Source organism: Halomonas salipaludis (genome assembly GCF_002286975.1).
Lineage (GTDB): Bacteria > Pseudomonadota > Gammaproteobacteria > Pseudomonadales > Halomonadaceae > Franzmannia > Franzmannia salipaludis.
This window is the reverse complement of sequence record NZ_NSKB01000009.1, coordinates 1-182,808: the sequence shown is the minus strand read 5'-3', so window position 1 is coordinate 182,808 and position 182,808 is coordinate 1. Positions and strand designations below refer to the sequence as shown.

Genomic DNA, 182,808 nt, shown 5'->3' with positions numbered 1-182,808 from the left:
CCCGAGGAGAAGTGGGTGCGCTTCCGCACCCTGGGCTGCTACCCGCTCACCGGCGCGGTGGAGTCGCATGCCGCGACCCTGCCCGAGATCATCCAGGAGATGCTGCTGACCAAGACCAGCGAACGCAGCGGCCGGGCCATCGACCACGACCAGGCCGGCTCCATGGAGAAGAAGAAGCGTGAGGGGTATTTCTAGTAGACACCGCTGATCGCGACTGACGTCGCTCCTACAGGGCAAATAACCCGGTGTTGTGGGAGCGGCTTCAACCGCGGTAGTCCGCTCGAGTCACCTTCCCTATATCCATTTCTTCAGGATTGATTATGTCTCATTCTTCGCCCTTGATCGCCGACGATATCGAGTCCTACCTCAAGGAACACGAGAACAAGGACCTGCTGCGCTTCATCACCTGCGGCAGCGTCGACGACGGCAAGTCGACCCTGATCGGGCGGCTGCTGCACGACTCCAAGATGATCTACGAGGACCAGCTGGCGGCGATCACCCAAGCCTCCAAGACCAGCGGCACCACCGGTGACGCCGTCGACCTGGCGCTGCTGGTCGACGGGCTGCAGTCGGAGCGCGAGCAGGGCATCACCATCGACGTCGCCTACCGCTTCTTCTCCACCGACAAGCGCAAGTTCATCATCGCCGACACCCCGGGCCACGAGCAGTACACCCGCAACATGGCCACCGGCGCCTCCACGGCGAGCCTGGCGATTATTCTTATCGACGCCCGCTACGGCGTGCAGACCCAGACCCGCCGGCACAGCTTCATCGCCGACCTGCTGGGCATCCAGCACCTGGTGATCGCCATCAACAAGATGGACCTGGTCGAGTTCTCCGAGGCGCGCTACGACGAGATCGTCGCGCAGTACCAGGAGGTCGCCGCCAAGCTCCACGCCCCGGACATCCGCTTTATCCCGCTCTCGGCCCTCAACGGTGATAACGTCGTCGACCCCAGCCAGCACACCCCCTGGTACCGCGACGCCAGCGGCGCCCCCGGCGCCACGCTGCTGCAGCTGCTCGAAAGCGTCGAGATCACCCACGACCAGAACCTCAGCGACCTGCGCTTCCCGGTGCAGTACGTCAACCGCCCCAACCTCGACTTCCGCGGCTACTGCGGCACCCTGGCCGCCGGCATCCTGCGCCCCGGGCAAGCGGTCAAGGCACTGCCCTCGGGCAAGACCAGCAGCGTCGAGCGTATCGTCACCTATGACGGCGACCTCGACGTCGCCTATCCCGGCCAGGCCATCACCCTCACGCTGGCCGACGAGATCGATATCTCCCGCGGCGACTGGCTGGTAAGCGCCGACGCTGAGGTGCCCCTGGTCGTCGGCTTCGAGGCCGACATCGTGTGGATGCACGACACTGCCCTCGAGCCCGGCAAGCTCTACGACCTCAAGCTCGCCACCCGCGACCTGGCCGGCAAGGTCACCGCCATCGACTACCAGATCGACGTCAACACCCTCGAACATCGCCACGCCGAGCACCTCGACCTCAACAGCATCGCCCGCTGCAGCGTCGAGCTCACCGCCCCGGTGCCGGTGGACGACTACCGCAAGAGCCCCGGCACCGGCAGCTTTATCATTATCGACCGGCTGACCAACGTCACCGTCGGCGCCGGCATGATCCACCAGCCCAGCGACAGCGAAACGCCCTACGAGTACCGCGCCCACGACAGCAAGGCCAACGTCGTCTGGAACCGCACCAGCGTCACCCAGGCCATGCGCGAGCAGCTCAACGGCCACTCCGGCAAGTGCATCTGGTTCACCGGCCTCTCCGGCTCCGGCAAGTCGACGCTCGCCAACGCCCTGGAGATCGAACTCAACCGCCGCGGCTACCACACCATGCTGCTGGACGGCGACAACGTCCGCCACGGCCTGTGCAAGGACCTCGGCATGGGCGAAGAGGACCGCGGCGAGAACATTCGCAGGGTGGGCGAGGTCGCGCGGCTATTTGCCGAAGCCGGCATCATCGTCATCACCGCCTTTATCTCGCCGTTCCGCAAGGACCGCGACGCGGTGCGCGCGCTGTTCGACGAAGACGCCTTTATCGAAGTGCACGTCGACACCCCGCTGGACGTCTGCGAGCAGCGCGACCCCAAGGGCCTGTACCAGAAGGCGCGCGAAGGCAAGATCAAGGATTTTACGGGAATTGATAGTCCGTATGAGCCGCCGGTACACGGCGAAATAGTGCTCAAAACAATGTTTGACAATGAACAAGCACTAATTTCTAAAGTCATTAAGCACGTGTTGTGAGCGTCGCGATTACCTTAGCGAGTGGAAATCATGCTATGTTTTCAGTGATAATTCCCGTACATAACAAGAAAGAGCATGTCGTTGCTGCGATCGAGTCAGTACTCGCACAAACCTACGATGGCTATGAACTGATTTTGATTGATGATTGTTCTACCGATGGTAGTGCCGAGTTGCTCCTTCCTTATGAGTCAGATAGGATAAAAATATATAGGCGGGATACGCCAGGCCCCGGTGGTTATGCAGCGAGGAATCTTGGTGTAGAAAAATCAAATTGTAAATGGGTAACTTTCCTCGATGCGGATGATATTTGGTACTCTAACCATCTGCAAACAGCTCGTGACCTTATTGATAAATATGGAGACGTAAGCTTTTTTAGTTTCTCGAGAGATAAGATATTCAAGGGTGATAAGAGTGGTTTTTTCCATCCCCGGGAAGAGCAAATAGATCGTGATGCAGCGTTGGCAAGATTTTCCCGTAGAGATATATTTCACACCAACGCAGTTGCCATTAAAAGAGACCTCTTCATAGAAGCTGGAGGGTTTCCAGCAGGCCAATGTAAGCGAGGTGGAGATAGTGACCTGTGGCTAAGACTTTTACTAAAGTGTGGCTCAATAGTTGTATCACCAGTGGTGACGTCATGCTATGCACTGGATAACAGCGGAGTTATATACGGTAAGTCAAGCGTGGAAAGACAGCATCCGGTTCAGAAAACTGTCATTGATTTCATAAAAAACAACCCCCACAGCAAAATCAAAAGCCGGCTTAAGAGACTCTCTAATCGAAAGAATATATCCTGGCTAGCCGCACGAAAGCGAAGTGGCGACTTTTCTCTTTCCGAATTGAGTATTATTTATTATTCATCTCTCGACTTGGCCGGGTTTAATAAACTATTGAAGCTTGTTGTGCCGCTTCCTATCACTAAACTTACGGCTAGCATCAAGAAGACGTCAATATGAAGATAATGTTCGTGTGCTCCTCATTTGGGGGTGGTGGAGCTGAGAAAGTCGCTGTTAAACTATCGAGCGCTCTCGCTGCTTTAGGCCATGACGTTGTTTATCTTTATTGGCGGTCTAAAGCAGGGCAAGAGTATACATTAGAAGACGCGGTTTCACTAAAGAAGATTTTAGCTAATAATCCAGTGTCGCGGGCATGGGCTGTTAGCAAGGCAATTAAATCAGAGCGTCCTGACGCTGTACTTTCATTTACTGATATACCTAATATAATTACATATTTAGGGTGCATGCTGGCCCGTCCATATAAGTGCCTGCGGGTGCCAAATGTAAGAACTAACGTTCCGGCTAAATATCGCTACATGAAGATGACGTTAGTAATGAAAGCTCTTTCATTCTTGCATGGCGCTGCATGCAGGCGTGCCTTGATTGTGCTGGTTAACTCGAAAGATTCTGGCAGTGCACTGTGCGAATATTACCGCTTGGACGCATCGAAAGTTCATTGTATTTATAATCCCGTATTTGATAACTTGCCAAGTGAGTTTTATAACTTCAAAAATGGAGTGGCTAGTACTAATAATAGAATTAAAGCAGTCAATGTTGGTCGGCTGTCTCAAGCAAAAGATCAGCAAATGCTTGTTCGCGCAATAGATCATGCAGTTAATACGCTGGGCGCTGATGTTGAGTTAGATATTTACGGGGAGGGTGAGTTGTATGATGAGTTACACACTGAGATAGCTCGCCGAGGGTTGCAGGGTCGCATTTTCTTAAGACCCTTTGACCGCAATATTGAAAGCAAGATAGGCCATTACCATCTGTTTCTCTTCTCCTCTCGCTGGGAGGGGCTGCCTAATGCCCTAATTGAGGCGCTGGGTAGTGGCATTGATGTGATTTCTACGGATTGTCGCAGCGGGCCGAGCGAAATACTTGATGGTGGGCGCTTCGGTACCCTTGTTGGTATTGGTGACGATAAAAAAATGGCGGAAGCTATTGCGCAGCATTATTTCGAAGGTAATTATAATTCTTCCCGTGATTCATCCGCTAGGGAAATGAGTGACGATCTGAAGAAACACCTTGAGCAATTCACTATTTCATATGTTGCGTCACAATACGCTCAACTTATTTCCAGGAATATAGATGAACAGTAAAGACGTCAAGCATAAGATAAATCTATTTAGGCGATATTCGCACTGGAAACGTAATAACTGCATATATATACATGTTCCAAAGGCTGCGGGTACTAGCTTGAACAAAGCTATATATGGACGGACCTTGGGGCACTATACTGCGAGTGAGATCCAGGACCAGTTCCCAAAGCTTTTTGCTCAAGCGTTTGTCTTCTCTTTTGTCAGAAATCCATGGGATCGTGTTTTGTCAGCGTACCGTTTTGCGAGAGTTGGGAAAACGGATAGCATGGGTATGTACCGTCCTGAGCAATACCAAATTTCAGAGTTTGAGAGTTTCGAGCGATTTCTCTTTGAGTGGCTGGCTAGGCAAAAATTAGATAAAATAGATTTCGTATTCCAGCCACAGAGTAGATTCGTTGTTGGCAAGCATGGTCGTATCTTGACGGACTATGTGGGAAAGGTGGAGAGTCTGGGAGACGACATACAGTATGTTGAGTCGGTGCTCGGCAAGAGTATAAATGTCGGCAGGGAAAATACCACCTCAGATAAAATCGACTATCGTAGCGCCTATGTTAACGATGACATGGTAGAGCTGGTCAGGTCTTTATACCGCGAAGATATTGATAAATTCGGTTATACATTCGACAAGAGTTGATTTATGAGAGTTCTCCACGTCATATCTTCTGCAGCGGCAGGCGGTGCTGAAATATATGTAAGAGACCTCTCTATAGAGATGGTCAGGGCGGGGCATCAAGTATTCATCCTCTTTCTCGATCGCGCCTCCGAAGCTGGGCGGGATGGTGAGTTTGAAGCGGAATTCTTGAAGCAATTGGATGACAATGACATTGAGTACGGCTTCATCGGGGCCGCTGCTCGGAAGAAACCTTGGTTGGGTATCAAGGCTATGCGCAAGGCAGCGTCCGGTTTTTCGCCTGATATTGTGCATTGCCACCTGTATTATGCTGCCATATTTTCTCTCTTCTTGAAAAGCACCAAGGTGGTTTATACTCACCATAATATAAAGCTAGGTGCAAGTGTGTTACTTTATAAGCTCCTCGACTTGAAGGTTTCCAGATACATCGGTATATGCTTGGCTTGCAAGAAATTGCTCGAGAGTGTTTCTCGGAGAAGGGTGGTCAGAATTGATAATGGTGTTTCACCCGAGCGGGTGCGTAAAAAGCAGAGAACCGCTGGGCAGGGTGATGATGACGTCAACCTGTTGAGTGTCGGCCGCTTGTCCGATCAAAAGAACCTCTCTCTACTTATTGCGTCACTTGCCAGGTTGGAGGATCAGAAGTATCGATTGAAAATAGCTGGCGAGGGCCCCCTACGCGAGGAGTTAGTACGGCTGGCGAACGAGAAAGGCATATCTGACCGTGTTGAATTTCTGGGCAACGTCAGCAACGTTGATGAATTACTGTATGATGCGGATGTATTCGTTATGTCATCTGCATGGGAAGGATTGCCAATCGCGCAAATCGAAGCCACTCTGAGCGGCCTGCCGGTTGTAGTAACTAATGTCGGGGGGTGTTCGGAAATCGTGCACAAGGTATGTAACGGTATCGTAGTCGATGAGTTGATCGAAAGCAGCTATTCGCAGGCGTTGAGGATGATGATAGGCAATCATGAATTGCGTGAAGTGTTTTCCAAAAATGCGCTTTCCTATTCGGGCGATTATCTGATAAAAGCCTCGTCGGATAAGCATATTGCGTTATACGAAGACGCGCTTACGGCCTGATAATCGGCCCTGTTGATGAGAGAAATATGATACCGGCGCTTTTTGTTACTCTTGTATTCCTGCTTTCATTCGTCTTCTGTCTGATAGTATCCATGAAGCACCGCTGGTTGCTATGGCCGATCATGATCGGCTTTGCTTTTCGCTGTTTTCTTATGCTGTTGGATTACTATGGTTTGTTTTCCCCTCCAGGGGCAGATGGTGACGCTGTCGTTTTTACGAGAACAGCATATCAGTGGTCATTACTTGATTGGGAACGTTTGTTCGATACTTTCAATTATAGTGCTTCCTACGTATATAGTACTATAGGGGCAGTTTTCTTTAAGCTCTTTGGTTACAACTACTTTGTACTTCCAGTATTGAATTTCTTTGCAGGCTTGTTGGGTATTTTTCTCACCGGCATCATGGCGTACCGGCTATGGGGGCGTAAGCCTGCAATTATTAGTGCTTATATCATGGCGCTTTTCCCTTTTGCGGCATTCAACTCAGTGATAGCATTGCGCGAAGAATTTTCCATCGTCGTTTTTCTACTGGGCGTATATTTCTTTCTGAACTGGGTGTCTGGTAAAGGGACTATCTGGATATTTGCAGCCTTCTCCATGTTTGCTGTGGCGCTGATGATTCACCCAGGGTGGATTGGGGCCATGGTAGGTATTGCCTTGTACTTGGGATACTTTTCGTTCAGAACGCTGGTTTCGTCGATCAAGGGCGGAGCGACGACTCGTCAAGTGGCTAGCAAGTTCTTCTCTGCTGTGGCGCTTTTCGCGGTGGCTATGCTGATTGTCGTAGGTAGCGGCGGTATAAGTCTGGCCAAGGGCATCACTATTGGAGGGGAAAATGAAGAAGAGGGCGTCGAGGATCTGATTGAATCCCGTTTTCAGAGTGAGGGACGTGGTGGCTCGGCTTATCCTAGCTTTGTTGCACGGGGGAATCCTTATACACAACCTTGGTTAATTCCCATGCGCATCGTGTATTTTACCTTTTCCCCGTTTCCTTGGGACTTGCGTAGCCCACGTCAATTGATGGGTGTCATTGCCTCGGGTATGTACATGTTTCTTGCTTGGCGCTTATATAAAGGCTGGCATCGAGTCAGGCGCAAGGAGGAGTGTCTTGCGCTGATGTTCATGGCTGGGGCTTTGATTTTCGTATTCGCTATCGGGGTGACGAATATCGGCACGGCTATCCGGCATCGGACGAAATTCCTGGCCATCTGCACGCTGCTTGCTGCTTCGTCTTTCGATAGATTAACCATCCGTTTGAGAAGGCACTGATTCGTGGATTTATTGATCATCGCAGGGAATGCGCGCTCCCTGATCGCCAACCGTGGGGACCTGGTAAAAGAGATGCAGGCACGAGGGCTGGTGGTGGCGGCGGCGGTGCCCACCGCCGACTACCTGTCTGAGGTCGAGGAGTTGGGCATCGAGATCCACCCGATCGAGATGGGGCGTACCGGCATCAATCCGCTACATGATATCAAGACGCTGTGGTCGCTTTATCGCCTGATCCGCCGGCTTAAGCCCAAGGCGGTATTCGGTTATACCATCAAGCCCGTTGTATACGGCAGTCTGGCTGCCAAGGCGGCGGGTGTGCCGCGCATCTACTCGATGATTACCGGCTTGGGCCATGTCTTCACGACTGATAGCCCCAAGAATCGTCGCTTGCAGAAGGTGGTGTCGTGGCTGTATCGCGCCGGGCTTGCCTGTAATAGAAAAGTATTTTTCCAGAATCCCGATGATCTCCAGGAGTTCACTGAGCGCGGCATCCTGCGCGACGCCAGCAAGGCCGTGCGCACCTACGGGTCGGGGGTGGATATGCAGCGCTTTGCCGCCACCCCACTGCCCGAGGGAGATGTAACCTTCCTGTTCATCGGCCGGTTGTTGACCGAGAAGGGCGTGGCAGAGTTCTGCGAGGCAGCAGGCCAGCTGCGTGCCGAATACCCCGCAACGCGTTTCATCGCGGTCGGCCCGCACGATCCCAATCTGCCACATTCCTGCTCTGTCGAAGACCTCGATCGCTGGAAGCAGGAGGAGTGCGTGGAGTTCATCGGCGGCGTTTCAGACGTTCGCCCATGGATAGCACAGTGCTCTGTGTTCGTGCTGCCCTCTTATCGCGAGGGTACGCCACGCTCGGTGCTCGAGGCGATGAGCATGCGGCGGCCAATCATCACCAGCGATGCGCCGGGCTGTCGGGAGACGGTGGAAGATGGCGTAAACGGCTTTCTGGTCGCGCCACGCACCAGTGGGCCCTTGCTAGAGGCGATGCGACGCTTCGTCGAGCAGCCAGCGCTGGTGCCGCAGATGGCCGAGGCGTCCTGGACACTAGTCGAACGTCACTACGATGTTCGCAAGGTGAATAAAGTGATTCTAGAGGCAATGGAGTTGGCATGAGGGAAGGCATCAAACGACTCTTCGATGTGATTGCCAGCGGAGCGGGCTTGATCGTGCTGGCACCGCTGCTGTTGGTGGTCGCGGTGTGGATCAAGCTGGATAGCTCGGGGCCGGTGTTTTTCATGCAGCAGCGCGCTGGGCGCGGAGAGCGGCCGTTCAGCATCTTCAAGTTTCGTACTATGCAGCATCGTGCGCCGGAGAGCATCGACCAGCATCAGGAGCAAGTGGTAAGCGCAGGGCACGACCCACGAATTACCCGGGCAGGCCGTGTCATACGTGCCACCAGCCTCGATGAACTGCCGCAGCTGATCAATATCTTCAAGGGCGACATGAGCGTGGTCGGGCCTCGGCCGGTGCTGATGGAGCAGACCGAGGTGGTGCCGCCGGGATACAAGAAGCGCTTCAGCGTGCGGCCAGGGCTGACCGGGCTTGCCCAGGTCAGAGGTCGGCGCAGCCTGGGCTGGCTGGAGCAGCTGGCCCATGACGCCGAGTACGTCGAAAAGCAGAGCCTGGCGCTGGATCTCAAGATCCTGTTGCTGACGGTCAAGGTGGTGGTGATGGGCAGCGGAATCTACGGAGAGCCGGGGCTCAACTGGCGCACCTATCGTGATCGGCTGAATGGGCAGCCGCCCAAGGACAGTGACGTTGAGGAGGCTATGCGATGAGCCAGCTCAACTTCATGATGATTACGGCAAGCCCGGATGTGGCCGCGTTCATCGAGCAGCATGATGTGGCGCGCATCTTCATGGATCAGGAGGTGCTGGGGAAGGCCGAGCGCCAGGGGCACCTGGACACCCATAAGGCGGCACACTCCCTCGCCGAGATTGCAGCGGTCGCGGCGGTGCTGAAACGCGCAGAGCTGATGGTGAGGCTGAATCCGCTCAATGCGTCGACCCGTGAGGAAGTGGAGGAGGCGATAGCCCATGGCGCGCAGCGCTTGATGCTGCCGATGTTCTCTTGCCGCGCAGAGGTCGGCCGGTTTCTGGATATCGTCAATGGGCGGGTGCCGGTTACCTTCCTGGCCGAGACGGCGGCCTCGCTGGTGCGCTTACCTGACTGGCTGGATCTGCTCGCACCGGGGCATGACGAGGTCCACATCGGGCTCAACGATCTCTATCTGAGCATGGGGCTTGGCTTTCTATTCGAGCCTCTGGCGGGACGTCTGCTCGATCCTGCGGCGGCGCTACTCACCCAGGCCGGGGTTCGGTGGGGGGTAGGCGGTGTTGCGAGGATTGGCCTGGGTGAGCTGCCCGCCGAGACGGTGCTCGGCGAGCACGTGCGGCTTGGCTCGCAGTGGATCATCCTGTCGCGGGCATTCCACGCCGGCGCTGCGACGTCGGCTGGCCTGCTCGAAACGCTCGACTTCCCCGCCGAGATTGCCAAGCTGCGCCAGGCCGAGGCGCATTGGCGCAGCGCCGACCAATCCTCGCTGCTGGAGAATCAGCGCCAACTTGCCGAGTGTGCCTACCGCTTGGGTAGCCGGGGAGCTGCATGATGCCGCCACCCATTCAGCGCGTACTCTACCTCCAGAAAGCCGAGGTGCTTGCACAGCAGCGAGCGATGGTGACCGACACCCTGCGAGCAGCGCTGCCCGAGGCGGAGCTCCTTTTTGCCGACAGCGTTGAGGCCGTGCCGGCCAATGCCGAGGTAGATGTGGTGATCACCCCGACGCTGCCGTGGCTGCCCGATGCGTTGGCAAGGCTCGACACGTATCGCTGGCTGCACTTTCTCTCCGCCGGCGTGGAGAAGATCTGGTCGATGGATTTCGACAAGTCCTCGATCTGGATGACCAAGAGCAGTGGCGTACACGGGGCGCCGATGAGCGAGTACGCCATCGGTGCCATGCTCTACTTCACCAAGCAGTTCGGCCGCTTTCACGATCAGGCCAGGCAGGCGCTATGGCAGCGCAGCTGGCTGGGCGAGCTGACCGGTAGCCAACTCACCGTGCTGGGGCTTGGTCATATCGGCCAGAGCCTTGCGCGGCGCGCCAAGGCGTTCGATATGCAGGTGGTGGGCACTCAGCGCACACCTCGCGCCATCGCTGGCGTCGACCGGGTGGTGGCGCTGGAGGAGCTCGGGCCGGAACTGGCGCGCACCGATTTTCTGGTCGTCTGCCTGCCGCTGACCCAAGCCACCTATGGAGCGGTGAGCGATGCGCTGTTGGCTCAGCTCAAGCCTGGCGCGGTGCTCGTCGATATCTCGCGTGGTGGGGTGGTCAACGGCGAGGCACTGCTGCGGGCGTTGGATAGCGGCACGCTCAAGGGCGCCGCCCTGGATGTCTTCGAGCAGCAACCATTGCCTGCCGAGTCGCCACTATGGAAACGCAGCGACCTGCTGATCACACCGCATGTATCGGGCACCACACCGTTCTATCTCGAGAGAGCGCTTGGGGTGTTCATCGATAACCTGCGTGCCTACCAGCAGGGCAAACCCTTTACTACGGCGGTGAGTATCGATGCCGGATACTGATATGCAGCAAGGCAAGATTCTGGTCACGGGGGGCGCGGGATATATTGGCTCGCACACCGCGCTAGCCCTTCTCGAAGCGGGATACGAGGTGGTGGTGCTGGATAGCCTCGTCAATGCATCGCGGGAGGCGCTGCGCCGCGTCGAGCAGATTACCGGCCGCGCCTTGACCTTCATCGAGGGCGACGTGCGCGACCGCGTATGCCTGGACAGACTCTTCAGCGAGCACCCGATTCATGCAGTGATTCATTTCGCGGGTCTGAAAGCCGTCGGCGAAAGTGTCGCGCAGCCGCTGGCCTATTACGATACCAACGTCAACGGCTCCTTGACGCTGTGCCAAGCGATGCAGCAGGCCGGGGTTTTCCGCCTGGTGTTCAGCTCCTCGGCCACGGTCTATGGGCCCAACGCGCCGGTGCCGTACCACGAGAGCATGCCGCGTGGCCGCACGTCCAACCCCTATGGCACGTCCAAGGCGATGGTGGAGCAGGCCCTCGAGGACCTGGTGAACGCTGATGGGCGCTGGAGCGTATCGTTGTTGCGCTACTTCAACCCCATCGGCGCGCACCCCTCGGGCAAGCTCGGGGAGGACCCGCAGGGCATTCCCAATAACCTGTTGCCCTACATCGCCCAGGTGGCGGTAGGGCGCCGGCCCTCGTTGACGGTGTTTGGCAATGACTATGCCACCGCAGATGGCACCTGTGTGAGGGATTACCTGCACGTGATGGATCTAGCGGAAGGGCATGTCAGTGCGCTGGGGCGCCTGCACGAGCCCGGGACGCACGTCTATAACCTGGGGACCGGCCAGGGGCTTTCCGTGCTGGAGGTGGTCGAGGCGTTCGCGCGTATCAGCGAGCGGCCGATTCCCTACCACTTTGCCTCGCGCCGCGAAGGCGACCTGGCGGCGTTCTGGGCGGACCCACAAAAGGCACAACGAGAGCTTGGTTGGCGGGCACGTCGCGGCCTCGGCGAGATGATGGCCGACACCTGGCGCTGGCAGCGCCAGAACCCTAATGGGTATCGCAGCGAGATCAACACACCATCACAAGGGACATCGCAATGCTGAGCATGGATAACGTTCGTTTGGGAGTCATCGGCCTGGGTTACGTGGGGCTGCCGCTTGCCGTGGAATTCGGCAAGGTGATGCCCACGGTGGGCTTCGATATCAACGCCAACCGTATCAGTGAGCTGCGCGACGGCATCGACCAGACCCTCGAGGTCGAGCCCGAGCTGCTGGCGCAGTCGACGCAGCTCAGTTTTGAGAGCGAACTCGATGCTCTGCGCGACTGCAACGTCTATATCGTCACCGTGCCGACGCCAATCGATAGCAGCCGGCGCCCCGACCTGACACCGCTGATCAAGGCCAGTGAAAGCCTGGGCCAGGTAGTGGCCAAAGGCGATATCGTCATCTATGAGTCGACGGTCTATCCGGGCGCCACCGAAGAGGATTGCGTGCCGGTCATCGAGCGCATCTCCGGGCTTGTCTACAACCGTGACTTCTTCGCCGGCTATAGCCCCGAGCGCATCAACCCGGGCGACAAGGAGCACCGCGTCACCACCATCAAGAAGGTGACTGCGGGCTCTACCCCGGAGGTGGCCGACTTCGTCGATGCCCTGTATCGGCGGGTGATCACGGCCGGCACCCACAAGGCCAGTTCGATCGCGGTCGCCGAGGCGGCCAAGGTGATCGAGAACACCCAGCGTGACGTCAACATCGCCTTGATCAATGAGCTGTCGATGATCTTCAACCGACTGGGGCTGGATACCGAGGAGGTGCTCGAGGCGGCTGGCACCAAGTGGAACTTCCTGCCGTTTCGGCCGGGGCTGGTGGGAGGGCACTGCATCGGCGTGGATCCCTACTACCTGACCCACAAGGCCCAGCAGGTAGGCTACCATCCCGAGGTGATCCTCTCCGGGCGACGCATCAATGACGGCATGGGCGCCTACGTGGCGTCGCAGCTGATCAAGCAGATGATCAAGAGCCGCATTCACGTCGAGAAAGCGCGCGTGCTGGTGATGGGGCTGACCTTCAAGGAGAACTGCCCCGACCTGCGCAATACTCGGGTCGTCGATATTCTCAAGGAGCTGGCTGAGTACGATATCCAGGTCGACGTCTTTGACCCGCATGTCAGCAAGGATGAGGCCGAACGTGAATACGGCATACGGCCTATCGAGTCGCCCGAGGATGGCGCCTATGACGCCGTGATTCTCGCCGTGGCGCACCGTGAGTTCCGTGATCTTGGGGCATCTGCCATGCGTGCCTGGGGCAAGCCGGAACACGTGCTGTACGACCTGAAGTATCTGCTACCCAAGGGGCAGGCAGACCTGCGTCTGTGAGGTCGCGCTACCACTATCACACCTATGGGTTCGATATCGCCTCCCAGATTCCGCTGCCAGAGCTCACCCAGATCCCGCCCTGTGCTTCACCAGATATCGAGATAGTCGCCGGCGAGGTCAAGGATGTATTGGAGGGGAGCAGGGCGGTCAACCAGTGGCTACAGCTCGGTGAGCGTCAATGTCAGGTGTGGGTCGATGGCATCGCCCGCTATCGCATTGAAGAAGGCCGGCGGATCGTCGTCGATCGGCGTGTCTCCGGCAGTGGCGACGAGCCGGCTGCACCCTCCGATATCCGCGTCTACTTGCTGGGCACCGCCTTTGGCGTGCTGGCGCATCAGCGTGGCTGGCTGCCGCTGCATGTCAGCGCCATCAAGGCACCCAGCGGCGTATGGGCCTTTACCGGCGAATCCGGTGCCGGCAAGTCTACCCTCAGCGCCTGGCTGTATCACTACCATGGGTGTGAGCTGGTCACCGATGATGTGGCCGTCATCAAGCCTGCCGATGCCGAGCCGCTGCTCTACCCTGGCCCACGCAAGGTCAAACTGTGGAAGCAGACCCTGGCGGCACTCCAGTGGGATACCCAGGGCGCACAGCGCGATCTGACGCGCGTCGACAAGTTCCACCTGACACTCGAGGGCAGCCAGGCGCCGCAGCCTGAGCCTCTCAGGGCATTGGTAGTGCTGGAGCGGGGAGCGGAAGGTGAGCCCGCGCAGCTGACGGAAGTGCAAGGTCCCGAAGCGCTGTTTCTGCTGCTCGAAGCGCTCTATCGGGTCGAGCTGGGCCGCTCGTATAACCCGCCAGAAGCGATGATGCGGGATTGCCAGGCGCTTGCTGAGCGGATACGGATCTACCGTTACCGGCGCCCGTGGGATCTGCAGGAGGTATCTCGCTCTCTCGAGCCACTTTTGCATCAGATGGATTTGACTATTGCCAGGGACGATTTATAGTGTAATCGCAGCGTTATTTTTTGTTAATCAAAGCCACTGTTTGTTATCAGCGATCTGGAGAAACGATCATGCAGGGTTCCGAAAACCGTAAGGCATACGAGTCACCCGCTGTGGTAGCCATCGGCTCCATGGCAGAAAAAACTGAATTCTGGGGCTGGAAGCACTATCTGTGGCAGAAAAAACTGGATCATTGGCATTCCAAGAAGCCAAGCTATCCAGGTGAGCCCGAGTACTCATGATGTAAGGGCACTAGCCACTCACCGCCTGCGGCGCCTCGGCGCCGCAGGATTGTTTCTGCGGTGGCGGTGGAGTAGGGGCAGTGCTCACGAGCACGATAGAATAAGGGAGTTTGGATAGTGGCCAGTCAAGGAAAAGAGCAGATGCCAGGTCGTACCGCGTCCATACAGGATGAGCGACGCGGCAATGTGCCTGCTAGCGATGCGCGTTACTACTACCACACCTATGGTTTGAAGATAGAGTCCCGCTTGGAACTGCCCGAGCTGCCGGTCATTGCGCCCTGCGACCAACCCGATGTCGTGATAGAGACACCTGGCGTTGCGGATCAGTTGGATGACGCCACCTTTCGCCAGGGCTGGTTGGAGATGGGCGACGATCGCTGCCAGATCACCATCGAGGGCATTGCTCGCTATCGGGTCGAACATGGCCAGCGGATCCTGCTCGACCGCCGGGTGCCCCGCGGCGTCGACCCCGTCGCCGACCCAGGGGATATTCGTCTGTTCCTGCTAGGCAGTGCGCTTGGCGGGCTGCTGCATCAACGGCACTGGCTGCCGCTGCATGTCAGTGCCTTGAAAACTCCCGGGGGCGTATGGGCGTTTACCGGCCACTCCGGCGCTGGCAAGTCGACCATCGGCGCTTGGTTACACTATACCCAGGGCTGGCCGCTGGTGACCGACGATGTTGCCGTGATCAAGCCCCATGAAGATGTTCCCTACCTCCACCCTGGGCCACCCAGGGTTAAGTTGTGGAAAGATGCTCTGGCTGCGCTGGGCATTCAGACCGAAGGTCTGGTCCGCGATCTCACCCGGGAAGACAAGTATCATTTGATGCTCAACAAGGGCTTCCAGGACCACCCCTATCCGCTCAAGGCACTGGTAATGCTTGAGCGCGCGGAGGAGGGCGAAGCGGCGAGCCTCGAGCGCATCACCGGGGTCGAAGCCTTCAAGTCGGTGATGGCCACGCTCTACCGGCCCGAGATGGGCACTGAGTTCCACAGCCCGCAAGGGCTGATGCGTGAATGCACCAAGCTGGCGGGCAAGATCGAGGTCTATCGTTTTCGTCGCCCCTGGTCGCTGGACGACATGAATACCAGCATTGAACCTTTACTGGAAAGGATCATGCACAGCCAGGACGCCGAGGAGCGCTAGGGGTGAGTATTGCCGGTCCCGCAGTGCTCGACATGGCACGCTGATGGCAGCGTCAGCTATCAAGCGCCTCGTGAAGCAGGCGGCTCTGCGCGTGCAGCGCGAGCGTTGCCATGCCCAGCACGCCAGGATGGCCCAGCGGTTACTTGCCAGCCTCGAGCAGTACAACGGAGCGCTTGGCTCACCTATTCAGCGGCAGGCGCGTGACTATGCCCATGAGGTATTGGGTAGCGCGAAATACGCTCCCTGGCTGAAGGTATATTCTGCCGTTCATGGTTCATTCGTGGAGGGTTGGATCCCTGGCGATTACTATCAGTTAGTTGTGTTGCCATGCAAGAATGGCCAAATCGGCCAAGCGACCAATACCAAGACCCTGACCAAGCGTTTGCTGAACTCAGCGGCTCTGCCGGATATCGCCTATCTCATCGATGGGATAGGTTATGCCGCGGACTATTCCGTGGTGAGCGCTCCTGCCTTGATTGATCTACTGTTCGCGGCAGACGAACGTATTTTCTTCAAGCCTGATCGCTCCTTTCAGGGCCAGGGCATCCGCATTCTTGGAAGAGGTGATATCAGTCCTGAGACACTGGCGAGGTTACCCGATGGGGTTTTCCAGCGTCCGGTTATTCAACATCAGATATTCGACGCACTGACGCCCAACTCCACCGCTACGCTAAGACTGACCACCGCCAAACTGCCGGATGGCAGTGTCGAGCTGCGAGCAGCCGACCTCAGGTTGGGAAGGGCCAATGATCGCTATGTCAGGGCGGTAAGTGAAATCAGAGTGCCTGTCGAGATGGCAACGGGAGTACTTTGGTCACGTGGCTTCATGCCTGACTGGCGCCAAGTCGAGTCACATCCCGATACGGGCACTTCGTTCAGCAATATTCAAATCCCTGGCTTTCACCAAGCAGCAGCAATGTGTTGCCGCCTTCATCAGGGCTTTCCGCATCTGGGTTGTATTGGCTGGGATATTGCGATAGATCGTAAAGAAGATGCCAAGATAATGGAGTGGAATGCACGGCATAACAGCATTGTGTTCTCTGAGGCGACGACTGGGCCGAGTTTCAAGTGGCTTGGGTGGGAATCTCTATGGAAACGCTAGATGCACTGTGTGACACTTTTCAATAGGGCTTGATCATTCGATTTATATGCGCACTGCACAGTGCTTATCAGCGAATCACTGCGTAGTGCGCAATATGCTAGATGGCTAAATCAGGAACCCGGTTTAAAGGCCGTTCCGTCCTGCCCCTGTTCCACGTCTGCATTCGGCCTGCCGCCTGCTTGGGTAATCTCAGCAGGCGAGCCCAGCGCTACGACCACTGGTGCTGAATATACTTCTTTCTTATCAATATTCATGCGACTACTCCATGGTGCTGTTGAGACGATCTACCTTGATGGACACTCCACCCCTGCTGCTCTGTTAGAATGCTCCCGATGTCCCGTCACTCCGCGGATACATCTTTTTACATTCTTGTCAGATATTAGTCGCTTCCTATCCTTCCATCAAGCTTGCTGGTTGACTTCTACTTTGTTTTTTATGTTTTAACTTATTGCTTTTAAATGGTTTTTTGAGCATTAGGAAAAATCCCAATTTTAGGTGAGTGCTTGAGTCAATTTATGTGTATTAATGTTACTATCGAGGTGGTAAGAGTAATGGGACTTCATTGAGCATATAATGCTAGGTGCTATACGGAAGCAGCCTGGCTCGATCAAGCTGCGTAAAAAGCCAGGTCCGATCTCGAGTCTGAACAAATACACATTAATAACAAGGCAGAATGAACTTGCCCGACACCAGGCGGTCTCGGGGGGCTATGCGCAGAAGGGGCGCGGGGAAGGTTGGCTAACGCCGGGCCTGGCCTTGGGCGGGATGTGGCAGGGAGGTGTAACACCCGACAACGGTGAAACGGTTAAAACCGTAGCCGCCGGTTATTGCCACGCGGCCGGTTGCTACCCAGGCATGGGCTTTATACTCGCAAGTCTCCGGTTCACGCATGACTCCGAAATAGAGCGAGTAGGGGATGCCATGGAGGCCCAGCACCAGGCGGGCGGTCACAGCTTGAGGAAAGCAGTTGGATACCCAGGGCGTGTAGCGAGCGGCGAGCCTGATGGCCTGGCCGATCTGTGCCGCCTTTGCTTCCTGTTCAGGTGTCAGCAGCGGAATGCACGCTGCAATGCCAACTGGATTGCCTAGATGGGGGGCCAGGCGGCGAAATGAAAAGAGCAGAATCGCCATTCTGCTCAACCCCAGCAGCACCCACAGCAGGGGGAACCAGCGCTTGGCAAAGCCGGGCTGGCGCAAGAAGCTGGTCGCCTTGCGCCTGATTTTTTTCAGGAACCCTGTCTGCAATGTCGGAAAGTAGGTCGCCACGTAATGATTGCCTTACTCGACGACTTCAATCAAGTCGATCTTGATTAGGTCATTGACGAATTTCGACATATCTTCGCGGCATGTTGCCGGATCGGTTTCGTATTCTTGGCATATCACCTCGGTGATGCCATCGATGGAGACGGGGTTTTCGAGGAGTTCCCAGACGCGCGACCCAACGCCAGTGATGCCATAGTACTGCCCCTGGTCTACGCCCATCATCACGACGTCTCCGTCGATATTGGCCGCTACCATGTCGGGGTTACGCTTGAGTAGAGTAGTAGAAGAAATCGTGGATGATGACATTGTTTCATACTCGAGTAGTTGAAGGGTGCGACATCAACGAAGAAGAGCCATATTTGCGATATATCTTATTTATAAAAGCCGCATATTGCCACTGGGTGGCAATATGCGGCTAGCTATTTAGACATTACCTAAAGCGGCTCAAGAGCCTGGCTTGAAGGCGGTGCCGTCTTCGCCACCAGCAGTGTCGGCGTCAGGACGACCACCTGCTTCGGTGATGTCTTTCAGAGCGCCCAGTTCCTGAACGGAAGGGCTAGCATAGGGTTTACGATCCATCTGATTCATGAGATTCATCCTTTAGTTGCGTTGCCGGAGTGAGTGGCAACTCCCACAGTATAGCGAGAGCTTGGATACTCATCTACCACTCTTTATTACACATAGTTACTCATTGCCCTCATCCGCGTAGCGGATGAAGGTTCCCACCGACAAGCCTCTCAACAGCTTGTAGCGGTAGCGCCTCTCCACCTCGGGGTTGGCCCATCCGGCCTCCGGCCACTCATCCAGGGCCAGTTGCAGTGCGTCCAGGTCCAGAAAGTCGCCAGCGCTACCATGCGCCTTGAGCCGTTCGAGCTCTTCACGCAATTGGGGCAGGGCCTGCTCGGTCTGCTCGTACCAGTCGGCGGCCTGCAGGCCGCGTGTCTTGGCATGCAGAATCTCGTCAGGGAGCACGTTTGCCATCAGCCGCTTGAGCAGCGACTGCGGTTGGCCGTCTTTCAGATACTGCGAATCTGGCACCGCCAGACAAAACTCTATGAGTCGCACATCGGCGGTGGGGTCGCGATACTCGACACCGTCAACATTAGCCGCAGCGTTATATTCCCCAGTATCGGTAAGGTTGAGTATATCGATACGGTCCTGCCGTCCTCTGTCGGTAGGCTGATAGGTAAGGTCGAAGCCTTGATCGCGTGCACGTGCGCTTGTGTTAAGGCGATGTGAGAATCGAGCATTTATAGCGCTGTGACCGCCAAGCTCCCAGGCTCGGCCTCGATATTTTTCGAATGCCTGCCACAACGGGCGGGGGAGTAGCGGGGCGGTGGAAAATTTTACCATTTGTCGCCAGGTTAGGGTTGGGTAATGCTGCTTCATACCCTTGAAGACTTGCCACAAGGTCAACCAGCGCCCGGTACGCACCAGCTGTGGCAGATAAGGCATGCCGTCATACGAGATGCTCATATTGCCCTTGTCGCCACACAGTAGCACTCGGACACCGCGCTTGGCCGCGTCCTCGCGAATGGCAGCTGTCCATACCGCGTTACAGGCGTTGAGCGGCGCCCGATCGAGCATCTCTGTGGTCTCGTGGAGATTATCCAACGGGGAGGTGTCGTTGGTACGAATCAGGACGTGCTCGACGTTGCTGAATCGATCGGCGACCTTGCGTGCTGCGGGGCCTTCATCGGCATGGCGACCGCTTGGAACTGGACCGTCGAAGTTTTCGCGCGGCACGGCGGTGTAGGCGATCAGCGGCTTGTGCTGCTGGGCTAAGAGCTGCGCGGCAAAGGCAGTGACGGTTGTGCTGTCCTTGCCTGAGCTCAGGTGTGTGGCAACTGGGCCGGAAGCGCGCAGTCGGCAGGCCACTGCGCGGTTCAAGTGTGCGCGCAGCGCGTCGACGTACTCCTGGTCGCTATCGAAGTGGATCTCATAGTCGGGGTCGAACTGGTGATAGCGCTGCGTGCTGACGCGGTCGTCCTCGAGCAGCACGGTATGCCCAGGCTCAACGCGATACACATCCTTGAAGAAGGAGGCCGGTCCTGTCATGGGCAGCATGCACAGATAATCATGCAGCTGCTCTTCACAGATCGCCTTGCTTAGCCCGGGGATGGCGAAGAGGGCCTTGGGCATGGTGGCGAAGGCGAACAGGTCGTGGCGTTTGTACCAGAACAACGGGCGCACCCCCAATGGATCGCGAGCCAGCCACAATCGCTTGCGCTTGGGCTGCCAGCATGCCAGGGCAAAGTCTCCGAGCAGGTGCCTCGGGGTGTCCATGTCCCAATGTCGACAAGCGTGCAGGGCCAGGTCGCTGTCGGCCATCAAAGCGAGCTCCGAGGTCGCTATTTCAAGTGCTGTGGCAAGCTCTTCGCGATTGTCCAGGCGACCGTCGAACACCACCACCATGTCCGATGCAGCATCCACCAGCGGCTGGTGGTCCAGGCTATCCTCCGGTGTCGTGCGCAGCAGGGTGCGCAGCATGCCGCTGGCGCCTTGCTGCCATGCATGCTGGGCATCCCAGCCGTAAGGTGTCAGCAGTACCTGCATCCGATGAAGCGTGTCCCGGTCGATGGCTTGGCCGTCGAGTTGAATCAGGCCTGCTATGGTACTCATGAGCGTGTCTCATCCTGCACAGCGTGGGTAAGAAGATCGCCGAGCCGCTCGAACAGCGACTCGGCAACCGCTTCCGGCCGGCGCACGGTCAGTGCCTGACGATAGAAGCGTGCGACATCCTGGCCGGTGCCGATGGCCGCCAGGGTGATCGCGCTCTGGTCGATCTCCTGGATGACGCGTCTAAGGTGTTGTTCGAGGAACTCTCGGCCATTGGCCTGAGCCGTTGCCTTGTCGTAGGGCGCACCGTCGGAGAGTACGATCAGTACCTTGCGCGGCTGTGGCTGACGAATCAGGCGTTTGGCTGCCCAGTAGAGAGCTTCACCGTCGATGTTTTCGTGACCCAGTTCCTCGCGTAGCAATAACCCCAGGTTCTGGCGGGCGCGACGCCATGGCTGCTCTGGCGTTTTATAGATGATATGGCGAACGGCATTCAGCCGCCCTGGTATTTCCGCGCCAGGGGCGGCCTGCCACTGCTGGGCCAAGGGGTTGTCGGCATTGAAGCGCGTCGTGAACCCCAGCACTTCGCAACGTATCTTGCACAGTTCCAAGGTATGCACCGCGAGGTCGATCGCGATCGCCGCCATGCGCCTGCGTTCGCCTCGCATGGAGCCTGATTGATCCACCAGCAGCGTCACGCAGGCCTCGGGCACTGGGGCTTGCTGTTCGACGCGAAACACCCGCTGGCTTGGGTTGTCGCCAATCAGTCTGGCCAGGCGACGGCTGTCGAGCCGCCCCTCATCCTGATCAAATGACCAGTGGCGTAGACGTGCCGCCATCAGGCGCCGCTGAAGGCGGTGCGCTAACTGGCGGAGCCGTCTGCGGTCTGGCATATCCAGTTGCTTCAGTGCGATGGCATCATCACTGCGATACCAGAAGCTCGCCGGCTGTTGCTCGTCCCAGGCGCGTGAGTACACCGCATAGCCGTGTTGGCGGTCGTCGCGTTCGATCTGCTCGTCCTCTAGCGTTCGAGCATCGTGGGGGCGGCCCGTAGCGGTGAGCTCGGCGTCGGGGTCCTCCTCTGCGGAGCCATGCCGAGAACTGCCGTGTAGCGTTAGCTGGGGTTGGTGGCTGTCGGCATAGTAGCGGGCAAGACGCTTTACGATGGGTGTGACAGACTCCCTGAAGGCGCGGTCGTTCTCCACGTGGTGCGAGGCCGCGGCAAGCGCATGCAAGATATCGCTATCCTGCAAGTTCTCCAGGCGCGCGCCTTGGCGAGTACCAGCCGTGCTGGGCGTAAGCAGTTTTTTCAGCCACGCGGGGCGAGAGACTGGCTGGACCGGAGGGGCTTGTAGAATCGTTGGGGGATGAGGGGATTGCCCAGCAAGGAGAATGCGTGAGGCCCGATAGAGCGCGGCCATGGCGCTGTCGTCGGGTGCCGTTAGTTCGGCATGCATCAGGTTACTGGCCATGCCGGGGAGATGTCGTGAGGCTAGCGTCTCGACTCGCGCTCGCTCGATCAGTGCGTACCAGCCCCACTCCTGCTCGCTGAACGCGCTGTCCTGGTCGGGGTCGTGCCAGCGACGCCATGCTGCCAGGGCATCCGCTTCGCCGCGGCTGAAAGTGTTGCAAGGAGAGGCTGCGCCCAGCGGCTTAACGGACGAGTGACCAGCAGCGTAGGTGCGTGTCCACGCTGCGACCAGCTCTGTAGCACGGCTGGGGTCAATAGATGCCTGAGACATGGGCCGTGCCCTGCAGTAACTCAGCGTCGAAACAGCGCTGATAGAGTTCGCCAACCAGCGGGCGCTCGGTGTCGTCGCAGCGGTTAACGAAGGCCAGTCGCAACGCTTCTTCAGTGTCGTCGATGAGCGTGATGTTTTCCCCCCAGGAGACCAACGTGCGCAGCGAAAGCAGCGAGGAAAGATCGCCCTGTTGGAAGGCCTGGCGAGTCAGCCCGGCGAAGGTCACCATGCGCTCGACGGTGGTCGTCTCGAGGTCGGGTAGCCGGGCCTTGAGTATTTCCTGCTCCTGCTCGGGCGGCATGTAGCCGAGCTCCGACACCACGTGCCAACGATCCATCTGTGCCTGGTTGAGGGCCTGGGTGCCGGCATAGAGGCCCGTGGCGTCGCCTTGTCCAGCCGTATTGGCCGTGGCAAACAGGCGAAATGCCGGATGCGGGGTAATCACCCGATTCTGATCGAGCAGAGTCAGGCGCCCATGGCTCTCGAGCAGGCGCTGAATGACGAACATCACGTCGGGGCGGCCGGCGTCATATTCATCGAACACGATCGCAACGGGCCTCTCCAGGGCCCAGACCAGTATGCCTGGTACGAACTCGGTGACCTGCTTGCCATCGCGGATCACTACCATGTCGCGGCCAATCAAGTCGGCGCGGGTGATGTGTCCATCGAGATTGATGCGTATGCAGGGCCAGTTGAGTCGCGCGGCTACCTGTTCGATATGCGATGACTTGCCGCTTCCATGGGGACCATGCAGGTATACGCGTCGATTGTGGGTAAAGCCCATGAGAATGGCTTTCGTGACGTCTGGCATGAAGCGGAACGCAGGATCGAGTTCCGGCACGTGTTCGTCGGCGTCACTGAATGCGGGAACGGGCCACGGCAAGTGCAGCTGGAACGTATGCTCGGTATCGCAAAATGAGTCTGGGCTCGAAGGGGCGTCGTTCATGGCCGCGCAAAGCATTCCTTGTTGAGAACGTGTGTATCGTGCCATCCCATGGCACGCTAGGCGTTCGGTTGACGATGAATCTAACCTAGCAGAATGGCTGACATGGGAGCAATGCTGTCAGTGAAAAATGTGTCTTTATGTTAATTATGGCGAGGCGAAGCCTGCTGGCGGTAATCGGTGTGAAAGCAGTGTCTATCCATGAGCCCGCTATTGATGCGGGGTAGGGCGGTTGTTGGGTGCTGCCCGTCGCATGACTGGCGGGCTGTTATTTTGTCACTAGACTGTTAATATTGCTGCCGTAGGCAGCCCCGGCTGGCCTCGCTTGTCGCACCTTGGCAGATTCCTGCAATACGCAGGAACGCTAGGTGCGTCTAGATTGCGATGCGATGAGACCTCGTACCAGGGAAGCACGAAAAACAATGCAAGTCTTTGATAAAAAGGCGCAATTATGGCTGAAAGTTGGCGCCACGGTCAGTAAGGGACGCTCGTCATGACAGTTACGCTCAACGCGCCGGTTCAGTTGGATCCTTGCTTACGGTTGTTGATACTCCTCGCACGGCTGCAGCTCACGGAGGCCCAGAGCCGTGCTGCGCTCGCGCTGTGTGAGGAAATCGCTGACTGGGAGCAGTTTACACGCCGAGCCCAGGAGCGGTTCGTGCTGCCGCTGGTATATCGCCACCTGCGCAAGCTCATGCCGCCGTCGCTGCCCGAAGAACAGCTCGATCTCATGAAGCTGCACTCCCTCAGCGTCCTGCAGTACAACATGAATGTGACGGCGGCGCTGCGTGACTTGGTCAAGGACCTGCTGGGGCCCCTGGAGCTCCAGCATGTGTTCTTCAAGGGACCGACGCTGGCCGAGCGGTATTATGACGAGCCGGCCATGCGTTTCTGCCAGGATATCGATGTACTAGTGCCCCGCGAGCGTATGGGTGAGGTGCTGGAACATGCATTGGGCCAGGGGTATACCCCGCTCGACCCTGCGGCGCTGGAGAGTGATGCGACCAGCCTGGCGTTCGTCTCCCGGGTGCAGAAGGTCATTACCCTGGTATCACCGCGGCGGATCGCCATCGAGTTTCACCAGCGCATCGACAACATCGGCTCGATCTACGATTCTCGCCAGGTATTGGCCATGGCCGAGCCGATGCGCCTTGGTAGCCGCTACATATCGGTGATGCCGACCTCAGAGCTGTTCGTCTATATCTGCTGGCACCACACCAAGCACTACTGGTCCCACCTGCACTGGCTGGTCGACATGGACGCCATTCAGCGCCACCCCAGTTTCGATCTCAAGGCCGTCATGGCGTGTGCCGACCGGCGTAATCTTCGCGCCACCGTGGAGGCGTCCCTGGAGCTGTTCGCTACCCTGGCGGATCCTGAACTATGGGAAGGCAAGGCGTTGTCGGAAAATGGCAGGGACATGCTGGCCATGTCATTGAAAGCCATGCAGGGCGACCACCAGGTCGAGCTTGCCATGCGCCGCCAGAAGGCCACGCCAGACTTCTCGTTCAGCTGGCAAACCAATGCACGGCACTGGTTGCGTTGGAAGCTTCTGGGTTGGACGCGCCTGTTCCGGCCTAGCTATGCTGATTATCAGAGTTGGCCGCTACCCCGAGGGTGGCAGTGGCTCTATCGAGTCACCCGCCCATTTCGTGAATCCTATGTGCGCATGACCTCTGGAAACACCCATAAATGAACCTGTCTGATGGCGGCCAACCATGATCCAGACCGATAAGCTGCTTGCTCCTGTACTGACCTTGCGGCGCATCTTGCCCATGCTGTGGAAGAGCAGCCGCAAGTGGACGGTACTCAGTACCTTGCTGATGGCGCTGGAAGTGGTGTTTGGTCTGGCGGTGCTGTATCTCCTCAAGCAACTGGTGGACGTCGTTACCCAGATGCTTGGTAGTGAGGGGGATCCCGGCGGGCTGTCGCATGTGCTGCTCTATGTCGCGTTGACCGGTGCGAGCACTGTCGCGTTCATCGCTGCGCGAAGCCTGTCGGGGTTGGCCCGTGAAGCCCAGGGCATGATGGTGGCCGATTACGTGGATCGCGAGGTGCACTCACGCGCCGTGCGTGCCGACCTGGCATTCTACGAAAGCCCGCGCTATCACGATACGCTGGAGCGGGCGCGCCAGTCCGGCAATCAGCGGCCTGCCCAGGTGGCCAGTAACCTCATGATGCTGGGTAAGAACAGCTTGATGCTGGCGGCCGTTGTGGTGCTGATCGTGACCATCAACTGGCTGCTGCTGCCGGTGTTGTTGATTGCCATCGTGCCGGCCTTGCTTGTACGCATCTACTTTACCCGCTACCTGTACGAGTGGCAGCGGCGTCGTACTCAGATGGAGCGCCGAGCTGCCTACCTCGACTGGCTGATGACCTCCGACATCAACGCCAAGGAGCTGCGCCTCAATCAGTTGGGCGACTACCTTCGCGACCAGTACTCCAAGCTACGCGCTACCATTCGCGGCGAGAAGCTTGCCATCACCAAGCGTCGCACCAGTGTCGAGATGGTGGTGGCCAGCATCGCCTCGGTGGCCTTCTTCGGCTCATTGGGCTTCCTTGCCTGGCAAACCGCTGAAGGGCGCAACAGCGTTGGCGACCTGGTGCTGTTCCTGCTGATTTTTCAGCGCGCACAGTCGATGGGGCAGGAACTGGTCCAGCAGCTCTCCAAGCTTTACGAGGACCACCTCTACGTCGGCTTGCTGTTCGAGTTTCTGGATATCCGGCCTGCCATTGCCGAGCCTGAGGAGCCGCGCGAGGTGCCTGCTGAGCCCCGTGAAGGGGTGTGCTTCGAGAACGTGGGGTTCTGCTACCCCGGCACCGATAGCCAGGTACTGCACAATATCGACCTGACCATCCGTCCAGGGCAGATCGTGGCGTTGGTCGGCGCCAACGGCTCAGGCAAGACGTCGCTGATCAAGCTGCTATGCCGGCTTTACGATCCGACATCGGGACGCATCACACTCGATGGCATCGATGTGCGAGAGTTCGGTATCGAAGAGTACCGGCGTGTTTTCAGTGTGATTTTTCAAGACTACACGCACTATGCGACCAGCGTGCGCGACAATATCCGCTTTGGCGATATTCGCGAGCCAGAAGACACCCCTGCCGTAAGAACCGCGGCCATCAATGCCGGAGCGGCGCCTTTCATCGAGACCCTCAAGCGGCAGTACGATACACCGCTGACGCGAATGTTCGATGACGGCCAGGAACTGAGCATCGGCCAGTGGCAGAAAATCGCCTTGGCCCGGGCGTTCATGCACCGCTCGAACGTCATCATCCTCGATGAGCCCACCAGTGCCCTGGACCCAGGGGCCGAATTCGAACTGTTCGAGAACTTCCGGGAGCGGATCGACCACCGTGCGGCTCTGGTCATCAGTCACCGCCTCTCGACCGTCAGAATGGCTGACTACATCTATGTGATGGACAAGGGGGTGATCTGTGAAGCCGGCACCCACGATGAGTTGATCAAGCGTCAAGGTATCTACTGTGAGCTATTCAGGCGTCAGGCGCACCACTACCGAGAGGTCGATGCTGAAGAGACCCCCTGACCGATTTGGGCTGACATGCCGATGAAGCTTGGCCAGGCGGTTGGTCATGCCAACAGCGTATTGATGCTGGCCTTCGTTGCCCTGCTGGTGCTGATTCCTGACGCCCATAGAGTCGTTGCGCTCGCGGGGCTCGGGCTGTGTCTACTGATCGCTGTGACGGCACGACGCGAGCAGTACGCAAGGCTCGATCGGGACGACGCCTGGTTCTGCGCTGCACTGATGCTCTACGGGGCTGTCTGGTTGCTTGATGTATGGCGTTCGGGGCACTGGCCAGTCATCGAGAGGGCTGGCATTCGCGCGCTGCCGATCTGGCCACTGTTGGTGGTGCCGCTGCTGATTGGCCTGCGTTGCTACCCGCCCAATCCACGCATGTTGTGGTGGGGCGCCTGTTTGGGTGCTTCAGGGGCGGGGCTGATTGCGCTCTATGAGCGGCTGGTGCTTGGGGCGGAGCGGGCCAGCAACGGTATCAATGCCATTCCCTTCGGCAATCTCTCTCTGCTGCTTGGCTCGCTGGCGCTGATGGCAGTGCTATGGAGCCTGCGCTATCGCTCGCCCAGGCATGCATCCTTGCTGGTGCTTGCGCTGCTGGCCGCCGCCTTGGGTTTGCTTGGGTCGCTGCTCTCAGGGACCCGCGGTGGCTGGGTTGCCTTACCTTTTGTGATGCTGCTGGTCTTCCGCGCTGCCCGGGACGTATTGCCAAGGCGTTACCTGCGCTTCGGGATTGGTGGCTTGGCAGCGCTGATGCTGGTGATTGTCGTATTGCCACATAGCGGTGTCGGTGAGCGCGTGGGGCAGGTGACAAGCGATGCGCAGCGCTACTGGCAGCAGGGCAATGCCGGCAACTCCCTTGGCATGCGTCTGGAGCTGTGGCGTGCCGGGGCGATCATGGTTGCTGAAAAGCCACTGTTCGGCCATGGCGAACGCCATATGGAGGACGCCCTGAGAGCCTTGGCCGAGGAGGGCAGGGTCTATGACCGCGTCATCATCCATGTGCAACTACACAACGAGATCATCGACACCGCGGCCAGGCGGGGACTGGCCGGGGTGCTGAGCCTGATACTGCTATATGCAGTACCACTGTGGTTATTCTGGAAGAAGCTGCGCCGATCCCGCCATGCGCCCGACCTGCAGATACTGGCTGCCGCCGGCATGATGGTGCCGGTGGCCTTCTTCGACTTCGGACTGACGCAATCGATGCTGCGCGACCTACGGGGCTTGAGCGGCTACCTGGGATTGTGCGTGGTGTGCTGGGCGGCACTTCGCGCTCGCGAAGAGGCGCTTGCAGCCGCACCACGCTCTGGGTCGTGTGGTTTGCATCCAGGCACTAATATTGAAGATGATGAAGACAGGTTTTTCGTCCAGCGTTCAAGGAGCAGATCATGAGCGATCGCAAAGAGTCATCGCAGGAGCATCGCCTGCGCGAAGGGTATGAACGCATGCTGGCGCGCCTGCAGGAGGGCGCCGACGAACTGTCATGGGAGGCACTGCAACAGGATCTCGACGACGCGGTGGAGTTCGAGGCCGAGTTCGAGGAGTTCACCAAGGACGAGCTCGCGCTGCTGCGCGCCTGGGTCGAGCGCGACCTCAAGGACATGCGCCGTTATCTTGCTGCCGGCGGCAACAGCGTGGCCAGCTGGCTGGGCATCGATCTTGCGGTGCTATCGCGTAAGGTCAGCGAGGCGCTGCTGTCGGTGGCCGACCGCAGTGTCGTCGACCGCGAGCGGCTCGAGGACGACCTCGAGGCGGCCCAGGCCGACTACTGCGAAGGCGAGATCGCCGCTCCCGGGCGCATGGCCTGCGTGCACTGCGACGCCAGGGTCACCCTCGAGACGGTTACCCGCATCGAGCCCTGCCACCAGTGTGGGCATCGCTACTTTGCCCGCGCCTCCGACTGATCAGGCGAGGAGCCGGTCGAGCAGGACGATGCCGACCACCACCGCCAGGGACATCACGGCGGCATAGGGGGCGTTGAGGCGCATGGTGCGATAGCCGCTGACGCCGTAACGCCCCTGCAGCGAGAGGTTGATCCCCGACAGTGGCCCCACTGCCGTGCCCACACCCCAGGAGGCCAGCGCCACGAAGGCCAGCAGCGTGTAGCGGCTGCCCTCGAGGTCGAGCATCGAGGCCAGCGTCGAGACGCCGATGATCGGATGCAGGCCGGCGATGGCGCTGGCGACGATGATCGCATAGCTTGCCACCGCCTGGGGCGCGCCGAAGTGCGCGAACAGCACCCACTCGCCGCCGGTCACGGCGGCGATCAGCGTCGACAATCCTTGAGTAAAGAGCCCCGCCGCCAGGAACAGCGAAATCTCGCCGCGCATGCTCGGCAGCCGCCGGCGGGTATGCTCGACGAGGCGCCGTCGCGTCCAGCGCAGCCCCTGGGGCAGGTTGCTGGCCAGCGCCGCCGCCGGCAGCAGAAAGGTGATAATGCTGACGATCGACAGCCCAGGCGTCAGGCCGTAGTGAAACAGCATCACCAGGCTTGCCATGGCCACCGGCATCAACAGGTTGGCCGGCGACATGGCGAAACCGGGGGTAGCGGCGAGGTCGAAGCGGCGCTGCAGCTCGAGGTAGGTCAGCAGCCCCGACAGAGCCCCCAGTGGCACGCCGAAGGCGAGAATCCACAGGAAGTTCATCTGCGGCGCCAGGCTCATCACCACCCCCATCGAGGCGAAGAACGGCGACCAGAACGCGGCGCTGGAGAGCCCCCGATTGAGAGCCAGGATTTGTGGCGGGCTGAGCGGTGCGGTGGCTGGCGGGGTGGGCGTCGGGTTGAGGCCGCGCAGGCGGTCCCCCACCATGAAGACGGTGGAGAGGTTGAGGATCGACCCCAGCAGGTGAACGCTGAACCAGGTGCTGAGCACGCCGCGCCAGCCGGTCAGATGGGTACCGCTGCGACTGGGGCTTTGACTGCCGATCAGGCTGATGAAGCTGACGCCTACCAGCATCGCTACCACGTAGGTATTGCCGTCCAGAATCCACGGCCAGGCCACCTCGGCGGCATAGCCTAGTCGTGCCGCCAGCAGCATGCCGGCACCCAGTGCGATCAGTACGCCGGCCTGGCGCCGTGAGCGGGTAGGGATGTCGCGCCACAGCAGCACCACCGAGAACCACAGCAGATAGCCCACCGGCAGCGGCGTCACGGCCGCGCCAGTGAACAGCAGGATCTGCCAGATCAGCCCGGCGAGGATAGCGACGCCGGCGATCACCTGACGCAGCGAGGGCGAGTCGGGGCGAGTGGGGGCGGCGGGCGGCGCATCCTGAGCGGACATGAGTATCCTGAGCGAGCGACCTCGCGTAAGGGGAAAGTTAGCATCCTAGGTAAATTGTCGCCGAGGCTCAAGCGAGCCCCTGCATAGCGTCCGCGGGTGGGCGGCCGCGAACGTCAGCGCCGACGGTAGGGCAGGTAGCGCAGTGGCAGCACCGGCGCCTCGGGCGACTGCAGGCGATCGCTGCTGGGCGCGCAGCCGAAGAAACGGCGATAACTGCGTGAGAAATGCTCCAGCGATGCGAAACCGGCGGCACTGGCGACGGACGCCACACTGAGGTCCGTCTGCTGCAGCAGACGATGGGCACGGTTGATGCGCAGCCACAGGTAATAGCGCATCGGTGTGACCCCCAGCTCATGCTTGAAGCGGCGCTCCAGTTGACGCGTCGAGAGGCCGGCATGGCTGGCCAGCTCGGCAGTGCTTAGCGGTGCTTCGATGTGGCGGCGCATATGACGCAGCACCCGGCGAATCTGTGCCGAGGTTTCGGCATGGTGGAGCGGGTCGGCGGCAAGCTGCTGGCGAGTGCCGTCGCGTTGACGACGTTCTAGGAGATGATTGCGCAGCTCCTCGAGCAGGGCGGGTTCCACATGGCGAGCCAGCCAGGCGAACATCAGGTCGACGATGGCGGTGCCCCCGGCGCAGCTCAGCCGGTCGCGGTCGAGGCAGTAGAGCTCGCTGCTGGTCTCGAGTTGCGGGTAGCGCTCGGCGAAGCCCTCGCGGTTGTCCCAGTGCATGGCGACACGATGGCCCTGCATGACCCCGGCGGCGGCGAGCATGTCGCTGCCTACCTCGATACCGCCGAGGTTGGCTCCCGCGGCGGCACAGTGGCGTAGCCACATGGCCAGGCGTGTATCGTCGCGGTAGCTCTTGGTGGCGAAACTGGCCAGCACCCACACCTCGTCCAGCGTATGCGGAGCCGGCCACTCGCGCTCGACGGCCAGCGGCGTGCCGTTGGAGGCCATGACGCTCTCCTCCAGCCCCAGCAGCTGCCACTCGAAGCGCGGCTCCTGGGCGAGCCAGTTGATGATGAACAGGCTATCCAGAATGGTCCCCAGGCCGGCGAAGGAGAACGCCGGCATCAGCATCAGCTTGAGCCGGTAGGGGGGCGTCGAGGGAGCGCTATCAGGCAGGCCAGGCGTACGCATCAGTGACGATAGTCAGGGGAGTCACGGTCGAGAATGCGCAGCAGCGCGGCAAAGTGCTGCTGGGCGGCCCCCTCGGCCATGTAGTCGTCCCACTGGGCCGCGGTCTTGCGCGCCACCGTGTCGCTGACCGGCTTGAGCGGCAGGCCGCTGCTGCGAGCGATCAGATAGGTGCGGCAGGCGCGCTCGAAGTAGTAGAGTCGATCGAATGCCTCGGCGACATCGGCGCCGGTGGTCACCACGCCGTGGTTGCCGAGCAGCAGTACCGAGGCACGGTTGGCCAGCCCGCCGAGGCGTTCGGCCTCGTCGGCGAGCCCCATGCCATCGAAGCCTTGATCGACATAAAGACGCTCGAAGAAGCGCATGCTGTTCTGCTCCACCGGGGGCAGATGGGGCGCTTCCAGGCAGGCCAGTGCGGTGGCATAGGGGGCGTGGCTGTGCAGGATGCAGCCGATGTGCTCGCCCTGGCGATGCATGGCGCCGTGAATCGCCCAGGCAGTGGGGTCGATGCCCGCCGGCGCTTGCCCGTGGCGATCCACCTCGAGCAGGTCGCTGGCGCGCAGCTCCGAGAAGTGATGACCGAGCGGGTTGATCAGGAAGCGTCGCTCGTCCAGCGCCAGGCTGCAGTGATTGGCGGTGGCCTCGTGCATGTCGAGACGGGCCATCCAGCGAAAGGCGGCGGCCAGCTGCTGGCGCGGACTGGCATCCAGGATGGGGCGCGACACGTCGTGCTGTTGCATGGAAATCTCCTGTCGGGGACTCAATACTGAATCCAGCGCGTCTTGACGGCCATGTATTTTTGCATACCGGCGAGGGCGTAGTCGCGACCGATGCCCGACTGCTTGACGCCGCCGAAGGTGGTCTGCAGGCTCACGGCATCCACGCCATTGACCGTGACGGTGCCCGCCTGCAGACGGTCGCACAGGCGGTGCGCCCGTCCCAGGTCGCGGGTCCACAGCGAGGCCGCCAGGCCATAGTCGCTGTCGTTGGCCAGTGCCACGGCCTGCTCCTCGTCGTCGAAGGGGGTGACCGTCAAGACCGGGCCGAAGATCTCCTCGCGGAACAGGCGTCGCTCGGGGGTGACGTCGGCAAAGATCGTCGGCGCCACGAACAGCCGTCCGCCGTCCGCCTCGCGGGGCTCGCCTCCGCATACCAGCCGCGCTTCGTTGCGACCCAGGCGCAAATAGTCGCAGACCTTGTCGAACTGGGCCTGGCTGACCAGCGGCCCCAGCGTCGTGGCGGGATCGAGCGGATCGCCGAGGGTCAGCGCATTGGCGCGGCGGCAGAGTGCGTCGAGCAATGGCTCGGCCAGCTCGCGCTGCACCAGCAGCCGTGAATGAGCCGAGCAGACTTGACCGGCATTGGTGAAGATGCCGCCGGCCACGGCGTCGGCGACCTCCTCCAGATCGCCTGCGTCGGCGAACACCAGATGCGGACTCTTGCCGCCGCACTCCAGCCACACCGGCTTCATGTTGGACTCGCCGGCATAGACCATGAAGCGCTTGCCGATGTCGCTGGAGCCGGTGAAGCCGATGGCATCGACGTCGGCGTGGCGGCCCAGTGCCTCGCCGGCCTGGTGGCCATGCCCGGGCACCACATTGACCACCCCCTGGGGGAGGCCAGCGATCTCGCACAGCTCGGCAAGGCGCAGTGCCGACAGCGATGACTCCTCGGCGGGTTTGAGTACCACGCTATTGCCGGCGGCCAGCGCCGGCGCCAGCTTGACGCAGGCGTTGTGAAGCGGATAGTTCCAGGGCACCACCGCACCGATCACGCCCAATGGCTCATGGCGCATGCTGGCCTGCACGCCGGGCGGCGAGGCGGCCAGGGCGTCGTACCACTTGTCCTGCACCTCGGCATACCAGTCGAACAGTCGCGCGGACTCCTCGACATCGTCGAGGGCCTCGTCGATACGTTTGCCGACTTCCAGGCAGTCGAGCAGGGCCAGCGTCTCGGCGTGCTCGCGCAGCCCCGCGGCGATTGCCTGCAAGACCTGGCGACGCCGGGTCGGTGTGGCTCGCGACCAGTCGCCGGCGCTGAAACTGCGACGTGCAGCGGCCACGGCCAGGTCGATATCCGTGGCGGTGCCGGCGGCGATGCGTGCGACGGGTGGCCCGCCCATGGGATTGAGGGAGTCGAGCCAGTCGCCGGCCTGGGCCGCCTGGCGCTGGCCGTCGATGAAGGCACGACCGTCGGCTGTCAGCTCGGCGGCGAGGCGGTGCCAGTCGTGGTGGCTATGAGGCATGCGGGACTCCACTTAGAGGTCGAGAACGAGACGCGGGCCGCGGGGGCGCGACACGCAGGGATAGATCAGGTCGTTGAGGGCCTTCTCGGCGCTGGACTGCACGGCGTCGAGGTGCTCCACCTCGCCATCCAGCAGCGGTGTGGCGCAGGTGCCGCACACGCCTTCGCAGCACAGGCGCGGCGGGGCCACGCCGTGTACCTCCAGGGCATCGATCAGGGATTGGCCCGGGGCCAGCGTGAAGCGTCTGCCGCTGGCCTCAAGGATCACCTCGCAGGCGTCTTGAGGGGCGTCGCTCGGCACGGTGTCGTTATGGAAGCGCTCCAGGCGCAGGCAGCCCGCCGGCCAGTCGGCGGCGAGACACTCCAGCTCGTCGAGCAGCGAGGCGGGGCCGCAGGCATACACGCGGGTGCTGGCACGAGGCGTGTTCACCAGGGTGTCGAGGCGAGTGCGCCCATGCTCGCTGGAGACATGCAGATGCAGCTTTCCGGGCGGGAACAACGGCGCCAGGGCGGCGGCGAACAGCGCCTGCCGGCGATGGCGCACCAGATAGTGCAGCTCGCGGCTGGCGTCCAGCGCGTGCAGGCGTCTCGCCATGGCGACCAGCGGGGTGATGCCGATCCCGGCGCCGACCAGGCAGTGGTGAGCGGCGCTCTCGTCGAGGGGAAAGCGATCATGGGGGCCGCTGGCGGTCAGTCGAGTGCCCGGCATGGCGTGCTCGGCGAGCCACGCCGAGCCGCCGCGGGAATCGCGCTCGTGGAGCACGGCGATGCGGTAGATCCCGTCGTCGGCACCATCGAGCAGTGAATAGTGGCGCATCATGCCGTTGGGAAGCGTGAGTGCCAGGTGAGCCCCCGGTGCGGCCGGAGGCAGGGTGGCGCCGTCGCTTGCCGCCAGATCGAGCCGGTAGAGGCGTTCGCCGAGGGCTTGGTGGTGGCGGATTTCCAGGCATAGAGCGTCGTGCATGAGAACCTCAGCGTTGCCGATGTTGCCACTCGGGGTGAATCCAGGTCGCTGCCTCGCTGGGCGGCAAGGGGGGCTTGCCGAGCAGCAGGTCGCTGGCCTTTTCGGCGATCATCACCGTGGGGGCATTGGTATTGCCGCTGACGATGCGCGGCATGATCGAGGCATCGACCACGCGCAGCCTCTCCAGACCATGGACACGCAGTTCGGGGTCGACGACCGCCTCGGGATCCCCCGCGGGCCCCATCTTGCAGGTCCCGGCGGCGTGATAGCCGGTCTCGGTGGTGCGTCGCGCCCAGGCGTCGAGGTCGGCGTCGCTGTCGATATGCGCGCCGGGGGAGATCTCTTCACCGCGCAGGCCGTCGAACGCTGGCTGGGCGATGATTTCGCGTACCAGGCGCACGGCGCTGCGCATATCGGCTTGGTCGCGTTGGCTGGCCAGGTAGTGGAAAACGATCTCCGGTGCCTCGCCCGGGTCGGCGCTGCGCAGCCTGACGTGACCGAGGCTGGTGGGGCGCATCAGGTCGATATGCACCTGGAAGGCGTGCTCGCGCAGCGGCGCCACCGAGCCCGGCGGCACCGCCGCCGACATGAAGGTGAGCTGGATGTCGGGGTGCTCGACCCCGGCGCGGGAACGGATGAAGGCGCCGGCATCGAACTGATTGCTGGCCGCCAGTCCGGTATGGCGGCAGAACCACTGCAAGCCCAGCCACCACTTGCGCGGCGCATGCGTCCAGGGGGCGATGGAGACCGGCTGCTCGGCATGGTAGGCGACCACGCTGTCAGGATGGTCGCTGAGACGCTGGCCGACCCCGGGCAGCGAATGTTGGCAGTCGATGCCATGCGCTGTCAGTGCCTCCTCGGGGCCGATCCCGGAGAGCATCAGCAGTTGCGGGGTGTTGATGGCCCCGGCGGCGAGGATCACCTCGCGTGTGGCCGTGGCGTGACGGGTGTCGCCCGCGACGCGATAGCGCACGCCCCGGGCGCAACCGGCGTCGAGCAGCACCCGTTCGACCAGGGCGCCGGTGATCACGCTAAGGTTATTCCGCGACCTGGCGCGGGCCAGATAGCCGCGGGCAGTGCTCCAGCGTCGGCCGCGATAAGTGGTGCGATCGACGCGCCCCATGCCTTCCTGGCAGTAGCCGTTGGGATCCTCGGTGTAGGGATAGCCGGCCTCAACGCCGGCATCGAGGAAGGCGCGCGCCAAGGGATCATAGGGCCGGCCGGCGCTGACCCGCAGCGGCCCATCCTCGCCGTGGTAGTCATCGCCGCCCAGCTCGTGGGATTCGGCGCGGCGGAAGTAGGGCAGCACCTCGGCATACCCCCAACCGGGGCAGCCGCTCTCGGCCCAGTGGTCATAGTCGCGGGCGTGACCGCGAATGTAGACCATGCCGTTGATCGACGACGAGCCGCCCAGGGTCTTGCCACGGGGGGTGGCGATATAGCGGTCGTCGAGATAGGGCTCCGGACCGGAGTGATAGTGCCAGTTGAAGCGCGGGCCATCGATGGCCGCGCCCATGGCGGCGGGCATGTCGATGGTCCAGGAGTCGTCACGCGGACCGGCCTCGATCAGCAGTATCCGGTAGCGGCCGTCGGCGCTGAGCCGATCGGCCAGCACGCAGCCGGCCGAGCCGGCGCCGACGATGATGTAGTCGTATGACGCGGGGTCAGTCATGCCAGGGCCTCGCCACGCTGATGGATTCAGTGGGTATCGCGATAACGGTCGGCGGCGTCCTGCTCCCCGTCGGCGCTGGTCACGCCGTCGAGCCAGCCAAGCACCATGTCGGGGTTGTCAGCGAGCCATTGGCTGGCCACTTCCTCGAGAGGGATGTCGCGGCGGCTGTAGTCATAGACCCAGGCATCCTGGACGTCGATGGGCAGCACGATCTGCTCGAGCAGACGGGTCAGGTTGGGGTGGCGCTCGACGAAATCGGCGGCGACCACGGTAGACACCGAGCTGGCATCGCCCCACAGATTCTCCGGGTCCTCCAGGTAGCGAATATCGAAGTCGACATTCATCCAGTGCGGTTCCCAGCCGAGGAAGGCGATCCACTCGTCGTCGGCAATGCTGGTCTCCACCTGTGACATCATGCCGGCCTCGCTGGAGGCCACGACCCGCCAGTCGCTCAGCTCATAGGTGTCGTTGTCGACGGCCTCCTGCATCAGTTCGTTGCCGACGTTGCCGGGTTCGATACCGTAGAAGGTGTGGCTGAAGCGTTCGCCGTGTTGGGCCAGATCGGCCATCGAGCGCACGCCAGCCTCCCAGACGTAACCGGGTACCGCGAGCTGGAAGCGCGCGCCTTCGATATTCTCGGTCAGTTCGACCAGTTCACCGGCTTCCAGGCGCGGGTCGAGCATGCCGCCCTGTGAGGGCCGCCATAGCGCCATATTGATATCCAGGTCACCGCTGGCCATGCCGCCGAGGATGATTGAGGAACTGGCTTCCTGGAGGGTGGCGTCATAGCCAAGGGTTTCGACCAGTTGGCGGGTGACCTCGGACTTGACCGTGGCACCGGGCCACTGGGGCGTGGCGAAGCGGATCGTCTCGGCCTGGGCGGCGAGCGGCGCCAGCAGCAGGGCGCTGGCGGTCAAGCGTGACAAGAGGGTAGGCAGTGATGGGCTACGCATGGTCAGGGTCTCCTGGTGTTATCGGTTGTCTTGCGGGGCGTGGTTAGAAACCGCACACACCCCCGCCATCGACGCTGAGAATGGCGCCGTGGGTGAAGCTGGCGCGGGGCGAGGCGAGGTAGAGAATCGCCTCGGCGACCTCGACAGGCCGTGCCATGCGCCCCAGCGGGGCGCGGGCATGGGCGTCGGCCAGATAGCCAGCGGGATCGGGACTGCGCTGTGCGGCATGATCGATCATCTCGGTGGCCACGTTGCCGGGGCAGACGCAGTTGAGGCGGATGCGCCCGGCCAGCTCCAGTGCCAGGGCGCGGGTCAGGTTGACCACGGCCGCCTTGGCGCCGGAGTAGACGCTGCTGGGAGGGAAGCCGATCAGCCCGGCATCGGAGCCGAGGTTGACCACGTTGCCGCCACTCGCCTCCAGTGCCGGGAGCGCCGCCTGAATGGCAAAGAAGGTACCGGCAACGTTGATCTGGTAGTGATCGTCCCAGTGTTGCTGGGTGACCGCTTCGAAGGGCACCTCCTCGAACACCCCGGCACAGTTGATCAGGCAGTCGAGACCGCCGAGCCGCTCGCAGGCCGCGTCCACCACCCGCTGGCAGCTCGCGCGGTCGCGCAGTTCACCCACCGCCGCCAGGGCCGGGGTGTCACGCTCGGCGTTGAAGGCGTCCACCGAGGCTTCGCTGCGCGCACCGATGGCAACCCGTGCGCCACGCCTCAGCAACAGCTCGGCGGTGGCGGCGCCGATGCCGCGAGCGCCGCCGGTGACCAGCACGCGACGGCCGCGGAACTCGCCGTCAGGGGCATCGCTCATAAGCGACTCGCGTCGGGGTGCAGGGCGCGGAACACCAGACGGTGGAAGTGATGCACCAGGTGCTCACTCTCGTTACTGCGCTCGGCATCGATCATGTAGCGCCCCTGGTTGTAACCCAGCGAGTGCAAGCCCTGCTGCACGGTGACGTTGAGGTCGATGTCCTCCGGGCCGAGCTCATCGTTCATCCACGCGATGCTGGCTTTGGAGACCTCGGAGATCGGCTGCTGGGCGCTGTAGTAGCCGAAACGCAGGAGACTGCGCTCGCTGTCCAGCGGGATCATCATGAAGGTGCCCAGGCACTGGGTGAACGGGAACTGATAGAAGGTGTTGTGCGGCCAGATACCGATGTTGAAGAACCCATCACCCGGCTCGGGGGGGCGTGACAGGGGCTTGCCATAGGCCTGGATGGCGTCGGGGTTGGGCGGGGCGCCGTAGGTCCACCAGTGGTCGAACTGACGCAGCCGATAGCCGGCGAAGTCGATCAGCGACGCAAGATCGACGTGGCAAGGCCCCGAGAGCTGAAAGTGATAGCCTTCGATGGAGTTGTCCATGATGACCTTCCAGTTGGCGGGGACGATGACATCGTCCTCCTCGACCAGCTGCATCTTGTCGAGATCGGGGATCGCCTCGCGCATGGCCCGGTCGGCGCCGGGAAACAGCGTCTGCATCGAGTCCGCATCGGGATCGAAGTTGAAGAACACGCAGTCGGCGAAGACCTCCATGCGCACGGCCGGGATGGCGTGCTGCTGCTTGTCGAAACCGGCCAGACGCTCGCTGCGCGGGGCGCTGCGCAGCGCCCCGTCCTGGCCGTAGCACCAGGAGTGGTAGGCGCAGCGAATCACGCCCTTGTTGATGCCGCGCGTCTCGTTCAGCAGGCGGTTGCCGCGATGCTGGCAGACGTTGTGGAAGGCGTGGATGTCACCCTGGCGGTCGCGCATCAGGATAACGCTCTGCTGGAAAATATCCCGGACCACGAAGGCGCCGGCTTCACTAAGCTCATTGACATGACACCCGAAGTGCCAGGCCTTCATGAAGATGCGCTCGCGCTCCTCGGCAAAGATGGTCTCGTCGTAGAAGTAGCGGGAGGGCAGGGTGACGGCTGTCTCGGCGGACTGCTCGTCCCACTGCTGGATCGGAATCCGGTCCGTCATGGGTCTGGCTCCTCATGCTGTAACGGTAGCCCTCAGGCTAGGCTGCTACGTCGAAGAGGCATGAGGTTTTGCGACACTGCGTTGCCGAATACTTGATTATTTAAGACTAATATCTGTCGTTTTTAATCAAAACATTGTCCAAGTAAGGCAGATATCCGGAAAGGCATTCTGATAAATAGCGACATTAGTCAGTGGGCGATATGTCGCCGCGGCCGAGCGCGGTGCGTTCGCTATCCAGCAACGCCAACATCGAGCGCGCGGCGTTGGAGAGGGTGCGGCTCTTGTGCACCAGGTAGCCCAGCGGCCGCTCGATGGGGCGATGCTCGATATCCAGCACGTGCAGGCTAGCGTCGATCAAGGACTCCGGCAGCACGCTCCAGCCCAGGCCGATGCTGACCATCATCTTCAGCGTCTCCAGGTAGTTGGTGGAGAGCGCTACCTGCACTTGCAGGCCATCGCGGGCGAAGGTGTCGATCACGATGCCGCGGGTGAAGGTCTGCGGTCCGGGCAGCACCGCATCGTGGGCAGAGAGTGCCGTCAGCGGCGGTGTGGCATCCTGTGCCAAAGGGTGGTCAGGGGCGCACACGAAGCGCAGCCGGTCGACCCACACCGGCACCACCATCAGCTGCGGGTCAGGCACCGGGGCGAGGGTCACCACGGCGATTTCCAGCTCGCCGTCGAGCACCTCCTGGTAGGCCTGCTCGGAGTCGAGGAAGCGCATGTCCAGGCGTACCCCGGGATGCGCGCGGGTATAACGCTTGAGCAGCGGCGGCAGGCGATGCAGGCCGATATGGTGGCTGGTGCCCATGGTCAGGCTGCCGGCCACGTCGCCACTCAGGTTGGAGAGTGCGCGGCGGCTGTCGTCGACCATCACCAGGATCTGCCGCGCCCGCGGCAGCAGCAGCCGGCCCGCCTCGGTCAGCGACACACGGCGATTGATGCGGTCGAAGAGGCGTGCACCGACCTGCTCCTCGAGGCTGGCGATACGCTTGCTCACCGCCGGCTGGGTGAGGTGCAGCTGCTCGCCGGCCAGTGAGAACGAGCCGTGATCGGCCACGGCGAGGAAGGCTTGGAGACTTTGCGTATCCATTTGATGTATTCCTCGGGGGAATTCAAAGCATAAATAACATGAATTGATTTTATGGGCGAGGGGCGGGAGACTGCGGGTATAGCGATAAGCGCCCAGCGCCCAGCGCCACGACACAGCGGCGCAGGGGACAGGCCGAAGAGGAGGTTCGATGCCATGGATGGCATCGGTAGCGTACAGGGAAGTATTTACAGCGCCTCCTCGTAGGCTTGTCGCCGAGATAGCCGCGGCGCACCGGGCACAGACCGGATGATGAGAACAGGGCCCCAGAGCCCGGGAGAACGATATGGCAGGCCAGACCCTTTACGACAAGCTGTGGTCGCAGCACCTGGTCAAGGCGCGCGACGACGGCACCGCCTTGATCTACATCGACCGCCAGCTGCTCCACGAAGTGACCTCGCCCCAGGCCTTCGAAGGCCTGCGCCTGGCGAATCGCAAGCCGTGGCGGCTCGACGCCAACCTGGCGACACCGGACCACAATGTGCCGACCACGGTGATCGAGCGCGCTGAAGGCAATGCCGGGATCAAGGACCCGGTGTCGCTGATCCAGGTCCAGACCCTGGACGACAACTGCGCGTCATTCGGCATCGAGGAGTTCAAGATCAACGACGCCCGCCAGGGCATCGTGCACGTGGTCGGGCCGGAGCAGGGTGCGACCCTGCCGGGCATGACCGTGGTCTGCGGCGACTCGCATACCGCCACCCACGGTGCCTTCGCCGCGCTGGCCCACGGCATCGGTACCTCCGAGGTGGAGCACGTGTTGGCCACCCAGTGCCTGCTGGCGCAGAAGATGAAGAACATGCAGGTGCGCGTCGAGGGCGAGCTGGGTGTTGGCGTCACCGCCAAGGACGTGGTACTGGCGATTATCGGCAAGATCGGCACCGCCGGCGGTACCGGCTACGCCATCGAGTTTGCCGGCAGCGCGATCCAGAGCCTCTCCATGGAAGGCCGCATGACGGTGTGCAACATGGCTATCGAAGCCGGAGCCCGGGTCGGCCTGATCGCCGTCGACGACACCACCATCGAGTACCTCGCCGAGCGCCCCTATGCGCCGACCGCCGAGCAGTGGGACGCCGCCGTGGCCGACTGGCGCGGTCTGGTCTCGGACGCCGACGCCGCCTTCGACAAGGTGGTCGAGATCGACGCCGCCAGCATCGAACCGCAGGTCAGTTGGGGCACCAGCCCAGAGATGGTCACCGGTATCTCCGGCGAAGTGCCGGACCCGGCCGACGCCGCCGACGACACCGTCAAGCGCAGCTACACCCGCGCGCTGGAGTACATGGGCCTGGCACCCAAGCAGAAGATCACCGATATCCGCCTCGACAAGGTGTTCATCGGCTCCTGCACCAACTCGCGCATCGAAGACCTGCGCGAAGCGGCCAAGGTCGCCAAGGGCAAGAAGGTGGCGAGCTCCATCCAGTTGGCTATGGTGGTACCCGGCTCGGGGCTGGTGAAGCGCCAGGCCGAGGCCGAGGGGCTCGACAAGATCTTCACCGAGGCCGGCTTCGAGTGGCGCGAGCCGGGCTGCTCGATGTGCCTGGCGATGAACGCCGACAAGCTGGGGGCCGGCGAGCACTGCGCCTCGACCTCGAACCGCAACTTCGAGGGGCGTCAGGGCTACGGTGGCCGCACCCACTTGGTCAGCCCGGCGATGGCCGCCGCCGCTGCCATCGCCGGCCACTTTGTCGACGTGCGTCAGCTCGACGCTCAACCTGCTGCCCAGGAGGCCTAAGCCATGAGACAGTTCGAACGCGAGCAGGGCCTGGTCGCGCCGTTGGACCGCGCCAACGTCGATACCGACCTGATCATTCCCAAGCAGTTTCTCAAGTCGATCAAGCGCACTGGCTTCGGCGTCAACCTGTTCGACGAGCTGCGCTACCTCGACGAGGGCTACCCGGGCCAGGATGCCAGCCAGCGTCCGCTCAACCCTGACTTCGTGCTCAATCAGCCGCGTTATCAAGGTGCCAGCGTGCTGCTGGCACGCCGCAATTTCGGCTGCGGCAGCTCCCGCGAGCACGCGCCCTGGGCGCTGGAGGACTTCGGCTTTCGGGTGGTGATCGCGCCGAGCTTTGCCGACATCTTCTACAACAACGCCTTCAAGAACGGCATCCTGCTGGTGACCCTCGACGAAGACACCGTGGACCGGCTGTTCAAGGCGGTGGAAGCCAACGAAGGCTATCGCCTCGACGTCGACCTCGAGAACCAGCGCGTGACCACCCCGGAAGGCGAGATCATCGAGTTCGAGGTCGACGCCTTCCGCAAGCACTGCCTGCTCAACGGCCTCGATGATATTGGCCTTACGCTGCAGGATGAGGATGCCATTCGCGATTTCGAGGCCAAGCATCGCGCCGCACGGCCGTGGCTGTTCCGCGACAAGGCCCTGGCCTGAAGACTGCACGGAGGTTGCTCGCGAGGCGCCGGGGGACAGGCCAAAGAGGAGGTTTGCGCCATGGGTTCGGAGCACTGCTCCGAACGGGCTGGCCATGGATGGCCAGCCCCGGTCCTGCAAGCGGAGCAGGATGCGAGAGCGCAGCAGGGCGCAAGGTAGCGCCCAGGGATGGGTTCACAGCGCCTCCTCGTAGGCCTGCCGCCGGATCAGCCTCGCTGCCACCGACGCCGGCATGAAGCATTCATATTCGCCGTTGGATCAGATAGCACCCACAAATGGCTACGTGGCATTACAAGGATTGAGAACGACATGACACGCAAGATTCTAGTACTCCCGGGCGACGGTATCGGCCCGGAAATCACTGCCCAGGCCAGCCGTGTACTGGCCGCCTGCCAGGCCCGCGGCCTGGATGTCGAGGTCGAGGAAGCGCTGGTCGGCGGCGCCGCCTACGATGCACACGGCGAGCCGCTGCCCGCCGAGACCCTGGCCAAGGCCGAGGCTGCCAGCGCCATTCTGCTCGGCGCCGTGGGTGGCCCCCAGTGGGACAAGATCGAAGACCTCAGCAAGCGCCCCGAGAAGGGCCTGCTCGGCCTGCGCAAGAACCTCGGCCTGTTCGGCAACCTGCGCCCGGCGATTCTCTACCCGCAGCTCGCCGAGGCTTCCAGCCTCAAGCCCGAGGTGGTGTCGGGGCTCGACATCATGATCGTGCGCGAGCTCACCGGCGGCATCTACTTCGGCCAACCGCGTGGCATCGAAGAGCGCGGCGGTGAGCGTGTCGGCTTCAACACCTACGTCTACGCCGAGAGCGAGATCGAACGCATCGGCAGGGTCGCCTTCGAGATGGCGCAGAAGCGTGGCAAGAAGCTGTGCAGCGTCGACAAGGCCAACGTGCTCGAGGTCACCATCCTGTGGCGCGAGGTGATGGAGCGCCTGGCGCCGGAGTATCCCGATGTCGAGCTCTCGCACATGTACGTCGACAACGCCGCCATGCAGCTGGTACGCGCGCCCAAGCAGTTCGACGTGATCGTCACCGGTAACATGTTCGGCGATATTCTCTCCGACGCCGCGGCGATGCTCACTGGCTCCATCGGCATGCTGCCCTCCGCCTCGCTCAACCAGAGTGGCCAGGGCATGTACGAACCGTGCCACGGCAGCGCCCCGGACATCGCCGGGCAGAACATCGCCAACCCGTTGGCGACGATTCTCTCGGTGGCGATGATGTTGCGCTACTCGCTGGACGAGCCGGCCCTGGCCGAGCGCATCGAGACGGCGGTGGGCAAGGTCCTCGACGACGGCCTGCGCACCGCCGATATCGCCTACCCCGGCACTCGCCAGGTCTCCACCAGCGAGATGGGTGACGCCGTGCTGGCGGCATTTGAGGGGCTATAAGCGCCTAGCTGCAAGCGTCTAGCACTAAGCTGTACGGCGAGGGGCTACAGCCAGGTCTTGGCGAAGCGGCTTTCCCGGCGACAGGGCTTCGCGAAGACGCTGTGGACCCCTCCATGGGCGCTCCATTTTTCTTCCCTGAAAAATGAGCTTCGCTTATTCCTGTCCCCGGGGCCGCAGTAAGCCCTGCGACCCGGGCGCGCTTCATGTATAATATTGGCCTCATTTGAATTCTGGAGGACTTCACATGTTGAAAGTCGGTTTCGTCGGATGGCGCGGCATGGTGGGCTCGGTGCTCATGCAGCGCATGCAGGAGGATGGAGATTTCGACGGCATCGAGCCGGTCTTCTTCACCACCTCCCAGGTCGGCAAGCCCGGCCCCGATATCGGCGTCGACGTGCCTCCGCTCAAGGATGCCACCGACATCGACGAGCTCAAGGCGCTGGATGTCGTGGTCACCTGCCAGGGTGGCGACTATACCAAGCAGGTCTACGGCGATCTGCGCGGCGCTGCCTGGAAGGGCTACTGGATCGATGCCGCCAGCACCCTGCGCATGGCCGATGAAGCCACCATCGTGCTCGATCCGGTCAACCGCGGCGTGATCGACGCGCAGCTGGCCAAGGGCGCCAAGACCTTCGCCGGCGGCAACTGCACCGTCAGCCTGATGCTGATGGGCCTGGGTGGCCTGTTCGAGGCCGACCTGATCGAATGGATGACCTCCATGACCTATCAGGCCGCCTCCGGCTCCGGCGCCAAGCACATGCGCGAGCTGCTCAATCAGATGGGCAGCCTACGCGACAGCGTCGCCGGTGAGTTGAGTGACCCGTCCAGCGCGATCCTCGACATCGACCGCAAGGTCACCGCGGCGATGCGTTCGGGCGACTTCCCCACCGATAACTTCGGCGCGCCGCTGGCCGGCAGCCTGCTGCCGTGGATCGATACCAAGCTCGACAACGGTCAGAGCAAGGAAGAGTGGAAGGGCAGCGTCGAGACCAACAAGATCCTCGGCCTCGACAACAACCCGATCCCCATCGATGGCATCTGCGTACGCATCGGCGCCATGCGTTCTCACAGCCAGGCGTTCACCATCAAGTTGAAGAAAGATGTGCCGCTGGATGAAATCGAGGATCGTCTGGCCAAGCATAACGAGTGGGTCAAGGTCATCGCCAACGACAAGGACGCCACCATCGACGGCCTGACGCCGGCGGCGGTGACCGGCACCATGCAGGTGCCCGTAGGACGCCTGCGCAAGCTGGCCATGGGCGGTGAATACCTGTCCGCCTTCAGCGTCGGCGACCAGCTGCTGTGGGGCGCCGCCGAACCGCTCAAGCGCATGCTCAAGATCCTGCGCGAGCAATAAATAAAGCACCGCTTCGCTGAGCCGACGACGCCTCCCCAATGGGAGGCGTCGTCTCGTTAGCGGGAGGAAAACTGGCCGATGTCGCCCGGCGGCGTGGCACTACCAGCCGGGGAATCATCGGTCGAGAATAAGTCCGCCGAAGGGGAGTGGAGGATCGAGGAGGTGGCGTTCGAGCCGCTGCATCTGGATAATGAGCAGTCTGCCGTCGCCTCGCCCCACGGTCTGCTTAATGCGGCCCGCCAGCGCTTCGACCAGGGTCAGCCACAAGCGCCCCGCGCGCTGCTCGAGCAGGCGTTGGCCGCGGCCCAGGAGACGCTAAACTGGAGGCCGAGGCGCGGCGGCTGATTGCCCAACACGACCTGTGATGCGCGCGGCCATGCGGCGCGCTGACCCCGACGAGCCGCTGACGAGCCGATGCCCCTGTTTAAACGCCTGGACGAAAAGACCCGCCTGACCGGCCGCTTGGCCGCCGCCGTGGAGTACGACGGCAGCGCCTACTGCGGCTGGCAGCGCCTCAAGCATGCGCCTTCGGTGCAGTACGAAGTCGAGCAGGCCCTGGCGCGGGTGGCCGGGCATCCGGTCACCGTACACTGCAGTGGCCGCACCGACAGCGGCGTGCACGCCACGCGCCAGGTGATTCACTTCGACCCGCCGGTGTCGCGTTCGCAGAAGGCCTGGGTATTCGGTGCCAATGCCAATCTGCCCCGGGACATCGCCATCCGCTGGCTGGTGCCAGTGGCCGACGACTTCCACGCGCGTTTCCTGGCCCTGGCGCGACGCTACCGCTACGTGATACTCAACCAGCCCAGCCGGCCGGTGCTCGAGCGCGCCAACGCCACCTGGTGCCGCGACCCGCTGGACGCCGACGCCATGCACCGCGCCGCCCAGGTGCTGGTTGGCGAGCGCGACTTCTCCAGCTTCCGCGCCGCCGGCTGCCAGTCGAAGACCGCCTGGCGCCACCTGCACTTCATCGAGGTGCATCGCCACGGCCCGCTGGTGGTCGTCGATGTCCAGGCCAACGCCTTCGTCCACCATATGATTCGCAATATCGTCGGTGCGCTGGTCGACGTTGGCCGCGGCGCGCAGGATGAAGAGTACATCGCCCGGCTGTTGACGCTGCGCGATCGCACCCAGGCCAGCGCCACCGCGCCGGGCTGCGGGTTGCACTTCGTCGACTCCATCTACGATCCGCAATACACACTGCCCCGCGAGCCGCTCGGCCCCAATCTGCTGGCCTTTCTCGGCGAGTGGACCGGCGAGCGCGAGCTGCCCGACTCGCCGCTGGTGCGCTATCGCCGCGGCCGCCCGCTGGCCGAGGACGAGGGCCACCCGTCGCTGCCGACGTATCGCCAAGGTCAGCGCGAAGCGCAACAGAAAGCCCAGCGCGAAGCGCAACAGCAAGCCCAGCGCAAGGCCGCCTCGGCGCCCGAGGAGGAGTCGCCATGAGTGTGCCGCGCCGTACCCGGGTCAAGATATGCGGCCTGACCCGCGCCGAGGATATCGACGCCGCCGTGGCCGCCGGCGCCGATGCGCTGGGCTTCGTGCTATGGCCGGGCAGCAAGCGCGCGGTGGATCTCGAGCACCTGGCCGAACTCAGTGCGCGGGTGCCGGCCTTCGTAACCCGGGTCGGGCTGTTCGTCGACCAGTCGCCGGCGTTCATCGCCGCCTGCGCGCCGCACCTCGACTTGCTGCAATTCCACGGCGACGAGTCGCCAACCTTCTGCGCGGCCGCTCCTCGGCCCTGGATCAAGGCGCTGCGCATGCGTGACGGCATCGACCTGCATGCCGCGGCGGCGGACTACGCCGGTGCCCGCGGCCTGCTGCTCGATGCCTACAAGCCCGGCGTGCCGGGCGGTACCGGCGAGACCTTCGACTGGGCGCGAATTCCTGCAAGCCTGGCAGCGCCGGTGATCCTGGCCGGCGGCCTGACGGCTGCCAATGTCGCTGAGGCCATCGCGACGGTACGGCCGCTGGCGGTGGATGTGTCGGGGGGCGTCGAGTTGGCGCCAGGCATCAAGCAGGCCGAGTTGATTGGTGATTTTTTGCGGGGCGTCATGGCCGCAGATGATCGCTTGAGGCGTATGGCGAACTGAGAGTTCGACAGCAGTGCTTAACAGCAATATCTACAGTAGGAAAGATCGATGTTGCGACACCGCTTGTTTCTTTTATGTTAATAAGTGTATCTTTGGTTGGATGAAGCCATTAAAAAGTTTTAGCCATCCACTCCATACGAGGAGCTATCGATGAAAGGCTTGCATGACGATGGTGTAGAACAGGGTGCGCGTCTTGAATACAGCGCCCCACAGCTTAAGCAGTGGGGCAGTGTCGCCGCTCTGACACGGCTCGGAGGATCCGGTGGCGCCGGCGATGTCGGCTTTAACCCTGGTGGTAACCAGGTGGGGTCCGAAAATGGCAGCGTGTTCACCCCCGCCAATACTAGTGGTGGCGGCGGTCGAGGCCGCGGAAGGCCCTGATCGATTACCAGGGGTAAGGTGTTCGACACATGACGCATACCGGCCATGGGTTAGTGGTGCTGCTTAGCGGTACTATTCCCGTCGAACGCGTCATGTCTTTTACCCGCCAGGACCGCCCGCAAGCCGCGCTATCTTCCCTGATGGCAGCTGTCTGTGCCAACCCCCTCTGGGTTGACATGCCCGATGCGCGACTGGTGGGGCGGGCGGATCCCAGTGTGCTGCTGGGCGTGCTAGGTCACTTTACGGACGTCCAGCTCGATCGCTTGCAAGAACTCGCTATTCATCTGCAGGAAGTCCTCTCACGCCATCGCTACGTCGACTACGCCACTGCCGAGCGGGTGACGGAGCGCTTGGCCAGCAAGCTGTGCCATGCCCTCGGAGCGGAGCGCCTTGCCCGCGCTCGCTTCGCAGCAATTCCACGCGGTGGGTACATCGTGCTGGGCATGCTGGCGTACTATCTGGATCTGCGTCCTGAACAGTTGACCAGCATCGATTCGACGCCGTCGGCAGAGGATGACCTGCTTATCGTGGTCGATGACTGCGCGCTGTCAGGTGTGCGTTTTCAGCAGACGCTACACACGCTGGCCTATAGCCGGGTGGTATTCTGCCCGTTATATGCAGTGCCGGCGCTATGCCGCAATATTGAGCGGCAAGAGCCAAGGGTAACGCTATGTCTGAACGCCGAGGATCTCCTTGATATCGGCTTCGAGCGCTATGCGGAGGGCTACTCTGCCTGGCGTGAAAGACGCAAGAAGCTTCTGGCCGGGCATGGTTATTGGGTGGGTATTACCGAGTACGTGGCCTTTGCCTGGTGTGAGCCGCAGACACGCTACTGGGATGAACAACAGCAAGGCTTTGCCGCCGGGTGGAACGTTTTACCACCTGAGCTCAGTATCAAGCGGCGCGTGGCTGCCCACGAGCTGGGCCATTCCGATGTCCGTTCTACGCTGCTGGAGCATGGCGGGCCGGGGCCGCTGTTACCCTCGGGTCGACTGCTATGGTTCGATAATGGCGATGAGGTGTTGCTCGCTCGATTAACCCTCGATCAGGGGAGCGCTGTGCCCGTCTTTAACCTGGAAGGTGTGGCCGCAGATATGTGGCGTTGCCTGTTGGATAGCGGAACACTCGAAGCCGCTCACGATGTGCTACTGGAACGCTATCAGGTTGATGCTGACCGGCTGTTTAATGATTTGCAGGCGTTTCTGGCGCAGCTGGTCGACAATGAGCTCCTCATAGTGGTTGATACGCCCTGACCCTGGAGGTCGTGCATGAGCGGTATTTGCGGCATCGTTCGTCTTGATGGCGCCGCCGTCACCCGTGCTGAACTCGAGGCGATGGTGGCGCCCGCCGCGTACCGTGGCAGGGATGGTATCAGCTATCTGCAGGCCGGTACCGCGGGCCTCGCCTGTCTGTCGCTGGATACCCTGCGTGATGGCAGAGGGGTATGCGAACCGCTGGCGGCTCCCGATGCGGGCGTGGCGGTGGCGGCTACTGCAAGAATCGACAACCGCCAGGCGCTTTGCGAATCGCTGGATGAGGCGTCGAGCGATGGCGCGCTGATCCTCAAGACGTTGTTGGCCTATCCGGAGGATGCCCCGGCACGGCTGCTGGGTGACTTCGCCTATGCATGCTGGGATCAGCGCCGCGGTCGCTTGACCTTGGCGAGAGATGCGATGGGCATGCGCTCGCTCTACTTTCGAGTGGAGTCCAACCGTGTGCTGTTTGCCTCCGAGATCAGTCAGCTGCTTGCCGTGAGTACCCGAGCAGAGCGAATCGACGAGCAGACGGTCGCCCGCTATCTCGCCGACATGCAGGTCCCTGGTGGGCATACCTTCTATCAGGGCGTCGAAGAGGTCAGGCAGGCAGAAGAGGTCGTCATCACGATGACCGGTAGCGTATCGCGCCGCTATTTCTGGCGGCCCGACGCCGGGCGGCGGCTGCATTACACCGACATGCGCGAGTATGACGAGCATTTCCGTGAGCTAATGGCCGATGTCATGCGCTCTCGTCTGGTCACCAAATCGTTCATGGGTATCAGCCTGAGCGGTGGCATGGACTCCTCGACGGCTGCCTCAATGGGCGGTTGGCTGGCCGAGCAAGGCGAAGACGTCGCCTCCATGCAGGCCTACAGTTGGGCCTTCTCGCGCTTTCCCGAGTGTGATGAGCGAGACAATATCCATAAAGTAGCGGGTCGCTATGCGATTCCGGTACACGAAATTGCCGCAGAAGAGACCTACCCTCTCGTGGATCTCGCGGCGTATCGTCCTCATCAGGACGACCCCTACATGTCCATTTACCACGCCTATATGCACCGCGCGATATCTGCCGCCGCGGCTGATGGGGCAAGTGGCATGATGTTTGGCTTCCGTGGCGACCTGATGAGCGGGGAGGCGGTGTTCGACATCACTGGAATGCTGCGAGACGGGCTCTATGCCGAGTCTCGACGTGAGTTGGCACGGCTCTCGCACATGTATGGCACCTCGCGACTAGCCACCTTGCGTGAGCATGTCGTGACCCCAGCGCTTGTCGATCTCGTGCCGCGTCGAGTGGCGATTCATTGGAGGCAGCTGTTGGATGCCGGCCGCCAACGCGCTGGGCGGCTTTCGCATCGGCCCGCCCCGCTGCCAACGTGGCTGGGAGAGCGGGCCGCAAGTTATGTCGACAGGGAGTTTCTGGGACGTGTGGGTCTGCCGCAACAAGATCCCCAGGAAACGTTTGCCGAGCACTGGCAAGGCTGTTCGGCACGGCAGCGCTATACGCTGATAAACTCCCCGCTAGCCTCGCGTGTCATGCAGTTTAGTGAGCGGCTATGCGCCCACTACGGGGTGGATTTTTTTGACCCCTGGAGTGACCGTCGGATAGCCGAGTTTATGCTTGCCACCCCCCAGCACCTGATTACGCGGCCGCGCCAGTTCAAGCGGCTCGCCAAGCGTTCGATGAGTGGAATAATGCCTCGCGAGGCGATCCATGCGGCACGCAAGGTAACGCCAGAAGCACTCTATCTGCATGCCCTGCGTGAAGAGGCACCCGATATCGTACGTGACTTGGTGACCGACAGTCTCTGTGCGGCCATGGGGTTTGTCGATGAACGCTGCCTACAGCAGCAGTGCGAGAGCCTGCTCAGCGGTGAGCGTGACGACATCGACCTGTGGCCGATGCTATCTCTCGAGCTATGGCTGCGTCGGCACTGGTAGCCCTGAAGAGGGGGAGGCGCCCAGCATGGCATGGCCTCATGCTGCGAGCTGACTAAAATCAGTCGGCGTTCTAAATGTTTCATCTTGTTTCAAATTGTTACTAGGCATAGTTTTGTAATGTGCTGATCAAGCACGGCTGGCCGTAACTATGCGCAGGAGTGTAGGCAATGATGAACAATGAAGAAAAAACAACCGGTGAGCGCCTTGGCTACGCACCCCCGCAATTGAAGCAGTGGGGGGGGTATCCGATATGACTCAATCAGGTAATTCAGGTGGTCCGGGCGATATTGGATACAATAATGGTGGAAAGCAGGTAGGCTCCGAGAACGGAAGCGTCTTCCCCGGCGGCCATAACTACAATTGATCTGCTTCGATTGGTTGTAGCAATCAAGGACTGATGTTGGCCCGATGGCTGCCTAGGCTGTCGGGCCATATTGCCGATGATACGCAGTGCGGCTGGCCGTGGTACTCGAGGCTGGAGTGTAAGCAGATGTTGTGCTAATTTTTCATTACGTTTCCTATCATGCCTGCTTGTGCTGAACAGGCTTACGAGAGAGGTAATACCCATGGCTAGCCAAGAGCGTACCCCTGCTGCTGAGGCGTCTCAGCGAATTGCGTACCAGCCACCCCAGATCAAGCAGTGGGGCGAAGTAACGGACATCACCCGCGATCGGAATCTTGACCCGATCGGTAGCGATCCAGGCAGCACGGTGCCTGACATCACCCCTGTGTAATCATCGGCAGCATCTCATCATCACCTATGTGAATGACCCACTGCCCGCTCGATGAGCCACCGCTATCTTATCTTCGGGCAGCGTGTGTCTACCGAGCGCCGCTTTCGCACGCCGATGACCTCGGTGGCGCCTTCCGGTGAGCCGGATCTGCGCTTTGACTGCCGTGTCGTGTGCCACGCAGCGAGCCTGGCAGCAGACGCCTGCCTGTACGCTAGCCCCGACAAGAACCACTACGGCGAGTCGGCCGTTCAGCTGTATGCGGTTGCCGATGGCTATGTGATGCGCTTCCCGCGGGTGGCGGATTTTACGCTGACCCCTGGGCATATCGACTGCCAGCTGCGCGATCCCGCGCTCGACTACATGGTAGAGGTCTGCCTGCTCGGCCATGTCTTCAGCTGTTACCTCGAGCTCTCGGGCATCACGGCGCTGCACGCCGGCGCCGTCGAGGTAGATGGGCGAGCGGTGCTGTTCGCAGCGGATCGCACCGGCGGCAAGAGTACGCTGGTGACTTCGCTGGTCGAAGCGGGCTTTGCCTTGCTGGCCGATGATATCTCGGCGTTGACCATCACTGCCCAAGGGGCGCGCTGCCTGCATGGTTTTCCGCAACTGAAGATGACGCCGGAGCAGGCGCGGCGTTTCGTCACCGGCGAGCAGGATTATCCGCTGGTGCATCCGGCATTTACCAAGTTGAGCGTGCCACTGCAGGCGCTGGGCCGGGCGCAGACCGAGCCGCTGCCGGTGGCGGCGATCTATCTCCTGGCGCGCGAGCGGGAGGCCGGGCCTGATGCTCGCACGCAGATAATGCCCGTGCCGGCCTCGGAGGCCGTGATGCACCTGGCGCGCCACTCTTTCCTGTGGCATCTGCTCGAGACCCAGCGCGGGGGGCGGGCGTTTGCGCCGGGGGCGGCCCAGTCTGCGGCCGCCGATCTTCGCATTGACCGCTTCATGCGCCTGTCGCGTATTGCCGCCCAGGTGCCTGTCCGCCACCTGCATTATCCGAGCGGTTATCAGTGGTTGCCGGATGTCCATCAAGCCATCGTCGATGATGTGACGACGCTCTAAAAGCCGTTCAAAACCTGCTATGCTCCGGGGTCGGTTCGTATCGCAAGCCATGCGGTGCGCGCCAGGTACGCCAATCCGCTCAAGCGACCCTGTGAGGTGTCTTTCGTGACCAAGTTCAGCGACCTGACCCGACTGCCCGATGCGCGTGGCCATTTCGGCCCCTACGGCGGTCGGTTCGTTTCGGAAACGTTGAGCTTCGCCCTGGATGAACTCGAGAAGAACTACGCCGCCATGCGCGACGATCCCGATTTCCAGGCGGAATTCGACTATGATCTGGCCCACTTCGTGGGGCGGCCCTCGCCGCTGTACCATGCCAAACGCTGGTCGGATTCACTGGGCGGTGCGCAGATCTGGCTCAAGCGCGAGGACCTCAATCACACCGGCGCGCACAAGGTCAACAACACCGTGGGCCAGGCGCTGCTGGCCAAGAAGAGCGGCAAGCCGCGAGTGATCGCCGAAACCGGCGCCGGCCAGCACGGCGTGGCCACCGCCACCGTGGCGGCGCGCCTGGGCCTCAAGTGCGAGGTTTACATGGGCGCCGAAGACGTCCAGCGCCAGAAGCTCAACGTCTACCGCATGCACCTGCTGGGTGCCAAGGTGATCCCCGTGGATTCCGGCACCCGGACCCTCAAGGACGCCATGAACGAGGCGCTGCGCGACTGGGTGACCAACGTCGACGACACCTTCTACATCATCGGCACCGTGGCCGGTCCGCACCCCTATCCGCTGCTGGTGCGCGACTTCAACGCCGTGGCCGGTCGCGAGGCGCGCCGCCAGTCGCTGGAGCAGATCGGCCGGTTGCCGGACGCGCTGATCGCCTGCGTGGGCGGGGGCTCCAATGCCATGGGCCTGTTCTATCCGTTCGTCGAGGACGACGAGGTCGCCATGTACGGCGTCGAGGCGGGCGGTGACGGCGTCGAGACCGGGCGCCACGCCGCGCCATTGGCCTCCAATGCGCCGCGCGGCGTGCTGCACGGCAACCGCACCTACCTGATGTCCGACGAAGCCGGCCAGGTCTCCGACACCCACTCGATCTCCGCCGGGCTCGACTATCCAGGCGTCGGCCCCGAGCACGCCCTGTGGAAGGACGTCGGGCGCGTCAACTATGTCGCCGCCAACGATCAGCAGGTGCTCGAGGCATTCCGCGAGCTGACCCATATGGAAGGCATCATGCCGGCGCTGGAGTCGGCCCACGCCCTGGCCCACGCCAAGGTGCTGGCACCCACCATGCGTCGCGACCAGCACATCGTGATCAATCTCTCCGGTCGCGGTGACAAGGACATCATGACGGTGGCCCAGCTCGACGGCATTGAATTCTAAGGACCCGCGATGAACCGTATCGATCAACGCTTCGCCGAGCTCAAGGCGCAGGGCCGCAAGGCCCTGATCCCCTATATCACCGCCGGCGACCCGGGCCCCGAGCACACCGTGGGCTTCATGCACGCCCTGGTCGAGGCCGGTGCCGACATCATCGAGCTCGGCGTACCGTTCTCCGATCCCATGGCCGATGGCCCGGTGATCCAGAAGGCCTGCGAGCGGGCGCTCTCCAAGGGTACCCGGCTTGTCGACCTGTTCGACATGGTGCGCGAGTTTCGCCGCACCGACAGTACCACTCCGGTGGTGCTGATGGGCTACCTCAATCCGATCGAGCGCATCGGCTACCAGGCCTTCGCCGATGCCGCCAGCGATGTCGGCGTCGACGGCGTGCTGACCGTCGACATGCCGCCGGAAGAGGCCGAGGAGTTCGGTCCGGTGCTCAAGGCCCGTGGCCTGGCATCTATCTTCCTGGTTGCCCCTACCACCTCCAACGCTCGGGCCGCTACAATATGCGCCCATGGCGAAGGCTATCTTTACTATGTCTCGCTCAAGGGCGTGACCGGCTCGGCCAGCCTCAACGCCGAGGACGTCGCCAACCATCTGGCGCCACTGCGCGAGATGACCGAGCTGCCGCTGTGCGTTGGCTTCGGCATTCGTGACGGCGCCTCGGCGGCGGCGGTAGCCCAGGTTGCCGACGGTGTGATCGTCGGCTCGGCGCTGGTCAACCGCATCGCCGACAGTGCCGACGACCCAGCCGCCATCGCGCCGCAGCTCAAGGCCGTGCTCGGCGAAATGCGCCGCGCCATGGACGCTTGAGCGAGCGCCATAACGCGATGACTCTATGACTCAGCATACGGGAAGCATTCTGACATGAGCTGGCTAGACAAGATCGTGCCCTCGATGGGCCGCATCCAGCGCAAGGACCGACGCGCCAGCGTGCCCGACGGGCTGTGGCGCAAGTGCCCCAAGTGCGAGGCAGTGCTCTACCTGCCCGAACTCGAGAAACACCACAACGTCTGCCCCAAGTGTGATCATCACCTGCGGCTGACCGCCCGCAAGCGCCTCGACTGGTTCCTCGACAAGGAGGGCCGCGAGGAGATCGCCGCCGACCTGATGCCGGTGGACCGCCTCAAGTTTCGCGACTCCAAGAAGTACAAGGACCGCCTAGCGGCGGCCCAGAAGAGCACCGACGAGAACGATGCGCTGATCGCCATGCGTGGCACCCTCGACGGCATGCCGATCGTCGTGGTGTCGTTCGAGTTCACCTTCATGGGTGGCTCGATGGGCGCCATCGTCGGCGAGAAGTTCGTGCGTGCGGCGACCGTCGCGCTGGAGGAGGGCATCCCGCTGGTGTGCTTCTCGGCGTCCGGCGGCGCACGCATGCAGGAGGCACTGTTCTCGCTGATGCAGATGGCCAAGACCTCAGCGGCGCTGGAGAAGCTCAAGCAGGCCGGCATTCCCTATATCTCGGTGCTTACCGATCCGGTCTACGGCGGCGTCTCGGCGTCGCTGGCGATGCTTGGTGACCTCAATGTCGCCGAGCCCAATGCGCTGATCGGCTTCGCCGGGCCGCGGGTGATCGAGCAGACCGTGCGCGAGAAGCTGCCGGAAGGCTTCCAGCGCAGCGAGTTCCTGCTCGAGCACGGCGCCGTGGACATGATCGTCCACCGCAGCGAGATGCGTGAGCGTCTCGGCGCGGTGCTGCGCAAGCTGACCCATCTGCCGGTCAACGGCATGCCCGAGGAGCGCGAGCCCGACCTGGTCGATGTTGCCGAGCAGCCAGCCGAAGCCGAAGTCGACGAGCCGTTCGAACAGCCCGTCGAGGATGACGGCCAGGAGCCGCGTTGACGGAGCGCCCCATGAGTTCGCCGGATAGCACCGCACTGCCCACCGATCTGGCGGGCTGGCTGGCGCGCCTCGAGCAGCAGCACCCGGTCAGCATCGAGCTCGGGCTCGAGCGCGTGACCGCGGTGGCCGAGCGCATGGGGCTGCTGGATGCTCCCATCGCCGCGCGCGTGATCAGCGTTGCCGGCACCAATGGCAAGGGCTCTACGGTGGCGATGCTCGAGGCGCTGGCCCGTGCCCACGGGCTGACCACCGCCACCTACACCTCGCCGCATCTGCTGCGCTACAACGAACGCCTGCGCCTCGACGGCGTCGAGGCCGACGACGCCACCCTGATCGCCGGCTTCAATGCCGTCGAGACGGCGCGTCTGGCTGGCGAGCCGGTCAGCCTGACTTACTTCGAAGCCGGCACCCTGGCTGCGCTGCACAGCATCGCCCAGTGCGCTCCACAGTTGGCGATTCTCGAGGTCGGCCTGGGCGGACGCCTGGACGCGGTGAATATCCTGGATGCAGATGTCGCGATGGTGACCACCGTGGCCCAGGACCATGCCGCCTTCCTGGGTACCGATATCGAGCAGATCGGCCGCGAGAAGGCCGGCATCATGCGTGCCGGACGCCCCGCGGTGCTGGGCAGCACGACGCTGCCGGCCAGCGTGCGCCAGCACGCCGAGTCCCTCGGCGTACCACTGTTCGCGTTGGGTGAGCAGGTAACCCGCAGCGAGCCCGATACCGGCGGCCACTGGCAGTGGCAAGGAAGCGCGCCGGAACAAGCCGCCGACGATAGCCTGACACTTGACCACTTGCCCGACCCAGGCCTGCCGCTGGACAATGCCGCCAGTGCGCTTCAGGCGCTGGCGCTGGCAGGCGTCGTGCTCGACGCCGAGTGCTGCCGCCAGGGCCTTGCCCAGGTGCAGCTGGCCGGGCGCATGCAGTGGCTAGGCAACTGGTGCCTGGATGTGGCGCATAATCCGCATGCGGCCCATTATGTGGCCAGGCGGCTCGCCGCCCGCGGCTGTGCCGGCACACGCTACGCGTTGTTCGGCATGCTCGCCGACAAGGACGCTAGCGGCGTGGTCGCTGAGCTGGCCGGGCAGATCGACGCCTGGGTCACGGTGAGCCTCGAGGGGGAGCGGGCGCGCAGCGCCGCGGCGCTGGCCGAGACCCTCGCCGCCAGCGGCCAGCCGCTGGTGCACTGCGCCGACAGCGTTGCCGCCGGCGTGGCCTGGCTCAATGGGCGCCTTGGCGCCGACGACCAGGTGCTGGTGTGCGGCTCGTTCTTTACCGTGGCCGAGGCGCTGGGCGAGTGGCAGGCCGGGCGCCTCATCGAATCGCCTGTGGTTGCCCAGCCGTTTGTGGCCCAGCCGTCTGTGGCAGTGGACGCCAGCACCAGGCATAAGGAGGGATCAGCATGAAATATGGCATGCGTGAACGCATCAGCGGGGCGGTGATCATCGTCGCCCTGGGGGTGATTTTCGTGCCGATGCTGTTCGATGCGCCGACGACCCGCGAGGAGCGCCCGGCGCCGGTATTGACCATCGAGCAGCCCATCGACGTGCAGCGTACCCCGGTCGACGAACCGACGCCGCCGGCGAGTCTCTCCACGCCGGGGGCCGGCGAGATCGACGAGCCGCCGGAGGTCGATGTCGAGCAGGTGGTCGAGGCCACCGACCCGGTGACTCGCGATGAGCCCGGCGATCTCGATGAGCCGACCCCGGCCGAGCCCGAGGCCAGCGACCCGATCGCCGAACTGGCCGAGGCGGCCCAGGCCCCCAGCGAGCCAGAGCCGGCGACCGAGCCCGAGGCGCAGGCCGAGCAGTCGCCGCCTACCGCCGCCACCCAAGGTGGCGAGTGGGCCGTGCAGGTTGGCAGCTTCGGCGAGGCAGGCAATGCCGAGCGCCTCGAGGCGCAACTCAACGAGCAGGGCTTCAGCGCCTATCGCCGCGCCCGCGACAACAATATGACCAGCGTCTACGTAGGCCCCTTCGCCAGTTCCAGTGATGGCGAGCAGGCGCGCACCGAGCTACAGGAGCGCGCCAATATCCAGGGGCTGCTGATCCGGGTGCGGGAGGAGTGATGAGTCTCACCTGGCTGGACATGGTGTTCCTGGCGGTACTGGCGATCTCGATGCTGGCCGGCTTCATGCGCGGCCTGATCCGCGAGGGCCTGGGCCTGGCGGCCTGGATCATCGCGCTGGTCGCCGCGCGGATGTTCGCCGAGCCGGTGGCCGATATGCTCAGCGGGCTGATCGACAACGCCGACGGCCGGCTGGTGCTATCGTTCATCCTGGTGATCTTCGTGGTGATCATGATCTGCGGGCTGGTGATCCGCGCCGTGCATGCCGCGGTGGAGTGGGTCGGCATGGGCTTCTTCAACCGCGTGGCGGGGGCCGGCTTCGGCGTGCTGCGCGGCGCGGCGATCCTGGTGCTGGTCACGGTGCTGATCTCGCTGACCCCGCTGTCGCAGCTCGAGGCGTGGCGCGATGCCGAGCTGCGACCCACCTTCGAGGAGCTGCGCAGCTGGGTGATCAGCCAGGTCGAGGCTTGGGAGCAGCGCGATCCGGAGCGCACCGAGGCGTGGCGCAATATCTCGCTACCCGGCTTCGGTGATGGCAATGACCAGGACGACATGCTCGACGAACCCGGCGGGCAAGAAGGCGAGGCACCGGCCGTCCGATAGAGGGCACCGGCCGCCCAGTAGCGCTCAAATATCCTACAAGGCTGGCCATGCCGGCCATCAGCAACAGTGCAGCGAGGAAAGTGGAATGTGCGGTATCGTGGGCCTGATGGCCAACCAGGCGGTCAACCAGGGCATCTATGATGCGCTGACAGTCCTTCAGCACCGTGGCCAGGATGCCGCCGGGATGATGACATGGCATGAAGACCGCTTCCTGCTGCGCAAGAGCAATGGACTGGTGCGCGATGTCTTCCATACCCGCCATATGGCGCGTCTCAAGGGCAACCTGGGTATTGGCCACGTGCGCTATCCCACCGCCGGCTCGTCCAGCGAGGCGGAGTCGCAGCCGTTCTACGTCAACTCGCCCTACGGCATCTCGTTGGCCCACAACGGTAACCTGACCAACTCGGATCAGCTCAAGCAGGAGCTGTTCTCCACCGACCTGCGCCATATCAACACCAGCTCCGACTCCGAGGTGTTGCTCAACGTCTTCGCCCACGAGCTGGGCAAGCAGGGCCACCACCTCGAGCCCGAGGACATCTTCGACGCCGTGCGCCGCGTGCACCGTCGCTGCAAGGGTGGTTACGCCGCGGTGGCGATCATCAACGGCTTCGGCATGGTCGCCTTCCGCGACCCCCAGGGCATTCGCCCGGTGGTGTTCGGCACCCGCGACGAAGGCGGCCACCAGGACGTGATGATCGCCTCCGAGTCGGTGGCGCTGGACGTCGGCGGCTTCGAGTTGCACCGCGACCTGGCCCCCGGCGAAGCGATCTTCGTCGACATGCGTGGCAATATTCACACCCAGCAGTGCACCGACAAGCCGATCCTCGCGCCGTGCATCTTCGAGCATGTCTACCTGGCGCGGCCCGACTCGATCCTCGACGGCGCCTACGTTTACGGCACGCGCATGCAGATGGGCCGCAAGCTCGGCGACCGCATCCAGCACGAGTGGCCCGAGCACGATATCGACGTGGTGATCCCGATCCCCGATACCTCGCGTACCTCGGCGCTGGAGCTCGCCCAGCATCTCGGCGTGACCTACCGCGAAGGCTTCATGAAGAACCGCTACATCGGCCGTACCTTCATCATGCCGGGGCAGACCCAGCGCAAGAAATCGGTGCGCCAGAAGCTCAACGCCATCGACATCGAGTTCAAGGGCAAGAACGTGCTGCTGGTCGACGATTCCATCGTGCGCGGCACTACCTGCAAGCAGATCATTCAGATGGCCCGCGAGGCTGGCGCCAGCAAGGTCTATTTTGCCTCCGCCGCGCCGCCGGTGCGCTACCCTAATGTCTATGGTATCGATATGCCGGCGGCCAACGAGCTGATCGCCCACGGCCGCAGCGAGGCCGAGGTCGGTGAGCTGATCGGCGCCGACCGCATCTTCTACCAGGACCTCGACGACCTGCGCGACGCCTGCCGCGAGGTCAACCCGGCCCTCGAGCAGTTCGACTGCTCGGTATTCGACGGCCAGTACATCACCGGCGATATCGACGACGCTTACCTGGCCCGGCTCGAGGCCTCGCGCAACGATAGCGCCAAGGTCCAGAACGTCAGCGACCACGCCCTGGTCGGCATGCACAATCAGGATGACCTCGATGACGACTGACAACCCTAACCAGCGCGACTGGGCGCTGGCCACCCAGGCGATTCGCGCCGGCCACGCCCGTACCCACGAGCAGGAGCACGGCGAGCCGATCTTCCCGACCTCAAGCTTCGTCTACGGCAGTGCCGCCGAGGCCGCGCGCAAGTTTGGCGGCGAGGAGCCGGGCAATATCTACTCGCGCTTCACCAACCCCACGGTGCGTAACTTCGAGCAGCGCCTGGCGGTGATGGAGGGCGGCGAGCGCTGCGTGGCCACCAGCTCCGGCATGTCGGCGATCCTCTCCACGGCGCTGGCGCTGCTCCAGGCCGGCGACGAGATCGTCGCCTCGCGCTCGCTGTTCGGCTCCACCGTCAGCCTGTTCGACAAGTACCTCGGCAAGTTCGGCATCGTCACCCGCTACGTCGAGCTCTCCGACCTCGAGGCTTGGGAGGCGGCGATCACCCCGGCCACCAAGCTGCTGTTCGCCGAGACCCCGTCCAACCCGCTTTCCGAGGTGGTCGACATCGCCGCGCTGGCCGAGATCGCCCACCGCCACGGCGCGCTACTGGCCATCGACAACTGCTTTTTGACCCCGGCGCTGCAGAAGCCCATCGAGCTGGGTGCCGACCTGGTCATCCACTCCGCCACCAAGTACCTCGACGGCCAGGGCCGCGCCATCGGCGGGGCGGTAGTGGGCCGCGACAAGGAGCTCGAGGAGCTGTTCGGCGTGGTGCGCACCTGCGGGCCCTGCATGAGCCCGTTCAACGCCTGGATCTTCCTCAAGGGCCTCGAGACCCTCAACCTGCGCATGCGCGCCCACTGCGAGAACGCCATGGCCCTGGCGCGCTGGCTCGAGGCGCACCCGGCGGTGAGCCGCGTCTACTACAGTGGCCTCGAGAGCCACCCCCAGCATGCGCTGGCCAGTCGCCAACAGCAGGGCTATGGCGCCGTGCTCGGCCTCGAAGTGGTCAACGGTCGCGGCCAGAGCGCCCGCGAGGCCGCCTGGTCGGTGATCGACGCTACTCAGGTGATGTCGATCACCGGCAACCTGGGTGACGTCAAGACCACCATCACCCACCCCGGTACCACCACCCACGGCCGTCTCTCCGAGGAGCAGAAAGCCGCCGCCGGCATCAGCGACGGCCTGATCCGCGTCGCCGTCGGCCTCGAAGACATCGACGACCTCAAGGCCGATCTCGCCCGCGGCCTCGACGCCCTGGTGTAGTGGTTAGTGTAGGAGCGACTTCAGTCGCGATCATTGTGGGAGCGAATTCATTCGCGATGCAGCGCGTAGCGCTGCCGGGCCAGATCCAACCCCATCGTGACTGAAGCCACTCCCACTTTTGCCTTGGCACCACACGCCAGTGTAGGAGCGACTTCAGTCGCGATGCAGCGCGTAGCGCTGCCCGGTGAGCATCGCAGTGCCTTAATACCAGCTTGGCGGCCTCGGATGCTGATGCTATGCTTGTATATCCCTAGGGCATATCCCGGAGGTGGGTGATGGAGCAGGCATCGATATTCAAGAGCAACCGCAGCCAAGCGGTTCGACTGCCCAAGGCTGTCGCACTTCCCGATAGCGTGACGCGTGTCGACGTTATGGTGGTGGGGCGTACGCGCATCATTGCCCCGGCAGGAGAAGGGTGGGATAGCTGGTTCGATGGCGAGACAGTGAGTGACGACTTCATGCTCAATCGGGACCAGCCCGCTGACCAGGAGCGTGAGGGGTTCTAGAGGCATTGCCTGAAAAGGCGGCGAGCGATGACCAGACAAGGAAAAAAACAAGGAAAAAGCGGAGTTTACGTGGTGTAAATGAGCATTTTGAGTTGTTTTTTAACGCTGTATGGTCGAGCGCAGCTAGTTTTCGGGTAATGCCTAATGCTGAAGTACATGCTGGACACCAACATCTGTATCTTCACCATCAAGAAACGTCCGCCCCAGGTCCGCGATACCTTCAAACGCCATCATGCCCAGCTATGCATCAGTACCGTGACGCTGATGGAGTTAATCTATGGCGCCGAGAAATCGGCGAGCCCCGAGCGTAATCTGGAAGTAGTCGAGGGCTTTGCCGCACGCCTGGAGGTGCTCGACTACGATAGTCATGCCGCTGCGCATAGCGGGCAGCTGCGCGCTGAATTGGCCAAGAGCGGCACCCCCATTGGTCCATACGACCAGATGATAGCAGGGCATGCGAGATCACGAGGCTTGGTGGTGGTTACCCACAATGTGCGAGAGTTCCAACGGGTACCTGGTCTCAGAGTCGAAAACTGGATGCCTGACACCTAGGCGCAGCTGCTCAACCCACCCCCACCGCGGCCAAAGCCACTCCCACTTTTGCCTTGGCGCTATGACCTTGTGGGAGCGAATTCATTCGCGATGCAGCGCGCAGCGCTGCCGGGCCAGATCCAACCCCATCGCGGCCAAAGCCGCTCCCACTTTTGCCTTGGCGCCATGACCCTGTGGGGGCGAATTCATTCGCGATGCAGCGCGTAGCGCTGCCTGGCCAGATCCACCCCATCGCGGCTAAAGCCACTCCCACTTTTGCCTTGGCGCCACACGCCAGTGTAGGAGCGACTTCAGTCGCGATGCAGCGCGTAGCGCTGCCCGGCAAGGTCGCCATTGCTTGCCCGTGTCGCGACGCCGAAAAAATCGTAGCCATGCCCTAAAGTTCACTCTACCCCCGCCGATGGGCCACTCATAGAGAGGAAAATACACGCGCTTTGGGAGTTGTTGTATGTCGAGTATCACCTCACTAGGGATTGGCTCAGGGCTCGACCTGAATGGCCTGCTCGGCCAGATGCAGGAGGCCGAACAAGCCAAGCTCGCGCCCATCGAACAGCAGATCGACACCCAGCAGGTGCAAATCTCCGCCTACGGCGAGATCCAGAGCGCACTATCTGGCTTTGGCGACAGCGTCGGGACCCTCAACGACCCCTCGCTTTATCAGAGCGTTACCGCCGAGGTTAGCGGCGGGGCGCTGCAGGCGTCCGCCGGCCCCGAGGCGAGCCCCGGCCGCTTCGAGGTCGAGGTGGCTAATACCGCCACCGCCGGCAACCTCACTAGCGAGCGGGTCGAAGACCTCGACACCGTCATCTCCGCCGAGGGTGGCTCACTTCAGCTCGAGTTCGCCGACACCGACCTCAACCACGCGGTCGAGATCGCCGCCGACAGTACCCTGGAAGACGTGCGCGACGCCATCAACGCCGACCCCGACGCGGCGGTGAACGCCTCTATCGTGTTCGACGGAGAAGGCCATCGTCTGACTCTGATGTCGCAAGACACCGGCGAGCAGGCCTCGATCACCGGCACTAACTTCGCCGAGCTGGCGGTTGGCAACCTTGCCGAAGAGCCGGGTGGCACCATCGCCCAGGCCGGCCAGGACGCCAACCTCACGGTCAACGGTATCGATATCACCAGTCCCACCAACCAGGTCGAGGATGCCATTCAGGGTGTCTCGCTCAGCCTGCAGGAGCCGGGCAGCAGCACCGTAGAGGTGGCGCGCGACACCGGCAGCATCCGCGACGCGATCACCACCTTTGTCGACGGCTACAATGACCTCAAGGGCACCACCGAGCGCCTCACGGCCTTCAACGGCGAAGACAGTCAGCCCGGCGAACTGATTGGCGACAGCGCCGTGCGCAGCATGGAATCCAGCCTTCGCAACGAGCTCAGTGCCGCTGAGGTGCGCGACGGTGAACTCTCGCTGCTCTCCGACATGGGGCTCTCACTCAGCGTGGACGGCACCCTCGAGCTCGACGAGCAGCAGTTGGATAGCGCCCTGGCCAATGATCCCGAGGGCGTGGCCAGCTTCTTTGCCGGCGACGAGGCCAACCCCGGTCTGGCCGGCCGCCTGGAGAGCACCACCGAGCAGCTGCTCAGTAGCAACGGTGCCTTGGAAGGCTCCATCAATAGCGCCGAGACGCGCATCGAAAGCCTGGGCGAACAGTACCAGCGCACTGAGCAGAGCATCGAGCAGACCATCGACCGCTACCGCACCCAGTTCCAGCAGCTCGATAGCATGATGGGGCAGATGCAGCAGACCAGTAACTACCTCACCGAGCAGCTCAATGGCCTGGGTGGCGGCCAAGGCGGCGGTGGCATGATGTAGTGCCACGTATCTTGCCAAGCCCGACCCTCGACACCCCGGCCGGCGCCGGGGTTTTTTGCGCCAGCGATAAAATGGCCTAAAGTTCCTGCTGCACTTGCCGATAATCTGATTTATCAGGGTGTATACCGCACACAGGGAGTCGACTTGGCATGACCACTATCACTTCACTGGGCATTGGTTCGGGCCTGGACCTCAACGGACTGCTGGATCAGCTCAATGAGGCCGAGCGCGGCAAGCTCGAGCCCATCAAACTGCAGCAAACCCAGCAGAAGGCCAAGATCTCGGCCTACGGTCAGCTGCAGTCGGCGTTGACCAAGTTTCAGGAGGCGGCAGCCAAGGTCAATGACCCCAAGCTGTTCGAGAGTCTCTCCACCAACGTTAGTGGAGGCGAGGGGGTAAAAGCGTCCGCGTCCGCCGAGGCCAACCCTGGCCGCTATGAGGTGGAAGTGGTCAATGCCGCGCGGGCGGGCAGCCTGGCCACTAGCAGCGTGGCCGCCAACGACCAGGCACTGACCGGCGCCGATGCCACGCTCACCCTGACCTTTGGCAAAATTGACCCTGACACCGGCGAGCCCACCGCGCTTACCCTGGATCTCGAGGAAGGCGCCACGCTGATCGATATCCGCAACGCCATCAATGCTTCAGACGATGCCGGCGTCACCGCTTCCATCGTCAACGATGGCAGCGGTTACCGCCTGGCGCTGAGCTCCAAGGAGACCGGCCAGGATGCCTCTATCGAGGGCCTGGAATTCACTGGCCTGGTCGATGGCGTGACACTGGACGCCGATCCGGTGACCCAGCGCGAAGGCGCTGATGCCGAGATCAATGTCAACGGCATTCGCATTACCAGCCCCAGCAATAGCATCGAAGGCGCCATCCAGGGCGTGACCCTGAACCTCGAGCCAGGCACCGAAGGCGCTACCTCCACCGTGGCGGTAGAGCAGAACACCCGTGCGGTACGCGAGGCCATCACCGGCTTCGTCGATGCCTTCAACGACCTGAAATCCACCATCGGCAGTCTCACTGCCTATAACGCTGAGACCAACACGGCCGGCGAGCTCAACGGCGATAGCATGGTGCGCACCATCGAGTCGCGCATGCGCAGCATGCTCAGTGGTGGCATAGCCGGCGGCGAGTTCGCCACGCTCAACCAGGTCGGTATCTCGCTGCAGCGCGATGGCACCTTGGAGCTGGATAGCGACCGCCTCGATGAACTGGTCAGCAGCAACATGGCCGGCCTCAGTGACTTCTTTGCCGGCGACGAGAAAGACGCCGGCATGGCCGGACAGCTCAACCAGGCCCTCGATCAGATGCTCGGCAGCAACGGTCTGGTCAAGAACACCATCAGCGGCGCCGAGGACCGCGTCGAGAGCCTCAAAGAGCGCTATGCGCGCATGGAAAAAAGCATCGAAAGCACTATCTCGCGCTACCGCACCCAGTTTGGCCAGCTCGATGCCATGATCGCGCAAATGAACCAGACAAGTAGCTACCTTACTCAGCAGTTCGATGCCCTGGATGCCCAGCTGGGCCGCGGGCGCCGGTAACCGCGCACTGCAATAAGTGGCATCTCGTTACGCTGGCGGCCCTCGGGCCGCCAGCGGCGTTTCCGGCACAAGGTTTTTGCAAAAAATCTCATCTCAACCCTAAAGGTTTTCCTCACGCTTCCGATAGTTAAGGTAACGGCCAACGGCGCCGTTACGGCGGGCCCGGAGGGATCGGGCCGCAACATGAAGAAGACCGGGCCCGCCAATGGAGCCCTCAACTATCAGGAAGGAATATCATCATGTCCGTGATCAATACCAACATCACTTCCATGATTGGCCAGTCCAATCTGTCCAAGTCGCAGAATGCCCTGCAAACCTCCATGGAGCGTCTCTCCTCCGGCCTGCGTATCAACAGCGCCAAGGACGATGCGGCCGGTCAGGCCATCGCCAATCGCATGACTGCTCAGATTACGGGTCTGTCTCAGGCGCAGCGTAACGCCAACGACGGTATCTCCGTTGCCCAGACCGCTGAAGGCTCGCTAAACCAGATCAACGACAACCTGCAGCGCATCCGTGAGCTGAGCGTGCAAGCGCAAAACGGCACCAACAGCCAAGATGATCTGACATCTATTCAAGACGAGATCAACCAGCGCCTGTCTGAAATTGACCGAATTTCTGAGGAAACCAGTTTCAATGGTGTAGAAGTTCTGGCTAGCGATCAAGGTCTTCAGATTCAAGTGGGTGCAAATGACGGTGAAGCTATCACCGTTAATTTGAAGGAGATCAACTCTAGCACGCTTGGTATGGAAGGCTTTACGGTGTCAGGTCTTTCTGGGGAAATTAAAGAGCTTACGCTCGATAATGCAAATGGAGACCCAGTAACTAAAGAGGTGGATCTTACTGGTCTTAGCTTGACTAATTTTGAAGCTGATAGCCACGATCAGCTTAAGCTGCGCTCATATGATGACGGTGGGACGACAGTATATGTTGTAGAAGATAGTGATGGTACATTTGCTAAGCTCGGAGAGGGTGCGTCGGTCTTTGAAACTGATGCAGATAGTGCAGACTTCGCCACAATTACTACTGATTTTGCTGATGGAGATGAAGTTACTGCAGCGAAGGCAGCTTATGACACTGATGCAGAAGCTGGTTTGACTGCTACTGCTAACCCCATGGCAACGCTAGATGCGGCATTGAAAGATGTGGACAGTCTGCGTTCCGAGTTGGGTGCGGTGCAGAATCGTTTCGAGGATGCTATTACCAACTTACAAACCAACGAGACAAACCTTTCTGCCGCTCGTTCGCGCATCGAAGATGCCGACTACGCGGTGGAAGTGGCTGACATGACCCGCGCGCAGATCCTGCAGCAGGCTGGCACTTCCGTACTGGCCCAGGCTAACCAGATTCCGCAGAACGTGCTGTCTCTGCTGGGTTAAGGTAAGGCTTGGCCAAAAGGCTGAAGTGGTAAGTAATGACGGGGCCGAAAGGCCCCGTTTTATGCTTTAAGGAGCAAAGGCTATCGAGGACAGACCCTCATTTCTCGGGGATGAGGCGTTACTTCTTCTGATTCCTCAAGAAGCTGTTGCTTTGGTCGATAATTTCTAGAGAGGGTCGGCCCGCCGGGGGGGGAAGCTCATGCCAGTGCATCCGGCTGCGAAAGGCGATAAATATTATCGAGTAAGGAGGCAGTATGTGAAAACGGGAACAGAGACAGGCCCTGATTGCTCGGTCAGGCGTGCGAGCAGCGGGGGTAGGCTGGCTGGCAGTTATTTTATCAATTGATTAAATCAAGGGCGGTATGTCGTGGCGCATTTACTCGCGTTGTTGTTGGGTATCCTGGCGCCCTTTGTGGCGCGGTTTCGCGTCGTTCGTGGTGGGTGGAGCTTCGCTCAGGCCTTCCTGGGGCTGGGCGTGATTGGCTCGATCGTGTTGGTGGCCATCCTGTTTGTCCTCTTTGGTGATCGGCTGGCCGAGTTGATGAATGCCGATGCCGGTAATGCCTATTTCTCGAGAAGCGTACGTGCCTGGATGGGGCTGATGGCGGTTCCCCTGGGCTTCTACTGGTTCTTTGCCTTCCTGGCGATGTGGCGTTCGGCTGGCAGGCTTTCCGCGGGCTGGCGGCTGCTGGCGCGCTATCTGTCCCTTTTCGCCCTGTCGTCGGCGGCCGCCTGTGTCTTCGCCGCGCCGCTGCCGGTTGGCATCATGCTGCTGACGGGAGTCGTGATGGTGCGTCGCCAGAGACGCGCGGTGGTCAGTGCTCAGGTATCTTCTTAGCGATAAGGGAAGGGGAAGCGGGAACCTCGACGCCGTTGCGCCCAAAGCTGAACCCATCCGCACCCGATTGGGATAGCTGCTCCAGTTCCTTGGCGAGGGTGGCTAGGTGCTCCCGCATGGCGTCGATATATATAGGATGTTGGCTCGGTCGGTCAGGCGAAGTGACGTTGATGATAGAGGTGGTCGATCTCCCACATCGAGCCAATGCGTTGCTCTTCTCGAATCAGCCGCATTCGATCGTTGGCCAGCAGCACCCGCCCGGTGCGGATAATGGCATGGGCCAGGGGCAGCGGCGCCAGGTTGATATCCACGAGGGAGAGCTTGTCCTCCGCCAGGCCTAGGGCATCCTGCCAGACTTGCGCGAGAAGCTCTGGGCGCAGGCGCCGCTCCAGCGGATCCTTCTCGAAAGTGCGAAAGGCGACGGCCAGGTCGTAATCACTCCTGGCGGTGGCCGTGCCCTTGGCCCGTGAGCCGTAGAGCCACAACACGGCGATATTCTCGTCGTGGGTCGCCAGTTCGACCAGGGCATCTTGTATGGCGATGGAATCCTTCATCGGCGCCTTCTCGGGAATGGTTAGGGTGACTGGCGTCAGTCTAGCATTCGGTTACCGTCATAGGGTTGTCCTCCATGACCTGGGATCGTCGTCGCAAGCCATTCCCGGGAGCCGGCTCCACATCGAGACGGGGCAAGGGGGCAGGCAGCCGAGATGAGGGCTCAAGTTTTTCGCTTACTTGCCGATATGCTGATGTATGTAACAAGAAGCCGATGACAATGACGCAGGGGGATACGAGCGCATGACCCATGTCGAGACCTTACCCGCCGCCCTGGAAGTGGACGTCATTGGTGGCCTGGAGCAGGCATTGAAGTGCTTGCAAGAGCGCGACGCGGCGTTGCTGGAAGCTCAGGCCAATGAGCGCAGTATCACCGCTCGCTTGGGGTGCCATCTACAGGCAGTGTTTCCCGACTGGGATGTCGATTGCGAGTTCAACTGCTGGCGCGGGCCGCTGCAAAGCAGAGGCCATATCGTGGTATCCACCACCAGTGCCACCACCGAGGCGCCGACCATCTTTCCCGACCTGCTGATTCATCGCCGAGGCAGCGGTGAAACCCTGGCGGTGATCGAAGTGCTCAAGAGCGATGCCCAGAGCGCCCGGCACCGTGAAAGACGCAAACTCCAGCACTGTCTGAAAAGGCTCGGTTGCCCGCACGCAGCGATGATCGAGATCGGCGTTGGGAAATCGCGTGGTCGACACCATTTGGAGATGCTGGCGACGCCGCTGCATGGCGAGCAGGGCTTATAACCATCTGCAAGAGTAACGATGTTTTATGGCGATAACCGAAGGTAGGATATCCGCACGGGACCTTCTTCACGACCTCATTCCCAAGTTGAAAGCCACGGAGCGCTTCGTCGATGAGACACTCCAGATGATGATCGATCAGGCCCCGCCCGGGGAGGAGCGCTCACGCCGGGAGCATCAACAGCAGGAGTTCCAGCTGAACCTGACCATGATCCGCATGAACCTCGGCCATCTGTTGCAGCGCTATGCGCCCCTGATTGAAGAGCTGAGGGAACCCGATGGCCTGCCTACCGGCCCGATGCTGGAACTCGATGAGCATGAACGGGTAGCGCTGAACAGTGCCAGGGAACTATACGCGCAGACCCAGGCGATCCAGGCGCGCTAATACGATTGAAGTGCGTAGCGCTTCCGGGCAACCCCATCGGGACTGACGTCCCTCCCACATTTGCCTAGGTGCAATGCTCCTGTGCAGGAGCGAATTCATTCGCGATGCAGTGCTTGGCTCGATTATCCCCGCAAACACTGTTTCTCTACGCTTTTCAGCAAATCGGTGGTATGGCCAGGCATTCTACAATGCAACCATACCCTGCCATGCTGAGGCTTTTTTACCGTGACGCCCGACGAGTACCAGCAGATCATCGAGGAGTTCGATAGCCTGGTCCGCGACACCCGTGCGCTGATGCTGCGCTTTGAAGCGTCGGGCATGGACGAGACTCACGAGGCCGAGTACCTCGAGGTGCATGCCATCTTCGCCAAGGCGGTGGCCGATCAGCGTGCCTACACGCTGTTGATGCTTGATGAGGTCGCCTGAAGGGCGGCCGTCTCTTGATCATGCGAATAAGCGAGAGCTAAAGTTTTTGCCGCGCCGGCCGATACTCTGAGCAACTACCCCTGCGCGCCGCCTGGCGCGCCCTTGAGGGCTTGCAACGGTGTTGGTGCTCAATACCTCTATCATGTCGATGCTGGCGCGCCAGCATCTCCATAGCAGTCAGGCCGAGCTGCAGACGGCGATGCAGCGGCTGTCGTCGGGCCTGCGTATCAACAGTGCCAAGGACGATGCCGCCGGTCAGGCGATTGCCAATCGCATGACCGCGCAGATCCGTGGCCTGGCCCAGGCGCAGCGCAATGCCAATGACGGTATCTCGCTGGTGCAGACCGCTGAGGGTGCGCTTAATCAGGTCAACGACAATCTGCAGCGTATCCGCGAGCTCTCGGTGCAGGCGGCCAACGGCACGCTGAATGAGCGCGATCTGGCGTCGATTCAGCACGAAGTCGATCAGCGCCTCGACGAGATCAACCGCCTTACCGGCCAGACCGATTTCAACGGCATCAAGCCGCTGGGGCAGTCCCGCTCGCTGTCGATTCAGGTGGGGGCCTACGACGGTCAGACGATCGATATAGCTTTGACCGCACTCGACCTCGACGGGCTGGGTCTCGAGGGCTTCAGTGTCGAGGAGGTGGACGAGGACCGGCTGGCGCGGCTCGATGAGGCACTAAAGCGTGTCGACCGCCAGCGTAGCTATCTGGGGGCGACGCATAATCGCCTCGAAGGGGTGATCGATAACCTGGCTACCACGCAGATCAACCTGGCGGCCTCACGCTCGCGGATCATGGATGCCGACTACGCGGTCGAGGTGTCGCGGATGATTCGCGCGCAGATACTTCAGCAGGCCAGCATGGCGGTCCTGGCTCAGGCCAATCAGCTCCCCAATATGATTCTCACACTGCTGCAGCGCTGATATCCCTATGATTAGGTTGATTTATTAAAGATAAGCGAGCGTTTGCCGATAGCACTCTGGCGGGGTGTGAAGCCCGCGTCGGATCATTACGCAAGGAATATTCATAATGTACAAGCTGATGACTGCCGGCATGGCGGCGCTGCTGTTGGGTGCTGGCGCAAGTAGCGCTCAGGCCTTCGAGGATCGCTACAGCGTTGGCGTGCTGGCGGGCACCACTGGGGTAGGGGCCGAGGTGTCATGGCGCTTTCATGAGCGTATGGGGGTGACCGCCCAGTACGCCGGTGGGCTGAGCTGGAGCGGTGACTTCGATACCGATGATGTGGATTACGACGGTGACCTGGATATCTCCGCCGGGGCCATCAAGTTCGACTACTATCCTTTTGCCGGGCGATTCTACCTTACTGCGGATGCCATGCTGCCGGATATGGAAGCCAACGTGAGCGGCCGTTCCAAGCGCAACGATACCTTCGAGTTCGATGGGCAGACCTATGCTGCCAGTGATATCGGCAGCGTACACGGCAAGCTGACCATCGCCGATGGCGTGCAACCCTATGCCGGCCTGGGCTGGCGTTCGTCACATCAGCAGGGCTTTGGGGTGTTTTCCGAACTTGGGGTGATGGCGACCAGTATCGACGTATCGCTGAGCACCTCGGAGAACTACGAGGCGGAGAACGACCAGTTTCGCCGCGATCTGCGCCGTGAAGAGCAGCGCCTGAAGGATGAGGCCGACAAGCTGCCGTTCTATCCGGTGGCGGTAGTGGGGGTCTCCTACACCTTCTGAGGCTGCTGCTTTATCACAGCATGCTGGTAACGCCTGGGTCTTGGATCCGGGCGTTTGTGTTTGGGCGGGTGTTCAAGGCGTAATCTTTGCGCCGAGCCAGGCCTGCTGCCAGGCGGGGATCTCGCCAGCGGGCATCGGCCTGGCGATGCCGTAGCCCTGCATCAGGTGGCAGCCCAGTGCGCCCAGTGCCTGGGCGTGGTCCATGCTCTCCACGCCTTCGGCGAGCACCGGGCGTTTGAACTTGTCGGCAAGGAAGATCACGCTCTCGACGATGGCGTGGTCGTCGTCGCTGTCGAGCATTCGCGAGACGAAGCTGCGGTCGATCTTGATCAGGTCGACCGGCAGGTTGCGCAGGTAGGAGAGCGACGAGTAGCCGGTGCCGAAGTCGTCCAGCGCCAGCTCGATGCCCAGTGCCTGGCAGCCCTCCATCACCTGCATGGCGGCGTCGATATCGTCCAGCGCGGCGGACTCCAGCACTTCGATCTTGAGGTCGCCTGAGCCGATATGCGGATGGCGCCGCATGTGCTGGGCGAGCACCTCGAGAAATTCGCGCCGCACCAGCGACTGGGGGCTGAGGTTGACGCTGACCGGTAGTACCAGGCCGTCGCTTCGCCAGGCGTCCGCCTGCTGCAGGGCGGCCTCCACCACCCACTCGTCGATGCCCTGTTCGAGCTCGGTGCCGGCTAGCTGCGGTAGGAACTCCCCGGGGGACAGCAGGCCGCGTTGCGGGTGGCGCCAGCGGATCAGTGCCTCGACGCCGACCAGGCGGTGTGTGGCCAGGTCGACCTGGGGCTGGTAGTGGAGTTCGAACTCGCCGCGCTCGAGGGCCTGTGTCAGCCGTGCCAGCTCCTCGCGCTGACGGCGGATGTGGAGATCCTGGCCGTGGTCGAACAGCTGGTAGCAGTCGCCGCCGCGCTGCTTGGCCTGGTACATCGCCTGGGTAGCGTGGCGTAGCAGCATGTCGGCGTCGCTGTCGTCCTGGGGATAGGACGAGATACCGATGCTGGCGGTCACGCTGAGCGGTTCGCCGTCGAGGATCAGCGGCTCGGCCAGGACGTCGCGCAGGCGGTCCAGGGTCTCCAGGCCCTGGGTACCCTCGGGCAGCACTAGCGCGAACTCGTCACCGCCCATCCGTGCCAGCTTGCCGTACTCCTTGAGCACGCCCTTGAAGCGCTCGGCGAGCATTACCAGCAGCCGGTCGGCGACCTGATGACCGTGGCTCTGATTGATATTGCCGAAGCGGTCGAGGTCGAGCATGCAGACGGTCAGTGATTGGTCAGAGCCCTCCGCGTAGTCGAGCAGGTCCTGCAACTGCTGGGCGAGGTGCTCGCGATTGGCCAGGCCGGTGAGCTTGTCGAAGTTGGCGGCACGGTAGAGCTCCTCGCTGTGGCGCTTGCTGCGGGTGAGATCGGAGAACACCGCCACGTAATTGATGACCTGGCCCTGGTCGTCGTAGACCGACGAGACGGAGAGCAGGGCGGGGAAGCTCTCGCCGTTCTTGCGCCGTCCGGCGAACTCGCCGTGCCAGTCCTTGCCGCTGGCCAGTTGATCGATCACGGTGGAGGCGTCGGCAACGCCGGGCAGCGCCGACCCCAATTGGGTGGCATGCATGGAAATCATTTCTTCGCGGCCATAGCCGGTGATCGCACAGCAGGCCGGGTTGACGTCGACTACCTGGTGGTCGGCATCGGTGATCATGATGCCTTCCTGGGTGTTGTCGTAAACCCGTGCGGCGAGCTTGAGACGCTCCTCGAAGGCCTTGCGTTCGCTGATATCCGACTGGATGTCGATAAAGCCGGTCAACTCACCATTCTCGTTGTACAGCGCATCGCAGTGGATGTGCACCCAGTAGGGGGTGCCGTCGCGGCGATGGTGGATTACCTCCTCTTCGAATCCCTCGCCACGCGCTAGCGCCGCCTCGATGCGCGCGTTGGCGGCGCTGTCGGTGGCCGGGCCGCGTAGTAGCTCGCCGGGGCGTTTGCCCAGCGTTTCGTCGCTGGAATAGCCGCTGAGCTTCTCGAAGCCCTCATTGACCCACTCGATACGGTCATTGGCATCACAGATGAAGACGCTGTTGCTGGTGCGCTGGGCTACCTGGGAAAGCCGCGCGATGCTCTGCTGGCTGGAGTGGTGCTCGCGTCTTACCCGCAAGGTGTCGACCAACTGGGCAGTGGTGCTGAGCAGCGGGGTAAGGAACTCCTCGAGCGCCGCATCGAAGCCCTCCGGGCGGTTGGCCAACCCCAGCATGGCGACCATGCGGCCGTCGATGCTGATAGGTATCCCAAGGAAGCTGTGCAGCGGTGGGTGCCCCGGCGGCAGTCCGCCCTTGCGCGGGTCGTTGGCAGGGTCATTGCTGATCACCGTCTGCTGGGTACGCAGTGCGTGGCCGAACAGGGTGTCGAGGCTGTGAAATTCGAGGGTGCCGGGAGCGGCGTCAATCATCGCCCGGGAGGCCTTGTCCCAGGCGATATCGGTGACCGACTGCACCTTGAGGTAGGGCTGGTCGTCGGCGTCATAGAACACCTCGCCGATAAAGCCAAACTCGCTGCCGGTCAGTGCCAAAATGTCATCGAGCAGCAGAGCAAAGGCCTGATGGCCGTCGCCGCTGGTAATGAAGTGCGACTGGGCCTTGACGATCACCCTGTCGAGCTGGTGTTGACGTTGTAGGCGCTCTTCGGCATGTTTTAGGCGATTGATATTGCGGATGGTGCCGAAGACCTGCTTGGTGACGCCGTCGACCGCCAGCGGTTCTCCGGTGAGTTGTACCCAGTCGTAGTGATCCTGGGGGGTGGTCAGACGCAGCACGGCTTCGAATCGTTGTTGTCGTTCGATGGCGTCGTTCAGGCACTGACGTAGCCGCGGTTGGTCATCGGGGTGGTAGCGGGAGATAGCGGCTTCCGTCAGGGGCGGCTGGTCATCGTCGATACCGAGGTGACGAAAGGCGGCCTGGCTTCGCACGACATCCCCGGAGTCGGCATTGAGCTCCCAGACGCCGATACCGGCGTGGTCCACGGCATCTATGAAGCGCGCATCCAGGCGTTGCTCGAAGTGCTGCATTACTTGGTGGGCCAGCAGTATCAACAGCTGGCGCTGAAGAAGGCTGGCTTGGCGTGGCTGGGTATCGAGTACGCATAGCGAGCCTATTGCGTAGCCGTCACGTGTCATCAACGGGGCACCCAGGTAGTAACGCACGAAGGGTGCCTCAGTTACCTGCGGATTACCGGCAAAGCGCGAATCGAGGAGGGTGTCGGCCACCTCCATCAGCTGGTTGTTCAAGATGGTGTGGGCGCAGAACGAGATATCCCGCGGCGTTTGGCCGACGAGTATGCCCATCGAGCTCTTGAACCACTGGCAGTTCTCGTCGACCAGCGACAGCATCGCCATGGGTGCTTCCAGCAGCTCCGCGGCCTGGCGTGTCAGGTCGTCGAGAGCAGTTTCGTGCCGGCGATCGTCGAGGGTATAACGCCACAGCCGCTGCAGACGTTGCAACTCATTCCCGGGTACGGGTGGTGTCTGCATGGTTACTGCCTCCGCATCGATTAGAGCGTCGCCCAAGAGCGCTGCCACTCACAGGTGTAACATAATATAACCGTCAGAAGGACATCCAATCCCTCCCTGACGTAGCGCTGGCCTTTTGCTGTGTCGGGCGTGGCGTTGCGAGACGCACGGGAGGTGCGGACTCGCCCTGAGTGGTGACGGAGGCAACGTCGATCTCGACCTGCAGCTCCTGGCCGCTGCCCTGGGTGCGGAAGGCCAGAATGGCGTTGTTGAGCTGCCAGGTCTCGTGCTGTAGCTGATGCGCTGCGCGGCCGCTTTCTTGAAGCTGGCCGGCACTCTGCTGAACGGCTTGTTCCATCTGGCTGACCGCGTCGCTGATCTGGGTGATGCCACTGCTCTGTTCGCGGGAGGCGGCGCTGATCTCCTCCATGATGTCATTGACCCGGTTGCTTGCCTCGACCACGCGGCCGATCGCCGATTCAGTGCGTGCCACTACCTCGGCACCGGCATCGATCTCCTGGTTGGCGTTGGCGATCAACTGATGGATCTCCTTGGCCGCGTCGGCGCGGCTGAGGCAGGTGCGCAACGAGGCGTAGCCGACCACCTTGCCGGCCTCACGCACCGGCACCACGTTGGCGCGCACCCAGTAGTGGTCACCGTTCTTGCGGCGGTTCTTTACCAGCCCACTCCAGATCTCGCCCTGCTTGATGGTCGTCCAGAAGTTGGCAAAGGCCTCGACCGGCATGTCCGGGTGGCGTACCAGATTGTGGTCGCTGCCCATCAATTCTTCGAGAGTAAACCCGCTGGCCTCGACGAACGCCGGGTTGGCGTAGGTGATCTTGCCCTGAAGGTTGGTGCGCGAGATCAGCAGGTCCCCCTCGGCGAGGCGGTATTCCTGCTGGGTAACCGGGGTATTGAGACGCATAGTCTCCCTTCTATGTGATATCACTTTATTGAGTTTCGATGTTTACGAGTGCTACTCGGTGGCATCAGGTAGCCACCGCTTTAACACTCGTTACAGCGCTGGTGGCGGGGTTGGAGTTGTCCTGTATCACGTTATCGGCGCAGCCGTCGGGGACTTTAACCAACCGTGATGAAACAGTCGTTTGTAATGGGTAAGTCGCTGGACGGTCAGGCCAAGGAAATGGCGGCGTTGATGGGGTGTCGGCGAGGTGGCTCAGGCGCAGCGGCTGACACGCGCTCCTGCGAGACAGTAGGATACCGTTTTGCAGCATTAAGCTACTGTCTGGAAAAGATTAACCACATCTCGTGACACCCCTGGCCCGCAGGATGGGCTACAACTCAAGGTGATAAAAACTATACCTTGGGGTACGCATGAATATCGACGGGGAACGGACGCTACTGGGCGTCATGTTATGGGTAACAGCTGCCTTGTCGGCGCCGATCACAACGATGGTGGTACTTTGGGGCGGCGGCCTCCTGGCGCTAAGCGTTGGGGGGCTGAGTGCGCTGCTCTTCGGTGCTGCCTTGCTATGCACGCATATCAATCAAAAGCTTGACGATCAGGTCGGGGATGACGCGGAGCAGGATGAAGGCGAGCATGGTCACTTCGCCGACGATACGCCGCTGGAATGTAGCGGCCTACGGGTCTTGCGGATTGGCAAGGGTAGTCCGCTCAAGGGGCACCTCAGCGAGAAATCGGTGATTCTCAAGATCAACGGGGTGTGCCCGGCCACTGCCGATGAGGCCAACCATGCGCTGGTCGAGGGGCGCAACGAGGTCGAGTGGATGGGCCGCAATCGCAAGCCCTTGGTGGCGCATATCACCATTCACGAGCACGAACATGATCTGTTGGCGCAGTTCGAACAGTTGAATCCGCACCTCGCGGCGTCTACGCAAGCGCGGGCTTGATCGCTCCGGGACAGTATTCACCAACAGAACGGCAAGCGCCTGGGCGCTTGCCGTTTCTCTGCTGGTAAGCAGGACTCACCAGGGATACGAGGGTATCAGTTGCTCTCGTATTCCTCGGCATCTTCGAGTGCATCGCGGGTGGCGTTGACACGCACCACGTATTCATCGTCCTCGTGGGTCAGCTCGACGCTCTCCCACTCGATGGCGACGTTCTTCTCGCCGATACCGAGGAATCCACCGACGCCCACGATCAGCGCAACGATTTGGCCATCTTCGTCAAGCAGCAGGTTGTCGACGCTGCCGATTTCCTCGTCATCTTCGGCGGTGCTTCTTACATCCTTGTCGGTCAGCTCGCTGGCGTGCAGCGTGCTTTCAGGTTGCTCGGTCAGGAAAGTGGCTTCTACGCCGGCATGGTCTGGTTCATTCACATGGTTATCTGCCAGGGCACTGCCCGCGGCGAACATCAGGACGGGGGCGAGGGTGGCGCTTAGCAGGAAGGGCTTCATCGGTTTCATCACTTGCTCCTTGTGCATCGTCTAATGAAGTGCGGCCGCACTCATCCAAGAGCGGCACACCCATGATGGGAAGCATCAAGACAAGATTCGATAACCTAGGTTAGCCGGTCCCGGCAATTCGAATGCGAATCGCCGGTTCGAGCGTTCTAGAGAGGCGCTACCGGCCTTACTCGACCAGCATCGGCGTCAACCACTGCTTGGCAAAGGCCTCGCCGGTGAGCGGTTGGCCGAAGTAGTAGCCCTGTGCCTGTTGGCAGCCCAGGGCGAGCAGTGCCTCGGCCTGCTCCGCCGTCTCGACGCCCTCGGCCACGGTTTCCATTTGCAGGGTGCGCGCCATGGCGATGATGGTGGTGACGATGGCGTGGTCGTTGTCGCTTTCCAGCATGTCGGCGACGAACGACATATCGATCTTGATCTTGTCGGCGGCGAAGCGCTTGAGGTAGGCAAGCGACGAGTAGCCGGTGCCGAAGTCGTCGATGGAGAGCCCGAAGCCCAGCCTCTTGAGCGCCTCGGTCATGGCGATGGCCTGGTCGGGGTCACTCATGAAGCCACTCTCGGTGAGCTCCAGGCCGAGCTGGCTGGCGGCGATTCCATGCTTGGCACAGCTGTGCTGCAGGGTGTCGATCAGCTGGTTGTCGTCGAACTGCCGCGAGGCGACGTTGATCGCCAACTGGCCGGGCACCACGAGCCCCTCGGCCTGCCAGGCGGCGAGCTGGCGGCAGGTGGCGTCGATGACCCAGTTGCCGAGAGGCACGATCATGCCACGCTCCTCGGCCAGCGGAATGAACTCGGCCGGACTGACCGTGCCAAGCTCCGGGTCATGCCAGCGGCACAGTACTTCGGCGCCGGTCAGGCGCAGCGTGGTGAGGTCGACCTGCGGCTGGAAATGCAGGCTGAGTGCGCCGTCGGCCAAGGCTGCCGCCAAGCGCTTGGTCATATCCAGCCGTAAGGCCAATGCCGCCCCCATATGCGCCTCGAAGAAGCGATAGGGAACGTTTTGCTGCTTGGCCTGGTACATGGCGATATCGGCGTGCTTGAGCAGTTCGCGGGCACTGCCGGCGTCGTCGGGGTAGAAGGCGATGCCGATGCTGACGTCGAGCTCGAAGGCCTGCTCGTCGAGTTGCAACGGTGCTGTCAGCGAGCCGAGCAAGCGCTCGGCGGTATCGGTGATGGTGTAAGCGTCGCTGGGGGCGATCAGTACCACGAACTCGTCACCGCCCAGTCGTGCCAGATACTCATTGCCCATCAGGGTGCCCGAGAAGGCGTCGGCCACGGCAGCAAGCACCTTGTCGCCGATATCGTGGCCGAGGGTGTCGTTGATGTCTTTGAAGCGATTGAGGTCGAGCAGCATCAGCCCGATCTGGGGACAGCCGGTACACGACAGGGCGCTCTCCAGGCGCTGCGTGAAGGCGATGCGGTTGGGCAGACCTGTACCCGGGTCGAGGTAGGCGAGGCGGCGAATGCGTGCTTCGTCCTCCTGGCGTTCCAGCTCGGCGGCGACCCCGGCGGCGAAGATCTGTAGCACGCTGGTGACCAGCTCGGTGCTATGTAGCGGTTGGCTGAACATTACGCCAAGCAGGCCGAACGGCTCGCCGGCGGCATTGTCGAGTCGCCGGCCGGCATAGGCGCGTACCCAGCTCAGCGCCTCTCGGCCCTCCACTGGCAGGCGTTTATCGGCATCGTCGTGGACGATGTACTCGGTCTCGAACAGCACGTCCTCGCAGGGCGTGCCGGGCAGGGTATAGCTGAAGTTGGGCTGGCGCTGGCCGTCGATGACGATGGTCAGTGTGTGGGCGCGGGTGGGGTCGGCAGGGTCGATACGTGCGATAAACGCCAGCTCGGCATCCAGCGCCTCGGCCATATGGTGGGTGAGCTGGTCGAGAAACTCCTCGCCGCTGCGAGCGCTGACTGCCGAGGCGATCTTGAGCACGGCGTGCTGGATGCGTTGCTGGGCGATTCGCTGGCGCAGGGTATCGATGCCGAAGGCCAGGTTGTCGGCCAGCTCGCACAGCAGCTGGCGCTCCTCGCTGCTGATCGAGTCGGTATTCGACTGATACAGCGCAAGGATGCCAAAGACCTGGTCGCCACGCTTGAGCGGCAGGCACAGTATGCTGCGGAAGCCGTGCCGCAGGGCCATCTCGCGCCAGGAAATGAAACTCGGATCGTTAGCCAGGTCTTGAATGATCACCGGCTCGCCGCTGCGTACCGTCCTGCCTGCCGGCCCTCTGCCGTTGCGCTGCTGTGCCGACCAGCTTAGGGTGATCTGATCGAGGTAGCCCTGCGCATTGCCCGCCGAGGCTTGGGGGGCAATGTGTTTTGCGTCATCATGCCTGGCATAGCCGACCCAGGCCATGCGGTAGCCGCCGATATCGACCGCCAGCTGGCAGATCGCTTCCAACAGCTGCTGCTCCTGCTCGGTCTGGATCAGCGCTTGGTTGCAGCGGCTGAGCAGCTTCAAGGCGCGGTTGGTACTCAGCAACTGCTCGCGATGGTGCTGCTCGCTCTCCTGACGAGCGAGCTCTGCCCCGGCCCGCGCGGCGGTGATTCGCAGTACCTCCTCGGCGTGGCGCGACATGTCGATGGGCTGGGTATGTAGGGCAGCGACCAGGCCCAAGGCGCGCCCGTCGGGGGTGTACATCGGCACTCCCAGATAGGCCTCGGCGTTGAGCTCGGCAAGCATGGGGTCGTCGGGAAACAGCGAGCAGACGCCGTTTGGATAGTGGCAGGCAGCTTGACCGTTGACCTGCTCGCAGGGCGTGCCGAGCAGCGGGTAGCGGATATTGTCGACCAGTTGACCATGGGCCCACAGCGCCAGGCTGGTGGCTTCGCAGGCGTCGGCATCGACCCGGGCGAGCATCACGTAATCGACACCCAGCATTTCACCCAGGGCTGCCACCAGCTGCTCGAAGAAGGCCTCGTCGGTGGCCATCGATAGGCTGTCGGCCAGGCGCCGGAAGACATCGTGAGAGGTCACCAGATCATTCAATCGCAAGATCCTCCCGACGGTTGATGGGCGTGATGCCTTGCAGGGGTATCGGCAATTCAGCAGTTTGCTTGAGCAGCCTGCCGTGCCCCGAGTTTGCATCAGTATAGCGATGTCATGCCATCGGCTGAATGTGGAAGTGCCAACGTCGCAGAGAGGCGCGGCTATTGCTAGTACTTGCCGGCTTGTGTCGGGCGCGAGAACTATTGCACGTCGTGATACTACCGGTGCGAGGCAGGAGGAGAAGTGAGTTAGCCGGTCGAAAGAGTCACCGGGCGCGCTGCTGTTGAATTGGTGCGGATGGGGAGACTTGAACTCCCACGCCCGAAGGCACCAGAACCTAAATCTGGCGTGTCTACCAATTCCACCACATCCGCATTTGCAGCAGCAGCGGCTATCCAAGCCGCACATATTCTACGGATGGGCGTTACCAAGTCAACGCGTTATTGCGGCAGGCGCAGATGGTCGGCCACCTGCGCCGGTGTGGGATGGGCCAGGTAGGGCACCTGGCCGAGACAGGGCGCATCCAGCAGCTGGGCGAGGGTGGCCAGGTTGGCGCTGGTCTCCTGCATGCGCGGCTCGAGCAGGTTGGCGACCCAGCCGGCGACGCGAACGCCGTCGCGGCGTATCGCTTCCAGGCTCAGGCGGGCGTGATTGATCGCCCCGAGCCGCACACCGACCACCAGGATCGCCGGCAGGTTCAGCAGGTGGGCGAGGCCGGCGAGGTCTTCGCTGGCGTTGAGCGGTACCCGCCAGCCGCCGGCGCCCTCCACCAGGGTCAGGTCGCGGTTCTCGGCCAGCCGCGGGGCGAGCCGTTGTGCAACTCCAGCGAGACTGAGCGGGACCGCGTCGCGCTGGGCGGCAAGGTGCGGGGCAATGGCCGGGGCGAAGGCGTAGGGATTGACCTCGTGGTAGCCAAGCGGCGGGTGGCAGCCCGCCTGCAGGGCGAGGGCATCGCGGTTACGCAGACCGTCGGGTGTCACTTCACAACCCGAGGCGACGGGCTTGAGCCCCTGGGTAGTGAGGCCGTGGCGGCGGGCCAAGGCCAGCAGCCCGCTGGCGATCAGGGTCTTGCCAGCGTCGGTATCGGTGCCAGTGATGAAGTAGGCGCTCATGGGCAAGTCTCACTCGAGGGCGCTGGCCGGGGGCCGCGCTGCAGGGTCAGGGTCAGGCGCTGGTAGGTGACCGGTAGGCCCGCAGCCACGCGATAGCGTTCGTAGCGTTGGCGCGCGCACTGCAGGTCGCGGCGGGTTAGCGGCGCCTGCCCCGGCACGGACGGGCGCTGGGCGCCGACGCCCTTGATCGAGGCCATTACCGCGCCGAAGTCCGGGTAGTGGAAGCGCTCGGCGATCTGTTCGACGCTGACCCTGAGGCCTGCCGCGTGGCAGGCCGCGACGACCCGCTCGGACGCCGCGAAGTCGAGCAGTGCCGCGGGGCGCGACCAGGCCTCGGCGACCTCTGCCAGGGTGCCGGGCGTCAGGGTGTTGATCAGTGCGGTGCCGCCGGGGGCCAGCACCCGGTGGAGTTCACTGAACGTTTGATCTAGGTCCGTGCACCACTGCAGTGCCAGGTTGGAGAACACCAGGTCGAGGCTGGCATTGGCCAGCGGCAGGCGAGCGGCATCGCCGCACAGCCAGTGGCAGCGTTGGCCGCGCTGGTGATGACGGTGGCGGCGTTGGGCCTCGGCAAGCATGCCGGGAGCCAGGTCGAGGCCGAGGGCGGTGGTGTCGTAGTGTGCGGCGAGGCGCAGGGTCCAGTGTCCGGGGCCGCAGCCCAGGTCGAGGATGGATGTGGCGCGACTCGGCAAGTGCTGCCAGAGCGCCTCGCCCATACGCTGCTGGGCGTCGGCCAGGGTCAGGTAGCGGGGTGCGGCGCGGCTGAAACTTCGCGCCACGTTGCGCTGCCAGCTGGTGGCAGCAATGGGGGCGGGCATGTTCATTGGCGCTCCATCGTGCTGGCGTGACTGAAGCCGTCAGCCAGTCGCTGCAGCGCACAGGCCAGCGCGACAGGCTGCGAGAGCATTGGGCAGTGGCCGCTGTCGGGCAGTGCCTCGGCGCCAGGCGGCAGGCCAGCCGGCGCGAGCAGTGGGTCGCGGGCGCCGTATAGCCAGGCCACCGGGCAGGGGGGCGACTCGACCAGATGCTGGGCGCCGAGTTCGCCAAGCTGGGCCAGGCCGGCCCCCAGGGTCGGCAGCGCCGCTGGCGGCGTGTCGCCGAGCAGGCGGGTGAGCTGCCGGTAGATCGCCCGTGGTGACGGTTCGCCGCCGGCCTGCCAGCGCAGGAAGTGGCGCCAGCTGGCCTCGGGGGCGCGGTCAAAGGTGAGCTGGAAGTCGTTGAGCGTCGCATTGCTCACCGCTGCTGGGTGGCAGAAGCGCGGCCCCATGCCGAGCATGATCAGGCCACGCGGCGTGCTCAGCCTTTGGCTGAGCGCGGCGGCCAGCAGCCCGCCCAGCGACCAGCCGACCCATACTGCATCGGTGGGCAGCGCCTCTGCCATGGAGTCGGCCAGGGCGTCGAGGTCCTGGGGAGCGCTCAACGCCGGGCAAGCACCGTAGCCAGGCCAATCAGGGCTGGCGATCTGGCAGTCAGCCCGCCAGTGTGGTGCCAGGGGCCGCCAGATGCGTGCATCCACCCCCCAGCCGTGCAGTAGGATCAAGCGTGGCATTGCGCGCTATGCTCCTGTTCCTGGCAGGCCACCAGTGCCGTAACCAACTGCTCGATCATCGTTGGGGTATGCGCGGCGGAGAGCGTGATGCGTAAGCGCGCCGCACCGGCTGCCACGCTAGGTGGGCGAATCGCACCGACCTGGCAGCCACGCGCGGCGAGGCTGGCCTGCCAGCTCATGGCACGGCTCGGCTCGCCGAGCAGCAGCGGCTGGATCGGCGTGTGGCTGTCGAGCAGCGGCAGCGCCGCGGCGTTAGCCAGCTGCCGGAAGTGGCGAATATTGGCCTGCAGCCGGGTACGCCGTTCGGGCTCGGCGGCGAGGATATCCAGCGCGGCAAGGCTCGCCGCGGCGACCCCCGGCGGTAACGCCGTGGTGTAGATATAGGGCCGCGCGAACTGGATCAGCGCCTCGATCAACCGCGGCTCGCCAGCGACGAAGGCGCCGAAGCTGCCCAGCGCCTTGCCCAGGGTGCCGACCAGGATAGGCACCCGATCACAGCCGAAGGCGCGACCCACGCAGCCGTCGCCGTGTTCGCCCAGTACGCCGATGCCGTGGGCGTCGTCGATCATCAGCGCCGCCGAGTGGCGCTGGGTCAGCGTCGCCAGTTTGGCGATATCGGCCACGTCGCCGTCCATGCTGAACACGCCGTCGCTGACGATCAGCGCCTCGCTCGCGGCGGGGCGCCGCGTCAGCATGGCCGCTAAGTCGTCGAGGTCGCGATGGTGGAAGCGCCGCGAGCGGGCGCCGGACAGCGCCGCTCCGTCGAGCAGCGAGGCGTGGTTGAGGCGGTCGTGAAATAGCCGTGTCTGGGCGCTGCAAAGCGTCTGGATGACCGCCAGGTTGGCCATGTAGCCGGTCGAGAACAGCAGCGCCCGCGGCCGGCCGACCAGCGCGGCCAGGCGCTGCTCCAGCGCTTCGTGGACCTCGCGGTGGCCGCTGACCAGGTGCGAGGCGCCGCTGCCGGCGCCCAGGCGACGGGCCGCCACGGCCTGGGCCTCGGCCAGACGCGGGTCCTGGGCCAGTCCCAGGTAGTCATTGCCGGCAAAGTCGAGCAGCCCGGCCGCGTGGCCGGTGCGCTGCCGCCACAGGCCGCGCTGATGCTGCTCTGCCAGGCGCCGTTCGAGCCGCTGCCAAAGCCCCATCGCTAGGCGGGCTCGGCGGCGCGTGCCGCGCTGGCATCGTAGTAGAGCGGGCGTTCCGGGTGCAGGCCGAGCTTATCGAACAGCGCCTGGTCGCGGGCCACGGCGGGATTCTCGGTGGTCAGCAGGGTGTCGCCGTGGAAGATCGAGTTGGCCCCGGCCAGGAAGGCCAGCGCCTGGGTCGACTCACTCATCTGCTCGCGACCGGCGGAGAGCCGCACATGGCTCTTGGGCATCAGAATGCGCGCCACGGCGATGGCGCGGATGAACTCGATCGGGTCCAGGTCGTCGACGTTTTCGAGTGGCGTGCCGGGTACCTTGACCAGCATGTTGATCGGCACCGACTCGGGGTGTGGGTCGAGCCGCGCCAGCTGCTGCAACAGCCCGGCGCGATCGGAAGGCGCCTCGCCCATGCCGAGGATGCCGCCGGAGCAGATCTTCATCCCCGCCTGGCGCACGCTGCCCAGGGTCTCGAGGCGCTCGGCATAGCCGCGGGTGGTGATGATCTCGCCGTAGTACTCCGGCGAGGTGTCGAGGTTGTGGTTGTAGTAGTCGAGCCCCGCCGCGGCCAGCCGGTCGGCCTGCTCGCCGTCGAGCATGCCCAGCGTCATGCAGGTCTCCAGCCCCAGCGCCTTGACCCGCTTGACCATCTCCAGCACCACGTCGAGGTCGCGCTCGCGGGGGCTGCGCCAGGCCGCGCCCATGCAGAAGCGGCTGGCGCCGGCGGCCTTGGCGGCGGCGGCCTGGTCCACCACCCGCTCGACTTCCATCAGTTTTTCCTTGCCCAGGCCGGTGTTGTAGTGGCCCGATTGCGGGCAGTACTTGCAGTCTTCCGGGCAGGCGCCGGTCTTGATCGAGAGCAGGGTGGCGACCTGCACGGCGTTGGCGTCGAAGTGGGCACGGTGCACCTGCTGGGCGCGAAACAGCAGGTCGTTGAAGGGCAGCGCGAACAGCGCCTGGATCTCGTCGAGGCGCCAGTCGTGGCGCGGAGCGGTATCGCTGGCTAGGGTCATGGTAGGGTCCGCTGGGGCTGATGGCTCAGTTAACATGAGATCAGTCATGAGTTAACAGGGGTGTGTGCCTGATGATAGGGACTATGTCGACGCTGTCAACTCGTTGTCTGGGTAGGGTTGACCGGATGCTGCGCAGTGCGCTGCCCGGGCGCTGCCACTTCTGCCGGGGCCCCGCGGCTTCGGATGCGCCCTGGTGCGAGGCGTGCCTGGTGGCGCTGCCATGGAACCTGCCGGCTTGCCCGCGCTGTGCTGAACCGCTGCCGCCATTGACGCCATCCGGCCTGGTCTGCGGTGCCTGCCTCAGCCAGCCGCCGAGTTTCGTACGTGCGCGGGTGGCATTGCGCTACCGCGACGAGGTGGCGCTGTTGGTCCAGAGTTTCAAGTTCTCGGCATCGCCGCGGGCGGGGGCGGTGCTGTTGGCGCTGCTCGAGCGCCAGTTGCGCGGGGTGGAGCAGCTGCCCGAGGCGCTGGTGGCGGTGCCGCTGCATTCGCGGCGTGCCCGAGAGCGAGGTTTCGACCAGGTCGCCTGGCTGGCCGAGCGGCTGGCTCGGCGCCTGGGACTGCCGTTGGTCAAGGCGCAGCGGCTGCGGCATACGCCGAGCCAGGTGGGCCTGAGCCGCAAGGCGCGGCGCGACAACCTCAAGGGGGCCTTCAGCGTCGAGCAGGTGCTGCCGGCGCATGTCGCCATCCTCGACGATATCGTCACCACCGGGGCGACCTGCGAGGCCTTGGCCCAGGCCTGCCAGGCCCGCGGCGCGACGCTGGTGGAGGTATGGGCGGTGGCGCGCACGCCGCGACAGTGAGGGGATTGGGTGGCTGCCATAACTTCAGAGCGAGGGACGCCGGGCCACCGATAAGCCTGGCGCCGCTCGGGACTGATCCGTCGGCAGGTCTACGAGGGGGCGCTGTAAACCATCCCTGGGCGCTACCGATGCCATCCATGGCATCGAAACCCCCTCTTCGACCTGCCCCCGGCGTCCCTCGCTGGCAGTGGCGATCGGCTCCAAGGTCAATGAATGCCATCTCGGCAGGCACGGCCAGCGACTGCTAAGATGCCAGGCTTTCCCCCTCAGGAGCCGAGCATGGCGGACACCCCTCACCCCTTCGAACGGCTCAGCCCGGCGCGCATCGTGGCGGCGGTGGAGTCGCTGGGCCTGTGGCTGCCCGGCGAGCCCTTCGCGCTCAACAGCTACGAAAACCGGGTATTTCTGTTGAGCGACGACGAGCGCCGCCGCTGGGTGGCCAAGTTCTACCGCCCGGGACGCTGGAGCGATGCCCAGATCCAGGAGGAGCACGACTTCCTGCTCGAACTGGCCGAGGCCGGCGTGCCGGTGGCCGCGCCCTGGCGCAATGCCGCCGGGGAGACGCTGCATCACTGGGAGGGTTTTCGCCTGACGCTGTTTCCCCAGGTGCCTGGCCAGGCCCCGGAGCTCGAGAATCCCGAGCACCTGTTCGCACTGGGTGAGCTGATCGGCAAGGTGCATGCCGTAGGCGCGCGGCGCGCTTTCACCACCCGCCTGAACCTGAACCTGACCGAGATGGTCGAGGAGGGGCGCGCCACCGTGCTGGGCGGCCCCTGGCTGACGCGCCGCCAACGCGACGCCTATGCGCGCATCAGCGCTGAGTTGGCCAAGCTACTGCGCGGGCACACCTGGCCGGCGCAGTCGGTCATTCGTCTACACGGCGACTGCCACCTCGGTAATATGCTGGGGCGCGACGCCGATTTCAGCCTGGTCGACTTCGACGATGCGCTGATGGGGCCGCGGGTGCAGGATCTATGGATGCTGCTCACCGCCCAGACGCCGGAAGAGCTGCAGTGGCAGCTCTCGGAGATTGTCGAAGGCTATGAGCAGGAGGCGGACTTTCCGCGAGGCGAGCTTGTGCTGATCGAGCCGCTGCGCACGCTGCGGCTACTGCGCCACAGCGCCTGGCTCACCGCACGCTGGGAAGACCCGGCGTTTCCGCGGGCCTTCCCCTGGGCCGCCGAGGAGGGCTACTGGGACCAGCATATCCGCAGCCTCGAGCAGCAGCGCCAGGCGCTGGAGCAGCACCCGCGCTGGCTGGCCGATTACTGAGCCTCGGGGTCGGGGCGTTCGCCGGGCACCGGGTTGGCAACGCCTTCGCCGTTGGCCTGGCGGCGACGCTCGTTGATCTGCGCCGAGGGATTCTCCTGGGCCTCCAGGGCGAGCTCGCCGCGTAGGCGCAGTTGGAAGGCCTCGCCGGGAACGAGTTCGGCGCGCTGGCAATCGCTGCCACTGCCCTCGACACAGGCGGGTACGCCGATATTGCCGTCGAGATCCTCGGCGGTGGCCGAGAGGTCGCCGCTGAAGATCTCGCTGTCGTCGGCGCTGGCCTCGATGCAGGTCAGGGTGCTGGCACTGAGACGGATGCGCTCGCCGTCGAGTCGCGCATCGGCGGTGATCAGGCAGTGGTTGGGCAGGTCGTACTCGCCGCTGGCAGCTGCAGTGGGCTTGAGCAGGACGTCGGACTGGCTGGTGTTATTGACATCGAGGGATGTGGTATCGATGACTTCCACGGCCACGCTGGCGCCGGCGGGGAGCGATAGCGTGCCGGCCTGGGCGGCTAGCGGCAGGCTCATGGCGACGGCGAACAGGGCCAGCGTGGAGCGCGTTGACTTGATCATTCCCGGTAAACTCGCTTGGACTCATGGCAGGGTGGCAGAAGTCTACCACAGCCAGGTTCGGCTGCAGCCGGGCGGGGCGTGACATGATGTCACTGCATCTCGGCAGGCCCAGTCGGGGTATCCCATTTATCGCGGCTAAGGACGCCGGGGACAGGCCGAAGAGGGGGTTTGCGCCATGGATGGCGCAAGGTAGCGCCCAGGGATGGGTTTACAGCGCCCCCTCGCAGGCCTGTCGCCGGATCCATTAGAGCCTGTGCTGCTTATCCGAGATCGCCTCGCTCCGCGGCTCGACGGGTCTGGTCCCAGGGCTTAGAATTGGTCGCTATGCGTCACGTCATTGTACAAAACATAATTGCTGTATATATTTTGTATATCACAGTAGTGCAACACACCCTTGACGACCCAGGGTGATACCAGCATATAGGCCCCCTCATGACCGAAGAGCTCGCCAACCACTATCGCCATATCATCTCCGGGCTGGGCGAAGACCCCCAGCGCGAAGGCCTGCGCGATACCCCCAAGCGGGCCGCCAAGGCCATGCAGTTCCTGACTCGCGGTTATCATCAGTCGCTCGAAGAGTTGATCAACGGTGCGGTGTTCGAATCGGAAACCGACGAGATGGTGCTGGTCAAGGATATCGAGCTCTACTCGATGTGCGAGCACCACCTGCTGCCGTTCATCGGCAAGTGCCACATCGCCTACCTGCCCAACGGCCGGGTGTTGGGGCTATCCAAGTTTGCGCGCATCGTCGACATGTATGCGCGACGCATGCAGATACAGGAGAACCTCACCCGCCAGATCGCCGAAGCGGTGCTGCAGGTGACCGGGGCACGCGGGGTGGCGGTGGTCATAGAAGCCAAGCACATGTGCATGATGATGCGCGGGGTCGAGAAGCAGAACTCGAGCATGACCAGTTCGGTGATGCTGGGCGCCTTCCGTGAGAATCAGCCGACGCGTCAGGAGTTTCTTACCTTGGTCAACGGACGCTGAAACGCCCAGCCGCTATCCTGCGCTGGATCCATCCGAGTTTCGCTACCGGCCCGAGGAGGACCGCCCATGGCATTGCACGCGCTCGACGACCAGCATCTTGACCACGACCTGGCGAGCATTCGCATCAAGAACCTGCGACTGCGTACCCATATCGGCATCAAGGAAGACGAGATCAAGAACCGCCAGGACGTGGTGATCAATGCCACCATTCGTTATCGGGCCGATCGGGCGGTGCAGTTCAATCATATCGATCAGGCGCTCAACTACCGCACCATCACCAAGCACGTCATTGCCCATGTCGAAGAGAATCGCTTTCTGCTGCTGGAGCGCATGACCCGTGAAGTGCTCGACATCATCATGTCCTACCAGCAGGTGCTGACCGCCCAGGTCGAGATCGACAAACCCCATGCGTTGCGCTTCGCCGACTCGGTGTCGATCACGCTGTCGGACACCCGCGAGATCCGCCGCAGCGAGTAAACCCGTTCGCGTGTCGCCGCGGGGTTGGTTTCCGGGAGTCAGTCGGCTTAGCATGGAGCCTTCACTGCAGCCCGGAGACGCTGGCTTGTCAGACGCCGAGACCCCCGCCGAGCCCCATCCGCCCCGCAAGCGCTATGCCGGTTTCGCGGTGGCGGCGATCATTACCGCCTTCGTGGCCCTATTCTTTGAAGGGCGCCTGCCGCCGCTGAACATCGCCGCTGCGGTGCTGGCGCTGATCGGGTTGCGCCAGATTCGACGCGATCCGCTACGCTATAAAGGACGTGCGTTCTGCTGGCTGGCGGTGGCGCTGGCCATCGTCGTTGCGACCCTTGCGGCGCTGGTCGAGCCGTCCCTGGCAACGTGATGCCCTCATGTCCCAAGCTACCCCTGCGTGCCCCGTTTCGCATCATCCCGTGCGCCGCATACGCGGCGCAATGATGGAAAGGAGAACATCATGTCATCCCTGCAAGACAGTCCGTTATATCGTCCCTTTGCCTATATCGATGGCAGTTGGGTCGCCGCCGACAGCGGCGAACAGATCGACGTCATCAACCCGGCCAGTGGCGAGGCCATCGGCCGCGTGCCGCGCCTGGGCCGCGCCGAAACCGAGCGGGCAATCACTGCCGCCGAGGCTGCCTTTCCGGCCTGGCGTGCGCTGACCGCACTCGAGCGTGCCGATATTCTGATGAAGTGGCACGACCTGATGCATGAGCATCAGCAGGAGCTGGCCACCATCATGACCCTCGAGCAGGGCAAGCCGCTCAAGGAGGCCGCCGGCGAAATCGGCTACGCGGCGAGTTTCCTGCGTTGGTTCGCCGAGGAGGCGCGGCGCATCTATGGCGAGACGATCCCGGCCGCCAGCGCCAACCAGCGGGTGGTGGTCACCAAGCAGCCGGTGGGCGTGGTTGGCGCGATCACGCCGTGGAACTTCCCGGCGGCGATGATCACCCGCAAGGCCGGCGCGGCGCTGGCCGCCGGCTGCCCGATCGTGGTCAAGCCGGCCAGCCAGACACCGTTCTCGGCAACCGCGCTGGCGCTGCTGGCCGAGCGCGCCGGGGTGCCGCGCGGGGTGTTCAACGTGGTGCCCGGCCGCGCCTCGGAGATCGCCGCGGCGCTTACCGAGTCGCCGGTGGTGCGCAAGATCACTTTCACCGGCTCCACAGAAGTCGGCCGTACGCTGATGGCCCAGGCGTCCCAGCATATCCAGAAGATCTCGCTGGAGCTGGGCGGCAATGCGCCGTTCATCGTGTTCGAGGATGCCGATCTCGATGCCGCCGTTGACGGCGCCATGGCCGCCAAGTTCCGCAACGCTGGCCAGACCTGCGTATGTACCAACCGGTTCCTGGTCCAATCGAGCGTGGTCAATGCCTTCTGCGAGAAGCTGGCGGTGGCCATGAACAGCGAACTGCACGTCGGCGACGGCACTCAGGAGGGCATCAATATCGGCCCGCTGATCGACCGCGACGGCGTCGACAAGGTCAGCGACCACGTCCACGACGCGGTCGACAAGGGCGCCGAGCTGCTGCTTGGCGGCAACCCTCACCCGCTGGGCGGCAACTTCTTCACCCCGACCCTGATCAGTGCCGCCAACGACAGCATGAAGGTCGCCCACGAAGAGACCTTCGGGCCGCTCGCCGCGGTGTTCCCCTTCGATGACGAAGAGGACGCCATCACCATGGCCAACGCCACCGAGTATGGCCTGGCGGCCTACTTCTACTCCCGCGACCTGGGCCGGGTATGGCGCGTCGCCGAGGCGCTCGAGTACGGCATGGTGGGCATCAACACCGGCCTGATCTCCAACCCGGCAACGCCGTTCGGCGGGGTCAAGGCCTCCGGCCTGGGCCGCGAAGGCGGCCGCGAGGGGCTCGAAGAGTTCGTCGAGACCAAGTACCTGTGTATCGATCTCGGCTGACCGGGCTCCGCCCGGAGCTGGAAGCCATAGTTCATAAGCTTTAAGAACAGAAAACCCCATTGGCCTAGGCCAATGGGGTTTTCTAATTAAGCACTGTTCGAGAAAACCGCTGGGCGATGGTCAGGCTAGGCGAAAGTCGGCGAAAGAGCGGAGTTTGCTGTTGCAAATGAGCATCTTGATGCCGACTTTCAACGACGCATGACCGAGATCCAGCGTTTTCATCTCCTCAGTGCTTGAAGTGGCGCATACCGGTGAACACCATGGCAATGCCCGCCTCATTGGCGGCGTCGATCACCTCCTGGTCGCGCATCGAGCCGCCGGGCTGGATCACCGCGGTAATGCCGGCGGCGGCGGCGGCGTCGATGCCGTCGCGGAACGGGAAGAAGGCGTCGCTGGCCATCACCGAACCGGGTACCGAGAGGCCTTCGTCGGCGGCCTTGATACCGGCGATGCGCGCCGAGTAGACGCGGCTCATCTGGCCGGCGCCGACGCCGACGGTCTGGCCGTGCTTGGCGTAGACGATGGCGTTGGACTTGACGTACTTGGCGACCTTCCAGGCGAACGCCAGGTCGCGCAGTTCCTGCTCGCTGGGCACTCGCTCGCTGACCACGGTCACCTCGTCGCGGCCGACCATGCCCAGGTCGCGGTCCTGAACCAGCAGGCCGCCGGTGACACGCTTGAGGTCGTGAGCATGTTCGCGCTCACCGGGCCAGTGGTCGGCCACGTCGAGCAGGCGCACATTGGCCTTCTCGGCGACGATGGCGCGGGCCTCTTCGCTGACCCCGGGGGCGATGATCACCTCGACGAACTGGCGGTCGATGATGGCGCGGGCGGTGTCGGCGTCGAGCGCCACGTTGAAGGCGATGATACCGCCAAAGGCGCTGGTGGGGTCGGTGGCGAAGGCCTTGTCGTAGGCCTCCTGGGCGTTGGCACCCACCGCCACACCGCAGGGGTTGGCGTGCTTGACGATCACGCAAGCGGTGTCGGTGAAGGCTTTGACGCATTCGAAGGCGGCGTCGGTGTCAGCGACGTTATTGAACGACAGTGCCTTGCCCTGCAGCTGGGTGGCGGTGGCGACGCTTGCCTCGCTGGCATCGGCCTCGACGTAGAAGGCCGCATTCTGGTGCGGATTCTCGCCATAGCGCATGCTCTGCTTCTTGTGGAACTGCAGGTTGTAGGTACGCGGGAAGCCATCCTCGCCGCCGGGTACCCGGCGGCCCAGGTAGTCGGCGATGGCGGCGTCGTAGCCGGCGGTATGCTCGAAGGCGCGCACTGCGAGGTCGAAGCGGGTCTCCTCGCTCACGGCGCCGTGGTGGGCGGCCAGCTCGCCGAGCACCCGGGCATAGTCCTCGGCGTTGACCACGATGGTGGTGTGGGCATGGTTCTTGGCGCAGGCGCGGACCATGGTCGGGCCGCCGATATCGATATTCTCGATGGCATCCGTCAGCGTGCAGTCGGGCTTGGCAACGGTGCTGGCGAAGGGGTAGAGGTTGACCACCACCATGTCGATGGGATCGATGCCGTGCTCGGCCATCACCGCGTCGTCCTGGCCGCGGCGACCCAGAATGCCACCGTGGATCTTGGGATGCAGGGTCTTGACCCGGCCGTCCATGATTTCGGGGAAGCCGGTGTGGGCCGAGACTTCGGTGACTGCGATACCGTTCTCCTGCAGCAGGCGGTAGGTGCCGCCGGTGGAGAGCAGCTCGACGCCGTGTTCGCTCAGCCCGCGGGCGAAGTCGACGATACCGGTCTTGTCGGAGACGCTGAGCAGGGCGCGGCGAACGGCAAGCGAGGAGGCGGAGTGGGGCATGGGAGTACTCTCAGCTTAGTGAATCATTAAACAGCGAGGGAGCCGCGTGGGGCTCCCTCAGGATCTCAGATCAGGTCGTACTGCTTGAGCTTCTTGCGCAGCGTGCCGCGGTTGAGGCCCAGCATGTCGGCGGCGCGGGTCTGGTTGCCGTCGACGTGCTCCATCACCGCAGTGAGCAGCGGCGCCTCGACCTCGGCCAGCACCATGGCGTAGAGGTCGGTGACCGATTCGCCATCGAGGTGGGCGAAGTAGCGTCGCATGGCGACGTCTACCGCCTCGCGCAGCGGCCGGTCGGTGGGCGTGGCGGCAAGCGCGCGCTCGCTATCGCTGGGCAGCGCCGCGGCGAGGTCGAGGGATTCCTGGGCCGCGGCCATCAAGGAGCCTGGCTGTGTGGGTTGCCTGCTGGTCATGCTGCGCTGATTCCATTCGACGTCATCGACCGCACGGCGGCGGGATGACGAAACAGTTGGTCCACGAAGTCTCGCTGTGCCCGGGGGCTCTCCAGGGCATTGAAATGCGCACGCTGACGCTTGACGGTGGAGGCGTCCGGCGCATGCCGGGCCAGGTACCAGCCGAGGTGCTTGCGCGCAATGCGCACGCCCATGTGCTCGCCGTAGAAATCGTGCAAGCTGGCGAGGTGGTCGAGCATCACCTCGCGGCGTTCCGCTGCGCTAGGTGCAGTGAGCCGCTGGCCGTGGCGCAGGTAGTGGTCGATCTCGGCGAACAGCCAGGGATTGCCCTGGGCACCGCGACCCACCATCACCGCATCCGCACCAGTATAGTCGATGATTCGGGCGGCTTTCTCGGGCGAGTCGATATCGCCGTTGGCGAACACCGGAATCGACACCGCGGCCTTGATCGCGGCGATGGTGTCGTATTCGGCGTGGCCGTTATAGCGCTGCTCGCGGGTGCGGCCGTGTACCGCCAGCGCCTGGATGCCGGCGTCCTCGGCAAGCCGCGCGACCCGCTCGCCGTTGCGGCTCTCGGCGCACCAGCCGGTGCGGATCTTGAGCGTCACCGGCACGTTCACTGCGGCGACCACGGCGTCGAGGATCTCGGCCACCAGCCGCTCGTCGCGGAGTAGCGCCGAGCCGGCGGCCTTGTTGCACACCTTCTTGGCCGGGCAGCCCATGTTGATGTCGATGATCTCGGCGCCCTGGGCGGCATTCAGGCGTGCCGCCTCGGCCAGCATGGCGGCGTCGCCGCCGGCGATCTGCACCGCGCGAGGGCCGGGCTCGCCGCGATGGTCCATGCGCAGCCGCGACTTGCGGGTGTGCCACAGGCTGGGGTCGGAGGTGACCATCTCGCCGACCACCAGCCCGGCGCCCAGCCGCCGGCACAGCTGCCGGAAGGGGCGGTCGGTGACACCGGCCATGGGGGCCAGGATCACGCGGTTGGGCAGGCGGTGGCGGCCGATAGACGGCAGCGCCGAGGCGTCAATGGGCATCGGGGCTCGTTCGATCATGGTCAATCGTCATCAAGGGGGGCATATCATACCCACCCCCCGCCCGCGGGTGAAGATGGACATTCAGCCAGCCCGGCCGAGGGGCATTCAAGCGGGCCGCCGGCCGCTCAATCGCACCCAGCCGTCGCGGCTCGCCGGTTCATCCATCGCTAGGCCCTGGGCGCGGTAGGCGTCGAGCACCTCGTCGGCCTGCTGGGCGAGGATCCCGGATAGCGCCAGGCGCCCACCCGGCGCGACGTGGCCGGCGATCATCGCCGCCAGCTCGACCAGTGGCCCGGCGAGGATATTGGCCACCACCACGTCGAAGCGTCGTGCGTCGTCGAGCTGCTCGGGGTAGTGCAGGGCGAAACGTTGTTCGTCCACGGCGTTGCGCGCGGCGTTGTCGCGGCTGGCGGTCAGCGCCTGGGGGTCGATATCGGTACCCACGGCGTGCATGGCGCCGAGCTTGAGCGCGGCGATGGCCAGAATGCCCGAGCCGCAGCCGACGTCGAGCACCTCGCGAGCGTCGAGCTCGCCGTCCAGCGCCAGGCCGTCGAGCCACGCCAGGCAGAGTGCCGTGGTGGGGTGAGTGCCGGTGCCGAAGGCCAGCCCTGGGTCGAGCAGCAGGTTGACGGCATCGGGGTCCGGTGCAGCGTGCCAGCTGGGCACGATCCACAGGCGCTGGCCCATCTGCAGCGGGGTGAAGCCGTCCATCCACTCGCGCTCCCAGTCGCGGTCGGCGAGCAGTTCGACCTCGATCTCCGGACATGGCTCGTCGGGCAGCTCGACCGCCCACGCCTCGCGGACCCGCTCGAGCATGGCGTCGATCCCTTCGAGGTCGTCATAGAGGCCGGTAAGCACCGTCTCGTTCCACAGCGGGGTGGTGCCGCGGTCGGGCTCGAACACCGGGTCGTCGTGGGCATCCTCCAGGGTGATGGCGCTGGCTCCCTCATCGAGCAGCAGCTCCTCGAGCCGTTCGGCGTGCTCGGGGGCGGTATGGGCCTTGAGTTGCAGCCAGGGCATGGGCAAGCCTCCTGAATGGGCGGTAAGCGGTGTCGGCTACACGCAAACGGGGCGGCCAGTGGCCGCCCCGTCCAGCACGCCAGCGGTTACTGGGCGAGCTTCTTCTCGAGATAGTGGATATTGACCCCGCCCTGCTGGAAGTGGCTGTCGCGCACCAGGTCTTTCTGCAGGTCGATATTGGTCTTGATGCCTTCCACCAGCAGCTCGTCGAGGGCGATGCGCATGCGGGTCAGGGCGATCTCACGGCTGGCGCCCCAGGTGATCAGCTTGCCGATCAGCGAGTCGTAGTGGGGTGGTACGCTGTAGCCGGTGTAGAGGTGCGAGTCCATGCGCACGCCGAGTCCACCGGGGGCGTGGTAGAGCGTGACCTTGCCCGGCGAGGGCATGAAGGTACGCGAATCCTCGGCGTTGATGCGGCACTCGAAGGCGTGGCCGTTGAGCTGCACGTCGTCCTGGGTGATCGACAGCGGCATGCCGGCGGCGATGCGCAACTGCTCCTTGACGATATCGACGCCGGTGACCATCTCGGTGACCGGATGCTCGACCTGGACACGGGTGTTCATCTCGATGAAGAAGAACTGGCCGTTCTCGTAGAGGAACTCGAAGGTGCCCGCGCCGCGGTAGTTGATCGTCAGGCAGGCGTCGGTGCACGCCTTGAGCACCCGCGCGCGGGCCTCCTGATCGAGATGCGGCGCCGGGGCCTCCTCGAGGACCTTCTGGTGGCGGCGCTGCAGCGAGCAGTCACGATCATAGAGATGCACGGCGTTGCCCTGGCCGTCGGCCAGCACCTGTACCTCGACGTGGCGTGGATGCTCGAGAAACTTCTCCATGTAGACGGTGCCGTCGCCGAATGCCGCGTTGGCTTCGTTCTGGGTCACGCTGATCGACGACAGCAGGTGCGCTTCGCTATGCACCACGCGCATGCCGCGACCGCCGCCGCCAGCGGCGGCCTTGATGATCACCGGATAGCCGATGCGCCGGGCGATGGCCAGCGTCTGCTGGGGATCGTCGGGTACCGGCCCGTCGGAGCCGGGGACGGTGGGTACGCCGGCTTTCTTCATCGCCTCGATGGCGCTGACCTTGTCGCCCATCAGGCGAATGGTCTCGGCGCGCGGGCCGATGAACACGAAGCCGGAGCGCTCGACCTGTTCGGCGAAGTTGGCGTTTTCGGAAAGGAAGCCGTAGCCGGGATGAATGGCGCTGGCGTCGGTGACCTCGGCGGCGCTGATCAGCGCCGGGATATTGAGGTAGGACTGCGCCGAAGAGGCCGGCCCGATGCACACCGCTTCATCGGCCAGGCGCACGTGCATTAGCTCGCGGTCGGCCTTGGAGTGGACCGCGACGGTCTTGATGCCCAGCTCCTTGCAGGCGCGCAGGATGCGCAGGGCGATCTCGCCGCGGTTGGCGATGAGTACCTTGTCCAACATGATGGTTGCGCCCCTTGGAGGTTAGCTGATGATGAGCATCGGCTGGTCGAACTCGACCGGTTCACCGTCCTCGACCAGAATGGCTTCGATCACGCCGTCCTGGTCGGCTTCGATCTGATTCATCATCTTCATGGCCTCGACGATGCAGATGGCATCGCCTTTCTTGACGCTCTGGCCGACTTCGACGAACGGCTTGGCGCCCGGCGCCGAGGCGCGATAGAAGGTGCCGACCATCGGCGAGGCCACCGCGTGGCCGCTATGCTGCGCCGGGGCGCTGCTCTCTTCGGCGCTGGCAGCGGGTGCCGGCTGAGGGGCGGCGGGCGGTGCGTAGCCGGTCGGCGGCATAGCGTATTGCGGCATGCTGTGCTGGTAAGTGGCGCCATTGGGGTGGCGGCTGATACGGACCGACTCTTCGCCTTCCTGAATTTCAATCTCGCTGATGTTGGACTCTTCCAGCAGCTCGATCAGCTTCTTGACCTTGCGAATATCCATGAATCTGTCTCGATCAGGGGTGGTGTACGTGGCCGGTCGGCGACGCTGTCAACCTTCGCCGACTCTGTCTAGATAACGACACGATCCTGAAAAATATCGTGATATCGGCCGTTGAAAACAGTGTTCGAGGAGTGTGCCGAAAAAAGATAGGCTTGTCCAGCGTGCCACGGCGATGGCCGCCGAAGCCGGCTGTTGAACAGATGTTTGACGATGATCACGTCGTGGCGGCGCGCTGTTGCTCGAGCCAGCCGAGCAACTGCTCGAGGTGCTGGGCGAAGTCGCGACGCCCCACCTCGCCGAGAATGCGTGCCTCGCGGATCTCGTGCTCGCCGTCGAAGAACAGCAGGCTGGGTGGGCCGAACAGGCCGAAGTGGTCGAGCAGCTCGCGGCTCTCGGCGGTGGTCTCGGTGACATCGATCTGGATGCGCTGGAAGTTGGCTAGCTGGTTCGCCACGCTGGGGTAGACGTTGCGCTCCATCTGCTTGCAGGAGATGCACCAGTCGGCGGTGACGTCGACGAAGATCGGTCGGCCATCGCGGCTGGCGTCGGCCAGCGCCTGCTGGAGCTCCTCCAGGCGGGTCACGCTGACCGGCGTGGGCAGTTCGGCGCCACCGCGCTCGGCCAGTACACCCGGCGGCGTGGCCAGCGGGCGCAGCGGATCCTGGGCGCCACGCGCGGCGCCGATCACCAGCGCAATGCCCCAGATCAGCAGCATCAGCCCGGCGGCCTGGCGCAGCTGCGGCCAGCCGCGCGGCGCATTGAGGCGCAGTGCTCCCAGGGTCAGGGCGGTACCGATAGCCAGCGCCGACCACAGCAGCAGCGCTACTGCCGGCGGCAGCAGCCGCTCAATCAGCCAGATCGCCACCCCCAGCAGCAGCACGCCGAAAGCGATCTTGACGCCGTTCATCCAGGCGCCGGTGCGCGGCATCAGGGTGGTGCCGAAGGTACCCACCAGCAGCAGCGGCACGCCCATGCCCAGAGCCAGCGCGAGCAGCGCCGCGCCGCCCAGCAGGGCGTCGCCGGTGGTCGAGATGAACACCAGGGCGCCGGCCAGCGGCGCCGATACGCAGGGCGAGACCACCAGCACCGAGAGTGCCCCGGCCAGCGCCAGGCCGGGCGGGCCGCTGCGCTGGGCGCGGGCCTGCCAGGCATCGATGCGTCCGGCCAGGCGCGGTGATAGACGCAGGTTGAAGGCACCCAGCATGGCCAGCGCAAACACTACGAACAGTACGCTGAAGGTGATCAGCACCGGCGTCGACTGCAGCCGCGCCTGGAGATTGAGCCCGGCACCGAACAGCCCCATCAGCACCCCGACGGCGGCATAGGTGGCGGCCATGCCGGCGACATAGCTGGCCGAGAGAGCAAGGGCGCGCGGTCGGCTGGGGTTCTGGCCGACGATGATCGACGACAGAATCGGCACCATCGGTAGCACGCAGGGGGTAAAGGTCAGCCCCAGGCCGGCAAGGAAGAACAGGCCAATCATCAGCAGTGGGCTGGCGTCGGCCAGCAGCGCATTGAAGCGGCCGTCGGCGCTCTGCAGATCGGGGGCGGCAGGGCGCTGGTTGGCGGCGCCGTCATCGGCCTGGGCGGAGGCGAATAGCGCTGGCGGCGAGCCGGGCATCGCCTCCAGGGTGATGCGTTCGGGGGGGTAGCAGAGCCCGGCATCGGCACAGCCCTGGAAGGTCAGCGCGAAGGCCAGCGACTCGGGGGCGCCGCCCTCGATGGGAATCTCCAGCACCACCGGCTGGTAGAAGACGTAGACATCGCCGAAGAACTCGTCGCTGTGCGCCTCACCGGGGGGCAGATCGGGCTCGCCCAGGGTAACCGCCTCATCGAGGCTCTCGAGCTCGAAACGGTGGCGGTATAGATAGTAGTCGTCGGCGCTCTGCATGCCGACGTAGAGAGTCTCGCCATCCAGCCAGGTGCTGGCCTCGAAGGCCTCGTGGACTGGCAGGAAGTCGCGACTCGACGAGCCGCCGGAGGAGAACCATTGCGCCTGGGCGAGGGCCGGCAGCGTCAACAGCAGTAGCCAGGCGAGGGCGGTGCGAAGGGCGAGGCGCGAGTTCACGTACGGAGTATCCTTAGGCCATGGGCTTGCCGGGGTGACGAAACGCCTTTGAGACCGGTGGCGCCAGCGGACGTTCCCGATGGCGCTCGGCGCGGCGACCACATGCTAGGATACCTCAAGCGGGCCTGGGCATTCATTGCGCTGCGGCCATTTGTCCTCTCTACCCCTTTGTTATTTCATTAAAGGAAGCGATGCCATGTCACTACTGGGAAGTCGCAAGGCCAAGGCCGATGCGCGCCGCCGTGAGCTCGAACGGCCCGACTATGGATGGATCTGGAAGCCGCTGCTGGCACTGGCACTGATTTACCTGCTGGTCACCCTGGTACTTGGCATTTGGTGGAGCCGTGAACCGCCGCCGTTCAACGTCGAGCTGGCCACCGGCGAGCAGCGCCAGGCCCTCGATGGCGACCAGTCGGGGCTGCCCGGCGCGCGCGGCACGGTCACCACCGCTACCCTCAAGCAGGTGGTCGACACCCTGACCGACAAGCCTGGCGGCTACCTGCGCAACGATATCGCACCTCCCGGCGTGTGGCTCGACAACATGCCCAACTGGGAACTGGGCGTGCTGCGCCAGTCGCGGGATCTCGCCACCAGCATGGTTGGGCTGGCCGGCGGCGAGAATGCGCATCTCGAGGAGGCCGAGCAGCGCTTGCAGGTGAGTAGCCGCGACTGGCTCTATCCCTCTGCTGAGCAGCGTTTCGACCAGGCCTCAGAGGCGCTGGCGGCTTACTTGAGCGAGCTGGGGGATGACGCCGGCGACGGCTTCGTGCCTCACGGCGAGCCGCTTGGCGACTGGTTGGCGCGGGTCGAGGCACGCCTCGACGACCTGACCCGGCGGCTGTCGGCGGCTCTCGGCGAGCGCGACGCCAGCCGCGAGCTGGGTATCGACGCCGACGAGCGGCCCGACGCCACGCCCTGGTACCGCGTCGACGATATCTTTTTCGAAGCGCGCGGCAGCGCCTGGGCGCTGCTGCACTTCCTGCGTGGCGTGGAGCGCGACTATGCCGACCTGCTGGAGGCCGCTGAGGCGCACGGCGAGTGGCAGCAGTTGATCGCCGAACTGGAGATGACCCAGCGGCGTATCTGGAGCCCGGTGATCCTCAACGGCTCGGGGTTCGGGCTGTTCGCCAACCACTCCCTGGTGATGGCCAACTATACCGTGAGCGCGCGCGACCTGGCCGGCGAGTTGGCGTCACGGGTTGCCGAGGTGGATGTCAGCGAGGTACACCAGGCAGAGGAGGAACGGGCCGTCGAGCCGCCGGTGGAGGAGGTGGTGGAAGATGCGGCCGGCGAGGAAGAGGCGGCTGATGAGGCCGGAGATGAGGCCGGTGACGAGGAGGCGCTCGACGCGGCCGGCGAGGCAGGGCCAGAGGATGCCGAAGACGATCCGGCACAGTAACACGGCGCTGAAATGCCAGCGGGCCGCCCTTGGGCGGCCCGCTGACGTTGCGACGCGTATCAGGCCTTGGCGTAAGCCGCGGCGGCCTTCTCGATTGCCGCACGAGCAGCCTCGGCGCCCTCCCAGGACTCGACCTTGACCCACTTGCCCTTCTCGAGATCCTTGTAGTTCTCGAAGAAGTGGGCGATCTGCTGGCGCAGCAGCTCGGGCAGGTCGGTGACTTCCTGGACGTCGTCGTAGAGGGCGGTGAGTTTCTGGTGCGGCACGCACACCAGCTTGGCGTCTTCGCCGGCCTCGTCGGTCATGTTGAGGATGCCCACCGGACGCGCGCGAATCACGCTGCCGGGTTGGACCGGGTAGGGGGTGACCACCAGCGCATCGAGGGCGTCGCCGTCGTCGGCCAGGGTGTCGGGAATGAAGCCGTAGTTGGCTGGGTAGAACATCGGCGTGGCCATGAAGCGGTCGACCAGCAGCGCATCCATGTCCTTGTCGATCTCGTACTTGATCGGCGCGTGGTTGGCGGGGATCTCGATAGCGACGTAGACGTCGTTGGGGAGGTCCTTGCCGGCGGGGATCTTGTCGAAACTCATGGTGCAGTCCTTTCTGACGTAGGAAGAGTGCTGGGTGCTGGCGATGGCCAGGACACTGGCAGTTATTGCAATGCGGCGAATTATACGAAGAGCCACATGCGATTACCAATGCTGAGCTTTCGCCTTTGGTGGACAAGTGCTTGTCGCATAAGCGGTGTATGATGGATAGCGCTGGCGCCAGTGCGGCGTGCAGCCGACCAGAAAAGTGTCACGGGAGGAGCAGTGGGTTCTGAATTGTCGCTGAGTATCGGCCAGGCCTTCGTCGCCCCTGAGCGGCGCCATCATCGCAGTTCGATGTCGGTGCGTGTGCCCGCCGAGCACACCCTGCTCGAGGCCAAGGGTGCCAGCGCGCTGATCAGTGACTCCAGCTCGCGCAATGCCATCGCCAAGCAGGCCGGCGATCTCAGTGTGCGCGGCTTCCTCGCCGACTACTATTCGACACCCGACCACTGGGACGTCAAGACCTCGGCGACCCGTGTGCTGCGGGCCCTCAACGGCTGGTGCTACAGCCAGAGCGGCCACGTCCAGAACGGCAGCTACATGGCCTCGCTGTCGGCGATGGTCTACCGCGGCCGCGAGGGGCACCTGTTCCATATGGGCGACACCCTGGTGTTTCGTCTGCGCGGCGCCGAGTTCGAGCAGCTCTCCCGCGACCATGTCACCGACCTTGGCGGCTATCGCTACCCGTCCCGGGCGCTGGGCTTGGATGGCAATATCGACATCGACTACGTCTCGGTACCGCTCAAGCAGGGCGACATCTTCCTGTTCACCACCCAGGCGGTGCGCGGCACGCTGATGCCCTCGGACTACGTGCAGCTGATCCGCGCCGACGCCAGCGACCTCAACGCCGCCTGCGAACGGCTGGCCGATGCTGCCCTGTCGCGTGCCCAGGCGCGCGGCTATGGCGGTGAGCCGTTCTGTTTCCAGCTGGTGCGCGTCGACCACCTGCCGGAAACCGAACAGGACCACCCCGGGCGGCTCTACGGTGACCTGCCGGTGCCCCCGGAGCTCGCCCCCGGCGAGCGCCTCGACGGCCTGGAAGTGCAGGAGGTGCTGTCACGTACCGCCCAGTCGCGGGTCTACCGGGTACGCGACATCTACAGCGAGCGCGAGATGGTGATGAAGGCGCCGAGCCCGGAGCTCTCCAGTCGCAACTCCTACCTCGAGCACTTCCTGCTCCAGCAGTGGGTGGTGGAGCGCGTCAACTCGCCGTTTGTGGCGCGGGTCATGGAGTCGTCTCGGCCGCGCCGTTACCTCTACTACCTGATGGCCTACGTCGACGGTGAGCGGCTCTCCGACTGGTCGCGGCGCCATCCTCAGGCCAGCCTGGCGCAGCGCCTGGATATCGCCCGCCAGCTGGGCAAGGCGGTGCAGGCGCTGCACCGCCGCGACCTGTTGCACCAGCAGATCCACCCCGACAATGTGCTCATCGACCGCCACGGTCAGGTGGTGCTGGCCGACTTCAGCGCCTGCCGGCTGCGCGAGGGGGATGGCCACAAGCACTCCCGCGAACTGGCCCGCCAGCTCGGCCTCACCGAGCACAGCGCGCCGGAGTATGCCCTCGATACCGACGTAGGGCGGCGCAGCGATCAGTATGCGCTGGCCTCCACGGTCTACTGGCTGCTTACCGGATTGCTGCCCTATGAACTGCCACCCCACGAGCTGCGCAGCCATACCGGGCTCGAGCAGATGGCCTACCGCAGTGCGCGCACCCATAACCCGGAAATCAGCCCGGCGCTGGACGAGGCGCTGCGCCGTGCCCTCGACCCGCAGCGGGCGCTGCGCTTCCGGCGGCTCTCGGAGTTCCTGTATGCACTGCGTGACCCCGTCGGCGAGCGCCGCGAGCGCACCAGCCCGCGGTTGCTCAAGGAGCCGGTCAACTTCTGGCAGGGCGTAGCGGGCATCCTGCTGCTACTGCTGGTGCTGTCGTGGCTGCTGCGCTGAGGGTGGTTGCCAACCCCATCGCGACTGAAGTCGCTCCTACACTAGCCTTGTGGCTATACCCCTGTGGGAGCGAATTTATTCGCGATTGCAGCGCGTAGCGCTGCCCGGCTAGCCAACCCCATCGCGACTGACGTCGCTCCTACACTAGCCTTGTGGCTATACCCCTGTGGGAGCGAATTTATTCGCGATTGCAGTGCTTAGCGCTGCCGGGGTAGATCAACCCCATCGCGACTGAAGTCGCTCCTACACTAGCCTTGTGGCTATACCCCTGTGGGAGCGAATTTATTCGCGATTGCAGCGCGTAGCGCTGCCGGGGTAGATCAACCCCATCGCGACTGACGTCGCTCCTACACTAGCCTTGTGGCTATGCCCCTGTGGGAGCGAATTTATTCGCGATTGCAGCGCGTAGCGCTGCCGGGGTAGATCAACCCCATCGCGACTGATGTCGCTCCTACACTAGCCTTGTGGCTATACCCCTGTGGGAGCGAATTTATTCGCGATTGCAGCGCGCAGCGCTGTCAGGCCAGATCAACCCCATCGCGACTGATGTCGCTCCTACACTAGCCTTGTGGCTATACCCCTGTGGGAGCGAATTTATTCGCGATTGCAGCGCGCAGCGCTGTCAGGCCAGATCAACCCCATCGCGACTGACGTCGCTCCTACACTAGCCTTGTGGCTATGCCCCTGTGGGAGCGAATTTATTCGCGATGCAGTGCGTAGCGCTGCCCGGCTAGCCAACCCCATCGCGACTGACGTCGCTCCTACACTAGCCTTGTGGCTATACCCCTGTGGGAGCGAATTTATTCGCGATTGCAGCGCGCAGCGCTGCCGAGGTAGCCAACACCATCGTGACTAAAGTCACTCCTACATTTGCCTTGGTGCCACTCTCATGTGGGAGCGAATTAATTCGCGATTGCAGCGCGCAGCGCTGCCGAGTCGGCGCTTACAGCGTAAACGTCGGCAGCTTGCGCTCGACCTTGGCCAGCTTGAGGTGGGCGACCTTGGGCAGGCCGTTCTCGAACGGCGGGAAGTCCTCGCCCTGGATCAGCGGTGACAGGTACTGGCGGCACGCCTCGGTGATGCCGAAGCCATCCTCGCGGATGAAGTCGCGGGGCATGAACTTCTCGCGATTGGCGACTTCGGCCAGCGGTGCCGCCTCGATACGCCACTCGTAGGGGGTGTCGGAGACGCGCTTGATCGCCGGCATCATGGCGTTCTTGCCGTCGAGAGCCAGCTCCACGGCCTTCTTGCCCACCGCGTAGGCCTGCTCGACGTCGGTCTTCGAGGCCAGGTGGCGAGCGGCGCGCTGCAGATAGTCGGCCACCGCCCAGTGGTACTTGTAGCCCAGGTCCTGCTTGACCATGCCGGCCAGGGTCGGCGCCACGCCGCCCAGCTGGCGGTGGCCGAAGGCGTCGGTATTGCCGGAATCGGCGAGGAAGGTACCGTCCTCATAGCGTGCGCCCTCGGAGACCACGATCACGCAGTAGCCATATTGCTTGACCGCTTCATCGACGCGCTTCATCACCGCGGCACGATTGAAATGGATCTCGGGGAAGATCACCAGGTGTGGCGGCTCGCCCTCACCGCTACCGGCCAGTGCCCCGGCGGCGGCGATCCAGCCAGCGTGGCGGCCCATCACCTCGAGCACGAAGACCTTGGTCGAGGTGGCGCACATCGAGGCAATATCCAACGAGGCTTCGAGTGTCGAGGTGGCGATGTACTTGGCCACGCTGCCGAAACCCGGCGAGTTGTCGGTGATCGGCAGGTCGTTGTCGACGGTTTTGGGCACGTGGATGGCGGTCAGCGGGTAGCCGAGCTTCTCGGAGAGCTGCGAGACTTTGAGGCAGGTATCGGCGCTGTCGCCGCCGCCGTTATAGAAGAAGTAGCGGATGTCGTGGGCCTTGAAGACTTCGATCAGCCGCTCGTACTGGGTGCGGTGGGTCTCGATGTCCTTGAGCTTGTAGCGGCACGAGCCGAAGGCGCCACCCGGCGTGTGGCGCAGTGCGGCGATGGCGTCGTCCGACTCCTGGGACACGTCGATGAGGTCTTCGGTCAGGGCGCCGATGATGCCGTTGTGGCCCGCGTATACCTTGCCGATCCGGTCGGACTCGCGGCGGCAAGCTTCGATCACCCCGCAGGCACTGGCGTTGATAACGGCGGTGACGCCACCGGACTGGGCATAAAAGGCGTTGTGCTGGGCCATGGAGTTGCATCGCTCCTGATGTGTCGGGTCGTCGAAAGGGCGTAGGAAGTGGTCGCATATCTTAGTCGAAAGTGACGGGAGCTGCATCCTGTTACTTTATGTTAACAGGTGGTCGAGGCGTTTGAGTGGGGCTGTGGTGGCGGCTCGGGCAGCGTGCTAGTCTCGCAGCGACTGTGGCAGGAGGCACGCGATGCACGTTCATGTTGTTGGAATCTGTGGCACTTTCATGGGCAGCCTGGCGCTGCTGGCCCGCGAACTCGGCCATCGCGTCAGCGGCTCGGATGCCAATGTCTATCCGCCGATGAGCACTCAGCTGGCCGAGGCCGGCATCGCTCTCAGCGAGGGCTTCGCCGCGGCCAATCTCACGCCGCGCCCGGATCTGGTGGTGGTGGGCAATGCGCTGTCGCGGGGCAATCCCGAGGTCGAGGCGGTGCTCGATGAGGGGCTGGCCTATGTCTCCGGGCCCCAGTGGCTGGCCGAGCAGGTGCTGCCCGGGCGCCCGGTCATCGCCATTGCCGGTACCCACGGCAAGACCACCACCGCAAGCCTCACCGCCTGGTTGCTGGAAGCCGCCGGCCTTCAGCCGGGCTTCTTGATCGGCGGGGTGCCGCGCAATTTCGGTGTCTCGGCGCGTCTCGGTGGTGAGGGGGCGCCGTTCGTGGTCGAGGCCGATGAGTACGATACCGCCTTCTTCGACAAGCGCTCCAAGTTCGTTCACTACCGTCCGCTGATTGCGGTGCTGGCTAACCTGGAGTTCGATCACGCCGACATCTTTCCCGACCTGGCCGCCATCGAGCGCCAGTTCCACCATCTGGTGCGCACCGTGCCGGGCCGTGGCCAGCTGCTGGTCGGTGACGACCAGCCGGCGCTGGAGCGGGTCCTGGAGCAGGGCTGCTGGACGCCGGTGGCGCGCCTGGGTCGCGAGCAGGCGAGCGACTGGCGAATCGAACTGGAGCGCGACGACGCCTCGCGCTTTCGGGTCATCCAGCGCCAGAGCGACGGCGGGGAGGAGGATGCGGTGGTCGACTGGGCGCTCAACGGCGAGTACAACGCCCGCAATGCCCTGGCCGCACTGGCCGCGGCGCATGCCTTTGGCGTCGACCTGGCGCGCGGCTGCGCGGCGCTGGCACGCTTCGAGAACCCGCGCCGGCGCCAGGAGGTGCGCGGCGAGATCGCGCATATCCAGGTCATCGACGATTTCGCTCACCACCCCACGGCGATTGCCGCCACCTTGGGTGGGCTGCGCGCCGCGACCCCTAAGGGGAGGCTGCTGGCGGTGATCGAGCCGCGCTCCAACACCATGCGCCTGGGCACACTGCGCAGCCGGCTGGCGGCGAGCGTCAACGATGCTGACGTGGTGTGGTGGTACCAGCCGCCAGGGCTCGACTGGTCGCTGGACGAGGTGCTCACCGAGTGCCGGCCGCCGACCCAACTGGCCGATGATCTCGACGCCCTGGTGGCGGCGGTAGTCGCCGAGGCGCGGCCGCTGGATCGCATCGTGGTGATGTCCAACGGCGGTTTTGGCGGCATTCACGACAAGCTGCTGGGGGCACTGGAGGTGGCGCATGGCGAATGACTTCAAGCCCCCGGTCACGGTGGCGCTGACCGGTGCCTCCGGCGCCCAGTACGGCTTGCGTCTGATCGAGTGCCTGGTGGCCGCCGACCACGAGGTGTGGGTGATGATCTCCAAGGCCGCGCACCTGGTGATCGACACCGAGACCGACATCTCGCTGCCGGCGCGCCCCGAGCGGCTGGTCGAAGCGCTCGGCGAGATGAGCGGCGCACACACGGGGCAGGTCCGCTGCTTCGCCCGCGAGGACTGGATGGCGCCGGTGGCCTCGGGTTCCGGTGCGCCGGCCTCGATGGTGATCTGCCCGTGCTCTACCGGCACCCTGTCGGCGGTGGCCACCGGGGCCAGCAACAATCTGATCGAGCGCGCCGCCGACGTGGCCCTCAAGGAGCGCCGCCAGCTCATCCTGGTGCCCCGCGAGACGCCGTTCTCGGCGATTCATCTCGAGCACATGTTGAGTCTGACGCGGATGGGGGCGGTGATCCTGCCCGCGGCGCCGGGCTTCTATCACCAGCCATCGAGCGTCGACGACCTGATCGACTTCATCGTGGCGCGGATTCTCAACCAGCTGGGCATCGAGCACCGGCTGATGCCGCGCTGGGGCGAGTCGGCGCCTGGCGACGAGTGATCGTCACCTGACGGTCATCGCTCGAGTGGTACTTTCAAGCAAGCGCTGGGCATTTACCTACACGGAGGTTGGTGTGATCAAACTGTCGCTGCTGTCGGTGTTCGTGCCGACATTCTTCATGGTCTCGTTGACCCCGGGCATGTGCATGACCCTGGCGATGATCCTCGGCATGACCCAGGGGGTCAAACGCACGCTATGGATGATGCTCGGCGAGCTTGCCGGCGTGGCACTGGTGGCGGTCGCCGCCGGTGCCGGGGTGGCGGCCTTGATGCTGCGCCAGCCGGAGCTGTTTGCGCTGTTCAAGTGGGTCGGCGGCGCCTACCTGGCCTACCTCGGGGTCATGATGTGGCGCTCCCGGGGGCGCATGGCGATCCCCCTGGAGAGCGTCGAGCTGCCGCGTGCCACGCGCACCCAGCTGGCCATGCAGGGCTTCGTCACCGCGGTGGCCAACCCCAAGGGGTGGGCCTTCTTCGTCGCGCTGCTGCCGCCGTTCCTTGATGCCAGCCTGGCGCTGGGGCCACAGCTGGCGGCGCTGGTGGCGGTGATCCTGCTCATCGAGTTCATCTGCCTGCTGCTCTACGCCGGCGGCGGGCGCACTGCGCGCAAGCTGCTCGGCGAAAGCGACAACGTACGGCTGCTCAACCGCATTGCCGGGTCGATGATGGTGGGGGTAGGGATCTGGCTAGCGTTAGGCTAGTGCCCAGCTCAGGTGGGTGGTAGCCAGGCCAGGCGCATGGCCAGTAGCACCAGCGAGGCCGCGGCCAGACTCGGCCAGGGGGCCGGGGTCAGCGAGCGGTGGGCGAAGCGGTGATAGCTGATGCGCACCAGTGCGCAGACCACCAGCCCCAGCAGCGCACCGCCGATCAGGTCGCTGGCCCAGTGCACGCCCAGCGTCAGGCGCGACAGCGCCATCGGTACGGCCAGCACGATTGCCGCCCAGTAGGCCCACACGCGGTGACGCGAGGGCAGTTCCTGGGCGATAAAGGCGGCAGCCAGGCCGTACAGCACCACGGCAGTGGAAGCGTGGGCGCTGGGGTAGGCCAGCGAGCCGGCCAGGTACTCCGGGAAGTCCGGCCGCTCGCGCCCGGCCAGCTGCTTGAACAGGGTGTTGGCCACGGCGATCCCGCCGAGGCCGGCGCTGAGGTGCAGGAAGGCCGAGAGATGTCGCGCCCACAGCAGCCATAACCCCCAGGGCAGGAACAGTGCCAGTACGCCATAGGTGTCGCCGGCGCGGGCCATCAGCTCGCTGGCGGTGGCGACCCAGGCCGTGTCGAGTGCTGCGGCCATGCCCTGGATCTGGGTGTCCATCAGCATCGGTCCCTGGTGGTCGAGCACGATCAGCGTCCAGATGCACAGCGCTGTGAGTGACACGACCAGCAGGCACAGCGAGCCCAGTGGGAACTCGCCGTGCGGCCGCCGGGCGCGCAGGCGCATCCACAGCCGGCGCCGCCAGGCCGCGCCGCGCGCCAGCCGCGCGCAAGCGAAGTAGACGCGCCCGCCGCGGGCCAGCTGGTGACGCAGCCACGAAAAACCCAGCGCCAACGCCACGATCACCGCCGCCAGGGCGAGCAGCCACTGCTGGGTGCCGGGGGGGATGTCGAGTAGCTGCTGCCAGGTGCGGCCCAGCAGGTAGCCGGGCAGCACATAGGCCGGTGCCCACAGCAGCGCCGACAGCAGCGAAGCCCACAGGAACGCAAACGGCGACATGTGCAGCATGCCGGCGATCATCGGGATCACCGGGCGTACCGGGCCGACGAAGCGGGCAAAGATCACCGACAGGGTGCCGTAGCGCTGAAAGAAGCGCGCGCCGCGGGCCAGCCACTCCGGATGGCGATGAAACGGCCACAGTCGCGGCACGCGCTCGCGCTGGGTATAGCCCAGCGCGAAGCTCAGGCCGTCGCCGCCCAGGGCGCCGAGAAAGGCGGCCAGCAGTACCAGGGGTATCGCCAGGTCCTGGTGGCCGGCCAGCGAGGCGGCCGCCGTCATCAGCAGCACGCCAGGCATGATCAGGCCGACCACGGCCAGGCACTCGAGCAGCGCGATCACGGCGATGATCAGCAATAGCAGGGCGGGGGATGGGGTCAGCTGGTAGAGCCAGTCGGCAATATTCAAGACGCGGACTCCGTCAGCGCGTGCCCCCTGCGCAGGAGGCGTTGTTCGAAGGCCAGCCAACGTTCGCCAGGCTGCGGGGTGCACACAGCGATGCGTGCGGTGAGTGGCCCGGTCTCGGCAAGCACGCAGCGCTCCAGCGCTGCCAGCAGGCGGTTGCGGACCATCAGCGCGCCGTTGTCGCCGGTGTCCGGCAGTACCAGCCAGAACAGGTTGCCCTCGGCGCGGCCCAGGCTGTCATGGCTGCGGCAGGTATGGTGCGCCACCTGGCAGAAGCGTTGCAACATGTGGCGGTAGAGGCGCAGGCCGAACTGCTCGCCGGCCATGTCGAGCTGTGGCAGATAGATGACCAGCACGCTGAGGCGCCGCTCGAGTGCCTGGGCCCGCGCCAGTTCGCTCTGCAGGGTCTCCTCGAGTGCGCTTGCCGTCAGCGCCTCGCACTGCGGGTCGTTGGGGTCGGTGGCGCGCAGTAGGGCGTGGTGGCGCAGCTGCTCCCAGGGCGCCAGGGTGCACAGCGCTACCAGCGTCAGGTAGCTGAGGGTGGCCTGGCGCAGGCTCATCTCGATGTCCATCAGCAGCAGCCACAGCGGGGCCAGCAGTAGGTTGAGCATCAGCGCCGGGCCCAGCGGCAGCAGCAGCAGCGCCAGCACCGGCGGCAGCCCTAGCCACAGGTCGGCGACCTGGTCGAGCCGTATCAGCTCCACGGTCAGCAGCAGATAGCCGGTGCTGATCAGCATGTAGGAGGCCATGCGCTGGGCGCGATGGTTGGCAAGGCACACTACCGCAGCACTCCCCAGTAACAGCAGGGCGCCGATACTCGGCAGCAGGATGTAGTCGTAGTGGCCCATCAGGTAGTGCCAGCTGGCCTGGGCGCCGGCAAATAGCGCCGTCAGTAGGTAGACCAGCACCAACAGCCGCGATGGTGAAGGCTCGAGGCGAGGCATCATGGGCAAGCCTCGTCGTGCACCAGTGGGGCCCGCTGCCCAGCGAGCGCCTCGCGCGCCTCCTCCAGGCGTTCACTGTCGCTCAGTGGCAGGGTGCGAGCACGCAGGTCTCGCTGGGGGAGCATGCTCAGCAGGGCCTGGCAGCGCTGGCGCACCGCGGTGGGATCGCGGCCCACCAGGGTGATCGCCAGGGTGCGTCGGTCGAGGCGATAGCAGTGTTCGAAAGGGTGGCTGGCCTGGGCCAGGCGTTGCGCCAGCCGCCAGCAGCGGTACCCGGTGCTGCGGATCAGCAGCAGTTCGCCGTGCAGCGGGTCGCGCTCGCTGCGGGTGCGCTCGCGGGCCAGCGACTCCTCGAGGCGCTGGGCCGACCACAGGCGTAGGCCGGGAGTCAGCCGCTGGCGCTGGATGACTCGCTGCCACAGCGGGCGCAGCTGCACGGCATGGGCGGCGCCGGCCAGCAGTAGCAGAGCCAGTGCCGCGCCGCTGATGTTGGCTTCGGCGCGGGGTAGCATGGCCGCTACCTGCCACCAGGCGAATGCGGCCAGGGCCACGTTGAGGGCCATCATCCAGCGTGGCTGGGGCAGCATCATCAGAATCGCAAAGGCCCACATCCACACCCCGAAGGACTCGGAATCCAGTGTCACCAGGCTCGCCAGCAGCAGGCTCGGCACCAGCTGCCAGGGCATGCGGGCCGGCCAGTAGAGGCGGTGCTGCAGAAGGGCGGCGGTGGCCAGCAGCCACAGGGCTGTGATCCACAGCAGCGGCTGCACCGCGCCGAGGTCCAGCGTGACGGCCATTGCCGCGCAGAGCACCGCGCCGGCCAGCAGGGTGAGGCGAAAACCGCGGACTTTGTACATGCTCTCCATGGTGCCTTATATTGGTCTGCTTCGCTGTATCATGAGCCTTTTCAGCCTGTCGGTCATCGCCGCCGTACACCCTTACTATTCAGGAGTCTCGCCAGGGCATGTCACACCACACCGCTGCCATCACCGATGTCGTTGCCTACATGGATCAGTTGGGTCAGCAGGCCCGTGCCGCCAGCGCCACGCTACGGCGTCTCGATACCGCGCGCAAGAATGCCGCCCTGCTGGCCACTGCAGCCCAGCTCGAGCAGGCTCGACCGCGGCTGCTGGCGGCCAATGAGGCTGATCTGGTGCGGGGCCGCGAAAACGGCCTGGATGCGGCGCTGCTCGACCGCCTGGCGCTGACCGATGCACGTATCGACGCCATGATCGAAGGGCTGCACCAGGTCGCTGCACTGCCCGATCCGGTGGGCGAGGTGGACGGCCTGCGCTACCGGCCCAGCGGCATTCAGGTCGGGCAGATGCGCGTGCCGCTGGGCGTGATCGGTATCATCTACGAATCGCGCCCCAACGTCACCGTCGAGGCGGCCAGCCTGTGCCTCAAGTCGGGCAATGCCTGCATCCTGCGCGGTGGCTCAGAGGCGCGCGACAGCAATGCCGCCATCGCTGCCTGCCTGCAGGCGGGGCTGGCCGAGGCCGGGGTGCCTGAGGCGGCGGTGCAGGTAGTGGCCACCACCGATCGCGCCGCGGTGGGTCGGCTGATCGCCATGCCCGAGTACGTCGATGTGATCATTCCGCGTGGCGGCAAGTCGCTGATCGAGCGCATTACCCGCGAGGCGCGGGTGCCGGTGATCAAGCATCTCGACGGCGTCTGCCATGTCTATATCGATGCCACGGCCGACCGTGACAAGGCGCTGGCCATCGCGCTCAATGCCAAGACCCACCGCTACGGCACCTGCAACACCATGGAGACGCTGCTGGTGGATGCAGCGCTGGCCGCCGAGCTGCTGCCGCGGCTCGCCGCCGCCTACGCCGAGCATCATGTCGAACTGCGTGGCTGCCCGCGGACCCGCGAGATCCTGCCCCAGGCCGTCGAGGCCAGCGAGGAGGACTGGCACGCCGAGTACCTGGCGCCGGTACTGGCGATCCGTGTGGTCGATGGTATCGACGCGGCCATGGCGCATATCGAGCGCTACGGCTCGCAGCATACCGACGCCATCGTCACCGAGCAGTACGCCCTGGCACGCCGTTTCATGGCCGAGGTCGACTCCAGTTCGGTGATCGTCAACGCGTCGACGCGCTTTGCCGACGGTTTCGAGTACGGTCTCGGCGCCGAGATCGGCATCTCCACCGACAAGCTGCATGCGCGGGGGCCGGTGGGGCTCGAGGGGCTGACCACGCGCAAGTACGTGGTGTTCGGGGATGGGCATATCCGTGAGTGATGGCGTGCGGGTGGCGATGCTCGGTGGCACCTTCGACCCGGTGCACCTGGGGCACCTGCGTAGCGCCGTGGAGCTGGTCGATGCGCTCGGCCTAGAACGGGTGCACATGATTCCTGCCCATCAGCCGCCGCTGCGCGAGGCGCCTGGGGTGCCCAGTCATGAGCGCCTGACGCTGCTGCAGCACGGCATCGGCGACACGCCGCGGCTGGTTGCCGACGACCGCGAGATCCGCCGCGACGGCCCCTCCTACTCCGCTGACACCCTGGCCAGCCTGCGCGCCGAATACGGTGAGTCGGCGCGGCTGGTGATGGCGCTGGGCCACGATGCCTTCCTCAAGCTGGCCGGCTGGCATCAGCCGCAGCGGCTGTTCGAGCTGGCGCACTTGGTGGTCATCGAGCGGCCCGATCATCACCAGCCGCTGCCGGACACGCTTGGCGAACTGATCGCCGGTCGCGAGGTCGATGACCCGGCGGCGCTGTTTGCCACGCCGGCCGGCGGGCTGCTGCGGCTCTCGCTGCCCACACGCATGGCGATCTCCGCGACCGAAGTGCGCCAGCGGCTGTGCTACGGCGGTTCGGTACGCTATCTACTGCCCGAGGCGGTGGAGCGGCGCATCATGGCACTGGGCCTCTACCGCCACGAGCGGTAGAATGATGGGCCAATGACAGTGATTTCCGCTACGCACCAGGAGCCCCACGCACACTATGCAGATTGACGACCTCAAGACACTGGTGATCGATGCCCTCGAGTCCCTCAAGGGCCAGGATATCGCCACCCTCGACGTGTCGCGCCTGACCAGCGTGACCGACCTGATGGTGGTGACCAGCGGTACCTCGACGCGGCATGTCTCGGCGCTGGCCAATCGCGTGGTGGAAACCGCCAAGGAGCACGACCTGCAGCCGCTGGGCGTCGAAGGGCAGGCCGGCTCCGACTGGGTGCTGGTGGATCTCGGCGAACTGGTGGTGCATGTGATGCTGGTCGAAACCCGGCGCCTCTACGACCTCGAACGGCTATGGTCGGACCTGCCCAGCGACGGCGAGGCCGAGGTGCGCGGGGAGCGTGTGTGAAGCTCAAACTGCTGGCGGTAGGCACCAAGATGCCAGGCTGGGTGGAACAGGGCGTTAGCGAGTATCGCAAGCGGCTGCCGCGTGACTTCAGCCTCGAGGTGATCGAGATCGCCCCCGGGTCGCGCGGTAAGAATGCCGATATCGCCCGTGCCGTGGCCAGCGAAGGCGAGCGCATGCGCGAGCGGCTCAAGGGCAACGAGCAGTTAGTGGCGCTGGAGGTCGGCGGCAAGCCCTGGAGCACTGAGCAGCTCGCCGAGCAGGCCGCTGACTGGCGCCTCGCCGGGCGCGACGTGGCACTGCTGGTGGGTGGCCCCGATGGTATCGAGCCGGGGCTCTCGGCGAGCGCCGATCAGCGCTGGTCGCTGTCGCCGCTGACCCTGCCGCATCCGCTGGTGCGTATCCTGCTCGCCGAACAGCTGTATCGCGCCTGGACGCTGCTGGTAGGGCATCCCTACCACCGTTGAGGTGTTTCTTGTTTCAATTCTCGAGTTCGCCCCATGCGTGATCGTCGCCAGGTACTCAAGAACACGCATCAGGAAGTGCGTATCTTCCGACTGCGCTCGCTGCTGGCGCTGCTGGTGGTAGTGGCCCTGACCACTACGCTGATGGGGCGTCTGGCCTACCTGCAGGTGACCCAGCACGAGGTCTATATCACCCGTTCGGAGAAGAACCGCGTGCGGGTCGAGCCGCTGCCGCCGACCCGTGGGCTGATCTATGACCGCAACGGCCAGTTGCTGGCTGAGAATCGCCCCACCTACAACCTGATGCTGGTGCGCGAGCGTGTCGAGGACCTCGATGCCACCCTCAACCTGCTGGTCGAGTTGCTGGCGCTGCCCGAGGAGGGCGTCGAGGCGTTCCGCGAGCGCTCGCGGCAGCGCACCCGGCCCTATCAGCCGGCGCTGCTGATGAGCGACCTGAAGGAGGAGCAGATCGCCCACCTGGCGCTCAATCGCCATCGCCTGCCCGGCGTCGAGGTCGAGGCGCAGCTGCTGCGCTACTACCCGGATGCCGAGATGCTGTCCCATGCGCTGGGCTACGTGGGACGCATCAATGCCGAGGAGCTGGCGACCCTGGATCCGGGCAACTATGCCGGCACCCATTTCATCGGCAAGACCGGCGTCGAGCGCTTCTACGAGGACGTGCTGCATGGCCAGGCCGGGCTGCGCAAGGTCGAGACCAACGCCCGCGGCCGGGTGCTACGCGAGCTGGGCCGCACCGACCCGGTGCCCGGCGAGAACCTGACCCTGACCATCGACCGCGACATGCAGAAGCTGGCCTACGAACTGCTCGACGGCCGGCGCGGCTCGATCGTCGCCATCGAGCCGGCCAGCGGCGAGATCCTGGCCATGGTCTCGGCGCCGGGCTTCGACAGCAATCGCTTCGTCACCGGCATCGACGTCGCCTCCTACCAGGCGCTGCAGGAGGACATCGACCTGCCGCTGTTCAATCGCGCGATCCGCGGTCAGTACCCACCGGGCTCCACCATCAAGCCGTTCCTGGCCATCGCCGGGCTCGCCGAGGGAGTGATCACGCCCAACCGGGTAATCAACGATCCCGGCTATTTTCAACTGCCGGGCGATACCCGCCGCTATCGCAACTGGCTGCGCTGGGGCCACGGCCGGGTCGACATGGAGCGCTCCATCGAGGTCTCCAACAATACCTACTACTACACCCTGGCCCACGAGATGGGCATCGACAGTCTGCATGAGCGCATGACCGCTTTCGGCTTCGGCCAACGGGTCGGCCACGACGTGTTCGGCGAGAGCGCTGCGCTGATGCCGTCGCGGGAGTGGAAGCGTGGGCGCTTCAATCAGCCCTGGTACCCGGGTGAAACCATCTCGGTGGGCATAGGCCAGGGGTACTGGCAGGTGACGCCGCTGCAGCTGGCGGCCGCTACCGCGGTGCTGGCCAATCGCGGCAAGTGGGTCAAGCCGCGTATGGCCAAGCGCATCGGCGATCATGAGCAGGAGACGGTGTTGCCCGATACCCTCGGCGACATCGTGCTCGACAACGAGGCGTGGTGGGACAAGGTGTTCTCCGGTGCCGAAAAGGTGCTGAGCGGTAGCGAGGGGACCGCGCGGCGCACCGGCGTCGGTCTCGACTACCGCATGGGCGGCAAGTCGGGTACCGCTCAGGTGTTTTCCCTGGGCCAGGACCAGCGCTATGACGCCGACGAGCTCGCCGAGCGGCTGCGCGACCACGCGCTGTTCGTTGCCTTCGCGCCACTCGAGGACCCGCAGATCGCAGTGGCGGTGATCGTCGAGAATGCCGGCGGCGGCAGCACCCACGCCGCGCACCTGGCGCGGGCGATGAGCGATGCCTGGCTGCTCGACGACGAGGCGCCGGATGTCGAAGAGGTGCGCGAAGAGATGGAGAGTGACAACGCCAGCGTAGCGGGGAACTGATGATCGGCAAGGGATGCTCATGATGCTCGGCGATATTACCCGCGGCCTGCGCGGCCATCCGGTGCGTCCGCCCCTGAGCGGTATGTCGCGTCGCAAGAGCGTGTGGACCAAGTTGCGCATCGATCCATGGATCATGCTGCTGCTGCTGGTGCTGATGAGTGCCGGGCTACTGGTGCTCTACAGTGCCAGCGGCCAGCGCCTCGAGACGGTCATCGCCCAGGCCAGCCGCTTCGGGCTGGGGTTGCTGGTGCTGATGGTATTGGCGCGGCTGTCGCCGACCACGCTGCTGCGTTGGGCACCGCTACTGTATGGTGTGGCGCTGACGATGCTGGTCGCGGTTGAGGTGATGGGCGACATGGGCATGGGCGCCCAGCGCTGGCTGGTGATTCCCGGGGTGGTGCGCTTTCAGCCCTCGGAGTTGATGAAGCTGGCGATGCCGATGATGCTCGCCGCCTACCTGTGCCGACGCGAGCTGCCGCCAAGGTGGACCGACCTGCTGGTGTGCGGTCTGCTGATGGCGGTGCCGGTACTGCTGATCGCGCGCCAGCCGGACCTCGGTACTTCGCTGCTGGTGACCTGTGCCGCGGTATTCGTGATCCTGCTGGCCGGGTTGTCGTGGCGCTTCATCGCCTTTCTGGTGGTGCTGGCCGGCGCGGCGCTGCCACTGCTGTGGATCAACATGCACAACTACCAGCGCCAACGGGTGCTGACCTTTCTCAATCCCGAGAGCGACCCACTGGGGGCCGGCTGGAACATCATCCAATCGACCACCGCCATCGGCAGTGGCGGCCTACTGGGCAAGGGCTGGCTGCATGGCACCCAGTCGCAGCTCGAGTTCCTGCCCGAGCGCCATACCGACTTCATCGTCGCGGTGCTTGGCGAGGAGTTCGGGCTGGTCGGCATGCTGGTGGTGCTGAGCCTCTACCTGCTGATCATCGTCCGCGGGCTGTGGCTGGCCAATGCGGCCCAGGACTGTTTCGGCCGCCTGCTGGCGGGCAGCATCATTCTGACCTTCTTCATCTACGTGTTCGTCAACGTAGGTATGGTCAGCGGCATCTTGCCGGTCGTCGGCGTGCCCTTGCCGCTGGTCAGCTATGGCGGCACCTCCAGCGTGACCTTGATGGCCGGTTTCGGTATTCTCATGTCGATTCATGCCCACCGCCGCCTGTTGCCACGCTGAGGCGGCGTCAAACGACCCAGCAAGGAGCTGCCCGACCGATGACGGTGTCTGCATTTCAGGGAAGGGGCGCGCACGGCGTGCTGGCCGCAGTGGGCCTGTCACTGATGGCGTCGGCGAGTCTTGCCGCCGATTTCGACCCGGCGTCGCATGACGAGGTCGCGCTACTGGTCGACGAGCTCGGTGAGCAGGGCGTGCCGCGTGACTGGGCCGAGGCGGCCATGCGCCAGGCCGGCTTCAGCCAGGACGTACTCGACGCCATGGAGGGCGCCGCCGAGCGGCGCCTGCGCTGGGACGAGTACCGCGAGATCTTCCTGCAGCGCGACCGTATCCTGCAGGGCGCGGCGTTCATCGATGCCCACCAGGATGCTTTTGCTCGCGCCGAGGCGGAGTTTGGCGTGCCGCCTGAGGTGATCGCCGCGATCATCGGCGTCGAGACCAAGTACGGCCAGTTTACCGGTCGTCATCGGGTGCTCGACTCGCTGTCGACGTTGGCCTTTCATCATCCCAGCCGCCACCGCTTCTTTCGCGGCGAGCTGGCCGCCTTCCTCGAGATCGCCTATGAAGAAGAGGTCGAGCCCGACTCGCTGCACGGCTCCTACGCCGGTGCCATGGGTTACCCGCAGTTCATCCCTACCAGCTACCGCGCCTATGCGGTGGACTTTGACGGTGACGACATTCGCGACCTGTGGACCAACCCGGTGGATGCCATCGGCAGCGTCGGCAACTATTTTGCCGAGCACGGCTGGCGCGGTGACGAGGCCATCTTCAGCGAGGCCAGTGGTCCCGAGTCGCTGCCCAAGGGCATAGAGTTTAATGCTACCCGGCCACCCTATGCGTCACTCTCCGAGCTGGCCGGGGTCGGCATCGAGCCGGCCGACGCCGATGCAGCGGATACGGTGATTCCGCTGGCGTTCGATTTCCTGCGCGACGACGACAGTGAGGAAGTGAGCTATCACTATCGCCTCGGTCACCACAATTTTTATGTGATTACCCGCTACAATCACAGCCATCTGTATGCCATGGCGGTGACCGAGCTGGCCGAGCAGATCGCCGAGGCCTATGAGGAGGGCGCATGGTCCGACAGCTGACTCGCCTTTCGGCCGCGCTGGCCGCACTGCTGCTGATGGCCGGCTGTGCCAGCAGCGGCGGCGGTAGCCAGCGCGCCGATGGTGGCACCGCCAATGCAGCGCAGAACGCAGCGACCAGCACCGCCAGCGGGCGCTACTCGATGAGCCGCGATGCCTACCCCGACCTACCGCCGGATGTCGCCAACGTGCCCGACGCCGAGCCGCGGGTCGAACCGCGCTCGCCGGGCGGCAACCGACCCACCTACGAGGTGTGGGGCAAAACGTACCGGGTGCTCGCGGACGAGGTGGGCTACAGCAATGAGGGCATCGCTTCCTGGTACGGCGAGAAGTTCCACGGCTACGCTACCGCCAACGGCGAGATCTATGACATGTACCTGATGACCGCCGCGCACCGCTCGCTGCCGCTGCCCAGCTTCGTCAAGGTGACCAGCGTTGCCAACGGGCGCTCGGTGATCGTGCGGGTCAACGACCGCGGCCCCTTCCATGACGACCGCGAGATCGATCTCTCCTATGCGGCGGCGGCGCGGCTGGATATTCTGGGCAGCGGCACCGGCCGGGTGCGCGTCGAGGCCATCGATCCGGTGGCCTGGCAGCAGAATCGCGGCAATGGTGAGCGCCAGGTAGCTGAGGTTCAGCGCCAGGCCCGCGACGGCGCCGAGCAAGTGGCTGCGCCAGCGGCAGACGTTTCGCCGCCCCGGGAAGTCGCCGCCAGGCCGGCCTCCGACAACGGTTCGTCGCATGCCGGCGGGGTCTTCCTGCAGGTTGCCGCCCTCGGCTCGGCGAGCAACGCCGAGGCGCTCAAGTCGCGGCTGCAAAGTGAACTCAACCAGCCGGTGCGGGTGGCCAGCGATGCCAGCGTGCATCGCGTCCAGGTCGGGCCGGTGAGTGACGCCAGCCGCGTCGAGCCCCTGCGTGACGAACTGCGCCGCGCGGGGTTTGCGCAAACCCTGGTAATCAATGACTGACCCCTCGTCGGGTCGTATATCTCGTGACGTTTCTTCTTTTGTGAGAGTGGGTGTAATGAAAGTGTTTGCCTTGTTGTCCGGTTTGCGTCGCTCGATGCTCCCATTGGCCGCCGCCGGCCTGACCAGCCTCGGGGTGATGACGCTGGGAGTGTCGGCCCAGGCCCAGCAGCCCAGCGCTCAGACCATGATTCCCTCGCCGCCGCAGCTGGCGGCCAAGTCGTGGTTCCTGATGGATGCCGACAGCGGCGAGGTGCTGGTCGAGCACAACGCCGACGAGCGTCTGCCACCGGCCAGCCTCACCAAGCTGATGACCGCCTACTTGGTCGAGCGGGAGCTCAATCGTGGCAATGTCGCGGTGGATGACGAGGTGCGTATCAGCGAGCATGCCTGGCGCACCGGTGGTTCCAAGATGTTCGTTGAAGTCGACACCAATGTGTCGATTGGCGACCTGCTACACGGTATCGTGATCGTCTCCGGCAACGATGCCAGCGTGGCGGTCGCCGAGCATCTGGCTGGCGGCGAGCAGCCGTTTGCCGACCTGATGAACCAGCATGCCCAGCGCTTGGGGCTGCACAACACCAACTTCGCCAATCCCACCGGGTTGCCCGACCCCGAGCAGTACTCCTCGGCGCGCGACATGGCGCTGCTGTCGCAGTACATCATCAACGATTACCCCGAGCACTATGCCATGTACTCGGAGCGCTATTTCACCTACAACGACATTCGTCAGCCCAATCGCAACCGCTTGCTGTGGCGCGATGCCACCGTCGACGGCCTCAAGACCGGCTGGACCACCGAGGCCGGTTACGGCCTGGTGGCCTCGGCCAAGCGCGATGATATGCGACTGATCTCGGTGGTGATGGGTACCAGCTCCGAAGAGGCCCGCGCCCAGGAGACCCAGAAGCTGTTCAGCTACGGCTTCCGCTACTTCGAGACCCTCAACCTCTACCAGGCGGGCTCGGTGCTCGAGACGCCGCGTATCTGGGGCGGTGCCGAGAACCAGGTGCGGGTCGGTGTCGACAGCGACGTCAGGATGACCGTGCCGCGCGGCCGCAGCGATGAGCTCACCGCACGCCTCAACCTGCGCGGCGATATCACTGCACCGGTGGCGGCCGGCGACCAGCTCGGCACCCTCGAGGTCAAGCTCGGTGACGAAGTGCTCGGCGAGCGTCCGCTGGTGGCCCTGGAGAGTGTCGAGCAGGGCGGTATCTTCAAGCGTGTCTTCGACATGGTGCGCCAGTTCATCAGCGGGCTGTTTGGCTGATCGATGGCCTAGCGCTGCAGTCTTGCACGGGGCCGCCGCTTGCGGCGGCCTTGGTCGCAGCGGCTCGGTTGCGTAAAATGGTGTCACACTCCCGTTTCGAGTACCCAACATCATGGCCGACAAGCCCCTGCGAGACCTGCGTCTCGATACTCCGGCGACGTCCACGCCGGCCCCCCGCGTCGAGTTCCCCTGCGACTACTCGCTGAAGATCGTCGGCGATGCCAGCGACGATTTTCACGATACCGTGGTCGCGGTGGTAGAGACGCATGCACCCGGCTTCGACCGTGAGTCGATCCGCGTCGTCGACAGCCGCAACGGCAAGTTCCAGTCGGTGCGCCTGACCATCGTCGCCACCGGCAAGCCCCACCTCGAGGCACTGTTCGCCGCGCTCAAGGCCACCGGCCGCGTCCACATGGTGCTGTAGATGAGCGAGCATCCCGTCGCGCCTGTCCAGGTCTACCGCCTGGGCCGCCAGCCGTACCTGCCGGTGTGGCAGGCGATGCGCGAGCTGACCGATACGCGCGACGCCGAGACCCCCGACCAGTGCTGGGTGGTCGAGCACGATCCGGTCTTCACCCAGGGCCAGGCCGGCAAGCCCGAGCATCTGCTGATGCCCGGCGACATCCCGGTGGTACAGACCGACCGCGGTGGCCAGGTGACCTATCACGGCCCCGGCCAGCTGGTGGTCTATCCGCTACTCGATGTGCGCCGTACGCGGCTCGGCGTGCGCGAGCTGGTGACCGCGCTGGAGCAGGCGGTGGTCGGCGTGCTGGGGGATCTGGGGATTGCGGCTATGGCGCGGGCGGACGCCCCGGGAGTCTACGTGGGCGAGGCCAAGATCGCCTCACTGGGGCTGCGCATTCGTCGCGGCGCCAGCTTCCACGGCGTGGCGCTCAACGTCGATGTCGACCTCAGCCCGTTCTCGCGTATCAATCCCTGCGGCTATGCCGGCATGGCGATGACGCGTATCAGCGACCTGATACCTGCGGCGCCGGACGCGGACAGCGTGGCGCGTGGCCTGGTACGCCATCTGGGCGCCCAGCTGGGGCGCGATCTGGCTTGGGCAGCACCCGGCGAGCTACCGGAGCACTGCCGTCTGCAGCAGGGGCTCAGCTTACCTGCGTGACCGGAATCAGGCCGTCATCCGCGGACGCCTGCTGGCCGGGCACCTTGGCCGGGGCGGCCAGCCCCAGGTTGTTCTTCTCGAAGACCTTGTCGGCGCGGTAGCTGGAGCGAACCAGCGGCCCCGAGGCGACCTCCATGAAGCCCTTCTCGAGCCCCAGTTGACGGTAGCGCTCGAACTCCTCGGGCGTGACCCAGCGCTCCACCGGCAGATGGTTCTTGGTCGGGCGCAGGTACTGGCCGAGGGTAACGATGTCGACGCCGATCTCGCGCAGGTCGTCGAAGGTGGCGAGGATCTCCTCCTCGGTCTCGCCGAGCCCCAGCATCAAGCTGGTCTTGGTCAGCACCTCGGGCTTGTGACGCTTGGCAAAGGCCAGCACGTCGAGGGTCTTGCGGTAGCCGGCGCGGGGGTCGCGCACGCGCTGGGTGAGGCGCTCGACGGTCTCGACGTTCTGGGCAAACACCTCGAGGCCGGAATCCACCACGTCGGCGATGGCGTCGTGCACGCCGTCGAAATCCGGGGTCAGGGCCTCGACCACCACCTCCGGTGTGCGCGCCTTGATGGCGCGGACGCAGGCGGCGTAGTGGCTGGCGCCGCCGTCGTCTAGGTCGTCGCGGTCCACCGAGGTCAGCACGATGTAGCGCAGCCCCATCAACTCCACCGACTTGGCGGTATTCTGCGGCTCTTCATGATCGAGCCAGCCGCGCGGGTTGCCGGTGTCCACCGCACAGAAGCGGCAGGCGCGGGTGCATACCGAGCCCATCAGCATGATGGTGGCGGTGCCGTTGCTCCAGCACTCGCCCATGTTGGGGCAGTGCGATTCGGCGCACACCGTGCTCAGGCGGTGCTCGCTGACGTTGCGCTTGACCGCCTCGAAGCGTTCGCCGCCGGCGATCTGGATGCGCAGCCAGGGCGGCTTGCGGCCGTTGCTGACGCCCTCGTGGGGCTCTGCTGCTTCGCTCTGCCTGCGCTGCTTGATGCCATCCTTGATCACGGACATGCCGTGCTCGTTGCGGAATTTGGCCCCGCTGGAAACGGCTTGCGACGGCTTGTTGCTCATAGCGATTCGCGCCTCTCTGTTCGCTGCCCGGGCGGCGTCACCCGAACCAATATGGGCGCCACTTTAGCATAAGGTCGGGGGTGGGTTCAGCCGCCCTGGCCGCTCGGAACTCTTGGCTTGCCCCACCGTGCCTCGAGCTCGGAACTAACCCGTCGGCAGGCCTACGAGGAGGCGCTGTAAACCCATCCCTGGGCGCTACCTTGCGCCCTGCTGCGCTCTCGCATCCTGCTCCGCTTGCAGGACCGGGGCTGGCCATCCATGGCCAGCCCGTTCGGAGGAATCCTCCTCACCCATGGCGCAAACCTCCTCTCCGACCTGCCCCCGGCGTCCTCGCAATCGGCACTGATGGCGGCGGATCAGTCCCGAGCGGTGCTTGCCCAAATTAACTGCCTTGTGCCTTGGGTACCGGCAGGCAGACCACCGAGTGGCCGCGGTGGGGCGTCAGCGGGGCGCTGAAGTGGGCGTTGAGCTCCGGCAGCAGCTCCTGGACGAAGCGCAGGAACAGCTCGGTGAGCGGCGAGGGGTGGCGGTCCTTGGGATACACCGTGCACCACGAGCGGCGCAGCGGAAAGCCGGGCAGCGGCGGCGAGGCGAGCAGCCCGCCAGCCAGTTCCAACTGGACGGCCAGGCGCGGCAGCACCGCTACGCCGAGATGCGCCATCACGCCCTGCTTGATTGCCTCGTTGGTGCCCATCTCGATGGTGTGGGCCAGCGTCACCCGCTCGCGTGAGGCGAAGTCCTCGAAGGCGCTGCGGGTGCCGGAGCCGGGTTCACGCATCAGCACGTAGTGGTGAGCGAAGTCGTCGAGGGTCGGGCTGGGGCTGTGCATCAATGGGTGTTCCGGCCACACCACCGGGATCATCTCGTTGTCGAGGATCGGCATGAAGGTGAGGTTGGGGTCATCGGGCACCATGCCCATGATCACCAGGTCGTCGCGGCGCTCGGCGAGGCGCTCCAGGGCCTGGCCGCGGTTGCATACCCGCAGGCGAATCTGCACCTCGGGGTAGAGGGCGCGAAAGCGCGCCAGGATATACGGCACCACGTACTGGGCGGTGGAGACCGCCGCCAGGTTGAGCTCGCCGCGGATGCTGCCGGCCATCTCCGAGAGCGCCATCTGCAGGCTCGAAACCTGACCGAAGATCGACTGTACCGAACTCGCCAGGGCATCGGCGGCGGGCAGCACGTGCAAGGTCTTGCCGGCATACTTGAACAGCGGCTGCTCGAGGGCCTGCTCGAGCTGGCGGATCTGCGCGCTGACTGCCGGCTGCGTCAGGCCGAGCTGCTCCGCCGCCCGCGAGTAGGACTGCTGGCGGTGCACGGCCTGGAATACCTGCAGCTGGCGGAAGGTCAGGCGGTTGAGCAGACTGGGTCGCGTCATCGAGGCGTCCAAGCGGTGTCGGTTATGACAGAATAGGGCAAGGGCCTGTCGACGTTCATCGCAGCCGCGATGAACGTCACCAGGCCCTTGTGAAATACTATCAATTTTGCCGGGGTGGGTCGCCATGTTCCACAAGCTGCTGATCGCCAACCGCGGCGAGATCGCGGTGCGCATCGAGCGCGCCTGCGCCGAGATGGGCATTCGCTCGGTGGCGGTGTACACCGAACCGGACCGTTTCGCACTGCACGTCAAGCGCGCCGACGAGGCCTACTTCATCGGCGATGACCCGCTGGACGGCTACCTTGACGCCCAGCGCCTGGTCGACCTGGCCCGTGAGACCGGCTGCGATGCGCTGCATCCCGGCTACGGCTTTCTCGCCGAGCAGGCTGATTTCGCCAGGCTGTGCGCTCAGACGGGCATTGCCTTCATCGGCCCGGATGCCGAGGTGATCGCACGCATGGCTGACAAGAGCGGCGCACGGGAGACCCTGCGCGAAGCGGGCATCCCCGTCACGCCCGGCTCGCGGGCGCCGCTGGCAAGCGCCGAGGAGGCACTGGCGCTGGCCGAGGCGCTGGGCTACCCGGTGATGCTCAAGGCTAACCACGGCGGCGGCGGCCGCGGCCTGCGGCGCTGTGACGACCCAGCCCAGCTCGAGCAGGCCTGGGGCCAGGTCGGCGAGGAAGCCGATGCACGTTTCGCGAGCGGTGCGCTGTTCCTCGAGAAGTGCCTGGTCGGCAGCCAGCATATCGAGGTGCAGGTGCTGGCCGACCGCCACGCCAGCGTGATTCACTTGTTCGAGCGTGACTGTTCGATCCAGCGCCGCAACCAGAAGCTGATGGAGATCGCCCCCAGCCCGCGGCTGACCCCCGAGCAGCGCGCCTACGTCGGCCAGCTGGCGGTGCGCACGGCGCGGCTGGTGGGCTACGAGAACGCCGGTACCGTGGAGTTCCTGGTGCGGGGCAACGAGATCTACTTCATGGAGATGAATACCCGCATCCAGGTCGAGCATACCGTCAGCGAGGCGGTCACCGGGGTCGATATCGTCCGCGAGCAGATCCGCATCGCCTACGGGCTCAAGCTGGCGTTTCGCCAGGAGGACATTCGTCACCACGGCTACGCCATCGAGTTTCGTATCAATGCCGAGGACCCCAAGAACGACTTCCTGCCGTCGTTCGGTCGTATTACCCGCTACTACGCCCCGGGGGGGCCGGGGGTGCGCACCGACACCGCCATCTATACCGGCTACCGCCTGCCGCCGCACTTCGACACCCTGTGCCTCAAGCTGATCGTGTGGGGCATGACCTGGGAGGAGACCCTCGACCGCGGCGTGCGCGCGCTCAACGACATGCGTCTGCATGGCATCAAGACCACCGCGCCGCTCTACGAGGAGATCCTCAAGCACCCCGACTTTCGCCGCGGCGACTTCGATACCGGCTTCGTGCTGCGCCACCCCGAGCTGCTCGACTACTCGGTGAAGCGCAATCCCGACGAGGTGGCGCTGGTGGTGGCTGCCGCCATCGCCGTCCACGCCGGCCTATGAACCACCGCCCTGACAGGGAGACAGACATGCCCGCCAACCCCGACTCCCGCGTGCGCCTCAGCGATGTGGTGCTGCGCGACGGCCACCAGTCACTGATCGCCACGCGGCTGCGCACCGACGACATGCTGCCGGTGTGCCCGGCGCTGGACGCCATCGGCTTCGAGTCGCTGGAGGTGTGGGGCGGGGCGACCTTCGACGCCTGTGTGCGCTTCCTCAAGGAGGACCCCTGGCAGCGCCTGCAGCGACTCAAGGCGGCGCTGCCCAACACGCCGCTGCAGATGCTGCTGCGTGGCCAGAACCTGGTCGGCTACCGCCACTACGCCGATGACGTGGTCGAGGCCTTCGTCGCGCGTGCCGCGGCGGGCGGCATCGATATCTTCCGGCTGTTCGACCCGCTCAACGACCTGCGCAACCTGGAGACCGCCATGGCGGCGGTCAAGGCGGCTGGCAAGCACGCCCAGGGCGCGCTCTGCTATACCGTCAGTCCGGTCCACGACCTGGAGATGTACGTCAGGGATGCCCGCCGGCTGGTGGCGATGGGCGCCGACTCCATCGCCATCAAGGACATGGCCGGGCTGCTCACCCCCTACGCCACGGCCGAGCTGGTCGCAGCACTGCTGGATGCCGTCGAAGTGCCGGTGCATCTGCACGCCCACGCCACGTCGGGGCTGGCTGCCCAGTGCCATCTCAAGGCGGTGGAGGCGGGCTGCCGGCACCTCGACACCTGTTGCGCGGCCTTTGCCGGCGGCGCCAGCCACCCGGCCAGCGAGGCGATGGTGGCAACCTTCCACGACACCGACTACGACACCGGCCTCGACCTCGAGGCGATCAAGGCGGTCAGCGACCGGCTGCGCGAGGTGCGTCGCGAGTACGCAGGGTTCGAGAGCGAGGTGACCCGCGAGGACATCGGCGTGCTGGTCAGCCAGGTGCCCGGCGGAATGATGTCGAATCTCGCCCACCAGCTGCGCGAACAGAATGCTCTGTCGCGAATCCGCGAAGTGTTCGACGAGATCCCGCGGGTGCGTGCCGATCTCGGCTATCCGCCGCTGGTCACGCCGACCTCGCAGTTCATCGGCTCCCAGGCGGTGACCAACGTGCTGACCGGCGAGCGCTACAAGACCATCAGTAACGAGATCAAGCGCTACCTGCTGGGCGGCTACGGGCGCCCGCCGGCCCCCGCCGACCCTGAGCTGCGGCGCCGGGCGGTGGGCCAGGAACCCGCCGAGCAGGGCCGACCGGCGGATCTGCTGCCGCCCGAGATGGCGCGCTTTCGCGCCGCGATCGGCACGCTTGCCGAGAGCGAAGAGGACGTGCTGACCTATGCGCTGTTTCCCGATATCGGGCGCGACTTCCTGCAGGGGCGTCGCGACGGCAGCCTGATCCCTGAACCGCTGCCGGCGCCGGACGTCGGCCAGCGGCCGGTCAGCGAGGGCACCCCCACCGAATTCGTGATCGACGTTCACGGCGAGTCCTACGACGTGCAGATCACCGGCGTGGGCCGCGACCGTGGCGGACGCCGCCAGGTCTACCTGACCCTGGACGGCATGCCCGAGGCGGTGGTCTTCGAGCCCCGCGACCGCTACCAGCCGCCGCCCGAGAGCGGCCGCGCCCGTGCCAGCGGCGCCGGCCACGTGACCACTGCCATGCCAGGCAACATCGTCGACGTGCTGGTGGCCGTCGGCGACCGGGTCGAGGAGGGGCAGGCGGTGCTGATCACCGAGGCGATGAAAATGGAGACCGAGCTGCACGCGCGGCGCGCCGGTACGGTGATCGCGCTGCACGTGGCACGCGGTGAGCGGGTGATGCCCGGCGAGGTGCTGGTGGAGATCGAGTGAACGTCCGACTGGCGAGCGTCAGGCGAAAAGACTAGGCTATATTGCAATGCAGCATGGTGGCATACTGATTGCCAGCAATGCCATTGTCGCGGCTCTTTGCAAGAAGCGCTGGAGGTAGGTCGAAGAGGAGGTCTACCGCCAATTCAGCTTCGAGCAGTGCTGCTATCTGCAATGGCGCAACCCCTTTTCGCCGCTATGGAGTGATCCCATGCTACCGGCCGCTAGTTCCATGATGAATGCGTCGCTTGCGCTGTTCGATCCCCTCGGCATCGGTCGCGCCAGCGTCGACTACTGGCGCGACAGCCTCGAGCGCAGCGTGCTCTACCTCGACGTGATGCGCCAGCGGGGCAATCAGTATCTCGAGCATATGGAGCAGACCAAGCCCAATGTGCTGGGCTTCGAGTCCGAGGTGTTGGTCGACGGCCGCGATATGCCGCGACCGGTCAACTACGAGCTGATGCGCATCGTGCCGCCGGCCGGAATCGAGGTCGACTCGCTGGCGCGCCCGTTCGTGGTGGTCGACCCCCGCGCCGGCCACGGTCCGGGCATCGGTGGCTTCAAGCCCGACAGCGAAATCGGCGTGGCGCTGCGTGCCGGGCATCCGTGCTACTTCATCGGCTTTTTGCCGTTCCCTGTGCCGGGCCAGAGCGTCGAGGATGTGGTCGACGCCGAAATCGCCTTCCTGCGCGAGGTGATCGCCCGCCATCCCGATGTCTCGGAGAAGCCCATGGTGGTGGGTAACTGCCAGGCTGGCTGGCAGATCATGATGGCCGCGGCGCTGGAGCCCGAGGTGTTCGGTCCGATCCTGATCGCCGGGGCGCCGCTCTCCTACTGGGCCGGTGAGCGGGGCCGTGCACCGATGCGCTATACCGGCGGCATGACCGGCGGCAGCTGGATGACGGCGCTGGCCGGCGACCTTGGCGCCGGGTTGTTCGACGGTGCGCTGCTGGTGCAGAACTTCGAGAAGCTCAATCCGGCCAACACCCTGTGGGACAAGCAGTATCGGCTCTACGCCAACGTCGACAGCGAGGCCGAGCGCTACCTGCAGTTCGAGCGCTGGTGGGGCGGGCACGTGGTGCTCGGCGCCGAAGAGATCCAGTACATCGTCGATAACCTGTTCATCGGCAACCGCTTGAGTACCGCTGGGCTATCGACCCGCGACGGACGGCGCATCGACCTGCGCAACATCCGTTCGCCGATCGTGGTGTTCTGCTCCAAGGGCGACGACATCACGCCGCCACCCCAGGCGCTGGGCTGGGTGCGCGACCTCTATGCTGACGTCGAGGATATCTACGCCCACGAGCAGACCATCGTCTACTGCGTGCACGACACCACCGGCCACCTGGGCATCTTCGTCTCGGGCAGCGTATCGCGCAAGGAGCACACCGAGTTCACCGCCAATATGGACTACATCGACGTGCTGCCGCCGGGCCTCTACGAGACCCAGGTCACCGAGCGCACGCCGTCCGGCGAAGATGAGGCGCATATCGACGGCGACTATCTGCTCGAGTTCACCCCGCGCGATGTCAAGGAGCTCGATGAGATCGTCCAGCCCAGCGACGAGGATGACCGCCGCTTCGCTACCGTGGAGCGGGTCTCGCAGATCAACCTGGGGCTCTACCAGATGCTGCTGCAGCCGTGGCTCAAGGCGGTGATGACGCCGGAGGCGGCGCGCTGGATACGCCGCATGCACCCGATCCGCCTGGCCTACAAGCTCTACTCCGACCGCAACCCGCTGATGGCGCCGGTCCCGGTGCTCGCCGAGCGCGTGCGTGCCGAGCGCCAGGTAGCGGCAGCCGACAACCCCTGGCGCATGGCCGAGAGCGTCGCCAGCGACCATCTCAGTGGCAGCCTCGACGCCTACCGCGAGCTGCGCGATGGCCTCACCGAGAAGCTGTTCATGGGCTGGTACGGCCAGCCGTGGCTGCAGACCGTGGCTGGCCTTGGCATCGGCGGCGAGCCGCTGCGCCGGCGTCCCGGCATCGAGCCGGAGCATCGCCGTTTCGTCGATAACCGTCAGGCCGAGCTGTGCCAGCGTATCGACCAGGGCGGCGGCCACGAGGCGGTGATGCGTGCACTGATCTACGTGCTGGGTGGCGCGCCCTCCACCGACGAGCGCAATTTCCAGCGCCTCAAGGCGTCGCGGGCCGAACTCGAGCCGGGCCTCAAGCTGGCCGACTTCAAGACGCTGGTGCGTGACCAATTCTTTATCCTCAAGCTCGACCGCGCGCGGGCCCTGGCGGCCATCCCGACGCTGCTGGCCAGCTGCAGCAACGCCGAGATCGATGAGCACCTCGAGCATCTCGAGCACGTGCTGGCGGCCAGCGGCCCCCAGGCCGACGGCGTCAATGAGCGGCTCGACGAGGTGCGTGGCTACTTCGCCGCGGCGCGTCCGGCGCCGCCAGAGACCAAGCCGGCTGTCGCTGCGCCGGTTGAGAAGCTTTCGGGCGCTGAGAAGACTCCGGCTGCTGAGAAGGCGCCGGTCGAGAAATCAGCGCCTGCTGAGAAGACTCCGGCTGCTGAAAAGGCAGCTCCGGCCGAGAAGACTCCGGCTGCTGAAAAGGCAGCTCCGGCCGAGAAGACGTCGGCTGCCGAGAAGGGGGCGCCTACCAAGAAAGCGCCTTCTGCTCAGAAGAAGCCAGCGGCCAAGCCGCGTGCTCGCAAGGCGCCGGCAGATAAGCCCAGCGGCAAGGATTGAGCAGCCGCAGCCGTTTCAGCGAGTGCCTAACGACAACGCCGCCCCTAGGGGCGGCGTTGTCGTGTAGATGGCGCTGTCGTTTTCTTGCCTGTCCGCGTCAGTCGGCGCGGGCGCTGACCCAGGCTCCAGCGTCGGGGATGGCGATGTCCACTTCCTCGCCAACATAGGGCGAGGAGATCAGGAAATCGGCGCTGGCCGCATTGCAGGCCACCGGGATGTTCCACAGCGCGGCCAGACGCAGCAGCGCCTTGACGTCGGGGTCGTGGGGCTGGGGGGCGAACGGATCCCAGAAGAAGATCAGCAGGTCGAGGCCTTGCTCGGTGATGCGCGCGCCGATCTGCTGGTCGCCGCCCAGCGGGCCGCTCATCAGTCCTTCCACCTCGAGGCCGCGCTCCTTGGCGATGCGCCGCGCGGTGGTGCCGGTGCCGACCAACTGGTGCTGGGCCAGGGTCGTCTGCCAGCGTTCTACCCAGGCCAGCATTTCATCCTTCTTGCCGTCGTGGGCGATCAGTGCAATGCGCTTGCGGGCGGGCAGGGTACGGCTGGCCTGCTGGGCCGGGCGCGGGTCATTGTCGGGGAGGAGGCTCATGGCTCACTGCACCTCGAGAATCTTCAGGGTATTGGTGCCGCCGTGGGCGTTCATATGGTCGCCGCGGGTCAGGATCATCAGCTGGCCGGCTTCGACAATGCCGTGATTCTTGAGAATCGCCATGGCGTGCTGGTTGAGTTCGCCGGGATCCAGCTCGGTGCTATCGAAGGGTAGCGAGACCACGCCGCGGTAGAGCGCCATGCGCCGCTGAGCGGTGGGGCTGTGGGCCAGGCCGACGATCGGCAGCCCCGAGCGAATCCGCGAGGCGATCAGCGGTGTATAGCCGGTGGCGGTCATGCAGGCGATGGCGGCGACACCCTCGAGGTGGTTGGCGGCGTACATCGCCGACAGCGCGATGGTCTCGTCGATCTGGGTGAAGCCTTCGTGGATGCGGTGGCCTGATTCCTGGGCGGTGCGCTCGCGCTCGGCGCCCAGGCATAGCCGATGCATCGCCTCGACGGTCTCCACCGGATAGTCACCGGCGGCGGTCTCGGCGGAGAGCATCACCGCATCGGTGCCGTCGAGCACCGCGTTGGCGACGTCGAACACCTCGGCGCGGGTCGGCAGCGGCGACTCGATCATCGACTCCATCATCTGGGTTGCCGTGATCACTGCGCGGTTGAGGGTGCGGGCGCGCTTGATCATGCGCTTTTGCACGCCGATCAGCTGGGCGTCACCGATCTCCACGCCGAGGTCGCCACGCGCTACCATCACCGCCTCGGAGGCGAGGATGATGCCGTCGAGGGTGGCATCGTCGGCCACTGCCTCGGCGCGCTCGACCTTGGCTACCAGACCGATCTCTTTGCCGGCTTCGCCGAGCAGGTCGCGGGCCTCCTGCATATCGGCGGCGGAGCGCGGGAAGGACACCGCGAGGTAGTCGACGCCAATGTCGATGGCGGTCTCGAGATCGGCCTTGTCCTTGTCAGTGAGCGCCGCGGCGGAGAGGCCGCCGCCCTGCTTGTTGATGCCCTTGTTGTTGGACAGTTTGCCGCCGACGACCACCGTGGTGTGGACCTCGTCACCCTGGATCGCGCTGACCTCGAGCACCAGCCGGCCGTCGTCGAGCAGCAGGCGGTCGCCGACGGCGACGTCGGCGGCCAGGGTCTTGTAGTCGCAGCCGACCCGGGTGGCGTCGCCGGCGTCGCTGTCCAGCGCCATGTCGAGAATGAAGCTGGCGCCCTCATCCAGGGTCACTGCGCCGTTGGCGAAGCGCGCGATACGGATTTTGGGGCCCTGCAGATCCCCCAGGGCGGCGACGCTCTTGCCGAGGCGCGCGGCGATCTCGCGGACCCGGGCCAGGCGGCGGCGGTGGTCATCGGCGGAGCCGTGGGAGAAGTTGAGGCGCACCACGTCGACGCCAGCCTCGAGCATGGCCTCGAGTACGCCGTCGCGGTCGCTGGCCGGTCCCAGTGTGGCGACGATCTTGGTGCGGCGGATAGCGTTGAGCGGGGCTGTCGACATCTGTCTCTCCTGAAGGATAGTGCCGGTGAATCAGTGGCCTATGCGCTCTCGGCACAGGCTCGGCCGGCGTGCTTAGTATTATGTAGTGATTTTACTACATGATACTACACCAAGGGCTCGACCCGGGGAAACGTCTTGCCGAGCCCAGTCCCGGCGGTCTAGGGTCAAAGGGCCGTGGCGCCTCGACGCCAGTGCTGAGACTGGCGCGGCTTCTGGCACTGGGTTAGGGTAGGCGCATTTTTCCAACGCCGCGTAGTACATGTAGTAGTACGTGTGGCGAACGACTCGCAGGTCCAGGGCGTTGGCCCGGACAACAGGAATGTGGAGCACTATGGGCAAGTCACTGGTCATCGTCGAGTCGCCGGCCAAGGCCAAGACGATCAATAAGTACCTCGGCAACGATTTCATCGTGAAGTCGAGCGTGGGTCATATCCGTGACCTGCCGACCAGCGGCTCGGGCAAGGCGGCCTCCGACCCCAAGGAGCGCGCCCGCCAGGCCGCGGCGACGCGCAAGATGTCGCCGGAAGAGAAGGCGGTATACAAGAAGCACAAGTCGTGGGATCAACTGATCCGGCGCATGGGCATCGACCCCGAGCATGGCTGGGAGGCGCACTACGAGGTGCTGCCCGGCAAGGAGAAGGTGGTCGCCGAGCTGCAGAAGCACGCTGAGAAGGCCGACGCGGTCTATCTGGCGACGGATCTGGACCGCGAAGGGGAGGCGATTGCCTGGCACCTTCAGGAGACCATCGGCGGTGAGCCCTCGCGCTACAAGCGGGTAGTGTTCAACGAGATCACCAAGAACGCCATCCAGGAGGCCTTCAAGGCGCCTGGCAGCCTCAATATCGAGCGCGTCGAGGCGCAGCAGGCGCGGCGCTTCCTCGATCGCGTGGTGGGCTTCATGCTCTCGCCGCTGCTGTGGGCCAAGGTCGCCCGCGGGCTCTCCGCCGGCCGCGTGCAGTCGGTGGCGGTGCGTCTGATCGTCGAGCGCGAGCGCGAGATCCGTGCCTTCGTGCCCGAGGAGTTCTGGGACGTCCATGCCGACCTGGCAGTGGCCGACGACGCCAAGGCCGAGCCGATCCGCTTCGAGCTGGTGCGCCAGGATGGCAAGGCCTTCCGGCCCACCTCCGAGGCCGAGACCCTCGAACGCATCGCCGCGCTGCGCAAGGCGAGCCTGGCGATTACCGCGCGGGAGGACAAGCCGACCCGCTCCAAGCCCAATGCACCCTTTATCACCTCGACCCTGCAGCAGGCCGCCAGCGGCCGCCTGGGTTTCTCGGTCAAGAAGACCATGACCCTGGCCCAGCGCCTCTATGAGGCGGGTTACATCACCTACATGCGGACCGACTCCACCAATCTCTCCAAGGATGCGGTGGATGGCGTGCGCGAGCATATCGAGCAGGCCTACGGCAAGCGCTACCTGCCCGAGGCGCCCAACCGCTATTCCAGCAAGGAGGGCGCCCAGGAGGCCCACGAGGCGATTCGCCCCTCCGACGTCAACCTCAAGGCCAGCGACCTTGCCGGCATGGAGCGTGACTCCGAACGGCTCTATGAGCTGATCTGGCGCCAGTTCGTGGCCTGCCAGATGACCCCGGCGGAGTATCTGTCCAGCACCCTGACGGTGGAGGTCGACGGCTATGAGCTGCGCGCCAAGGGCCGGGTGCTCAAGTTCGACGGCTATACCCGGGTAATGAAGCCGTCGGGCAAGAACGAGGACCAGTCGCTGCCCGACCTCGCCGAGGGCACGCCGATGACCCTCGAGCAGCTCGATCCGCAGCAGCACTTCACCAAGCCGCCGGCGCGCTTCACCGAGGCGAGCCTGGTCAAGGAGCTGGAGAAGCGCGGCATCGGCCGGCCGTCGACCTACGCCTCGATCATCTCGACCATCCAGGACCGCGGCTACGTCAAGCTCGAGAGCCGGCGCTTCTATGCCGAGAAGCTCGGCGATATCGTCACCGAGCGTCTCAAGGAGTCGTTTCCCGATCTGATGGACTTCTCGTTCACTGCGCGCATGGAGGACGGCCTCGACGAAGTCGCCGAGGGCGAGCGCAACTGGCAGGCGCTGCTCGACGCCTTCTATGCCGAGTTCAAGAAAGAGCTCGAGATCGCCGAGAGCGAAGATGGCATGCGCCCCAACCAGCCGGTGCCGACTGGCATCGACTGCCCGACCTGCGGGCGCAAGATGCAGATCCGCACCGCCTCCACCGGGGTCTTCCTGGGCTGCTCGGGCTATAACCTGCCGCCCAAGGAGCGCTGCAAGACCACCATCGACCTGATCCCCGGCGAGGAGGCGGTCGCCGCCGACGCCGGCGAAGAGGCCGAGACCGAGGCGCTGCGCGCCAAGCACCGCTGCCCCAAGTGCGGCACGGCGATGGACAGCTATCTGATCGACGAGACCCGCAAGCTGCATATTTGCGGTAACAGCCCAGACTGCGACGGCCACGAGGTGGAGCAGGGGCGCTTCAAACTCAAGGGCTACGAAGGCCCGGTCATCGAGTGCGACAAGTGCGGCAGCGAGATGCAGCTCAAGAGCGGCCGCTTCGGCAAGTACTTCGGCTGTACCAACAGCGAGTGCAAGAACACCCGCAAGCTGCTCAAGAGCGGCGAGGTGGCGCCGCCCAAGATCGACCCGATTCCGATGCCCGAGCTGGCCTGCCAGAAGGTCGACGACCACTACGTGCTGCGCGACGGCGCCAGCGGCCTGTTCCTGGCCGCCAGTCAGTTTCCCAAGAACCGCGAGACCCGCCCGCCGCTGGTCAAGGAGCTCAAGGCCCACGCCGAGGAGCTGCCCGAGAAGTATCACTTCCTGCTCGAGGCGCCCAGCGAGGACCCGGACGGCCGGCCGGCGCAGATCCGCTTCTCGCGCAAGACCAAGAGTCAGTTCGTGATGACCGACGAGGACGGCAAGGCCACCGGCTGGAAGGCACTCTACGAGAACGGCAAGTGGCAGGTGGAGGACAAGCGCAAATGACCCCGCGCGGGCGCACCAATCAGCTGCTCTACCAGGCCGAGCTGCTGCTCGCTCAGACGCCGGGTGACGACGAACACGCCTCGGCACGCCGCATGGCGCAGGAGGAGGGCGCCCTGGCGCTGCTCGAGCTGGCCCTGAATGCCGCGCTGCGCGAACTCACCGAGCACGCCTTGCTGGCGCGCCACGACTGGCGCGAGCTGCTCGCCGACGACAGCCCGCCGCTGGCCGCCCTCGAGCACCTGCGCGAGCTGGCGCGCCGCGACGGCAGCTGGCTGGATGTGTTGCTGGCGCGCCTCGAGGCGCTGCACGCCGTGGAGGGCGCGGCACGCCGTCAGCCGCCGCGCAGCGGCCTGATCGTCAGCGCCGCCCAGCACAGCCTCGCCGACGAGCTGGGCGAGGCCCTCGCCGGGCTCAAGGCGACCCTTGCCACCCTGCGCGAAACCAGCGAGGAGTGGTGACCAAGGCTATCGCTATTGCCCTTAGACGAAGGACGCCGGGGACAGGCAGAAGAGGAGGTTTCAGTGGTGACGCCGCGCCGCCCTAAGTGGTAGTCTGGCCATCAAGACGACGACCATGGTCCTTGCCCTGGTCGTTTTTTGTTGTCACCGCTAGTGTCCCCACGCTGGGAGAGAGGTCGCCGTGTCTGATACCGCTATCCTGGAAATCGTCGAGCTCAGCGACGGCGAGATCGTGCTGCGACCCGCCGAGGGCGAGGGCGAGCCGCTGATGCGCATTCGTTTTTCCGAGGAGGCCGCCGAGCTGCTGCGCCAAAGCCGCTTCGAGGTCGCCCAGGAGATGATCGACCACGCCATTACCCGCAGTAAACTGTGGCAGGAAGAGAGCGACGACCAGGCCTTCCCCGCCACCCTACACTGAGTGAACGCTGCGCAATTTACGATCGAGCCCGCCGTTAACCGGCGGGCTTTTTGCTGGTAGCACCAAGGCAAGGGCACCGTTCTCCCTTTCAGGGTTGGCCTTCTCGGGCCGGCTGGTAAAATTCAATCACTCGTTTAAACTCTGGCTCAGCAGTCGCGCCCAAGGTCGGAACAGGCCGCGCGTTTCGGACATGACGCAATAACGATCAAGCGAGAGTGATCATGATCGCAGGGAGGCTCAAGGGAATGATGGCGCTGGTCGCCTGGCTGCCGGTGGTGGCCTGGGCGGCCAGCGTCAGCGTGGCGCCGGCAGATCTGCCGCGTGGCAGTGCGTCACTGGTACAGCTCGAAGCCGAGCTCGAGCGCCTCAGCGCCGGCCGCGAGCCGCTGAGGCTGATCGGCGATGCGCAGGCGCCGTCCTATCGCGACGCCGACGACCTCGAGCAGGGTCTGTGCGGTGAGCGCGATCCCTTTGTTCATCTGCCCGACGACCTGGCCAGGGGCACTGCGCTGCGGCATATCGCCATCGTCGGCCCGGCGGCGCAGGCCCAGCGCGCCGCTGAGCTGCTGGCCGAGCGCGCTGCGGCCCGCAATATCACGCTCTCCCTGCACCCTCCACGCCGCGACGCCATTGCCGAGATCGCCGCCGCCGACGTGGCGCTGATCCTGGCGCTGCCCGAGCTCGATGCCGCCGCCCAGCGCGACTGGTTCGCCGCGCTCACGGACGCTGGCGTGCCCGGCGTGGCGCTCTCCGACCCCGCCCAGGTCGAGCACGGCGCGCTGCTGTCGCTGCCCGGGGCGGTGGATGAAGCCGCCTGGCTGCGGCGGCTGGCGCTGCGTCTTGACGACCGTGCCGCCGGTCGCCCGGTCGAGCCACTGGATGCCTGGCCGACCCAGGGCCGCGAGTGGCTCAACCTGGCTACGGCAAGGGCGCTCGGCTGGTCACCGGACTTTGCCCTGCTGACCCGGGCGCGGCTGGTCGAAGCCTCCCGCGAGGCCGCTGCCGCTGAGGCACCGCAGGCGGGCACGCTGAGCCTTGAGCAGGCGGTAGCGCTGGCGCTGTCCGACAACCTCAGCCTCGAAATCGCCCGCCACGAGGTCGACACCGAGGCGCTGGCCGAGGATCAGGCGCGCTCGCGCTGGCGGCCCAATCTCTACCTCGAGGCCACCGGTCGCCAGATCGATGAGCAGCGCGCCGCCCTGGGACTTGGCCAGCAGCCCGAGCGCCGCGCCACCGCTGGCGTGACCCTCGAGCAGCTGCTGTTCTCGGAGCCTGCCCTGGCCGCGCTGGCGGTCAATGCGAGCCTCGACCGTGTGCGCCGCGCCGAGCTGGAGGTCGAGAGCCTCGACTTGGCGCTGGATACCGCCCGCGAGTTTCTCGACGCGCTGCGTCTCGATGCCCAGCTCGAGGTGCTGCGCGAAGATCTCGAACTGGTCGATGCCAACCTGCGCCAGGCCGAGCGGCGCGAGGCGGCCGGCGCCGCCGGCCGCGAACAGCGGCTGCGCTTCGAAAGCGAACGCGCCCAGGCCCGTGAGCGGCTCGAACAGGCCCAGGCCCAGCGCGAGCAGCTCAGGCTGGCACTCAACCGCCGCCTGGGCCGTGCGCCGACGGCAGCACTGCGCCCCCAGGCGCCGGATACCCGGCGGCCCGAGTGGCTGGCCGGTGATGAACGCTTCGCTGCAGCGGTGCGCAGCCCGGCGCGCCTCGAGGAGTGGCAGACGCGGCTACTGGCGGACGCGCTGCGTGACTCCCGCGAGCTGCAGGCGCTGGCTGCGGGGCGTGAGGCCGCGCAGCGCGAGCTGGTCTCGCGGCGGCGCGCTTTCTGGGCCCCGGAGGTGGGGCTGCAGCTCAGCTACGAGCGTGAGCTCTACCGCGACGGCACAGGCGACAGCGCCCCCTGGGAGTCCGATGCTGCCGTGGTGCAGGCCGGTGTGGCCGCCCTCGACGACGCCGGCGTGACCTTCCCCGAGACCGGTTCGGAGGCATGGAGCGTGGGGATCTCGGCGCGCCTGCCGTTGTATGCTGGCGGGCGCCGCAGCCTCGAGCGCGAACGCAGCGCGCGCCAGCTGGAGAGTGTCACCCTGCGCGAAGAGGATGCCCGCCAGGGCATCGAGACCCAGCTGCGCGCGGCGAGCATCGAACTGGCTGCCGCCTGGCGGCGCATCGGCCTGCGCGAGACCTCTCGCGACAACGCCGTAGCGGCCCGTGACCTTGTCGAGTCGGCCTGGCGCGAGGGTGCCGCCGAGCAGGTCGCGCTGCTCGATGCCCAGGCCAGCGCACGCCAGGTCCAACTGGCCGAGGTCGAGGCGCGTTGGCAGTACCTGCAGTCGCTGATACATCTGCAGCGCGCCCTGGGCATGCTGCCGGGCCCGCTCACCCCTGCCGACCGCGACCGCCTGCTGGCGAGCTCGCCGCAATGATACCCATGACCCGGAAGCCCATGCGTATGACGCCCTGGATTCTCCCCCCGACCATCCTGCTGCTGGCCTTGACCCTGATCGGCTGCGACAGTGCCCCGCCCGCCGAGGAGGCGCTGCGCCCGGTGCGCACCCAGCTGGTCGAGCCGGGCGTGCCGGATGCCGAGCGGCGCCTGCCGGGGCGGCTCGAGGCGGGGGCCAACCGCCGCCTGAGTTTTCGTCTCGATGGCCAGCTCGATGCCTTCGAGGTCAGCGTCGGCGAGCGGGTCGCGGCCGGCCAGCCGCTGGCGCGCCTCGACAGTACCGATATCGAGCTGCAGCGCGACCAGGCCCAGGCCGGTTTGGCCAGTGCGGCGGCCACTGCGGCCAACGCCGAGGCCGAGTGGCAGCGTACCCGGCGCCTGTATGAGGCCGGCAGTGCAGCGGCGCGCCAGCTCGACGCCGTCCGCGCCCAGGTCGAGTCGGCACGCGCCCAGCAGCGTAGTGCCGAGCGCCAGATGGCGCTGGCCGAACGCCAGTTGGGGTTTGCCGAGCTCGACTCGCCGGGGGCGTGTCGCGTGGCCCAGCGGCTGGTCGAAGCGGGGGAGAACGTCGGCGCCGGTCAGCCGGTGCTGGTACTCGCCTGCGGCGAGGGCATGGACGTGCGCGCGGCGCTCTCCGAGGACCTGCTCGAGCGGGTCGAGGAGGGCGATCGGGTCGAGGTCGAGCTGCCGCTGCTGGGGCTCACGCTGCCTGGGCGAGTGGCCGAGATCGGCCTGCCGCTGCAGCCGCCCCAGGCAACCTGGCCGCTGCGGGTCAGCCTGGATATCGACGCCGACGATAGCGCCTCGGCGACGCTGACGCCGGGCATGGCCGCCGAGATTCTCCTGCCGCAGGCCGCCAACGGCGCCGACTCGCTGTGGGTGCCGATGGCGGCGGTGGGCGAGGATGCTGCCGGCCACTACGTCTACGTGGCCATCGCGGAGGACGCGACCGAGGCCGACGCCAACGGCCGGCCGCTGGCGCAGATCGAGCGGCGCGAGATAGGCCTGGGGCGGCGCCAGGGCGAGTCGCTTGAGATCGTTGCCGGACTCGACGCTGGCGAGCGGCTGGTGGTCGCCGGCATGAGCCGTATCAGCGACGGCCAGCGGGTGCGCCTGGAGGCGAACCGATGAGCCTCACCGCTGCCGCGCTGCGCTACAACCGCGTCACCGTGGTGGCGCTGCTGGTCATCTTCCTGGGGGCGGTGATCAGCTACCTGGGCATCTCGCGGGCCGAGGACCCCGAGGTCACGGTGCGCGTGGCGCAGATCGTCACGCCGATGCCGGGCGCCACCCCGGAGCGCATCGAGCAGTTGGTCAGCGACCCGCTGGAAACCGCGATCATGGAGATGCCGGAACTCGACTATGTCGAGAGTACCTCGCGGGCCGGGGTGTCGATCATCCGCGTCGAGCTGCGCCCCGATGTGGTCGACGTCCAGGCCGGCTGGGACAAGCTGCGGCGCAAGATCGGCGATATCCAGCACCAGCTGCCCGACGAGGCCCACCCGCCGCAGATCAACGACGAGTTCGGCGATGTGTTCGGCATCATGCTGTCGCTGACCGGCGAGGGCTTCTCGCCGGCCGAGCTCAAGCAGGTCGCCGACGACGCCCGCGACCGCCTGCTGCAGCTGCCCGACGTGGCCAAGGTCACCCTCCACGGCTATGCCGAGGAGCGGATCTTCCTCGACTACAACGAGGCGCGTCTGGCCGAGCTCGGCGTGTCGCCCCAGGGCCTTGGGCAGCTGCTGGCGGCGCGCAATATCGTGCTGCCCGGTGGAGCGATCCGCTCGGGCAGCGAGCGTCTGGTGCTCGAGCCCACCGGCAACTTCGAGAGCATCGATGACATCCGCCGCGCGCTGGTGCCGTTGCCAGAAGGCGAGCGCGTGCCGCTGGGCTCGCTGGTGGAGGTCTATCACGGCTACGCCGACCCGCCGATGAGCCGCTACCATGCCAGTGGCGTACCGGGCCTGGCGATGGGCGTGGCGATGCGCGAGGGTGGCAATATCACCGACCTGGGCGATCAGGTGCGCCAGCGCATCGCCGAGATCGAGGCCGAGCTGCCCATCGGCCTCGAGTTCGAGGAACTGGCCTTTCAACCAGACCGCGTCGATGAGCGCATCAACGAGTTTCTGATCAACCTGCTGCAGGCGGTGGTGCTGGTTTGCGTGGTGATGCTGCTATTCCTCGGTCTGCGCACCGGGTTGATCGTGGCCAGCCTGGTGCCGGCGGCGATTCTCGCCTGCCTGGCCTTCATGGGGCTGTTCGACATCGGCCTCAATCAGGTCTCGCTGGGGGCGTTGATCATCGCCCTGGGCATGCTGGTCGACAACGCCATTGTCATGGTCGAGTCGATCCAGGTCTCGACCCGCGAGGGCAAAAGCGTGCGCCAGGCGGCGCTGGAGTCGGCCGCCCAGCTGCGCTTTCCGCTGCTGACCGCGTCGCTGACCACCTCGGCGGCCTTCCTGCCGCAGTTCCTGGCGGTCTCCGATGTCGGCGAGTACACCCGCTCGCTGTTCCAGGTGGTGACCATTACGCTGCTGTCGTCGTGGCTGCTGTCGCTGACCATGATCCCGCTGCTCTGCGTGGCACTGCTCGAGCCGCGTCGCGACAAGGTTGCCGAGAAGCGCCAGGCCGAGGCCCCGGCAAGGGGCGACGACGCCTCCCAGGGGCGCCTGGCACGCGCCGTCTACCCACGCTATCGCCGTGGCCTGCTGGCGCTGCTGCGCCATCCGCTGCCGACCCTGGGCGTGGTGCTGGGGCTGTTCGCCCTGACCCTGGTCGGCTTCGGCTACCTACCCAAGATCTTCTTTCCCCAGGCCGAGCGTAACCTGATCACCGTGGAGCTGCGGCTACCCTATTCGGCGCCCATCGAGCGCACCCGCGAGGTGGTCGAGGCGATCGAGGCGCATCTCGGCGAGGCGCTCGCCACCGAACGGAATGACGCCGGTGAGTGGCGCCGCGACGGCGTGACCCACTGGGGCAGCTTCATCGGCTTCGGTGGCGAGCGCTACATCATCAATCACGCCCCGGAGCCGCCGAGTCCCGAGTACGCCTTCATGCTGCTGCAGGCCAACCGCTGGGAGGCCGTCGATCCGCTGATCGCCGAGCTCGACGAGTGGCTCAACGACGAATTTCCCGACCTGCGCGCCAGCGTCAAGGCCACCAGTTTCGGGCCGCCGGTCAAGGTACCGCTGTCGATTCGGCTGTCGGGTAACGACCGCGAAAGGCTGGCCGAGATCGCCGAGCAGGTGCGCGACTACACCAGCAACCAGCCGGGTACGCGCAACGTGCGCGACGACTGGGGCGACTGGGTCAAGCGACTGCGCGTCGATATCGACCCGGCACGAGCGCTGCGCGCCGGAGTCACCGAGCGCGATGTGGCGTTGAGCCTGCAGTCGGCGCTGTCGGGTATCGAGGTGTCGACGTTCCGCGACGGCGACACCCTGGTACCGATCATGCTGCGCCATGAGCGCGGCGAGCTGCGCAATGCCGACGAGCTGGACGACGTAGTGGTGATGCCCCAGGAGGGCGGCCAGGGCGTGCCGCTGGCCCAGGTCGCCGAGGTCGAGATGGTCTGGGGGCCGTCGCGCATCCTGCGCCGCGACCGCTACCAGACCATCTCGGTGGAATCGGAACTGGTGCCGGGGATCACTGCCGAGGCGATGGCCGCCGAACTACGACCCTGGCTCGATGCCCAGCAGGCCGATTGGCCCAGCGATGTGTTCTATGAATTCGGCGGCGAGGTAGAGGAGTCGCAGATCGGTACCGACTCGATCGCCGAGAAGCTGCCGATCGGCGCCATGGTGATCCTGGTGCTGCTGGTGATGCAGTTCAACTCGCTGCGGCGCCCGCTGATCATCCTGACGACCATCCCGCTGTCGCTGATCGGGGTGGTCTTCGGCCTGCTGATCACCGGCTCGCACTTCGGCATCATGACCTTCCTCGGGGTGGTATCGCTGGCCGGCATCGTGATCAACAACGCCATCGTGCTGATCGACCGCATCGACCTCGAGCGACGCAATGGACTGGAGCCGCTGGAGGCGATCCTCGAGGCCGGCAGCCGCCGCCTGCGGCCGGTGGTGATGTCGACCCTGACCACCAGTGGCGGACTGCTGCCGCTGTGGCTGGGCGGCGGCCTGCTGTGGGCGCCGATGGCCATCGCCATCATCTTCGGCCTGCTGGCCGCCTCGATCATTACCCTGTGCGTGGTGCCGGTGCTCTACGCGTTGCTGATGCGCGTGCCCGTCGACGAGCACGTGGCACCAGCAGGCGACGCCGAGGGGCGAGCTGTGTCAGGCTGAAGGCCTACCCCCTGATGAGGCAGCGCCGGTGGAACGAATTGCACTACTGGTCGACGTGCAGAACGTCTACTACACCACCCGCGAGGCGTTCGGTCGTCATTTCGACTACCACGCCTGCTGGACGCGCTTCGCTGCCGGCCGCGAGGTAGTGGTCGCCAACGCCTATGCGGTGGAGCGCGGCGACCCGCGCCAGCAGCAGTTCCAGGCGATCCTGCGCCGCATCGGCTTTACAGTGAAGCTCAAGCCCTTCATCCAGCGCAGCGACGGTTCGGCCAAGGGCGACTGGGACGTCGGCATCACCCTGGATGCCATGGAGGCCGCCGCCGAGGTCGACCGCCTGGTGCTGCTCTCCGGCGACGGCGACTTCGACCTGCTGGTGAGCCGCATCCGCGAGCGCTATGGGATTCCCGTCGAAGTGGTCGGGGTTGAGCGCCTCACCGCCGCCTCGCTGATGCGCGCCGCAAGTCACTTCGTGCCGATTGAAGGCGACTTATTGCGCTAGCAGCGCTGCTCGGAACTACCCCGTCGGCAGGCCTTCGAGGAGGCGCTGTAAACCCATCCCTGGGCGCTACCTACGCCATCCCTGGCGTACGGCCTGCCCCCGGCGTTCCTCGCTAGAGGTAGTGGCAAGCGCCTTTGTCGGCAGGGCCTTAGCCTAGGGGCGGGTAGGGCAAAAACCCCCAATTTGACTAGGCTGTAGGTAAGTCGCCACGTTGGGTGTCGGGTTTGGCGCCCACTTCGTCAGGCGAGCAATAGGAGGTGATAGCGATGTCCGATCAACTGCTTTCCCCCAAGATACTTGGCTACTGGACGCTGGATGAACTCAGCGAGGTGCCCGATGAGTCGGGGATCTACTGCGTGTTCCGCGCCGCCCACGACCCCGAAAGCGGCGAGATGGAGGTTCAGGAGCTGCTCTTCGTGGGCGAGCATCGTAACGCCCGCCACGCTGTGACGCATCATGGGGATCATGCAGCCTGGCGAGATTTCCTGCAGCCGGACGAGGCGCTATGGGTCGGCGTGGGCCTGTCGGGGCATGCCAATCGCGAGCGCCTGGCAGCGGCGATGATCAACGCCCATAAGCCGCGCTTCAATCTGCACAGCGAATACATCGAGTACTTCCCCTTCGACCAGACCACGGTGCATCTCTACGGCAAGAAGGACAAGCTCCAGTCGATCTTTACCGTCGAGCGCCACGACCCGCCGAACCATCAGCAGACGGCGGTCTAGGGGCGTAGATTCGTTCAGCCACTTCCATTGAGTAAAGCTCATAGCGAGGGACGTCAGCAGCAGGTTTGCGAGGGGGTTCGACGCCATGGATGGCGTCGGTAGCGCCCAGGGATGGTTTACAGCGCCCCCTCGCAGGCCTGCTGCTGAGATAGTCCCGGTGCTGCTGCCACAAGGCGCAAGTGCAAGGGTGAACGATGGCCCAATAGCGCGTACAATCGCGTCCCTTTGGGAAGCGCTGGACAAATCGCCGAGCGAGATGAAGCGCAAGGCGCACGGAGCACAGGAACCGGAGCATATGGGGTATATGTGAGGATTCCGCGCACCGCGCAACGCAGCGATTTGCTCGTGCAGGCATTTGTACAGTGTTTCCCTTGCGCCAACGGGACTCCGCTTTGATCTCTACCGCCAATATCACCATGCAGTTCGGGGCCAAGCCCCTTTTCGAGAACGTCTCCGTCAAGTTCGGCAAGGGCCATCGCTACGGTCTGATTGGCGCCAACGGCTGCGGCAAGTCGACCTTCATGAAGATCCTCGGCGGCGATCTCGAGCCCAGCGCCGGCCAGGTGATGGTCGAGCCCGATGCGCGGCTCGGCAAGCTGCGCCAGGACCAGTTCGCCTTCGAGGACCAGCGCGTCATCGACACCGTGATCATGGGCAACACCGAACTATGGGCGGTGGCCGCCGAGCGCGAGCGCATCTACGCGCTGCCCGAGATGAGCGAAGCCGATGGCATGGCGGTGGCCGACCTGGAAGTGCGTTTCGCCGAGCTCGACGGCTACACCGCCGACGCCCGCGCTGGCGAGCTGCTGCTGGGGCTGGGGATCCCCCTCGACCAGCACCACGGCCCGATGAGCGCCGTGGCACCGGGCTGGAAGCTGCGCGTGCTGCTCGCCCAGGCGCTGTTCGCCGACCCCGACGTGCTGCTGCTCGATGAGCCCACCAACCACCTGGATATCGCCACCATCAGCTGGCTGGAAGGGGTGCTGAACGCCCGCGACAGCACCATGATCATCATTTCCCACGATCGCCACTTCCTCAACAGCGTGTGCACGCACATGGCCGACCTGGACTATGGCGAGATCACCCTGTTCCCCGGCAATTACGACGACTACATGACCGCCGCCACTGCGGTGCGCGAGCGCATGCACGCCGACAATGCCAAGAAGAAGGCGCAGATCGCCGAGCTGCAGGCCTTCGTCAGCCGCTTCTCGGCCAATGCCTCCAAGGCCAAGCAGGCCACCTCGCGGGCGCGTCAGATCGACAAGATCAAGCTCACCGACATCAAGCCGTCGAGCCGGGTCAGCCCGTTCATCCGCTTCGAGCAGAATAAGAAGATTCACCGCAATGCACTCAACGTCGAGGGCCTGAGCAAGGGCTACGGCAGTGAGCCGCTGTTCGAGGGGATCTCGATGACGGTGGAGGCCGGTGAACGAATCGCCATCATCGGCCCCAACGGCATCGGCAAGACCACGCTGCTCAAGACCCTGAGCGGTGAGCTGGCCCCGGACAGCGGCAGCGCCAAGTGGACCGACAGCGCCGAGCTCGGCGTGTTCGCCCAGGACCACGGCGACGACTTCGCCAATTCGGCCACGCTGTTCGAATGGATGCAGCAGTGGACTGATGCCGGCGAGCAGGTGGTGCGCGGTGCGCTGGGGCGAATGCTGTTCAGCAGCGACGATATCGGCAAGTCGGTCAAGGTGCTGTCGGGAGGCGAGCAGGGCCGCATGCTGTTCGGCAAGCTGTCGCTGATCAATCCCAATGTGCTGCTGATGGACGAGCCCACCAACCACCTCGACATGGAATCCATCGAAGCCCTCAACCTGGCGCTGGAGCACTACCCAGGCACGCTGATCTTCGTCAGCCACGACCGTGAATTCGTCTCCTCGCTGGCCACCCGGGTGCTCGACATGACGCCGCAGGGCATTATCGACTTCAGCGGCAGCTATGAGGACTATCTGCGCAGCCAAGGACTTGGTTAGAGCCGATTGTGGCTTCACGCAAGTGCGTTGAACGCGCGGTGATAAATAGGGTTTGTCACCGCGCGTCTGATAGCGTAGAAGACACTCATTGAACGTGTTAGACGAGAGTATCTGACTCCATGAGCCGACTCACCCGACTGATTGCCATCGTCGCGATGGCGCTTACGCCGACCCTTGGCCTGAAGGCCAACCTGATCGACAACATTGCCACCGATTTTGGCCCTCGTGATTCGTTTGAAGTCTGGGTCAAGGTCGACAACAGCGATGCCACGCTGACCGTGTATCGTGGCGACTTCCCGCTCGAGCGGATACACGGCATCTCGGTCGGTCAGCGCGGTGCCGCGCGGCTGCGGGTGAGGGGCGACAAGCAGACCCCCAAGGGGGAGTTTCGCATCAACGGCATCAATCCCGAGAGCCGCTTCCACCTGTTCTTCAACGTCGACTACCCGACCCCCTGGCACGCCCTGGACGCCCTCAATGCAGGGGTGATGAGTCGCGTCGAGTACGAGGAATACCACTACTATCTGCGCCGTCACGGTCGCCCGCCTCAAGATACCGTGCTGGGCGGAAACATCGGCCTGCACGGCATCGGCAGCGGTGATCCCGAGATTCACGGCCGCTTCGACTGGACCCTGGGCTGCGTGGCGGTGACTAATGAAGAGATTGAGCGGCTTGCCGAGCTGATCGGCATTGGCACACGGGTCGTGATCCGCTAGGCTCTAGGGGCGCGATAGGTTTTTTCGTGTAGACAGGCGGAGCCTGTCTATAATAAAACAGTGTTTGACATCACGTATTGGCCGTCTATGATTGCCATCGTGATGTGCAGAAGAACCTGCGATAGCAGGACGCCTGTTAAGCAGGCACAACCCAAGCTGAACCAAGGAAGTCTCTCAAGGAGAACACCATGACCATTAAGAACACTCTGAAGCTTACCGCTGCCGCTGCATCTCTGGCGATTCTGGCGGGCTGTGCCTCTACCGGCGCCCTGGACGAAGTGCGCATGACCGCTGAGTCTGCTCAGGCTGACGCATCCGAAGCGCTGAATGTGGCCAACCAGGCGCAGAACACTGCCAACCAGGCGCAGCGCGACGCTCAGGCTGCTCTGCAGATGTCTCGCGAAAACCGCGAAGAGATGAACCGCATGTTTGAGCGCTCCATGCAGAAGTGATTCTGACATGGGTGCCGAAAGCTAATGCTTTCAGCATCGGTTTACCCGAGGCCGGCTCCATTAGGGGCCGGCTTCGGCGTTTGTGTCAGGGTGGAAAAATGCAAGAGGAGAATTACGAGGTTTCTCGCCGGCTATTGAGGGTAACCCTCGGTGCGTAAGGGGGGTAACCTAGCCTGGCAAACGACTAGCATCCCTTAGTCAATCGTTTGCACCCTGCAAATTTGCCCGGGCCCTGCGCCCGGGCTTTTTTTGCAACGTCTGTCAGCCCATCGCCAGTTCGAGCTGCTGGTAGAGGCCGTTGTCCGGCTCGCCGAGGTGGTGGTAGATGCCTTCGGGAGTGGGGCGGGGCTCGTCGGCGTGCTCGATGGGCTCTTCGCGCGCCTCGCGCAGCACCGCCACCGGCTGGCCCTTGGGGGCCTCGACTTCGGCGCGCACGCGAGCGTAGTCCACCGGCGGTTGTTCGTCGCCGAGGGCGCTGGCGAGCATCTCCAGGGCGTTGAGCACCGGCTGGAAGGAACCTTCCTGCTCATCGAGCAGCGGGAACGACTGCACCAGCAGGGTGCCCTCGGCGTCCCAGCCGGCCTTGAACGGCTCGTTGATCAGGTGCACGGCAGTACCCACCGGCACTCGCGAGTAGAGCGATTCGATATCCCGCGGCAGCATGCGGATACAGCCGCGGCTGGCGCGCATGCCGACACCGTCGGGTTGGTTGGTGCCGTGGATCAGGTAGCTCGGCAGCCCCAGCAGGATCGCATGGCGGCCCAGCGGGTTGTCGGGGCCCGGCGGCACCACCGCGGGAGGCGGCTCGCCACGGGCAGCGGCCTCCTCGCGCATCGAGCGTGGCGGTGCCCAGTGTGGATCCTTGATGTTCATGGTGGTGCGGGTCGAGGCCACCGGCGTGGAGAAGCCCTCGCGGCCGACGCTGATCGGGTAGGTCTCGACGATCGGCGTCTCGCCGCTGGCCGCCGATGGGTAGTAGTAGAGGCGCATCTCCGGCAGGTTGACGACAATGCCGTCGCGGGGGCCGGGGGGCAGGATGTGCTGGGTTGGCACGACCACCTCGGTGCCCTCGCCGGGATACCACAGACTCAGCCCGGGGTTGGCGCGGCGCATCTCCTCGATGCCCAGCCCGAAGCGGTGGCCGATATCGATCAGGGTGTCTTCCTCGGCCGCGGTCACGGTCTGGATGCTGCCGACGACATCGCCCTGGTCGGGAATCGGATAGTGGCCCACCGGTCGCTCGCCGTTGGCGGCATCGGCCAGTGTCAGCGGCGCGAAGGCCAGCAGGGCGGTGGCCAGGGCGGCGCGCAGCCGGCCGCCAAGGCCGTGGGTCAGGTGCATGTTCATGGGCTTGGTCTCGTTCACCGAGTCATACCTTTATCGTCAGGCGCTTGCTCGGTGTCAGCCGTTCAAGCCGCCTCGGTCTTGCGGTTCAATCGCTCCAGCAGGCCTTCGACCACGTTGAAGCGCGCTTCTTCGGTTTCCATCTCCTGCTCGAAGCGCAGCGTATCGGCGCCGTCGAGTCGGTAGTGAACCGGATCCTTTTGTATCAGCGTGACCAGCGTCATCGGGTCCACGGTGGTGCCGGTGGCGAATATCGCCCGGCCGCGCTGTGGCCCCGCCTCGAGCCGCGAGATACCCAGCCGCTCGGCGCGCTGGCGCAGGCGGGTCTGGCGCATCAGCGTCTTGAGCGGCGCCGGCAGCAGGCCGAAGCGGTCGACCAGCTCGACCTGCAGCTCCTTCAGCGCGGCCTCGTCCTCGGCGCTGGCAATGCGTTTATACATGATCAGGCGCTGCTGCACATCAGGCATGTAGTCGTCGGGGATCAGTGCCGGCAGATTCAGGCTGATCTCCACCCCCTGGTCCAGCGGCGCCTCGATGTTCGGCGTCTTGCCGGCCTTGATCGCCTTCACCGCACGCTCGAGCATCTGCATGTACAAACTATAGCCGATGGTTTCCATCTGGCCGCTCTGCTCGTCGCCGAGCAGCTCACCGGCGCCGCGAATCTCCATGTCGTGGCTGGCCAGGGTGAAGCCGGCGCCGAGGTCCTCGGCCTGGCTGATCGCCTCGAGGCGCTTGGCGGCATCGCGGGTGATCGCCTTGGGATGCGGGGTCAGCAGGTAGGCGTAGGCCTGGTGATGGCTGCGGCCGACCCGGCCGCGCAGCTGGTGCAGCTGGGCCAGGCCGAACTTGTCGGCGCGCTCGATGATGATGGTGTTGGCGCTGGGTACGTCGATGCCGGTCTCGATGATCGTCGAGCACACCAGCACGTTGAAGCGCTTGTGGTAGAAGTCGGACATGATGCGCTCCAGCGAGCGCTCCGGCAGCTGGCCATGGGCGACTGCTACCCGCGCCTCGGGCACCAGCTCGCGCAGTTGCTCGGCGCTGGTCTCGATGGTCTTGACCTCGTTGTGCAGCACGTAGACCTGGCCGCCGCGCAGGATCTCGCGCAGGATCGCCTCCTTGACCACTGCCTCGTTGCGCTGCTGAACGAAGGTCTTCACCGACAGCCGGCGTGCCGGTGGGGTGGCGATGATCGACAGGTCACGGATGCCGCTCATGGCCATGTTGAGGGTGCGCGGGATTGGTGTGGCGGTCAGGGTCAGGATGTCGACCTCGGCGCGCAGGCTCTTGAGGCGCTCCTTCTGGGCGACCCCGAAGCGGTGCTCCTCGTCGATGATCAGCAAGCCCATGTTGGGAAAGCGCATGTTCTTGGAGAGCAGCTTGTGGGTGCCGATGACGATATCGGCGCGCCCCTCCTCGATGCGCTTGAGCGACTCGGCCTGGCCCTTGCCGCCGGTGAAGCGCGAGATCAACTCGACCTGCACCGCGGTATCGGCGAAGCGGTCGCGGAAGTTGTCGTAGTGCTGCTGAGCGAGCAGGGTGGTGGGCACCAGCACCACCACCTGGCGGCCGGAGTGCACGGCCAGGAAGGCGGCGCGCATCGCCACCTCGGTCTTGCCGAAGCCAACGTCGCCGCACACCACGCGGTCCATCGGCTGGGTGCGGGTCATGTCGCCGATCACCGCGCCGATCGCCGCCCGCTGGTCGGGGGTCTCCTCGAACGGGAAGCTGCCGGCGAAGCGTGCGTACTCCTCCACCGGCACGTCGCAGGCGAAGCCGACACGCGCCTCGCGCCGAGCGTAGACATCGAGCAGTTCGGCGGCGGTGTCGCGGATCTTCTCGGCGGCCTTCTTCTTGGCCTTGTCCCAGGTCTCCGAACCGAGCTTGTGCAGCGGCGCCAGCTCGTCGCTGGCGCCGGCGTAGCGCGAGATCAGGTGTAGGCTGTCCACCGGCACGTAGAGCTTGGCACCGTCGGCGTACTCCAGGGCCAGGAATTCTGCTGCCTGACCGCCGGCCTCGAGGCGCTCCAGGCCCAGGTAGCGGCCCACGCCGTGGGCCTGGTGGACCACCGGCGAGCCCTCGTGGAGCTCGGCCAGGTGGCGTACCGCCAGCTCGTTGTCGTCGGTGGCCTTGGCGCGGCGCCGGCTCTGGCGCACGACGTCGCCAAACAGTTCCGACTCGGTGATCACTGCAAGCGTGATGCCGGCGTCGCTGTCTCCCATTGCCAGGCCGGCTTCGAGGCCACCCTCGGTGATCGCCAGGCGCTGCTCGCCGCTGGCGAAGGCGTGCCAGTCGTCGACGTGGGGCAGGGCGAGGTGCAGCGGGGCGAGCTGCTCCTCGATGGCCTCGCGGCGGCCGCGGGACTCGGCGACGAACAGCACTCGCGCCGCCGCATGCTCGGCCAGGAAGTGCTGCAATGATGCCAGCGGCTGCTGGGCGCGGGCGTTGATGGCCGCCGTGGGCGGCGGCTGGGTGGCCGACAGCCGGGCGTGAGGATGCTCGGGGTCCTCGGTCATCGCCACCCGCGGGTGGCGTTTGATGGCGCCGAACACCTCGGCTACCGGCACGAAGGCGCGATGTGGCGGCAGCAGCGGTCGGGTGGGGTCTACGCCGAGGTTCTCGTAGCGGCTCTCGATCGCCGCCCAGTGGTGCTCGGCGGCCTCGAACACGCCGGGCAGGGTGGCGACCCGGGTGCTTGCGGCAAGATGCTCGAACAGCGTCGCGGTCTCCTCGAAGAACAGCGGCAGGTACTGCTCGAGGCCCGGCGAGGGAATGCCCTTGAGCGCATCGATATACAGTGGGCACTGGCGCGGGTCGACGTCGAACAGCGTCTCGAAGCCTTCGCGGAAGCAGGCGATGGCGCTGCGCGACAGCGAGTACTCGTGGGCCGGCAGCAGCTCGACCTGCTCGACCTTGTCCTGGCTGCGCTGGGTGTCGGGGTCGAAGTGGCGCAGGGTGTCGATCTCGTCGTCGAACAGGTCGATGCGCAGCGGCGCCTCCGAGCCCATCGGGTAGAGGTCGATCAGCGCGCCGCGCAGGGCATACTCGCCGGGTTCATAGACGGTCTCCACCGCGCGGTAGCCGGCTCGCGACAGGCTCTCGCGGAAGCCCTCGCGGTCCAGGGTCTGGCCGACCTCCAGGCTCAGTACCCGCCCGGCGATATACTCAACCGGCGCCAGGCGCTGCATCAGGGTGTTGATCGGCACCAGCACGATGCCGTGGCTGGCCTGCTGCAGCTGGCGCAGGGTGCGCAGCCGCGCTGAGACGATGTCCTGGTGCGGCGAGAAGCTGTCGTAGGGCAGCGTCTCCCAGTCGGGGAAGGGCATCACCGGGGCGTCGGCGAAGAACGCCAGGTCGTTTTCCAGGCGCTGGGCCTCGGCGGTGTCGGCGGTGATCACCAGCAGCGGCGCATCGGTGGCCAGGCGCGCCAGCGCCAGGGCCAGGGCGCTGCCGTGGGGACGCTGCCAGTAGAGCGTCTCGCGGGTGCCGGAAGGGCGGGGCGGGTCGAGCGGTGAAAAATGCGGCATGGTATCGAAATCGCGAACCTTGAGAGCGAATCCGCGATAATAGCAGCCTTATATGCATCTTGTAGTCAAGCCCGCGATTCTGTAATTGCCCTACAGCGGCTGCGACTATCCAGCAATTGCCGTCGTGCTGCGCCGCCGCGATAATGGCGCCACATTCTATACCCTTAAGTAGAAGAGGCCCCACGTGAGTCAGCAAACGCTCGAGACCGTCTTTGAGGAGTGGCAAGGTAGCGAAGCCATCGCCGAAGAAATGATTCCGCTGCTGGGCAAGCTCTACCGCCAGTACAACATCGTCACCTCGCTGTTCGGCCGCTCGCTGATCAACCAGTCGGTGATTCGCATCCTCAAGGACCATCGCTTCGTCAAGAAGGTCGAGGGCACCGAGCTCGACGTGCGCGATACCTTCCCGCTGGTCAAGGCCATGACCGAGCTCGACCTGGGGCCGGCCCACATCGACGTCGGCAAGTTGGCGGTGGCCTACAAGACCCGCGGCAACGGCGACGTCCACGCTTTCCTCGAGCGTGAGCTGGCCGAGATCGTCGGCGGCCATCAGAGCAATGGCAACCACAACGAGCCCAAGGATGTGGTGCTCTACGGCTTCGGCCGTATCGGCCGCATCCTCGCGCGGATCCTGATCGAGAAGGCCGGCGGCGGCAACCTGCTGCGCCTGCGCGCCATCGTCGTGCGCGGCCGCGGCGATATCGCCAAGGACCTCGAGAAGCGCGCCAGCCTGCTGCGCCGCGACTCGGTACATGGCCCGTTCGCCGGCAGCATCAGCATCGATGTCGAGGCGCGCACAATTACCGCCAACGGTAACGTCATTCAAGTGATCTACGCCAACGCGCCGTCCGAGATCGATTACACCGCCTACGGCATCGACAACGCGCTGATCGTCGACAACACCGGCATGTGGCGTGACGCAGAGGGGCTCGCCCAGCACCTGGCCTGCAAGGGCGCGGCCAAGGCGTTGCTCACCGCGCCGGGCAAGGGCGACGTCAAGAACATCGTCTACGGCATCAACCACGCCGACATCGCCAGCGACGACCGCATCGTCTCGGCGGCGTCGTGTACTACCAACGCCATCGTGCCGGTGCTCAAGGCGATCAACGACCAGTACGGCATCGAGCACGGCCACGTCGAGACGGTGCACGCCTACACCAACGACCAGAACCTGATCGACAACTACCACAAGGGCGACCGCCGCGGGCGCAGCGCGCCGCTCAACATGGTGCTGACCGAGACCGGTGCCGCCAAGGCGGTGGCCAAGGCGCTGCCCGAGCTGACCGGCAAGCTGACCGGTAACGCGATTCGCGTGCCGACTCCCAATGTGTCGATGGCGATCCTCAACCTCAACCTGCATCAGGACACCGACGCCGAGGCGCTCAACGACTATCTGCGGCGCATGGCGGTGCACTCGCCGATGCAGAAGCAGATCGACTACGTCGACTCGCCGGAAGTGGTGTCGTCGGACTTCGTCGGCAACCGCCACGCCGGCATCGTCGATGCCAAGGCGACTATTGCCGACGGCAAGAACGCCGTGCTCTACGTGTGGTACGACAACGAGTTTGGCTACAGCTGCCAGGTAGTGCGTATCCTCCAGCACATGTCCAACGTTAGCTTCCTGGTGTTCCCCAAGGACCGCGACTGATCCCGGCGCTGGGCGGTCCGCGCCCAGCGCCATTGCCACGCTTTCATACGGCCCGCCGAGACCTTCGGCGGGCCGCTTTGCGCCTTCTCGCCGGTGGCCTTTCGCCGCGTATCTCTTTATAATGCTCAGGATTTTTGGCACGACTCGAGTGTGCTCGGGTCGAACTGGCAACCTTCTGATAAGAAAAGAATTCGAAGTCCGTGACGAGCGGCCGGCGCAAGCCGCGCTGGCGCGTGCGTCCTGTCGAACCCCTTTCCTTCCACATCAGATCCTAACTGGGCGAGACTATGATCGAAGTCAAAAAAGGCCTGGATCTCCCCATCACCGGGGTGCCCGAGCAGCGCATCGAGGATGCGCGCACGGTGCGCCACGTGGCAGTCCTGGGTACCGACTACGTTGGCATGAAGCCGACCATGGAGGTCCGGGAGGGGGACAGCGTCAAGCTGGGCCAGCTACTCTTCACCGACAAGAAGATCGACGGCGTGCGCTTCACCGCGCCGGCGGCGGGTGAGGTGGTAGCCATCAACCGCGGCGAGAAGCGCCGCCTGTTGTCGGTGGTGATCAAGGTCGCCGAGGGCGAGGAGGAGCGCGTCGAGTTTACCGCCCACGGTGCCGACAAGCTCGACGGCCTGGAGCGCCAGGTGGTGGTCGACCAGTTGGTCGAGTCCGGCCTGTGGACGGCGCTGCGCACGCGCCCCTACTCACGCACCCCGGCCCTCGACGCCACTCCCGAGAACATCTTCGTCACCGCCGTGGATACCCATCCGCTGGCTGGCGACCCAACGCTGGTGATCAACGAGCAGCCCGAGGCGTTCGAGCACGGCCTCAAGGTGCTGACTCGCCTGACCGAAGGCAAGGTGTTCCTGTGCACCGGCGCCGATGCCAAACTGCCCGGCAGTGGCGTTGACGGCGTGCAGGTCGAGCAGTTCGCCGGCCCGCATCCGGCCGGCCTGGTGGGTACCCATATTCATTACCTGTCGCCGGTGGCCCTGCACAAGCAGGTCTGGCACATCGGCTACCAGGACGTGATCGCCTTCGGCAAGCTGTTTACCCAGGGCGCCCTGGATGTCAGCCGGGTGGTCGCCTTGGGTGGCCCACGCGCCGAGAAGCCGCGCCTGCTGCGCACCCGCATCGGTGCCAGCAGCGAGGAACTGCTCGACGGTGAAGTGGTCAATCCTGATGATACCCGGGTAATTTCCGGTTCGGTATTCTCCGGCGCCACCTGCGAGGGATCGCTGCGTTACCTGGGGCGTTTCCACAACCAGATCAGCCTGCTCGAAGAGGGCAACAAGCGCGCCTTCATGGGCTGGCTGTCGCCGGGTACCAAGCGCCATTCGGTGCTGGGTATCTACGTGTCCAAGTTCCTTGGCCTGTCCAACTATGCGCCTGACACTTCGACCAACGGCTCCGAGCGCGCCATGGTCCCGGTGGGGGCCTACGAGACAGTGATGCCGCTGGATATCCTGCCCACTCAGCTGCTGCGTTCATTGATCGTCGGTGACATCGAGACCGCCATGCAGCTCGGTTGTCTGGAACTGGATGAGGAAGACCTCGCGCTGTGCACCTACGTGTGCCCCGGCAAGTACGAGTACGGTCCCATCCTGCGCGACAATCTCACCACGATCGAGAAAGAGGCTTGATGATGGGTATCCGACAGACACTCGACAATCTCGAGCCGCACTTCCACAAGGGCGGCAAGTACGAGAAGTTCTATCCGCTGTTTGAAGCCGTCGACACCATCTTCTACGCGCCGCCCAGCGTGACCAAGACCACCGCCCATGTGCGCGATGGCGTCGACCTCAAGCGCATCATGATCACCGTCTGGATGTGTACCTTCCCAGCGATGTTCTTCGGCATGTGGAGCGCCGGCTGGCAGGCCAACACCGCCATCGCCGGCGGCTACGAGTCGATGGACGGCTGGCGCGAAGCGATCATGATGCTGCTCGCCAGCGGCCACGATCCGGGCAGCCTGTGGGCCAACTTCGTGCTCGGCGCGACCTACTTCCTGCCCATCTACCTGGTGACCTTCGCCGTGGGTGGCTTCTGGGAAGTGCTGTTCGCGGTCAAGCGCGGCCACGAGGTCAACGAAGGCTTCTTCGTCTCCTCGGTGCTGTACGCGCTGATCCTGCCGGCCACCATCCCGCTGTGGCAGGTGGCGCTGGGCATCACCTTCGGCATCGTGATCGGCAAGGAGATCTTCGGCGGCACCGGCAAGAACTTCCTCAACCCGGCGCTGACCGGCCGCGCCTTCCTCTACTTCGCCTACCCGGCGCAGATCTCCGGGGACGCGGTATGGGTCGCCGCCGACGGCTACACTGGCGCCACCGCGCTGTCGCTCGCCTTCCAGGAGGGCATGACCGCGCTGACCACCCAGTTCAGCTGGTGGGACGCCTTCCTCGGCTTCATCCCCGGTTCCATGGGTGAGGTCTCGACACTGGCGATCTTCATCGGTGCCGCGGTGCTGCTGTGGACGGGAATCGCCTCGTGGCGAATCATGCTCGGGGTGTTCCTCGGCATGGTCGCGACCAGTGCGCTCTTCAACCTGATCGGTTCCGATACCAACCCGATGTTCGCCATGCCGTGGTACTGGCACCTGGTGGTCGGTGGCTTCGCCTTCGGCATGGTGTTCATGGCCACCGACCCGGTGTCGGCCTCCATGACCAACCAGGGGCGTCTGATCTTCGGTGCGCTGATCGGCGTGATGACCGTGCTGATCCGCGTGGTCAATCCGGCGTTCCCGGAGGGCATCATGCTGGCGATTCTGTTCGCTAACCTGTTCGCTCCGCTGATCGACCACATCTTTGTTCAGGCCAACATCAAGCGCCGTCAGCAGCGCGTTGGTGCGCCGGCCGAGGAGACTGCCTGATGGCACAGAGCAACAACTCCATCAAGAAGATCCTGATCGTGGCGTTCGCGCTGTGCATCGTCTGCTCGGTGGTGGTTTCCACCGCCGCCGTGGCGCTGCGCCCGATGCAGGCGCTCAACGAAGAGCTCGACCGCAAGACCAACATCCTGCGCGTCGCCAATCTCTACGAGTCAGGCATGGACGTGGAAGCGGCCTTTGCCGAGATCGAGCCCCGCGTAGTGGATCTGCGCACCGGTGAGTACACCGATGAGTTCGATCCCGATACCTTCAACCACTTCCAGGCCGCTCGCGACCCGGCCTCCTCGCGCACCCTCTCGGGCGAGCGCGATATCGCCGGCCTCAGCCGCCAGGAGAACTACGCCACCGTCTACCTGGTCGGCGACGGCGACGACCCCGAGCAGATCATCGTGCCGATCCGCGGCCAGGGCCTGTGGGGCCTGATGCGCGGCTACATGTCCATCGAGGGCGACGGCAACACCATCGTCGGCATCACCTACTACGAGCACAGCGAGACCCCGGGGCTTGGCGCCGAGGTCAACAATCCGCGCTGGCAGTCGCAGTGGGAAGGCAAGCGGATCTACGCCGATGACGGCAGTCTCACCCCGGCCATTCGCGTGGCCCGCGGCAGCGGCAGCGGCGAGCATGAAGTCGACGGCCTGTCGGGTGCTACCCTGACCAGCAACGGGGTGACCAACATGGTGCAGTTCTGGCTAAGTCCGGAAGGTTTCGGTGAGTATCTGGCACGTTTCCGCGAGGATGTCAGCCTCGATGAAGCCCAGGACGCCGACGTCGAACTCGAAACGGAAGGAGCTTGATCATGGCTGCTGATTCCCCGAAAGGCGTTCTGGTAACGCCGATCTTCAAGAACAACCCCATCGCCCTGCAGATTCTCGGGGTCTGCTCGGCGCTGGCGGTTACCACCAGCATGAGCGTGTCGCTGGTCATGACCCTGGCGGTGGTGTTCGTGTGCGCCTTCTCCAACCTGTTCGTGTCGATGATCCGTCAGCATATCCCGTCATCGATCCGCATCATCGTGCAGGTCACTATCATCGCTTCGCTGGTGATCGTGGTCGACCAGGTGCTGCGTGCCTTCGCCTACCAGATGTCACAGCAGCTCTCGGTGTTCGTCGGCCTGATCATCACCAACTGCATCATCCTCGGCCGCGCCGAGGGCTTCGCCATGCAGAACAGCCCCAAGATGTCGTTCATCGACGGCATCGGCAACGGTCTGGGCTATGGCGTGGTGCTGATGGTAGTGGGCTTCTTCCGCGAACTGTTCGGCTCCGGCAGCGTGTTCGGTTTCACCGTGCTGCAGCCGGTGCAGGATGGCGGCTGGTACGTGCCCAACGGCCTGATGCTGCTGCCGCCCTCGGCGTTCTTTATCATTGGCCTGATGATCTGGGTGATTCGCGAGGCCTACCCGGAGCAGGTCGAGGAGAACGAGTTCAAGATGAAGCACAACACCGAACCCAAGGAGGCCGTGTAACATGGAACACTATCTGAGCCTGTTCATCGCCTCGGTGTTCGTCGAGAACATGGCGCTGGCGTTCTTCCTCGGCATGTGTACCTTCCTGGCGGTATCCAAGAAGGTCTCCTCGTCGTTCGGTCTCGGCGTGGCGGTGATCGTGGTACTCACCATCACCGTGCCGGTCAACAACCTGGTGCTCAACTATCTGCTCGCCGAAGGGGCACTGACCTGGACCGGTATCGCCGGCGCCGAAAACATCGACCTGTCGTTCCTCGGGCTGCTTAGCTACATCGGCGTAATCGCCGCCCTGGTACAGATCATCGAGATGTTCCTCGACAAGTACGTGCCCACGCTCTACAACGCGCTGGGTGTATTCCTGCCGTTGATCACCGTCAACTGCGCGATCCTGGGTGGCGTACTGTTCATGGTCGAGCGTAATTACAACTTCGGCGAGTCGGTGGTCTACGGCGCCGGTGCCGGCTTTGGCTGGGCGCTGGCGATCACCGCCCTGGCGGGCATTCGCGAGAAGCTCAAGTACAGCGATGTGCCCGGCGGCCTGCAGGGCCTGGGCATTACCTTCATCACCGTGGGCCTGATGTCGCTCGGCTTCATGTCGTTCTCCGGCATCCAGCTGTAAGTCGCGTACCGGGTGGCAGCGCCGCCCGGTACGCCCCACGTGACAAGGCAACGATTGAAATAGGAACCCGACATGGTTGATACAACTGTCATCTTGCTCGGCGTGGTCATGTTCACCCTCATCGTCATCGCATTGACGCTGGTGATCCTGGCGGCGCGCAGCAAGCTCGTCAGCAGCGGGGACGTGACCATCGAGGTCAACGGTGACCCCGAGCACACCTTGACCACTCAGGCCGGTGGCAAGCTGCTCAACACCCTGGCCGCCAACGGCATCTTCCTCTCCTCAGCGTGCGGCGGCGGCGGCTCCTGCGCCCAGTGCAAGTGCCGCGTGGAAGAGGGCGGTGGCTCGATCCTGCCCACCGAAGAGTCGGCCTTCACCATGCGCGAGAAGAAGGAGGGCTGGCGGCTCTCCTGCCAGGTGCCGGTCAAGCAGGACATGAAGATCGAGGTGCCCGAGGAGGTGTTCGGCGTCAAGCAGTGGGAGTGCGAGGTCGTTTCCAACCCCAACGTCGCCACCTTCATCAAGGAGCTCAACCTCAAGCTGCCGGAAGGCGAGAACGTCGACTTCCGCGCCGGTGGTTACGTGCAGCTGGTGGCGCCGCCCTACGATATCAAGTTCTCCGACTTCGACATCGAGGAAGAGTATCGCGGCGACTGGGAAAAGTTCGACCTGTTCAAGATCTCGCACAAGAACCCCGAGGAGACTATCCGCGCCTACTCGATGGCCAATTACCCGGAAGAAGTGGGTATCCTCAAGTTCAATATCCGTATCGCCACGCCGCCTCCCGGCACCAGCCATCCGCCGGGCATCATGTCGACCTACGTCTTCAACCTTAAGCCGGGCGACAAGGTGCAGGTGATGGGGCCGTTCGGTGAGTTCTTCGCCAAGGACTCCGACGCCGAGATGGTCTTCGTCGGCGGCGGTGCCGGCATGGCGCCGATGCGCAGCCATATCTTCGACCAGCTCAAGCGCCTCAAGTCGACGCGTAAGATCTCGTTCTGGTACGGCGCGCGCTCCTGGCGTGAGACCTTCTACAACGAGGAATACGACCAGCTGGCCGAGGAGTTCGACAACTTCGAGTGGCACCTGGCGCTCTCCGACCCGCTGCCGGAAGACAACTGGGAAGGCCCCACCGGGTTCATTCACAACGTGCTCTACGAGAAGTACCTCAAGGACCACCCGGCGCCCGAGGACTGCGAGTACTACATGTGCGGGCCGCCGATGATGAACGCCTCGGTGATCAAGCTGCTGCTCGACATGGGGGTAGAACCCGAGAACATCATGCTGGACGACTTCGGCGGATGATCGGCGTCGCCTCACGGCGACTGACAGGGCTGGCCCGCGGGCCGGCCCTGTTCATCTCGGTGCTGGCCATGCTGGCCACTACCCTGACGGGGTGCCGCGACAGCGGCAGCCAGCGGCTCGATGTCCAGGGCGCGGCCCTCGACCACGGTTACCATTTCACCCTGTATGCCGATTCCGGCGCCGACGCAAGGTCGCTCGAGGTCGGCATACAGAGTGAACTGGCACGCTTTGAACGCCAGCACGCGGCGTTTCTCGACCATCTCACCCTGCTCGATGCGGCACTGACGAGCACGCCTGGCGTGTCTGGCGCAGCGCTTTCGCGGGCACACCGGGACCTGGCTCACGCCTGGCTGATCGACGGCCTGGCCAGCTGGCTGGATGCCCAGGGCACGGTGCGCTACTTCCTCGAGGTCGGCGGTGACGTGCGCGCGCGGGGCACCCAGGCGGGGCGACGCCCCTGGCAGCTGGCCCTCGAGCAGCCCACCGATTTCGGCGCCTCCGAGGTGCGGCGTTTAGCCATCGACGACCTGGCGCTGGCCACTGCGGGCGACTTCCGCGACCGCTGGCTGGGGCTTGCCGGTAGCGCCGAAACCCCCGCCGGCTGGTGGCTGGCCAACGGCAGCGAGCGGGTCGTCGAGGTCAGTGTGCTGGCCACCACGGCGTTGGAGGCCGCGGCCTGGGCCAGCTGGCTGCTGCGCATGACACCTCAGGCGGCGCTGGCCCTGGCCGAGCGGCGGAGCATTGCCGCCTATTTCATTGTCACAGCCCAAACAGGCTACGATGTACGCATCAGCCCGGCCATGACGCCTTACCTTGGCGATTAGTCGCCCCACGAGGGCACCCAGGAGGAATGATGACAATTTGGTTACTGGTATTCGGTTTCATGCTGCTGCTGATGGCTGCCATGGCCATCGGCGTGATGCTCGGACGCAAGCCGATCGCCGGTTCCTGCGGCGGGCTCAACAACATCGGCATGAAGGACGGCTGCGAAGTCTGCGGTGGCAAGGACGACGTCTGCGAGGAAGAGAACCGCAAGCGTGGCAGTGCCCGCCGTCGCGGTGATGAGAGCCGCGGCGCCGACCTCGGCTACAACGCCGTGCGGCGCTAGGTCTGCAAAATGTAGGAGCGGCTTTAGACGCGATGGGGGAGGCCCTTCACAGGGGCATGGCACCAAAGCCAATGTAGGAGCGGCTTCAGCCGCGATGATGTTGAGTTGCCCCGGCCCGGCAGCGCTGCGCACTGCATCGCGACTGAAGTCGCTCCCACAGATCGCGAATAAATTCGCTCCCACAGATCGCGAATGAATTCGCTCCCACAGGGAGTGGCGCCATTGGCTAATGTAGGAGCGACTTCAGTCGCGAAGGGGGGCTGCTTGGTAGCGCTGTGCGCTACATCGCGGTTAAAAACCGCTCCCACAGATCGCGAATAAATTCGCTCCCACAGGGAGTGGCGCCAAGGCAATAACACATTCAGGGGAAAGGAGACGCGACAGCACATGGCAGTCCACAACTACGACGTAGTGGTCATCGGCACCGGCCCGTCCGGCGAGAGTGCCGCCATCAACGCCGCCAAGCATGGCAAGCGCGTGGCCATCATTGAGAAGCAGCAGGCGGTGGGCGGCAACTGCACCCACTGGGGCACCATCCCCTCCAAGGCGCTGCGCCATCAGGTCAAGCAGATCATGCAGTTCAACACCAACCGCATGTTCCGTGATATCGGCGAGCCGCGCTGGTTCTCCTTCCCCAAGGTACTCGAACGCTCCCGGGTCACTATCGACCAGCAGGTCGAGATGCGCACCCGCTTCTACGCCCGTAACCGCATCGACCTGTTTTTCGGCGTGGCGCGCTTCAAGGACGAGCACACTCTGGTGATACGCGACGACCACGAGGGCGTCGAGGAGATTTGCGCCCAGAAGATCGTCATCGCCACCGGCTCGCGCCCCTACCGTCCGGCCGACGTCAACTTTCGCCACCCGCGCATCTACTGCTCCGACACCGTGCTCGGCCTGTCGCACACCCCGCGCACCCTGATCATCTTCGGCGCCGGCGTCATCGGCAGTGAGTACGCCTCGATCTTCTCCGGGCTCGGCGTCAAGGTCGACTTGATCGACTCCCGCGACCGCCTGCTGTCGTTCCTCGACGATGAGATCTCCGACGCGCTCTCCTACCACCTGCGCCAGAACGGTGTGCTGGTGCGCCACAACGAGGACTACGAGCGCATCGAGGGCGACGAGTCCGGCGTGGTGGTGCACCTCAAGTCGGGCAAGCGGCTGCGCGCCGACGCCTTCCTGTGGGCCAACGGCCGCACCGGTAATACCGACCAGCTGGGCCTCGAGAACATCGGCCTGGAGGCCAATGGCCGCGGTCAGCTGCAGGTCGACAACCACTACCGCACCGCCATCCCGCACATCTACGCGGTGGGCGACGTGATCGGCTGGCCGAGCCTGGCCAGCGCCGCCTACGACCAGGGCCGCAACGCCAGCGACGACCTGCTCGACGCCGACTTCCGCTTCGTCGACGACGTGCCCACCGGCATCTATACCATTCCCGAGATCAGCTCGGTGGGCAAGAACGAGCGCGAGCTGACCGACGCCAAGGTGCCCTACGAAGTCGCCCAGGCGTTCTTCAAGGATACCGCCCGCGCCCAGATCACCGGCGACACCGTGGGCATGCTCAAGATCCTCTTCCACCGCGACACCCTCGAGATCCTTGGCATCCACTGTTTCGGTGACCAGGCCTCGGAGATCGTGCACATCGGCCAGGCGATCATGCAGCAGCCCGGTGAGGCGAATACCCTCAAGTACTTCATCAACACCACCTTCAACTACCCGACCATGGCCGAAGCCTACCGCGTCGCCGCCCAGAACGGCCTCAACCGGCTGTTCTAGGCAGCGCTGCGCGCTGCAATCGCGAATAGATTCGCTCCCACAAGGGGTGGCGCGGTTGGCATGTGTGGGTGGATTCCCCACAACACCAGGAGTGGCGCCAAGGCCAATGTAGGAGCGACTTCAGTCGCGATGGGGTTGATCTATCCCGGCAGCGCTGCGCGCTGCAATCGCGAATAGATTCGCTCCCACAAGGGGTGGCGCCTTTGGCATGTGTGGGTGGATTTCCCACAACACCGGGAGTGGCGCCAAGGCATATGTGGGAGCGGCTTCAGCCGCGATGGGGTTGGTGGTGGCCGCGCGCTCAGCCGCGGTAGCGATACACCCGCAGGCTGGGCAGAAACACCTCATCCTCGAGCTTCTCGTCGCTGCGCCTGGCGCGGGTGCGTTTCTCGCTGGGCGCGGGGGGCGGCAGGTTGTAGTCGGGCAGGTGGCCGTCGTGGCTGGGAATGAACAGCGGCAGGGCGACATTCATGGCGCGGCGGCTGCGGCCGTCGGCCAGCGGCTCGGCGAAGAACAGGTTGGCGCGCATCAGCGGTGCCTGCTTCTGTACCTGGGCCAGCGGCTCGGCGCTGGGGATCCCCGCCAAGCGACGGAGCTGAATACGCACATGGGGCGCCTCGCTATCCAGCGCCAGCAGCTTCTGCTCGGCCTCGCCCACGCTAAGTTTCTTGATCGAGCGCCCGCTGGAATACCACGCCAGGCGCACCCGCGCCAGCGGCGCATCGGCGACCGGAATCGCCCGCCAGCACTGCTTGAGCTGCAGCCGCGCCAGGCCCTGACCGCGCAGATGGCTATGCAGCGCCGGATGGCGAAACGGCAGCACCGCTTTGAGCTCGGGGATCAGGCTCGCCGCCTTGGCGCGGATCTCCGCCAGCAGCGCGGCAAACTCGGCCTTGGCGGCATTGACCCTGGCCACCTCGTCGAGCAGCGCCTGATTGGCGGCCACCAGCCCCACGTGGCTACGCGTGGCGCGGCCGTCCTGGCCATCCTGATACCAGAAATCCAGCAGCGCCTGGCGCAGCCAGGCGGCGTCCGGGGTTGGGGTGTGCAGCGCCCAGGCCGATCCCGGTGCTTGGCGATACACCTCGCACAGCCCCTCGACCCGCTCGATCAGTCGGTCGAAGGCCGCCTCCAGCTCGGCCAGCAGGCGGTACTCGGTGGGGGGGCGAGCGGCCACGGCTAGTCCTCTCGGCCCGTGTCGCCGCGCTCGGCGCGCATAATCATCTCATCGATCTCGGTCTCGTCCATCGCCGGCTCGCCGGCGATACGGTGGCTGCCATCGGCCCAGGCGCCGAGGTCGATCAGCTTGCAGCGCTCCGAGCAGAACGGGCGGAACAGATTCTCCTCCACCCAGGCCACCGGTGTTTGGCAGCGGGGGCAGGGGACTTCGAGAGGGCGTGATGGGGTCTGACGCTGGCTCATATCACTTCCGTGGTAAGTCGTTGGCGAGTTGTCGATACAGTTGCCGATAGTAGCGGTCTAGCTCGGCGACGCGCTGGGTCAGCGCCGCGAGATCCCCTCCATTGTCGAGGATATCGTCGCCGCGGGCCAGGCGTTCGGTGCGCGGCATCTGCGCGGCGACGATGGCCCTGGCCTGGGCCTCGTCGACGCCGTCCCGCGTCGCGGTGCGCGCGATCTGCAGTGCCTCGGGCACGTCGATCACCAGGGTGCGGTCGGTCAGCGCCGCTTGGCCCGACTCGAACAGCAGCGGCGAGACCAGCAGATGGTAGGGCGCAGGGCCCGCTGCCATCTCCGCCAGCTGCGCCACCAGGCGCTCGCGGATGCGCGGATGGGTCACCGACTCCAGCCAGCGCCGCTCGCCGGCATCCTGGAACACGATCTCGCGCAGCGCGCGGCGGTTCAGGCGGCCGTCGTCGTCCAGCACCTGCGGGCCGAAGCGCGCGACGATCTCGTCCAGCGCCGGCTCGCCAGGCTCGACCACCTCGCGGGCCACGTCGTCGGCATCCACCCAGGGGATGCCGTGCTCGGCAAAGGCCCGCGCCACGCTCGACTTGCCCGAGGCAATGCCGCCGGTAACGCCTACGCAAAGGCTCATGAATTCTCCCGCCAGTTGTCCACTTTCTCACCTCAGCTCAAGCATAAACGGCCCCACATTCGCGGTCACCAGTGGCCACCCTGGCGGTTAGACACCGACGATCCCGAGATAGAGTGCCATCAGCGGCTCGCCCATCAGCAGAGCGATCCAGCCGGCCATGGCCAGGAAGGGGGCGAACGGCATTGGTGTGCCGCGTAGCTTGGGCAGCGCCAGCTGCAGCACGATGCCGACCAGCGCGCCGACCCCGGCAGACAGGATCAGCAGCAGTGGCAGGTACTGCCAGCCCAGCCAGGCGCCCAGCGCGGCGAGCAGCTTGAAGTCGCCGTAACCCATGCCTTCCTTGCCGGTGATCAGCTTGAATAGCCAGTAAAAACTCCACAGTGCGAGATAGCCGAGCATTGCACCGATCACCGCGCTGGGCAGCAGCAGCGGCTGCAACAGCAGCTGGTAGAGCAGCCCTGCCCACAGCAGCGGTAGGGTCATGATGTCGGGCAGCAGCTGGGTGCGCAGGTCGATCACCGCCAGCGCCAGCAGCGTCAGGCAGGCGCCGACGATGAACAGCCCGGCCAGGCTGGCGCCGTACAGCGCCACAGTCGCCAGCGTCAGTATCGCTCCGGCCAGCTCGATCAGCGGGTACTGCGGGCTGATCCGCCCGTTGCAGCCGGCGCAGCGCCCGCGGCGCTTGAGATAGCCGAGCAGCGGGATGTTGTCGTACCAGGCAATCGGCTGGGCGCAGCTGGGGCACTGCGAGCGCGGCGTCAGCAGGTTGAAGCGTGGTACCGCCTCTGGCTGCTGCTCCAGGGCATCCAGTGCCTCGGCCCGCCAGCCCTGCATCAGCATCACCGGCAGGCGGGTGATCACCACGTTGAGAAAGCTGCCCAGGCACAGCCCGAGTACGGCGGCCAGCGGCCAGAGCATCGCGGGTGGCAGGTCTAGCGTCACGCTCAAAGCACACTCCCCAGTTCGAAGATCGGCAGGTACATCGAGACTACCAGGCCGCCCACCAGTACGCCGAGCACCACAATGATGAACGGCTCTAGCAGCGAGGTGAGGGCGTCGACCTTGTTGTCGACCTCCTCTTCGTAGTAGTCGGCCACGCGGTTGAGCATGGCGTCCAGCGAGCCGGCTTCCTCGCCGATGCTGACCATCTGCACGGCCAGCGGCGGAAAGCGCTCGGTGAGGCGCATGGCGAAGTAGAGCTGCTGGCCGGTGGAGACATCGTCGCGCACCTGCAGCACGGCGCGCTCGTAGACCTTGTTGCCGGCGGCGCCGGCGGTGGTCTCCAGCGACTCGACCAGCGGCACCCCGGCGCCGAAGGTCGTGGCCAGGGTGCGCGAGTAGCGTGCCACGCACGACTTGTCGAGGATATCGCCGATCACCGGAATCCGTAGTGACAGGGCGTGCATACGGTAGGCGAAGGCCTCGGAACGCTTCATGCCCAGGCGGATACCCAGCACCGTACCCACCACGATGACGATGCCCCACAGCCAGTAGGCCTGGGCGAACTCGGAGAATGCGATGGTCGTGCGCGTCATCGCCGGCAGCTCGGCGCCGAAACCGCGGAACAGGCTCTCGAACTGTGGCACCACCTTGATCAGCAGTAGCGCGATCACGCCCGCCGCAACTAGAATCACTGCCGCCGGGTAGTAGAGCGCCTTCTTGACCCGCCCCTTGAGCGATTCGACCTTCTCCTTGTAGGTCGCCACCCGCTCCAGCATGCGGTCCAGCGAGCCCGATTGCTCGCCAGCCTCGACCATGTTGGCGAACAGCCGGTCGAAGTGCTCGGGGTGGTGCTTGAGCGCCTCGGAGAAGCTCGCCCCGGCCGCCACCTCGTTCATCAACTCCTGTACCAGGGCGCTCATGGCGGGTTTCTTGAGGCTCTCGGCGACCACCTGGAAGGCCTGCAGCACCGGCACCCCGGCGCGGATCATGGTCGCCATCTGGCGGGCGAACAGCATCACGTCACGGGACTTGATCGTGCCCATGCCGCCGAACAGCGAGCTCTTGCGGCGCACGCTCTTGATGATGATGCTCTGTCCGGCCAGCTCGCGTTCCACCTCGGCCTTTTGGCTGGCGACGATCTCGCCCTGCACCTTGCGCCCGTTGGGGCCCTTGCCTGTCCACTTCCAGCGGTGAAGCTTGATCTTGGTTGGCGCTTTGAGTTGTCGTGTCGCCATTATCGTTCCCCTGCGTTATCGGTGTCAGCGCCCAGCGAGTTGATAGGACCACCCCCGCCTCCGCTCGGGACTTACCTGGCGGTAGGCCTACGAGGGGGCGCTGTAAACCATCCCTGGGCGCTCCCTATGCCATCCCTGGCATAGAACCCCCTCTGCGACCTACCGCCAGCGCCCCTCACTTGCTGCTCGGCGCCCTCTTTAGTGTGGGAGCGAATTCATTCGCGATTCGTGGGAGCGACTTTAGTCGCGATTGCAGCGCGCAGCGTTGCCGGGGTAGGCCAACCCCATCGCGACTGAAGTCGCTCCCACATTTGCCTTGGCGCTATGCTCATGTGGGAGCGAATTTATTCGCGATGCAGCGCGCAGCGCTGCCGGCTCACTCCCCAGCGCTCGGCGCTACTCCTTTATCACCCGGTTGACTTCTTCCAGGCTGGTAATCCCCTGCATCACCTTGAGCAAGCCGCTGCGACGCAGGTCCGGATGGCCTTCGCGGCGCGCCTGCTCGTCGAGCTCCAGGGCGTTGCCGTTACGCATGATCAGCTGGCTGATCGCCTCGGAAACCGGCACCACCTCATAGATCCCCACTCGGCCCTTGTAGCCCAGGGTGCACTTGCGGCAGCCCACCGGGTGGTAGATCGTCGCCTGGGCGATCTCCTCGTCGCTGAAGCCCTCCTCGCGTAGCGCTGCGGCGGGAATCTCCGCCGGCTCCTTGCACAGTGCGCAGAGCTTGCGCGCCAGCCGCTGGGCGATGATCAAGCTCACCGAACTGGCGATATTGAACGCCGCCACGCCCATGTTGGAGAGCCGCGTGAGGGTCTCGGCGGCGGAGTTGGTGTGCACAGTGGAGAGCACCAGGTGGCCGGTCTGCGAGGCCTTGACGGCAATCTCGGCGGTCTCCAGATCGCGGATCTCGCCGACCATGACGATATCCGGGTCCTGGCGCAGGAAGGCGCGCAGGGCGCTGGCGAAGTCGAGGCCGATCTTGGTGTGCACGTTGACCTGGTTGACCCCCGGCACCTTGAGTTCCACCGGATCTTCGGCGGTGGAGATATTGCGTTCGGTGGTATTGAGGATATTGATGCCGGTGTAGAGCGTCACCGTCTTGCCGCTGCCGGTGGGGCCGGTAACCAGGATCATGCCCTGAGGCTCGGCCAGCGCCGCTTCGTAGAGCTCGCGCTGCTGAGGCGTGAAGCCCAGTGCATCGATGCCGAGCTGTGCCGAGGCGGGGTCGAGAATACGCAGCACGAGCTTCTCGCCGTACACGGTGGGCAGCGAGTTGACGCGAAAGTCGATGGAGCGCTGCTTGGAGAGGCGCAGCTTGATGGCGCCGTCCTGGGGCAGGCGCCGCTCGGAGATGTCGAGACGCGCCATGACCTTGAGGCGTGCGGCGATCCTGGTGCGCATGCCGAACGGCGGCCGCGCCGCTTCCAGCAGGATGCCGTCGATGCGCAGGCGGATGCGGTAGCTCGACTCGTAGGGCTCGAAGTGGATGTCCGAGGCGCCGCGCTTGATGGCGTCGAGCAGGATCTTGTTAACGAAGCGCACCACCGGGGCGTCGTCGCTGCTGGCGGTGACGGCGCTGTCGTCGGCGGGATCGTACTCGTCGTAGGCGAGGCCTTCGAGCGCCTGGTCGGCGTCGTCGAGGCCTTCCATGATGTCGCTTTGGTCGACCTGGCTCAGGTAGTTCTCCAGCGCCGGGGCCAACTGGTCGAGGGGGGCCAGCACGCCTTCCACCGAGATGCCCAGAGCAAACTGCAGTTCGTCGAGCACGGCCAGGCTCGAGGGGTAGGGCACTGCCACCGTCACGCCGTGGTCGCTGCGGGTCAGCGGCATCACGCCGAGCCTGCGCAGCAGCGCTTCGGGCATCTCGCCGGCGGGGGGCAGGCTGTCGAGACGCAGGGCGTCGAGGTCGAGCAGTGGCAGGCCATACTCCCAGGCTGCGGCCATCGCCGCCTGGCGCGGGGTGACCAGGCCGCTCTCGACCAGGTGCTGCATCAGCGAGACCTCTGCCTCGCGGGCCTCGTGTTCGGCGCGATTGGCCGCTGCGACCGATAGTAGGCCTTCCTCCACCATCCGCCCGGCGATGCCGCGCAAGCGAGTGGGCGGTGGCTCTTGGGGTGGGGGGGGAGGGGCGTCGGTCATGGCAGGTCTCGGTGAAAGCAAGCAGTACTGTCAGTTTACTCGCGAGCGCGACTGAAAAAAGCCATGAATGCCATCTTACGAACGTGGTATTAAGAAAGTGAGGAGGGGTAGTAATGCGGGCATGAATAGGGCGTGAAACCTACTGTAATGGAGTGTGATGCTTTTAATCCTTGCAGTATCGTTTTTGTGAAAATCCCAGGACGCCGCGGTGGTCATACTACCCAGGAGTAGCGTTGAACAACCGCGTTACTTCAGGGGAGGCGTCGAGCCGAGTGCGCTAAGATGGCCGTGCAGGTACTCACTGAGTACATCATTAAAAAGTATGATGCGCTGAAGGAAGATCGTCGGCGCATCAACAGCGGCAAGAGGGTGGTGCCAGTGACGAGCGGTGTCAGCAAACAGTAGAGCCGCGACTGCCTCAGGACAGCGAGCCAGGGGGCTCAATAACGTGAGCGGCAACGGTGCTGTGACAGCGGATCAATCAGGCTGGGCCAGAAAAACCGTAGGGGTAAAAAATGATGACACAGATGCGTAACCAACCCGTCAAGGGTAAGGCCGGCCAGGGCGGTTTTACCCTGATCGAACTGCTGATCGTAGTGGCGATTATCGGTATTTTGGCAGCGATTGCGATCCCGCAGTATCAAAATCATACGGTTAGGGCAGCGAACAATGCTTGCGCAACAGAGGTTAGAAGTTATGCAACTTCGGCTGCCGCAGAACTTTATGAAGGGAGGACTGCACCGGCTTACCCTACTGATTCAGCGTGTGAAGACTGGGTTCCTGCAGATCCCTCCGGTATTGTACTTGGAAGCAGAATATCTGCGAGTGCTGTTTCGCCCGGTAAAGAATCATTTTCTTTTGACATTTAACTGGAAGATTCTAGGCCGGTACCCGCCGGCCTTTCCTCTTCCCTCTTCCCACTTTTCTCTTGTTTCTTCCTCCCTCTCCACACCCCTTGCATCATTTCCCGCTAGGCTGTTGCTAAACCCGCAACGCAAGGAGCTTGCCATGCTGCCGCTTTCTCTCCGTTCGTCCCGCTGGCCGTTGCTGGCGGCGAGTGCGCTGACGCTGGCGCTGGGGGTGTCGCCGCTGGCGGCTCAGCCGGGAAATGGCCAGGGCGCGGCGCCGTTTGGCTATCTGGCCCAGGGGGCTTCATCTCAAGGCTCTCCACAGGAGCAAGGCCAAGGCGCCTCACAGGGGCAGGGGCGCGGCCAGGGCCAGCGTCGTCAGCAGGAGGCTCGCAGCCGCGAGTCGGCGCCGCGAGAAAGTCGCCGCGGCGATGAGCGTCGCAACGGCGATTGGCGCGAGGGCCCGAGCCTGGAGGAGCGGGTGATCCGGCGCATCTTCGAGGACAACCGCGACTACGTCAGCCGCGACGCCGACCTGCCGCCGGGCATTCGCAAGAACCTCGAACGTGGCAAGCCGCTTCCCCCGGGTATCGCCAAGCGCTTCGACGACCGCCTGCACGGCCAGCTACCCCGCTATGAAGGCTATGAATGGCGCCAGGCCGGCCAGGATGCCATCCTCGTCGACATCGCCAACGAGGTGGTCTATGAGATACTGCGCGGTGTGGTGTATTGATCCCCATCGCGACTGAAGTCGCTCCTGTTTTTGCCTTGGCGCCACTCCCTTTGACTACCCCACTTCGACGCGGTTGCGGCCGTCCTGCTTGGCCTGGTAGAGGGCCTGATCGGCGCGAGGGTAGAGGGCGGCAAAGCTGTCGTCTGGCGGGGCAGTATCGGTGCGGGTGGTGGTGACCCCGGCGCTGATGGTGATGGAAAGTGCTTCGGCCTGGCCGTGGAAGCTGTGCTCTGCCACGGCACGGCGCAGCCGCTCACAGAGCTCGCTGGCGCCGGTGGCGTCGGTGGCGGGCATCAGCACGCAGAACTCTTCGCCGCCGATGCGCGCTACCACGTCGGCACGGCGCACCACGTCCTTGAGCAGCGTGGCGAAGGCGACCAGGATGCGGTCGCCGGTGGGGTGGCCATACTGGTCGTTGACCTCCTTGAAGTGGTCGATATCGATCAGCGCCAGGCTGACCGGTGTGGCGCTGCGAATACTCTGGGCGAACAACCGGCTGGCTTGGTCGAGCAGCGCGCGGCGGTTGTTGAGGCCAGTGAGTTCGTCGGTGACGCTGAGCGCTTCGACCAGCGTCTTCTGGCGCGCGATCTGGTAGAGCGCGGCGAGCAGTGCGGCGATCACTACCATCACTAGTAGCGCCAGGGCGATGATCCAGCGCGCCAGGCGCTGCATCAGCTGCTGCTGGCTGGCGGCGGCGGTGAATACCTGGTGTTGCAGCTCGCTGTAGATAAAGGCCAGGGTGTCGTCGAGCTGGTCACTCAGGGTCTCCAGGCGGGCCAGGCTTTGTGGGTCATTCAGGCTGTGTGCCAGCAGCGGCTCGGCTTCCATCAGCAGACGATTCAGCACGCGATACTCGTCGAGGATATGCTGATAGTCCTCCTTGGGCAGGGCGCTGCGCGAAAGATACTGGTGAATGCTGCTCTGGCGGGTGGCGATGATCCACAGGCGCTCTAGTGACTGCTGCTGGTGGAGGGGCTCGGGATTATCGACCAGGCTGTCGATGGCCTGCTGGATGTGGAGGCTATCCTGCTGGCCGCGCACTACCTCGCTGGCAAAACCGAGGTAGTCAGCGCCGAGGTGACGACCGGCGTTGTTGGCAAAGCTCCAGGCAGTGCCGAGCAGCAACGCACCGAGAAGCGCGAACAGCACGCACAGCGGCAGCAGCAGCTGCTGTGTCAGCCGAGGCAGGCGCATGGGTGGCTCAACGGGCGCGCAGAGTGGTAATCGACCAGATCCACTTGGTCAGTGGCTCGCTGCCCTCGTGTACCGCTTCGATGTCAGCGGGAACGGTCAACATCAGCGGGCCGTGCTGGTGAGCGGGCAGGGGCGCGCCATTGAGGCGCGTGACCAGAAGATAGGCCTTCTCCTGGCGCTCCTCGGGCGTCAGGAACACGGTGTAGTCGTCACGGGCGATATAGCGTAGCCGTTCGATGCTGTCGAGTTCGTGGGCGGCCAGGAAGTCATCCAGCAGCACGCCGAGGAACTCGCCCTCGGGGCCCTCGGGGTGGGCCATATCGACGGCATATAGCGGCAGTGACTCGATATCGGCCAGCGACAGCGTGGTGTGGCGCTCGCCGCGTTCGAGCGCGAGAACCGGGGTGGTGTCCTCTGAGGGCGCGCGGTCACTTGCTGAGAGCTCGGCGGCCATCAGCGGGGCACATGCCAGCAGTGAGGCCAGCAGCGAGGGCAGTGGTGTGAACAGCAGTGGGTTGCGCGCCGCGAGTCGCCGCAGCGCGAGGGGGGAGTTCCCCCGGGTCGTGGTGGTCATATGCATTTTCCCTGCGTGGCCGCCATCGTCGATAGTGACTGTTTTTTTTGCCGCGGCGCCAAGCCTGAGACGTGTCTTGGCACGCTTGTCAGGCTTGGTCGCGGTTTCTGTTAGTAAAGCGCCTGCTCCTCGCTAATGACTTCCTTGAGAAGTTCAAGAAACAGCCGGTCGGCCTCGGAGTGCTCGGCCGGGTCGTCGGGGATATGCACGCTGGTGGTGTCGCTGACCTCTCGGGCGATGCCGGCCAGCATGTCGCGCTCGTTGAGATCGGCATGCTTGCGGGCGATCTGCAGCGCCTGCTCGAGGATCGCCGGTTCCTGCAGCAGTTTCTTTATGAACCCTCGCAGCTCATTGATTACGCGGGTCTTGTGAATCTCGGATGCGGACATGTGGAAACCCTGTCATGCGGTTGACGAAGTCGCGCGGCCTAGCCGCGCGCTTAGTGAGACGATAGCACAGCTCGCTGGCAATTGAGCTTCGATGTGCGACCTCGTTAAGGCTTTCAACGCGGTACGTGGCATGCAGGAAACGCCTCAGGTAGGCGCTGCCAATAAAGTGCGACTAATCTACGCTGGTGCTTTGAGTAAACTCATTGGATAATTCGTTCCGCTGGATTACAATTGATTACAAAATAGTGCCGCTTGCAATGCCAGATACTAACTAATCCGCATCACGACAGGCGTCACTACTATTGACAACAGCGCTACTGGCCGGTGCCAGGTGTTTCGCATAACGCAAGGGAGCAATGCTTTATGAAATCGTTCAGCGTGCCTCAATGTCGCCGTCGTTTCCCTGTCTTGACGCGCCATGCCGCGTATGGGGCGGCAGCTCTCGGCCTGATGGCCGGAGCCGTGCTGCCGGCGGCCGCCCAGGTGCCGAGCGGCCTGGCAGGGATGTCGTCGCCAGGCAGCAGCGATCTGCGCGAGGTGGTGCAGCGTGCGGTGTCGACCAACCCCGAGGTGCAGGCGGCCTATAACGGCTTTCGTGCCTCGACCAATGAAGTCGATATCGCCCGCGGCGGCTACCTGCCGAGCATCGATGTCAGCGCCGGTGTCGGTATCGAGGATCGCGAAGGCGATGGTCGCGGCAGCTTCGACACCGACTTCGCCGAGTTGTCGCTGACCCAGATGATCTACGACGGCTTCGCCACCCGCAGCGAGGTCGAGCGCCTCGACCGCGCCAAGCTGGTGCGTTACTACGAGCTGCTGGGGGCCAGCGAAGAGGTGGCGCTGGAAGCCGCGCGAGCCTATCAGGACGTACGCCGCTACCGCGAGCTGGTGAAGCTGGCGCGGGACAACTACCGCGAGCACATGCGTGTCTTCAATCAGATCGAGGAGCGCGTCGACTCCGGCGCCGGGCGCCGGGTCGACCTGGAGCAGATCAGCGGACGCCTGGCGCTGGCCGAGTCCAACCTGATGACCGAAGCCTCCAACCTCCACGACGTCAGCTCGCGCTACCAGCGCCTGATCGGCGACCTGCCGGCCGCTAACCTCGCACCAGCGCCGGCGCTGGACGGCGAGCTGCCGCCGTCGGTCAACGATGCGGTGCGCATGGCCTACGAGGGCAACCCCAACTTCCACGCCGCCATCGAGAACATCGAGTCGGCCCGCGCCGAGCAGGCCGGTACCCGCTCGGCGTTCCAGCCGCGCCTGGAGTTCCGCGCCCGCACCGGCACCAACAACCAGAGCGACTTCACCGGCCGCCGCGACCAGCACGTCGCCGAGCTGGTGGCGACCATGAATCTCTACCGCGGCGGCAGCGACCGCGCCTCGTTCCGCCGCGCCAGCGACCTGGTCGAGCAGTCCATCGACCTGCGCGACGTCGAGTGCGTCAACCTGCGCCAGACCACCCAGATCGCCTACAACGACACCCAGCGGCTGCGCGAGCAGATGCAGTACCTCAACGAGCACCGTCAGTCCATCGACCGGGTGCGCGGCGCCTACCAGCAGCAGTTCGACATCGGCCAGCGCACCCTGCTCGACGTGCTCGACAGCGAGAACGAGTACTTCGAGGCCAGCCGCGCCTACATCAACGCCGAGTATGACCTGGCGATTGCCGATGCCCGCACTCTGGCGGCGATGGGCAAGTTGATGCCGGCATTGGGCGTGATGCGTGACGACACCCCGAACCTGGCCGAGCTGTCCAGCGACGGCGTCACTATCAATGCCGACGACATCTGCCCGGCCCAGGGCCCGGCGGGTTTCACTCTTGAAGACTTGACCGGCGACCTCAACGTGCCGGCGCCGACCCGCGCCCCGGATGTGACCATCAGCGCCGATGCCCTGTTCGCGATCAATAGCGCCGAGCTGAGCGCTGCGGCGCGTGGTGAGCTCAACGGCCTGGCGGCGCAGATTCGCCAGCGTGACGACCTGGCGCGGGTGTTCATCGCCGGCCACGCCGACAGCACCGGCACCGATGCCATCAACGACCCACTCTCCGAGGCGCGGGCGCGCAACGTGGCCGAGTATCTCGCCTCCCAGGGGGTATCCCCGGGGCTGCTGGAGAGCCGTGGCTATGGCTCCAACAATCCGGTGGCCAGCAACGACACCGTCGAGGGACGCCGCCAGAACCGTCGCGTGGAGGTCACCCTGGAAACCAACGGCGAGAACCTCGACATGACCGGTACGCCGCTGCGCAGCCGCGACCTCAGCGCACGCTGGAGCGTCGAGCGCCCAGCCCCTGTGGCTGAGGCGGCAGGGGTGGCAAGTACGTCGGCGCTGAACTGGGACCAGCAAGTAGCGTCGACCAGCGTCGGCGCTGATGCCCAGGCCGAGGCCGCCGACATGACGCTGCCCGAGGCGCCGGCGGATTCGCTGGTGCAGGTGGTGGCGGTAAGCTCCGCCGAGCGCGCTGCCGAACTCGAAGCGCAGCTGAGTGCCGAACTCGGTGGCCCGGTGCGGGTCAGCAACGGCGGTCGCCTGTACAGCGTGCAGCTGGGGCCGGTGGCCAGGAGCGAAGCCGAAGCTCTGCGCGGCCGGGTGGCCGGACTGGGCTTCGCTGAAGCTTATCTGATTTCGGCCGATAACCCCTCTTGAGCGGCGCGCGTGTTGGCGAGGATGCGCGACTGTCTCAGTACCCACGTAGTAGGGATTGCATCAACCGGGTGAAGGGGCGACCGTGACCAGCGATGCCAAACATGCCGTAGAGGCGGGGCGCCAGCCGCCGCCGCAGGACGACCTGCTGGAATGCCTGCGCGTGGTGGCCCGTGCCCACGATCAGGAGATGGGGCGCGATGCGCTGCTGGCCGGCCTGCCGCTGGAGGAGGGCAGGCTGACCCCGGGGGTGTTCCCGCGCGCGGCGTCCCGCGCCGGGCTCGCCGCCCGCCATGCCCGCTCCAGGCTGGTGCAGCTCAACCCGGCGCTGATGCCGGTGGTGGTGCTGCTCGAGCCGGGGCGCGCCTGCGTGCTGGTGGCGCTGGACGTCAAGTCGCGCACGGCGCGGGTGATCTTTCCCGAACTGGGCGAGGCGGCCACCGAGGTGAGCCTGGACGAGCTGCAGGCGCGCTACAGCGGGCGGGTGATCTACGCGCGGCCCAGGTTCCGCTTCGACGCCCGCGGCCCCGAGGTCAGCCAGCAGAAGTCGCGCCACTGGTTCTGGGGCGTGATCCGCGAGAACCGCCGGCTCTACCGCGACGTGATCATCGGCTCGGTGATGATCAACCTGTTCGCGGTGGCCATGCCGCTGTTCGTGATGAACGTCTACGATCGGGTAGTCCCCAACCAAGCCACCGAGACGCTGTGGGTGCTGGCCGCGGGGATCTTCGTGGTGCTGTGCTTCGACCTGGCGCTGCGCCTGATGCGTAACGCCTTCGTCGACCTGGCGGCGAGCCGCGCCGACGTCAAGCTGTCGGCGTCGATCATGCAGCGGGTGCTGGGCATGCGCCTCGAGGCGCGACCGGCCTCCACCGGCTCGTTTGCCGCCACCCTGCAGTCGTTCGAATCGGTGCGCGCCTTCATCGGCTCGGCCACCGTGGTGGGTCTCGTCGACCTGCCGTTCGTGATCATGTTCGTGGCAATCATCGCCATCATCGGCGTGCCGCTGGTGATCCCCATCGTGGTGGGTATCGTCTTCGTGCTGCTCTACGCGCTGGCCGCTCAGAGCAAGCTGCACGAGCTTTCCGAGACCACCTGGCGGGTCGGCGCCCAGCGCAACGCCACGCTGGTGGAATCGTTGGGCAACCTGGAAACCGTCAAGACGCTGCGCGCCGAGAGCCGGCTGCAGGCGGTGTGGGAAAAGACCACGGCATTCCTGTCGCGTACCTCGGCGCAGCTGCGGCTGATCAGCTCGTCGGTGTCGAGCGTGGCGCTGTGGGCCCAGCATACGGTGGCGGTGGCGGTGATCATCGTCGGCGTCTACCTGATCATCGAGGGCGACCTTAGCCAGGGCGGGCTGATCGCCGCCTATCTGCTGTCGTCGCGGGCCATGGCGCCGGTCAGCCAGGCCGCGGCGCTGCTCGCCCAGTATCACCAGTCGTCCACCGCGCTGGAGTCGCTCAACGGGGTGATGGACAAGCCGGTGGAGCGCCCCGAGGGCAAGTCCTTCGTCTCCCGGCCGGTGGTGAACGGCGAGCTGGAGCTCAACCGCATCACGCTGCGCTACCCCGACGAGGAGCGCGACGCGATTCGTGATATCTCGCTCAAGATCAAGCCCGGCGAGAAGGTCGCGCTGCTGGGCCGGGTCGGCTCGGGCAAGTCGACCCTCAACAAGCTGATGCTGGGCCTCTACCAGCCCACCAGCGGTGCGGTGTTGCTCGACGGTGTGGATATCCGCCAGTTCGACCCCATCGAGCTGCGCCGGCATATCGGCTATGTGCCCCAAGATGTCAGCCTGTTCTACGGCTCGTTGCGCGAGAACGTGGTGGCCGGCGGTGGCAGTGAAGGGGTCGAGGACGAAGCGCTGCTGCAGGCGCTGGAGATCAGCGGTATCGGCGAGCTGGTCAACAACCATCCCCACGGTGTCGACCTGCCGGTGGGCGAGCGTGGACAGATGCTCTCCGGCGGCCAGCGTCAGGGCGTGGCGATCGCCCGGGCGGTGGTCCACGACCCGCAGATCCTGCTGCTCGACGAACCCACCAGTGCCATGGACCACGCCAGCGAGGAGGCCTTCAAGAAGCGCCTGGCTGAGTATGCCGCGGCCAAGACCATGATCGTCGTGACCCACCGCACCTCGCTGCTATCAATGGTCGACCGCATCGTGGTGGTCGACGCTGGCAAGATCGTCGCCGACGGACCCAAGGACAAGGTGGTAGAGGCTCTGCGTAGTGGCCAGATCGGGAGGGCCAACTGATGGCGCAGAGCAAGTCCAAGACCGCCGAACAGCAGGGCTTCGAGGCCATCGGGCGGCTCTCCGAGGGCGGTGGCCGGCCGTTTAGGCCGCTGATCGACCGGTTGTTTGCACGCCGCGTGTCGTCGGCGCACCTCAATCGTGACTGGGCCAGCGACGCCGACTGGGCGCGCATGCAGCAGGACCCGATACGCGCCCGGGGCTTCCTCTACACCGTGCTGCTGGCCCTGGTGGCGCTGATCGTCTGGTCGTACTTCGCCCAGATCGATGAGGTGACCCGCGGCACCGGCCGGGTGATTCCCTCTCAGCAGCTGCAGAAAGTGCAGTCCTTCGACGGCGGGGTGGTGCAGGACATCCTGGTCCGTGAGGGCCAGATGGTCGAAGCCGGCGAGCTGCTGATGCGCATCGACCCGACCCGCTTCGTGTCGAGCTTCCGCGAGAACCGCGCCCGGGCGCTGACGCTGCAGGCGCGCATTGCGCGGCTGCAGGCGCTGATCACCGGCTCGTCGTTCTCGCCCTCCGACGAGCTGCTGGCCGAGGCACCCGAGATCGTCGCCCAGGAGCGTGAGCTCTACGAGGGCCGCCGCGACGAGCTGCGCGAGGTCGAGAGCATCGCCCGCGACCGGCTGCGTCAGCGCCAGGAGGAGCTCAACGAGGCGCAATCACGGCTCAGCACTGCCAGCCGCGAGCTGAGCATGGCCAGCCAGGAACTCAACCTGACCCGGCCGCTGCTTAGCTCGGGCGCCGTCTCCGAGGTCGAGGTACTGCGCCTCGAGCGCGAGGTGTCGCGGGCCCAAGGCGACCGCAGCCAGGCCGGCTCCCAGGTCGCCAGGCTCGAGGCGGCGGTGGAGGAGGCCGAGGCCCAGCTGCGCGAGGTGACTCTCGAGAGGCGCGGTGAATGGCGCGACTCCTTGGCCGAAGCGCTGGGCGAGCTTTCGGCACTGGACGAGTCGAGCACCGGTCTCGAGGACCGGGTGCGGCTGGCCGAGGTGCGTGCGCCGGTGGCAGGGGTGGTGCAGCGCATGCACATTACCACCTTGGGCGGCGTGGCCCAGCCCGGTCAGGACGTGGTCGAGATCGTGCCTACCGACGACCAGTTGCTGGTGGAGGCGCGCATCGCCCCGCAGGACATCGCCTTTCTGCGTCCCGGCCAGTCGGCCACCATCAAGCTGACCGCCTACGACTTCTCGATCTTCGGCGGCCTGGAGGCGGAGCTGGACCATATCAGCGCCGATACCATTACCGACGACAACGACAACACCTTCTATCTGGTACGGGTGAGGACGCTGGAGGGCGGCTTTGCCGACCAGCAGGACCTGGCGATCATTCCCGGGATGACCGCCCAGGTGGATATCATGACCGGCAAGCGCACGGTCATGGAGTACCTGCTCAAGCCGATTCTGCGTGGTACCAGCAACGCCTTGACCGAGCGCTAACACATGAAACAACACCTCTTCGTATGCCAAGGACTCGACGATATTCCGCGCTGGAAGGAGGCCTTCCCGCACCTGCGCCGCTGCACGCCGCAGCTGGCGCGGGCCCAGGCCGGCGCCGGTGATCACGTCTGGGTGGTCAGCCAGATCGAGGGCTGGGCTGGGCTGGTGCAGACCCTCTCCCAGCGCGGCGCTGTGCTGGTGGTGCTTGCCTATTCGCCGAGTTCGGTGGAGGCCTTCCAGGCGCTCAGCGCCGGTGCCCGGGGCTATGCCCACGCCTTTTCGCCGGCGCCGCTGCTGCAACAAGTCGAGGTGGTGACCGCCAACCAGGGCATATGGGTGTGGCCCGAGCTGCTGGCCCAGGTGGTCGGCTCGACCTTCCGCGCGCTGGGCGGCGAGGCGCGCATGCGCGACGACGCCCTGGGGTTGCTCACCGAGCGCGAGCGCGCGGTGGCGCTGGCGGTGGCCTCGGGCAAGAGCAACAAGGAGGTCGCCCGCGACATGGACATCACCGACCGCACTGTCAAGGCGCATCTCGGTGCGGTGTTCCGCAAGCTCAAGGTACGCGACCGTATGCAGCTTATCCTGCTGCTGTCGCAGCGTAGTGAAACGACCAGCAATGCCTGAGGGGGGTAGCGGCCCGTTACATCGGGTTACCCTGTCCATCAGTACTATGTTTTTCCCGCCTTGCCTCTCTTAGTCTGATGCCATAGCCCGATAAAATAGCCCGATAAAAACGCTGCTGCCTTTTCAGGACAGCAGCATGCTTACGCAGAAGGAACAGATCATGGCAATTGCAACCGTCCTCTCGATCACCGGTCAGGCCTGGGCCCGCGACGCCGACGGCAACCTACGCGAACTCAGCGTCGGCGACACCCTCGTCGAAGGCGAGACACTGGTCACCTCCGACAACGGCAGTGTGCAGCTCGACTTCCTCGATGGCCTCGACCCGACCACGATCAGCGGCGGCCAGGAAATTGCCATGACCCCGGATGTCGACGTCAACGCGCCGGTCGACGTCACCGATAGCGAAGTCCTGGATGCCGACCTCGAGGCGCTGCTCGCCGCCATCGACGATGACGACGTCGACCTGCTCGACGTGCTCGATCCTACCGCCGCAGGTGCCGGTGGCGGTGCTGCGGCCGATGGCGGGCACGGTTTCGTGCGCCTGGCGCGCATTACCGAGGGCGTCGATCCGCTGGCCTTCGAGTTTGGTAGTGTGCAAACCACGGAATTTACCACCCCTGAGGGCGAGGCTGCGCCGGTTGACGTTGGGGGGCAGGCGCAGGTCGAGGGCAACCCGACGGCTGACGATGCATCGCTCAGCTTTGCAGAGAATGCGTTGCTGCTGGGTGGAGGCGGTGGGTTCAATAGCCTTACTGAAGAAGGAACGTTGGACTTTGATTTTGGACTGCTCGGCCCCGGCAGTATTGGCTTTGCCAGCATGGATGGACAAACGCTGACGATTGGCCAGGAGAGCGTTACCTTCAGTTGGGATTCTGCTACCAACACCCTCACTGCCTCCAATGAGCGCATCCAAGCCAGCAATCCCGACGAGCCCTTTTTACTGCAGCTCGTCATCGACCCCCAGACCGGCGCGTTCACCATCACGCTTGCCAACAATCTGCTACATACCGAGGGCAGCGACGAGGCGCTTGCGAATCTTGTCTATACCGTGACGGATGCTGCAGGAAATAGCGTCAATGGCAACCTCATCGTTACCATCGTCGACGACGTGCCGGGCCTCGACCTGAGCGCCGTCGATCTCAGCGAGGTCAGCTTCGAGACCCTGGACAGCGAGACCGTCGACGGCACCTCGGTGGCCAGTGCCAGCGTGGCTGCGGCCTTCACCGCCGCGGTCGACGCCAGCTACGGCGCCGACGGTGCCGGCAGCACCGTGATCAGCGACTACGCCCTGACCCTGGGCGACCTCGACCACGGCCTGACCAGTGGCGGCGAGCCGGTTGTCTTTACACAAGACGCCAGCGGCGTAATCACCGGCACTGCCGATGGCACGGAAGTGCTGCGTATCGAGATCGGTGCCGACGGCACGGTCACCGTGACCCAGTCCGCGGCCCTCGACCATGACGCCCAGGGCGCCGACAGCCTCACGCTGCCGGCCGGCCTGGTCGGTGTCGAAGCCACGGTCACCGTCACCGACGGCGATGGTGACACCGTCAGCGACACCCTGAGTACCGACCTTAGCGGCAACATCAGCATCGTCGACGACGTGCCGGGCCTCGACCTGAGCGACGTTGACCTCAGCGAGGTCAGCTTCGAGACCCTGGACAGCGAGACCGTCGACGGCACCTCGGTGGCCAGTGCCAGCGTAGCCGCGGCCTTCACCGCCGCGGTCGACGCCAGCTACGGCGCCGACGGTGCCGGCAGCACCGTGATCAGCGACTACGCCCTGACCCTGGGCGACCTCGACCACGGCCTGACCAGCGGCGGCGAACCGCTCACCTTCAGCCTCGACGGCGGCGTGATCACCGGCAGCACGCCTGACGGCGAAGTGCTGCGTATCGAGATCGGCAGTGATGGCACGGTCACCGTGACCCAGTCCGCGCCCCTCGACCATGACGCCCAGGGTGCCGACAGCCTCACGCTGCCGGCCGGCCTGGTCGGTGTCGAAGCCACGGTCACCGTCACCGACGGTGATGGCGACACCGTCAGCGACACTCTGAGTACCGACCTTAGCGGCAACATCAGCATCGTCGACGACGTGCCGGGCCTC

Annotated in this window: 159 protein-coding genes, 1 tRNA gene and 2 pseudogenes; 106 read left to right on the top strand and 56 right to left on the bottom strand. The window is 64.4% G+C overall.

All coding sequences use genetic code 11. The annotated features are described in order from the left end of the window. The 17 genes and pseudogenes from CK498_RS21765 to CK498_RS21690 all read left to right on the top strand — a co-directional run. Positions 1 to 195: pseudogene (locus tag CK498_RS21765) on the top strand (sulfate adenylyltransferase subunit CysD); the annotation flags it as partial. A 125-nt stretch (positions 196 to 320) separates the two neighbouring features. Further along, positions 321 to 2,255 carry a sulfate adenylyltransferase subunit CysN gene (gene cysN, locus CK498_RS21760; RefSeq protein ID WP_095622957.1) on the top strand — a complete coding sequence of 645 codons (1,935 nt, stop codon included), beginning with the start codon at positions 321 to 323 and terminating at the stop codon, positions 2,253 to 2,255. A gap of 35 nt (positions 2,256 to 2,290) precedes the next feature. Next, on the top strand, positions 2,291 to 3,211 hold the full coding sequence (locus CK498_RS21755) for a glycosyltransferase family 2 protein (protein WP_095622956.1): 921 nt from the start codon (positions 2,291 to 2,293) through the stop codon (positions 3,209 to 3,211). Beyond that, a complete protein-coding gene (locus CK498_RS21750) occupies positions 3,208 to 4,353 on the top strand; it encodes a glycosyltransferase (RefSeq protein ID WP_095622955.1) in 1,146 nt (381 codons plus the stop codon). Before CK498_RS21755 ends, CK498_RS21750 begins: the two co-directional genes overlap by 4 nt. Continuing rightward, a complete protein-coding gene (locus CK498_RS21745) occupies positions 4,343 to 4,987 on the top strand; it encodes a sulfotransferase family 2 domain-containing protein (protein WP_095622954.1) in 645 nt (214 codons plus the stop codon). The genes CK498_RS21750 and CK498_RS21745 overlap by 11 nt, the downstream gene beginning before the upstream one ends. Before the next feature lie 3 nt (positions 4,988 to 4,990). Then, entirely contained in the window at positions 4,991 to 6,070 is a 1,080-nt protein-coding gene (locus CK498_RS21740; protein WP_095622953.1) for a glycosyltransferase, read from the top strand. A 92-nt stretch (positions 6,071 to 6,162) separates the two neighbouring features. Further along, on the top strand, positions 6,163 to 7,338 hold the full coding sequence (locus tag CK498_RS21735) for an ArnT family glycosyltransferase (protein ID WP_217987834.1): 1,176 nt from the start codon (positions 6,163 to 6,165) through the stop codon (positions 7,336 to 7,338). A gap of 3 nt (positions 7,339 to 7,341) precedes the next feature. Further along, positions 7,342 to 8,454 (top strand): glycosyltransferase family 4 protein, encoded by a 1,113-nt coding sequence (locus CK498_RS21730; RefSeq protein WP_217987833.1) that lies wholly within the window; start codon positions 7,342 to 7,344, stop codon positions 8,452 to 8,454. Next, a complete protein-coding gene (locus CK498_RS21725) occupies positions 8,451 to 9,119 on the top strand; it encodes a sugar transferase (protein WP_095622951.1) in 669 nt (222 codons plus the stop codon). The genes CK498_RS21730 and CK498_RS21725 overlap by 4 nt, the downstream gene beginning before the upstream one ends. Further along, the gene (locus tag CK498_RS21720) at positions 9,116 to 9,949 is read left to right on the top strand and encodes an aldolase/citrate lyase/malate synthase family protein (RefSeq protein WP_095622950.1); all 834 of its coding nucleotides are present in this window, start codon (positions 9,116 to 9,118) and stop codon (positions 9,947 to 9,949) included. Before CK498_RS21725 ends, CK498_RS21720 begins: the two co-directional genes overlap by 4 nt. Then, positions 9,949 to 10,923 carry a D-2-hydroxyacid dehydrogenase gene (locus tag CK498_RS21715; protein ID WP_095622949.1) on the top strand — a complete coding sequence of 325 codons (975 nt, stop codon included), beginning with the start codon at positions 9,949 to 9,951 and terminating at the stop codon, positions 10,921 to 10,923. The genes CK498_RS21720 and CK498_RS21715 overlap by 1 nt, the downstream gene beginning before the upstream one ends. After that, on the top strand, positions 10,910 to 11,983 hold the full coding sequence (galE, locus tag CK498_RS21710; RefSeq protein WP_229359172.1) for a UDP-glucose 4-epimerase GalE: 1,074 nt from the start codon (positions 10,910 to 10,912) through the stop codon (positions 11,981 to 11,983). The genes CK498_RS21715 and galE overlap by 14 nt, the downstream gene beginning before the upstream one ends. Beyond that, positions 11,977 to 13,254, top strand: coding sequence for a Vi polysaccharide biosynthesis UDP-N-acetylglucosamine C-6 dehydrogenase TviB (tviB, locus tag CK498_RS21705; protein ID WP_176475875.1), 1,278 nt, complete (start codon positions 11,977 to 11,979; stop codon positions 13,252 to 13,254). Before galE ends, tviB begins: the two co-directional genes overlap by 7 nt. Continuing rightward, positions 13,251 to 14,201: a hypothetical protein gene (locus tag CK498_RS21700; RefSeq protein ID WP_095622947.1), complete on the top strand. Its 951-nt coding sequence runs from the start codon at positions 13,251 to 13,253 to the stop codon at positions 14,199 to 14,201. Before tviB ends, CK498_RS21700 begins: the two co-directional genes overlap by 4 nt. Positions 14,202 to 14,269: 68 nt before the next feature. Continuing rightward, positions 14,270 to 14,440, top strand: a complete 171-nt coding sequence (locus CK498_RS26255) for a hypothetical protein (protein WP_176475874.1) — start codon at positions 14,270 to 14,272, stop codon at positions 14,438 to 14,440. Between the two features lie 141 nt (positions 14,441 to 14,581). Then, complete coding sequence (locus tag CK498_RS21695; protein WP_095622946.1) at positions 14,582 to 15,586, top strand: P-loop NTPase family protein; 1,005 nt, start codon at positions 14,582 to 14,584, stop codon at positions 15,584 to 15,586. A 43-nt stretch (positions 15,587 to 15,629) separates the two neighbouring features. Continuing rightward, the gene (locus CK498_RS21690) at positions 15,630 to 16,688 is read left to right on the top strand and encodes a sugar-transfer associated ATP-grasp domain-containing protein (RefSeq protein WP_095622945.1); all 1,059 of its coding nucleotides are present in this window, start codon (positions 15,630 to 15,632) and stop codon (positions 16,686 to 16,688) included. A 110-nt stretch (positions 16,689 to 16,798) separates the two neighbouring features. Here CK498_RS21690 and CK498_RS26250 read toward each other — a convergent pair whose 3' ends face one another. The 7 genes from CK498_RS26250 to CK498_RS21665 all read right to left on the bottom strand — a co-directional run bounded on the left by CK498_RS26250 (position 16,799) and on the right by CK498_RS21665 (position 23,036). Then, on the bottom strand, positions 16,799 to 16,942 hold the full coding sequence (locus CK498_RS26250) for a hypothetical protein (protein ID WP_176475873.1): 144 nt from the start codon (positions 16,940 to 16,942) through the stop codon (positions 16,799 to 16,801). 484 nt (positions 16,943 to 17,426) lie between these two features. Further along, on the bottom strand, positions 17,427 to 17,954 hold the full coding sequence (locus tag CK498_RS21685) for a lasso peptide biosynthesis B2 protein (RefSeq protein WP_095622944.1): 528 nt from the start codon (positions 17,952 to 17,954) through the stop codon (positions 17,427 to 17,429). Between the two features lie 12 nt (positions 17,955 to 17,966). Continuing rightward, complete coding sequence (locus CK498_RS21680) at positions 17,967 to 18,257, bottom strand: PqqD family peptide modification chaperone (RefSeq protein WP_095622943.1); 291 nt, start codon at positions 18,255 to 18,257, stop codon at positions 17,967 to 17,969. A 138-nt stretch (positions 18,258 to 18,395) separates the two neighbouring features. Continuing rightward, positions 18,396 to 18,539 carry a hypothetical protein gene (locus CK498_RS26245; RefSeq protein WP_176475872.1) on the bottom strand — a complete coding sequence of 48 codons (144 nt, stop codon included), beginning with the start codon at positions 18,537 to 18,539 and terminating at the stop codon, positions 18,396 to 18,398. A gap of 96 nt (positions 18,540 to 18,635) precedes the next feature. Continuing rightward, a complete protein-coding gene (locus CK498_RS21675) occupies positions 18,636 to 20,507 on the bottom strand; it encodes an asparagine synthetase B family protein (RefSeq protein WP_267873765.1) in 1,872 nt (623 codons plus the stop codon). Between the two features lie 62 nt (positions 20,508 to 20,569). Next, entirely contained in the window at positions 20,570 to 22,252 is a 1,683-nt protein-coding gene (locus CK498_RS21670; protein WP_095622941.1) for a cobaltochelatase CobT-related protein, read from the bottom strand. Beyond that, the gene (locus CK498_RS21665; RefSeq protein ID WP_229359171.1) at positions 22,233 to 23,036 is read right to left on the bottom strand and encodes an AAA family ATPase; all 804 of its coding nucleotides are present in this window, start codon (positions 23,034 to 23,036) and stop codon (positions 22,233 to 22,235) included. The genes CK498_RS21670 and CK498_RS21665 overlap by 20 nt, the downstream gene beginning before the upstream one ends. 652 nt (positions 23,037 to 23,688) lie before the next feature. On the opposite strand from CK498_RS21665, the gene CK498_RS21660 reads away from it, so the two are divergent. The 4 genes from CK498_RS21660 to CK498_RS21645 are packed head-to-tail and all read left to right on the top strand — an operon-like array spanning position 23,689 to position 28,641. Beyond that, positions 23,689 to 24,891, top strand: a complete 1,203-nt coding sequence (locus CK498_RS21660; protein ID WP_095622939.1) for a nucleotidyltransferase family protein — start codon at positions 23,689 to 23,691, stop codon at positions 24,889 to 24,891. A gap of 22 nt (positions 24,892 to 24,913) precedes the next feature. Continuing rightward, positions 24,914 to 26,746 (top strand): ABC transporter ATP-binding protein, encoded by a 1,833-nt coding sequence (locus CK498_RS21655; RefSeq protein WP_095622938.1) that lies wholly within the window; start codon positions 24,914 to 24,916, stop codon positions 26,744 to 26,746. A 15-nt stretch (positions 26,747 to 26,761) separates the two neighbouring features. Next, entirely contained in the window at positions 26,762 to 28,129 is a 1,368-nt protein-coding gene (locus tag CK498_RS21650) for an O-antigen ligase family protein (protein WP_095622937.1), read from the top strand. Beyond that, positions 28,126 to 28,641, top strand: coding sequence for a zinc ribbon-containing protein (locus CK498_RS21645; protein WP_095622936.1), 516 nt, complete (start codon positions 28,126 to 28,128; stop codon positions 28,639 to 28,641). Before CK498_RS21650 ends, CK498_RS21645 begins: the two co-directional genes overlap by 4 nt. Here CK498_RS21645 and CK498_RS21640 read toward each other — a convergent pair whose 3' ends face one another. The 10 genes from CK498_RS21640 to CK498_RS21595 all read right to left on the bottom strand — a co-directional run bounded on the left by CK498_RS21640 (position 28,642) and on the right by CK498_RS21595 (position 40,042). Further along, positions 28,642 to 30,018, bottom strand: coding sequence for a hypothetical protein (locus tag CK498_RS21640; RefSeq protein WP_095622935.1), 1,377 nt, complete (start codon positions 30,016 to 30,018; stop codon positions 28,642 to 28,644). A gap of 113 nt (positions 30,019 to 30,131) precedes the next feature. Next, a complete protein-coding gene (locus tag CK498_RS21635) occupies positions 30,132 to 31,160 on the bottom strand; it encodes a GlxA family transcriptional regulator (RefSeq protein ID WP_095622934.1) in 1,029 nt (342 codons plus the stop codon). Beyond that, positions 31,160 to 31,897 (bottom strand): class II aldolase/adducin family protein, encoded by a 738-nt coding sequence (locus CK498_RS21630; RefSeq protein WP_095622933.1) that lies wholly within the window; start codon positions 31,895 to 31,897, stop codon positions 31,160 to 31,162. Before CK498_RS21630 ends, CK498_RS21635 begins: the two co-directional genes overlap by 1 nt. A 20-nt stretch (positions 31,898 to 31,917) precedes the next feature. Further along, a complete protein-coding gene (locus CK498_RS21625; protein ID WP_095622932.1) occupies positions 31,918 to 33,402 on the bottom strand; it encodes an aldehyde dehydrogenase in 1,485 nt (494 codons plus the stop codon). A 12-nt stretch (positions 33,403 to 33,414) separates the two neighbouring features. Beyond that, positions 33,415 to 34,365 (bottom strand): PDR/VanB family oxidoreductase, encoded by a 951-nt coding sequence (locus tag CK498_RS21620; protein ID WP_095622931.1) that lies wholly within the window; start codon positions 34,363 to 34,365, stop codon positions 33,415 to 33,417. A 7-nt stretch (positions 34,366 to 34,372) separates the two neighbouring features. Continuing rightward, positions 34,373 to 36,037 carry a choline dehydrogenase gene (locus CK498_RS21615; RefSeq protein ID WP_095622930.1) on the bottom strand — a complete coding sequence of 555 codons (1,665 nt, stop codon included), beginning with the start codon at positions 36,035 to 36,037 and terminating at the stop codon, positions 34,373 to 34,375. A 26-nt stretch (positions 36,038 to 36,063) separates the two neighbouring features. Further along, a complete protein-coding gene (locus CK498_RS21610) occupies positions 36,064 to 36,990 on the bottom strand; it encodes an ABC transporter substrate-binding protein (RefSeq protein WP_095622929.1) in 927 nt (308 codons plus the stop codon). A 43-nt stretch (positions 36,991 to 37,033) separates the two neighbouring features. Then, entirely contained in the window at positions 37,034 to 37,801 is a 768-nt protein-coding gene (locus CK498_RS21605) for an SDR family NAD(P)-dependent oxidoreductase (protein ID WP_095622928.1), read from the bottom strand. Then, positions 37,798 to 38,952 (bottom strand): aromatic ring-hydroxylating oxygenase subunit alpha, encoded by a 1,155-nt coding sequence (locus tag CK498_RS21600; RefSeq protein ID WP_095622927.1) that lies wholly within the window; start codon positions 38,950 to 38,952, stop codon positions 37,798 to 37,800. Before CK498_RS21600 ends, CK498_RS21605 begins: the two co-directional genes overlap by 4 nt. A 184-nt stretch (positions 38,953 to 39,136) precedes the next feature. Beyond that, the gene (locus CK498_RS21595) at positions 39,137 to 40,042 is read right to left on the bottom strand and encodes a LysR family transcriptional regulator (RefSeq protein ID WP_095622926.1); all 906 of its coding nucleotides are present in this window, start codon (positions 40,040 to 40,042) and stop codon (positions 39,137 to 39,139) included. A gap of 283 nt (positions 40,043 to 40,325) precedes the next feature. On the opposite strand from CK498_RS21595, the gene leuC reads away from it, so the two are divergent. From leuC to CK498_RS21475, 25 genes are all read left to right on the top strand, one after another. Beyond that, the gene (leuC, locus tag CK498_RS21590) at positions 40,326 to 41,771 is read left to right on the top strand and encodes a 3-isopropylmalate dehydratase large subunit (protein WP_095622925.1); all 1,446 of its coding nucleotides are present in this window, start codon (positions 40,326 to 40,328) and stop codon (positions 41,769 to 41,771) included. A gap of 3 nt (positions 41,772 to 41,774) precedes the next feature. Then, the gene (gene leuD / locus CK498_RS21585) at positions 41,775 to 42,428 is read left to right on the top strand and encodes a 3-isopropylmalate dehydratase small subunit (protein ID WP_095622924.1); all 654 of its coding nucleotides are present in this window, start codon (positions 41,775 to 41,777) and stop codon (positions 42,426 to 42,428) included. Between the two features lie 309 nt (positions 42,429 to 42,737). Continuing rightward, positions 42,738 to 43,817: a 3-isopropylmalate dehydrogenase gene (gene leuB / locus CK498_RS21580; RefSeq protein ID WP_095622923.1), complete on the top strand. Its 1,080-nt coding sequence runs from the start codon at positions 42,738 to 42,740 to the stop codon at positions 43,815 to 43,817. Between the two features lie 244 nt (positions 43,818 to 44,061). Further along, positions 44,062 to 45,174 (top strand): aspartate-semialdehyde dehydrogenase, encoded by a 1,113-nt coding sequence (gene asd / locus CK498_RS21575; protein ID WP_095622922.1) that lies wholly within the window; start codon positions 44,062 to 44,064, stop codon positions 45,172 to 45,174. Positions 45,175 to 45,336: 162 nt separating this feature from the next. Beyond that, complete coding sequence (locus CK498_RS21570) at positions 45,337 to 45,519, top strand: hypothetical protein (protein WP_141246992.1); 183 nt, start codon at positions 45,337 to 45,339, stop codon at positions 45,517 to 45,519. Positions 45,520 to 45,588: 69 nt separating this feature from the next. Beyond that, the gene (truA, locus tag CK498_RS21565) at positions 45,589 to 46,620 is read left to right on the top strand and encodes a tRNA pseudouridine(38-40) synthase TruA (protein ID WP_095622920.1); all 1,032 of its coding nucleotides are present in this window, start codon (positions 45,589 to 45,591) and stop codon (positions 46,618 to 46,620) included. Next, positions 46,617 to 47,267: a phosphoribosylanthranilate isomerase gene (locus tag CK498_RS21560; RefSeq protein WP_095622919.1), complete on the top strand. Its 651-nt coding sequence runs from the start codon at positions 46,617 to 46,619 to the stop codon at positions 47,265 to 47,267. The genes truA and CK498_RS21560 overlap by 4 nt, the downstream gene beginning before the upstream one ends. A gap of 150 nt (positions 47,268 to 47,417) precedes the next feature. Next, the gene (locus CK498_RS26910; RefSeq protein ID WP_141246991.1) at positions 47,418 to 47,648 is read left to right on the top strand and encodes a lasso RiPP family leader peptide-containing protein; all 231 of its coding nucleotides are present in this window, start codon (positions 47,418 to 47,420) and stop codon (positions 47,646 to 47,648) included. A gap of 29 nt (positions 47,649 to 47,677) precedes the next feature. Further along, positions 47,678 to 48,901, top strand: coding sequence for a PqqD family protein (locus tag CK498_RS21555; RefSeq protein WP_095622918.1), 1,224 nt, complete (start codon positions 47,678 to 47,680; stop codon positions 48,899 to 48,901). 15 nt (positions 48,902 to 48,916) lie between these two features. Further along, entirely contained in the window at positions 48,917 to 50,842 is a 1,926-nt protein-coding gene (locus CK498_RS21550; protein ID WP_095622917.1) for an asparagine synthetase B family protein, read from the top strand. Positions 50,843 to 51,660: 818 nt separating this feature from the next. After that, positions 51,661 to 52,638: a hypothetical protein gene (locus tag CK498_RS21545; protein WP_217987832.1), complete on the top strand. Its 978-nt coding sequence runs from the start codon at positions 51,661 to 51,663 to the stop codon at positions 52,636 to 52,638. Between the two features lie 105 nt (positions 52,639 to 52,743). Next, positions 52,744 to 53,958 carry a tryptophan synthase subunit beta gene (trpB, locus tag CK498_RS21540; RefSeq protein WP_095622915.1) on the top strand — a complete coding sequence of 405 codons (1,215 nt, stop codon included), beginning with the start codon at positions 52,744 to 52,746 and terminating at the stop codon, positions 53,956 to 53,958. Positions 53,959 to 53,967: 9 nt separating this feature from the next. After that, a complete protein-coding gene (gene trpA / locus CK498_RS21535) occupies positions 53,968 to 54,771 on the top strand; it encodes a tryptophan synthase subunit alpha (RefSeq protein WP_095622914.1) in 804 nt (267 codons plus the stop codon). 54 nt (positions 54,772 to 54,825) lie between these two features. After that, positions 54,826 to 55,803, top strand: a complete 978-nt coding sequence (accD, locus tag CK498_RS21530) for an acetyl-CoA carboxylase, carboxyltransferase subunit beta (protein WP_095622913.1) — start codon at positions 54,826 to 54,828, stop codon at positions 55,801 to 55,803. 11 nt (positions 55,804 to 55,814) lie between these two features. Further along, complete coding sequence (gene folC / locus CK498_RS21525; RefSeq protein WP_095622912.1) at positions 55,815 to 57,212, top strand: bifunctional tetrahydrofolate synthase/dihydrofolate synthase; 1,398 nt, start codon at positions 55,815 to 55,817, stop codon at positions 57,210 to 57,212. Then, positions 57,209 to 57,874, top strand: coding sequence for an SPOR domain-containing protein (locus CK498_RS21520; protein WP_095622911.1), 666 nt, complete (start codon positions 57,209 to 57,211; stop codon positions 57,872 to 57,874). The genes folC and CK498_RS21520 overlap by 4 nt, the downstream gene beginning before the upstream one ends. Beyond that, positions 57,874 to 58,476, top strand: a complete 603-nt coding sequence (locus CK498_RS21515; protein ID WP_095622910.1) for a CvpA family protein — start codon at positions 57,874 to 57,876, stop codon at positions 58,474 to 58,476. The genes CK498_RS21520 and CK498_RS21515 overlap by 1 nt, the downstream gene beginning before the upstream one ends. An 85-nt stretch (positions 58,477 to 58,561) precedes the next feature. Beyond that, positions 58,562 to 60,082, top strand: coding sequence for an amidophosphoribosyltransferase (gene purF / locus CK498_RS21510; RefSeq protein WP_095622909.1), 1,521 nt, complete (start codon positions 58,562 to 58,564; stop codon positions 60,080 to 60,082). Next, on the top strand, positions 60,072 to 61,283 hold the full coding sequence (locus CK498_RS21505; RefSeq protein WP_176475870.1) for an O-succinylhomoserine sulfhydrylase: 1,212 nt from the start codon (positions 60,072 to 60,074) through the stop codon (positions 61,281 to 61,283). The genes purF and CK498_RS21505 overlap by 11 nt, the downstream gene beginning before the upstream one ends. A gap of 275 nt (positions 61,284 to 61,558) precedes the next feature. After that, a complete protein-coding gene (gene vapB, locus CK498_RS21500) occupies positions 61,559 to 61,789 on the top strand; it encodes a type II toxin-antitoxin system VapB family antitoxin (protein WP_095622907.1) in 231 nt (76 codons plus the stop codon). Between the two features lie 144 nt (positions 61,790 to 61,933). Beyond that, on the top strand, positions 61,934 to 62,341 hold the full coding sequence (vapC, locus tag CK498_RS21495; protein ID WP_095622906.1) for a type II toxin-antitoxin system tRNA(fMet)-specific endonuclease VapC: 408 nt from the start codon (positions 61,934 to 61,936) through the stop codon (positions 62,339 to 62,341). A 448-nt stretch (positions 62,342 to 62,789) separates the two neighbouring features. After that, positions 62,790 to 64,163 (top strand): flagellar filament capping protein FliD, encoded by a 1,374-nt coding sequence (gene fliD / locus CK498_RS21490; RefSeq protein ID WP_095622905.1) that lies wholly within the window; start codon positions 62,790 to 62,792, stop codon positions 64,161 to 64,163. A gap of 149 nt (positions 64,164 to 64,312) precedes the next feature. After that, the gene (gene fliD / locus CK498_RS21485) at positions 64,313 to 65,707 is read left to right on the top strand and encodes a flagellar filament capping protein FliD (protein WP_095622904.1); all 1,395 of its coding nucleotides are present in this window, start codon (positions 64,313 to 64,315) and stop codon (positions 65,705 to 65,707) included. A 239-nt stretch (positions 65,708 to 65,946) separates the two neighbouring features. Continuing rightward, on the top strand, positions 65,947 to 67,083 hold the full coding sequence (locus CK498_RS21480; protein ID WP_095622903.1) for a FliC/FljB family flagellin: 1,137 nt from the start codon (positions 65,947 to 65,949) through the stop codon (positions 67,081 to 67,083). 367 nt (positions 67,084 to 67,450) lie between these two features. Further along, positions 67,451 to 67,921, top strand: a complete 471-nt coding sequence (locus CK498_RS21475) for a hypothetical protein (RefSeq protein WP_141246989.1) — start codon at positions 67,451 to 67,453, stop codon at positions 67,919 to 67,921. 152 nt (positions 67,922 to 68,073) lie between these two features. On the opposite strand, the gene mntA is transcribed toward CK498_RS21475, so the two are convergent. Next, the gene (gene mntA / locus CK498_RS21470; protein ID WP_095622901.1) at positions 68,074 to 68,475 is read right to left on the bottom strand and encodes a type VII toxin-antitoxin system MntA family adenylyltransferase antitoxin; all 402 of its coding nucleotides are present in this window, start codon (positions 68,473 to 68,475) and stop codon (positions 68,074 to 68,076) included. Between the two features lie 241 nt (positions 68,476 to 68,716). Here mntA and CK498_RS21465 point away from each other — a divergent pair, with 241 nt between their 5' ends. The 5 genes from CK498_RS21465 to CK498_RS21445 all read left to right on the top strand — a co-directional run bounded on the left by CK498_RS21465 (position 68,717) and on the right by CK498_RS21445 (position 71,740). After that, positions 68,717 to 69,223, top strand: coding sequence for a hypothetical protein (locus CK498_RS21465; RefSeq protein ID WP_095622900.1), 507 nt, complete (start codon positions 68,717 to 68,719; stop codon positions 69,221 to 69,223). A gap of 25 nt (positions 69,224 to 69,248) precedes the next feature. Next, positions 69,249 to 69,605, top strand: coding sequence for a hypothetical protein (locus CK498_RS21460; protein ID WP_095622899.1), 357 nt, complete (start codon positions 69,249 to 69,251; stop codon positions 69,603 to 69,605). A 225-nt stretch (positions 69,606 to 69,830) separates the two neighbouring features. After that, positions 69,831 to 70,031, top strand: a complete 201-nt coding sequence (locus CK498_RS21455) for a hypothetical protein (RefSeq protein ID WP_095622898.1) — start codon at positions 69,831 to 69,833, stop codon at positions 70,029 to 70,031. A 118-nt stretch (positions 70,032 to 70,149) separates the two neighbouring features. Next, positions 70,150 to 70,959, top strand: coding sequence for a flagellin N-terminal helical domain-containing protein (locus CK498_RS21450; protein ID WP_095622897.1), 810 nt, complete (start codon positions 70,150 to 70,152; stop codon positions 70,957 to 70,959). A 106-nt stretch (positions 70,960 to 71,065) separates the two neighbouring features. After that, complete coding sequence (locus tag CK498_RS21445; protein WP_229359169.1) at positions 71,066 to 71,740, top strand: hypothetical protein; 675 nt, start codon at positions 71,066 to 71,068, stop codon at positions 71,738 to 71,740. A 72-nt stretch (positions 71,741 to 71,812) separates the two neighbouring features. Here the strand turns inward: CK498_RS21445 and CK498_RS21440 are convergent, their stop codons facing one another. Next, complete coding sequence (locus CK498_RS21440; protein WP_095622896.1) at positions 71,813 to 75,259, bottom strand: EAL domain-containing protein; 3,447 nt, start codon at positions 75,257 to 75,259, stop codon at positions 71,813 to 71,815. Positions 75,260 to 75,332: 73 nt separating this feature from the next. After that, complete coding sequence (locus CK498_RS26735; RefSeq protein WP_095622895.1) at positions 75,333 to 76,163, bottom strand: methyl-accepting chemotaxis protein; 831 nt, start codon at positions 76,161 to 76,163, stop codon at positions 75,333 to 75,335. 410 nt (positions 76,164 to 76,573) lie between these two features. Between CK498_RS26735 and CK498_RS21430 the strand changes: the two genes are divergently transcribed. Next, the gene (locus CK498_RS21430) at positions 76,574 to 77,110 is read left to right on the top strand and encodes a hypothetical protein (RefSeq protein ID WP_095622894.1); all 537 of its coding nucleotides are present in this window, start codon (positions 76,574 to 76,576) and stop codon (positions 77,108 to 77,110) included. Between the two features lie 95 nt (positions 77,111 to 77,205). On the opposite strand, the gene CK498_RS21425 is transcribed toward CK498_RS21430, so the two are convergent. The 8 genes from CK498_RS21425 to bioB all read right to left on the bottom strand — a co-directional run bounded on the left by CK498_RS21425 (position 77,206) and on the right by bioB (position 85,424). Continuing rightward, positions 77,206 to 77,625 carry a PRC-barrel domain-containing protein gene (locus CK498_RS21425; RefSeq protein ID WP_095622893.1) on the bottom strand — a complete coding sequence of 140 codons (420 nt, stop codon included), beginning with the start codon at positions 77,623 to 77,625 and terminating at the stop codon, positions 77,206 to 77,208. Positions 77,626 to 77,791: 166 nt separating this feature from the next. Then, positions 77,792 to 80,611: a bifunctional diguanylate cyclase/phosphodiesterase gene (locus CK498_RS21420; RefSeq protein ID WP_217987831.1), complete on the bottom strand. Its 2,820-nt coding sequence runs from the start codon at positions 80,609 to 80,611 to the stop codon at positions 77,792 to 77,794. A 289-nt stretch (positions 80,612 to 80,900) separates the two neighbouring features. Continuing rightward, positions 80,901 to 80,985: transfer RNA gene (locus CK498_RS21415), tRNA-Leu, on the bottom strand. Between the two features lie 66 nt (positions 80,986 to 81,051). Then, positions 81,052 to 81,723: a dethiobiotin synthase gene (gene bioD, locus CK498_RS21410; RefSeq protein WP_095622891.1), complete on the bottom strand. Its 672-nt coding sequence runs from the start codon at positions 81,721 to 81,723 to the stop codon at positions 81,052 to 81,054. Next, the gene (locus CK498_RS21405; protein WP_229359168.1) at positions 81,720 to 82,547 is read right to left on the bottom strand and encodes a methyltransferase domain-containing protein; all 828 of its coding nucleotides are present in this window, start codon (positions 82,545 to 82,547) and stop codon (positions 81,720 to 81,722) included. The genes bioD and CK498_RS21405 overlap by 4 nt, the downstream gene beginning before the upstream one ends. Then, positions 82,544 to 83,272 carry an alpha/beta fold hydrolase gene (locus CK498_RS21400; RefSeq protein WP_095622890.1) on the bottom strand — a complete coding sequence of 243 codons (729 nt, stop codon included), beginning with the start codon at positions 83,270 to 83,272 and terminating at the stop codon, positions 82,544 to 82,546. Before CK498_RS21400 ends, CK498_RS21405 begins: the two co-directional genes overlap by 4 nt. Then, complete coding sequence (bioF, locus tag CK498_RS21395; protein ID WP_095622889.1) at positions 83,260 to 84,414, bottom strand: 8-amino-7-oxononanoate synthase; 1,155 nt, start codon at positions 84,412 to 84,414, stop codon at positions 83,260 to 83,262. The genes CK498_RS21400 and bioF overlap by 13 nt, the downstream gene beginning before the upstream one ends. Before the next feature lie 2 nt (positions 84,415 to 84,416). Continuing rightward, complete coding sequence (bioB, locus tag CK498_RS21390) at positions 84,417 to 85,424, bottom strand: biotin synthase BioB (RefSeq protein WP_095622888.1); 1,008 nt, start codon at positions 85,422 to 85,424, stop codon at positions 84,417 to 84,419. A gap of 125 nt (positions 85,425 to 85,549) precedes the next feature. On the opposite strand from bioB, the gene CK498_RS21385 reads away from it, so the two are divergent. Next, positions 85,550 to 86,227, top strand: coding sequence for a ComF family protein (locus CK498_RS21385; protein ID WP_229359167.1), 678 nt, complete (start codon positions 85,550 to 85,552; stop codon positions 86,225 to 86,227). A gap of 279 nt (positions 86,228 to 86,506) precedes the next feature. Continuing rightward, positions 86,507 to 87,499 (top strand): serine/threonine protein kinase, encoded by a 993-nt coding sequence (locus CK498_RS21380; RefSeq protein ID WP_095622886.1) that lies wholly within the window; start codon positions 86,507 to 86,509, stop codon positions 87,497 to 87,499. Here CK498_RS21380 and CK498_RS21375 read toward each other — a convergent pair. Beyond that, positions 87,493 to 88,068 (bottom strand): hypothetical protein, encoded by a 576-nt coding sequence (locus CK498_RS21375; protein ID WP_095622885.1) that lies wholly within the window; start codon positions 88,066 to 88,068, stop codon positions 87,493 to 87,495. The two genes, CK498_RS21380 and CK498_RS21375, sit on opposite strands and share 7 nt — an antisense overlap. Before the next feature lie 432 nt (positions 88,069 to 88,500). Between CK498_RS21375 and folE the strand changes: the two genes are divergently transcribed. The 4 genes from folE to CK498_RS21355 all read left to right on the top strand — a co-directional run bounded on the left by folE (position 88,501) and on the right by CK498_RS21355 (position 91,447). Further along, positions 88,501 to 89,058 carry a GTP cyclohydrolase I FolE gene (folE, locus tag CK498_RS21370; protein WP_095622884.1) on the top strand — a complete coding sequence of 186 codons (558 nt, stop codon included), beginning with the start codon at positions 88,501 to 88,503 and terminating at the stop codon, positions 89,056 to 89,058. A gap of 66 nt (positions 89,059 to 89,124) precedes the next feature. Next, entirely contained in the window at positions 89,125 to 89,535 is a 411-nt protein-coding gene (gene folX / locus CK498_RS21365) for a dihydroneopterin triphosphate 2'-epimerase (RefSeq protein WP_095622883.1), read from the top strand. Between the two features lie 85 nt (positions 89,536 to 89,620). Further along, entirely contained in the window at positions 89,621 to 89,899 is a 279-nt protein-coding gene (locus tag CK498_RS21360; RefSeq protein WP_217987830.1) for a hypothetical protein, read from the top strand. A 90-nt stretch (positions 89,900 to 89,989) separates the two neighbouring features. Then, on the top strand, positions 89,990 to 91,447 hold the full coding sequence (locus CK498_RS21355; protein ID WP_095622881.1) for an NAD-dependent succinate-semialdehyde dehydrogenase: 1,458 nt from the start codon (positions 89,990 to 89,992) through the stop codon (positions 91,445 to 91,447). 226 nt (positions 91,448 to 91,673) lie between these two features. Here the strand turns inward: CK498_RS21355 and purH are convergent, their stop codons facing one another. The 7 genes from purH to dsbD all read right to left on the bottom strand — a co-directional run bounded on the left by purH (position 91,674) and on the right by dsbD (position 99,711). Then, positions 91,674 to 93,257: a bifunctional phosphoribosylaminoimidazolecarboxamide formyltransferase/IMP cyclohydrolase gene (purH, locus tag CK498_RS21350; protein WP_095622880.1), complete on the bottom strand. Its 1,584-nt coding sequence runs from the start codon at positions 93,255 to 93,257 to the stop codon at positions 91,674 to 91,676. Positions 93,258 to 93,322: 65 nt separating this feature from the next. Next, on the bottom strand, positions 93,323 to 93,667 hold the full coding sequence (gene fis / locus CK498_RS21345; RefSeq protein WP_217987829.1) for a DNA-binding transcriptional regulator Fis: 345 nt from the start codon (positions 93,665 to 93,667) through the stop codon (positions 93,323 to 93,325). Continuing rightward, positions 93,664 to 94,704, bottom strand: coding sequence for a tRNA dihydrouridine synthase DusB (gene dusB / locus CK498_RS21340; RefSeq protein WP_095622879.1), 1,041 nt, complete (start codon positions 94,702 to 94,704; stop codon positions 93,664 to 93,666). Before dusB ends, fis begins: the two co-directional genes overlap by 4 nt. 105 nt (positions 94,705 to 94,809) lie before the next feature. Continuing rightward, positions 94,810 to 95,724 carry a 50S ribosomal protein L11 methyltransferase gene (prmA, locus tag CK498_RS21335; protein WP_095622878.1) on the bottom strand — a complete coding sequence of 305 codons (915 nt, stop codon included), beginning with the start codon at positions 95,722 to 95,724 and terminating at the stop codon, positions 94,810 to 94,812. Between the two features lie 86 nt (positions 95,725 to 95,810). Then, positions 95,811 to 97,151 (bottom strand): acetyl-CoA carboxylase biotin carboxylase subunit, encoded by a 1,341-nt coding sequence (gene accC / locus CK498_RS21330; RefSeq protein ID WP_095622877.1) that lies wholly within the window; start codon positions 97,149 to 97,151, stop codon positions 95,811 to 95,813. A gap of 21 nt (positions 97,152 to 97,172) precedes the next feature. Beyond that, on the bottom strand, positions 97,173 to 97,643 hold the full coding sequence (accB, locus tag CK498_RS21325) for an acetyl-CoA carboxylase biotin carboxyl carrier protein (RefSeq protein WP_095622876.1): 471 nt from the start codon (positions 97,641 to 97,643) through the stop codon (positions 97,173 to 97,175). 214 nt (positions 97,644 to 97,857) lie between these two features. After that, positions 97,858 to 99,711 carry a protein-disulfide reductase DsbD gene (dsbD, locus tag CK498_RS21320; protein ID WP_095622875.1) on the bottom strand — a complete coding sequence of 618 codons (1,854 nt, stop codon included), beginning with the start codon at positions 99,709 to 99,711 and terminating at the stop codon, positions 97,858 to 97,860. A gap of 196 nt (positions 99,712 to 99,907) precedes the next feature. Between dsbD and CK498_RS21315 the strand changes: the two genes are divergently transcribed. Next, complete coding sequence (locus tag CK498_RS21315) at positions 99,908 to 101,110, top strand: DUF2333 family protein (protein ID WP_095622874.1); 1,203 nt, start codon at positions 99,908 to 99,910, stop codon at positions 101,108 to 101,110. Between the two features lie 59 nt (positions 101,111 to 101,169). Here CK498_RS21315 and ppa read toward each other — a convergent pair whose 3' ends face one another. Further along, on the bottom strand, positions 101,170 to 101,700 hold the full coding sequence (gene ppa / locus CK498_RS21310; RefSeq protein WP_095622873.1) for an inorganic diphosphatase: 531 nt from the start codon (positions 101,698 to 101,700) through the stop codon (positions 101,170 to 101,172). A gap of 294 nt (positions 101,701 to 101,994) precedes the next feature. Here ppa and CK498_RS21305 point away from each other — a divergent pair, with 294 nt between their 5' ends. Then, positions 101,995 to 103,644 carry a bifunctional protein-serine/threonine kinase/phosphatase gene (locus CK498_RS21305; RefSeq protein ID WP_229359176.1) on the top strand — a complete coding sequence of 550 codons (1,650 nt, stop codon included), beginning with the start codon at positions 101,995 to 101,997 and terminating at the stop codon, positions 103,642 to 103,644. 943 nt (positions 103,645 to 104,587) lie between these two features. Here CK498_RS21305 and CK498_RS21300 read toward each other — a convergent pair. Then, positions 104,588 to 105,847 carry a 6-phosphofructokinase gene (locus CK498_RS21300; RefSeq protein WP_095622871.1) on the bottom strand — a complete coding sequence of 420 codons (1,260 nt, stop codon included), beginning with the start codon at positions 105,845 to 105,847 and terminating at the stop codon, positions 104,588 to 104,590. A 190-nt stretch (positions 105,848 to 106,037) separates the two neighbouring features. Between CK498_RS21300 and mpl the strand changes: the two genes are divergently transcribed. The 3 genes from mpl to CK498_RS21285 all read left to right on the top strand — a co-directional run bounded on the left by mpl (position 106,038) and on the right by CK498_RS21285 (position 108,742). After that, positions 106,038 to 107,423 (top strand): UDP-N-acetylmuramate:L-alanyl-gamma-D-glutamyl-meso-diaminopimelate ligase, encoded by a 1,386-nt coding sequence (gene mpl / locus CK498_RS21295; RefSeq protein ID WP_095622870.1) that lies wholly within the window; start codon positions 106,038 to 106,040, stop codon positions 107,421 to 107,423. After that, on the top strand, positions 107,413 to 108,045 hold the full coding sequence (locus CK498_RS21290; protein ID WP_095622869.1) for a flavin prenyltransferase UbiX: 633 nt from the start codon (positions 107,413 to 107,415) through the stop codon (positions 108,043 to 108,045). The genes mpl and CK498_RS21290 overlap by 11 nt, the downstream gene beginning before the upstream one ends. A gap of 118 nt (positions 108,046 to 108,163) precedes the next feature. Continuing rightward, positions 108,164 to 108,742 carry a LysE family translocator gene (locus tag CK498_RS21285; RefSeq protein WP_407645888.1) on the top strand — a complete coding sequence of 193 codons (579 nt, stop codon included), beginning with the start codon at positions 108,164 to 108,166 and terminating at the stop codon, positions 108,740 to 108,742. Between the two features lie 8 nt (positions 108,743 to 108,750). On the opposite strand, the gene CK498_RS21280 is transcribed toward CK498_RS21285, so the two are convergent. The 3 genes from CK498_RS21280 to CK498_RS21270 are packed head-to-tail and all read right to left on the bottom strand — an operon-like array spanning position 108,751 to position 111,955. Next, entirely contained in the window at positions 108,751 to 110,157 is a 1,407-nt protein-coding gene (locus CK498_RS21280; RefSeq protein WP_095622868.1) for a bifunctional DedA family/phosphatase PAP2 family protein, read from the bottom strand. Next, entirely contained in the window at positions 110,154 to 111,101 is a 948-nt protein-coding gene (locus CK498_RS21275) for a diguanylate cyclase domain-containing protein (protein WP_095622867.1), read from the bottom strand. The genes CK498_RS21280 and CK498_RS21275 overlap by 4 nt, the downstream gene beginning before the upstream one ends. Beyond that, entirely contained in the window at positions 111,098 to 111,955 is an 858-nt protein-coding gene (locus tag CK498_RS21270) for a hypothetical protein (RefSeq protein WP_095622866.1), read from the bottom strand. Before CK498_RS21270 ends, CK498_RS21275 begins: the two co-directional genes overlap by 4 nt. A 107-nt stretch (positions 111,956 to 112,062) precedes the next feature. Between CK498_RS21270 and CK498_RS21265 the strand changes: the two genes are divergently transcribed. The 11 genes from CK498_RS21265 (at position 112,063) to lipB (ending at position 122,438) form a co-directional block, all read left to right on the top strand. After that, complete coding sequence (locus tag CK498_RS21265) at positions 112,063 to 113,343, top strand: glutamate-5-semialdehyde dehydrogenase (RefSeq protein ID WP_095622865.1); 1,281 nt, start codon at positions 112,063 to 112,065, stop codon at positions 113,341 to 113,343. Next, on the top strand, positions 113,324 to 113,992 hold the full coding sequence (gene nadD, locus CK498_RS21260; RefSeq protein WP_095622864.1) for a nicotinate-nucleotide adenylyltransferase: 669 nt from the start codon (positions 113,324 to 113,326) through the stop codon (positions 113,990 to 113,992). Before CK498_RS21265 ends, nadD begins: the two co-directional genes overlap by 20 nt. Before the next feature lie 55 nt (positions 113,993 to 114,047). Further along, positions 114,048 to 114,410 (top strand): ribosome silencing factor, encoded by a 363-nt coding sequence (gene rsfS, locus CK498_RS21255; protein ID WP_095622863.1) that lies wholly within the window; start codon positions 114,048 to 114,050, stop codon positions 114,408 to 114,410. Then, positions 114,407 to 114,874, top strand: a complete 468-nt coding sequence (gene rlmH, locus CK498_RS21250) for a 23S rRNA (pseudouridine(1915)-N(3))-methyltransferase RlmH (RefSeq protein ID WP_095622862.1) — start codon at positions 114,407 to 114,409, stop codon at positions 114,872 to 114,874. The genes rsfS and rlmH overlap by 4 nt, the downstream gene beginning before the upstream one ends. 33 nt (positions 114,875 to 114,907) lie before the next feature. Beyond that, entirely contained in the window at positions 114,908 to 116,815 is a 1,908-nt protein-coding gene (gene mrdA / locus CK498_RS21245) for a penicillin-binding protein 2 (protein ID WP_095622861.1), read from the top strand. A gap of 19 nt (positions 116,816 to 116,834) precedes the next feature. Beyond that, positions 116,835 to 117,995 (top strand): rod shape-determining protein RodA, encoded by a 1,161-nt coding sequence (gene rodA / locus CK498_RS21240; RefSeq protein ID WP_407645886.1) that lies wholly within the window; start codon positions 116,835 to 116,837, stop codon positions 117,993 to 117,995. Positions 117,996 to 118,033: 38 nt separating this feature from the next. After that, positions 118,034 to 119,083: a lytic murein transglycosylase B gene (gene mltB, locus CK498_RS21235; protein WP_095622860.1), complete on the top strand. Its 1,050-nt coding sequence runs from the start codon at positions 118,034 to 118,036 to the stop codon at positions 119,081 to 119,083. After that, positions 119,068 to 120,048 (top strand): septal ring lytic transglycosylase RlpA family protein, encoded by a 981-nt coding sequence (locus tag CK498_RS21230; protein ID WP_095622859.1) that lies wholly within the window; start codon positions 119,068 to 119,070, stop codon positions 120,046 to 120,048. Before mltB ends, CK498_RS21230 begins: the two co-directional genes overlap by 16 nt. 55 nt (positions 120,049 to 120,103) lie before the next feature. Further along, complete coding sequence (locus tag CK498_RS21225; RefSeq protein WP_095622858.1) at positions 120,104 to 121,312, top strand: D-alanyl-D-alanine carboxypeptidase family protein; 1,209 nt, start codon at positions 120,104 to 120,106, stop codon at positions 121,310 to 121,312. A gap of 112 nt (positions 121,313 to 121,424) precedes the next feature. Beyond that, complete coding sequence (locus CK498_RS21220; RefSeq protein ID WP_095622857.1) at positions 121,425 to 121,736, top strand: HP0495 family protein; 312 nt, start codon at positions 121,425 to 121,427, stop codon at positions 121,734 to 121,736. After that, the gene (gene lipB / locus CK498_RS21215) at positions 121,737 to 122,438 is read left to right on the top strand and encodes a lipoyl(octanoyl) transferase LipB (RefSeq protein WP_095622856.1); all 702 of its coding nucleotides are present in this window, start codon (positions 121,737 to 121,739) and stop codon (positions 122,436 to 122,438) included. It begins immediately after the preceding gene. On the opposite strand, the gene lipA is transcribed toward lipB, so the two are convergent. Together lipA and CK498_RS21205 are read right to left on the bottom strand one after the other, a co-directional pair. Further along, complete coding sequence (gene lipA / locus CK498_RS21210) at positions 122,422 to 123,495, bottom strand: lipoyl synthase (protein ID WP_095622855.1); 1,074 nt, start codon at positions 123,493 to 123,495, stop codon at positions 122,422 to 122,424. The two genes, lipB and lipA, sit on opposite strands and share 17 nt — an antisense overlap. Positions 123,496 to 123,877: 382 nt before the next feature. Beyond that, positions 123,878 to 124,873 carry a LysR family transcriptional regulator gene (locus CK498_RS21205; RefSeq protein ID WP_095622854.1) on the bottom strand — a complete coding sequence of 332 codons (996 nt, stop codon included), beginning with the start codon at positions 124,871 to 124,873 and terminating at the stop codon, positions 123,878 to 123,880. A 124-nt stretch (positions 124,874 to 124,997) separates the two neighbouring features. Here CK498_RS21205 and CK498_RS21200 point away from each other — a divergent pair, with 124 nt between their 5' ends. The 3 genes from CK498_RS21200 (at position 124,998) to CK498_RS21190 (ending at position 130,946) form a co-directional block, all read left to right on the top strand. Further along, entirely contained in the window at positions 124,998 to 126,413 is a 1,416-nt protein-coding gene (locus CK498_RS21200) for an acetyl-CoA carboxylase biotin carboxylase subunit (RefSeq protein WP_095622853.1), read from the top strand. A 26-nt stretch (positions 126,414 to 126,439) separates the two neighbouring features. Then, positions 126,440 to 128,248, top strand: a complete 1,809-nt coding sequence (gene oadA, locus CK498_RS21195) for a sodium-extruding oxaloacetate decarboxylase subunit alpha (protein WP_095622852.1) — start codon at positions 126,440 to 126,442, stop codon at positions 128,246 to 128,248. 208 nt (positions 128,249 to 128,456) lie between these two features. Continuing rightward, positions 128,457 to 130,946, top strand: a complete 2,490-nt coding sequence (locus tag CK498_RS21190; protein ID WP_095622851.1) for a DUF3141 domain-containing protein — start codon at positions 128,457 to 128,459, stop codon at positions 130,944 to 130,946. 97 nt (positions 130,947 to 131,043) lie between these two features. Here CK498_RS21190 and CK498_RS21185 read toward each other — a convergent pair whose 3' ends face one another. Next, entirely contained in the window at positions 131,044 to 131,535 is a 492-nt protein-coding gene (locus CK498_RS21185; protein ID WP_095622850.1) for a methylglyoxal synthase, read from the bottom strand. Positions 131,536 to 131,538: 3 nt separating this feature from the next. Further along, positions 131,539 to 132,996, bottom strand: coding sequence for a pyruvate kinase (pyk, locus tag CK498_RS21180; protein ID WP_095622849.1), 1,458 nt, complete (start codon positions 132,994 to 132,996; stop codon positions 131,539 to 131,541). 331 nt (positions 132,997 to 133,327) lie between these two features. Here pyk and topA point away from each other — a divergent pair, with 331 nt between their 5' ends. The 11 genes from topA (at position 133,328) to CK498_RS21125 (ending at position 147,952) form a co-directional block, all read left to right on the top strand. Further along, positions 133,328 to 135,964, top strand: a complete 2,637-nt coding sequence (topA, locus tag CK498_RS21175; RefSeq protein ID WP_095622848.1) for a type I DNA topoisomerase — start codon at positions 133,328 to 133,330, stop codon at positions 135,962 to 135,964. Next, positions 135,961 to 136,422 (top strand): DUF6586 family protein, encoded by a 462-nt coding sequence (locus CK498_RS21170; protein WP_095622847.1) that lies wholly within the window; start codon positions 135,961 to 135,963, stop codon positions 136,420 to 136,422. Before topA ends, CK498_RS21170 begins: the two co-directional genes overlap by 4 nt. A 181-nt stretch (positions 136,423 to 136,603) precedes the next feature. Further along, positions 136,604 to 136,840 (top strand): hypothetical protein, encoded by a 237-nt coding sequence (locus CK498_RS21165; RefSeq protein ID WP_076747509.1) that lies wholly within the window; start codon positions 136,604 to 136,606, stop codon positions 136,838 to 136,840. 221 nt (positions 136,841 to 137,061) lie between these two features. After that, a complete protein-coding gene (locus CK498_RS21160; RefSeq protein WP_095622846.1) occupies positions 137,062 to 139,260 on the top strand; it encodes a TolC family protein in 2,199 nt (732 codons plus the stop codon). Between the two features lie 20 nt (positions 139,261 to 139,280). Further along, on the top strand, positions 139,281 to 140,411 hold the full coding sequence (locus tag CK498_RS21155) for an efflux RND transporter periplasmic adaptor subunit (protein ID WP_176475867.1): 1,131 nt from the start codon (positions 139,281 to 139,283) through the stop codon (positions 140,409 to 140,411). Further along, positions 140,408 to 143,578 carry an efflux RND transporter permease subunit gene (locus CK498_RS21150; protein ID WP_095622844.1) on the top strand — a complete coding sequence of 1,057 codons (3,171 nt, stop codon included), beginning with the start codon at positions 140,408 to 140,410 and terminating at the stop codon, positions 143,576 to 143,578. The genes CK498_RS21155 and CK498_RS21150 overlap by 4 nt, the downstream gene beginning before the upstream one ends. 28 nt (positions 143,579 to 143,606) lie before the next feature. Further along, on the top strand, positions 143,607 to 144,080 hold the full coding sequence (locus tag CK498_RS21145) for an NYN domain-containing protein (RefSeq protein WP_095622843.1): 474 nt from the start codon (positions 143,607 to 143,609) through the stop codon (positions 144,078 to 144,080). A gap of 266 nt (positions 144,081 to 144,346) precedes the next feature. Further along, on the top strand, positions 144,347 to 144,805 hold the full coding sequence (locus CK498_RS21140; RefSeq protein ID WP_095622842.1) for a hypothetical protein: 459 nt from the start codon (positions 144,347 to 144,349) through the stop codon (positions 144,803 to 144,805). A 392-nt stretch (positions 144,806 to 145,197) separates the two neighbouring features. Then, entirely contained in the window at positions 145,198 to 146,784 is a 1,587-nt protein-coding gene (locus tag CK498_RS21135) for an ABC-F family ATPase (protein WP_095622841.1), read from the top strand. 119 nt (positions 146,785 to 146,903) lie between these two features. Further along, positions 146,904 to 147,500 (top strand): L,D-transpeptidase family protein, encoded by a 597-nt coding sequence (locus CK498_RS21130; RefSeq protein WP_095622840.1) that lies wholly within the window; start codon positions 146,904 to 146,906, stop codon positions 147,498 to 147,500. Positions 147,501 to 147,688: 188 nt separating this feature from the next. Then, positions 147,689 to 147,952: an Lpp/OprI family alanine-zipper lipoprotein gene (locus tag CK498_RS21125; RefSeq protein WP_089660681.1), complete on the top strand. Its 264-nt coding sequence runs from the start codon at positions 147,689 to 147,691 to the stop codon at positions 147,950 to 147,952. Between the two features lie 261 nt (positions 147,953 to 148,213). Here CK498_RS21125 and CK498_RS21120 read toward each other — a convergent pair whose 3' ends face one another. Then, a complete protein-coding gene (locus CK498_RS21120) occupies positions 148,214 to 149,299 on the bottom strand; it encodes a L,D-transpeptidase family protein (RefSeq protein WP_095622839.1) in 1,086 nt (361 codons plus the stop codon). Between the two features lie 62 nt (positions 149,300 to 149,361). Beyond that, the gene (gene mfd / locus CK498_RS21115) at positions 149,362 to 152,823 is read right to left on the bottom strand and encodes a transcription-repair coupling factor (RefSeq protein ID WP_095622838.1); all 3,462 of its coding nucleotides are present in this window, start codon (positions 152,821 to 152,823) and stop codon (positions 149,362 to 149,364) included. Between the two features lie 184 nt (positions 152,824 to 153,007). Between mfd and CK498_RS21110 the strand changes: the two genes are divergently transcribed. The 10 genes from CK498_RS21110 to sthA all read left to right on the top strand — a co-directional run bounded on the left by CK498_RS21110 (position 153,008) and on the right by sthA (position 163,634). Further along, entirely contained in the window at positions 153,008 to 154,471 is a 1,464-nt protein-coding gene (locus CK498_RS21110; protein WP_095622837.1) for a glyceraldehyde-3-phosphate dehydrogenase, read from the top strand. A 287-nt stretch (positions 154,472 to 154,758) separates the two neighbouring features. Beyond that, entirely contained in the window at positions 154,759 to 156,111 is a 1,353-nt protein-coding gene (locus tag CK498_RS21105) for a Na(+)-translocating NADH-quinone reductase subunit A (RefSeq protein WP_095622836.1), read from the top strand. After that, positions 156,111 to 157,337 carry an NADH:ubiquinone reductase (Na(+)-transporting) subunit B gene (locus CK498_RS21100; protein ID WP_095622835.1) on the top strand — a complete coding sequence of 409 codons (1,227 nt, stop codon included), beginning with the start codon at positions 156,111 to 156,113 and terminating at the stop codon, positions 157,335 to 157,337. Before CK498_RS21105 ends, CK498_RS21100 begins: the two co-directional genes overlap by 1 nt. Continuing rightward, entirely contained in the window at positions 157,337 to 158,152 is an 816-nt protein-coding gene (locus CK498_RS21095) for a Na(+)-translocating NADH-quinone reductase subunit C (protein ID WP_095622834.1), read from the top strand. The genes CK498_RS21100 and CK498_RS21095 overlap by 1 nt, the downstream gene beginning before the upstream one ends. Positions 158,153 to 158,154: 2 nt before the next feature. After that, a complete protein-coding gene (locus CK498_RS21090; protein WP_095622833.1) occupies positions 158,155 to 158,823 on the top strand; it encodes an NADH:ubiquinone reductase (Na(+)-transporting) subunit D in 669 nt (222 codons plus the stop codon). Between the two features lies 1 nt (position 158,824). Next, positions 158,825 to 159,442 (top strand): NADH:ubiquinone reductase (Na(+)-transporting) subunit E, encoded by a 618-nt coding sequence (gene nqrE / locus CK498_RS21085; protein WP_095622832.1) that lies wholly within the window; start codon positions 158,825 to 158,827, stop codon positions 159,440 to 159,442. Between the two features lie 72 nt (positions 159,443 to 159,514). After that, on the top strand, positions 159,515 to 160,747 hold the full coding sequence (gene nqrF, locus CK498_RS21080) for an NADH:ubiquinone reductase (Na(+)-transporting) subunit F (protein ID WP_095622831.1): 1,233 nt from the start codon (positions 159,515 to 159,517) through the stop codon (positions 160,745 to 160,747). Continuing rightward, positions 160,744 to 161,571 (top strand): FAD:protein FMN transferase, encoded by an 828-nt coding sequence (locus CK498_RS21075; RefSeq protein ID WP_095622830.1) that lies wholly within the window; start codon positions 160,744 to 160,746, stop codon positions 161,569 to 161,571. Before nqrF ends, CK498_RS21075 begins: the two co-directional genes overlap by 4 nt. A 29-nt stretch (positions 161,572 to 161,600) precedes the next feature. Further along, positions 161,601 to 161,855: a (Na+)-NQR maturation NqrM gene (nqrM, locus tag CK498_RS21070; protein ID WP_095622829.1), complete on the top strand. Its 255-nt coding sequence runs from the start codon at positions 161,601 to 161,603 to the stop codon at positions 161,853 to 161,855. 387 nt (positions 161,856 to 162,242) lie between these two features. Beyond that, positions 162,243 to 163,634: a Si-specific NAD(P)(+) transhydrogenase gene (gene sthA / locus CK498_RS21065; protein ID WP_095622828.1), complete on the top strand. Its 1,392-nt coding sequence runs from the start codon at positions 162,243 to 162,245 to the stop codon at positions 163,632 to 163,634. 301 nt (positions 163,635 to 163,935) lie between these two features. Here the strand turns inward: sthA and CK498_RS21060 are convergent, their stop codons facing one another. The 6 genes from CK498_RS21060 to pilB form a co-directional block, all read right to left on the bottom strand. Next, positions 163,936 to 164,811, bottom strand: coding sequence for a DNA replication terminus site-binding protein (locus CK498_RS21060; RefSeq protein WP_095622827.1), 876 nt, complete (start codon positions 164,809 to 164,811; stop codon positions 163,936 to 163,938). Between the two features lie 2 nt (positions 164,812 to 164,813). Beyond that, positions 164,814 to 165,056, bottom strand: coding sequence for a DNA gyrase inhibitor YacG (gene yacG / locus CK498_RS21055; protein WP_095622826.1), 243 nt, complete (start codon positions 165,054 to 165,056; stop codon positions 164,814 to 164,816). A gap of 1 nt (position 165,057) precedes the next feature. Continuing rightward, a complete protein-coding gene (gene coaE / locus CK498_RS21050; RefSeq protein ID WP_095622825.1) occupies positions 165,058 to 165,690 on the bottom strand; it encodes a dephospho-CoA kinase in 633 nt (210 codons plus the stop codon). A gap of 87 nt (positions 165,691 to 165,777) precedes the next feature. Then, a complete protein-coding gene (locus tag CK498_RS21045; RefSeq protein ID WP_095622959.1) occupies positions 165,778 to 166,608 on the bottom strand; it encodes a prepilin peptidase in 831 nt (276 codons plus the stop codon). 26 nt (positions 166,609 to 166,634) lie between these two features. Then, entirely contained in the window at positions 166,635 to 167,867 is a 1,233-nt protein-coding gene (locus CK498_RS21040; RefSeq protein WP_095622824.1) for a type II secretion system F family protein, read from the bottom strand. A 396-nt stretch (positions 167,868 to 168,263) separates the two neighbouring features. Continuing rightward, positions 168,264 to 170,009, bottom strand: coding sequence for a type IV-A pilus assembly ATPase PilB (gene pilB / locus CK498_RS21035; protein WP_095622823.1), 1,746 nt, complete (start codon positions 170,007 to 170,009; stop codon positions 168,264 to 168,266). A 282-nt stretch (positions 170,010 to 170,291) separates the two neighbouring features. Between pilB and CK498_RS26730 the strand changes: the two genes are divergently transcribed. The 3 genes and pseudogenes from CK498_RS26730 to CK498_RS21025 all read left to right on the top strand — a co-directional run bounded on the left by CK498_RS26730 (position 170,292) and on the right by CK498_RS21025 (position 171,590). After that, entirely contained in the window at positions 170,292 to 170,414 is a 123-nt protein-coding gene (locus CK498_RS26730; RefSeq protein ID WP_267873764.1) for a hypothetical protein, read from the top strand. A gap of 122 nt (positions 170,415 to 170,536) precedes the next feature. Then, positions 170,537 to 170,663: pseudogene (locus CK498_RS26420) on the top strand (prepilin-type N-terminal cleavage/methylation domain-containing protein); the annotation flags it as partial. A gap of 354 nt (positions 170,664 to 171,017) precedes the next feature. Further along, positions 171,018 to 171,590 (top strand): anti-virulence regulator CigR family protein, encoded by a 573-nt coding sequence (locus CK498_RS21025; protein WP_095622821.1) that lies wholly within the window; start codon positions 171,018 to 171,020, stop codon positions 171,588 to 171,590. A 54-nt stretch (positions 171,591 to 171,644) separates the two neighbouring features. On the opposite strand, the gene CK498_RS21020 is transcribed toward CK498_RS21025, so the two are convergent. The 3 genes from CK498_RS21020 to CK498_RS21010 form a co-directional block, all read right to left on the bottom strand. Next, positions 171,645 to 172,784 carry a GGDEF domain-containing protein gene (locus tag CK498_RS21020; RefSeq protein WP_095622820.1) on the bottom strand — a complete coding sequence of 380 codons (1,140 nt, stop codon included), beginning with the start codon at positions 172,782 to 172,784 and terminating at the stop codon, positions 171,645 to 171,647. 7 nt (positions 172,785 to 172,791) lie between these two features. Next, complete coding sequence (locus tag CK498_RS21015; protein ID WP_095622819.1) at positions 172,792 to 173,358, bottom strand: hypothetical protein; 567 nt, start codon at positions 173,356 to 173,358, stop codon at positions 172,792 to 172,794. A gap of 110 nt (positions 173,359 to 173,468) precedes the next feature. Beyond that, positions 173,469 to 173,747 (bottom strand): hypothetical protein, encoded by a 279-nt coding sequence (locus tag CK498_RS21010; protein WP_095622818.1) that lies wholly within the window; start codon positions 173,745 to 173,747, stop codon positions 173,469 to 173,471. Between the two features lie 363 nt (positions 173,748 to 174,110). Here CK498_RS21010 and CK498_RS21005 point away from each other — a divergent pair, with 363 nt between their 5' ends. The 5 genes from CK498_RS21005 to CK498_RS20985 form a co-directional block, all read left to right on the top strand. Beyond that, a complete protein-coding gene (locus CK498_RS21005) occupies positions 174,111 to 176,393 on the top strand; it encodes a TolC family outer membrane protein (protein WP_095622817.1) in 2,283 nt (760 codons plus the stop codon). 82 nt (positions 176,394 to 176,475) lie between these two features. Next, on the top strand, positions 176,476 to 178,644 hold the full coding sequence (locus CK498_RS21000; RefSeq protein WP_267873763.1) for a type I secretion system permease/ATPase: 2,169 nt from the start codon (positions 176,476 to 176,478) through the stop codon (positions 178,642 to 178,644). Continuing rightward, positions 178,644 to 180,077: an HlyD family type I secretion periplasmic adaptor subunit gene (locus CK498_RS20995; RefSeq protein WP_095622816.1), complete on the top strand. Its 1,434-nt coding sequence runs from the start codon at positions 178,644 to 178,646 to the stop codon at positions 180,075 to 180,077. The genes CK498_RS21000 and CK498_RS20995 overlap by 1 nt, the downstream gene beginning before the upstream one ends. Before the next feature lie 3 nt (positions 180,078 to 180,080). After that, the gene (locus tag CK498_RS20990; protein ID WP_095622815.1) at positions 180,081 to 180,701 is read left to right on the top strand and encodes a response regulator transcription factor; all 621 of its coding nucleotides are present in this window, start codon (positions 180,081 to 180,083) and stop codon (positions 180,699 to 180,701) included. A 160-nt stretch (positions 180,702 to 180,861) separates the two neighbouring features. Further along, positions 180,862 to 182,808: retention module-containing protein (locus CK498_RS20985; protein ID WP_176475866.1), on the top strand; the 1,947-nt coding region annotated here is incomplete at its 3' end.

What these genes read in the sequence shown, in the direction of transcription:
- CK498_RS21670 (WP_095622941.1), bottom strand. Translation starts at nt 22,252, where the DNA reads ATGTCTCAGGCATCTATTGACCCCAGCCGTGCTACAGAGCTGGTCGCA.
- CK498_RS21025 (WP_095622821.1), top strand. Translation starts at nt 171,018, where the DNA reads ATGCTGCCGCTTTCTCTCCGTTCGTCCCGCTGGCCGTTGCTGGCGGCG.
- topA (WP_095622848.1), top strand. Translation starts at nt 133,328, where the DNA reads ATGGGCAAGTCACTGGTCATCGTCGAGTCGCCGGCCAAGGCCAAGACG.
- folC (WP_095622912.1), top strand. Translation starts at nt 55,815, where the DNA reads ATGAGTTCGCCGGATAGCACCGCACTGCCCACCGATCTGGCGGGCTGG.
- CK498_RS21200 (WP_095622853.1), top strand. Translation starts at nt 124,998, where the DNA reads ATGTTCCACAAGCTGCTGATCGCCAACCGCGGCGAGATCGCGGTGCGC.
- CK498_RS21155 (WP_176475867.1), top strand. Translation starts at nt 139,281, where the DNA reads ATGCGTATGACGCCCTGGATTCTCCCCCCGACCATCCTGCTGCTGGCC.
- galE (WP_229359172.1), top strand. Translation starts at nt 10,910, where the DNA reads ATGCCGGATACTGATATGCAGCAAGGCAAGATTCTGGTCACGGGGGGC.
- CK498_RS26250 (WP_176475873.1), bottom strand. Translation starts at nt 16,942, where the DNA reads ATGAATATTGATAAGAAAGAAGTATATTCAGCACCAGTGGTCGTAGCG.
- accC (WP_095622877.1), bottom strand. Translation starts at nt 97,151, where the DNA reads ATGTTGGACAAGGTACTCATCGCCAACCGCGGCGAGATCGCCCTGCGC.
- nqrF (WP_095622831.1), top strand. Translation starts at nt 159,515, where the DNA reads ATGGTTGATACAACTGTCATCTTGCTCGGCGTGGTCATGTTCACCCTC.
- CK498_RS21755 (WP_095622956.1), top strand. Translation starts at nt 2,291, where the DNA reads ATGTTTTCAGTGATAATTCCCGTACATAACAAGAAAGAGCATGTCGTT.
- cysN (WP_095622957.1), top strand. Translation starts at nt 321, where the DNA reads ATGTCTCATTCTTCGCCCTTGATCGCCGACGATATCGAGTCCTACCTC.
- CK498_RS21645 (WP_095622936.1), top strand. Translation starts at nt 28,126, where the DNA reads ATGAGCGATCGCAAAGAGTCATCGCAGGAGCATCGCCTGCGCGAAGGG.
- CK498_RS20990 (WP_095622815.1), top strand. Translation starts at nt 180,081, where the DNA reads ATGAAACAACACCTCTTCGTATGCCAAGGACTCGACGATATTCCGCGC.
- CK498_RS21140 (WP_095622842.1), top strand. Translation starts at nt 144,347, where the DNA reads ATGTCCGATCAACTGCTTTCCCCCAAGATACTTGGCTACTGGACGCTG.
- CK498_RS21595 (WP_095622926.1), bottom strand. Translation starts at nt 40,042, where the DNA reads ATGGATACGCAAAGTCTCCAAGCCTTCCTCGCCGTGGCCGATCACGGC.
- CK498_RS21735 (WP_217987834.1), top strand. Translation starts at nt 6,163, where the DNA reads ATGAAGCACCGCTGGTTGCTATGGCCGATCATGATCGGCTTTGCTTTT.
- CK498_RS21285 (WP_407645888.1), top strand. Translation starts at nt 108,164, where the DNA reads ATGGTCTCGTTGACCCCGGGCATGTGCATGACCCTGGCGATGATCCTC.
- CK498_RS21480 (WP_095622903.1), top strand. Translation starts at nt 65,947, where the DNA reads ATGTCCGTGATCAATACCAACATCACTTCCATGATTGGCCAGTCCAAT.
- CK498_RS21690 (WP_095622945.1), top strand. Translation starts at nt 15,630, where the DNA reads ATGGCAGCGTCAGCTATCAAGCGCCTCGTGAAGCAGGCGGCTCTGCGC.
- CK498_RS21725 (WP_095622951.1), top strand. Translation starts at nt 8,451, where the DNA reads ATGAGGGAAGGCATCAAACGACTCTTCGATGTGATTGCCAGCGGAGCG.
- CK498_RS21185 (WP_095622850.1), bottom strand. Translation starts at nt 131,535, where the DNA reads ATGAGCCTCCTCCCCGACAATGACCCGCGCCCGGCCCAGCAGGCCAGC.
- CK498_RS21635 (WP_095622934.1), bottom strand. Translation starts at nt 31,160, where the DNA reads ATGCGTACGCCTGGCCTGCCTGATAGCGCTCCCTCGACGCCCCCCTAC.
- nqrM (WP_095622829.1), top strand. Translation starts at nt 161,601, where the DNA reads ATGACAATTTGGTTACTGGTATTCGGTTTCATGCTGCTGCTGATGGCT.
- CK498_RS21010 (WP_095622818.1), bottom strand. Translation starts at nt 173,747, where the DNA reads ATGTCCGCATCCGAGATTCACAAGACCCGCGTAATCAATGAGCTGCGA.
- rodA (WP_407645886.1), top strand. Translation starts at nt 116,835, where the DNA reads ATGATGCTCGGCGATATTACCCGCGGCCTGCGCGGCCATCCGGTGCGT.
- purF (WP_095622909.1), top strand. Translation starts at nt 58,562, where the DNA reads ATGTGCGGTATCGTGGGCCTGATGGCCAACCAGGCGGTCAACCAGGGC.
- CK498_RS20995 (WP_095622816.1), top strand. Translation starts at nt 178,644, where the DNA reads ATGGCGCAGAGCAAGTCCAAGACCGCCGAACAGCAGGGCTTCGAGGCC.
- CK498_RS21600 (WP_095622927.1), bottom strand. Translation starts at nt 38,952, where the DNA reads ATGACGGACCGGATTCCGATCCAGCAGTGGGACGAGCAGTCCGCCGAG.
- asd (WP_095622922.1), top strand. Translation starts at nt 44,062, where the DNA reads ATGTTGAAAGTCGGTTTCGTCGGATGGCGCGGCATGGTGGGCTCGGTG.
- CK498_RS21655 (WP_095622938.1), top strand. Translation starts at nt 24,914, where the DNA reads ATGATCCAGACCGATAAGCTGCTTGCTCCTGTACTGACCTTGCGGCGC.
- CK498_RS26255 (WP_176475874.1), top strand. Translation starts at nt 14,270, where the DNA reads ATGCAGGGTTCCGAAAACCGTAAGGCATACGAGTCACCCGCTGTGGTA.
- yacG (WP_095622826.1), bottom strand. Translation starts at nt 165,056, where the DNA reads ATGAGCCAGCGTCAGACCCCATCACGCCCTCTCGAAGTCCCCTGCCCC.
- sthA (WP_095622828.1), top strand. Translation starts at nt 162,243, where the DNA reads ATGGCAGTCCACAACTACGACGTAGTGGTCATCGGCACCGGCCCGTCC.
- fliD (WP_095622904.1), top strand. Translation starts at nt 64,313, where the DNA reads ATGACCACTATCACTTCACTGGGCATTGGTTCGGGCCTGGACCTCAAC.
- mltB (WP_095622860.1), top strand. Translation starts at nt 118,034, where the DNA reads ATGACGGTGTCTGCATTTCAGGGAAGGGGCGCGCACGGCGTGCTGGCC.
- CK498_RS21020 (WP_095622820.1), bottom strand. Translation starts at nt 172,784, where the DNA reads ATGCGCCTGCCTCGGCTGACACAGCAGCTGCTGCTGCCGCTGTGCGTG.
- prmA (WP_095622878.1), bottom strand. Translation starts at nt 95,724, where the DNA reads ATGCCCTGGCTGCAACTCAAGGCCCATACCGCCCCCGAGCACGCCGAA.
- CK498_RS21625 (WP_095622932.1), bottom strand. Translation starts at nt 33,402, where the DNA reads ATGCCTCATAGCCACCACGACTGGCACCGCCTCGCCGCCGAGCTGACA.
- CK498_RS21425 (WP_095622893.1), bottom strand. Translation starts at nt 77,625, where the DNA reads ATGAAACCGATGAAGCCCTTCCTGCTAAGCGCCACCCTCGCCCCCGTC.
- bioF (WP_095622889.1), bottom strand. Translation starts at nt 84,414, where the DNA reads ATGGGGCTTTGGCAGCGGCTCGAACGGCGCCTGGCAGAGCAGCATCAG.
- CK498_RS21125 (WP_089660681.1), top strand. Translation starts at nt 147,689, where the DNA reads ATGACCATTAAGAACACTCTGAAGCTTACCGCTGCCGCTGCATCTCTG.
- CK498_RS21095 (WP_095622834.1), top strand. Translation starts at nt 157,337, where the DNA reads ATGGCACAGAGCAACAACTCCATCAAGAAGATCCTGATCGTGGCGTTC.
- nqrE (WP_095622832.1), top strand. Translation starts at nt 158,825, where the DNA reads ATGGAACACTATCTGAGCCTGTTCATCGCCTCGGTGTTCGTCGAGAAC.
- CK498_RS21160 (WP_095622846.1), top strand. Translation starts at nt 137,062, where the DNA reads ATGATCGCAGGGAGGCTCAAGGGAATGATGGCGCTGGTCGCCTGGCTG.
- CK498_RS21715 (WP_095622949.1), top strand. Translation starts at nt 9,949, where the DNA reads ATGCCGCCACCCATTCAGCGCGTACTCTACCTCCAGAAAGCCGAGGTG.
- CK498_RS21005 (WP_095622817.1), top strand. Translation starts at nt 174,111, where the DNA reads ATGAAATCGTTCAGCGTGCCTCAATGTCGCCGTCGTTTCCCTGTCTTG.
- CK498_RS21300 (WP_095622871.1), bottom strand. Translation starts at nt 105,847, where the DNA reads ATGGCCCAGCACAACGCCTTTTATGCCCAGTCCGGTGGCGTCACCGCC.
- CK498_RS21515 (WP_095622910.1), top strand. Translation starts at nt 57,874, where the DNA reads ATGAGTCTCACCTGGCTGGACATGGTGTTCCTGGCGGTACTGGCGATC.
- CK498_RS21750 (WP_095622955.1), top strand. Translation starts at nt 3,208, where the DNA reads ATGAAGATAATGTTCGTGTGCTCCTCATTTGGGGGTGGTGGAGCTGAG.
- rsfS (WP_095622863.1), top strand. Translation starts at nt 114,048, where the DNA reads ATGCAGATTGACGACCTCAAGACACTGGTGATCGATGCCCTCGAGTCC.
- CK498_RS21230 (WP_095622859.1), top strand. Translation starts at nt 119,068, where the DNA reads ATGGTCCGACAGCTGACTCGCCTTTCGGCCGCGCTGGCCGCACTGCTG.
- CK498_RS21550 (WP_095622917.1), top strand. Translation starts at nt 48,917, where the DNA reads ATGAGCGGTATTTGCGGCATCGTTCGTCTTGATGGCGCCGCCGTCACC.
- CK498_RS21275 (WP_095622867.1), bottom strand. Translation starts at nt 111,101, where the DNA reads ATGATGCCTCGCCTCGAGCCTTCACCATCGCGGCTGTTGGTGCTGGTC.
- CK498_RS21380 (WP_095622886.1), top strand. Translation starts at nt 86,507, where the DNA reads ATGGCGGACACCCCTCACCCCTTCGAACGGCTCAGCCCGGCGCGCATC.
- CK498_RS21445 (WP_229359169.1), top strand. Translation starts at nt 71,066, where the DNA reads ATGTACAAGCTGATGACTGCCGGCATGGCGGCGCTGCTGTTGGGTGCT.
- CK498_RS21105 (WP_095622836.1), top strand. Translation starts at nt 154,759, where the DNA reads ATGATCGAAGTCAAAAAAGGCCTGGATCTCCCCATCACCGGGGTGCCC.
- CK498_RS21190 (WP_095622851.1), top strand. Translation starts at nt 128,457, where the DNA reads ATGCTACCGGCCGCTAGTTCCATGATGAATGCGTCGCTTGCGCTGTTC.
- CK498_RS21205 (WP_095622854.1), bottom strand. Translation starts at nt 124,873, where the DNA reads ATGACGCGACCCAGTCTGCTCAACCGCCTGACCTTCCGCCAGCTGCAG.
- nadD (WP_095622864.1), top strand. Translation starts at nt 113,324, where the DNA reads ATGGGCATATCCGTGAGTGATGGCGTGCGGGTGGCGATGCTCGGTGGC.
- mfd (WP_095622838.1), bottom strand. Translation starts at nt 152,823, where the DNA reads ATGCCGCATTTTTCACCGCTCGACCCGCCCCGCCCTTCCGGCACCCGC.
- CK498_RS21120 (WP_095622839.1), bottom strand. Translation starts at nt 149,299, where the DNA reads ATGAACATGCACCTGACCCACGGCCTTGGCGGCCGGCTGCGCGCCGCC.
- CK498_RS21665 (WP_229359171.1), bottom strand. Translation starts at nt 23,036, where the DNA reads ATGGGCTTTACCCACAATCGACGCGTATACCTGCATGGTCCCCATGGA.
- CK498_RS26245 (WP_176475872.1), bottom strand. Translation starts at nt 18,539, where the DNA reads ATGAATCAGATGGATCGTAAACCCTATGCTAGCCCTTCCGTTCAGGAA.
- CK498_RS21440 (WP_095622896.1), bottom strand. Translation starts at nt 75,259, where the DNA reads ATGCAGACACCACCCGTACCCGGGAATGAGTTGCAACGTCTGCAGCGG.
- fliD (WP_095622905.1), top strand. Translation starts at nt 62,790, where the DNA reads ATGTCGAGTATCACCTCACTAGGGATTGGCTCAGGGCTCGACCTGAAT.
- CK498_RS21505 (WP_176475870.1), top strand. Translation starts at nt 60,072, where the DNA reads ATGACGACTGACAACCCTAACCAGCGCGACTGGGCGCTGGCCACCCAG.
- CK498_RS21045 (WP_095622959.1), bottom strand. Translation starts at nt 166,608, where the DNA reads ATGCTCTGGCCGCTGGCCGCCGTACTCGGGCTGTGCCTGGGCAGCTTT.
- CK498_RS21015 (WP_095622819.1), bottom strand. Translation starts at nt 173,358, where the DNA reads ATGACCACCACGACCCGGGGGAACTCCCCCCTCGCGCTGCGGCGACTC.
- CK498_RS21720 (WP_095622950.1), top strand. Translation starts at nt 9,116, where the DNA reads ATGAGCCAGCTCAACTTCATGATGATTACGGCAAGCCCGGATGTGGCC.
- CK498_RS21305 (WP_229359176.1), top strand. Translation starts at nt 101,995, where the DNA reads ATGTCGGTGCGTGTGCCCGCCGAGCACACCCTGCTCGAGGCCAAGGGT.
- CK498_RS21375 (WP_095622885.1), bottom strand. Translation starts at nt 88,068, where the DNA reads ATGATCAAGTCAACGCGCTCCACGCTGGCCCTGTTCGCCGTCGCCATG.
- CK498_RS21630 (WP_095622933.1), bottom strand. Translation starts at nt 31,897, where the DNA reads ATGCAACAGCACGACGTGTCGCGCCCCATCCTGGATGCCAGTCCGCGC.
- CK498_RS21740 (WP_095622953.1), top strand. Translation starts at nt 4,991, where the DNA reads ATGAGAGTTCTCCACGTCATATCTTCTGCAGCGGCAGGCGGTGCTGAA.
- bioB (WP_095622888.1), bottom strand. Translation starts at nt 85,424, where the DNA reads ATGACCCTAGCCAGCGATACCGCTCCGCGCCACGACTGGCGCCTCGAC.
- CK498_RS21555 (WP_095622918.1), top strand. Translation starts at nt 47,678, where the DNA reads ATGACGCATACCGGCCATGGGTTAGTGGTGCTGCTTAGCGGTACTATT.
- CK498_RS21130 (WP_095622840.1), top strand. Translation starts at nt 146,904, where the DNA reads ATGAGCCGACTCACCCGACTGATTGCCATCGTCGCGATGGCGCTTACG.
- CK498_RS21675 (WP_267873765.1), bottom strand. Translation starts at nt 20,507, where the DNA reads ATGCAGGTACTGCTGACACCTTACGGCTGGGATGCCCAGCATGCATGG.
- lipA (WP_095622855.1), bottom strand. Translation starts at nt 123,495, where the DNA reads ATGAGCAACAAGCCGTCGCAAGCCGTTTCCAGCGGGGCCAAATTCCGC.
- CK498_RS21615 (WP_095622930.1), bottom strand. Translation starts at nt 36,037, where the DNA reads ATGACTGACCCCGCGTCATACGACTACATCATCGTCGGCGCCGGCTCG.
- leuB (WP_095622923.1), top strand. Translation starts at nt 42,738, where the DNA reads ATGACACGCAAGATTCTAGTACTCCCGGGCGACGGTATCGGCCCGGAA.
- CK498_RS21680 (WP_095622943.1), bottom strand. Translation starts at nt 18,257, where the DNA reads ATGTCATCATCCACGATTTCTTCTACTACTCTACTCAAGCGTAACCCC.
- mpl (WP_095622870.1), top strand. Translation starts at nt 106,038, where the DNA reads ATGCACGTTCATGTTGTTGGAATCTGTGGCACTTTCATGGGCAGCCTG.
- truA (WP_095622920.1), top strand. Translation starts at nt 45,589, where the DNA reads ATGCCCCTGTTTAAACGCCTGGACGAAAAGACCCGCCTGACCGGCCGC.
- CK498_RS21170 (WP_095622847.1), top strand. Translation starts at nt 135,961, where the DNA reads ATGACCCCGCGCGGGCGCACCAATCAGCTGCTCTACCAGGCCGAGCTG.
- CK498_RS21150 (WP_095622844.1), top strand. Translation starts at nt 140,408, where the DNA reads ATGAGCCTCACCGCTGCCGCGCTGCGCTACAACCGCGTCACCGTGGTG.
- CK498_RS21430 (WP_095622894.1), top strand. Translation starts at nt 76,574, where the DNA reads ATGAATATCGACGGGGAACGGACGCTACTGGGCGTCATGTTATGGGTA.
- CK498_RS21605 (WP_095622928.1), bottom strand. Translation starts at nt 37,801, where the DNA reads ATGAGCGATGCCCCTGACGGCGAGTTCCGCGGCCGTCGCGTGCTGGTC.
- CK498_RS26735 (WP_095622895.1), bottom strand. Translation starts at nt 76,163, where the DNA reads ATGCGTCTCAATACCCCGGTTACCCAGCAGGAATACCGCCTCGCCGAG.
- vapB (WP_095622907.1), top strand. Translation starts at nt 61,559, where the DNA reads ATGGAGCAGGCATCGATATTCAAGAGCAACCGCAGCCAAGCGGTTCGA.
- CK498_RS21610 (WP_095622929.1), bottom strand. Translation starts at nt 36,990, where the DNA reads ATGCGTAGCCCATCACTGCCTACCCTCTTGTCACGCTTGACCGCCAGC.
- bioD (WP_095622891.1), bottom strand. Translation starts at nt 81,723, where the DNA reads ATGAGCGCCTACTTCATCACTGGCACCGATACCGACGCTGGCAAGACC.
- CK498_RS21315 (WP_095622874.1), top strand. Translation starts at nt 99,908, where the DNA reads ATGTCACTACTGGGAAGTCGCAAGGCCAAGGCCGATGCGCGCCGCCGT.
- pyk (WP_095622849.1), bottom strand. Translation starts at nt 132,996, where the DNA reads ATGTCGACAGCCCCGCTCAACGCTATCCGCCGCACCAAGATCGTCGCC.
- CK498_RS21460 (WP_095622899.1), top strand. Translation starts at nt 69,249, where the DNA reads ATGGCGATAACCGAAGGTAGGATATCCGCACGGGACCTTCTTCACGAC.
- CK498_RS21465 (WP_095622900.1), top strand. Translation starts at nt 68,717, where the DNA reads ATGACCCATGTCGAGACCTTACCCGCCGCCCTGGAAGTGGACGTCATT.
- dusB (WP_095622879.1), bottom strand. Translation starts at nt 94,704, where the DNA reads ATGCCCATTGACGCCTCGGCGCTGCCGTCTATCGGCCGCCACCGCCTG.
- CK498_RS21265 (WP_095622865.1), top strand. Translation starts at nt 112,063, where the DNA reads ATGTCACACCACACCGCTGCCATCACCGATGTCGTTGCCTACATGGAT.
- CK498_RS21400 (WP_095622890.1), bottom strand. Translation starts at nt 83,272, where the DNA reads ATGCCACGCTTGATCCTACTGCACGGCTGGGGGGTGGATGCACGCATC.
- mrdA (WP_095622861.1), top strand. Translation starts at nt 114,908, where the DNA reads ATGCGTGATCGTCGCCAGGTACTCAAGAACACGCATCAGGAAGTGCGT.
- CK498_RS21225 (WP_095622858.1), top strand. Translation starts at nt 120,104, where the DNA reads ATGAAAGTGTTTGCCTTGTTGTCCGGTTTGCGTCGCTCGATGCTCCCA.
- trpA (WP_095622914.1), top strand. Translation starts at nt 53,968, where the DNA reads ATGAACCGTATCGATCAACGCTTCGCCGAGCTCAAGGCGCAGGGCCGC.
- CK498_RS21040 (WP_095622824.1), bottom strand. Translation starts at nt 167,867, where the DNA reads ATGGCGACACGACAACTCAAAGCGCCAACCAAGATCAAGCTTCACCGC.
- leuC (WP_095622925.1), top strand. Translation starts at nt 40,326, where the DNA reads ATGGCAGGCCAGACCCTTTACGACAAGCTGTGGTCGCAGCACCTGGTC.
- CK498_RS21385 (WP_229359167.1), top strand. Translation starts at nt 85,550, where the DNA reads ATGCTGCGCAGTGCGCTGCCCGGGCGCTGCCACTTCTGCCGGGGCCCC.
- tviB (WP_176475875.1), top strand. Translation starts at nt 11,977, where the DNA reads ATGCTGAGCATGGATAACGTTCGTTTGGGAGTCATCGGCCTGGGTTAC.
- CK498_RS26730 (WP_267873764.1), top strand. Translation starts at nt 170,292, where the DNA reads ATGGCCGTGCAGGTACTCACTGAGTACATCATTAAAAAGTATGATGCG.
- folE (WP_095622884.1), top strand. Translation starts at nt 88,501, where the DNA reads ATGACCGAAGAGCTCGCCAACCACTATCGCCATATCATCTCCGGGCTG.
- vapC (WP_095622906.1), top strand. Translation starts at nt 61,934, where the DNA reads ATGCTGAAGTACATGCTGGACACCAACATCTGTATCTTCACCATCAAG.
- CK498_RS21090 (WP_095622833.1), top strand. Translation starts at nt 158,155, where the DNA reads ATGGCTGCTGATTCCCCGAAAGGCGTTCTGGTAACGCCGATCTTCAAG.
- purH (WP_095622880.1), bottom strand. Translation starts at nt 93,257, where the DNA reads ATGCCCCACTCCGCCTCCTCGCTTGCCGTTCGCCGCGCCCTGCTCAGC.
- fis (WP_217987829.1), bottom strand. Translation starts at nt 93,667, where the DNA reads ATGACCAGCAGGCAACCCACACAGCCAGGCTCCTTGATGGCCGCGGCC.
- CK498_RS21355 (WP_095622881.1), top strand. Translation starts at nt 89,990, where the DNA reads ATGTCATCCCTGCAAGACAGTCCGTTATATCGTCCCTTTGCCTATATC.
- CK498_RS21695 (WP_095622946.1), top strand. Translation starts at nt 14,582, where the DNA reads ATGCCAGGTCGTACCGCGTCCATACAGGATGAGCGACGCGGCAATGTG.
- CK498_RS26910 (WP_141246991.1), top strand. Translation starts at nt 47,418, where the DNA reads ATGAAAGGCTTGCATGACGATGGTGTAGAACAGGGTGCGCGTCTTGAA.
- accD (WP_095622913.1), top strand. Translation starts at nt 54,826, where the DNA reads ATGAGCTGGCTAGACAAGATCGTGCCCTCGATGGGCCGCATCCAGCGC.
- CK498_RS21270 (WP_095622866.1), bottom strand. Translation starts at nt 111,955, where the DNA reads ATGTACAAAGTCCGCGGTTTTCGCCTCACCCTGCTGGCCGGCGCGGTG.
- CK498_RS21745 (WP_095622954.1), top strand. Translation starts at nt 4,343, where the DNA reads ATGAACAGTAAAGACGTCAAGCATAAGATAAATCTATTTAGGCGATAT.
- CK498_RS21620 (WP_095622931.1), bottom strand. Translation starts at nt 34,365, where the DNA reads ATGCACGACGCTCTATGCCTGGAAATCCGCCACCACCAAGCCCTCGGC.
- folX (WP_095622883.1), top strand. Translation starts at nt 89,125, where the DNA reads ATGGCATTGCACGCGCTCGACGACCAGCATCTTGACCACGACCTGGCG.
- CK498_RS21650 (WP_095622937.1), top strand. Translation starts at nt 26,762, where the DNA reads ATGCCGATGAAGCTTGGCCAGGCGGTTGGTCATGCCAACAGCGTATTG.
- CK498_RS21560 (WP_095622919.1), top strand. Translation starts at nt 46,617, where the DNA reads ATGAGTGTGCCGCGCCGTACCCGGGTCAAGATATGCGGCCTGACCCGC.
- CK498_RS21640 (WP_095622935.1), bottom strand. Translation starts at nt 30,018, where the DNA reads ATGTCCGCTCAGGATGCGCCGCCCGCCGCCCCCACTCGCCCCGACTCG.
- CK498_RS21075 (WP_095622830.1), top strand. Translation starts at nt 160,744, where the DNA reads ATGATCGGCGTCGCCTCACGGCGACTGACAGGGCTGGCCCGCGGGCCG.
- lipB (WP_095622856.1), top strand. Translation starts at nt 121,737, where the DNA reads ATGAGCGAGCATCCCGTCGCGCCTGTCCAGGTCTACCGCCTGGGCCGC.
- ppa (WP_095622873.1), bottom strand. Translation starts at nt 101,700, where the DNA reads ATGAGTTTCGACAAGATCCCCGCCGGCAAGGACCTCCCCAACGACGTC.
- coaE (WP_095622825.1), bottom strand. Translation starts at nt 165,690, where the DNA reads ATGAGCCTTTGCGTAGGCGTTACCGGCGGCATTGCCTCGGGCAAGTCG.
- CK498_RS21405 (WP_229359168.1), bottom strand. Translation starts at nt 82,547, where the DNA reads ATGAACATGCCCGCCCCCATTGCTGCCACCAGCTGGCAGCGCAACGTG.
- CK498_RS21100 (WP_095622835.1), top strand. Translation starts at nt 156,111, where the DNA reads ATGATGGGTATCCGACAGACACTCGACAATCTCGAGCCGCACTTCCAC.
- accB (WP_095622876.1), bottom strand. Translation starts at nt 97,643, where the DNA reads ATGGATATTCGCAAGGTCAAGAAGCTGATCGAGCTGCTGGAAGAGTCC.
- CK498_RS21660 (WP_095622939.1), top strand. Translation starts at nt 23,689, where the DNA reads ATGACAGTTACGCTCAACGCGCCGGTTCAGTTGGATCCTTGCTTACGG.
- CK498_RS21520 (WP_095622911.1), top strand. Translation starts at nt 57,209, where the DNA reads ATGAAATATGGCATGCGTGAACGCATCAGCGGGGCGGTGATCATCGTC.
- oadA (WP_095622852.1), top strand. Translation starts at nt 126,440, where the DNA reads ATGCCCGCCAACCCCGACTCCCGCGTGCGCCTCAGCGATGTGGTGCTG.
- CK498_RS21220 (WP_095622857.1), top strand. Translation starts at nt 121,425, where the DNA reads ATGGCCGACAAGCCCCTGCGAGACCTGCGTCTCGATACTCCGGCGACG.
- pilB (WP_095622823.1), bottom strand. Translation starts at nt 170,009, where the DNA reads ATGACCGACGCCCCTCCCCCCCCACCCCAAGAGCCACCGCCCACTCGC.
- leuD (WP_095622924.1), top strand. Translation starts at nt 41,775, where the DNA reads ATGAGACAGTTCGAACGCGAGCAGGGCCTGGTCGCGCCGTTGGACCGC.
- mntA (WP_095622901.1), bottom strand. Translation starts at nt 68,475, where the DNA reads ATGAAGGATTCCATCGCCATACAAGATGCCCTGGTCGAACTGGCGACC.
- CK498_RS21290 (WP_095622869.1), top strand. Translation starts at nt 107,413, where the DNA reads ATGGCGAATGACTTCAAGCCCCCGGTCACGGTGGCGCTGACCGGTGCC.